213 protein-coding genes, 10 tRNA genes and 1 rRNA gene (1 of these 224 running past the window's edge) are annotated in these 228,683 nt (G+C 67.4%); 57 read left to right on the top strand and 167 right to left on the bottom strand.

Annotated features, from left to right (window positions below; genetic code table 11):
• From J4H85_RS08155 to J4H85_RS08135, 5 genes are all read left to right on the top strand, one after another.
• Positions 1–696, top strand: partial view of an MFS transporter gene (locus J4H85_RS08155; RefSeq protein ID WP_208238585.1) — the 3' portion only. Its footprint begins 501 nt before the window's first position; the window shows 696 of its 1,197 coding nt (coding positions 502–1,197); its start codon lies off the left edge, out of view; it ends in the stop codon at positions 694–696.
• Complete coding sequence (locus J4H85_RS08150) at positions 693–1,289, top strand: TetR family transcriptional regulator (RefSeq protein ID WP_208238583.1); 597 nt, start codon at positions 693–695, stop codon at positions 1,287–1,289. The genes J4H85_RS08155 and J4H85_RS08150 overlap by 4 nt, the downstream gene beginning before the upstream one ends.
• A 186-nt stretch (positions 1,290–1,475) precedes the next feature.
• A complete protein-coding gene (gene valS, locus J4H85_RS08145) occupies positions 1,476–4,085 on the top strand; it encodes a valine--tRNA ligase (RefSeq protein WP_208238581.1) in 2,610 nt (869 codons plus the stop codon).
• A gap of 2 nt (positions 4,086–4,087) precedes the next feature.
• The gene (locus J4H85_RS08140) at positions 4,088–4,351 is read left to right on the top strand and encodes a Fe-S oxidoreductase (RefSeq protein WP_208238579.1); all 264 of its coding nucleotides are present in this window, start codon (positions 4,088–4,090) and stop codon (positions 4,349–4,351) included.
• A complete protein-coding gene (locus tag J4H85_RS08135; protein ID WP_208238577.1) occupies positions 4,348–4,869 on the top strand; it encodes a hypothetical protein in 522 nt (173 codons plus the stop codon). The genes J4H85_RS08140 and J4H85_RS08135 overlap by 4 nt, the downstream gene beginning before the upstream one ends.
• A gap of 49 nt (positions 4,870–4,918) precedes the next feature.
• Here the strand turns inward: J4H85_RS08135 and clpX are convergent, their stop codons facing one another.
• The 14 genes from clpX to recO form a co-directional block, all read right to left on the bottom strand.
• Entirely contained in the window at positions 4,919–6,187 is a 1,269-nt protein-coding gene (gene clpX / locus J4H85_RS08130; protein WP_208238575.1) for an ATP-dependent Clp protease ATP-binding subunit ClpX, read from the bottom strand.
• Between the two features lie 124 nt (positions 6,188–6,311).
• Positions 6,312–6,932 (bottom strand): ATP-dependent Clp protease proteolytic subunit, encoded by a 621-nt coding sequence (locus J4H85_RS08125; protein WP_243893588.1) that lies wholly within the window; start codon positions 6,930–6,932, stop codon positions 6,312–6,314.
• Between the two features lie 66 nt (positions 6,933–6,998).
• A complete protein-coding gene (locus J4H85_RS08120) occupies positions 6,999–7,601 on the bottom strand; it encodes an ATP-dependent Clp protease proteolytic subunit (RefSeq protein ID WP_208238574.1) in 603 nt (200 codons plus the stop codon).
• A 148-nt stretch (positions 7,602–7,749) separates the two neighbouring features.
• The gene (gene tig / locus J4H85_RS08115) at positions 7,750–9,108 is read right to left on the bottom strand and encodes a trigger factor (protein WP_208238572.1); all 1,359 of its coding nucleotides are present in this window, start codon (positions 9,106–9,108) and stop codon (positions 7,750–7,752) included.
• A 68-nt stretch (positions 9,109–9,176) separates the two neighbouring features.
• Positions 9,177–9,254 (bottom strand) — tRNA-Pro (locus J4H85_RS08110).
• A 176-nt stretch (positions 9,255–9,430) separates the two neighbouring features.
• Positions 9,431–9,501, bottom strand: a tRNA-Gly gene (locus J4H85_RS08105).
• A 75-nt stretch (positions 9,502–9,576) separates the two neighbouring features.
• Complete coding sequence (locus J4H85_RS08100) at positions 9,577–10,125, bottom strand: gamma carbonic anhydrase family protein (protein WP_208238570.1); 549 nt, start codon at positions 10,123–10,125, stop codon at positions 9,577–9,579.
• Between the two features lie 56 nt (positions 10,126–10,181).
• Positions 10,182–10,254 (bottom strand) — tRNA-Asn (locus tag J4H85_RS08095).
• A 103-nt stretch (positions 10,255–10,357) separates the two neighbouring features.
• Positions 10,358–11,206: an ABC transporter ATP-binding protein gene (locus J4H85_RS08090; RefSeq protein ID WP_208238568.1), complete on the bottom strand. Its 849-nt coding sequence runs from the start codon at positions 11,204–11,206 to the stop codon at positions 10,358–10,360.
• Positions 11,207–11,309: 103 nt separating this feature from the next.
• Positions 11,310–13,184, bottom strand: coding sequence for a DNA primase (gene dnaG, locus J4H85_RS08085; protein ID WP_208238566.1), 1,875 nt, complete (start codon positions 13,182–13,184; stop codon positions 11,310–11,312).
• A gap of 52 nt (positions 13,185–13,236) precedes the next feature.
• Complete coding sequence (locus J4H85_RS08080) at positions 13,237–14,511, bottom strand: deoxyguanosinetriphosphate triphosphohydrolase (protein ID WP_208238565.1); 1,275 nt, start codon at positions 14,509–14,511, stop codon at positions 13,237–13,239.
• Positions 14,504–15,688, bottom strand: a complete 1,185-nt coding sequence (gene dusB / locus J4H85_RS08075; protein ID WP_208238562.1) for a tRNA dihydrouridine synthase DusB — start codon at positions 15,686–15,688, stop codon at positions 14,504–14,506. Before dusB ends, J4H85_RS08080 begins: the two co-directional genes overlap by 8 nt.
• A gap of 91 nt (positions 15,689–15,779) precedes the next feature.
• Complete coding sequence (locus J4H85_RS08070) at positions 15,780–16,565, bottom strand: isoprenyl transferase (RefSeq protein WP_208238560.1); 786 nt, start codon at positions 16,563–16,565, stop codon at positions 15,780–15,782.
• 58 nt (positions 16,566–16,623) lie between these two features.
• A complete protein-coding gene (recO, locus tag J4H85_RS08065; RefSeq protein WP_208238558.1) occupies positions 16,624–17,355 on the bottom strand; it encodes a DNA repair protein RecO in 732 nt (243 codons plus the stop codon).
• A gap of 27 nt (positions 17,356–17,382) precedes the next feature.
• Here recO and J4H85_RS08060 point away from each other — a divergent pair, with 27 nt between their 5' ends.
• Positions 17,383–18,168 (top strand): trimeric intracellular cation channel family protein, encoded by a 786-nt coding sequence (locus J4H85_RS08060; protein WP_307863529.1) that lies wholly within the window; start codon positions 17,383–17,385, stop codon positions 18,166–18,168.
• Positions 18,169–18,332: 164 nt separating this feature from the next.
• Here J4H85_RS08060 and ruvC read toward each other — a convergent pair whose 3' ends face one another.
• From ruvC to J4H85_RS08030, 6 genes are all read right to left on the bottom strand, one after another.
• Positions 18,333–18,926 carry a crossover junction endodeoxyribonuclease RuvC gene (gene ruvC / locus J4H85_RS08055; protein ID WP_208238556.1) on the bottom strand — a complete coding sequence of 198 codons (594 nt, stop codon included), beginning with the start codon at positions 18,924–18,926 and terminating at the stop codon, positions 18,333–18,335.
• Between the two features lie 10 nt (positions 18,927–18,936).
• On the bottom strand, positions 18,937–19,710 hold the full coding sequence (locus J4H85_RS08050) for a YebC/PmpR family DNA-binding transcriptional regulator (RefSeq protein WP_208238553.1): 774 nt from the start codon (positions 19,708–19,710) through the stop codon (positions 18,937–18,939).
• 54 nt (positions 19,711–19,764) lie between these two features.
• Complete coding sequence (locus J4H85_RS08045; protein ID WP_208238552.1) at positions 19,765–20,316, bottom strand: HIT family protein; 552 nt, start codon at positions 20,314–20,316, stop codon at positions 19,765–19,767.
• Complete coding sequence (gene thrS / locus J4H85_RS08040) at positions 20,313–22,274, bottom strand: threonine--tRNA ligase (RefSeq protein WP_307863527.1); 1,962 nt, start codon at positions 22,272–22,274, stop codon at positions 20,313–20,315. Before thrS ends, J4H85_RS08045 begins: the two co-directional genes overlap by 4 nt.
• 138 nt (positions 22,275–22,412) lie before the next feature.
• A complete protein-coding gene (locus J4H85_RS08035; RefSeq protein WP_208238548.1) occupies positions 22,413–23,816 on the bottom strand; it encodes an aldehyde dehydrogenase family protein in 1,404 nt (467 codons plus the stop codon).
• 28 nt (positions 23,817–23,844) lie between these two features.
• Positions 23,845–25,854, bottom strand: coding sequence for a primary-amine oxidase (locus J4H85_RS08030; RefSeq protein ID WP_208238546.1), 2,010 nt, complete (start codon positions 25,852–25,854; stop codon positions 23,845–23,847).
• A gap of 190 nt (positions 25,855–26,044) precedes the next feature.
• On the opposite strand from J4H85_RS08030, the gene J4H85_RS08025 reads away from it, so the two are divergent.
• Positions 26,045–27,613: a GMC family oxidoreductase gene (locus tag J4H85_RS08025; RefSeq protein ID WP_208238544.1), complete on the top strand. Its 1,569-nt coding sequence runs from the start codon at positions 26,045–26,047 to the stop codon at positions 27,611–27,613.
• Here J4H85_RS08025 and J4H85_RS08020 read toward each other — a convergent pair.
• From J4H85_RS08020 to J4H85_RS08010, 3 genes are all read right to left on the bottom strand, one after another.
• On the bottom strand, positions 27,596–28,585 hold the full coding sequence (locus J4H85_RS08020) for an AraC-like ligand-binding domain-containing protein (RefSeq protein WP_208238542.1): 990 nt from the start codon (positions 28,583–28,585) through the stop codon (positions 27,596–27,598). The genes J4H85_RS08025 and J4H85_RS08020 overlap by 18 nt on opposite strands.
• 156 nt (positions 28,586–28,741) lie before the next feature.
• A tRNA-Val gene (locus J4H85_RS08015) sits at positions 28,742–28,817 on the bottom strand.
• Positions 28,818–28,927: 110 nt separating this feature from the next.
• Entirely contained in the window at positions 28,928–29,947 is a 1,020-nt protein-coding gene (locus J4H85_RS08010) for a hypothetical protein (protein WP_208238540.1), read from the bottom strand.
• Positions 29,948–30,110: 163 nt separating this feature from the next.
• Between J4H85_RS08010 and J4H85_RS08005 the strand changes: the two genes are divergently transcribed.
• The 3 genes from J4H85_RS08005 (at position 30,111) to J4H85_RS07995 (ending at position 30,403) form a co-directional block, all read left to right on the top strand.
• Positions 30,111–30,186 (top strand) — tRNA-Gly (locus tag J4H85_RS08005).
• Between the two features lie 45 nt (positions 30,187–30,231).
• Positions 30,232–30,302 (top strand) — tRNA-Cys (locus tag J4H85_RS08000).
• 29 nt (positions 30,303–30,331) lie between these two features.
• Positions 30,332–30,403: transfer RNA gene (locus J4H85_RS07995), tRNA-Val, on the top strand.
• A 146-nt stretch (positions 30,404–30,549) separates the two neighbouring features.
• Here the strand turns inward: J4H85_RS07995 and J4H85_RS14265 are convergent.
• Positions 30,550–31,857, bottom strand: a complete 1,308-nt coding sequence (locus tag J4H85_RS14265; RefSeq protein WP_208238538.1) for a site-specific integrase — start codon at positions 31,855–31,857, stop codon at positions 30,550–30,552.
• Positions 31,858–31,891: 34 nt separating this feature from the next.
• Entirely contained in the window at positions 31,892–32,554 is a 663-nt protein-coding gene (locus tag J4H85_RS07985; protein WP_208238536.1) for a helix-turn-helix domain-containing protein, read from the bottom strand.
• A 76-nt stretch (positions 32,555–32,630) separates the two neighbouring features.
• Between J4H85_RS07985 and J4H85_RS07980 the strand changes: the two genes are divergently transcribed.
• The 6 genes from J4H85_RS07980 to J4H85_RS07955 all read left to right on the top strand — a co-directional run bounded on the left by J4H85_RS07980 (position 32,631) and on the right by J4H85_RS07955 (position 40,134).
• Complete coding sequence (locus tag J4H85_RS07980; protein WP_208238534.1) at positions 32,631–32,891, top strand: helix-turn-helix domain-containing protein; 261 nt, start codon at positions 32,631–32,633, stop codon at positions 32,889–32,891.
• Between the two features lie 479 nt (positions 32,892–33,370).
• Positions 33,371–35,509: a bifunctional DNA primase/polymerase gene (locus tag J4H85_RS07975; RefSeq protein WP_208238533.1), complete on the top strand. Its 2,139-nt coding sequence runs from the start codon at positions 33,371–33,373 to the stop codon at positions 35,507–35,509.
• 369 nt (positions 35,510–35,878) lie between these two features.
• Positions 35,879–36,331 carry a WhiB family transcriptional regulator gene (locus tag J4H85_RS07970; protein WP_208238531.1) on the top strand — a complete coding sequence of 151 codons (453 nt, stop codon included), beginning with the start codon at positions 35,879–35,881 and terminating at the stop codon, positions 36,329–36,331.
• A 577-nt stretch (positions 36,332–36,908) separates the two neighbouring features.
• On the top strand, positions 36,909–37,970 hold the full coding sequence (locus J4H85_RS07965; protein ID WP_208238530.1) for a hypothetical protein: 1,062 nt from the start codon (positions 36,909–36,911) through the stop codon (positions 37,968–37,970).
• Positions 37,967–38,593: a hypothetical protein gene (locus J4H85_RS07960; protein ID WP_208238529.1), complete on the top strand. Its 627-nt coding sequence runs from the start codon at positions 37,967–37,969 to the stop codon at positions 38,591–38,593. The genes J4H85_RS07965 and J4H85_RS07960 overlap by 4 nt, the downstream gene beginning before the upstream one ends.
• Positions 38,590–40,134 (top strand): terminase large subunit domain-containing protein, encoded by a 1,545-nt coding sequence (locus J4H85_RS07955; RefSeq protein WP_208238528.1) that lies wholly within the window; start codon positions 38,590–38,592, stop codon positions 40,132–40,134. Before J4H85_RS07960 ends, J4H85_RS07955 begins: the two co-directional genes overlap by 4 nt.
• A gap of 62 nt (positions 40,135–40,196) precedes the next feature.
• On the opposite strand, the gene J4H85_RS07950 is transcribed toward J4H85_RS07955, so the two are convergent.
• Positions 40,197–41,081: a DUF4352 domain-containing protein gene (locus J4H85_RS07950; RefSeq protein WP_243893586.1), complete on the bottom strand. Its 885-nt coding sequence runs from the start codon at positions 41,079–41,081 to the stop codon at positions 40,197–40,199.
• A gap of 345 nt (positions 41,082–41,426) precedes the next feature.
• Positions 41,427–42,143, bottom strand: a complete 717-nt coding sequence (locus J4H85_RS07945) for a hypothetical protein (RefSeq protein WP_208238527.1) — start codon at positions 42,141–42,143, stop codon at positions 41,427–41,429.
• 395 nt (positions 42,144–42,538) lie between these two features.
• Here J4H85_RS07945 and J4H85_RS07940 point away from each other — a divergent pair, with 395 nt between their 5' ends.
• The gene (locus J4H85_RS07940) at positions 42,539–43,351 is read left to right on the top strand and encodes a hypothetical protein (protein WP_208238526.1); all 813 of its coding nucleotides are present in this window, start codon (positions 42,539–42,541) and stop codon (positions 43,349–43,351) included.
• 34 nt (positions 43,352–43,385) lie between these two features.
• On the opposite strand, the gene J4H85_RS07935 is transcribed toward J4H85_RS07940, so the two are convergent.
• From J4H85_RS07935 to J4H85_RS07925, 3 genes are all read right to left on the bottom strand, one after another.
• Entirely contained in the window at positions 43,386–43,988 is a 603-nt protein-coding gene (locus J4H85_RS07935; RefSeq protein ID WP_208238525.1) for a DNA-3-methyladenine glycosylase I, read from the bottom strand.
• Complete coding sequence (locus J4H85_RS07930; RefSeq protein ID WP_208238523.1) at positions 43,985–45,163, bottom strand: MarP family serine protease; 1,179 nt, start codon at positions 45,161–45,163, stop codon at positions 43,985–43,987. Before J4H85_RS07930 ends, J4H85_RS07935 begins: the two co-directional genes overlap by 4 nt.
• A 92-nt stretch (positions 45,164–45,255) precedes the next feature.
• Positions 45,256–46,140 (bottom strand): SDR family oxidoreductase, encoded by an 885-nt coding sequence (locus J4H85_RS07925; RefSeq protein WP_208238521.1) that lies wholly within the window; start codon positions 46,138–46,140, stop codon positions 45,256–45,258.
• Positions 46,141–46,252: 112 nt separating this feature from the next.
• Between J4H85_RS07925 and J4H85_RS07920 the strand changes: the two genes are divergently transcribed.
• Positions 46,253–47,416, top strand: a complete 1,164-nt coding sequence (locus J4H85_RS07920; RefSeq protein ID WP_307863524.1) for a hypothetical protein — start codon at positions 46,253–46,255, stop codon at positions 47,414–47,416.
• Positions 47,417–47,428: 12 nt separating this feature from the next.
• On the opposite strand, the gene J4H85_RS07915 is transcribed toward J4H85_RS07920, so the two are convergent.
• From J4H85_RS07915 to J4H85_RS07905, 3 genes are read right to left on the bottom strand one after another with little or no spacing between them, the layout of a single operon-like run.
• A complete protein-coding gene (locus tag J4H85_RS07915; RefSeq protein WP_208238519.1) occupies positions 47,429–48,871 on the bottom strand; it encodes a bifunctional PIG-L family deacetylase/class I SAM-dependent methyltransferase in 1,443 nt (480 codons plus the stop codon).
• A complete protein-coding gene (locus tag J4H85_RS07910; protein ID WP_208238517.1) occupies positions 48,868–49,896 on the bottom strand; it encodes an acyl-CoA dehydrogenase family protein in 1,029 nt (342 codons plus the stop codon). The genes J4H85_RS07915 and J4H85_RS07910 overlap by 4 nt, the downstream gene beginning before the upstream one ends.
• Positions 49,893–50,672: a glycosyltransferase family 2 protein gene (locus tag J4H85_RS07905; RefSeq protein WP_208238515.1), complete on the bottom strand. Its 780-nt coding sequence runs from the start codon at positions 50,670–50,672 to the stop codon at positions 49,893–49,895. The genes J4H85_RS07910 and J4H85_RS07905 overlap by 4 nt, the downstream gene beginning before the upstream one ends.
• A 206-nt stretch (positions 50,673–50,878) precedes the next feature.
• Between J4H85_RS07905 and J4H85_RS13995 the strand changes: the two genes are divergently transcribed.
• The 4 genes from J4H85_RS13995 to J4H85_RS07890 all read left to right on the top strand — a co-directional run bounded on the left by J4H85_RS13995 (position 50,879) and on the right by J4H85_RS07890 (position 54,951).
• Positions 50,879–51,196 (top strand): hypothetical protein, encoded by a 318-nt coding sequence (locus tag J4H85_RS13995; protein WP_243893585.1) that lies wholly within the window; start codon positions 50,879–50,881, stop codon positions 51,194–51,196.
• Between the two features lie 13 nt (positions 51,197–51,209).
• Positions 51,210–52,496: a heparan-alpha-glucosaminide N-acetyltransferase domain-containing protein gene (locus J4H85_RS07900; RefSeq protein ID WP_307863523.1), complete on the top strand. Its 1,287-nt coding sequence runs from the start codon at positions 51,210–51,212 to the stop codon at positions 52,494–52,496.
• On the top strand, positions 52,459–52,983 hold the full coding sequence (locus tag J4H85_RS07895; protein WP_243893584.1) for a DUF3817 domain-containing protein: 525 nt from the start codon (positions 52,459–52,461) through the stop codon (positions 52,981–52,983). The genes J4H85_RS07900 and J4H85_RS07895 overlap by 38 nt, the downstream gene beginning before the upstream one ends.
• Before the next feature lie 141 nt (positions 52,984–53,124).
• Entirely contained in the window at positions 53,125–54,951 is a 1,827-nt protein-coding gene (locus tag J4H85_RS07890; RefSeq protein WP_208238511.1) for a DUF2207 domain-containing protein, read from the top strand.
• A gap of 44 nt (positions 54,952–54,995) precedes the next feature.
• Here the strand turns inward: J4H85_RS07890 and J4H85_RS07885 are convergent, their stop codons facing one another.
• Positions 54,996–55,895 (bottom strand): LysR family transcriptional regulator, encoded by a 900-nt coding sequence (locus tag J4H85_RS07885; protein WP_307863522.1) that lies wholly within the window; start codon positions 55,893–55,895, stop codon positions 54,996–54,998.
• 120 nt (positions 55,896–56,015) lie between these two features.
• Here J4H85_RS07885 and J4H85_RS07880 point away from each other — a divergent pair, with 120 nt between their 5' ends.
• From J4H85_RS07880 to J4H85_RS07870, 3 genes are read left to right on the top strand one after another with little or no spacing between them, the layout of a single operon-like run.
• Positions 56,016–57,113, top strand: coding sequence for a PrpF domain-containing protein (locus tag J4H85_RS07880; protein WP_208238507.1), 1,098 nt, complete (start codon positions 56,016–56,018; stop codon positions 57,111–57,113).
• Complete coding sequence (locus tag J4H85_RS07875; protein ID WP_307863521.1) at positions 57,110–58,234, top strand: tripartite tricarboxylate transporter substrate-binding protein; 1,125 nt, start codon at positions 57,110–57,112, stop codon at positions 58,232–58,234. The genes J4H85_RS07880 and J4H85_RS07875 overlap by 4 nt, the downstream gene beginning before the upstream one ends.
• Positions 58,235–58,246: 12 nt before the next feature.
• Positions 58,247–60,385, top strand: coding sequence for a tripartite tricarboxylate transporter permease (locus J4H85_RS07870; RefSeq protein ID WP_208238505.1), 2,139 nt, complete (start codon positions 58,247–58,249; stop codon positions 60,383–60,385).
• 484 nt (positions 60,386–60,869) lie between these two features.
• On the opposite strand, the gene J4H85_RS07865 is transcribed toward J4H85_RS07870, so the two are convergent.
• The 11 genes from J4H85_RS07865 to J4H85_RS07815 form a co-directional block, all read right to left on the bottom strand.
• Positions 60,870–60,945 (bottom strand) — tRNA-Ala (locus J4H85_RS07865).
• 35 nt (positions 60,946–60,980) lie between these two features.
• Positions 60,981–61,388, bottom strand: coding sequence for a ribosome silencing factor (rsfS, locus tag J4H85_RS07860; RefSeq protein WP_307863520.1), 408 nt, complete (start codon positions 61,386–61,388; stop codon positions 60,981–60,983).
• Positions 61,389–61,422: 34 nt separating this feature from the next.
• A complete protein-coding gene (locus J4H85_RS07855) occupies positions 61,423–63,114 on the bottom strand; it encodes a prolipoprotein diacylglyceryl transferase (protein ID WP_208238503.1) in 1,692 nt (563 codons plus the stop codon).
• Between the two features lie 2 nt (positions 63,115–63,116).
• Positions 63,117–63,734, bottom strand: a complete 618-nt coding sequence (gene nadD / locus J4H85_RS07850) for a nicotinate-nucleotide adenylyltransferase (RefSeq protein WP_208238500.1) — start codon at positions 63,732–63,734, stop codon at positions 63,117–63,119.
• Positions 63,718–63,930: a hypothetical protein gene (locus J4H85_RS07845; protein WP_208238498.1), complete on the bottom strand. Its 213-nt coding sequence runs from the start codon at positions 63,928–63,930 to the stop codon at positions 63,718–63,720. Before J4H85_RS07845 ends, nadD begins: the two co-directional genes overlap by 17 nt.
• 61 nt (positions 63,931–63,991) lie before the next feature.
• On the bottom strand, positions 63,992–65,242 hold the full coding sequence (locus tag J4H85_RS07840) for a glutamate-5-semialdehyde dehydrogenase (RefSeq protein WP_208238495.1): 1,251 nt from the start codon (positions 65,240–65,242) through the stop codon (positions 63,992–63,994).
• A gap of 10 nt (positions 65,243–65,252) precedes the next feature.
• Positions 65,253–66,023 carry a glutamate 5-kinase gene (proB, locus tag J4H85_RS07835; RefSeq protein WP_208238493.1) on the bottom strand — a complete coding sequence of 257 codons (771 nt, stop codon included), beginning with the start codon at positions 66,021–66,023 and terminating at the stop codon, positions 65,253–65,255.
• The gene (gene obgE / locus J4H85_RS07830; RefSeq protein WP_208238491.1) at positions 66,020–67,525 is read right to left on the bottom strand and encodes a GTPase ObgE; all 1,506 of its coding nucleotides are present in this window, start codon (positions 67,523–67,525) and stop codon (positions 66,020–66,022) included. The genes proB and obgE overlap by 4 nt, the downstream gene beginning before the upstream one ends.
• Before the next feature lie 85 nt (positions 67,526–67,610).
• Positions 67,611–67,865 carry a 50S ribosomal protein L27 gene (gene rpmA, locus J4H85_RS07825; protein WP_208238489.1) on the bottom strand — a complete coding sequence of 85 codons (255 nt, stop codon included), beginning with the start codon at positions 67,863–67,865 and terminating at the stop codon, positions 67,611–67,613.
• A 25-nt stretch (positions 67,866–67,890) separates the two neighbouring features.
• Positions 67,891–68,199, bottom strand: coding sequence for a 50S ribosomal protein L21 (rplU, locus tag J4H85_RS07820; protein ID WP_208238487.1), 309 nt, complete (start codon positions 68,197–68,199; stop codon positions 67,891–67,893).
• Positions 68,200–68,380: 181 nt separating this feature from the next.
• A complete protein-coding gene (locus J4H85_RS07815; protein WP_208238485.1) occupies positions 68,381–71,017 on the bottom strand; it encodes an Rne/Rng family ribonuclease in 2,637 nt (878 codons plus the stop codon).
• A 290-nt stretch (positions 71,018–71,307) separates the two neighbouring features.
• Between J4H85_RS07815 and J4H85_RS07810 the strand changes: the two genes are divergently transcribed.
• Entirely contained in the window at positions 71,308–71,919 is a 612-nt protein-coding gene (locus J4H85_RS07810; protein WP_208238483.1) for a vitamin K epoxide reductase family protein, read from the top strand.
• Here J4H85_RS07810 and coaE read toward each other — a convergent pair.
• Positions 71,916–72,536, bottom strand: coding sequence for a dephospho-CoA kinase (gene coaE / locus J4H85_RS07805; RefSeq protein ID WP_208238481.1), 621 nt, complete (start codon positions 72,534–72,536; stop codon positions 71,916–71,918). The two genes, J4H85_RS07810 and coaE, sit on opposite strands and share 4 nt — an antisense overlap.
• A 69-nt stretch (positions 72,537–72,605) precedes the next feature.
• Between coaE and J4H85_RS07800 the strand changes: the two genes are divergently transcribed.
• Positions 72,606–73,220: a DUF4126 domain-containing protein gene (locus J4H85_RS07800; RefSeq protein ID WP_208238480.1), complete on the top strand. Its 615-nt coding sequence runs from the start codon at positions 72,606–72,608 to the stop codon at positions 73,218–73,220.
• 96 nt (positions 73,221–73,316) lie between these two features.
• Here the strand turns inward: J4H85_RS07800 and rpsA are convergent, their stop codons facing one another.
• Positions 73,317–74,783: a 30S ribosomal protein S1 gene (rpsA, locus tag J4H85_RS07795; RefSeq protein ID WP_208238479.1), complete on the bottom strand. Its 1,467-nt coding sequence runs from the start codon at positions 74,781–74,783 to the stop codon at positions 73,317–73,319.
• Positions 74,784–74,995: 212 nt separating this feature from the next.
• On the opposite strand from rpsA, the gene J4H85_RS07790 reads away from it, so the two are divergent.
• Together J4H85_RS07790 and J4H85_RS07785 are read left to right on the top strand one after the other, a co-directional pair.
• Positions 74,996–76,033: a helix-turn-helix domain-containing protein gene (locus J4H85_RS07790; protein ID WP_208238478.1), complete on the top strand. Its 1,038-nt coding sequence runs from the start codon at positions 74,996–74,998 to the stop codon at positions 76,031–76,033.
• Positions 76,030–76,797 carry a hypothetical protein gene (locus tag J4H85_RS07785; protein ID WP_208238477.1) on the top strand — a complete coding sequence of 256 codons (768 nt, stop codon included), beginning with the start codon at positions 76,030–76,032 and terminating at the stop codon, positions 76,795–76,797. The genes J4H85_RS07790 and J4H85_RS07785 overlap by 4 nt, the downstream gene beginning before the upstream one ends.
• Here the strand turns inward: J4H85_RS07785 and polA are convergent.
• On the bottom strand, positions 76,794–79,412 hold the full coding sequence (gene polA, locus J4H85_RS07780) for a DNA polymerase I (RefSeq protein ID WP_208240298.1): 2,619 nt from the start codon (positions 79,410–79,412) through the stop codon (positions 76,794–76,796). The genes J4H85_RS07785 and polA overlap by 4 nt on opposite strands.
• Before the next feature lie 118 nt (positions 79,413–79,530).
• Between polA and J4H85_RS07775 the strand changes: the two genes are divergently transcribed.
• Entirely contained in the window at positions 79,531–79,986 is a 456-nt protein-coding gene (locus tag J4H85_RS07775) for a hotdog fold thioesterase (protein ID WP_208238476.1), read from the top strand.
• A 64-nt stretch (positions 79,987–80,050) separates the two neighbouring features.
• Here J4H85_RS07775 and J4H85_RS07770 read toward each other — a convergent pair whose 3' ends face one another.
• The 9 genes from J4H85_RS07770 to J4H85_RS07730 form a co-directional block, all read right to left on the bottom strand.
• The gene (locus J4H85_RS07770; protein ID WP_208238475.1) at positions 80,051–80,659 is read right to left on the bottom strand and encodes an ANTAR domain-containing response regulator; all 609 of its coding nucleotides are present in this window, start codon (positions 80,657–80,659) and stop codon (positions 80,051–80,053) included.
• A gap of 93 nt (positions 80,660–80,752) precedes the next feature.
• Positions 80,753–82,219, bottom strand: coding sequence for an APC family permease (locus tag J4H85_RS07765; protein WP_208238473.1), 1,467 nt, complete (start codon positions 82,217–82,219; stop codon positions 80,753–80,755).
• 152 nt (positions 82,220–82,371) lie between these two features.
• Positions 82,372–83,931 carry a signal recognition particle protein gene (gene ffh / locus J4H85_RS07760; RefSeq protein WP_208238471.1) on the bottom strand — a complete coding sequence of 520 codons (1,560 nt, stop codon included), beginning with the start codon at positions 83,929–83,931 and terminating at the stop codon, positions 82,372–82,374.
• Between the two features lie 43 nt (positions 83,932–83,974).
• Complete coding sequence (gene ftsY / locus J4H85_RS07755; RefSeq protein WP_208238470.1) at positions 83,975–84,850, bottom strand: signal recognition particle-docking protein FtsY; 876 nt, start codon at positions 84,848–84,850, stop codon at positions 83,975–83,977.
• Positions 84,851–84,920: 70 nt separating this feature from the next.
• Positions 84,921–86,207: an ABC transporter substrate-binding protein gene (locus tag J4H85_RS07750; RefSeq protein ID WP_208238468.1), complete on the bottom strand. Its 1,287-nt coding sequence runs from the start codon at positions 86,205–86,207 to the stop codon at positions 84,921–84,923.
• A 128-nt stretch (positions 86,208–86,335) separates the two neighbouring features.
• Entirely contained in the window at positions 86,336–90,094 is a 3,759-nt protein-coding gene (locus tag J4H85_RS07745) for a chromosome segregation SMC family protein (RefSeq protein ID WP_208238467.1), read from the bottom strand.
• 68 nt (positions 90,095–90,162) lie between these two features.
• A complete protein-coding gene (locus J4H85_RS07740) occupies positions 90,163–90,507 on the bottom strand; it encodes a chorismate mutase (protein ID WP_208238466.1) in 345 nt (114 codons plus the stop codon).
• 91 nt (positions 90,508–90,598) lie between these two features.
• Positions 90,599–90,958, bottom strand: coding sequence for a VOC family protein (locus J4H85_RS07735; RefSeq protein WP_208238464.1), 360 nt, complete (start codon positions 90,956–90,958; stop codon positions 90,599–90,601).
• A 72-nt stretch (positions 90,959–91,030) separates the two neighbouring features.
• A complete protein-coding gene (locus J4H85_RS07730) occupies positions 91,031–92,155 on the bottom strand; it encodes an AAA family ATPase (RefSeq protein WP_208238463.1) in 1,125 nt (374 codons plus the stop codon).
• A gap of 39 nt (positions 92,156–92,194) precedes the next feature.
• Here J4H85_RS07730 and J4H85_RS07725 point away from each other — a divergent pair, with 39 nt between their 5' ends.
• Both J4H85_RS07725 and J4H85_RS07720 read left to right on the top strand, forming a co-directional pair.
• Positions 92,195–92,662 (top strand): SRPBCC family protein, encoded by a 468-nt coding sequence (locus J4H85_RS07725; protein ID WP_208238462.1) that lies wholly within the window; start codon positions 92,195–92,197, stop codon positions 92,660–92,662.
• Between the two features lie 96 nt (positions 92,663–92,758).
• Positions 92,759–93,820 carry a 2,3-butanediol dehydrogenase gene (locus J4H85_RS07720; protein ID WP_208238461.1) on the top strand — a complete coding sequence of 354 codons (1,062 nt, stop codon included), beginning with the start codon at positions 92,759–92,761 and terminating at the stop codon, positions 93,818–93,820.
• Positions 93,821–93,909: 89 nt separating this feature from the next.
• On the opposite strand, the gene J4H85_RS07715 is transcribed toward J4H85_RS07720, so the two are convergent.
• The 7 genes from J4H85_RS07715 to J4H85_RS07685 form a co-directional block, all read right to left on the bottom strand.
• Positions 93,910–94,707: a MerR family transcriptional regulator gene (locus J4H85_RS07715; protein WP_208238460.1), complete on the bottom strand. Its 798-nt coding sequence runs from the start codon at positions 94,705–94,707 to the stop codon at positions 93,910–93,912.
• 60 nt (positions 94,708–94,767) lie between these two features.
• Positions 94,768–95,679, bottom strand: coding sequence for a bifunctional DNA-formamidopyrimidine glycosylase/DNA-(apurinic or apyrimidinic site) lyase (gene mutM, locus J4H85_RS07710; protein WP_208238459.1), 912 nt, complete (start codon positions 95,677–95,679; stop codon positions 94,768–94,770).
• Positions 95,680–95,685: 6 nt separating this feature from the next.
• Positions 95,686–96,333: a ribonuclease III gene (gene rnc / locus J4H85_RS07705; protein WP_307863685.1), complete on the bottom strand. Its 648-nt coding sequence runs from the start codon at positions 96,331–96,333 to the stop codon at positions 95,686–95,688.
• A gap of 105 nt (positions 96,334–96,438) precedes the next feature.
• Positions 96,439–96,642, bottom strand: a complete 204-nt coding sequence (gene rpmF, locus J4H85_RS07700) for a 50S ribosomal protein L32 (protein ID WP_208238454.1) — start codon at positions 96,640–96,642, stop codon at positions 96,439–96,441.
• A 13-nt stretch (positions 96,643–96,655) separates the two neighbouring features.
• The gene (locus tag J4H85_RS07695) at positions 96,656–97,207 is read right to left on the bottom strand and encodes a YceD family protein (RefSeq protein ID WP_307863514.1); all 552 of its coding nucleotides are present in this window, start codon (positions 97,205–97,207) and stop codon (positions 96,656–96,658) included.
• Between the two features lie 37 nt (positions 97,208–97,244).
• A complete protein-coding gene (gene coaD, locus J4H85_RS07690; protein WP_208238450.1) occupies positions 97,245–97,739 on the bottom strand; it encodes a pantetheine-phosphate adenylyltransferase in 495 nt (164 codons plus the stop codon).
• A gap of 82 nt (positions 97,740–97,821) precedes the next feature.
• Positions 97,822–100,095 carry an ATP-dependent DNA helicase RecG gene (locus J4H85_RS07685; RefSeq protein ID WP_208238448.1) on the bottom strand — a complete coding sequence of 758 codons (2,274 nt, stop codon included), beginning with the start codon at positions 100,093–100,095 and terminating at the stop codon, positions 97,822–97,824.
• A gap of 91 nt (positions 100,096–100,186) precedes the next feature.
• On the opposite strand from J4H85_RS07685, the gene rsmD reads away from it, so the two are divergent.
• The gene (gene rsmD, locus J4H85_RS07680; protein ID WP_208238446.1) at positions 100,187–100,789 is read left to right on the top strand and encodes a 16S rRNA (guanine(966)-N(2))-methyltransferase RsmD; all 603 of its coding nucleotides are present in this window, start codon (positions 100,187–100,189) and stop codon (positions 100,787–100,789) included.
• 24 nt (positions 100,790–100,813) lie between these two features.
• On the opposite strand, the gene J4H85_RS07675 is transcribed toward rsmD, so the two are convergent.
• Positions 100,814–102,280, bottom strand: coding sequence for an NAD-dependent succinate-semialdehyde dehydrogenase (locus J4H85_RS07675; protein ID WP_208238444.1), 1,467 nt, complete (start codon positions 102,278–102,280; stop codon positions 100,814–100,816).
• Positions 102,281–102,304: 24 nt separating this feature from the next.
• Positions 102,305–103,648 (bottom strand): 4-aminobutyrate--2-oxoglutarate transaminase, encoded by a 1,344-nt coding sequence (gene gabT / locus J4H85_RS07670; RefSeq protein ID WP_208238441.1) that lies wholly within the window; start codon positions 103,646–103,648, stop codon positions 102,305–102,307.
• Positions 103,649–103,788: 140 nt separating this feature from the next.
• Between gabT and J4H85_RS07665 the strand changes: the two genes are divergently transcribed.
• A complete protein-coding gene (locus tag J4H85_RS07665) occupies positions 103,789–105,348 on the top strand; it encodes a PucR family transcriptional regulator (RefSeq protein ID WP_208238438.1) in 1,560 nt (519 codons plus the stop codon).
• Here J4H85_RS07665 and thiL read toward each other — a convergent pair.
• Positions 105,321–106,331: a thiamine-phosphate kinase gene (thiL, locus tag J4H85_RS07660; protein ID WP_208238436.1), complete on the bottom strand. Its 1,011-nt coding sequence runs from the start codon at positions 106,329–106,331 to the stop codon at positions 105,321–105,323. The genes J4H85_RS07665 and thiL overlap by 28 nt on opposite strands.
• An 80-nt stretch (positions 106,332–106,411) precedes the next feature.
• Between thiL and J4H85_RS07655 the strand changes: the two genes are divergently transcribed.
• Complete coding sequence (locus J4H85_RS07655; protein ID WP_307863512.1) at positions 106,412–106,909, top strand: DUF3515 domain-containing protein; 498 nt, start codon at positions 106,412–106,414, stop codon at positions 106,907–106,909.
• 144 nt (positions 106,910–107,053) lie between these two features.
• Here the strand turns inward: J4H85_RS07655 and J4H85_RS07650 are convergent, their stop codons facing one another.
• From J4H85_RS07650 to J4H85_RS07605, 10 genes are all read right to left on the bottom strand, one after another.
• A complete protein-coding gene (locus J4H85_RS07650; RefSeq protein ID WP_208238434.1) occupies positions 107,054–108,157 on the bottom strand; it encodes a D-alanine--D-alanine ligase family protein in 1,104 nt (367 codons plus the stop codon).
• Positions 108,158–108,167: 10 nt separating this feature from the next.
• Positions 108,168–109,283, bottom strand: coding sequence for an NAD(P)H-dependent glycerol-3-phosphate dehydrogenase (locus J4H85_RS07645; protein WP_208238433.1), 1,116 nt, complete (start codon positions 109,281–109,283; stop codon positions 108,168–108,170).
• Positions 109,280–110,047 carry a lysophospholipid acyltransferase family protein gene (locus tag J4H85_RS07640; protein ID WP_208238432.1) on the bottom strand — a complete coding sequence of 256 codons (768 nt, stop codon included), beginning with the start codon at positions 110,045–110,047 and terminating at the stop codon, positions 109,280–109,282. Before J4H85_RS07640 ends, J4H85_RS07645 begins: the two co-directional genes overlap by 4 nt.
• 61 nt (positions 110,048–110,108) lie before the next feature.
• Positions 110,109–111,437 carry a UDP-N-acetylglucosamine 1-carboxyvinyltransferase gene (gene murA / locus J4H85_RS07635; protein WP_208240292.1) on the bottom strand — a complete coding sequence of 443 codons (1,329 nt, stop codon included), beginning with the start codon at positions 111,435–111,437 and terminating at the stop codon, positions 110,109–110,111.
• A gap of 56 nt (positions 111,438–111,493) precedes the next feature.
• Positions 111,494–112,096 carry a 3-isopropylmalate dehydratase small subunit gene (gene leuD, locus J4H85_RS07630; protein WP_208238431.1) on the bottom strand — a complete coding sequence of 201 codons (603 nt, stop codon included), beginning with the start codon at positions 112,094–112,096 and terminating at the stop codon, positions 111,494–111,496.
• Between the two features lie 3 nt (positions 112,097–112,099).
• Positions 112,100–113,566 (bottom strand): 3-isopropylmalate dehydratase large subunit, encoded by a 1,467-nt coding sequence (gene leuC, locus J4H85_RS07625; protein ID WP_208238430.1) that lies wholly within the window; start codon positions 113,564–113,566, stop codon positions 112,100–112,102.
• A gap of 269 nt (positions 113,567–113,835) precedes the next feature.
• Positions 113,836–113,911: transfer RNA gene (locus J4H85_RS07620), tRNA-Glu, on the bottom strand.
• Positions 113,912–114,057: 146 nt separating this feature from the next.
• Positions 114,058–115,587, bottom strand: a complete 1,530-nt coding sequence (locus J4H85_RS07615) for a hypothetical protein (protein WP_208238429.1) — start codon at positions 115,585–115,587, stop codon at positions 114,058–114,060.
• On the bottom strand, positions 115,584–116,213 hold the full coding sequence (locus J4H85_RS07610; protein ID WP_307863511.1) for an ABC transporter ATP-binding protein: 630 nt from the start codon (positions 116,211–116,213) through the stop codon (positions 115,584–115,586). The genes J4H85_RS07615 and J4H85_RS07610 overlap by 4 nt, the downstream gene beginning before the upstream one ends.
• Positions 116,214–116,431: 218 nt before the next feature.
• On the bottom strand, positions 116,432–116,749 hold the full coding sequence (locus J4H85_RS07605) for a hypothetical protein (protein ID WP_208238428.1): 318 nt from the start codon (positions 116,747–116,749) through the stop codon (positions 116,432–116,434).
• 82 nt (positions 116,750–116,831) lie between these two features.
• Between J4H85_RS07605 and J4H85_RS07600 the strand changes: the two genes are divergently transcribed.
• Positions 116,832–117,524, top strand: a complete 693-nt coding sequence (locus tag J4H85_RS07600) for an MBL fold metallo-hydrolase (RefSeq protein WP_208238426.1) — start codon at positions 116,832–116,834, stop codon at positions 117,522–117,524.
• On the opposite strand, the gene J4H85_RS07595 is transcribed toward J4H85_RS07600, so the two are convergent.
• The 3 genes from J4H85_RS07595 to guaB1 all read right to left on the bottom strand — a co-directional run bounded on the left by J4H85_RS07595 (position 117,501) and on the right by guaB1 (position 121,812).
• Positions 117,501–118,673, bottom strand: a complete 1,173-nt coding sequence (locus tag J4H85_RS07595) for an AI-2E family transporter (RefSeq protein WP_372440193.1) — start codon at positions 118,671–118,673, stop codon at positions 117,501–117,503. The two genes, J4H85_RS07600 and J4H85_RS07595, sit on opposite strands and share 24 nt — an antisense overlap.
• 91 nt (positions 118,674–118,764) lie before the next feature.
• Positions 118,765–120,204: a threonine synthase gene (gene thrC / locus J4H85_RS07590; RefSeq protein ID WP_208238421.1), complete on the bottom strand. Its 1,440-nt coding sequence runs from the start codon at positions 120,202–120,204 to the stop codon at positions 118,765–118,767.
• Positions 120,205–120,327: 123 nt separating this feature from the next.
• Positions 120,328–121,812, bottom strand: a complete 1,485-nt coding sequence (gene guaB1 / locus J4H85_RS07585; protein ID WP_208238419.1) for a GMP reductase — start codon at positions 121,810–121,812, stop codon at positions 120,328–120,330.
• Positions 121,813–121,909: 97 nt separating this feature from the next.
• Here guaB1 and J4H85_RS07580 point away from each other — a divergent pair, with 97 nt between their 5' ends.
• A complete protein-coding gene (locus J4H85_RS07580) occupies positions 121,910–122,407 on the top strand; it encodes a YbaK/EbsC family protein (protein WP_208238417.1) in 498 nt (165 codons plus the stop codon).
• Here J4H85_RS07580 and J4H85_RS07575 read toward each other — a convergent pair.
• Entirely contained in the window at positions 122,404–122,985 is a 582-nt protein-coding gene (locus J4H85_RS07575) for a cysteine hydrolase family protein (RefSeq protein WP_307863508.1), read from the bottom strand. The genes J4H85_RS07580 and J4H85_RS07575 overlap by 4 nt on opposite strands.
• A gap of 128 nt (positions 122,986–123,113) precedes the next feature.
• Here J4H85_RS07575 and rpsT point away from each other — a divergent pair, with 128 nt between their 5' ends.
• Positions 123,114–123,374, top strand: a complete 261-nt coding sequence (gene rpsT, locus J4H85_RS07570; RefSeq protein WP_208238415.1) for a 30S ribosomal protein S20 — start codon at positions 123,114–123,116, stop codon at positions 123,372–123,374.
• A gap of 92 nt (positions 123,375–123,466) precedes the next feature.
• On the opposite strand, the gene holA is transcribed toward rpsT, so the two are convergent.
• The gene (gene holA / locus J4H85_RS07565) at positions 123,467–124,456 is read right to left on the bottom strand and encodes a DNA polymerase III subunit delta (protein WP_307863507.1); all 990 of its coding nucleotides are present in this window, start codon (positions 124,454–124,456) and stop codon (positions 123,467–123,469) included.
• Positions 124,457–124,715: 259 nt separating this feature from the next.
• Here holA and ectA point away from each other — a divergent pair, with 259 nt between their 5' ends.
• The 3 genes from ectA to J4H85_RS07550 all read left to right on the top strand — a co-directional run bounded on the left by ectA (position 124,716) and on the right by J4H85_RS07550 (position 127,120).
• A complete protein-coding gene (gene ectA / locus J4H85_RS07560; RefSeq protein ID WP_208238410.1) occupies positions 124,716–125,234 on the top strand; it encodes a diaminobutyrate acetyltransferase in 519 nt (172 codons plus the stop codon).
• Between the two features lie 132 nt (positions 125,235–125,366).
• Positions 125,367–126,659 carry a diaminobutyrate--2-oxoglutarate transaminase gene (gene ectB / locus J4H85_RS07555; protein WP_208238408.1) on the top strand — a complete coding sequence of 431 codons (1,293 nt, stop codon included), beginning with the start codon at positions 125,367–125,369 and terminating at the stop codon, positions 126,657–126,659.
• 71 nt (positions 126,660–126,730) lie between these two features.
• Entirely contained in the window at positions 126,731–127,120 is a 390-nt protein-coding gene (locus J4H85_RS07550) for an ectoine synthase (RefSeq protein ID WP_208238406.1), read from the top strand.
• Between the two features lie 72 nt (positions 127,121–127,192).
• On the opposite strand, the gene J4H85_RS07545 is transcribed toward J4H85_RS07550, so the two are convergent.
• The 6 genes from J4H85_RS07545 to J4H85_RS07520 form a co-directional block, all read right to left on the bottom strand.
• Complete coding sequence (locus J4H85_RS07545; RefSeq protein ID WP_208238404.1) at positions 127,193–127,597, bottom strand: hypothetical protein; 405 nt, start codon at positions 127,595–127,597, stop codon at positions 127,193–127,195.
• A 50-nt stretch (positions 127,598–127,647) separates the two neighbouring features.
• On the bottom strand, positions 127,648–128,712 hold the full coding sequence (locus J4H85_RS07540) for an FUSC family protein (RefSeq protein ID WP_208238402.1): 1,065 nt from the start codon (positions 128,710–128,712) through the stop codon (positions 127,648–127,650).
• 134 nt (positions 128,713–128,846) lie between these two features.
• The gene (locus J4H85_RS07535) at positions 128,847–131,354 is read right to left on the bottom strand and encodes a ComEC/Rec2 family competence protein (protein ID WP_307863506.1); all 2,508 of its coding nucleotides are present in this window, start codon (positions 131,352–131,354) and stop codon (positions 128,847–128,849) included.
• Positions 131,355–131,356: 2 nt separating this feature from the next.
• Positions 131,357–132,223, bottom strand: coding sequence for a ComEA family DNA-binding protein (locus J4H85_RS07530; RefSeq protein WP_243893582.1), 867 nt, complete (start codon positions 132,221–132,223; stop codon positions 131,357–131,359).
• Positions 132,224–132,357: 134 nt separating this feature from the next.
• The gene (gene leuS / locus J4H85_RS07525) at positions 132,358–134,877 is read right to left on the bottom strand and encodes a leucine--tRNA ligase (RefSeq protein ID WP_208238400.1); all 2,520 of its coding nucleotides are present in this window, start codon (positions 134,875–134,877) and stop codon (positions 132,358–132,360) included.
• 59 nt (positions 134,878–134,936) lie between these two features.
• Positions 134,937–136,316 carry an anthranilate synthase component I family protein gene (locus J4H85_RS07520; protein ID WP_208238398.1) on the bottom strand — a complete coding sequence of 460 codons (1,380 nt, stop codon included), beginning with the start codon at positions 136,314–136,316 and terminating at the stop codon, positions 134,937–134,939.
• Between the two features lie 57 nt (positions 136,317–136,373).
• Between J4H85_RS07520 and J4H85_RS07515 the strand changes: the two genes are divergently transcribed.
• Positions 136,374–137,174, top strand: a complete 801-nt coding sequence (locus J4H85_RS07515; RefSeq protein WP_208238396.1) for an aminotransferase class IV — start codon at positions 136,374–136,376, stop codon at positions 137,172–137,174.
• Positions 137,175–137,178: 4 nt separating this feature from the next.
• Here J4H85_RS07515 and cydC read toward each other — a convergent pair whose 3' ends face one another.
• From cydC to J4H85_RS07495, 4 genes are read right to left on the bottom strand one after another with little or no spacing between them, the layout of a single operon-like run.
• Positions 137,179–138,855 carry a thiol reductant ABC exporter subunit CydC gene (gene cydC, locus J4H85_RS07510; protein WP_307863505.1) on the bottom strand — a complete coding sequence of 559 codons (1,677 nt, stop codon included), beginning with the start codon at positions 138,853–138,855 and terminating at the stop codon, positions 137,179–137,181.
• The gene (cydD, locus tag J4H85_RS07505) at positions 138,852–140,495 is read right to left on the bottom strand and encodes a thiol reductant ABC exporter subunit CydD (protein ID WP_208238394.1); all 1,644 of its coding nucleotides are present in this window, start codon (positions 140,493–140,495) and stop codon (positions 138,852–138,854) included. The genes cydC and cydD overlap by 4 nt, the downstream gene beginning before the upstream one ends.
• Before the next feature lie 27 nt (positions 140,496–140,522).
• The gene (cydB, locus tag J4H85_RS07500) at positions 140,523–141,551 is read right to left on the bottom strand and encodes a cytochrome d ubiquinol oxidase subunit II (RefSeq protein ID WP_208238392.1); all 1,029 of its coding nucleotides are present in this window, start codon (positions 141,549–141,551) and stop codon (positions 140,523–140,525) included.
• 12 nt (positions 141,552–141,563) lie between these two features.
• On the bottom strand, positions 141,564–143,012 hold the full coding sequence (locus J4H85_RS07495) for a cytochrome ubiquinol oxidase subunit I (RefSeq protein ID WP_208238390.1): 1,449 nt from the start codon (positions 143,010–143,012) through the stop codon (positions 141,564–141,566).
• Positions 143,013–143,293: 281 nt separating this feature from the next.
• Between J4H85_RS07495 and J4H85_RS07490 the strand changes: the two genes are divergently transcribed.
• Entirely contained in the window at positions 143,294–144,382 is a 1,089-nt protein-coding gene (locus J4H85_RS07490) for an App1 family protein phosphatidate phosphatase (RefSeq protein WP_307863503.1), read from the top strand.
• Positions 144,379–145,452 carry an FUSC family protein gene (locus J4H85_RS07485; protein WP_208238388.1) on the top strand — a complete coding sequence of 358 codons (1,074 nt, stop codon included), beginning with the start codon at positions 144,379–144,381 and terminating at the stop codon, positions 145,450–145,452. Before J4H85_RS07490 ends, J4H85_RS07485 begins: the two co-directional genes overlap by 4 nt.
• Positions 145,453–145,501: 49 nt before the next feature.
• Here the strand turns inward: J4H85_RS07485 and J4H85_RS07480 are convergent, their stop codons facing one another.
• From J4H85_RS07480 to rpsP, 7 genes are all read right to left on the bottom strand, one after another.
• Positions 145,502–146,056 (bottom strand): YceI family protein, encoded by a 555-nt coding sequence (locus J4H85_RS07480; RefSeq protein WP_208238386.1) that lies wholly within the window; start codon positions 146,054–146,056, stop codon positions 145,502–145,504.
• Positions 146,057–146,145: 89 nt separating this feature from the next.
• Positions 146,146–146,907, bottom strand: coding sequence for a type 1 glutamine amidotransferase (locus J4H85_RS07475; protein WP_279592046.1), 762 nt, complete (start codon positions 146,905–146,907; stop codon positions 146,146–146,148).
• A gap of 26 nt (positions 146,908–146,933) precedes the next feature.
• Entirely contained in the window at positions 146,934–148,283 is a 1,350-nt protein-coding gene (locus tag J4H85_RS07470; protein WP_208238384.1) for a Mur ligase family protein, read from the bottom strand.
• Positions 148,284–148,302: 19 nt separating this feature from the next.
• Complete coding sequence (gene trmD / locus J4H85_RS07465) at positions 148,303–149,025, bottom strand: tRNA (guanosine(37)-N1)-methyltransferase TrmD (RefSeq protein ID WP_208238382.1); 723 nt, start codon at positions 149,023–149,025, stop codon at positions 148,303–148,305.
• The gene (gene rimM, locus J4H85_RS07460; RefSeq protein WP_208238380.1) at positions 149,022–149,618 is read right to left on the bottom strand and encodes a ribosome maturation factor RimM; all 597 of its coding nucleotides are present in this window, start codon (positions 149,616–149,618) and stop codon (positions 149,022–149,024) included. Before rimM ends, trmD begins: the two co-directional genes overlap by 4 nt.
• Positions 149,618–149,878 (bottom strand): RNA-binding protein, encoded by a 261-nt coding sequence (locus J4H85_RS07455; RefSeq protein WP_208238378.1) that lies wholly within the window; start codon positions 149,876–149,878, stop codon positions 149,618–149,620. Before J4H85_RS07455 ends, rimM begins: the two co-directional genes overlap by 1 nt.
• A 3-nt stretch (positions 149,879–149,881) precedes the next feature.
• The gene (gene rpsP, locus J4H85_RS07450; protein WP_208238376.1) at positions 149,882–150,295 is read right to left on the bottom strand and encodes a 30S ribosomal protein S16; all 414 of its coding nucleotides are present in this window, start codon (positions 150,293–150,295) and stop codon (positions 149,882–149,884) included.
• A 186-nt stretch (positions 150,296–150,481) separates the two neighbouring features.
• Between rpsP and J4H85_RS07445 the strand changes: the two genes are divergently transcribed.
• Positions 150,482–151,675, top strand: a complete 1,194-nt coding sequence (locus tag J4H85_RS07445; RefSeq protein WP_208238374.1) for a glutamate--cysteine ligase — start codon at positions 150,482–150,484, stop codon at positions 151,673–151,675.
• Here the strand turns inward: J4H85_RS07445 and J4H85_RS07440 are convergent.
• Positions 151,656–152,879 (bottom strand): acyl-CoA dehydrogenase family protein, encoded by a 1,224-nt coding sequence (locus J4H85_RS07440; RefSeq protein WP_208238372.1) that lies wholly within the window; start codon positions 152,877–152,879, stop codon positions 151,656–151,658. The genes J4H85_RS07445 and J4H85_RS07440 overlap by 20 nt on opposite strands.
• A gap of 69 nt (positions 152,880–152,948) precedes the next feature.
• On the opposite strand from J4H85_RS07440, the gene J4H85_RS07435 reads away from it, so the two are divergent.
• Positions 152,949–153,260: a hypothetical protein gene (locus J4H85_RS07435; RefSeq protein WP_208238369.1), complete on the top strand. Its 312-nt coding sequence runs from the start codon at positions 152,949–152,951 to the stop codon at positions 153,258–153,260.
• On the opposite strand, the gene J4H85_RS07430 is transcribed toward J4H85_RS07435, so the two are convergent.
• Positions 153,257–153,463 carry a hypothetical protein gene (locus J4H85_RS07430; protein ID WP_208238368.1) on the bottom strand — a complete coding sequence of 69 codons (207 nt, stop codon included), beginning with the start codon at positions 153,461–153,463 and terminating at the stop codon, positions 153,257–153,259. The genes J4H85_RS07435 and J4H85_RS07430 overlap by 4 nt on opposite strands.
• A 75-nt stretch (positions 153,464–153,538) precedes the next feature.
• Between J4H85_RS07430 and J4H85_RS07425 the strand changes: the two genes are divergently transcribed.
• Positions 153,539–153,814, top strand: a complete 276-nt coding sequence (locus J4H85_RS07425) for a hypothetical protein (RefSeq protein WP_208238365.1) — start codon at positions 153,539–153,541, stop codon at positions 153,812–153,814.
• A 22-nt stretch (positions 153,815–153,836) separates the two neighbouring features.
• Here the strand turns inward: J4H85_RS07425 and J4H85_RS07420 are convergent, their stop codons facing one another.
• Positions 153,837–154,034: a hypothetical protein gene (locus J4H85_RS07420; RefSeq protein ID WP_208238363.1), complete on the bottom strand. Its 198-nt coding sequence runs from the start codon at positions 154,032–154,034 to the stop codon at positions 153,837–153,839.
• 73 nt (positions 154,035–154,107) lie between these two features.
• Between J4H85_RS07420 and J4H85_RS07415 the strand changes: the two genes are divergently transcribed.
• A complete protein-coding gene (locus J4H85_RS07415; RefSeq protein ID WP_208238361.1) occupies positions 154,108–154,437 on the top strand; it encodes a hypothetical protein in 330 nt (109 codons plus the stop codon).
• Positions 154,438–154,758: 321 nt separating this feature from the next.
• On the opposite strand, the gene J4H85_RS13990 is transcribed toward J4H85_RS07415, so the two are convergent.
• Entirely contained in the window at positions 154,759–155,379 is a 621-nt protein-coding gene (locus J4H85_RS13990) for a site-specific integrase (protein WP_307863499.1), read from the bottom strand.
• A gap of 6 nt (positions 155,380–155,385) precedes the next feature.
• Here J4H85_RS13990 and J4H85_RS13985 point away from each other — a divergent pair, with 6 nt between their 5' ends.
• The 3 genes from J4H85_RS13985 to J4H85_RS07400 all read left to right on the top strand — a co-directional run bounded on the left by J4H85_RS13985 (position 155,386) and on the right by J4H85_RS07400 (position 156,408).
• The gene (locus tag J4H85_RS13985) at positions 155,386–155,679 is read left to right on the top strand and encodes a hypothetical protein (protein ID WP_243893580.1); all 294 of its coding nucleotides are present in this window, start codon (positions 155,386–155,388) and stop codon (positions 155,677–155,679) included.
• The gene (locus tag J4H85_RS07405) at positions 155,660–156,064 is read left to right on the top strand and encodes a hypothetical protein (protein WP_208240505.1); all 405 of its coding nucleotides are present in this window, start codon (positions 155,660–155,662) and stop codon (positions 156,062–156,064) included. The genes J4H85_RS13985 and J4H85_RS07405 overlap by 20 nt, the downstream gene beginning before the upstream one ends.
• Before the next feature lie 83 nt (positions 156,065–156,147).
• A complete protein-coding gene (locus J4H85_RS07400) occupies positions 156,148–156,408 on the top strand; it encodes a hypothetical protein (RefSeq protein WP_208238356.1) in 261 nt (86 codons plus the stop codon).
• A 409-nt stretch (positions 156,409–156,817) separates the two neighbouring features.
• Here the strand turns inward: J4H85_RS07400 and J4H85_RS07395 are convergent.
• The 21 genes from J4H85_RS07395 to J4H85_RS07295 all read right to left on the bottom strand — a co-directional run bounded on the left by J4H85_RS07395 (position 156,818) and on the right by J4H85_RS07295 (position 176,220).
• Positions 156,818–156,900, bottom strand: a tRNA-Leu gene (locus J4H85_RS07395).
• 136 nt (positions 156,901–157,036) lie between these two features.
• A complete protein-coding gene (gene pyk / locus J4H85_RS07390) occupies positions 157,037–158,509 on the bottom strand; it encodes a pyruvate kinase (protein ID WP_208238354.1) in 1,473 nt (490 codons plus the stop codon).
• On the bottom strand, positions 158,506–159,534 hold the full coding sequence (lgt, locus tag J4H85_RS07385) for a prolipoprotein diacylglyceryl transferase (protein WP_208238352.1): 1,029 nt from the start codon (positions 159,532–159,534) through the stop codon (positions 158,506–158,508). Before lgt ends, pyk begins: the two co-directional genes overlap by 4 nt.
• Positions 159,535–159,591: 57 nt before the next feature.
• Entirely contained in the window at positions 159,592–160,422 is an 831-nt protein-coding gene (trpA, locus tag J4H85_RS07380) for a tryptophan synthase subunit alpha (protein WP_208238350.1), read from the bottom strand.
• Positions 160,419–161,657: a tryptophan synthase subunit beta gene (gene trpB, locus J4H85_RS07375; protein WP_208238348.1), complete on the bottom strand. Its 1,239-nt coding sequence runs from the start codon at positions 161,655–161,657 to the stop codon at positions 160,419–160,421. The genes trpA and trpB overlap by 4 nt, the downstream gene beginning before the upstream one ends.
• 50 nt (positions 161,658–161,707) lie before the next feature.
• Positions 161,708–162,478, bottom strand: coding sequence for an indole-3-glycerol phosphate synthase TrpC (gene trpC / locus J4H85_RS07370; RefSeq protein ID WP_208238346.1), 771 nt, complete (start codon positions 162,476–162,478; stop codon positions 161,708–161,710).
• A 1-nt stretch (position 162,479) separates the two neighbouring features.
• A complete protein-coding gene (locus tag J4H85_RS07365) occupies positions 162,480–162,713 on the bottom strand; it encodes an HGxxPAAW family protein (RefSeq protein ID WP_208238344.1) in 234 nt (77 codons plus the stop codon).
• Between the two features lie 78 nt (positions 162,714–162,791).
• On the bottom strand, positions 162,792–163,442 hold the full coding sequence (locus J4H85_RS07360; protein WP_208238342.1) for a Trp biosynthesis-associated membrane protein: 651 nt from the start codon (positions 163,440–163,442) through the stop codon (positions 162,792–162,794).
• Positions 163,432–165,009 carry an anthranilate synthase component I gene (locus tag J4H85_RS07355; RefSeq protein ID WP_208238340.1) on the bottom strand — a complete coding sequence of 526 codons (1,578 nt, stop codon included), beginning with the start codon at positions 165,007–165,009 and terminating at the stop codon, positions 163,432–163,434. Before J4H85_RS07355 ends, J4H85_RS07360 begins: the two co-directional genes overlap by 11 nt.
• A 27-nt stretch (positions 165,010–165,036) precedes the next feature.
• Complete coding sequence (gene hisI, locus J4H85_RS07350) at positions 165,037–165,402, bottom strand: phosphoribosyl-AMP cyclohydrolase (RefSeq protein WP_208238338.1); 366 nt, start codon at positions 165,400–165,402, stop codon at positions 165,037–165,039.
• Positions 165,399–166,178 carry an imidazole glycerol phosphate synthase subunit HisF gene (gene hisF / locus J4H85_RS07345; RefSeq protein WP_208238336.1) on the bottom strand — a complete coding sequence of 260 codons (780 nt, stop codon included), beginning with the start codon at positions 166,176–166,178 and terminating at the stop codon, positions 165,399–165,401. The genes hisI and hisF overlap by 4 nt, the downstream gene beginning before the upstream one ends.
• Before the next feature lie 13 nt (positions 166,179–166,191).
• Complete coding sequence (hisG, locus tag J4H85_RS07340) at positions 166,192–167,034, bottom strand: ATP phosphoribosyltransferase (protein ID WP_208238334.1); 843 nt, start codon at positions 167,032–167,034, stop codon at positions 166,192–166,194.
• Positions 167,035–167,074: 40 nt separating this feature from the next.
• A complete protein-coding gene (locus J4H85_RS07335; protein ID WP_208238332.1) occupies positions 167,075–167,338 on the bottom strand; it encodes a phosphoribosyl-ATP diphosphatase in 264 nt (87 codons plus the stop codon).
• 49 nt (positions 167,339–167,387) lie between these two features.
• On the bottom strand, positions 167,388–168,050 hold the full coding sequence (gene rpe / locus J4H85_RS07330; protein ID WP_208238330.1) for a ribulose-phosphate 3-epimerase: 663 nt from the start codon (positions 168,048–168,050) through the stop codon (positions 167,388–167,390).
• A 9-nt stretch (positions 168,051–168,059) separates the two neighbouring features.
• The gene (locus J4H85_RS07325) at positions 168,060–169,430 is read right to left on the bottom strand and encodes an MFS transporter (protein WP_208238327.1); all 1,371 of its coding nucleotides are present in this window, start codon (positions 169,428–169,430) and stop codon (positions 168,060–168,062) included.
• A gap of 66 nt (positions 169,431–169,496) precedes the next feature.
• On the bottom strand, positions 169,497–170,894 hold the full coding sequence (locus tag J4H85_RS07320) for an RsmB/NOP family class I SAM-dependent RNA methyltransferase (RefSeq protein ID WP_208238325.1): 1,398 nt from the start codon (positions 170,892–170,894) through the stop codon (positions 169,497–169,499).
• Positions 170,895–170,956: 62 nt separating this feature from the next.
• Positions 170,957–171,901: a methionyl-tRNA formyltransferase gene (locus J4H85_RS07315; RefSeq protein ID WP_208238323.1), complete on the bottom strand. Its 945-nt coding sequence runs from the start codon at positions 171,899–171,901 to the stop codon at positions 170,957–170,959.
• Positions 171,902–171,965: 64 nt separating this feature from the next.
• Entirely contained in the window at positions 171,966–174,005 is a 2,040-nt protein-coding gene (locus J4H85_RS07310; protein ID WP_208238321.1) for a primosomal protein N' family DNA-binding protein, read from the bottom strand.
• A gap of 28 nt (positions 174,006–174,033) precedes the next feature.
• The gene (gene metK / locus J4H85_RS07305; protein WP_208238319.1) at positions 174,034–175,224 is read right to left on the bottom strand and encodes a methionine adenosyltransferase; all 1,191 of its coding nucleotides are present in this window, start codon (positions 175,222–175,224) and stop codon (positions 174,034–174,036) included.
• Between the two features lie 3 nt (positions 175,225–175,227).
• The gene (gene rpoZ, locus J4H85_RS07300) at positions 175,228–175,482 is read right to left on the bottom strand and encodes a DNA-directed RNA polymerase subunit omega (protein ID WP_208238318.1); all 255 of its coding nucleotides are present in this window, start codon (positions 175,480–175,482) and stop codon (positions 175,228–175,230) included.
• Between the two features lie 78 nt (positions 175,483–175,560).
• Positions 175,561–176,220 carry a DUF8185 domain-containing protein gene (locus J4H85_RS07295; protein WP_307863496.1) on the bottom strand — a complete coding sequence of 220 codons (660 nt, stop codon included), beginning with the start codon at positions 176,218–176,220 and terminating at the stop codon, positions 175,561–175,563.
• An 85-nt stretch (positions 176,221–176,305) separates the two neighbouring features.
• Here J4H85_RS07295 and J4H85_RS07290 point away from each other — a divergent pair, with 85 nt between their 5' ends.
• The gene (locus J4H85_RS07290) at positions 176,306–177,172 is read left to right on the top strand and encodes an acyl-CoA thioesterase (protein WP_208238316.1); all 867 of its coding nucleotides are present in this window, start codon (positions 176,306–176,308) and stop codon (positions 177,170–177,172) included.
• Between the two features lie 22 nt (positions 177,173–177,194).
• Here the strand turns inward: J4H85_RS07290 and J4H85_RS07285 are convergent, their stop codons facing one another.
• The 3 genes from J4H85_RS07285 to J4H85_RS07275 are packed head-to-tail and all read right to left on the bottom strand — an operon-like array spanning position 177,195 to position 179,912.
• On the bottom strand, positions 177,195–177,659 hold the full coding sequence (locus tag J4H85_RS07285) for an acyl-CoA thioesterase (protein WP_208238314.1): 465 nt from the start codon (positions 177,657–177,659) through the stop codon (positions 177,195–177,197).
• A gap of 13 nt (positions 177,660–177,672) precedes the next feature.
• Positions 177,673–179,355 carry an energy-dependent translational throttle protein EttA gene (gene ettA, locus J4H85_RS07280; RefSeq protein ID WP_208238312.1) on the bottom strand — a complete coding sequence of 561 codons (1,683 nt, stop codon included), beginning with the start codon at positions 179,353–179,355 and terminating at the stop codon, positions 177,673–177,675.
• 38 nt (positions 179,356–179,393) lie between these two features.
• A complete protein-coding gene (locus tag J4H85_RS07275; RefSeq protein ID WP_307863494.1) occupies positions 179,394–179,912 on the bottom strand; it encodes a DUF6993 domain-containing protein in 519 nt (172 codons plus the stop codon).
• A gap of 259 nt (positions 179,913–180,171) precedes the next feature.
• Between J4H85_RS07275 and J4H85_RS07270 the strand changes: the two genes are divergently transcribed.
• Positions 180,172–180,639: a single-stranded DNA-binding protein gene (locus tag J4H85_RS07270; RefSeq protein WP_208238311.1), complete on the top strand. Its 468-nt coding sequence runs from the start codon at positions 180,172–180,174 to the stop codon at positions 180,637–180,639.
• A gap of 13 nt (positions 180,640–180,652) precedes the next feature.
• Here J4H85_RS07270 and msrA read toward each other — a convergent pair whose 3' ends face one another.
• The 25 genes from msrA to J4H85_RS07145 all read right to left on the bottom strand — a co-directional run bounded on the left by msrA (position 180,653) and on the right by J4H85_RS07145 (position 207,197).
• Positions 180,653–181,180 (bottom strand): peptide-methionine (S)-S-oxide reductase MsrA, encoded by a 528-nt coding sequence (gene msrA, locus J4H85_RS07265; RefSeq protein WP_208238309.1) that lies wholly within the window; start codon positions 181,178–181,180, stop codon positions 180,653–180,655.
• A 2-nt stretch (positions 181,181–181,182) separates the two neighbouring features.
• Positions 181,183–182,025, bottom strand: coding sequence for an NAD(+) synthase (gene nadE / locus J4H85_RS07260; protein ID WP_208238307.1), 843 nt, complete (start codon positions 182,023–182,025; stop codon positions 181,183–181,185).
• A 42-nt stretch (positions 182,026–182,067) separates the two neighbouring features.
• Positions 182,068–185,562 (bottom strand): DNA polymerase III subunit alpha, encoded by a 3,495-nt coding sequence (gene dnaE, locus J4H85_RS07255; protein WP_372440204.1) that lies wholly within the window; start codon positions 185,560–185,562, stop codon positions 182,068–182,070.
• 269 nt (positions 185,563–185,831) lie between these two features.
• On the bottom strand, positions 185,832–186,182 hold the full coding sequence (locus J4H85_RS07250; protein ID WP_208238303.1) for a TraR/DksA family transcriptional regulator: 351 nt from the start codon (positions 186,180–186,182) through the stop codon (positions 185,832–185,834).
• Positions 186,179–186,490, bottom strand: a complete 312-nt coding sequence (locus tag J4H85_RS07245; RefSeq protein ID WP_208238301.1) for an antibiotic biosynthesis monooxygenase family protein — start codon at positions 186,488–186,490, stop codon at positions 186,179–186,181. The genes J4H85_RS07250 and J4H85_RS07245 overlap by 4 nt, the downstream gene beginning before the upstream one ends.
• An 89-nt stretch (positions 186,491–186,579) precedes the next feature.
• Positions 186,580–187,500 (bottom strand): RluA family pseudouridine synthase, encoded by a 921-nt coding sequence (locus J4H85_RS07240; RefSeq protein ID WP_208238299.1) that lies wholly within the window; start codon positions 187,498–187,500, stop codon positions 186,580–186,582.
• Entirely contained in the window at positions 187,500–188,201 is a 702-nt protein-coding gene (gene lspA, locus J4H85_RS07235) for a signal peptidase II (RefSeq protein WP_307863492.1), read from the bottom strand. The genes J4H85_RS07240 and lspA overlap by 1 nt, the downstream gene beginning before the upstream one ends.
• A gap of 9 nt (positions 188,202–188,210) precedes the next feature.
• On the bottom strand, positions 188,211–188,876 hold the full coding sequence (locus J4H85_RS07230; RefSeq protein ID WP_208238296.1) for a DivIVA domain-containing protein: 666 nt from the start codon (positions 188,874–188,876) through the stop codon (positions 188,211–188,213).
• 75 nt (positions 188,877–188,951) lie between these two features.
• A complete protein-coding gene (locus tag J4H85_RS07225; RefSeq protein ID WP_208238294.1) occupies positions 188,952–189,251 on the bottom strand; it encodes a YggT family protein in 300 nt (99 codons plus the stop codon).
• 12 nt (positions 189,252–189,263) lie between these two features.
• The gene (locus J4H85_RS07220) at positions 189,264–189,770 is read right to left on the bottom strand and encodes a cell division protein SepF (protein WP_208238292.1); all 507 of its coding nucleotides are present in this window, start codon (positions 189,768–189,770) and stop codon (positions 189,264–189,266) included.
• 33 nt (positions 189,771–189,803) lie between these two features.
• Complete coding sequence (locus tag J4H85_RS07215; RefSeq protein ID WP_243893579.1) at positions 189,804–190,499, bottom strand: YggS family pyridoxal phosphate-dependent enzyme; 696 nt, start codon at positions 190,497–190,499, stop codon at positions 189,804–189,806.
• A gap of 3 nt (positions 190,500–190,502) precedes the next feature.
• Complete coding sequence (ftsZ, locus tag J4H85_RS07210; protein WP_208238290.1) at positions 190,503–191,723, bottom strand: cell division protein FtsZ; 1,221 nt, start codon at positions 191,721–191,723, stop codon at positions 190,503–190,505.
• A 155-nt stretch (positions 191,724–191,878) separates the two neighbouring features.
• A complete protein-coding gene (locus J4H85_RS14260) occupies positions 191,879–193,027 on the bottom strand; it encodes a cell division protein FtsQ/DivIB (protein ID WP_208238288.1) in 1,149 nt (382 codons plus the stop codon).
• Positions 193,024–194,445 carry a UDP-N-acetylmuramate--L-alanine ligase gene (gene murC / locus J4H85_RS07200; protein ID WP_208238286.1) on the bottom strand — a complete coding sequence of 474 codons (1,422 nt, stop codon included), beginning with the start codon at positions 194,443–194,445 and terminating at the stop codon, positions 193,024–193,026. The genes J4H85_RS14260 and murC overlap by 4 nt, the downstream gene beginning before the upstream one ends.
• Positions 194,446–194,505: 60 nt before the next feature.
• On the bottom strand, positions 194,506–195,582 hold the full coding sequence (locus tag J4H85_RS07195) for a UDP-N-acetylglucosamine--N-acetylmuramyl-(pentapeptide) pyrophosphoryl-undecaprenol N-acetylglucosamine transferase (RefSeq protein WP_208238284.1): 1,077 nt from the start codon (positions 195,580–195,582) through the stop codon (positions 194,506–194,508).
• Entirely contained in the window at positions 195,579–196,790 is a 1,212-nt protein-coding gene (locus tag J4H85_RS07190) for an FtsW/RodA/SpoVE family cell cycle protein (protein WP_208238282.1), read from the bottom strand. Before J4H85_RS07190 ends, J4H85_RS07195 begins: the two co-directional genes overlap by 4 nt.
• Complete coding sequence (gene murD, locus J4H85_RS07185; protein ID WP_208238280.1) at positions 196,759–198,273, bottom strand: UDP-N-acetylmuramoyl-L-alanine--D-glutamate ligase; 1,515 nt, start codon at positions 198,271–198,273, stop codon at positions 196,759–196,761. The genes J4H85_RS07190 and murD overlap by 32 nt, the downstream gene beginning before the upstream one ends.
• Positions 198,270–199,355, bottom strand: a complete 1,086-nt coding sequence (mraY, locus tag J4H85_RS07180; RefSeq protein WP_208238278.1) for a phospho-N-acetylmuramoyl-pentapeptide-transferase — start codon at positions 199,353–199,355, stop codon at positions 198,270–198,272. The genes murD and mraY overlap by 4 nt, the downstream gene beginning before the upstream one ends.
• On the bottom strand, positions 199,352–200,761 hold the full coding sequence (locus J4H85_RS07175; RefSeq protein WP_208238276.1) for a UDP-N-acetylmuramoyl-tripeptide--D-alanyl-D-alanine ligase: 1,410 nt from the start codon (positions 200,759–200,761) through the stop codon (positions 199,352–199,354). Before J4H85_RS07175 ends, mraY begins: the two co-directional genes overlap by 4 nt.
• On the bottom strand, positions 200,758–202,305 hold the full coding sequence (locus tag J4H85_RS07170) for a Mur ligase family protein (protein ID WP_208238274.1): 1,548 nt from the start codon (positions 202,303–202,305) through the stop codon (positions 200,758–200,760). The genes J4H85_RS07175 and J4H85_RS07170 overlap by 4 nt, the downstream gene beginning before the upstream one ends.
• A 57-nt stretch (positions 202,306–202,362) precedes the next feature.
• Entirely contained in the window at positions 202,363–204,159 is a 1,797-nt protein-coding gene (locus tag J4H85_RS07165) for a peptidoglycan D,D-transpeptidase FtsI family protein (RefSeq protein WP_208238272.1), read from the bottom strand.
• Between the two features lie 51 nt (positions 204,160–204,210).
• The gene (gene ftsL / locus J4H85_RS07160) at positions 204,211–204,807 is read right to left on the bottom strand and encodes a cell division protein FtsL (protein WP_208238270.1); all 597 of its coding nucleotides are present in this window, start codon (positions 204,805–204,807) and stop codon (positions 204,211–204,213) included.
• The gene (gene rsmH, locus J4H85_RS07155) at positions 204,804–205,772 is read right to left on the bottom strand and encodes a 16S rRNA (cytosine(1402)-N(4))-methyltransferase RsmH (RefSeq protein WP_208238268.1); all 969 of its coding nucleotides are present in this window, start codon (positions 205,770–205,772) and stop codon (positions 204,804–204,806) included. The genes ftsL and rsmH overlap by 4 nt, the downstream gene beginning before the upstream one ends.
• Before the next feature lie 12 nt (positions 205,773–205,784).
• Complete coding sequence (mraZ, locus tag J4H85_RS07150; RefSeq protein WP_208238266.1) at positions 205,785–206,216, bottom strand: division/cell wall cluster transcriptional repressor MraZ; 432 nt, start codon at positions 206,214–206,216, stop codon at positions 205,785–205,787.
• A 594-nt stretch (positions 206,217–206,810) separates the two neighbouring features.
• A complete protein-coding gene (locus J4H85_RS07145; protein WP_208238264.1) occupies positions 206,811–207,197 on the bottom strand; it encodes a DUF3040 domain-containing protein in 387 nt (128 codons plus the stop codon).
• A gap of 73 nt (positions 207,198–207,270) precedes the next feature.
• Here J4H85_RS07145 and J4H85_RS07140 point away from each other — a divergent pair, with 73 nt between their 5' ends.
• A complete protein-coding gene (locus tag J4H85_RS07140; protein WP_208238262.1) occupies positions 207,271–208,386 on the top strand; it encodes a polyprenyl synthetase family protein in 1,116 nt (371 codons plus the stop codon).
• 24 nt (positions 208,387–208,410) lie between these two features.
• On the opposite strand, the gene J4H85_RS07135 is transcribed toward J4H85_RS07140, so the two are convergent.
• Positions 208,411–208,755, bottom strand: coding sequence for an Rv2175c family DNA-binding protein (locus tag J4H85_RS07135; RefSeq protein WP_307863490.1), 345 nt, complete (start codon positions 208,753–208,755; stop codon positions 208,411–208,413).
• A gap of 132 nt (positions 208,756–208,887) precedes the next feature.
• On the opposite strand from J4H85_RS07135, the gene pknB reads away from it, so the two are divergent.
• A complete protein-coding gene (gene pknB / locus J4H85_RS07130) occupies positions 208,888–210,828 on the top strand; it encodes a Stk1 family PASTA domain-containing Ser/Thr kinase (protein ID WP_208238259.1) in 1,941 nt (646 codons plus the stop codon).
• Positions 210,829–210,855: 27 nt separating this feature from the next.
• Here the strand turns inward: pknB and J4H85_RS07125 are convergent, their stop codons facing one another.
• Together J4H85_RS07125 and J4H85_RS07120 are read right to left on the bottom strand one after the other, a co-directional pair.
• Entirely contained in the window at positions 210,856–212,190 is a 1,335-nt protein-coding gene (locus J4H85_RS07125) for a class II 3-deoxy-7-phosphoheptulonate synthase (protein WP_208240268.1), read from the bottom strand.
• Between the two features lie 147 nt (positions 212,191–212,337).
• Positions 212,338–213,015 (bottom strand): lysophospholipid acyltransferase family protein, encoded by a 678-nt coding sequence (locus J4H85_RS07120; RefSeq protein ID WP_208238257.1) that lies wholly within the window; start codon positions 213,013–213,015, stop codon positions 212,338–212,340.
• Positions 213,016–213,166: 151 nt separating this feature from the next.
• On the opposite strand from J4H85_RS07120, the gene J4H85_RS07115 reads away from it, so the two are divergent.
• Positions 213,167–214,990, top strand: a complete 1,824-nt coding sequence (locus J4H85_RS07115; RefSeq protein WP_307863489.1) for an AMP-dependent synthetase/ligase — start codon at positions 213,167–213,169, stop codon at positions 214,988–214,990.
• A gap of 19 nt (positions 214,991–215,009) precedes the next feature.
• Here the strand turns inward: J4H85_RS07115 and def are convergent, their stop codons facing one another.
• Together def and J4H85_RS07105 are read right to left on the bottom strand one after the other, a co-directional pair.
• Positions 215,010–215,501, bottom strand: a complete 492-nt coding sequence (def, locus tag J4H85_RS07110) for a peptide deformylase (protein WP_208238253.1) — start codon at positions 215,499–215,501, stop codon at positions 215,010–215,012.
• A 2-nt stretch (positions 215,502–215,503) separates the two neighbouring features.
• The gene (locus J4H85_RS07105; protein WP_208238251.1) at positions 215,504–218,908 is read right to left on the bottom strand and encodes a pyruvate carboxylase; all 3,405 of its coding nucleotides are present in this window, start codon (positions 218,906–218,908) and stop codon (positions 215,504–215,506) included.
• Between the two features lie 152 nt (positions 218,909–219,060).
• Between J4H85_RS07105 and J4H85_RS07100 the strand changes: the two genes are divergently transcribed.
• A complete protein-coding gene (locus tag J4H85_RS07100) occupies positions 219,061–219,951 on the top strand; it encodes a ParA family protein (RefSeq protein ID WP_208238249.1) in 891 nt (296 codons plus the stop codon).
• A gap of 60 nt (positions 219,952–220,011) precedes the next feature.
• On the opposite strand, the gene J4H85_RS07095 is transcribed toward J4H85_RS07100, so the two are convergent.
• The 10 genes from J4H85_RS07095 to rrf form a co-directional block, all read right to left on the bottom strand.
• Positions 220,012–220,536 (bottom strand): MerR family transcriptional regulator, encoded by a 525-nt coding sequence (locus J4H85_RS07095; protein ID WP_208240267.1) that lies wholly within the window; start codon positions 220,534–220,536, stop codon positions 220,012–220,014.
• Positions 220,537–220,756: 220 nt separating this feature from the next.
• The gene (gene ftsR, locus J4H85_RS07090; protein ID WP_208238247.1) at positions 220,757–221,437 is read right to left on the bottom strand and encodes a transcriptional regulator FtsR; all 681 of its coding nucleotides are present in this window, start codon (positions 221,435–221,437) and stop codon (positions 220,757–220,759) included.
• Position 221,438: 1 nt separating this feature from the next.
• A complete protein-coding gene (locus tag J4H85_RS07085; RefSeq protein WP_208238245.1) occupies positions 221,439–221,903 on the bottom strand; it encodes an FHA domain-containing protein in 465 nt (154 codons plus the stop codon).
• A 130-nt stretch (positions 221,904–222,033) separates the two neighbouring features.
• Complete coding sequence (mnhG, locus tag J4H85_RS07080) at positions 222,034–222,405, bottom strand: monovalent cation/H(+) antiporter subunit G (protein WP_208238243.1); 372 nt, start codon at positions 222,403–222,405, stop codon at positions 222,034–222,036.
• Positions 222,398–222,736: an MrpF/PhaF family protein gene (locus tag J4H85_RS07075; RefSeq protein WP_208238241.1), complete on the bottom strand. Its 339-nt coding sequence runs from the start codon at positions 222,734–222,736 to the stop codon at positions 222,398–222,400. The genes mnhG and J4H85_RS07075 overlap by 8 nt, the downstream gene beginning before the upstream one ends.
• Entirely contained in the window at positions 222,733–223,314 is a 582-nt protein-coding gene (locus J4H85_RS07070; RefSeq protein ID WP_307863488.1) for a Na+/H+ antiporter subunit E, read from the bottom strand. The genes J4H85_RS07075 and J4H85_RS07070 overlap by 4 nt, the downstream gene beginning before the upstream one ends.
• A complete protein-coding gene (locus J4H85_RS07065) occupies positions 223,311–224,999 on the bottom strand; it encodes a Na+/H+ antiporter subunit D (protein ID WP_208238239.1) in 1,689 nt (562 codons plus the stop codon). The genes J4H85_RS07070 and J4H85_RS07065 overlap by 4 nt, the downstream gene beginning before the upstream one ends.
• On the bottom strand, positions 224,996–225,505 hold the full coding sequence (locus tag J4H85_RS07060; RefSeq protein WP_208238237.1) for a Na(+)/H(+) antiporter subunit C: 510 nt from the start codon (positions 225,503–225,505) through the stop codon (positions 224,996–224,998). The genes J4H85_RS07065 and J4H85_RS07060 overlap by 4 nt, the downstream gene beginning before the upstream one ends.
• Positions 225,505–228,393 (bottom strand): Na+/H+ antiporter subunit A, encoded by a 2,889-nt coding sequence (locus J4H85_RS07055; protein WP_307863487.1) that lies wholly within the window; start codon positions 228,391–228,393, stop codon positions 225,505–225,507. The genes J4H85_RS07060 and J4H85_RS07055 overlap by 1 nt, the downstream gene beginning before the upstream one ends.
• Before the next feature lie 171 nt (positions 228,394–228,564).
• A 5S ribosomal RNA gene (rrf, locus tag J4H85_RS07050) occupies positions 228,565–228,681 on the bottom strand.
• Between the last annotated feature and the right edge of the window lie 2 nt (positions 228,682–228,683).

Genomic DNA, 228,683 nt, shown 5'->3' with positions numbered 1-228,683 from the left:
ATCGTGACCGCGACCTCGCTCGCCGCCTGCGCCTGTGCGCTTCGCCTCCCCGGCGCCGCCCGCGGACGGTTTGCGCTCCCGCCCCTCCGCTCGGTCCGTTCGGTGCTCGTTCCCCTCGCGCTGCTCGTCCTCACGGGCAGCGCGTTCGGTGCGGTGACGACGTTTCTTCCCCTCTCGGGACCCGAGCCGTTCGCAGCCGCGACGGCGCTGCTGCTGGCATCGATCGCCCTTGTCCTCGGCCGGGTCGCCGCCGGGCCGGTCGCGGACCGGATCGGCAGTGGACGGATCCAGTTCGGCTCCGCCGTCTCGGTCGCACTCGGCCTGGCGTGTATCGCCTGGTCGCTCGAGGACCGCCTGCCGCTCCTGCTGCTGGGTTCGGTGCTGCTCGGCGGCGGCTTCGGGGCCTGTCAGAACGACACCTTCGTCGCCACCGTCGATCGCCTGCGCGAGCGGGGTGCCGGGACCGCTTCGACCCTGTGGAACATCGGCTACGACGGAGGACTCGGACTCGGCGCCTTCGCGTTGGGGACCGCGATCGGGGCCGTCGGCACGCCGGCCGCCTACCTCACCCTCGCGGCTGCGGTCGGCGTCGCCGGGGTCGCCTCCTGGAGCGCGGCACGGTTTGGCAGCCCGCCGCACAGCCGAGATCCGGTACTCAGCGGCGGAGCGCACGACGTCGATAGGATCGACCTGTGACGTCCCGCCCGAGCAGCGACGGCCCAGCCGGCCGCGGTCGCCCGCGCGTCTCGAGCCGCGAGGTTCTGGAAGAAGCCGCCTGCGAGCTCTTCCTCGAGCAGGGGTACGACGGCACCACTGTCGCTGAGATCGCGCGGCGCGCCGGAGTCAGCCGAGGCACGTTCTTCAACTACTTCCCGGCGAAATCTGACGTGTTCTGGGGTGATCTCGACGCCGCGCTCGCCGTGCTCCCCACCGCGCTCCGCGCAGCGGAGGCGGCCGCCGATCCCCGGGACGCTGTGCGCGCCGGGCTCCTCCGGGTCGCCGACGAGTTCGGTCCGGATCGCGTGCCGTGGATCCTCACGCAGTTCGAGGCGATGGGCAGTCCTGGCGAGGTCGGCCTGTCGGCGCTCGCGCGACTCAACACCGCTGCCGAGACGCTCGCCCAGTTCGTCGCCGAGCGCACGGGGACGACGACGCGCGCGCTCGCTCCGCGGGCCATCGCGTACGCCGCACTCGGCGAGGCGGTCGCCGCAGCTCAGGCGTGGGCGGAACGCGGCCCGAGGCGGGGTCGCCTGAGCGAGCATCTTGCGCTCGCCCACGCGACCGAGTGATTCCGCTCGACCGATCGCGATGAGCATCGGGTCCGCCGCCTCGTCGCTCCCCCGCCGGGCGGATCCCGTAGACTGAGATGGTTGATCAACCCGGCACCGAAGCACCGATCGCGGCCCCGCGGACGGGCCGCACGGAGAGACGGTGCCTCCCCATCGAACCCCGCGTTCACGTCACTACGGAGCAGCATGAGCGAGATCCCCGACAAGCCCCAGCTGGAAGGCCTCGAGTCGAAGTGGGGTGCGGTCTGGGAGCGAGACGGGGTCTACGCCTTCGCGCGCGACGGGGCCGAGCGGGGCGACGTCTACAGCATCGACACTCCGCCGCCCACGGCGTCGGGCTCGCTGCACGTCGGGCACGTCTTCTCGTACACGCACACCGATACGGTCGCGCGCTTCCAGCGCATGCGCGGCAAACGCGTCTTCTACCCGATGGGCTGGGACGACAACGGACTGCCGACGGAACGCCGCGTGCAGAACTACTACGGCGTCCGCTGCGACCCGTCCCTGCCCTACGTCGACGACTTCGTGCCGCCGCACGACGGCGGTGACGGGAAGAGCGTGAAGGCCGCCGATCAGCAACCCATCTCGCGACGGAACTTCATCGAACTCTGCGAGCGCCTCACGGTCGAGGACGAGCGCCAGTTCGAAGATCTCTGGCGTACCCTCGGCCTCTCCGTCGATTGGGCGCAGACCTACCGCACGATCGGACCGGAGTCGCTCCGCGCGTCGCAGCTCGCCTTCGTGCGCAATGTGGAGCGCGGCGAGGCGTATCAGGCGCAGGCCCCCACGCTGTGGGACGTCACGTTCCGAACCGCAGTGGCGCAGGCCGAGCTCGAGGACCGCGAGCAGCCGGGCGCGTATCACCAGCTCGCGTTCCACCGGACCGACTCGAGCGCGGCCGTCGGCGACGGCGACATTCTGATCGACACGACCCGACCCGAGTTGCTGGCGGCGTGCGTCGCCCTCGTCGCGCACCCGGAGGACGACCGCTATCAGGACCTGTTCGGCACCACCGTCCGCACCCCGGTCTTCGATGTCGAGGTGCCGGTGGTGGCCCACCATCTCGCACAGCCCGACAAGGGCACCGGCATCGCCATGATCTGCACGTTCGGCGACGTGAACGATGTCGTCTGGTGGCGCGAGCTGCAGTTGCCGAGCCGTTCGATCCTCGGATTCGACGGGCGCGTCGTCGCCGAGGCGCCCGAGGCGATCACGAGCGAGGCCGGCCGCGCGGCGTACGCGCAGCTCGCCGGCAAGACGGTCTTTAGTGCGAAGAAGGCGATGGTCGAGCTGCTGCAGGCCTCGGGCGAACTCGTCGGCGAGATCCGTTCGATCACTCACCCGGTGAAGTTCTTCGAGAAGGGCGATAAGCCGCTCGAGATCGTATCGACGCGCCAGTGGTACATCGCGAACGGCGCACGCGACGAGGATCGTCGTGCGCGACTCCTCGCGCACGGTCGGGAACTGCAGTGGCACCCCGAGTTCATGCGCGTTCGCTATGAGAACTGGGTCGAGGGCCTGACCGGGGACTGGCTCGTCTCCCGTCAGCGTTTCTTCGGCGTGCCGATCCCCGTCTGGTACCCCCTCGATGCCGCAGGCAACCCGGAGTTCGACGCCCCGATTCTGCCGAGCGAGGCGCAGCTTCCGGTCGACCCGTCGACCGATGCACCCGAGGGGTACTCCCCCGAGCAGCGCGGAATCCCGGGTGGTTTCCAGGGCGAAGTCGATGTGATGGACACCTGGGCCACGTCGTCGCTCACACCGCAGCTCGCCGGCGGATGGGAGCGCGATCCCGAGCTCTTCGCACTCGTCTCACCGTACGACCTCCGCCCCCAGGGCCAGGACATCATCCGTACCTGGCTCTTCTCCACCCTGCTTCGTTCCGAGCTCGAGGACGGGCAGCTCCCCTGGCGCCACGCCGGCATCTCCGGCTGGATCCTCGACCCCGATCGTAAGAAGATGTCGAAGTCGAAGGGCAATGTCGTCACCCCGGCCGGCATGCTCGCCCAGCACGGGTCCGATGCAGTCCGCTACTGGGCCGCATCGGCGAAGCTCGGCACCGATGCCGCGTTCGACCCGCAGAATCCGACGCAGATCAAGATCGGCCGTCGACTCGCGATCAAGCTCCTGAACGCGGCGAAGTTCACGCTGAACTTCGATGCGAGCGGAACGGGAACGGTCACGGAGCCGTTGGACCGCTCGATGTTGACCCGGCTCGCCCGCGTCGTCTCCGATGCGACGCGCGCGTTCGAGTCCTACGACCACGCACGCGCGCTCGAGGTCACCGAATCGTTCTTCTGGACTTTCTGCGACGATTACCTGGAGCTCGTCAAGGAGCGCGCCCACGGCGCCACCGAAGCCGACGATGCCGCCCGGGCATCCGCGGTCACCGCACTGCGCGAGGCGCTGTCCGTCTTCATCCGCCTCCTCGCGCCGTTCCTGCCGTTCGCGACCGAAGAGACCTGGTCCTGGTTCAACGAGGGTTCCGTGCACCACGCCGCCTGGCCGGAGCCCGCCCACGTGACGGATCTCGCCGCAGACGGCGATGAGGGGCTGCTCGACCTGGTCGGCGAAGCCCTGATCGGCATCCGCGGCGCGAAGTCCGAGGCGAAGGCCTCGCAGCGGACTGCCGTGACCCTCGCGGTCGTCCAGGCTCCCGCAGGCGACGCGGAGCGGTTGATCACCGCGAGTCCGGACCTGGCGGCCGTCGGACGCATCGTCGATCTGCGTATCGAACGCGGCGACGTGGCGCGACCGACCGTCGCCCGGATCACTCTCGAGACCGCGGAGGCCTGAGCATGAGGCTCGGGACGCGGTGGACGGCCGGCGAAACGCCGCACGAGGGCGTGCCGGTCGTGCTGCACGAGGCGATCGCAGCGCAAGAGGCGGCGTACCCCACGGCCGCAGCCTGGACGCTCACCTGGCTCGAGGGCCGCGCACGGTGCGAGCTCGACGGACTCGTCAGGGTCGCTCAGAGCGTCGACGGCACGGTCTCCGTTCAGATACTCGACGACGAACAGGCAGCGGACGACTCCGACGACGACGATTGGTTGGGATCATGAATGCCGCACCGAACGCACGTCTCCGTCGGGCGAACGCGCTGTCGGTCCTGGCGCTCGCAGGGCTGCTCGCCGTGGCGTTGAGCGCGTGCGCGCCGGAACCCGATGAGATCGCCGGAGCCCCCGAGAAGGGGACCCCGGCTCCCGAGGCGACGAGCTGGACGGAACCGGAGACCGAGTTCGATCCGAATGTGAAGTCGACCGATCTGCCGGACGGGTTCCCGTCGGAAGCGTTCCCGGTGCCCGACGGGGCGACCGTCGACGATGCCGGAGCCCGCAGCGAGTTCGAGTGGTTCGTCGTGTTCAGCGCCGCGGACGGTGAAGCCGCGGACGCGCTGTGGAATCAGATCATCGACGACGGCGACTTCTCCGTCGACGACGAGTCACGGAACGACGACGGCGGCCGCAGCGCGCTGCTCATCAATGCCGAACTGACCGTTTCGGCGACGACCATCCCGGATACGGACGGGTCGGTGCTGCTCTCGTACGACCTGAGCAGCGCGGACGACAGCGCCGAGTAGTAGCCGCGCGATCGCCGCAGCGCGGCGCTCCCCGAAGTCTCCCCGACGCTTACGCGCTGCGCTCGGCGCGGGACTGCAGCATCCGCGGCAACGCCTCACCGCGCACCGATTCCGCTGTCACGATCACCTTGGTGATGTCGTCCGACGACGGTACCTCGAACATGATGGGGCCGAGCAACGATTCGAGGATCGCGCGCAACCCGCGCGCACCGGTCTTCCGCTCCACCGCGAGCTCGGCGATCGCCTCGAGGGCTTCATCTTCGAATTCGAGACTCACACCATCGATCTCGAAGATGCGCTGGTACTGCTTCACCAGCGCGTTCTTGGGCTCGCTGAGAATGCGCTTCAGCGCATCGACGTCGAGGGGATCGACGGTCGCCACGACCGGCAACCGACCGATGAACTCGGGGATCAGTCCGAACTTGTGCAGGTCTTCCGGCTGCACCTCGGCGAAGAAGTCGGCCTCGTCGCGCTTGTTCGGCAGCGGCGCGCCGAAGCCCACTCCGCCCTTGCCCATCCGCGTGGCGACGATGTCTTCGAGGCCGGAGAACGCACCGGCGACGATGAAGAGCACATTCGTGGTATCGAGCTGGATGAACTCTTGGTTCGGATGCTTGCGTCCGCCCTGCGGCGGAATCGAGGCCACAGTGCCCTCGAGAATCTTCAGCAGCGCCTGCTGCACGCCCTCCCCCGACACATCGCGGGTGATCGACGGGTTCTCGGCCTTGCGAGAGATCTTGTCGATCTCATCGATGTAGATGATGCCCGTCTCCGCCCGCTGCACATCGAAGTCTGCCGCCTGCAACAGCTTGAGCAGGATGTTCTCGACGTCTTCGCCGACGTAGCCGGCTTCCGTCAATGCGGTCGCGTCTGCGACGGCGAACGGAACGTTCAACTGCCGCGCGAGCGACTGGGCGAGGTACGTCTTACCGCATCCCGTGGGACCGACCATGAGGATGTTCGATTTCGCGATCTCCACTTCTTCGGCAGCGGCCTCGGCACTCGTGAGCGCCTTCCGGGCGCGCACGCGCTTGTAATGGTTGTAGACCGCGACCGCGAGCGATTGCTTCGCCCGCTCCTGTCCGATCACGTACTGATCGAGGAACTCGGCGATCTCGCGCGGCCGGTGCAGCGTGAACTCGGAGGGGTCGGCCTCGGCATGCTGCTCGGCGAGCCGCTCTTCGATGATCTCGTTGCAGAGAGCGACGCACTCGTCGCAGATGTAGATCTGCGGTCCGGCGATCAGCTGCTGCACCTGCTTCTGCGACTTGCCGCAGAAGGAGCACTTCAGCAGCTCGCTGCTCTCGATCTTCGCCATCCGAGGCCCCCCTCAACCGTTCGGCCAATGCCCTTGAGCCTAGCCGTCACCCCTGACAATTGGAGCCCAGACTCGCCGAAAGGCCCCGGGACGACGCCGTGGTCGATCCCGGGGCCCGCGCAAATCAGACGGCCTGCGGGTTCTTGCGACTCGTCAACACCTGGTCGACGAGGCCGTACTCCAGGGCCTCCTGCGCTCCGAGGATCTTGTCGCGGTCGATATCGCGATTGACTTCCTCGGGCGTCCGCTTCGAGTGCCGCGAGAGGGTCTGCTCGAGCCACTCGCGCATGCGCAGGATCTCGGCGGCCTGGATCTCGATGTCCGATGCCTGCCCGTGTCCGGCCTGACCGGTCGATGGCTGGTGGATGAGCACCCGTGCGTTCGGCAGCGCGAGCCGCTTTCCGGGCGAACCGCCGGCGAGCAGCACTGCGGCGGCCGATGCGGCTTGACCGAGGCACACCGTCTGCACCTGCGGCCGGATGTACTGCATCGTGTCGTAGATCGCCGTCATCGCGGTGAACGAGCCACCGGGCGAGTTGATGTACATCGTGATGTCCCGCTCGGGATCCTGGCTCTCCAGCACGAGGAGCTGGGCCATCACGTCGTCCGCTGAGGCATCGTCGACCTGCACACCGAGGAAGATGATGCGATCCTCGAAGAGCTTCGCGTAGGGATCCTGGCGCTTGAAGCCGTACGGCGTCCGCTCCTCGAAGGAGGGCAGCACGTAGCGGGACTCTGGCATCATGAGGCCGGCTCCCCCGGCCCGGGGCATTTCGCGCGTCATCTGCGATTCATTCACTTTCTCTGTCGCCTACTTCCCGGTTCCGCCGCCGCCGACCACGTCACTGGCCGACTCGCGGATGTAATCGACGAATCCGTACTCGAGCGCCTCGGTGGCGGTGAACCAGCGGTCGCGGTCACCGTCCTCGTTGATCTGCTCGACCGGCTTGCCGGTCTGTGCGGCGGTGATCTCGGCGAGACGGTTCTTCATCGAGGTGATGAGCTGCGCCTGCGTCTGAATGTCGCTCGCCGTCCCGCCGAACCCACCGTGCGGCTGGTGGAGCAGCACACGCGCATTCGGAGTGATGTAGCGCTTTCCCCTGGTGCCGGCGGTCAGCAGGAACTGACCCATCGAGGCCGCCATGCCGATACCGACGGTGACGATGTCGTTCGGCACGAACGACATCGTGTCGTAGATGGCCATGCCCGCGGTGATCGAACCACCGGGCGAGTTGATGTAGAGGTAGATGTCGGCCTCGGGGTCTTCTGCCGCGAGGAGAAGGATCTTGGCACAGATCTCGTTCGCGTTATCGTCGCGAACCTCTGAGCCGAGCCAGATGATGCGATCCTTGAGCAGTCGCTCGAACACGCTGTTCGGCTGCTGTGGCGTCTGTTCTGCCATTCGGCGCTCCATTCGTGATTGACTGATTCGAGAGTACCGACTCGCACGCCTCTCCGTGGCCGTGTTCGCCCTGGGCACACCCTGCCGGATACGAACCGATCCCCCGTCCGCTGTGCGGTCCGGGGGATCGAGTTCGCGAGTCGCGTGCGCTGAGCGGAGACTACTCCGACTTCTGCGGCTCCTCGGCGTCGGCCGTCTCGGCGTCGTCGGTCTCGGACTCGTCGGTCTCGGGCTCGTCGGCGTCGACAGCGGTGAACTCGGAGAGATCGACCGCGTTGCCGTCCTTATCGACGACCTTCGCCTTGCCGAGCGCGACCGCGAGTGCCTTGTTCCGCGTGACCTCGCCGACGATCAGGCCCATCTGGTTGCCCTGGCTGATCGCCTGGAGGAACTGCGCGGGCTCCATGCCGTACTGCTGAGCCGAGGAGAAGATGTACTGCGACAGCTCGGCCTGGGTCGGCGTCACGCCCTCGGCTTCGACGATGGCGTCGAGGAGCAGCTGAAGCTGGATCTGCTTCTCGCTGGAGACGCGCACCTCCGCGCGGTGCTCCTCGTCCTCGAGACGCCCCTCGTTCTCGAGGTGACGGTGCACCTCTTCCTCGACGAGCTCCTCGGAGACCGGGATCCCTGCCTGCTCGATGAGCGTCTCGGTGAACAGGTCGCGTGCCTGCTGCCCCTGCGCGAACACGGCCGTCTTGGAGGCCTGCTCGGCGAGGCTCTCGCGGAGCTCCGCGATCGTATCGAACTCGCTCGCCATCTGGGCGAACTCATCGTCGGCCTCGGGAAGCTCGCGCTCCTTGACGGCGGTGACGGTCAGCTCGACCTCGGCCTCCTGGCCCTCGTACTCGCCGCCAAGGAGCTGCGAGGTGAAGGTGGTGGTTTCACCGGCGGTGAGCGTCTCGACGGCCTCATCGGTGCCCTCGAGCAGGTTGCCGGCGCCCACCTCGTACGAAATGCCCTCGGCCTGGTCGACGGACTCGCCGTCGATGCGGGCGACGAGATCGAGGTCGACGAAGTCGCCGGTCGCGGCGGCGCGCTCGACGGTGACGAGCGTACCGAAGCGCTCGCGCAGCTTGGTGAGCTCGGCATCGACGGCCGTGTCATCGACCTCGGCGTTGTCGACCGTCAGCTCGATACCGTCGTAGTTCGGCAGTTCGAACTCGGGGCGGGCCTCCACCTCGAACTCGAGATCGAGCGTCGCCTCGGGGTCTTTCGCGTCGGGCCACTGCGCGACGTCGGCGGTCGGGCGGCCCATGGGACGGGTCTCCGTCTCAGCGACCGCGGCCTGGTAGAACTCGTCGAGCGAGGAGTTCACGGCCTCTTGGACCACGGCCTCGCGGCCGACGCGCTGGTCGATGATCGGCGCGGGAACCTTGCCCTTGCGGAACCCGGGAATCGAGACCTGCTCGGAGATCGACTGGTAAGCGCGCTTCAGGTGCGGCTCAAGCTCGTCCATGGTCACGGAGACCGTCAGCTTGACGCGGGTCGGGTTGAGCTTCTCGGCGTTCGTCTTCGGCAATTTGGCCTCTCATGATCGAAAATCTGGCGGGTACGTGCGGGTGACAGCCTGGCTGGGCCGGGTGACCCTGGTCGGGGCGACAGGATTCGAACCTGCGACCTCCCGCTCCCAAAGCGGGCGCTCTAGCCAAGCTGAGCTACGCCCCGAAACCCGTGGGTATCGGTATTCAGTAACGCGACCAGCCGCGCAACCTGAGCAAGTCTAGCCGAAAGGCCGCGGGATTCGCTCATCCGGGCGCATCGACGCGGAGTGCTCGCTCGGCGGCATGAGGTGACGGAGCGGAAACGACGCGCTCGCGCGCGGACGAACACGATGAAATCGGAGGGGATGACGGGAATCGAACCCGCGTAATCAGTTTGGAAGACTGAGGCTCTACCATTGAGCTACATCCCCATTGCCCAGGGCAATGCGTGCCTGAGCACCTGTTCGATCATAGTGCATTCGACGGCGCGAAGGCACATCGAGGAATCAGTCGCGTGTCGCAGCCCGGTGACCTGCCGTGTAATCGGCGTAGACCGCGCTGTTCTGCTGCACCGCTGCGCGATCCTCATCTCGGAGGGCGCGCACGACGCGCCCGGGCACGCCGGCAACCAGGGAGTGCGGCGGGATCTCGACGCCCTGAGGCACGAGGGCGCCCGCGGCGACGAGCGAGCCTTCGCCGATCACCGCGCCGCTCAACACCGTCGCGTTCATCCCGATCAGGCACCCATTCGCGACGATCGCGCCGTGCACGACGGCGTTGTGCCCAATCGACACGTCGTCTCCGATCACCGCAGCGCCAGAGCCGTCACCGCGCTGGGCGTGAATGACCACGCCGTCTTGCACGTTGGTGCGTGCACCGATGGTGACCGAGTTCGCGTCCCCGCGCACGACGGCGTTGTACCAGACGCTGCTCTGCTCCCCGATACTCACGTCCCCCACCACGACCGAACCCGGGGCCAGCCACGCGCTCTCGTGGATGCGCGGCTCACCGTACCCGGCGACCGCGATCACTCGTCCGTGATGATCCTGCCCCATCGCACGCCCCTCTCAATGCGAAAAAGCCCCTACCTCGACGGTAGGGGCTCTGTCCGCTCCCCCGGCTGGGCTCGAACCAGCGACATCCTGATTAACAGTCAAGCGCTCTGCCAACTGAGCTACAGGGGATCATTGCGTCAGCAACTCGACTATCGTAGCAAGCCCGATCCGCGGCCTGCAAATCCGACGCACACCCGGTCTTGCGCGGTGAAGCGCGGCTCCACCGGGCGCGTCACTCCTCCGCGATCTCGTCGTACGCGGTGCTGCGCAGGGCCTGCGCCAGGCGCTGCACGTACCCGTGGTCGGCGCGCCGGAAGATGTCGTTGATGTCGCCCTGACCCACGAGCCTGCCTTCCTGCATCACGAGCACATCCTGCCCGAGTGCCTCGAGCATGCCGATGTCGTGACTGATGAGCATCATGGTCGCATCGGCCCGCTCCCGATACCACCGCAGCAGATCGACGATACGCGGTCGGTTGTTCGCGTCGACGCCGAGCGTCGGCTCATCGGCGAAATAGACGGGCGGGTCCAGCATGAGCGACTGCATGACCGCGACGCGCTGCCGCTGCCCCTTCGACAACTCGTAGGGGTACTCCTGCAGCTTGCTCAGCGGCAGCGCGACGATGTCCATCATCTCCGCGATCTGTGCCCCGAGAAGCTCGCGGTCGAAGTCTTTACTGCGCTCGGCGATGGGATTCACGAGGATGTCGCCGACGTTCAGGTCGGGCGGCAGCGTCGCTCCCGCATCTTGAGCGAGGTACCCGGCATAGGCCGTCAACCGCGCATGCGTGCGGCGGCTCTGCCGACGCAGCGGCACGTCGAGCACGCTCGCCGCACCGCCGGTCAGGCGGATCCGCGAGTTCTTCTCACCGACATCCTTCGCGCGTCCCGCCAGGAAGCGGGTCAGGGTGGACTTGCCCGAGCCGCTCTCGCCCAGCAACGCCACCACCGTCCCCTTCGGCACCGTGAAACTGATGCCTTCGACGGCGTGGAAGGCGCGTCCTCCGGCATGCGCAGGGTAGGTCAGTGAGACATCTGACGCCAGGATGGCCGGATCGGCGGCAACGTCGGGGTGGGCCACGTTCTGCCTCCTCAGGGCCAGGGCGGTCGGACCCTGTCAGCCTATTGCACGAGCCGCGCTCCGCCGCGCGGTCGTCCGGAGCGTCACACTTTCGTGGATTCCGTCACTGCTCGGCGTCGCGGAGCCCGCGCCGTGCCATCTCCAGCGCCATGAGCTGCTGCTGGATCCGTCTGGACCCCTCGTCAGCAGGATCGCCGATGCGTTGCATCCGCGCGACGAGTTCCGCCTTGAGCGTCACGAGGTCGCGCTCCAGCAGCGAGATCACGACATCTCGGCTGTACGCGGTGAGCCGCTTCGGATCCTTCGAGGGGATCGGCGCCACGGCGAGCTCGCGCACCAACCCGCGGAACTGATCGGGAACGTTCGTGGCGACCCGATCGACCCAGCCCTCCGCAGGCGCGCCCGTGTCGGCACCGAGCGCCGCGGCGATGCCGTCGCGCACCACCCGCAGGCTCGGCTCGGTGACCTGCGCCGTCACCGCCTGCGCCATCAGTTCGTCGCCGATGCCCGCGCGGTGCTGGATCATCGCCTGCAGCGCGTCGCGCTCCAACCACGTCTGAGGGGAGTTCCGCAGGGTCGACAGTCCGATCCGGGGTGCGGGGGGCGCAGCGGAGGCGTCGGCCGGAGGCATGCTGGAGCCGGTTTCGGGTCGCGCGCCCGCCTGGGCCGCGGATCGCACGGCGGCCTGGGCCTCACCCATATCGACGCCGATCATGCGGGCGAGCTCGCGAGTGTACCCGGGACGCATCGACGGATCCTTGATGTTCGCGACGATGGGGGCGGCCTCGCGGAGTGCGGCGACGCGACCGGCCACGGCGTTCAGATCGAACCGGCCGACCGCTTGACGCAGCGCGAACTCGAAGAGCGGCTGCTTGCGCGAGAAGACTTCGCGGAGCGCGTCGTCCCCACGGTGCAGCCGCAGGTCCGAGGGGTCCAACCCGTCTGGCGCCACGGCGATGTACGTCTGTCCGCTGAAGCGCTTCTCCTCGCTGAACGCGCGCAGCGCCGCCTTCTGCCCGGCTTCGTCCGGATCGAACGTGAAGATCACCTCGGCCGCCGAGTCGTCGCCCATCATGCGACGGAGCATCGTGATGTGATCGGCGCCGAATGCCGTCCCGCACGTGGCGATGGCGGTGTCGACTCCGGCGAGATGGCAGGCCATCACATCGGTGTACCCCTCGACGACCACGGCGCGGTGGCCACGCGCGATGGCGCGCTTCGCCTGATCGATCCCGTAGAGCACGCGGGCCTTGTGATAGACGGGGGTCTCGGGCGTGTTCAAGTACTTCGGACCGTTGTCGTCGTCGTACAGCTTGCGTGCACCGAACCCGAGCGTCTGGCCGCTCGTATCGCGGATCGGCCAGACGACACGGCCGCGGAACCGGTCGTAGACCCCCCGATTGCCCGAGGAGACGATGCCGGCCTGCAGCAGTTCGTCGCGGGTGAAGCCCTGCCCGGTCAGCGCGTTCGTCACGCCGTCCCACCCGCGCGGCGCGTACCCGACGCCGAATGTCGCGCACGCATCGCGGTCGAAACCTCGGTCGGTGAGGAACCGCTGAGCGAAGCCGCCCTCTTCGGTGCCGAGCTGTTCGACGTAGTAGGCCGCCGCGGCCTGATTCGCCGCAAGCAGTCTGGCGCGGTTCGGCCCTTCCTCCCGACGCCCGGTTCCACCCTCCTCGTACGTGAGCACCACACCGGCGCGCACCGCGAGTCGCTCCACGGTCTCGGAGAACGTCAGGTGATCCATGCGCTGCAAGAATGTGAATGCGTCACCCGACTCCCCGCAGCCGAAGCAGTGGTAGTAGCCGAGTGCGGGCCGCACGTGAAAGCTCGGACTGCGCTCGTCGTGGAACGGGCAGAGCCCCTTCATCGAATCGGCTCCGGCGTTCTTCAACGCGACGTAATCGCCGACCAGATCGGCCAGGTTGGTGCGACGCTTCACCTCTTCGATGTCGCTCGCCCGGATCCGCCCTGCCATATCGGCTTAGTGTACCGCTCCGGAGGCGTTCGCGGTGGGGGTGCGCTCCGGACTAGACGAGCGGCACATCGCAGAGTCGGCGATGCCACGCGATCGCTGACTGATCGGTGAGCGATGCGACCTGATCGACGACCGCTCGACGGGCATCGGCCTCGGATGCGGCCGCCCGGAAATCCGCGGCGAAGGCGGGCTCCAATTCTGACGCCTCGCCGGCCCACAGCGTATCGAGCAGTTCTTCGAGGAGATCTCGCTGTCTCCGGTAGGTGGGTTGCCGGCGCCCGCTCGCCATGACGAAGGCGGCGACGATCCCCTTGAGCACGGCGATCTCGGCGCGCACGCCGCGCGGCACGATGATGCCGGCGCCGTAGCGGGCGAGCGGTGATCCGTCCGCCGCATCGATGGTCGCCCGAATCGACGCTCGTGCGAACCGCCCGATCATCTCGCTCGTGAAGTTCTTCAACTGGGCCTGGTCGCGGCGCGAACCCTCCCACCGCACCAGCCAGGTGTCGGTCGCCGCGATCCGATCGTAGGCGTCCGCGAGCTCCGCCTCCGAGAAACTGCCCCCGGCCCAGTCGGCGACCGCGGCGATGAGCATCGCGTGGCCGGAGCGCGAGGTGAGGATTTCCGGGTCGATGAAGTCGCTGACCACCGCGTCCTCGAAATCGTGGACGGAGTAGGCGATGTCGTCCGCGAGATCCATGACCTGCGCTTCAGCGCACTTCACCCGGTCCGGCGCCCCGTCGCGCAACCAGCGGAACACCGGCTCGTCATCGGCGAAGTACCCGAACTTCACCGGCCCGCCCCCGGTGGCTCCGCTCTCGGCGGCGCTCCACGGATACTTGCAGCTGGCATCGAGCGTCGCGCGCGTGAGGTTGAGCCCGAGACTGTTGCCCTGGGCGTCGAAGCGTTTCGGCTCGAGCCGCGTGAGCACCCGCAGGGTCTGCGCGTTGCCTTCGAATCCTCCGGCGCTCGCGGCCCAGTCGTTCAGTGCCCGCTCGCCATTGTGTCCGAACGGAGGATGGCCGAGGTCGTGCGCCAGACACGCGGTGTCAACGACGTCCTGGGCGAGTCCCATCGCGACCGCGAGCTCGCGGCCGATCTGCGCCACCTCGAGCGAATGGGTCAGGCGATTGCGCGCGAAGTCGATGCCCGCGGTCGGACTCAGCACCTGCGTCTTCGCCGCCAGGCGCCGCCATCCGCTCGAGTGGAGCACGCGCGCACGGTCGCGCGCGAAGTCGCTGCGGGATCCCGAATGCGTTTCGGGTGCGAAGCGCTCGGCATCGCGGTCGGCGTATCCGGGCGGCAGGGCGCCGCGGAACTCACCCACCGGAGTCGTCTCTCTCGGCCTCCGCCAACTCGGCGTAATCGATGGTGCCGCTCTCACGACTGTCGAGCCACCCCTGGGGCAGCACGGTGCGCTTCGGGCTTCCCGCGCGGCCGCGCGGACCCTCGGCGCCCTCACCCGGGTAGGGCATGGCGGCATCCATCGTCGCGAAGATCTCGTCCATCTGCGCGAGCGCCTCCACCGCCGCCAGCTCGCGACGGGTGTCGCCCCCCACGCCGTACCCCTTGAAGTACCAGGCCACGTGCTTACGGATGTCGCGGCAGGCGCGCGCCTCCTCCTCATAGAACTCGACAAGGAGCTCGGTATGTCGACGCATCGCCGCCATCACCTCACCGAGCGGCGGAGCCGCCATCGCAGCGCGCGCCTCGTCCCACCCGATCTCGCCCGCTTCAGCACGGAACGCTGCGGAGAGATCCCCGAACAGCCACGGGCGTCCGAGGCAGCCGCGACCCACCACGACGCCATCGCACCCGGTCTCGCGGACCATCCGCAGCGCATCCTCGGCCGACCAGATGTCGCCGTTGCCGAGCACGGGGACGCTGGTCACCGCCTCTTTCAACGTCGCGATCGCCCCCCAGTCCGCGACGCCTGAGTAGTGCTGGTTCGCGGTGCGACCGTGCAGGGCGATAGCGGCGACGCCGGCGTCCTCGGCGCTGCGAGCCGCATCGAGATACGTCAAGTGATCCTCGTCGATGCCCTTGCGCATCTTCACCGTCACCGGAACATCACCCGCCGCCCGCACCGCGCGCTCCACGATCGCGCGGAACAGATCGCGCTTCCACGGCAGCGCGGACCCCCCACCGCGGCGCGTCACCTTCGGCACCGGGCACCCGAAGTTGAGGTCGATGTGATCGGCGCGGTCCTCCGCGACGAGCATGGTCACCGCCTCGCCCACGTAGTGGGGATCGACGCCGTACAGCTGAATCGACCGCGGCGTCTCGCTCTCGTGATGCGTGATGAGACGCATCGTCGCCGGCGTCCGCTCGACGAGCGCGCGCGTCGTGATCATCTCGCTCACGTAGAGACCGGCACCGTACTCACGGCACAGTCGACGGAACGCCGTGTTCGTGATGCCCGCCATCGGCGCGAGCACCACCGGCACATCGAGCGTCAGGGGCCCGATGCGCAAGCGCGAGTCGGTGAGAGTTCCAGAGGTCATTCCTCCGATTATCTCAGATCCCACGGCGAGCGGCTGCGGCAGCGGGATCCGCGCCAGGATTCACCCCGGGATCCACGCCGATCGGCGCCGGTCAGCCGTCCGTCGGCAGATCGACCGCGCCACCGAACCGACGATCCCTGGCGTGGTAGACCTGGATCGCTCGCCAGAGCTCCTCGCGACTGAAATCAGGCCACAGCGTGTCGAGAAACACCATCTCGGCGTACGCCGACTGCCAGAGCATGAAGTTACTCGTCCGCTGCTCGCCCGAGCTCCGAAGGAAGAGGTCGACCTCGGGAAGCTCGGGCACGTACAGATGCCGCCCGACGGTGCGCTCCGAGATCCCCTCAGGCGACAGACGGCCGGCCTCCACCTCGCGCGCGATCGAACGCACCGCGTCCGTGAGCTCGTTCCGACCCCCGTAGTTCACGCACATCGTCAGCGTAAGCCCGGTATTGTTCGCCGTCTCGCGCTCCGACGCCTTCAACTCGGAGATCACCGACCCCCAGAGCTTCGGTCGACGACCCGCCCAGCGCATGCGCACGTTCCAGTGGTGCAACTGACTGCGCCGCCGACGCAGCACATCGCGATTGAACCCCATGAGAAACCTGACCTCATCGGGCGACCGACGCCAGTTCTCGGTGGAGAACGCGTACACGCTGAGGTGCGTCACGCCCGCTTGGATCGCCCCCGCGACCACGTCGAGCAGCGCCTGCTCCCCCATCCGGTGCCCCTCGACCCGGGGCAGCCCGCGCTGGTTCGCCCATCGCCCATTGCCGTCCATCACAATCGCCACGTGCTTCGGGGCGGGACCGACGAACCGGGGCGGCTGCGCGCCCGTCCAGTCCACCGGGACGAGCTCGTCGGGTACTCGCTTCACTGTCGTCTCTCCTCATGTGCTGACCGCATGATCGAAGTTCTCACTCGTCCCCCGATCCTCAGCGCGACCGATTCGCGTGTGCATTCAACGATCTCAGTCCGCGCTCCAAATGCCACTGCGTGAACGCCGACGCGATCCCCGCCGCCTGCCCGCGCGCCCGTTCATCCGACGCCACGGCCCGATCCCAGTCGCCGACGAGGAGCGCACGCAGCAGATCGATGCTCGCAGGATCCAACCGCGGCGCACCCGGCACGCGGCACTCCTCGCACACCACCCCGCCGAGCTGCACCGTGACGAGCGTGTGCGGCCCCGGTGCGCCGCAGCGCACGCAGTCGTCGAAACCGGGCGTCCACCCCGCGAGCGACATCGCGCGCAGCAGATATCCGTCACGCACCAGGTCGGGCACGATCTTGCCGGCGGCGAGTGTCCGCAGCGCCCCCACGAGCAGCGTGTACTGATTCTCTGCTGGCGCGCCATCGCTCAACCGCTCCGCCGTCTCCACCATCACACTCGCCGCGCGATAGCGGTCGTAGTCCACACTGATCGGCGGCCCGTACGCCCCCAGCGTGACCGCCTGCGTGATCGTGTCGAGGGTGCGTCCCTCGAAGCACTGCACGTCCGCCACCATAAACGGCTCGAGACGCGCACCGAACTTCGACGACGTGCGCCGCACACCCTTCGCCACCGCACGCAACAGACCGCGCTGGCGGGTCAGCAGCGTCACGATGCGATCCGCCTCGCCGAGCTTGCGTGTGCGGAGCACCACACCTTCATCGCGGTAGAGGGGCACCCCACCAGTATCGCGCACAATAGAGAGGTGTTCCTCGACGAGACCTTCACGATCCCGCTCACGGTGGACCTCATCGCCGTCGGCGTCGGCAGCCTCCAGGGCGCCATGTTCGCCGCCGGCTTCAAACGGCTCGACCTGCTCGGCGTCGCCCTCATCGGGGTCGCCTGCGGTATCGGCGGCGGCCTGCTGCGCGATATTCTGCTCGGCGTCTCCCCCGTCGCGTTCTCGCACGACCTCTACCTGATCGTCGCATCCGGCGCCGCCATCATCGGCATGCTGCTCGCCCGCGCCCTGCAGCGCGTCGACCCCGTCGTCACCGTGCTCGACGCCATGAGCATCGGCCTCTTCGGCGCCATCGGCACCACCAAAGCGCTCGCCGCAGGACTACCCGTCGTTCCGGCGCTGTTCATCGGCACGATCGCCGCAGTCGGGGGCGGCGCGCTCCGAGATCTTCTTCTCAACCTGCCGATCGCCGTCATGCACGTCGGATCGCTCTACGCCGTCGCCACCCTCATCGGCGTGACCGTGCTCATCGGTCTCGTCGCATTCGGGGTTCCCGTCGTCGTCGCGGGCAGCGTGTGCGTGGTCGTGACGGCCGCCGTGCGCCTTCTTGCGGTCAGATTCGGGTGGAGCCTACCCGAGCAACGCGCGATCAGCCGCATCCGGCGGCGCAAGCAGCGCCAGGTAGAGGACGCCATCGCAGAAGCCCTCGCCACCGGTGCGATTCACCTGCCCGACCTCGACGACCTCGATGGGCGCGACGGGCGCGAGGGTCGGGATGGTCGCGATGGTCGCGATGGTCGGGCGGGCTGACGGAGGCTGGTCCGGGGTGCCGAGACGAGCGCCCCACCCGCACGCATCGTCGAGAGCGCGCGAAATCGTGCTTCGGCGCCTGCGAAGGGCGCCAAACTGCGATCTCGGCGGAGGGGCGTGGCGGGGCGGGGCGAGGCAGGTGTGGACGCGCGCGACTCAGGCGCTCAGGCGCGGGCGCCGCGCCTGCGGGCGCCGCTCTTGCGCTCGGCCTCGCGCCAGGCCCGCTGGGCCGCGGTCTCCCCCGCGGGCGCACGGCTCGCGCCGGCGCGGTCAGCGGCGCCGCCGCGGCCGAGGTGCCACGCGTGCGTGATGGCGAGGGCGAGGGCATCGGCCGCATCAGCGGGTTTCGGCGGGGCCTGCAGGCGCAGCAAGCGCGTCACCATCGTGGTCACCTGCGCCTTGTCGGCGCTCCCGTATCCCGTCACCTGCGATTTGACCTCGTTCGGGGTGTAGAGCGCCACGGGTACCCCGCGCTGCTCCGCGAGGTACATGACGACCCCGCTGATCTGCGCGACGCCCATGACGCTCGGCAGGTTCTGCTGCGCGAAGACCCGTTCGAGCGCGATCGCATCGATCGCATCGCCATCGAGGAGTCGCGCGATCCCCTCACCGATGCGGTGGATACGCGCAGCGATCGGCGCATCAGCCGCACTCGACATGACTTCGACGTGCTCGAATTCCACGCGCCGACCGCCACCCATGGTCACCACGCCGACGCCGCAACGCGTGAGGCCTGGGTCGATGCCGAGGATGCGCACGGAGTCCGCGCTATTCCTCGTCGTCGTCTGCAGCGAGTTCGGTTTGCACCTCGGGGCTGAGAGCGAAGTTGGTGAAGACGTTCTGCACGTCGTCGCTGTCTTCGAGCGCGTCGATGAGGCGGAACACCTTGCGAGCCGTGTCGGCATCGACCTCGACGCGGAGGTTCGGCACGAACTCCGCCTCGGCCGAGTCGTAGTCGATCCCGGCGTCGACGAGCGCGGTACGGGCGGCCTGCAGGTCGGAGGCGTCGGTGAAGACCTCGAAGGCCTCGCCGTTCGGCGTCGGCGCGACCTCTTCCGCTCCGGCGTCGAGCACGGCGACCAGCACGTCGTCCTCGGTCGTCCCCTCGGCGGGGACCGTGATCACTCCGCGGCGCTCGAAGTTGTAGGCGACGCTGCCGGGATCCGCCATGTTGCCGCCGTTGCGACTGACTGCCGTCCGCACCTCGGCTGCCGCCCGGTTCTTGTTGTCGGTGAGGCACTCGATGAGCATCGCGACGCCGTTCGGACCGTAGCCCTCGTACATGATGGTCGAGTACTCGACGGCATCACCGGTGAGGCCGGCGCCGCGCTTGATGGCGCGGTCGATGTTGTCGCCCGGCACCGAGTTCTTCTTCGCCTTGTGCACGGCTTCGGCGAGCGTCGGGTTGCCCGCCAGGTCGGCGCCGCCGATGCGCGCCGCGACCTCGATGTTCTTGATGTACTTCGCGAAGGCCTTGGCGCGCTTCGCGTCGATGATGGCCTTCTTGTGCTTGGTCGTCGCCCACTTGGAGTGTCCTGACACAGTGGTTCCTCTTCCTTCGTTCGTGGTTCCGCTTCCAGGGTAATCCCGGAGCGGCTACGGGTGCGGCCAGGCCGCCGCGATCGCCTCACGCACGTCGCCCAGCAGCTGCGGCATCGCTTTCGTCTTCCCGATGATCGGGAAGAAGTTCGCGTCCGAGGCCCATCGCGGCACGATGTGCTGGTGCAGGTGCGCGGCGACTCCGGCGCCGGCGATGGCGCCCTGGTTCATGCCGATGTTGAACCCGTGGCAGCCCATGACGTCGCGCGCGACGCGCATGGCCGTCTGCGTCAGCGCCCCGATCTCCGCCACCTCTTCGGGCGTCGCCTCGTCGTACTGCGAGACGTGACGGTACGGGCAGACGAGCATGTGCCCGTTGTTGTACGGGAACAGATTCATGATGACGTAGCTCGTCTCGCCGCGGGCGACGATGAGGGCGTCCTCGTCGGCGCGCTGCGGCGCCGCGCAGAACGGGCAGTCGGTGTGATCCGGCTGCTGATGGTCGGAGACGTACACCATCCGGTGCGGCACCCAGAGGCGCTGCAGCTCGTCGGGCTCGCCGACCATCCCGCTCTCGGCGACACCCTCAGGGCGCACCGCATCGCTCATACCTGCCACGCCGTCGTCGCCGGATCCTTCTGCTCGATCGCCGTGACGATCCGCTCGATCGCCTCCTCGACCGGTACCCCGTTGATCTGGCTGCCGTCGCGGAAGCGGAAGCTGACGGCTCCGGCGGACCGGTCGTCCTCGCCCGCGATGAGCTGGAACGGGACCTTCCCCTTCGTGTGGGTGCGGATCTTCTTCGGCATCCGGTCGTCGGTGTGGTCGACTTCGGCGCGCACTCCCCACGTGCGGAGGCGCTCGATGACCTCGTCGAGATACGGGCCGTACTCGTCGGCGACCGGGATGCCGACCACCTGCACGGGTGAGAGCCACGCCGGGAACGCGCCCGCGTAGTGCTCGAGCAGGATCGCGAAGAACCGCTCGATCGAGCCGAGCAGGGCGCGGTGGATCATGACGGGCTGCTTGCGGCTGCCGTCCGCCGCTGCGTACTCGAGCTCGAACAGGGCGGGCTGGTTGAAGTCGAGCTGCACGGTCGAGAGCTGCCAGGTGCGACCGATCGCGTCGCGCGCCTGCACGGAGATCTTCGGTCCGTAGAAGGCCGCCCCGCCCGGGTCGTCGACGAGCTCGAGCCCGGACTCCTCGCCGACCTGGCGCAGCGTCTCGGTCGCGACCTCCCACTGCTCATCTGATCCGACCGATTTCTCGGGGTCCCGGGTCGACAGTTCGAGGTAGAAGTCGTCGAGGCCGTAGCCGCGCAGCGTTTCGAAGACGAGCTCGAGCTGACGCTTGATCTCGTCCTTCGTCTGCTCCTCGGTGACGTACGTGTGAGCGTCATCCTGCGTCAGCCCGCGCACGCGGGTGAGCCCCGACAGGGTGCCGCTCTTCTCGTACCGGTAGACCGTGCCGAACTCGGAGAGCCGCAGCGGGAGCTCGCGATAGCTGCGCGCCCGCGAGCGGAAGATGAGGTTGTGGAACGGGCAGTTCATCGGCTTCAGGTAGTAGTCCTGACCCGGTTTCGTGACGTTGCCTTCGGCGTCGACGACCTCGTCGAGGTGCATCGCGGGGAACATACCGTCCCGGTACCAGTTGAGGTGCTGGCTCGTCTCGAAGAGCGACCCCTTGGTGATGTGCGGACTGTTGACGAACTCGTACCCGTTCTTCAGGAGCTGCGCCTGCATGAAGGACTCGATCTCGTGACGGATGATGCCGCCGCGCGGGTGGAAGACGGCGAGTCCCGATCCGATCTCGTCGGGGAACGAGAACAGGTCGAGTTCACGCCCGAGTTTGCGGTGATCGCGCTTCGCCGCTTCCTCGAGACGGGTCTGGTACTCGCGCAGCTCGTCCTTCGTCGGCCACGCGGTGCCGTAGATGCGCTGCAGCATCGGGTTCGCCTCGCTCCCGCGCCAGTACGCGGCGGCGCTGCGCGTGAGCGCCCAGCCGTTGCCGATGAGCTTCGTCGACGGCAGGTGCGGTCCGCGACAGAGATCCTTCCACTGCACCTCACCCGTCTTCGGGTCGACGTTGTCGTAGATCGTGAGCTCGGATCCGCCGACTTCGACGTCTTCGCCGGAGTCGCCTGATGCGCCCTTCAAACCGATGAGTTCAAGCTTGTACGGTTCGCCCGCCAGCTCGGCGCGCGCCTCGTCCTCGGTGACGACGCGTCGCGTGAAGCGCTGACCCTGCTTGATGATGCGGGCCATCTCCTTCGAGATCGCTTTGAGGTCCTCGGGCACGAACGCCTCGGATGGATCGAAATCGTAGTAGAACCCGTCGGCGACGGGCGGGCCGATGCCGAGCGTCGTCTCGGGGGTGATGCGCTGCACCGCCTGCGCGAGCACGTGGGCTGCGGAGTGCCGCAGGATGTCGAGTCCATCGGGCGAGTCGATCGTGACCCCCTCGACCGTGTCCGTCTCCGTCACCTCGGTGGCGAGGTCGCGGAGTTCCCCGTTGACGCGCATGGCGACAATGGCGGGATCGGAGAAGAGGGAGAAGCCGTCGGCCACTGATGAGCTCCTTCGAGATGCGTCGAGTTGCGTGCGCCGTGCGCTCGAGGCGCACAACGCATCGATTCTACTCGGAGAGCCCGATCCTCCGCCGAACTGCGGCGAAGCATCGGGCTCCCGAATGGACGACGGTGCGCGCTACCCCTGGATGACCTGCGGCTGCGCGACCGCCTTGAGGCCGGCGACGCCGAACTCCTGCCCGTACCCCGACTGCTTCGCGCCGCCGAATGGGACGAGGGGGTTGATCGTGCCGTGCGCGTTGATCCACACGGTGCCCGCCTGGATGCGCGCCGCGACCTCACGGGCCCGGTCGCGGTCCGACGACCACACCGATCCTCCGAGGCCGACATCGAGCCCATTGGCCTGGGCGATCGCGTCGTCGAGATCGGTGTAGCGGATGATCGGGAGCACCGGACCGAATTGCTCTTCGCGCACGAGATCGTTCTCGGGATCGATGTCGGCGATGAGCGTCGTCGGATAGAAGAAACCCGGGGCGTCGTAATCGGGGTCCCCGCCCAGAACGACACGCGCGTCGCTCGCCGTTGCGGCCTTCACCAGACGGTCGACCACGTCGAACTGCATCTCGTTCTGCAGCGGTCCGAGCACGTTCTGCTCGTCGAGGCCCTGCCCCATCGGCATGTTCCGCGCGACTCCGGCGAGGGCCTCGACGACCTGATCGTAGATCGCGTCGGGAACGTAGAGGCGCTTCAGTGCCGCGCACGTCTGGCCGGTATTGATGAACGCGCCCCAGAAGAGTCCCTCGGCGATCGCCTGCGGGTCGACGTCGTCGAGCACGATCCCGGCGTCATTGCCGCCGAGCTCGAGCGTGAGGCGTTTCACGTTGCCCGCGCTCGCCGCGATGATCTTCTTGCCGGTGCGGGTCGATCCGGTGAACATGACCTTCGCGATGCGGTCGCTCTCGACGATCCGAGTCCCGAGGTCGCCGCCCCCGACGACCGTGTGCAGCGCCCCCTCGGGCAGCACGGTGTTCAGCACGTGGGCGATGGCGAGACCGGAGAGCGGCGTGTGCTCCGACGGCTTCGACACGACGGTGTTGCCCATGCGGAGCGCGGGGATGATCTGCCAGATCGCGATCATCATGGGCCAGTTCCACGGAGTGATCGCTCCGACCACGCCGAGAGGCCGGTAGTGCATCTCGGCGTAGGTTTCCCCGTCGTCGACGACGACCTCGACGGGCAGCGGGGTGCCGGCCGGCACGCGCGTCCAGGCGGCGCATCCCCCGACTTCGAAGCGGGCGTTCGGACCGTTGAGCGGCTTTCCCTGTTCGCGTGAGAGCAGTTCGGCGAGCGCTTCCGCGTTCGCGTCGATGGCGTCGGCGACGCGGTTCAGGGTGTCGACCCGCTCGCTGTCGCTCAGCGCCGCCCACTCCCGCTGCGCTGCTGCGGCGCGAGCGATCGCCGCGTCAACGTCGGCCGCGGTGTGCTCGGGGACGCGACCGATGAGCTCTCCGGTCGCCGGGTTGAAGATCTCGTGTCCGTTCTCGACGGTGATGGCGGCGAGCAGGCTGTCGTACGTGTACATGTGGGGTTCTCCTGTGAACTCGTGGGAATCAGTGATGCGGTGCGTCGTCTGCGGCGCAGCATGCGTCGTCGCCGGAGGCGCCCGGCGCACGTGCGTCGGCGGGAAGGTCCATGGTCGGATTCTGATCGAGGAACCCGTGCGGCGTGAACCAGAAGCCCGAATAGTCGACCGGCATGACCGGCCAGTCCTCGGTCCGCGGCAGGTGCGTGGGGCCGAACTGGTGCCAGAGCACGATGTCCGTGCCATCGAGACTCCGGTTGTCGCGCGTCCAAGTCGGCAGACCCTGCCAGCCGCTGCTCTGGCTCGGGAACGTGCCGGCCGGGTAGCGCTCGTCCTCTGCGTAGCGCGTGCCCCACAGGTGCTTCGACGCGAAGTTCGCGCGGGCGAACACAGACGAGTCCGGTTGCGCGAGCAGCACCGGTTTCCCCTCTGGGGTGAGACGGTACCCGGTGGGCTTCCCGACGTGATTGGTGCGGTGGGCGCTGCGCACCTCCCACACGCGTCCGGAGAGCCCATCGGCCATGCGCTGCGCGTCCTGTTCGCAGGTGAGCTGTCGGTCGGACCAGGTGAACGCATTGCCCCGCGGGTTGAGCGGACCGGTCGGCAGCGGCACCACCTCGATCTCATGCAGCGTGTTGTCCTCGCCATCGATCGCGACGTCGAGCCGTGCCGAGAAGATGTGCTGGTGCACGGGCGTGAACAGACCCGGGGAGATCTCGGTGTTGAAGGCGTTGTCGGATCCGGCAATGTTCGCACCGCCGAAGACCACGCCCGTAGCCTTCGCTTCGACCTGAATCGATCCGTCGAGGTAGAAGTACCAGAAGAATCCGTAGTCGTAATTGCCGACCGTGGCGAAGTAGCTGATCACCAGGCGACGGCTGCGCCGCGTGTCGGGGGTGCCCGCGAGGTCGGTGTGCTTCCACTGGATGCCGTAGTCCTCCTCGTGCATGCAGATGACCTGGTCGAGCTTCACGGGGTTGCCGAGGTCATCGTTCACGAACGCGTCGAAGTAGTGGATCACGCCGAGGCAGTCGCAGCCGAGCGCGAGCGGGTTGGCGCTGCGACCGAGCAGGTACTCGCCGGCATCGAAGTAGCTCACCCAGTAGCGCGTCTCATCGACGTCACCGTACGGGACGACCATCTCGGGAACACTCGCGCGGGTGAGCACGCGCCGATCCTCCGCGCCATCGCGCCAGGTGATGTCACTGAGCACGAGGCCCTCGCGCGCATTGAACCCGACGTGAAGCCGCCAGTTCTCCCACTGCACGAGGTTGCCGTCAACCGAGAAGCTCGGCCCCTCCGGCTGCGTGATCTCGATCGGCTTCAGGCTCGTGCGCGCGGGTCCTTGGGCGTCCAGCGAGTAGTTGCCGTGCTTGAGCGGGGTCTCGATGTCACCCTCGTCGTGGACCGCGAAGACCTCGCGGGCGATCATGTCCACTTTGACGATGAGTCCCTCGACCGGGTGCGCCCACGGGCTGTCGCCCTCATTCGGCACGAGATAGGTCAGCGACCGCAGGTATCGGCGACCGGTGTCCTCGGTCTCGTCGGCGAAGTACCCGGGCGCCAGCGGGGAGCAGAAGCAGGTGTCGATATGGTCGGCGAGTCCGCGTCGCTCCATGGCGGCCCGCCACCGCGGGTCGGCCTTGACGATATCGGCGACCTCGAAGAACTCCTCCATCAGCACGGCGGCTTGGCCGCGCTCGGGCGTGGGTGGCAGCACGTTCGCCGTAACAACGCGATTCTCCGTGATGGAGACGACCACCTCGGTGTGCGTGCCATCGGAGCGATCCAGCAGGATCACGTTCGCGCGTCGCTCGAACGGCTCGCCCAAGGTCCACGCCGCGAGCGTCGCCTTCGGCGGGTCGACGGGGAGCAGCATCGCCACGCGGACGTGCGCCGTCAGGTGGCCCGCGCGCTCCAAGAGCCTGCGGATGGCGGTGAACTCGCCCGCGTTCAGCGGATCGAGCGGATGCTGGGCCTCAGTGGGCGTGCTGACGCGCTTTCCGTGGGTGTGCGTGACGTCGGGCTGGTGTGTCATGGGAATCCTCATCGAGTCCGGTGGTTGCTCTCCACGGTAGGTCATCCACGTGCAGGGGAATTGTTCATCAGTGCTCGGCACTGGGACGAGGGTGTGCTCCTCCGCTCACCCGCCCCGAACCCGCGCCTGCTGTGCGACGGTCGAGTCGAGCAGTCCGGCACCGTCGCCGCACTGCGGAAGGAGTGATCCCATGACCGAATCCCAGATCCCCGAAAGCGTCATCATCGTCGGCGCCGGTTCGGCGGGTTCCGTGATCGCCCGGAGACTGTCCGACGCCGGGGTGACCGTGACCGTGCTCGAGGCCGGGGACGACGACACCAACCCCGACATCCATGACCCCATGGGCATGCCGGCGCTCTGGCACAGTGCCCAGGACTGGGACTACCGCACGATTCCGCAACCCCACGCGGCGGACCGCCGCCTGCATCTTCCCCGCGGGAAGGTCCTCGGCGGATCGCACGCCCTCAACGCCATGATCTGGGTCCGCGGACACCCGCGTGACTTCGATGATTGGGCCGCCGACGGCAACGACGGATGGTCCTGGTCGGACGTGCTGCCGGTCTACCGCGAGATCGAGCGGTTCCACGGCGACGGCGATCCGGAGTTCCACGGCACCGACGGTCTGCTCGACGTCGTCAACGGGTATCCGCTCGATCCGATCCAGCAGTCGATCATCGACGCCTCGGTGGAGTCGGGTGTCGCGTTCAATCCCGATTACAATGGTGCCACGCTCGACGGGGTGTCGCAGCAGCAGGTCACGATGCGCGGGCCGCGACGCTGGAACACCTACATGGCGTACCTCAAACCCGTGCGCGACCGCGTCACCGTCGAGACCGGATGCTGGGTGCACGAGATGATCTTCGACGATGCATCGGAGAGTGACCGCCCGCGCGTGGTCGGCGTCCGCTACGAGCAAGCGGGCGAGGTGCGGGAGCTGCGAGCGGACGAGGTGATCCTCTGCGCAGGTGCGCTCGACTCGCCCCGCATCATGCTGCGATCGGGACTCGGTCCGGCGGATGAGCTCGCGGCGATCGGCATTCCACCGGTCGCAGACCTGCCCGGTGTGGGCAAAGAGCTCCACGACCACCTCCTCGTTCCGATCGTGTTCCGCACGGGCCGACCCGTCGGCGCCCCGCGCAGCGGTGTCTCCGTGACCCAGTCGCACCTGTTCTGGAAGAGTCGCCCGGAGCTCGATCGCCCGGACACGCAACCGATCTTCTTCTCCGTGCCGATGTACTACGAGGATCTCGAGCCGCAGTCGCCCGACGGCTTCTCGCTGCTCGCCGGAATCGTCACCCCGCGGTCCCGCGGGTCCGTCACGCTTTCGGGGCCAGGGCCGCACGATCCGACGATCATCGACCTCGACGCGCTGCATCACGAGGACGATGTCGCGTCGATGCTCGCGTCGATCAAGCAGTGCCGGGACATCGGCACGCAGGCGTCTCTGCACGCCGACCCCGACGCTGGCGGCTGGGGCGCGGAGGAGGTGTACCCGGGTCCCGAGGTGGTCACCGATGAGCAGCTGGTCCGGTACGCCCGGGAGCAGGTGGTCGTCTATCACCACCAGGTCTCCACGTGTCGGATGGGCATCGACGACACCGCGGTCGTCTCGCCGCGTCTCACGGTGCACGGTGTGGACGGTCTACGCGTCGCGGACGCATCGATCATGCCGAAGGTGCCGACCGGCAACACGAACGCCCCTTCGGTGTTGATCGGTGAGATGGCGGCGCGATTCGTCCTCTCAGGGGCGCGGCGCTGAAACGGGGTGCGTGGTCCGCCCGTCATCGACGCGCGGACCACGGCACTCCCGCGGTGACATGCCGTACGCGGCCCGGAAGACTCGGCTGAAGTACGCCGGATCCGTGATCCCCCACCGCGCGGCGATCGACGCGATCGACAGGTGTGCGAGCGCCGGATCCGAGAGGTCGACGCGGCACCGCTCCATCCGCCGATCCTTGATCCATCGGGAGACCGTCGTGTCCTCGCGTCGGAACACCGCATGCAGATGCCGCACCGAGATGAAGTTGGCAGCGGCGATGGTCGCGGGCGACAGTGCCGGCGAGGAGAGATGCTCGGTCATGAAGCGCAGCACACCGTCGAGCGGTGACGGTTCGCGTGAGGTGCCGCGTGTCTCGGAGCCGAGGATCGCGGAGATCATCGTGTTCATCAGGTCGACTCCGGTCCGAGCGAGCCGCGCGCGTGCGGAGTCGCCGAGGTGACGCAGCTCGGGCGCGGATCGAGCGATGAACTCCGCAGTCACGCCGGAGAGCCGATGCTCCGCACCGAGCGACACCGCGGTGAGGGCGTCGCTCACCGACGCCGGGTACTCGATGAGGCGCTTCGGAAACATCATGATCAGATTCCGGAAGTCGCCGTCGAAGAGCAGCGAGTACGGTCGAGACGTGTCGTAGAAGGCGAGGTCGCCCGGGTGCATCGTGACCTCCCGCCCGTCTTGGACGAGCAAGCTCGATCCGGAGAGCAGCAGACTCACCTTGTAGTAACCGCTGCCGCCAGCGGCGATCGTCTCGGGCGTGCGCTCGACGCGCTGCGGCGTCGACGCCACCTCGGTGAATGCGACTTCGCCGGCCATCACACTGCTGAGCGCACCGGAGAATCCGGACGGCCGCTCCGAGGCGATCGCGAGCGGCACGAACGACGCGCTCACGGCCTGGCGGTAGGCCTCGAGGCCGACGCGCTCAGCGGAGCCGATGCCTTCGTGCGCGACGCTCACACCCGCACCCCCTGGGGACCACTCGAACCACTCTGTGCATGCGCGCGGGGTGGCTGCGCCGAGCCGCGTGCGTGGCAGCATCATAACCGACTGATCGGTCAGTGCACTGGCGACGGCACGTGACGCAGCGCGATCGCATTGTCGGTGAGGAGGAAGTGGTGGGCGATACCAGACTCGAACTGATGACCTCTTCCGTGTGAAGGAAGCGCGCTACCAACTGCGCCAATCGCCCGTCGCACCCAGCCGAATCGCTCGGTGCCAACCGGAACGATCATACACACATTCACCACGCACTGCAGATCGGCGTGACGCACGGGCGCGTCGCCGACTCCTCCGCGATGATCAGATGTCGGGACGCACCTCGGGTGGCGCCAGGTCGCTGTTCAGATGCTGGTCCAACTCATCGCTCTGCTGACTCACTCCCTCGAGCTCGACGCGCAGGTCTTCATAGCGATCGACGAGCTCCTGAATCGCTTGCCGCTCCGCCTCGAGCGAGCCGCGTCGGGCATCGAGTTCGCCCTTGATGCGATCGAACTCCTCCGGCTGATCCGAGAACTCGTAATTCTCGTTGCGCTCGTTGAACGTGTCCACCTCGGTGTTGAAGGCGTCGACGGCGGCCTCGTAGTCGGCGTTCCGCCGTTCGACCTCCTCACGGATGCCGTCGAGCTCGGTGGAGAGTTCGGTCGCGTGATCCTGGAGCTCGGTGAACACCGAGTGATAGTCCTCGAAATCACTGACCACCGCAGCGCGATCCTGGAACCACCGTTCGTAGTGCTGCTCGAGCCACGGAGGCAGGTCGGCGACCTCGGTGGCGAGCACCGAGTGCAACTCGTTCGCGAACTCGGACTGATCGAGATGCTCATAGACCGACATCCGCGTCTCCAACTCGGCATGGTCCTTCGCCAGCTCCTCGTACACCCCCTGCAGGTCGTCGACCAGATCGCGTTGTGCCGAACTACTGAGACGCGACCATGCGGCGTGCATCAGTTCGTGCGCCGCGGTGACTTCGACGATGCCGCTGATGCGCTCATCGGTGACCTCGTAGAGATGGATCGCTTCGTCGGCGAAGCACCCCATCACGTGGCCGTCCTCCGCGTGTTCCACCGACTGGCACCGCGCATTGAACCCCTGGCTCCCGTCGAGCGTCGGATGCGTGGCGAGGAACACCCGCTCACCCCTCGGGGTGAGATCGAGATGGTCGACGATGGCGGTGAGCTCATCCGACGCCTCGAAATTGTTCGCCCGGAAGGTATCGATGATGTCTTGGCGGTAGTGGAACGCCGCGAAGATCCCGGCGAGCAGCGCGACCGCGACGAACACCGCAACGACGCGCCTCCCCACGCGACGCACTCCCCCGGCCATGCCTTCCAGTATGTGCGACGAACGCCCGATCCGTATCCGCCGAAGGATCGATTCCGCGGGATTCCGCGGAATCGTTACTCGCCACGCCCGGCGGACCGACGTTGATTTGCGGCGGGGACCGATCCTCCCCTAAAGTAATCCAGGTACACGGCAACGTGGACATGCGGATGTAGCGCAGTTGGTAGCGCATCACCTTGCCAAGGTGAGGGTCGCGAGTTCGAGTCTCGTCATCCGCTCCAGTGAATCGGGGGCAACCCCGGGTCACTCGTGGTATCAACCACTGCGGTGGCGTGGCCGAGAGGCGAGGCAGCGGCCTGCAAAGCCGTATACACGGGTTCGAATCCCGTCGCCACCTCGCTGAAGCACAACTGAATAGCCTTTTAGGCGCGATTGGCGCAGCGGTAGCGCGCTTCCCTGACACGGAAGAGGTCACTGGTTCGATCCCAGTATCGCGCACTCCCCCGGTGGCCGATTTAGCCCCGGAATTACGCGGAAAACCCCCGAGCTTCGTAGAACCAAGCTCGGGGGTTTTCTTCGTTCGGTCACAACCTAGGTCACAAACCGCGAAAGTGCATCGAGTAGAACCGTCGATGCCGTAATCGCTACGCTGCGGCTCTCCGGCCTCCCAGTGCTGCGGCTGCCGCCCTGATGCCCGACGCGCCACTCTCGGGCAAGTAGGTCGACAGGTGAACTTGCACGGTGTGCCCGAGCAGCGCCGCAGCATCGCCGGGGGTCACGCCGAGGCGGTGCAGCGTGAACGCGAGCGTGTGACGTACCGAATGTAGATGGATGACCGGTACCTTGGCCTTCCGGCACAGCGAGCGGAAACGGTCACTGTAGAGCTCAGGACGCAAAGGGTCGCCCGCTTCGTTCACAACGACGTAGCCGCTATCGATCCAAGCGCTGCCCGCCCGCAGTTTGTCCCCGGCCTGCTGCGCTCGCATACGCTTGAGCAGTGCCACGGTGCCCGGCTCGATGGTCTCAAATGGCACCGTTCGCTTGCGCTGCCCGCTCTTAGTATCGCCGGTGTAGTCATCCTTACCGTCGAGGATCACACGACCCTGCCGCACTGTAGCCTCACCCTCGTCGAGGTTGATGTCCGACCATCGCAGGCCCATAGCGTCGGCCCGCGTCATGCCGCACAAGGTGAGCCGCCATGCTCCGGCGTCGCGGTGCTCGTCGGCGAACTTGCGAAATCGGTCGAGGTCGCGGCAGAACGCGCCCGAGCCGTGACCCTCGGTCTCCCAGTGCTCCAGTGCTTCACCGCGCACGCGCTCATCACTCGGCAGCTCTACGAGCCGGGCGACGTTCTGCGTCACGATGCCGTCACGCACCGCGCGGTCGAGAGCCTGTGCGAGACGCCCGACGGCGGCACGAATCGCCCAGATGCCGAACGCTTCGCCGTCTCGCTTGCCGCCTTCCATCATTGAAGCTACGAGAGCCTCGACGTGTGAGGCTTTCAGCTCGCGCACCGGCTTATCCCCGAACTCCTCAACTGCGGGCTTGTACTGTGCCGCATAGTTTCGCCGAGTCGGCGGGCGCAGCTTCGTGCGCGTGTTCAGCCAGTCTTCAAGCGCCCTCTCGACGGTCAACTCGCGAGCGCTCAGCCCGCCGCGCTCGGCGACCTCCGCGCGCACCTCAGAAACGAACCGACGCGCCCCGTCGAGGGTCTCCACCGTCCTCTTTACCTGCTTGCGTCTCGTGCTGCCTCGGGGCGTGGCGTCGACGACCGCGACGAATCGAATACCTCGCGCGGTCTCGGTGCGGCGAATCGGCTCGGACCACGTCGGGCACGCAGGACAGGTATAACCGAGCACTTCGTCGCCCGAATAGATCGGCTCCCAATTTTGGCGGCGGTTACCGCGCGGCTCCCCGCAGGATGGGCAGTTCTTCTTGGCGTCATCGGGCACCGCTCGACGGCTGCCCGTTCGCACTCTCGGCTGTTCACTCATTCTCTGTTTCTCCGTTCTCTGAGTTGCCCGGCGCGGGTGCATCGGGGGTCTTGGGCTTCGGCCCGCGCCTTTGCGGCTCGAAGCGGTCTGGTAGTTCTTTGCGTGCCCGACGTAGCCATTGATCGACGGTGCTGAGGTTTCGGTCGAAAGCTTCGGCGATCATGTGGCGAGTCCAGCCTGCGCCGTCTTTACCGGCGAGGTCCGCCAGCTCAGCGGCGCTCGGCTTGCGTTGCGTGTCTGGGTCTGCTCGCACGCCCATAGCAAAGTAGCCCGCCTCAGAATCGGCGAGTACCTCAGCGGCAAGGGTCGCGAGCAGCTGCGTAGGTAGTCGAAAGACTGCAGGATTGTCCACGCCCTCGTCTGGTACAACCTCGACAGTTCGCAATCTCGCCGCACCGCCCTCGCGGTCGATGGTGACGTTATAGGTCACCCCGCGTTCATCATCTCGAATACGGGCACCGTGTCGACTCTCGGGTCGCTGGTGAGCTGCCAGCAAACTGCGAACCATGTCGGCATTGAGCTGTATCACCATGTCACCAGACCTGCCTTCGAGGTCGCGGGTAAGGCCCTCGAAGGCCTGCCGGTCGATCCGCTGTGGCTCCGATTCCTCGCGCTGCCAGCTCATCGCCTCAAAACTGTCGCGTTGTGCAATCATCGTGTCAGTTTACACGCGTGCTTACTGTGGGTCAAGATAGATGCAGTCGGACGAAGCAACACGAAAGGACACTGCAATGACCACCACCCCCAGCACCTTAGAAGAGCGCCGCGAGACCGCCGCCAAGCTCAAGGCTCACGTCGATGCCGCCCACCCCCAGATCGCTCGCATTAGCTATACGGTCGATGAAATCGCCGCGATGGAAGGCGTGAACCGCAATTCGATCTATGCGGCGATTCGCTCCGGTAACCTCGGCCACTTCAGAATCGGCCGGCTCATTCGCGTGACGCCTGAACACCTCGACGCGTTCCGCGCTGGTGCCGCAGGGACCGCCTGATGCTCAGCGAGCGAGACCACCGCCTGAAACTTCGGCGCGATGACCTCGCCGAAGCTGAAGGCCGCCGCGTGCTCGCCCGTGAGGCAGAGGCAAAGCGTCGGGCCGACGAGGCACGCCAAGTGGCAGCAGCAGCGCAGCAGAGCCGAGGCGAGGGTCGACCGCAAAAGTCAGCGCGCGATCCGTGGAAGGTCGCCGCGGCATTCGCTGACCGGTCCGAACGTCTGGCAGACGAGAAGCGAGCAGAGCGGGCCGAGCGCGAGGCTCAGTTCACGGATTGGGTCGTGCGGCCTCGCCGCAAGCGCTGACCTGCGGGTGCCCCGACTTGGCCTCGATAACTACAGACCACGCGGAGCCTCCAGCTTGTCAAACGGCACGGAGAACGGAGAACCCCGGCGGCTCTCAAAGGAGAACGGCGGTTCGCGTGAATCGCGAGACCCGCCGTTATCAGCGCGTTCCCCCAACAAAAGGAGGCATTTATCATGTTACACGAAGCGCCAGCCTCGCAGCAGGTCAAGCCGATACCGGGCATTCACGATTTCGCAGCTATCAGCGCGTGCTCTGCTGCCGCCGCGGGAGTGCCTGTGATCCCTCTACGCCCCGGCACTAAGAGACCGCTTCACGCGACCGGCGGCGGGCACCTCGACGGCGCTCTGCGCCATGCACAGGCTGTGCTCGACGAGACCGCCGACCTCGTGACTCAGTACGGCTCACCGCCGGGCTGGGGCATCGTGACCGGCGGCAGACTCGTCGTGCTCGACCTTGACGGCGACGACGCTACCAAATGGCTTGATGACCTCGCCCAGCAGCACCAGGAGGCCGCCACCTGGCGCGACGCAACTGTGCGGGTGCGTACAGCGCGAGGCCTCCACCTCTACGGCACTATTCATGAAGATGCGAAGGTGCGGAACTCAGCAGGCAGGCTCGGCCCTGGAGTCGATGTTCGCGGCACGGGTGGTTACGTCGTCGCCCCCGGCACCCGGCACCCGTCGGGTGCGCGGTACTCGCTGGAGACCGACGCAGAGGTGAACGCCGCAGCCGCAGCTGACGACCCCGGCGCGCTGCTGGCCGTGTTCCACGATATGCGCGGCGAGGGTCATGAGTTCGCGGTTGCCTCGGTCGCGGCGTTGTCGGTGCCCGACGTTCTGCTCGAACTCATGCTCGATATAGCCGAAGCGGTCGAGACGAACACCTCGACGACCTCGCGCCCGGCGATCACCGACAGGATGGCCCGACGGCGTTTCGAGGGCCTCGTGCGTACAGTTCAGACCGTAGAGCGGGGACAAGGTAACGCGGCACTCAATCGAGCGGCTGGAGTCGCCGCTGCTCTCAGCATCGACCGCTCAGAGGCCGAGCCTCGCCTCGTCGAGGCGTACCTGAATCGACCGACCTACGAGGGCCACACAGACCGCAGGCGCGAAGCTGTCGCGACCATTGCGAGCGGCTGGACGTGGGGCACCAGTCACCCCGACGAGGCGCTGCGTGAGCGGCCGAGCACGAAGTCGGCACAAGTGCCAGAACCGTCCCCGGCCCCGAGTGTCCCAGTGGCCCCTGAAGACCGCGAAGTACGAGAGTGTAACGCGCGGACCGACACCGAGGTGAACATGCACGCTGACGACCCCGTAGGCGCGTCCTTACCGTTCGCCTTCGCCGACATCGCCGCAATTATCGACGGCGGTCTCGAAGCCGTAGAGGCGGACGGCGGGCCGGTGCTCATCGACGGTTCGCAACGGTTCTATCGCAGTGCTGCCAATAGCTTGTTCGGTGATCCCGAGACCGCGAAAACGCTCGTCGCTCTCGCCTGCGGTGCTCACACGATGCAATGCGGCGGTGTGCTTGCGTTCATCGACACCGACCACAACGGCGGCGAGCTGGTGGTACGTTTCTTGCTCGCGCTGGGCGTTCCCCGGCAAGTTCTCGTCGAAAGTCTCAGGTACGCGCAGCCCGACGACCGCGACGAGCTGCTCGCCGCCGTCGATGCCGTCTCACAGCTCGCCCCTGGGGTGGACGATCCGGAGGTGCTCGCGGTGCTCGACTCGGTAGGTGAAAATCTCTCGCTGTGGGGTGTCTCACCGAATGATGATCAGGGTTTCATCGACATGAACCGTCGAACGGCTGCCCGGCTCGCACGGGCAGGCTGCACCGTCATCACGATTGACCACCTCGCGAAAAATACCGAAAGCCGCAAGTATGGGGCGACCGGCTCGACCGCGAAGAAACGCGCCGCCGACGGCGCGGTGTATCGGGTGCAGCTCGTGAAAGCTCGTGAGTTCAGCCCGACGACCGGCGGCGCAAGCGAGCTGGTGCTGGTGAAGGATCGACGCGGCGGCGTTCGGGCACTCGGGGTCAAGACCGGCGATGTCGCTGCACGCTTCGAGCTGGACGCTCCCGACCCGAAGAGCGGTCGGCAGGGCTGGCAACTTGTGCCCGGCGATCCAAGACCGACTCCTGAGACCGTCGAGGCGGTCAAGCTGGCGACCGACGTAGACATGCTGCGACAGCTCGACCCGCCGCCGAGCTCAAAGGCTGACGTAATGGCCCGGATGAACTGGGGCAGCGCGAGAGCTCTGGCAGCCCTTCGCGAATGGCGAGCACCGGGCGGGGGTGATTCGGGTGCGTGACATGACGACCCCCGTCTCGCGGTACTCACTTTCATCGGTACTGTGCGGTACCCCCCTAAGGGGTGAGTACCGCAGTACCGCAGTGTGCCGCGCGGTACTGAGTACCGACGAGTACCGCTCAGTACCGCAGCTAGAAACCGGCTCTACGACTGGTGAAAGTCGGTACTCAGGTGGTCAGTACCGTCGAGGCATCGGTACCGCGAAGTGCTGTACTGAGAGCGGTACTCGCTGGAGTGTTGCCCAGTACCGCAAAACAGGGCCACAGAAACGGCGCGAGGCCCGTTCGCTGCGGCACCCCTGGCACCGCCCACTCGCCGCGCGTGCCCGCGCGCGCGATTTTACCGGCGGGGCCGATGGAAGGGGCGAACGATGAACGCGGGGCCATACGAGCGCACAAGGCCGCGCAAGAACCGCGCGCGAGACCTCGAAGCCGCCGAACAGCTCGACGCGGCGATGAACCGCGACCGCGCGGCCTGCCGAGGTGACGACCGTTTCACGCGTGATGCCGCACGAGCTAACAACGCCGTAGAGGGCGAGCTGCTCGCGACCTGCCTCGGCTGCCCGCTGCGCGCCGCCTGCGCAGAGTACGCCGAGACCATGAAGCCCCGCGCCGGTTTCTGGGCGGGGCGCTGGCGCGGTCGGATACCGAAGGATACGTACCTCGCAGGCATCTGCCGAACTGAGACCGGACAGCAGACTGCCGAGCGGACTATCGAGGTGCGCGAAAAGGTGCCCAGCTCTGGCACCGATGCCGAAACCGGCGAGGCGCTGAAAGCCAACTATTTCCCGAGGCGGGAAATGGGAAAGGGGCCGAGACCGTGAGAATTACAGCCCAGAGCGGGGCACCAACCCCGGTACAGTCACAACAGCAGTCACAAAGCCCCAAAAATCGACCCGAAACCGGTCCCGAGCAGCAGGTCTCACGCACGTCGGTCTTCGCCGCCGAGCATCGAGCCGCCGAGCGCCACGTCTGCCCCACGTGCCGAGCTGCGGGGCGCGACCATTGCCGCCCGGTCGATGCCGCAGCAGCCCCGGTTCGCAGGCGTGGCCCCCGTTGGCATCATGCGGGTAGGTGGGCTGCCGCGCTCGGTTTCGCCTCTGCCCGATCCGCTGAACGCGCGAGTACAGCGAAGGTCATCCACAGCGCGAGAACATCGACCCGACCGCGACCGGCACCGCCAGCTCGACGACTCGCTGTGGCCCCTGCCGGATCGTTCGAGGCGCGTCTGCGTGCCGCGCTGGCGGGCCTTCACCGAGACCACGACCCCGAGTTCATCCGGGCCGCGCTCGACGATGCGGGGCTGCGTCTCGGCCTCGATGACGTGCGCGCATGGCTCGACCGAATCGGCCCAGACAACGGCACTCGCCGACCAACACCGACACGAGAGGGAATTCCCCGATGAATGCCGACCCGACGACACCCGAGACCGAGACGACCGAGAGCGAGGCAACCATGCCGAAGAGGAAAACGCCCCACACTACAAATAGGTTCAGCCCCCGATACCGAAACATCGTGCCTGCCAAAGGTGGCGCGCTCGCTGACTTGATCACTGGCGAGTGGACACCCGCAGACGAACAGAACGGCATCGAAAGGGTCGAGGCTATCGGCTACGCCCCGGCGAATGACACCGAGCGCCTCATCGCTCTGCGTCACGGCGGCGCAGTCGGGCGGCCTTTCGATACAGTCCTCACCCGCGGCAACGCGAGCGCGGCCCGTCGGGCGTTCGCCGAGCGATTGGTCGCCATGTTCCCTGGCGCGGCTCGCGCGGGTGACCTAGTGTACTTCGGTACTGCTGCCGTTGATTCTGTTGAGTTTGTGCTCGCTGCCACCGATGCGTTGGGCGTCGAGCTGAACGTGAAGAAGCCTCGCGACCTCGCGCTCGCTTGCGAGTACCTGCTCGATGTAGGCCGCTCGCTCACTTGGCGCTCTCGCTTCGCCTGGATCGCGACGCCGGGCGCTGATCCCGCGACAGCAGCGGTGAAGCCCTGGGGCCACTTGAGCGCGCGGCAGCTCGCCGAGGCTCGCCGGGCCTATGCCGAGTATCTGCGCGCGAGGATCGAGTGCCCCAAGCTGCTGCGCCCGACATACGGCTCGCTCGCGTGCTTCGTTTGCGGCGTTGGCGAAGTTCTCGGGCTGCCTTCGCGTGCGGCTGAAGCATGGCACACGGTGACGCTTCGGCCCCATAGTCTTGGCGGCAAGCCCGGTATGCGCCCCGTCGAAACTGAGGTGTGCGCAGTGTGCGCAGCCGATGCCGAGGCCGTCGGCAGCTACGGCCCGACGATACTCGACCGCCTCGTGAAACGCGCCGCAGGCATCGAGGGTAACCCGCGTGCCCGAGACCTCCAGCTCTCGGCAAAGGCATGGGGCGTCATGGGCCGCAAGCGAGCGAACGCGGTTGCCTTCGGGCACCTCGACCTTGCCCGGCTCGTCGATGATGTGAAGGCGGGTGTGATCGGATGAAAGCCCAGGAGGCGGCGGCACTGCCGCCAGAGGAACGGCCCGATTGGTATCGGCCCTCGCAAGGAGCTGGCAACGGCTCAACAGCCGCACCGCGATTCACCGAGGACAACGCCGAGCAGCTCGGCAGCGGCTACCGCAGCCCGCGAGTCTATTCGCAGCTAGCGGCTGCACTCGTCGCCGGGCTGATCGAGCAGCGGCCCGACCTCACGGCGCACCCCGAGGCGCTCGCGAGTTGGGGCGATGCCGAGGCGCGCGCTGCACTACTGCGCAGCTACCTCGACGAGCACGGCATGTTCGGCGACGACGGCGACCCGCGCGACAAGCTACTGACTCAGCTTGACCGCTTCGAAAGACGAGCCGCCGACGCCCGCCAGCGCCTTGGCCTCGATCCTCGGAGTGAGGCCGAACTTGCACTGCTGCGGGCGAAGGCGCTGAGAGAAGGGCAACTGACCCCCGCCGTCGATCTGGGACAGCTCGCCGAGACGGGCCGCGCCGCACTCGACAACAGCGACCCGGTGCGCGCCGCACTGGAGCGAGTGCGAGCCGAGGCTGAGGTCGACCGAGCAACAGACCTTACCCGCCCCGCGAAGCCCGACACCGACGACGAGAGGTCGACAACATGACCACCACCACGAAACCGACTACGCGACACACCACGCCCGCAGCGCTGGAGCTGCTCGCGGCCTTGCCGCTCGAAGACGGCACGCGATGGGGCGAACGTGCCGAAGGGTTCCAGCTCTCCGACGCCCGGGCAGTGCTCGACACCGGTGGCCCGCGTCGCCACTACTTGCTGCGCGGGCGCGGCATGAGCAAGACCACGGATGTTGGCGCGCTGGTACTCGTGCTGCTGCTCACCGAAGCGCCCGGAGGCTCTCAGAGCCATATCTACGCGGCAGACGAGGAACAGGCCGAGCTCACGCTGGACGCCATGCGCGGTTTCATCGACCGAGCGCAGCTCGGCGCACAGCTACGCGTTGCCGCCTCATCCGTCACGAACACCTCGACCGGCGCTACCGTGACCGTCGAGACGAGCGACGGCGCGAGCGCCTTCGGCAAGCGCCCCTGGTTGCAGGTCGTCGATGAGCTGGCAGTCTGGGCGAACAGGAGCAACGCTCGCACGCTCTGGAGCGCGATCGTCTCGGCGGTACCTAAGGTGCCGGGCGGGCGGCTCATCGTAATCACCACAGCGGGCAGCCCGACAGGCGTCGGGGCCAAGGTCTGGGCCGAGGCCGAGCTGTCGGCGCACTGGCACACGTCAAAGCACCCCGGCCCCGCGCCCTGGTGGAGCGACGACGACATCGAGGCAACCCGCACCGCGCTTTCGGCGAGCGAGTGGCGTCGCCTAATCCTCTGCGAGTTCGCCGAGGGTGACGACGCGCTGACGACCCCCGAGGACGTCGAGGCCGCCATACGCCCCGGCTCAGCGGTATTGCCGAAGCGGACGGGCATCGAGTACGTCGCGGCGCTCGATGTCGGTACACGGCGAGACCTTACGGCGCTCGTCGTCGGTCACGCCGAGCAGCGCGATGCGGGGCGCGTCGTAGTGATCGACCGAGTGCTCTCGTGGCGACCAGGCGAGGGGAAAGGCGGTCGTGTTGACCTCGCCGAGGTCGAGGCCGCTACGCAGCGCGTATGTCGCGAATACGGCGCGAAACTCCGTTTCGACAGGATGCAGGCCGAGCAGTTGACTTCGAATCTCGCCCGCAATGGCATCCGCACCGAGGAGTTTATCTTTTCATCTGCCGGCGCGAATCGACTCGGCCGCCTGCTTTGGGGATCTTTGCGAGACCGCGCGCTCGAATTGCCCGACAACGACGAATTGCGGGCCGAGTTCCTCGCCGTTCGTCTCGTCGAGACCGGCCCCGGCACGGTCAAGCTGCAGAACCCACTAGGCACGCACGACGACATCGTGACAGCCGTTGGAATGGTCGTTGCCGACCTGACCGAGCGGCCAGCACCGCGACCGGGTAGCATCATCATGCCCGGCGAGACCGTCGTGCTCGGGGCCGCCGACCCAGGCCTCGCCGCTGCGCGACGGCGCGCCGTAGCGCAGCTCCCACTCGCTGCCTTTCGCGCCCGCTACGAGCACGCCAAGCTCGATCCGGCAACTGCTAACCGTCTGGCCGCCGCGCAGTCTCTCGATGGTCGGGCCCGTCGTAGGTAAACACTGAAAACGAAACGAGGGGTGGCGATTAGGGCCACCCCTCGTTTCGGTCAGGTCTGCCTTTACCGTACGGCCACAAATACCTTGTCGCCGAAAACGCTTGGAGTGACCGCGAGAACGCCCTCACCTGCAGTGTCAGCTGGGACCGAGAGCACCACATTGCCAGTTGTGGACGCCCCTTCATAAAGAGTAGTAATCGAATCCAGCGGCTCCGGCGCGAGAACCATCGCGTCATAGCTGTGCACGGTGTTGCCGTCAACGGTCACGTACTCGATGATCTGCGTCGGCATGTCTCCCGCAGCGTCGGTGCCAATGTAAGAAACAGTCACATCCGCGAGGACGTAGACCTCACCCTCGGGCGCGGGTTCATTGAATTCGTTAGCTGCAGCGACAGCGTCGGTCGCGTCGAGATTCACGCTGTTAACCGTAATCGTCCACTCATCATCAGAGATAGCGCTGCCGAGCGGGTATGGGTTGCTGCGAGAGCCCTCCTCTGGGGCCTCCTCAGTCTCTACGATCTCTTCGGTCTCCGCGGTGTCCTCGGCGGGGGCCGAGACCGACGTTTCGCCATTTGAGAATGCATCATCGAACGCTGTGGCCACAACCGTAAAGAACACTACGAACGCCACAATGGTGCCGACAACGGAGATGATCAGACCTGCTAGGCCTAGTCCCTTCTTCTTCCCGCTCAGGCAGAGCGCCACAATCCCGAGTATGAACGCGATGGGGAGCAGGATCCATCCGATAATCAGCGCGCCCGGAATACAAGCGAAAATAAAACCGACAACGGCGACGATGAAAGCGATCAAACCGATCGTGTTCTTTTCCTTGACTGGCGCGATAGGCGCCGCTGCGTACTGCGGCGCCTCGGGTCCAGGGGCGTTTGGATGGCTCATGCGAGTACAGACCTCTCTGATAGTGATTATCGCCGACAAAATGGACGACATCTGTTTCTAATGATCCTATCTGTATGCATTGATGTTTCTTATTGGGAGCAATTCGGACACGGCCGACCAGTGACTACGTAAGAGCGCGACAATTTACTTTTAATGGGGGTGCTCGCGCTTTGCGCCGAACATGAGACCCAAATCAGGGCGTCCGCGCGGATGCGGCCAGCGTCTATCGCATGGCCAAAGGGACAGGCGGAGACGAGCGTGATCTAGCCTTCAGTGCGTTCCAAGTATTAGCGCGATGCTCCGCAGATAGCTTTTTCTCTATATGGGCAGACGTCAATTCTCGACGATTCCAGTCGAGATCGATTAAGAACGAGGCGGAGTTGAAAATGAAGGTGCCTAGTTTCCGCTGGGCAGCCCCTCGAAACGGTCATACTCGGGGCTACCCGCCTGCCAGATAGTCGCAATGTTCGCCGCTGGCACGTCGGCAGTCAGAAATACGTCAGCGCTGCTCCGCGGCGTCTCGTTCCCTAGCGTCTCTCGCGGGCGCGCGTGCCACGCAATTACGGACGATAGCGAGGGCGAAGTGTATGGCAGCGGTGTCGACAGAGGCACGTCTGCCGCAACGATGCTCGGCAGGCCCAGCGAGCGCATCAGCGCCCTACGTGGTGGGTCTAAGGCCGCGACGTGATAGATGCTCTCGCCGCCCCATGAGCTAAGCAACGGCCCCACGTCGCCCGGAGAGTGTTCGAACTTGTCGAGGCTCAGCACGAAACACACTTGCCCCTCGCGCCTGCCCTCATATTTCGTTTCGATGATGCTGCCAGCTCGTGCCTCTACCGCCTGCGCCTCGGTCATGGCACCGACGCGCACCGCGTCGTCTAGCTTGCTCTGTACTAGCTCGTGGGTGAGCCGCAGCAGCCCCTCGGCCTTGATCCGGTCGACCTCGTGCGGCAGTAGCCGCGTCGCGTGGTACATGCGGAGCGGGCGACCCTCGAGCAACTCGACGAGCAACTCGTCGGTGAGTGGCGCGAGCTCGGACGACGGTTCGGCGAACCGCTGCTGCAGGCACTCGGGCCAGGTGCGCACGTCGTCGAGTTCGATCGCGTCGCCCATGCTCCGAGCCTCCGTTCTAAGGTGGACCTACTCCCCATAGCTTGCCAGGTCCCGGGGCCTCGGTCACAGCAAGTCACAAACCCGTCACAAACCGCGCGTGACCGAACAGAACGAGTCGAGACGAGGCGCAACGAGTGCCAGACAGAACCGCGTGAAACCGCGCCAGATGCAACCAAAGGCAACGACTTTACTGCCCTGACACGGAAGAGGTCACTGGTTCGATCCCAGTATCGCGCACTCCTCGAAGCCCCGGCAGACGCCGGGGCTTCTTTTGTGTGTGGTCCCGAGTGCCGATGATCGGCTTCATCCTGTACGGCGCGGGCGTGACACTGCGTCACACGCGCTCATGACAGCGGACACTCCCGCGTCCGTCGCCGCTCTGGTGAAGTGGAGGCATGAGCTTCAGAGGATGGCGACGCGACCGACAGATCGGCGGGGTGCGGCCCGGGGACGGCAGGTCGCTCGTCGACTTCCGATTCCGGGATCTGTTCGGAGGCCGATCGCTGTTCTTCATCGGCCTCGCCTCCGAGACCTCGGATCACGTCTACGCCGTCGACGTGCGTCACTACGCGGAGAAGATCGCGCGGAAGGAGCCGGGGCAGCAGCACGGGTGGCTGAAAGACATCGTCGGAGAGCGACTGACCGAACAGATCCTGGGGTCCGGTGAGGACACCGGGGCCCAGGAGCGCTCGCAGGGCCCCCCGGCGGCCCTGTACTGCGACGGGGTGCAGGTCGCGCGCTCGAATCTGCCCGCGGCGTTTCCGGTGCCGGGAGGCGTCATCGAGGTCGCGCGCAGCTCGTACGGGCTCACGCGCATGCACTTCGTTCCGCGTGCGCAGGGCGGCACCGCAGGCGGACCGGACGACGCCTCAACCGCAGTCATGCTGCACCCGCATCGTCGGTCGCCCGAGGGGATCCGCGCGAGAATCGCCCGCCGCTTCCCGTTCGTGAGCCGCGTGATCGGTGCGTTGGCGGTCGTGATCCTGATCGTCGGCCTCGTCACGGGTCTTCCGCAGGGCCTGCAGATGCTCACGGAGATTCCGCTGATCGCCGACCGCTTCGGAGTGTTCACCTCGCCTTTCCAGTTCCCGGCGTGGGTGAACACGTCTCTGCTCATCGCCGGAATCGTCGCTGCCTCCGAACGCGCCCTCACGCTGAAGAATCACTGGTTGATCGATCTCGACACCACCTGGAGCGCGCTGAACTGACGCCCCGCCGGGGCGGGGTGCGAACCTCGGAGTCTCAGCCGCCCCAGACGCCGGAGGACCCGCGTCGGTGCGAGTTGAGCAGGTGGGTGTCGATGATGCCCGTCGCCTCCATCAGCGCGTACATCGTGGTCGGTCCCACGAATGCGAACCCGGCGCGACGGAGCGCACGCGCAAGCGCATCGGATTCGGTCGACCGGGTCGGGATCTCGGCGACCGTGCGCGGGCGAGGAGTGTCCACGGGTTGGAAGGACCAGACGAATGCGGTGAGACCACCGTGCGCACGCAGGTCGACCGTGGCTCGGGCGTTCGTCACGGTAGCCAGGATCTTGGCGCGGTTCCGCACGATGCCGGCGTCCGCCATGAGTCGCTCGATGTCGCGGTCGGTGTAGCGCGACACGATATCGGGATCGAAGTGATCGAACGCGTGCCGGAAGGCTTCGCGTTTGCGGAGGATCGTCGCCCACGACAGACCGGACTGGAACGCCTCGAGGCTGATCCGCTCGTACATGCCTCGCTCGTCGCGAACCGGCATACCCCACTCGTGGTCGTAATACTCGCGCAGCAGCGGATCGCGACTCGCCCAGGGCGGCCGGCGGAGCCCGTCCTCACCGAGGACCGCACCGTTCTCGGGGGTCATGAGGAGCATGCTCCCGTCGAGACGGGGCGGTCGAGCGAGGGCGCCAGCGCGAGCACCGGACTGATCTCCTCCATCGAGAGAGCGTAGCCGACGTTGGCCGCAGCATCCGACCGTGCGAAGATCATCCCGGCGACGGCGCCGTCCGCAGTCAGCACCGGCCCCCCGGAGTTGCCCGGTTCGACCGTACCCGCGAGACGCGTCACCGACCGGGTCACCGTGGATCGCTCGTAGATGTCGTTGACGATCGTCTGCTGCGTGCCGTCGACGGCCGCGCTCCGCGACGTGAACGGCCCGCCATACGGATACCCCTGGAAGAACACGGTACTGCCGGTCTCGGGCGTCGGCGCGAACGGCAGCGCCTGACCACCCAGCCCCGGAACATCGAGCACCGCGATGTCCGCGTCGGGATCGAAGTACACCACGCTCGCCGACCTCGGGAAGGCGCCCGGGGCCTCGACCACGACGTCTCGAGCCCCCGCCACGACGTGCGCATTCGTCATCACGGTGTCGCCATCGATGATGAACCCACTTCCCGAACCCATCGTGTTGCAGCTCGGAGCGTTCGTGGTGATCCGGGGAACCGACTGGGAGGCTGCACGGAGCGCCGCCGTATCGGCGTTCGCGTTCGGCACTTCAGACGTTCCGGCGCCGGCCGCATCGAGCACTGTCGGGATCCCGTCCGTGATCACGATCGCACGCAGACGCGAGAGCCCCGACTCCACGGGTGCCGGAGTGGCGTCCGTGACGAAACTGAGGATCTTCGAAGCGGAGACCGCCTGCGTGGCTCCGGGGATGCCGAGCGAGCCGACGCTCATCGCGAAGATGACGAGCGTCGCCCACACGACCGCCAGCGAGACGACGCCGCCGAGGAGACGCTCGATCGGCCCCAGACCGACGCGGTGGACCGGCCGGCGGATCGCGCGCGCGATCCCCTCGCCGATGCCGATGCCGAGCCCGACGAGCAGCAGACCCGCGAGAACGGCGGCCGCCACATTCCAACCCGCGAGATCGACTCGGCTCGACACGAATGGCATCACGAACAGCGCCGCCGCGCCGCCGGCGGCCAGCCCTGCGAACGATCCGAGCGCCCGCAGCAAGCCGCGCGCGCACCCGGTGATCACCGCGGCGATGCCCACGACGATCACGACGATGTCGAGCAGGAGTCCCACGGCCATGCCTGTCAGCCTAGGCTCAGCGCGGTTCCTCCAGGTGGGAAGACCCGGTGAGCGCAGCCCCCGCGCACCGGAGGGGCCGGCTCAGCACCGGTTCAGAGCGGTTTCCCTCCCGTCACCGGAATGACCGCGCCGGAGATGTACGTCGCATCGTTCGATGCGAGGAACACGTAGGCACCCGCGACTTCCGCGGGTTGGCCCGGCCGCCCGAGGGGCGTATCCGTGCCGAAGTGCTCGACCTTCTCATCATCCCAGCCGGTCGCCGGGATCAACGGCGTCCAGATCGGTCCCGGAGCGACCGCGTTGACGCGGATCCCGCGTGGTCCGCCCTCCTGCGCCAACCCCTCGACCAGCGCGACCTGGGCCGACTTCGTCATCGCGTAATCGATGAGCGTCGGATTCGGATGGAAGGACTGGATGGAGGCGGTGACGATGATGTTCGCTCCCGGCTCCATATCCGGGAACGCGGCCTTGGCGGTGCAGAGCAGACCGAACAGGTTCGTGTCGAAGACTCGTCGGGTCCATTCGAGGTCGATGTCGCCGAAGTCGCCGATGTCGCGCTGAGTGCCGGCGTTGAGCACCAGGATGTCGAGCCCGCCGAGCTCTTCCCGCGTCCGCGCGACGATCTCCGTGGCGAACCGCTCGTCCCGCATATCGCCGGCGAATGCGACACCGTGGCGACCGGCCTCCCGCACCCAGCGGAGCGTCTCCTCCGCGTCGTCCTGCTCGGACGGCAGATGGGCGATCGCGACATCGGCACCCTCCCGAGCGTACGCGAGCGCGACCGCGCGTCCGATTCCGGAGTCTCCACCGGTGATGAGTGCGCGGCGTCCACTCAATCGCTCGTGGCCCTGGTAGGTGTACTCACCGTGATCCGGTCGGGGATCCGTCTCCTCGGTGAGTCCCGGCTGCGACATCTCATCGTTCGCCGGTGTGCCCATATCGTGGGCGGTCCTCGGGTCGGGGATCTGTGCGGTCATGCGCTTCGCCTCCTCTGACGGTCGCGGTGCCTGGTCCTCCCGACGCTCGCAGACGCGCGGGGCGCGGGTCAAAGGGCTTGACACGGTTCCCACGCACCGAGATCCTGCCTGAGTGCCACCTTCAGACAGAGACTCCGCAGACCATCCTGACGACGCGGGAGACCCCTCGGACGTGCCCCGCCATGACGCCTCCCGCGATGATCCCCAGGACGAGGGCATCAGCGTGCTGCTCGTCGCGGACCCCGGTCTCCCGTCTCGACGCGCGCAGTCCGTGCAGGAGGATCTGCAGCTCATCCTCGGCGAAGTGTTCAGTCCGCCCGTGCAGGTCTACACCGAGACGCGTCTCGTCAGAATCGATCCGGACAACGCGCTCGATTTCAGAGACGCCCATGAGATCGCCGAGGAATACGACCGCGTCGATGTGACGCTCCTGCTCACCGAGATTCCCCGTCACACCCACGGCAAGCCGCTCATGTCCGAGATCTACCCCGATCAGAACATCGGCGTCCTCTCCTGCCCGACGTTCGGTGCGTGGACGACGAAGAAGCGCATTCTCCGCACTCTCGTCGACAGCATCATCCGACTCTCGCCGACCTCGGAGGATCGCGACCCCCAGCGTTTCAGCCTGCGTTGGGCATCGTGGAGTCAGGACCCGGACACCGGGAGCTGGGCGTTGCACGCCGACACCTTCTTCGGCGGGCCGCGTACGGTGTTCGGGATGGTGCGGGCCAACGACCCTTGGCGGGCGGTCCCCAAGCTGTCGAGCGCGCTCGCCGCCGCCTCGGCGACCGGAGCGTTCGGCATCTTCTACCACTCGATCTGGCAGATGTCCGACGCACTCTCCACGCCGCGCCTCCTCTTCATCGGGGTGCTCGCGATGACCTCCATGGGTGCGTGGCTCATGTGGGGCAAGGGCCTCTGGGACCGCCCGCGTCACGACCGGTTCATGACCGTCGTCCTGCTGTACAACATGTCCACCGTGCTGACGCTCGCGATCAGCATGCTGGCGCTGTACCTGTGTCTCGTGATGCTGATTCTCGTGGGGTCGCTCATCGTCATCGACCCCGACTTCATGACGGGGGTCCTCGGGCAGGAAGCGTCGTTCACCAATTACCTCGACATCGCGTGGCTGAGCGCGGCCATGGGCACCGTCGCGGGCGCGCTCGGCTCGAGCTTCGACTCGTCGATCGACCTCCGACAGCTCACGCACGGGCAGCGGGAGCGGCAGCGGACCTACTCCGAGAGCTACGCCGAGAGCCGCGAGGACGGCTCCTGATTCGAGCGCGGGTCAGCGCGGCGCGACGGCGCACACGTCGATGAGGTAGTCCGCGCTGGCCGCGTCGCGGCGCAGGTGGGTGAGCCCCGGGGTCGCGAGCAGCACATCGTGCGTGGCAGAGCCGCCCTCGGGCCACCCGGCGACAGGATGCCGCCAGTGCACGGCGACGATATGCGCCCCGGGCTCGGCGCGCTCGACCAGACCGGTGAGGATGGCACGCAGCTCGGCGTGCGGAATGAAGTACAGCATTTCGGAGAGGACGATCAGGTCAGCACCGCGCGGCCCCAACTGCGTTGCCTGCTCATCGTCCCCGGTGGTGAGTGCGCGGCGTACGAGTGTCAGGCGCTGCGCATCGCGATCGCCGTCGCGCACCCGAGCGGCGACGCGCTCGCGCGCACGATCCAGCGCGCGGTCGACCGGATCCCAGGCTTCGACGCGATCGGCGCGTCGCGCCAGCTCGAGGGTGAGCACCCCGACCGAGCATCCCGGTTCGAAGCAGAACCGGTATCGCTCGCGCGGCAACGCCGCGAGGGTCGCGTCCCGCTTGTCCGCCTCGTACGCGGAGGTCTCGAGCTCCCACGGGTCCGTGTTGCGGGAGTACAACCCCTCGAGGTGGGCCCGCGAGTCGACCGCTTCGCGAGGCTGCGCAAACGAATCGAGGATCGCCCACTCGGGAACCTCCAGCAGGCGCTGCACCACGTGCGCCGGCATCACCGGGTCGCCGGAACTCTCGTCCGGCCACGGGGCGTTCTGCGACCGGAACACCCGCGCCGCGCGAGTCTTTCGATCAAACGCCTCCGGGTCGAGTTCCGCGCGCGCCGCCCGCGCCCAGGGCACGATGCCGTCGCAAGGCGTGTCCCAGTGCAGTGCCCAGACCGGAAACGAGACCAAACGGGTGTGAGGCGCGGTGCGCCGCACGCGCTCGACCGCTGCAGCCGCGGCCCGACCCACCGCCTCGTGGTCCGGGTGACCGTCGTGGACCCAGTGAGTCAGGACCACCGTCTCTCCGGCACCCGAGCGAGCGCGACCGGTCAGCATCCGGCGCACCCCCGCGGCGATCGCCTCCGAGATGCGGAACTCGTGATCCTGGAGCCCTCCATCCGGAAGTCCGAGGAAGAGCGGCGTCGGTGCTCCGAGCACCTCCGCGGCGCGGGTGGACTCGTCGCGTCGCTCATGAGCGAGCTGCTCCTGCGACTCGGCGTCGAGGCCGGGAATCGCGCCCTCCCCACGCGAAACGATGATGGTCTCGATGCTCGCACCGCGCGCCGCGAGATCCGCGATGATCCCTCCCGCGCCGAGCACTTCGTCGTCCGGGTGGGCGACCGCGACGACGACCCGCGCCCATCCGCTCACGTCGAGCTGAGGTAGCTCGGCCGCCGCGCTCGTCCACACCTCGGGATCGGTCCCCGGCGAGGAGAGCGGACAGGCTGCGAACCGCACGCTGCTCTCGCTCATGGCGTGCGCTCCCGCTCGAACGGCGGGCACTCGTCGAGGACGAATCGTGCGAGCGCCGCCTCGTCGGACTCGGCGTGGGACTGACGGACGTACACCTGCAGGTCGGCGATGCGCTGCGCGGCACCCGCGTCGGTCGCGAAGGGGCTCGCACCGAACGCGCGACCGAATCGGGTGATGACATCGGTGCAGGCTCGGTCGATGAGCGAACGGAGTGCCAGCGCCCGTCGTCGCGCGGACGGCACATCGTGCGGCGCCGCATCGACGTCAGACGCCGCTGCCCGAAGCGCGCCGGTGACGACGGTGTCCCAAGCGATGCAGGCCCCGAGATGACTCTCGGCCAGGTCGGAACCGCGTTTCCGCAGGCGCTCGCTCATCAGATCGATGAGCCCCTGCGCCCCGCCCCACCAGCAGCACGCCACCCCGATGCCCCCGTGCCAGAACCCCGCGCGCTCGAGATAGGCGGTCGGCCCGCCGACCGTCAGGGCGGGAACCCCGGCGAAGGACACCTCACCGGTGTCGGTGGCCGCCATGCCGGCCGAAGCCCACGTCCGCGCTTCGGGCGTGACTCCGGCATCGCGAAGGTCGACCCGGAAGAGCCTCGGTCCCGACGCGGCATCCGCCTCGGCCGTGAGCAGCGCGTGGGTCGCGAATGACGCCGCGGAACACCACGCTTTGGTCCCGTCGAGTGTCCATCCGCGGGACGCTGGGGTCGCGACGACTCGCGGTGTCGGCGGTTCGGCGGCCCACACCGCCCACAGATCGCCGGAGTCGACGGACGCCGCGTCCGGCTCGGCGAGCTCCGCCAGGATCGCGACCGCGTCGAGGTGAGCCTCGACGATGCGCGCCGCGGGCAGATCCTCGCGTGCCAGCTCGAGCAGCCGGCTCCACCGCTCCCAGGTTCCGCCCGAACCCGGCAGCGGCACGTGCGCCCGCCCGTCCCGTATCCAGGTGCGCGCCGTATCGAAGGTCGCGGTGATCTCAGCGTCCCGTGCGATGGAACGAGTCTCGGATCGGTCGATCGTCATGTCAGCTCCAGCGCATCCAGGTAGTCGGAGAACCCGTCAGGCGCGCGCGCGGTACGCCGCGCCGACGTGGCGACTGCCGCGGCATGGCAGGTGTCGACGCGCAGACCGAGTGCACGGGCGCGATCGATGAGGTCCTGATCCTCGCCCACCTGCAGCGAGCGAAAGCCATCGAGCTGCGCATAGGCTCCCTGACTGATGCCGAGGTTGGCGCCGTGCACGTGATCGGTGCTCCGTGCGTACTCGCGGCAGTACCGCTCGGGCAGCGCCCCATCCCGCCCGCCCCAGTCCTCCACCGCGACGGTTCCGGCGATCGCATCGGCGCCGTCGACGCGATGGGCGAGGTGCTCGAGGACCCAATGGGCGGGAACCGTCGAATCGGCATCGGTCGTGAGCAGCATCGCGTTAGATTTCCGCTGTCCGGCGCGCGGCCGGCCGATGTGATCGTCGACGGCGCGCCCCCATGGAGCCCCGCATCCTCGGTCGCGGGCGTCGCCCACCGACTCCGCGTCGACCAGGAGTACCCGATCGGCGAGTCGACGAGCGATGAGGACCGTGTCATCCGTGCACCGGTCGGCGACGACGGTGACGCGCGCATCGAGGACCCCTGCCGCGAACACGAGCCCGGACACGCAGGAAGGCGTGCGCCCGGCCGCGGTCGGACGACGCAGGTATTCGGACGCAGCAGCCGTGGAACGCCGCACCGAGGTCAGTGCTCGGGGCAGCAAGTCCTGTTCGTTGCGCGCGGGAATCACGATGTCGACCCGATATGAGATCATCGTCCCCCTGACTCCGCCGCGGAGACTCGGTCCCGATTTATCCCCGGTAATCGGTCACCGGCATCAGGACCCGACTCCTCATCCGAGTGTAGGGAGAGTCTCCCGCTCCTGTCAGGCCCTTGCGTCGCTCCGACGGCATCCAGTAATGATGGCGCGAACCTGTAGAAGCTGGGAACGGGATCGTGCGACGGTGGTAGCGTCGGCCCATGGCTACGCAGAGTGGAAACGACGACGCAACCGTTCGCAAGGATCGCCGCTACAGCCCGTCGAGCGAGGATGAGACGCAGGAGCATCAGGAGCATCCTTCCGACTCGCGACACCTCGATGACGACGGTGTCGACGCATCCGCTGTGACCACGAAACCCGGTGCCGGCGGTCCGGATGACGCCGGTGAGGTCGAGGTGGACGAGGAGGCCATCCGCGAGCGCATCGCCGGAGGCAACACTGCGCGAGTCCGTCACGACCCCGAGGCCCGCGGCGTCGGCGAATCGGGGCCAGGTGAACAGCCCCGCGGCGACCACTGAACCTCGAACCGCGGTGTCGCTCGGAATCTCGGCGCGACACCGACTGACCGCCTTTGGGCGAGCGCCGCGGATCCTGGGTGTCGACCTCGCGCGCGGGCTCGCCATCGTCGGGATGATGGGCGCCCACGTCGGAGTCGCTCAGTCTCTGGAGTGGACGGAGCCGGACACCTGGGGCGATCTCGTGAACGGTCGGTCGTCGATCCTGTTCGCCGTCGTCGCGGGCCTCTCGATCGCGCTGCTCACCCGCCGGACCGCGTTCGACGACCCTGATCAGGTGCGCACGCTGAGGCTGCAGATGCTCGGCCGCGGTGCCGTCGTCTTCGCCATCGGTACGGTGCTCGAACTGCTGAACACCGGAGCCGCGATCATCCTTGCGGTGTACGGGGCGCTTTTCATCGTCATCATTCCGTTCCTCGGACTTCGTCGCCGCGCGCTGGCACTCTGGGCTGCCGGTCTCACCCTCCTCTCCCCCGGCCTCCTGGGACTCGTCGGCGCGCTGTCGCTGGACGCGGACGGCCCCGGAATATCGCTCGTCCTCTTCGGCAACTATCCGCTGCCGGAATGGCTGGCGCTCATGCTCATCGGTCTGATCGTCGGGAGATCGCGACCCGAACGGGCGTCGACAGCGATCGCGCTGCTCATCGGCGGTGCCGCCCTCGCGTTCGCGGGATACGCGGTTGGAGCGGCCGCCGAAGCCTGGCTCGACACCATCGACTGGTTCGCCGTGTCGCAACAGTCGATCTTCTCGATGCTCGCCGGCGTGGATCCCGACGGCTACTGGTCGATGGTGACAGCCATGCAGCCTGAGGAGACCGCCGCATGGGCGGCGCTGGGAGTGGAGCCGCACTCGGGCGGCACCCCCGAGATCGTAGGATCCGGCGGCTTCGCACTCGCCGTCATCGGGCTCTGTCTCATCCTTGCCCGTCCGCTCCGCATACTGATCCTGCCGCTCGCGGCCCTCGGGTCGATGCCGCTCACGGCGTACTCGGCGCATATCGTGCTGATCCTCGCCACCATCGGCACAGCCCAGGACGATCAGCCCGACAACGGGCTCTGGTTCGGCATGACGGTCGGTCTGCTGGTCGGGGCGACCGCGTGGGCGATCCTGCTGGGTCGCGGCCCGCTCGAGCGGCTCACGGCGTGGTGCGCACGCCGAACCGCGGCCCCACCTGCGGACTCTCGGGACGCTGTCATCCCCGCTCGATACGATCGGTTTGACCCGGTCGCCGCCGGGTCCGAAGCATGCGACCCGGGAGATATCCATGAGCCGCCGCGACCCAGCGATCGCACCGCACCTTGACGCCACCAGCACCCGATCGGGGGTGTCGCCCCGAGCGCTCTTCCGGACATTCGCATTTCTCGAGGCCGCGACTTGGGCCGGGCTGATCGCCGGAATCGTGCTCCGCGGGCTCGACGTCACCGATGCGCTCGTGCGCCCCGCAGGCGGTGTGCACGGTTTCGTCTTTCTCGCGTATTGCGCCGTCACGGTTTTCGTCTGGCTCAATCAGCAGTGGCGACCGGGCACGGGCCTCCTGGGCCTGCTGGCGTCGATCATCCCCTTCGCCACAGTGCCGTTCGAGCTCGTCGTCGACCGTCGAGGCGCGCTCTCCGGAGGGTGGCGACTGGGACCTGGTGGTGCTCGGCCCCGCGGGGTGTTCGAGCACCTGCAGGCGTGGGTGCTCCGGCACCCGTGGCTCGCCATCGTGACAGCGCTCGTCCTCGTGACCGCCGTGTTCCTCGTCTTGCTCTGGGTAGGTCCGCCGGTACCTCGCGGCGCCGCGGGTTAGCGAGCCACCAGGAGGCGCCTCGGGACCGGTCGCTGCGCCACAACCGTCGTGCGATAGACCGGCCGGTGTTCTAGGCTGACTCACATGCCGTCGTCCCGCGCTGCGCTGCGTCTCGCCCATAACCCCGCATCACGTTCGCGAATGATGCGCATTCGGAGAATACTGCGACCCCTGGTCGTCGGCGCGGCGATCACCGTAGCCGTGGCCCCCCTGCTGGTTGCAGTGACGCCGGCCGCCGCGAACGTCGAGGACTTCACCTACGACGGTTGGGACGTGGAGTACGAACTCTCCCTCGATCCCGACGGTCGTGCAGTCGCCCACGTCACCGAGCGTCTCACCGCACAGTTCCCATCGGACGACCAGAACAAGGGCATCGTGCGTTCGTTGCCGCGCGACTATCAGGGCTCATCGACCGACCCGCGAGACTTCTCCGTCACCGACGAGAACGGCGATGCAGTGCCATTCGACATCGAGTCGGGCACCGATGAGACGAACAACGCGCCCTACGTCGCCGTGCTGACCGGAGACGACGACTACGTCCATGGACGACAGACCTACGTCATCGAGTACACCCTGAGCGATGTGGTGCTGGCGCGTGACGACGGTGCCGCAGACGAATTCTCGTGGGATCTCGCGCCGTCGGCCCGCCAGCAACCGGTGAGCTCGTTCAGCGCCGAGATCGCGTTCGCGCCGGAGTTGGCCGAGCATCTGAACGGGAACGCGCGCTGTTACGCCGGCGCCGCCGGCAGCACGCAGGAGTGCGCGATCACCGAGTCCGACGGCACCGTGACCGTGGGCTCGATCCCCCTCGACGCCGCCGCAGGGGTCACGGTCGCGATCGGCTTGGACGCTGGCACGGTCGTTCAGCCCTCGCAGCGCGTGCCGAACGTCGCCTTCGATGTCGCCCCGATCATCGTCGCCGCCGGCGCCGTCGGCGCCGCCATCGCCGGCACCACGGCGGCGGGTGTCATGGCGCGTCGGCACCGCAACAACGGACGGGGAACGATCGTGCCGCAGTACGAGGTTCCCGCTTCGTTGCCGCCCATTCTGGCCTCGACGATCCTCGCGAGCACGAAGGACCCGATCGCCGGCCAGATGGTGCATCTCGCCGTGAACGACGTCGCACGATTCGAGGAGGCGCCGAATGCGAAGCGGAAGAAGCGCTCCGCTCAGCTGGCGCTCAGACTCGTCGATGTCGATCGCTCAGGGGACCCGCTCGACCGGCTGTCGGTCTCGACGCTCTTCTCGTCGACCGCTCGGGGTGCACTGCTCGACCTGTCACAACGGAACGAATCCCTGGCGAAGCGAATCCCCCAGCTCAAGTCCTCCGCCGCGACAGCCGGGCTCGACCGCGGATACTTCACGAAAGAACGCAGTCGCGTCGGACGAGTCCTCGGCTGGGTCGCACTCGGGATCGTCGCCGTGCTGGCCGTGCTCGTCACCCTCGGCTTCATCTTCAGAGGCGCGAACGCCGGCACGGTGCTCGGACTCGTCGGCGGTATCCTCGCGCTCGCGTTCGCGGCCCCGGCGATGATGCAGCACCGCGTGCACACCCGCTCAGGAGCGGAGACCCGCGAGTACCTCGAGGGTGTCAAGATGTTCATCACGGTGGCGGAGGCTGAGCGTATTCGCATGCTGCAGTCCTACGCGGGTGCCGAACGAGTCGGTGACGGGACAGTGAACGTCATCCGCCTCTACGAGCGGCTCCTGCCTTACGCCATGCTCTTCGGGCTCGAGAAGGAGTGGGGCACGGTGCTGGAGGACTGGTATCGCACGCACCCCGACACCCCGGTGGCCTGGTACCCGTTCCTCGCCGGGCACGCGATCGGCAACGTGGGCGGAGCGGTCTCCGATGTCGTCAGCTCCATCAGTACCTCGGTGAGCTACTCGTCGAGCAATGCCGGCGGTTCGACCGGCGGGGGCGCCGTGGGCGGCGGCGGAGGCGGGGGTGCCGCCGGCGGACGGTGAGCGGCGCTGGCTCAGACCACGGCGTGGCAGCGGCCGCAGGACACTCACCGCAGCGAGGTCGCCACGCCCCGCAACGTGTCGAGCATCGACGCCTCCCCTGGCGAAGAGATCGCCTGGCTCCGCGTGACGGCGAGAATCCGACGGGACGGCACCTCGTGCGCGAGTGGCAGTACACGCACGCCGGGCACGCGATTCGTCACCGCGAGCTGAGGTGCGAGCGCGACTCCGAGCCCCACCCCAACCATCGACTGCGCCTCCTGGTAGTCGTTGGCGCGGAAAGCAATCCGGGGCGTGAATCCGGCACGGCGCGCGCTTCGGTTCAACACCTCGACCACAGGGTGATCCGACTCGCGCACGACCCACTCCTGACCCTCGAGCTCTGAGAATCTGACTCGGCGCCTTCGGGCGAGTCTGTGGTCGTTCGCCACGACCAGCATGGTCGGGTCGTCGAGCAGGTGCGTCACCTCGAGTTCATCATCGACGAAGCGATCCCATTCGTAATCCCACAGGAGGGTGACGTCGTCGGCGCCCGCGCGCAGGCGCTGCACGAGCGTGTCGAATCGGGCACTGTGCACGGTCAGCCGCACACCGGGGTGCTGCTCTTTGAACGCACGCACGGCGAGCGGAAGGAGCGAGCTGCCCACCGTCGGGAACGTACCGACGCGCAAATGGCCCTGCCGCAGACCGGCGACGGCATCGAGATCGGCCTGAGCGGCGTGCAGCTGATCACGGATGCGGCACGCGTGCCGGTACAGCACGAGACCTGCATCGGTCGGACTGACCCCGCGCGGCAGACGTGCGAGCAGCGGTTGGCCGACTTCCCGCTCGAGTCGTCGCACCTGCTGGGACACCGCAGATGGCGTGTAGGAGAGCGCTTCGGCCGCACCTGATATCGAACCTCGGTCGAGAATCTCGACGAGCAGCATCAACCGTCGGACATCCACCGGCCACCCCCTTCGAGCATGAAGCAATACTACAGGGGGCTCCATATATTGCAGCTAGTGCTTCTAGCAGCGCCGCCCCACGATGGAGGCTGACCTACTCAATCAAGGAGGAATGAGACAATGCAGGGGCAAGAGATAATGGCGTCTTGGATGCGAGGGGGCACGAGTAAATGCTGGGTCTTCGATCACCGCGATCTGCGGCAGAGCGGAGTACCGGTCGACGAACTTCTGCTGCGACTGTTTGGCAGCCCGGACCCGCGACAGGTCGACGGAGTCGGTGGCGGAACATCTACCACCAGCAAAGCCGTGCTCGTTGCACCTTCCAATGAAGTCGGGGTCGACGTGGACTACACCTTCGCGCAGGTCGGCGTCGATGTACCTGTTGTCGACTGGGGCAGCAACTGCGGCAACTGTTCGTCGGTCGTGGGGCGCTACGCGGTGGGCCGTGGTTGGATCGAACCGACCGGAGCAACCACGTCCGTCCGCGTGCGGAACACGAATACTGGACAACTCATCGTTCTCGATGTCGACACGAGCGACTCCGGTCCGCAGCTCGCAGAGATTCCGGGCGTCCCCTTTCCGGGCGAGTCGGTACGCATGTGGTTCGTGGACCCGGCTGGCCGGACCACCGGCAGACTCCTGCCGACGGGGAACACCCGCGACCGTCTCGAAACGCCGAGCGGCGCGATCGAGGTGTCGATGCTCGATGCCGGTGCACCCGTCGTGATCGTCGATGCGCGCGACGTCGGACTCTCCGGAACCGAGACGCCCGCAGAGATTGACTCCGAAGCCGCTCGGCTCACTCATCTCGATGAGATTCGTCGGGCCGGAGCAGTAGCGATGGGCATGGCGGCTTCACCCGCGGTCGCGGCGCGCGCCGTGCCGAAACTCGCGATTGTCTCGGGCACCGACGATGGCCGGGGGCTTCAGGTGCGGATGCTCTCGATGGGCAAAGTGCACCCCGCACTGGCGATCACCGGCAGTGTCGCGATCACCCTTGCTGCGGCAACGACGGGCACCATCGCTGCCGACCTCGTCGATTTCGACGGTCAGCGATTGCAGCTCGAGACGCCTGCGGGAACACTCGAGACCACGCTGGGGCAGTATCAGTCGCGCACTGCAGTGGCGGTGACGCGCACCATGCGCGCACTCGCCGAGGCACGTCTGACCGTGGGCGCGGCAATCGGCGCTCCCGAGTTCGCGGGGGTGGCCTCGTGAGGGGGCGAAGCGGTTCACCCCGCACCACCATCGTGATGGGGTCGTTCACGGTCCTCGCCGTCGCGGCAGCTTTCCTCGGCGGCTCGCCGTTCAGCGCCGCCGCAGACACCACCGATGGCGACTTCTCTGGTGAGACCCTCGAAGTGATGATTCCCTTGGCCGAAGGCGGTGGCACCGACACCTGGGCGCGATTCATCGGGCAAGAACTCGCTCCGCGTGTCACCGGTGGCCCCGGGTTCTCTCCCGTGAACGAACCTGGCGGTGAGGGCATCACCGGATCCAATCAGTTCGCGCGAACGGCACCGGATAACGGCACACACCTGTTGGTATCCACGGCGACGAATGTGGTCCCCTGGGTCCTCGGGCGCGGAGAGGTCAACTATGACTTCGCTGAAATGACCCCGGTCGTCGTCAACGGAACCGGCGGCGCGATCTACGCGCGCACGGCCGCCGACGTCGAAACCGTCGAGGACCTCGTACATCGTGATGAACCGCTCACGTTCGGCGGAATCAGCGCGACCGGCCTGGACCTCACAACGCTCGTCGCCTTCGACGTGCTCGGTGTGCAGCAGCGCTCGATCTTCGGTTTTGAAGGGCGTGGCCCGGTGAACCTCGCACTGCAGCGTGGTGAGGTCGACCTCGACTACCAGACCACCTCGGCGTGGGAGGCGGCGGTCGGTCCGCTCCTGCGCGACGAAACCGCCGTGCCGCTCGTGTCGTTCGGACAGTTGGACGAGAACGGCGAAGTGGTGCGGGACGAGAACTTCCCGGACCTCCCGACCGTCGGCGAAGCCTACGAAATACTCTACGGGGAGCCACCGAGCGGGCCCGCCTGGGAGGCATACACCTCGCTCCTCGGGATCACTTACACATACCAGAAGGGACTGTGGGTGCCGGGTGAGACCCCGGAAGGGGCAGCCGAGTCGCTGCGGCACGCTGCAGAAGACCTCTCTCATGATGAGGACTTCACCGCGCGCGCTGCGGAGGCACTCGGAGGGTATCCGCTCGAGGCCGACAGCGACGTGCGCGAGCGCGTCGCTGAAGCGTACTCCATCGATCCCTCAGTCCGTGGATACATCACCTCCCTGCTCGGGGACTCATACGACGTCAGTCTCGGTTAGGGGGTAGCGCTCATGATGGAATCCGCTCTTGCAGCACTCGCGTCGCTCGCCGACCCCTCAATGCTGCTCATGCTGCTCGCCGGTGTCCTCGCCGGCCTCGTCATCGGTTTGATCCCCGGACTCGGCGGAACCGCCGCCATGGCGATCCTGCTGCCGCTGACGTTCGGAATGGAACCGGCGGCCGCGCTCGCGATGCTGATCGGGGCGCTTGCGGTCGTGCACACCTCCGACACCGTCGCCACCGTTTTGCTCGGAGCACCAGGCTCCGCCTCGGCGAGCGTCACCCTGCTCGACGGATACCCGATGGCGCGAGCCGGTAAGGCGAAGCGTGCGCTCAGTCTCGCGTTCCTCTCGTCGATGGTCGGCGGGGTGATCGGCGCCATCGGTCTGACGATCGCGATTCCGGTAGTTCGGCCCCTGGTGCTTTCTTTCGGGAGTCCCGAGCTGTTCATGCTCACCGTTCTCGGCATCTCGATGGCCGCCGTACTTTCTCGCGGCAACGCCGTAAAGGGGCTCGTCGCCGCAGCGCTCGGCCTGTTGCTCGGCATGATCGGCACCGCGCCGACGACTGCCGAGTACCGCTTCACCTTCGGGTCGCTGCAGTTGACGGACGGGCTCTCCCTCGTCGCGGTGGCCCTCGGCGCCTTCGGTCTCGCCGAGATCGCATCGCGTGCCGGGCGCACCCGGGCGGTGGAATCACCCGTATCTCTGCAGGGCGGTTGGCTCGAGGGCATCCGTGAGTGGCTCACGCACTGGACCCACGTGATCCGCGGATCCCTCGTCGGCATCTGGGCGGGAATCCTGCCGGGCATCGGCGCGACGGCAGGCACCTGGCTCTCCTACGGCCAGGCGGTCGCCACCGCTAAGGACAAGGAGAAATTCGGGAAGGGCGACCCGCGCGGCGTGGTCGCCCCGGAGAGCGCGAACAGTTCGATCGCTGCCGGCGACCTCATTCCGACTCTCATGTTCGGGATCCCGGGCAGCGTACCCGCAGCCATGCTGCTCGGCATGCTGCTCACCAACGGGATCCAGGCGGGACCGTCGATCGTGACCGACCACCTCGACTTGATGTACCTCATCATCTGGTCGTTCGCGATCGCCAGCGTCGTCGGTGCGCTCCTGTGCTTCGTGAGCACCAAACCGCTCGCGAAGATTACGAAGGTCTCGTTCACGGTGCTGGGCCCCGGACTGTTGGCGATTATGCTGCTCGGCGCGTACCAGGGATCCCTGCAGGTCGGCGATCTGTGGATCATGCTCGTGCTCGGTGCGCTGGGCTGGCTCCTGAAAGGCACGGGCTTCCCCCGCGCGCCGTTCCTGATCGGCTTTGTACTCGCCGTCCCGCTCGAGCGGTACTACTTCTTGACCGATCAGGTCTACACACCCGCCGAGTGGTTGACCCGCCCGTACGTGCTGGTCTTCATCGGGATCCTCGCGATTCCCGCGGTTCTGGCCATCGTCCGACGGTTCCGTCAGCGCCCCGACACGGCACTGCCGCAGCGACCGAGCGCCGGCGCTGAGGCGGATGGCCCGCTCGCGGACTCCGTCTGGTCACTCACGACCGCGGTCGGTCTGCTCGTGGTGTTCGCCGTCGCCTGGGTGCTCGCCCAGTCGTTCTCAGCCGAAGGCGGACTCGTTCCCCAGCTTGTTGCCGGGGTCGGCACGGTGCTGGCCGTCATCCTCGTGTTCCGCGAGTGGCGAGGGGGCTCCTTCGCTCCCCCGCGTCCGGACCGCGATCCGGACTGGGTCTCCCCCGAAGCACCCGACGGCATCGACGCCGCAGCGAGTGACACGCCGGCTTCGTCGTCGCCAAACACGCTGGCCTCGACGGGTGGCACCCGAGTCGCGGCAACGCAGGTGCTCGCCCCCTCCGATGTCAAGGAGTCGCCGAGCAGCGCTCGTCGATGGCCGATGCTGACACCGATGGTACGCGCATCAGGTCGCACCTTCGTCTGGATGACGGCGTTCGTGATCCTCGTCACGTTCTTCGGCTACGTCCCGGCACTGCTGGTGTTCTTGCCAGCGTTCCTGCTGTTCGTCGCACGAACGAGGCCGAAGACCGCGACGATCTACACGGCAGTCATGGTCACGGTGATCGCGGTCACGCCGATCTTCCTGCCGATCCACCTGCCGGGCGGCATGCTCGTGGGGTGAGTCGTCATGCGCAGCGACGCGGGGCCGTGGAGACGTTCAAGTCTCCACGGCCCCGCGTCGTCCGACATCGATGACGATTCGGATCGCGTCTTGCGTCGCGATGAACGCCTCGATTCGACGCGCACTACGCCGACGCAATCCCGAAGGATCTTTCCCGGAGCGTACAACAACACCTCGAAGCAAAGCCGGCGCGCCTCATACTTGAACGAGCGAAGACCGGGACTGACTTTGCCGCTGTCTAGCAGGAGCTCAAAAAGGCATAGGAGCGTCTGAGAGACGACCATGCCGTCTACGAGCACGCCGAAGAACAGCAGCACGGCCAGATCAACCAGCAAGTCTTCCCTGGGGTTCTCCTGGGTTCTGAGGTCGCTCAGATCCGGGTCGAACTCAACGAACCGCACACTACAGCGAGAAACCGAGCCGGAAACGACTGAAGCCGCCCTTCTGAGCGGCTTCAGTAATTCGAACTTTCACAGAAACGATTTGGTGGATCTGAGGGGACTCGAACCCCTGACCCCCTGCATGCCATGCAGGTGCGCTACCAGCTGCGCCACAGACCCGTGGAAGTCGGACGAATTCTCCCCCGACAACTCCTCTACTTTACACCGGATGACGGGGTCGATTGCAAATCGGACGGTGCGTCCCAGATCCCGGGCATGTCGATCGTCGGGCAGTCGCTCCAGAGCCGTTCGAGCTGGTAGTAGTCCCGATCTTCCTGATGGAAGACGTGTACGATGAGGTCTCCGAAATCGAGCAGCACCCACCGCCCGCCCTCACGGCCTTCGCGCCGGACGGTACGGGTGCCGTGCTCGTTCAGCGCATCCTCGACAGCGTCGCCGATCGCCTGAACGTTCCGTTCGACCGCGCCGCTCACCACGAGGAACACATCGGCGAGGCCGAACTGCTCCGTCACCTCGAGGGCAACCGGTCCGGTCGCACCCTTGTCGGCTGCCGCTCGCGCAGCGATCTGCAGTTCGGACAGCACCTCTCGGGTTTCCGTCACTGGGTTCCTTTCGATTCGTCGGTCGCGGTCCGGACTATCCGAACACTCCAGTCGTGAAGCCCCACACTGCGATACCGCCGACGACCAGGATCAAGCCCCCGCCGGTTAGCGACAGCACCAGCGGAAGCTTGCTCTTCTCTTTGCCAGCGGTCGAGAACATGGGCGCTCCAGTGGCGCTCGACGCGCTCACCGCGCGTCGCGCCGAGATCGGTCCCGTCGCATGCTCCGATCCGCCGTGCGATCGCTCGGCACCCATCTCATCGACCGGATCGAGTTCGATGGAGTCGTGAATGGACGCGTGCCCTCCGGTCTCACCGATCGACTTGGGAACATCGATCGAACCGGTGATGTACAACTCGCCCGTCCCACCGATCGGACCGGCGAGTCCGCCGTCCTCCGGCATGTCGGGCAGAATCAGCGCTGCCGAATTCGTGCCTCCGGCACGACCGTCCTGCACCACCGCACGCGCGATCAAGTCGTCGAAGCCCGAGTCCTTGCCGGTCGCGGAGCGTGCATCGTTGCCCCGAGCCGCGCGGGAATCCTCGTCGAAGACGGAGCGCCACTCTTCCGGTGGCGCGATGTCAGGGAAGGAGTACGGAGCTTTTCCGGTCTCCTCGCCGACAGGAGTCGCCGCGTCGGCCGGACCCTCCGTCGGCACCTCCGCGGGAGGCGCCACCACGCCAGGGCGCGCCGACTTCGGGGCCGCGCTCTTCGGAGCGCTCTGAAGAACCGCGCTCTTCGGAGCGCTCTGAGGAACCGCGCTCTTCGGCGCCGACGCCACCGCCTCGCCAGCGGCGGCGTCCTTCCGCGTTGACGCACCGGCCGTGTCATCCTGCGCAGAAGCGTCGGCGGGCGTCTCGTCGACGGGCTCTGGATCCTGAGCATCGAGGAGCCGCGTCTCAGCGGGCACCTCAGCGGCAGCATCACCGGGCGCATCCGAGTCGGTGTCGACGAGCGCTGTCTCGATGAGCACCGTCTCGGTGCCGTCGTCTTCGCTCTGCGTCTCGATCAACCGCGTTTCGATGATCTCGGCTTCGACCGTTTCGGTCGCCTGATCTCTCCCGGTACCCGCGAGAGCGTCATCGAACGACAGCGGCTCAGCGGGAGGCGCGTCCTGCACCGGGGGCGCGTCGGCGAGGAACGGCTCGTCGGTGGCATCTTCATCCGCGACCGGCTCCGCGTCCTCCGACGGCTCGGACACCTCATGAACTGCCGCCGCTTCCGCAGGCACGTCCTGCTCAGCGCTGTCCGCAGATTCGACATCGATCTCGGGGCCGTCGGACGCCTCACCCTGCTCGGCCTCGCGGATATCCGCCAGACTGAAGGCTTCCGTCGGCGCCTCACCGGCGTCGCTCGGCGCACCGGTCTCGACGGGCGGGTCGTCGACGGCCGAAGCCTCGGAGTCTTCCGGCTCGGCTTCGGCCAGCGCTGCTTCGCGCTCGCGCAGCGCCTGCTCCCGCAACTCGCGCAGCTCACGGCGCGTCCGGGGATTGCCGTTCTCGTCGAACGGCGAGATCTCGATCTCGCCCATCTCCGCGCTCGACGCCTCTGGGCTCCAACTGGAGGAAGACGCAAGGGCGTCGACCTCACCGGTCGCTTCAGCCACCGTCGACTCCGTCGTCTCGGCACCCGCTTCAGGGGTCTCCTCACGCGTCGCCTCTGCCGCCTGATCACGCAGACGCCGTTCGCGCCGCGTCAAGGGGCGATCCGGCTCGTTCTCAGTCATTCTCAGTCGCTCCCGTCGGTGTATAACCCGTGCTTCGCAATGTACTGCACTACTCCATCCGGCACCAGGTACCACACCGGGTAACCGCGAGCCACTCGGCTGCGGCAGTCCGTCGAAGAGATCGCGAGTGCCGGGACCTCGAGCAGACTCACTCGATCTCCCGAAAACCCCGATCGCGACAGTTCATGACCCGGGCGCGAGACGGCGATGAAGTGCGCGAGGTCCCAGAACTGGTCCACGTCCTTCCACCCCAGGATCTGTTCGACCGCATCCGCACCCGAGATGAAGAAGAGTTCAGCGTCCGGCAATTGCGCACGGAGGTCTCGGAGCGTATCGACCGTGTACGTCGGACCAGCTCGATCGATGTCCACACGACTCACCTTGAAGCTGGGGTTCGAGGCGGTCGCGATGACGGTCATCAGGTAGCGATGCTCGCTCTGCGAGACGTTCTGCTTCTGCCACGGCTGCCCGGTCGGCACGAAGATGACCTCATCGAGGTCGTAACTCCGCGCGACCTCACTCGCCGCGACCAGGTGACCGTGGTGGATCGGATCGAACGTTCCGCCCATCACCCCGATGCGCGGCTTCGCCGACGCCGGTCGATCAGTGCTGGCGAGCATCACCGTGTTCGCGAGCGTATGCCGCCGCCTTCTCGGCGTGACGGTTGGCGACGTCGCGGAAGCTGAACGTCACTGCGGCCAGGGTGGTGAACCCGACGAGCGCAATCACGCCGAACAGCGGAGCCGGAAAGGGCAGCTCGTTGACGATGTGATGACCGCCCTCTGCGGCGGCAGCGATCGTTGCGAGAAGTGACATGTGAATCCCCAGCGTTCAGAACGGTCGATGGACGTAGTGCATCCAGTCTAGCGGTCCGGCTTCACCGAACCTGACCACTGCCGCGCACCAGCCACTTCGTGCTGGTGAGCTCCGGCAGGCCCATCGGCCCGCGGGCGTGCAACTTCTGCGTCGAAATGCCGACTTCGGCTCCGAAGCCGAACTCGCCGCCGTCGGTGAAACGAGTCGACGCATTGACCATGACGACGGCGGAGTCGACCTCGGCGAGGAAGCGTTCCGCGTTCGCATAATCCTGCGTCACGATCGACTCCGTGTGCCGGGTCGAATAGCGGTCGATATGGGCGATCGCGTCATCCAGCGAGTCGACGATCCGGACACCCATTTCGAGGGCGTGATGCTCCGTCGCCCACAGATCGTCGCCGGCCTCGCCGATCTCACGCACCAGGGTGCGTGAACGGTCATCACCCTGCAGGACGACGTCCCGCTCGAGCAGCGCGCGAGAGATCGCGGGAAGCATCCGGGCAGCAGCGTCGCGATGCACGAGGAGGGTTTCCGCAGCGTTGCAGACGCTCGGGCGATGCGTCTTCGAATTCCGCACGATATCGACGGCCATCGTCTCATCGGCGGTCGCATCGACGAACACGTGCACGATGCCCGAGCCCGTTTCGATGACCGGAACCGTCGATTCCTGCACCACCGTCGAGATGAGCCCGGCGCTGCCGCGTGGGATCAGCACGTCCACGTAACCGCGGGCCCGCATCAATCGCCCGGCACCGTCGCGCCCGAAGTCGTCGATCGTTTGAATCGCGTCGCCCGAGAGACCGGCTTCGCTGACCGCCCGTTGGATCAGCGCGACGAGCGCCCGGTTCGACTGCTCGGCAGCGCTGCCGCCGCGCAAGACCGCACCGTTGCCGCTCTTCAACGCGAGCGCAGCGATGTCGACGGTCACGTTCGGGCGCGCCTCGTAGATCGCGCCGACGACGCCGAACGGGACGCGCACCTGATTGATGCGGATCCCATTGGCAAGGGTGCTCCCCCGCACGATCTCTCCGACCGGATCCGGCAGAACGATGATCTCTCTCACCGCCTGCGCCAGACCGCGCAGACGGTCGGCATCCAGACGCAGTCGATCGAGCAGACCGTCGCCGATGCCGTTGACGCGACCGTTCTCGAGGTCGCGTGCGTTCGCCTCGACGAGCTCGGGACTGTGCGACTCGATCGCGAGCGCGACGCTCTCGAGCGCTGCATTCTTTCGCACCGTCGGTGCATTCGCGAGCGTGCGCGCGCCGGAGCGTGCGAGTTCGAGACGGCTGAGGAACGGATCCTGGGTCATACCGTTCAGCTTAGTCCGCCGCGGCGAATCTCGTCCCGTGGTCGGCGCCGTCGAGTACCGCGGCCAGCAGTCGCGTCTCGGTGAGCAGTACGCGCGTGCCCGCCTCGGTGGCGAGCCGCGCGGCCTGCACCTTCGTACGGGCGCCGCCGGTCCCCCACCCCGACTGCGCCTCTCCGATCTCGATACCGACGAGGTCGTCGCCGTACGCCACATCGCTGATGCGCTCAGCTCCGGGCTCGCTCGGGGGCGCGGTATACAGAGCATCCACGTCGGAGAGCAGGATCAACTGATCCGCCCCGATCAGACGAGCCACGAGTGCCGCCAGCCGGTCGTTGTCGCCGAACCGGATCTCGTGCGTCGCGACGGTATCGTTCTCGTTGATGATCGGAAGAGTGCCGAGGTGCAACAGACGGTCGAGGGCTCGCTTCGCGTTATCGCGGTGCGTCGGGTTCTCAAGATCGTGCGCGGTCAGCAGCACCTGGCCCGCGATGATCTCGTGGCTCGTCAGTGCGCGCTGGTACCGATTCACCAAGATGTTCTGTCCGACCGCTGCAGCGGCCTGCTGGGTGGCCAAATCCTCGGGTCGTTCATCGAGCCGCAGGAACGGCACACCCGTGGCGATCGCGCCGCTCGACACCAGGACCACCTCGGCACCGCCGCGGTGCAGCCGCGCCAAGGAGTCGACGAGCGTCGGGATGCGGTGCGCGTTGTCTCCGCTGACCGACGAGGATCCGACCTTGACGACGACGCGGCGCGCACCGAGCAGATCGGACGCGGTCACTGTTCGCTCTCCCAGAGTCCCGCCTCGCGCTCGCGCTCCAGTTCCTCGCGGGCCTCGCTCTTGGCGTCCATCCGGTCGTGATAGGTGCTCCGACGCTCATGGTTCGTGCGTCGATCGTTCTGGTCGACCCTGAGGTCGCTCCCCCGAGCACCCATCTGCACCTCCGCAGCGCTCGTCACGGTCGGCTCCCAGTCGAACACCACACCGGAACCCGGGCCGATCACGACCGTCGAGCCGGCGACGGCGCCCTTTTTCACGAGCGCATCTTCGACCCCGAGCTTCTGCAGGCGGTCGGCGAGATACCCGACGGCCTCATCATTGGTGAAGTCGGTCTGCGCGACCCAGCGCTCGGGCTTGGCGCCGAGAATCCGGAAGATCGTGCCGTAGGTGCCGCCCTCGGTGACCACGCGGTATCCCGATTCGTCGACGGCTTTCGGACGCAGCACGATGCGCTCGTGCGTCTGCTCGGACTCAAGGCGGTGAGCGCGCTCGGCCTCCACGATCTCGGCCAGGGCGAAGCTCAGTTCTCGCAGTCCGGCGTGCGCGACCGCGGAGATCTCGAAGACGCGGTACCCCTGAGCCTCGAGATCGCCTCGGACGAACTCGGCGAGTTCACGCGCTTCGGGCACGTCGGTCTTGTTCAGCGCCACCAGCTGCGGCCGCTCGAGCAGCGGCGTCTGCCCCTCGGGGACGGCATACGCGCCGAGCTCGCGCTTCACGACCTCGAGATCGGAGAGCGGATCGCGACCGGGCTCGAGCGTCGCGCAGTCCAGCACGTGCAGCAAAGCGGCACAGCGCTCGACGTGGCGGAGGAAGTCGAGTCCGAGGCCTTTCCCATCGCTTGCCCCCTCGATCAGTCCAGGCACATCTGCGACGGTGAACCGATGTTCTCCCGCCTGCACGACGCCGAGATTCGGGTGCAGCGTAGTGAAGGGATAGTCGGCGATCTTCGGCTTCGCCGCGCTGAGTGCGGCGATCAAACTCGACTTCCCCGCCGAGGGGAACCCGACGAGTGCGACATCGGCGATCGTCTTGAGCTCGAGCGATACGGTTCCCGACCAGCCTTCGATACCGAGCAACGCGAAACCCGGTGCCTTGCGCTTCGCGCTGGCGAGTGCCGCGTTGCCGAGACCTCCCTGACCGCCGGCGGCCGCGATGAAGCGGGTGCCGGGGTCGCTGAGGTCGGCCAGCGTTTCGCCCTCGGCGCTCTTCACCACGGTACCGACCGGAACCGACAGTTCGAGATCGGCGCCCTTCGTGCCCGAGCGGTTGTCGCCCATGCCGAAGCCACCGTGCTCGGCGATCCGGTGCGGGCGACGATGGTAATCGAGCAGTGTCGTCACCTGAGTGTCGGCGACCAGTACCACGTCGCCGCCGTGCCCGCCGTTGCCGCCGTCCGGGCCCGCAAGTGGCTTGAACTTCTCGCGCTTCGTCGAGACGCAGCCGTTGCCACCGTGCCCGGCCTGCAGGTGCAACTGCACCTGATCCACGAACGTCACCATGCGTTACCGACCCCTGTCTGTGATGTGAATGCCCCTAGATACGGCAAAAGGCGAGCCGAAGCCCGCCTTGCCGTTGATGCGCGAGTTACGCGGCGTCGACCACGTTAACGACCTTCCGGCCGCCCTTCGCACCGAACTCGACCGAGCCGGCGGCCAGAGCGAACAGCGTGTCGTCTCCGCCACGGCCCACGTTCGCACCGGGGTGGAACTTGGTGCCGCGCTGACGAACGAGGATCTCGCCCGCGTTCACGGCCTGACCCGCGTAGCGCTTCACACCGAGACGGTTCGCGTTCGAATCGCGACCGTTGCGGGTTGAGCTGACGCCCTTCTTTGATGCCATGAGTCTGTCTCCTCCGTTGTGCGGGTTACTTGATGCCGGTGACCTTGATGCGGGTCTGATCCTGGCGGTGACCCTGGCGGGACTTGTACCCGGTCTTGTTCTTGTAACGCTGGATCACGATCTTCGGACCGCGCGTGTCGTTGAGCACCTCAGCGGTGACCTTGACCTTCGCGAGCGATTCGGCGTCGCTCGTCACGCTGTCGCCGTCGACGAGCAGCACGGCCGGGAGCTCCACCGTGTTGCCGCTGTCGCCCGCAATACGGTTGACCGTGAGGATCGAACCGACCTCAACCTTCTCCTGCCGGCCGCTTGCGCGCACTACTGCGTAAACCACTTGTCACCCTTTTCCTGAGGTATCGTCAAAACTGCCGGTCGCGAAGCTCTCGCGACCCCTGCATCGAGGCAGGAGATCAGTCGCCTGCCGAGCCGCCACTCACAAAGAGTGGCACCAACGGTCAATATTATCTCGACAAGCCCCGCACGGTCAAATGGACCGGCCAGCGTGTCTCGATTCTCTATCGCTCGTTGGCCTGCTTGCGGAACATGCTCTCATCCAGCGCATCCGCGAGCGCCCGTCGAGCCGCCTCGGAACCTGAGGCCGGCTGCTCGGCATCCCCGCTCACCGACGGCGCCTCACTCCCGGATTCGGCCTCATCCGCGGATGTTCCGCTGTGACCGGGCACTGCGTCCTGAGGACCGTCGGTCCGAGTGGTCGGAACCGACACCCGACGACTCCGACCGCGGCCGCGTGAGGGCGCGGGCGGCTCGGGAAGCGCTTCGAGAATCGAATCGAGCAGCCCGAGCGAGCCGCCCGATGTCTCTCGCGGCGTCGCGTGTGCGTCCTGCTGCGCAGGGGCCTCGTCACGATCCCGACGCTCAGCGGATGCGGATCGCGAGAGGTGGTCGCTCTGCGCGGTGCTCGCGCGATCGGCACCCTGGCCATCGCGCCCCGTCCGACGCGCTTCCCCGCGGTTCGACCCGGCGCCGCGGGCGTCCGCGAGTTCCGCTTCGCGCGGACCTGCGCCGGCATCCGCCCGCGACTCGCCGCCATCGCCCGCACGCGGGCCGGACGCATCGATGGCCTCACCGGCCTGTTTCGCCGCCTGCAGCGTCGATGCGGCGACCTGGGCGAGCATGTTCTTCGCCCCATCGCTGATGGCGTGGGCCTGACTGTGCTGGTGCTGCTGCTGATTCTGCGGCGACTTGGCGTTGTTCTGCCGCTTGCCCCCGCGCGACCCGTTGCCGCCACTGTTCCGCGACTTCGACACCGGCTCGTGATGCACGATGATCCCGCGCCCAGCGCAGGTCTCGCAGGACTCGCTGAACGACTCCAGCAGCCCCAGTCCGAGCTTCTTGCGCGTCATCTGGACGAGTCCGAGCGAGGTGACCTCGGCGACCTGGTGCTTCGTGCGATCTCGACCGAGGCACTCGACCAGACGGCGCAGCACCAGATCACGGTTCGACTCGAGGACCATGTCGATGAAGTCGATCACGATGATACCGCCGACGTCGCGGAGGCGCAGCTGGCGGACGATCTCCTCCGCAGCCTCGAGGTTGTTCTTTGTCACCGTCTCCTCGAGATTTCCCCCCGAGCCGACGAACTTGCCCGTGTTCACGTCGATCACCGTCATCGCCTCGGTGCGATCGATGACGAGCGACCCACCGGACGGGAGCCAGACCTTGCGATCGAGCGCCTTGGCGATCTGCTCCGTCACCCGGTACTCGTCGAAGACATCGCGATCCGCGGAATACCGCTCCACACGCTCGAGCAGATCGGGAGCGACCTGCGCCAGGTACTCCTCGATCACCGCGTAAGTCTCCTCACCCGAGATCACGAGTCGATGGAAGTCCTCGTTGAAGACATCGCGAATGATCTTGATGAGCATGTCGGGCTCCGAATGCAGGAGCGCGGGACCGCCGCCCTTCTCGGTCCGCTTCTGGATCGACTCCCACTGACGCGCGAGCCGCTGCACGTCGTGGGTGAGCTGCTCCTCCGTGGCGCCCTCGGCCGCGGTGCGCACGATCACGCCCGCACCCGTCGGGAGGACCTCCTTCAGGATCTTCTTGAGCCGCGCCCGCTCGGTGTCGGGCAGCTTCCGGGAGATCCCGTTCATCGCGCCGCCGGGCACGTACACCAGGAATCGTCCCGGGAGGGAGATCTGACTCGTCAGTCGAGCACCCTTGTGTCCGACGGGATCCTTCGTCACCTGCACGAGGACCGGGTCGCCGGGCTTGAGTGCGTTCTCGATCTTGCGGGCGGTGTTGCCGCCCTCGAACTCGGACCAGTCGACTTCACCCGAGTAGAGCACGGCATTGCGACCGCGCCCGATGTCGACGAACGCCGCCTCCATGCTCGGGAGAACGTTCTGCACACGACCGAGGTAGACGTTGCCGATCAGCGATGATTCGCTGGAGCGTGCGACATAGTGCTCGACGAGCACGCGGTCTTCGAGCACGCCGATCTGGATGCGATCGGGTGTCGCCCGCACCACCATCTCGCGATCGACCGCCTCGCGCCGCGCCAAGAACTCGGACTCGGTGATGACCATCCGTCGTCGTCCGGCATCGCGCCCGTCGCGACGGCGCTGCTTCTTCGCCTCGAGGCGCGTGGATCCCTTCACCTTCTGCGGTTCGGTCACGACGGGGGCTGGGGCCTGCGGCTGCGGCGATTGACGCTTCTTGCGGGCGTCACCGTCCACACCCTCGGCGCCCCGACGTCGATTGCGACGGCGCGACGAACCCTCTTCGCGGTCGTCGTCGTCATCGCGTGAGTCCCGGGCGGGACCGCTGTCCCCGCCGCGCATTTCGCGATCGAGGAGATCGTCGAGCTCGCGCAACTCGCTCCGTCGCGGGCGCGGTGCGATCGGGGGCACATCGGGTGCCAGAAAGACGAGCTTCGTGGTGGCCTTGAACTTCTCGGCCGCCGTGAGCTCGCGCGGGGGTTCGGGGGCCGATTCGGCGTCGTCGGGCGAGCTGTCGGTATGTTCTGCGGCGGGCGACGAATCCGACGTCGCAGACGCGTCGGCCTCCGTGGTCGGCGCCTCGGAACCCGATGCGGCGGTGACTGCGGAACCGGTCACTGCGAACTCGGTCTCGGTGCTGGTCTCGGTGACCTCCGGGGTCTCTCCTGTGCTGTGTGCTTCATTCACCATCGCTGGTGTGCTCCTCAGTACCCGAGCGACCTCGCGGTGCGTTCGGGGAATCTTCTCGTGCGGCTACGCCGCGAATCCTGTGCTCCATGGAGCTCGTGCTCCACGGTCGGTCGTTCTTCGACCGGCGACCGCCGTCGGGGCGGTCCAAACCTCTGAGCGTTCCGCTGATGAGTGCGGTTCGCCGGATTCATTATGTCACGACTCGACCGGAATGCTGATGAACGCATGTCTGGAAGCCTCGAACACGTGGCCTCATGCAACGCGCAGCAGGACTGGGTACGATGCGACACATGACGTTCGATTCCGTGCGCCCCCGGAGACCGGTCGGCTTCGCGATTCTCACCATCGTCCTCGGAGCGATCGGGTGGTTCGCCGCCTTCGAACTGCTCACGGAGTACATGAAAACGCTGAGCAATCCCGACTATGCGCCGAACTGCAACATCAGCATCCTCGTCACCTGCGGCCCGAACATGGACTCGTGGCAGGGATCGCTCCTCGGATTCAGCAATACGATCATCGGCGTCAGCGCCTTCATCGCGCCCATCGCGGTGGGCGTGGCTCTGCTCGCCGGTGCGACATTCGACCGGTGGTTCTGGATCGCCTACCGGGTCGGACTCGCGCTCGGCTTCGTGTTCATCCTCTGGCTCGCGTACCAGAGCGTCTTCTCGCTCGGAACGCTCTGCCCCTGGTGCATAGTGGTCTGGTCGGTGATGACACCGCTCTTCTGGTTCAGCGCGTTCCGGCCCGAGGGCGTCGGTGACGTGCGCCTCGGCGACACCGCAGCGCGCCGGTTCGGCGAACTGCATTCCTGGGCCTGGGTCTTCGTGGTTGTGACGTTCATCGTGATCGCCGCAGTCGCGCAGTTCCGTCTCGACTGGATCGCCGAGTTCACGCGTCCCTAAGTGTCGCGCTGAGCGATCCGACCGTCACGCAGGTCGACCCACAGCGCGTCGACTGCATCGAGCGTCTGCGCCTCGGTACCGCCCGTGTCGATGACGACATCGGCGACGGCGCGACGTTCGGCGTTCGACGCCTGACTCGCGAGTCTGCGATCTGCGTCGTCGGCTGACAAGCCGCGCAACCTGATGAGGCGCTCGCGTCGCACCGCATCTTCGGCCTCGGCAACGACGACGAGATCCCACGGTAGCGTCGCTTCGCTCTCCACGAGGAGTGGGATCTCGTACACGATGACCGCGTGCGGGTCGGCCGCGAGAACGGCGTCGATCCGCTGCTGTGCGAGACGACGGACCTCGGGGTGGACGATAGCGTTGAGCCGGTCGAGATCACCGGCATCCCCGAAGACCCGGGCGCCGAGCGCCGCGCGGTCGAGCGCACCAGCGTCCGTGACGAGGTCGGCTCCGAACGCCTCGACGATCCGCGCGAGCCCCGGGCTGCCGGGCTCGACGGCGTCGCGCGCGAGCTGATCGGCATCGATCCTCGTCGCTCCGTGCGCTTCGAGGCGGCGCCCGATCGTCGATTTGCCCGCCGCGATACCTCCGGTCAGTCCGATGAGTGGCATGGAACGACTCTACCGCTCCCCCTGCCGCGCTGCGTCGTTCGTAGACTGGGGGCCATCGGGAGGAGTCTCATGGTCGAAGTCATCGCCGGGGTCGTGCTCGCCATCGCCGCGGGCCTGAACGCCTACATTCCACTGCTCGGCGTCGCGCTGCTCGCCCGCTTCACCCCGCTCATCACGCTGCCCGAGAACTGGACCTGGCTCGAACTGGACTGGGTGATGTGGGTGCTGGGCGGTCTGCTCGCCCTGGAGGTGCTGGTCGACAAGTTCCCCGTGCTGGACACGGTGAACGACGTGCTCCAGACACTGGTGCGCCCGGCGTCGGGGGGCATGGTCTTCTCGATCGGAGTATCGAGCGAGACCGCCGCGGTGACGGACCCGCAGGCGATGCTGACCTCGGAAGGGCTCTGGCCGTTCCTGATCGGCATCGGCGTCGCACTGATTCCGCATGTGTTGAAGGCAATCGTGCGTCCTGTGGTCAACGTGGTGACGGGCGGCGCCGGTGCGGCGGTCACGAGTGCTGCGGAGGATATCGGCGCGGTGGCGCTCACGGTGCTCGCTCTCGTTGCTCCCGTTGCCGCGCTCGTCGGCGCCGTCATCGTCCTCATACTGCTGGTGCGCCGCCTGCGACGGGCGATCCGACGGCGTCGGGAGGCGCGAGCCGGCCGGTCTCTTCCGGCAGCCTGATCGCGTCCATGCGGACGCATCGAGTTTCTCCCAGGACGACCGCAGGCCCGGTCCCGACTGAACGGGACCGGGCCTGCGGTACAGACTGCTCGCGGGTTAGTTGCCCTCGAGCTGCGCCTTCAGAGCGGCAAGCGCCTCGTCGTCCGCGAGAGCGCCGGCGGAAGCCGCGTCGCTCGCGAAGCTGGAGTTGCTCGACGAAGACGACGAGGACTCCTGCTTCGGAGCAGCGATCTCTTCGTTGAGGGAAGCGGCGACCTGCGCCTTGTGGGCCTCCCAACGCTCCTGGGCAGCAGCGTACTCCTGCTCCCACTTCTCGCGCTGCGACTCGAAGCCTTCCTTCCACTCCTGAGTCTCGGGATCGAAGCCCTCGGGGTACTTGTACTCGCCGTTCTCGTCGTACTCGGTCGTCATGCCGTAGAGCGCCGGGTCGAACTCGGTGCCCTCGGGATCCACGCCCTCGTTCGCCTGCTTCAGGCTGAGCGAGATGCGACGGCGATCGAGATCGATGTCGATGATCTTGACGAACACCTTCTGGCCGGCCTGAACGACCTGCTCAGCGAGCTCGACGTGCTGACCGGAGAGCTCGGAGATGTGCACGAGGCCCTCGATACCGTCCGCGACCCGCACGAACGCACCGAACGGAACCAGCTTGGTGACGACACCCGGTGCGATCTGACCGATCGCGTGCGTGCGGGCGAAGACCTGCCACGGGTCCTCCTGCGTCGCCTTCAGCGACAGCGAGACGCGCTCGCGGTCCATCTCGACGGACAGCACCTCGACGGTGACCTCCTGGCCCACCTCGACCACGTCGGAGGCGTGCTCGATGTGCTTCCAGCTGAGCTCGGAGACGTGCACGAGGCCGTCGACCCCGCCCAGGTCGACGAACGCACCGAAGTTGACGATCGACGAGATGACGCCCTTGCGCACCTGACCGGGCTTGAGCTCGGCGAGGAACGAGGAACGGGTCGCGGACTGCGTCTCTTCGAGCAGCGCGCGACGCGAGAGCACCACGTTGTTGCGGTTCTTGTCGAGCTCGAGGATCTTGGCCTCGATCTCCTGACCCAGGTACGGGGTGAGGTCGCGGACGCGACGGAGCTCGATGAGCGATGCGGGCAGGAAGCCGCGGAGCCCGATGTCGACGATGAGGCCGCCCTTGACGACCTCGATGACGGTGCCGGTGACAACGCCGTCGTTCTCCTTGATGCGCTCCACATCGCCCCACGCGCGCTCGTACTGCGCACGCTTCTTCGAGAGGATCAGGCGACCCTCCTTGTCCTCCTTCTGGAGAACGAGCGCCTCGACGGAGTCGCCCACCTGCACGACCTCGTCGGGGTTCACGTCATGCTTGATCGACAGCTCACGCGAGGGGATCACGCCCTCGGTCTTGTACCCCACGTCGAGGAGCACCTCGTCGCGGTCGATCTTGACTACGGTGCCTTCGATGAGGTCACCGTCGTTGAAGAACTTGAGCGTCTTCTCGACCGCGGCAAGGAAGTCGTCGGCAGAGCCGATATCGTTGATCGCGACCTGCTTATTTGCCTTTTCGGTCGTTGCGTTCGTCATGTAATTGGTCTCCAGAATGGACATGGAATCGGGCGACCCCCGGATGGGTACCGGTCGGCCGCGCTCGGACAGAGTTGTATCGCCACAGTAGCGACGCCCCAGCTTACCCCGCAACTCGCCCGGTTTCAAGCAGCCTGTGCGCCGAAGCGAGTCGCGATCCTGGTGTCACCGATTCCTCTCCTTGAGGGGGAGGAATTTGTTACACTCAAGGTATGTCACTGGTTCAGCCACTCCAGCACCCTGCTCCGATCGCAGGGAGCGCTTCCGCGATCGGCCGCGCGATCCGTGCGCGGCGTCGCATGCTCGGAGTGTCGCAGGCGGAGCTGGGGTCCCGAATCGGCCGCAGTCGCAAGTGGGTCTCGGAACTCGAAGGGGGGAGCACTTCCCCCGGCATCGACAGCGTGGCTTCGGCCGCGGCGTGCCTCGGGATGGATCTCACGCTCGAACACCTCGGGAGCGTTCGCGCTCGCGGAGCATCGCTGCCCGGCAGCTTCGAGCGACCGAACGAGGACGTCTGGGGATCGGAGGGCCCCCTGGCATGGGTCATCGACGGGGCCACTCAGCCCCTCGAGACCGTCCAGACGCTCGACGCACGCACCTACGCCCACGCGCTGGGACGGGCGATCGGCGAACGCGCCGCAGACACCAGGGCCTCGTTGACCGAGATCCTGGCCGACGCCATCGACCGCGCCTCGACCTGGCCCGCCGCAGAGCCCGGCCCGGCCGCCACCGTTGCGATGGCGCGCCGTTCGGGTACCGGTTTCGAATGGCTGGTGCTCGGTGATGCCGCTCTGCTCATGCGCACCGACGCCTCCGCGTCAGACGCGCGGCGGGTCGCGCTGCTCACCGACGACCGACTGGCATCCATCGCAGTCCCCGAACGCGAGGCGCGGCGCCGAGCGCGCGAATCCGGAGCGAGCCCCGACGAGCTCGCGGAGCGCTCCGCCGATCTGTACCGCGCGGAACTCGCCATGCGCAATCGTCCTGGAGGCTACTGGGTCGCTTCGGGCGATCCCGACGCCGCCAGGCACGCGCTGCACGGATACACGGACACGCTGGGCCCGGTGCTGCTCGCGAGTGACGGGATGCTCGATGTGCTGGGCACCGCCGCACCGTGGCGGACGCGACGGACCGCGTTCGCCAGTTGGGTGGAGGCACCGCCGGAGGAATCCGTGGCTCGCGTGCGCGACGCACGGTCGGCGATCCCCGGCGCGAAAGTCGACGACGCGACGCTGGTGGTTGTGAGATGACGACCGCGGCGGTGATCCTCGACTGGCTCGCCCGCGCGGGCACCGTCATCGCGCTCGTGTCATGGATCATCGTCTTCGTTCGGCGACGCGTGCGCCGGACCCGTGTGCAGCGCTTCTTCGGCGGTGGCCGGGTCGACGTGCTCCTCCCCCTGCGTACGCTCGACGACCGAGCTGCGGTGTCGGTACCCGATTTCATGACCGGTCTCGCGCTGCAACGCTTTCTCACGAAGTTCGGTGTCGACATACGCTTCAGATTCCTTCGTCCCGAGGACTCCCTCCATCTCGAGACACCGGGAACCGTGGTGGTGTGCGGGCCGAAGAACTCCCCGGAGGTGAACGCCGCCATGCGGCGCGACCCGGTACTCGCGTTCTCAGAGGATGCGCGCGGGTGGACGCTGGAGGCGGCGGGCGTGCGCTACCGATCCAAGAGCGACGCCGGCGAGGCGCACGGGGCCGATGACGCGACGCACTCGGACATCGGGTACCTTTCACGGACCGTGGAACGCATCGGTGGCGACTCAGAGCGCGTCGTCATCTGGATCGCCGGAGTTCATGCGCCGGGTTCTGCGATCGTCGCAGACCGGCTGTGCCGGACGCGGTCGATCCGTCGTGCGCGGCGACTGGCACCCTCCGGCCGGTTCTCCGCGGTCATCGGAGGCACGTATTCGGCCAATCCGTTGCGGGTGCGTACGTCGCAGAAGCTCTTCTTCGCCGCGCACCCCGAGCGCCCTGGGGGGTCGACGCGCGTACCCGCCGCGCCCTAGTGCGCCGCCGCGTTCCAGTTCTCGCCGTGCCCGACTTGCACTTCGAGCGGCACCGAGAGATCGGCTGCGCCGGCCATCTCTTCGCGCACGATCGCTTCGAGCTCGTCCCACTCGCCTTCGGCGACCTCGAACATGAGCTCGTCGTGGATCTGCAACAGCATGCGCGAGCGGAGTTCAGCCTCGTGCATCCGCTGCTCGACTCTGATCATGGCGAACTTGATGATGTCAGCGGCCGAGCCCTGAATCGGAGCATTCAGCGCCGCGCGCTCCGCGTTCTCACGCAGGATACGGTTCGGGCTGGCGAGATCGGGGAACGGCCGGCGACGCCCGAAGATCGTCTCGGTGTACTTGTCCACTTTGGCCTGCTCGACGACTGAGCGCAGGTAGTCGCGTACTCCTCCGAAACGTTCGAAGTAGTCGGTCATCAGCTGCTTCGCCTCGGCCGAGGAGATACCGAGCTGCTTGGACAGACCGAACGGCGACAGGCCGTAGGCGAGCCCATAGGACATCGCCTTCACCTTCGCACGCATCTCGTTCGTCACGTCCTGGGGCTCGACACCGAAGATCCGTGCTCCGACGAAGCGGTGCAGGTCTTCCCCCTCCTTGAACGCCTGGATCAGGCCCTCGTCGCCGGAGAGGTGGGCCATGATGCGCATTTCGATCTGCGAGTAATCCGCCGTCATCAGCGTCGTATACTCGGCCGAATGCGTGAACGCCTCGCGGATGCGCCTCCCCTCGTCGCTGCGCACCGGGATGTTCTGCAGGTTCGGATCGGTCGACGCGAGTCGTCCGGTGCTCGCACCGATCTGCACGAGCGTCGTGTGGATACGCTCGTCGTCTTTTACGGCTTTGATGAGGGTCTCGACGATCTGTCGCAGTTTGTTGGCGTCGCGATGCGAGAGCAGCGCGTCGAGGAACGGATGGGGGTTCTTCAGCTGCAGATCGGTGAGTGCGGCCGCGTCGGTCGTGTATCCGCTCTTCGTCTTCCGGGTTTTCGGCATGTCGAGTTCGTCGAACAGCACTTCCTGGAGCTGTTTCGGCGAGGACAGGTTGACCTCGTGGCCGATGGCGTCGAAGGCGCGCTGCTGCAGCGTCGCCACTCGATCGGTGAGCTCCGCCTCGTGCGCCTCGAGCAACGGCCGGTCGATGGCCACGCCGCGGTTCTCGAGATCTGCGAGCACCGGGAGGAGCGGGATCTCGATGCTCTCGTAGATCTCGCCCGTTCGCTCGGGAAACCGGTCGACGATGGCGTCGTGCACGCGCGAGACGTACCAGGCGAGTTCGGCGTGTCCGGCCACACTCCCCTCATCCGGGACCAACTGATTCGGGTCGCCGACCGGCACCTCCTCACCGAGGTATCGGAACACCGCTTCCGCGATCGTCTTCTCGGGACCCGTGGGTCGCACCAACCAGGCGGCCACGAGGGCATCGCCCCGAATTCCGCCGATCCGTGCACCCGACTGGGCGATGAGGTGGATCTGCGCCTTCGCGTCGAAGAACACCTTCGGCGCATCCGAGGCGAGCCACTGCTCGAACAGCGCGTAGTCGCGACCGCCCGGCTGCCAGTGCAACGCGACGGTCGACTCCGATGTCGCAAGTCCGACGTCGTACCCACCGTGCCCTTCGGCGATGACGACCGCCGGCTGTTCGGCTTTCTCGAGCCAATTGCCGAGCTCTTCATCGATCAGGGTGACCGTCTCGGGCCGCGTCGGCGCGAGAGACTCTGGAGTCGAGCTCGCGGCCGGCACTTCGGCACCCGCAACCTTCGCGACGCGCTGCATCAGCGTGCGGAACTCCAATTTGGCGAAGACCGGCTGCACCAGCCCCATGTCGATCTCTTCGCGCTTGAGATCGTCCAGGGCGATCCCGAGTTCGACGTCGCGCACCAACCGGTTCAGGCGGCGGTTGCGCTCGGCGAGATGCGCATGCTCGCGCAGGCTTTCACCGACCTTGCCGGTGACCTCGTCCTGGCGGCGCAGGATCTCCTCGAGCGACCCGAACTGATTGATCCATTTGACAGCGGTCTTCTCACCGACCTTCGGGATCCCCGGAAGGTTGTCGCTCGTCTCGCCGACCAGCGCGGCGATCTCGGGGTACTGCTCGGGCCGGATCCCGTACCGCTCCATGACCTTCTCGGCGTCGTACCTCGTGAGCTCGCTCACACCCTGCTTCGACGGGTACAACAGGGTGACGTTGTCGTCCACCAGCTGGATGGTGTCGCGGTCACCGCTGACCACGAGCACTCGGTACCCGGCTTCGGAACCCTGCGTCGCCAGCGTCGCAAGTATGTCGTCGGCTTCGTAGTTCTCTTTCTCGATGGTGCGGATACCCATCGCGTGCAGCGCCTCCTGGAGCAGCGGCACCTGCCCCTTGAACTCCGGTGGCGTCTCGCCGCGCGTACCCTTGTACTCGGGATACTCGTCGGTGCGGAACGAGTGCCGGGAGATATCGAACGCGACTGCCAGCGAGTCGGGTTTCTCGTTGCCGAGCAGATTGATGAGCATTGCGATGAAGCCGTGGATCGCGTTCGTATGCTGGCCGCTCTGCGTCTGGAAGCTGTCCACCGGCAGGGCGTAGAACGCTCGGAACGCGAGCGAGTGTCCGTCGATGACCATGAGGGTAGGCTGATTGCTATTCGGCACGGTGACAGCCTACAAGGGGCCCACGACATTCGTCAGTGCCCCGGGCAGCACGGCCGCAGTCCCACGCCCAGCGATCGAAAGCAGCACACGTATGACCGCGATTCCCGACTCCGCACCCGCATCCGCCGACGAACGCGTCACGGGCGAAACCGGGCACGAGTATCTCGCCCGCCGCGGTCTCGGCGCGCTGGCCGACCGCATGGGCATCGAGTTCCCGGAGTTCACGCCGACGCGCGCCGTCGCCACCATGCCGGTCGAGGGCAATACGCAACCGATGGGTCTCGTGCACGGAGGAGCCTACGTGGTGCTGGCCGAGTCGCTCGGGTCGATGCACGCGAACTTCCTCGCCCCCGAAGGTTTCGCCGCAGTCGGCATCGACATCAACGCGACGCACACCGCATCAGCGACAGCTGGCATCGTGACCGGCGTCTGCACCCCCGTCCACCTCGGGCGCACGCTCACGGTCCACGAGATCGCGATCACCGACGAGCGCGGCCGCCGCTGTTCGACCGTGCGCATCACCAATCTGTACAAGCGCCTCGCATAGCAGAATGCCCGGGGTCACTCCCCGGGCATTCAACATCTGGCACGCGTCGCGGTGACGCTGCGCATCAGTCTTTCTTCGGCCCCAACTGGTCGATGATGGTCTTCGCCACGTCTTGCATCGTCAGACGACGATCCATCGATGCTTTCTGGATCCAGCGGAATGCCTCGGGCTCGCTCAGCCCCATCTTGTGGTTCAGGATTCCCTTGGCCCGATCCACCAGCTTCCGCGTCTCGAAGCGCTCGGCGAGGTCGGCGACCTCCGACTCGAGCGCAGTGATCTGCTGGAAGCGCGACAGCGCGATTTCGATCGCCGGCAGCAGGTCGGCCGGGGTGAACGGCTTCACGACGTATGCCAGGGCGCCCGCCTCGGTGGCGCGCTCGACGAGCTCGCGCTGGCTGAACGCCGTGAGCAGAACGACCGGGGCGAGATTGTTCTTATTGATCCGTTCCGCCGCCGAGATGCCATCGAGCTGGGGCATCTTCACGTCCATCACGACGAGGTCGGGGCGGAGATCTTCGACGAGCGCGACCGCGGTCTCACCGTCGCCCGCCTCGCCGACGACATCGAAGCCGTTGTCGCGCAGGGTCTCGACGATGTCGAGACGGATCAGGGACTCGTCCTCCGCGACGACGACCCGTCGCGTCTCGCTGGTATTGCTGGTTTCCTCAGTCACGTGTCTACCCTATTCCATTCATCTCGGGGAAAGCTTCATGATCGAAGCCGAGTTCGGCGGTGCCGCCGCCCTCGGCTTCGATCATCGGTTCGGTCAGCGGCGATCTCGCCCGGAGGCCGTCGTGTCGCGCGTCGCTCGGCGATGGATCGCGGTCACCGCCCAGGTGATCACCCACAGTGCGACTCCGATCACGAGCAGCAGACCCGCGATCTCGTACTGGATCCAGTCCTCACGACTGCGCGCCCACGGACCGACGAGGAACAGGCTCGCCACCGCACCGAGAATCGGAATCACGGTGGGTGCGCGGAACCCGCCCTCCGGGGTCGGGTCGCGCCGCAGGATGAGCAACGCCACGTTCACGACCGCGAAGACGCAGAGCAGCAGCAGCGCCGTCGTCCCGCCGAGTTGGGCCACGATGCCGCTCTCGGAGTTCTGGTTCACGAAGACCACCAGGCCGACCGCCAGGAGCGTGCTGAAGAGGATGGCGACCCACGGCGACCGGCGTTTCGGCAGGACCGCGGCGAGCGGGCGCGGAAGCACGTTCTGCTTCGCCATACCGTACAGCAGCCGGCTGGCCATCAGCATGTTGATGAGCGCGGTGTTCACGACCGCGAAAACGGTGAGGAACGGGAAGATGGCGTCGACGGGGATCCCCGGAGCACCGATGCGAACGACATCGAGCAGGATGCCCGCGTCAGGGTTCTTCGGATTGAGCAGATCACCCGGCGGGATGATCAGGATCACCGTCACCGCGACCAGCATGTAGATGAGCGCGCAGAGACCGAGGCCGGTGAGCATGATGCGCGGGAAGTCGCGCTGTGGGTTCTTGCACTCCTCGACCAGGTTCACAGAGTCCTCGAAGCCGACCATCGCGAAGAACGCGATGGCCGTTGCCATCGTGACGGCGGCGAAGATGCCGCGATCCTCCGGAGTCTCGAACACCACGAGCCGGCTGATGTCGCCCTCGCCCTGCACGATCGCGATCGCGCCGATCAGGATGATCACGCCCATGATGGCGAGTGTGACGAGCGTGAGGACCAGATTGAACTTGACGCTCTCGCCGACGCCGCGCAGGTTGATGAGCGCCAGAACGACGATGATCGCGATCGCGGCGATCATCGTCGCCGTCGCATCCGTCGGCACTCCTTCGACGAACTGCCCGACACCGATCAGAATGTTCTGACCGACGAGCGTCGCCGACGTCGCCGCGCTCGTGATGCCCGAGCTCGCCACCGCGAACGCGACGATGAACGTGACGAAGTGGACGCCGAACGCCTTGTGCGCATAGAGCGCAGCGCCCGCGGCGTAGGGGTACTTCGTCACCAACTCGAGGTACGAAAACGCGGTCAACGTCGCGATCGTGAAAGCGATGAGGAAGGGCAGCCAGGCCATTCCCCCCACCTGGCCTGCGACTCGGCCGGTGATCGCGAAGATCCCCGCCCCGATGATGTCGCCCATGATGAGCAGGAGCAGCAACTTCGGGCCGATGACCTTCTTCAGGCCCCCCTGCTGCTCCTCGCCCTCCATGGCGACGACCACTTCAGTATTCAGCTTGGCCATCGTCTCAGCCTTCCTCGTGCGCCAGTGCGGAGCGCGCTGAGTACGGAATGCCCCATCCGCGCGATCAGCGGAGTCTCAATATAACCGATCGAGCGCGTATCGCGGCGCGCCGCAACGACGGCGGCACCCCTGCGCCACCGTGACCGCGTGGATCAGCGCATTCCGCGACCCAGCATCTGCTGGATCTGCGCCATATCCTCGTCGGAGGGCTGGGACTGAGCGCCGCCCAACCCGAACCCCGAGCCGCCTGCAGCGGCGGGCTTCACCTCGGAGGATTCCTGCGCACGCTTCGCAGGGTTCCCGGAGCGGGACCCCGACTTCTTCTTGCCCTTGACCTGCTTCTTCTTGCCGCCGTGACCGCCCATGCCCGGGGGCATCGCGCCCATCCCTGGCATCTGGGGCATGCCGCCCTTCGACACGGTCTTCATCATCTTCGCGGCCTGCTCGAACCGCTGCACGAGCTGGTTCACATCGGTCACGGTCATGCCGGAACCGCGCGCGATGCGCAGACGGCGCGACCCGTTGAGCAGCTTCGGGTTCTGCCGCTCGGCGCGCGTCATCGACTGGATGATCGCTTCCGTATGCACGATCTCGCGCTCGTCGAACGCGTCGAGCTGCTCCTTCATCTTGCCCATGCCCGGGAGCATGCCCATCATCTTCTTGATGGATCCCGCCCCGCGCAGCTGCTGCATCTGGCCGAGGAAGTCGTCGAGCGTGAACTGATCGTTCGCGATCTTCTCGGCGACCTTGCGCGCCTCGTCTTCATCGAACGCCTGCTGGGCCTGCTCGATGAGGCTGAGGACGTCACCGAGGTCGAGGATGCGACTCGCCATGCGGTCAGGGTGGAAGGGCTCGAAATCACCGAGGCCCTCGCCCGTGGAGGCGAAGAGGATCGGGCGTCCCGTCAGGCTCCGGATCGAGAGTGCCGCACCACCGCGTGCGTCACCGTCGAGCTTCGTGAGCACCACGCCGGTGAAATCGACGCCCTCCTGGAAAGCCTGGGCCGTGGCCACCGCATCCTGACCGATCATGGCGTCGATGACGAAGAGCACCTCGTCGGGATCGACCGCCCTCCGGATGTTCGCGGCCTGCTTCATGAGCTCTTCGTCGACACCCAAACGGCCCGCGGTATCGACGATGACGAAGTCGTACTGCTTCGACTTCGCCTCCTTCACGCCGTCCTTCGCCACCTTGACCGGGTCGCCGACGCCATTGCCCGGCTCGGGAGCGTAGATCGCGACACCGGCCTGCTCCGCGACCACGCCCAGCTGCGTCACCGCGTTCGGGCGCTGCAGGTCGCTCGCGACGAGAAGTGGTGTGTGCCCCTGCTCCTTCAGCCACTTCGCCAGCTTGCCCGCGAGCGTCGTCTTACCGGCACCCTGGAGACCCGCCAGCATGATCACCGTCGGCGGGTTCTTCGCGAACTGCAGACGACGACTCTCGCCACCGAGGATGCCGACGAGCTCGTCGTTCACGATCTGCACGACCTGCTGCGCCGGGTTCAACGCACGGTTGACCTCGTCACCGAGCGCACGCTCGCGCACGCGGCCGGTGAACTCCTTGACGACCTCGAGGGAGACGTCGGCCTCGAGCAGCGCGCGGCGGATCTCGCGAACCGTCCCGTCGACGTCGGCGGCCGAGAGCTTGCCCTTGGTCCGAAGATTCTTGAGAGTCTCGGTGAGTCGTGCCGACAGATTTCCGAAAGTAGCCATGGTGCGTCCATTCTACCGGAGCGCGCAGCGCTCCGCGGCGCGGCTAGCCCACCAGCTGCTGGGCGAAGACGTGCGGCGTGAACCCGGTCAGGTCCCCGATCCCCTCGCCCTGACCGACCAGCTTCACCGGGAGTCCGGTCTTCTGCTGTACCGAGAGCACGAATCCGCCCTTGGCCGACCCGTCGAGCTTGGTGAGCACGAGTCCCGTGACGCCGGCGTGCTCGATGAACGCCTCAGCCTGCGCGAGACCGTTCTGTCCGGTGGTCGCGTCCAGCACGAGCAGCACCTCCGCGATGGGTGATCGCTTCTCGACCACGCGGCGCACCTTCGACAGTTCGTCCATCAGCCCGCCTTTGGTCTGCAAGCGTCCGGCGGTGTCGATGATCGCGACATCGTACGCGCCCTCCTGTGCCCGCTCAACGGTCTGATACGCCACCGACGCGGGATCCTGCCCCTGCTGCTGCGGCCTGACGATGTCGACACCCGCGCGCTCGGTCCAGGTCGCCAGCTGCTCGACCGCCGCCGCGCGGAACGTGTCTGCGGCGCCGACGACGACCTTCCGGTCGAACGTGCGCAGGTACTTCGCGAACTTGCCGATCGTGGTCGTCTTGCCGACACCGTTCACTCCGACGACGAGCACCACCGACGGGCGATCCTGCAGTCGCAACGTCGGATCGAAGCGCGCCAGACGCTCTTCGATCGTCTCGCGGAGCATGCGGCGCAGCTCCTTCGCGTCCGTGACCCGGTGCCGGTTCACGAGGTCACGCAGCTCATCGAGGATCTCATCGGCCGTATCCGGCCCGAAGTCCGCTCCGATCAGCGCCGTTTCGAGATCGTCCCAGGTGTCTTCGGTGATCTCCTCGGTTCCGGAGAAGACGTTCTTGAAGATGTTCCCGAAGGACCAGGATCGTTCTGCCATGCAACGATCCTATCTGCGGGACCGGGCGGAGCGGACGCCGCTGACGAGCGTCATTCGCGCGACGGGCATCTCACCCCTCGATCGACCTCGTGAACACAGGAGTGTTGTCGTCGTCGTACTCGTAGACGCCGATGAGTGCGGTGGATGGATCGCCGTCCTGGGTGATCGGACCGATGCCCGCCTGGCCCGTGTACTGGATTTCTGCGTCAGCCTCGAGCAGCGCGAGACAGCGGGCGTAGGTCGCGCACTTCTCGCCTCCGTCGGCACCCGAAACGGCGGTGAGGTGCTCGAGGATCGTGCCCGAGTCCGCCGCGCCGCCGCGCTCAGCCGCGAGCGCGACCAAGACGATCGCGTCGTACGATTCGGGCGCGTAGTCGAAGACCTCGAGTTCGCCCCCGTCGGATGCGTCGAAGGCCGACGCGAGTCGTTCCCGGAACGTTTCGTCCGCTCGCGCGCCGGGGATCACGCCCTGGGCACCGCTGAGCAGCCCGGACTCGAACTCCTCCCCATCAGCGCCGGAGCTGAAATCGATCGTGTTGACGTCTCGGAAGTACAGGTTCGAGAGGTCGAGGTCTTGGTCGGCGAGCTCGGAGATGAGCTGAGGAGTCTGCTCGTTCGCGAGCACCACGACCGCGTCGGCGTCTGCGGTCTCCACCGCGGCGACCTCGGATGCGAACGACGCCTGATCCCTCGGCACATCTTCACCTGAGCCGTCCGCGCCGAAGACAACGTCGACGCTCTGCTCGCCCAGCACCGCTTCAAGCGCGTTGCGGAACGGTGCTGCGGCGTCGTCGTCTGCGGCGAGAATCGCGACGCTCTCCGCCCCGTCCTGCGCGATCAGACTGCCGAGCGCACGCCCTTGGAGCGCGTCAGGAGGCGCGGTGCGGAAGTAGAGATCGCTCGCTCCGGTGAGGGCGTCACCCGTGTTCGACGGCGACCCCATGAGCACGCCCGCGTCCGTGAGCCGCGGCATTGCCGCGTGCGTCATGGCCGAGCCGACCGCGCCGAGCACGAACGCGGGTCGCGCCGAAAGCACATCGTCCACGCCCTCCGCGTTCACCGTCGGCTCCGACGTCGCACCCTCGTTCGCGTTGACCACGACTTCGACGTCGTGGCCGAGGACGCCCCCGGCGTCGTTGATGTCCGAGACGGCGAGCGCCGTGGCGGCCTGCGGACCCGGAGCCAGGTAGGCCAGGGGTCCTGACTGCGGCAGGAGCGTCGCGATCCGCAGCACATTGGCACTCTGCTCGGTGCCCTCGCCCGCGATCTCCGGCGTGTCGACGATGCTGCACCCGGACAGCACCCAGCCGGCCGCTGCGACGCACGCGATCACGCGCGTCGATGTCGTGGTGTGCACCCTGCTGGGCCCCGTCTCTCTGAACGTCGGGCGCCCCGACTCCGGGACACCGGGGACCATCATACCCAGCCGGCTCGGCGCCGTGACCGCCGGACGCACCCGCGGCCTCACCGGTGACCGCGTCGCGGTTACGCGGCGATCCGCTGCCCGACGACCGCTGAGATGCCGTCCTCGCGCATCGAGACACCGTAGAGCGCGTCGGCGATCTCCATCGTGCGTTTCTGGTGCGTGATGACGATGAGCTGCGAGCTCTCGCGCAGGGTCTCGAACACTTGCAGCAGACGTCCGAGGTTGGCGTCGTCGAGCGCCGCCTCGACCTCGTCCATGATGTAGAAGGGACTCGGTCGGGCTTGGAAGATCGCGATCAACCAGGCCACCGCCGCCAGCGACCGCTCACCGCCCGAGAGCAGGGACAGACGCTCGACGCGCTTGCCCGCCGGGCGCACGGCCATGTCGATGCCCGTGGAGAGGATGTCGTCGGGGTCGCTGAGACTGATGTCGCCGGAACCGCCGGGGAACAGAATCGGGAACACCCGCGCGAACGCCTCTTGCGTGTCGGCGAACGCTGCGGCGAAGATGCCCTGCATCTTCTGGTCGAGCTCGTCGATGATCTTCATGAGGTCGGCACGCGTGCGGGTCAGGTCGGTGAGCTGTTCGGTGAGGAATCGGTGGCGCTGTTCGAGTGCCGCGTACTCCTCGAGCGCGAGCGGATTGATCCGGCCCAGCTGCGACAGCTGCCGCTGCGCCCGCGCGAGCCGTTTCTCCTGCTCCGCCCGGACGAATGGGATGCCCTCGCGCTCATCCACCGTCGAGCTGTGCTGCGCACCGTCATCGGCGCGCGCCGCAGCATCTGGGGCGGTCTCGTCGTCGCGCTGCGATGCGCCGTCTCTCTGGGGTTCGTCGAGCCCGAGTTCGCGAGCGAGCTCTGCTTCCAAGTCGTTCGCGTAGCCGTGATCGTCGGTGCCCGTCGATGGCGCCGCGCTCCCGCTCGGGGCTTCGTCGTTCTCGGTGCGGGTCGCCCCGTCGGGCGCATCGATGATCGGAATGAGCTGGTCCGGACCGTACTCGGCGATAAGCACGTCTTCGACGAGCCCGAGTTCGTTCCCCGATCGTTCGAGCAGTGATGACAGTTGCAGCTTGCGCTCGTAACTCTTGAGCTCCGCTCCGTGTACGCGCTCGGTGATCTGCTGCAGCCGGTGACGCAGTTCGGACTCCTCGGCACGCAGCAGCGTGAGCTCCTGGCTGTTGCGCGCGCGTTCATCCTCGGCCAGACGCTGCGCCGACCTGGCCTCCTCCAACGAGCGTCCGCAGGAGTCGAGCACCCCGGGGAGGACCCGGGTGACCCCCTCGGCACGCGCGGCCTGCCGAGACCGGAGCACCGCTCGCTTCGCGGCTTCCTCGGCGGCCGCGCGCTCGGCGGAGAACTGTTCGCGGAGCGCGCGCGTTCGCGCCTCCGCTGCTCGGGCGCGTTCCCGAGCCGTTTCCAGTGCGAGACGTCGGTCCATCTCGGCCGCGCGTGCCTGCTCGAGCTCGACATGCACGTCATCGCGCTGACCGGCATCGAGCATCGGTCGCGGTGTGGCCTCGGCATCAGCGAGGTCGCGTTCGGCGCGGGCGACCGCGACGTCCGCTTGGTCGACGGACCCCGCGACCTCGGCGAGCGCCTGCCGTGCGCGCGCCGCTTCGGCCTGGCCCGCTTCGGCGCGCACCGTCAGCTGCTGCCGCTCCTTCGCGAACTCCGCCAATCGGGCGTCGGCCGCCCGCAGCTCGGTATAGGCCTCCTGCACCTCGCGCTTCGCGCGGGCCGCGCGATCCCGCTGCTCGTCCAACTGGACGACGGCCGCATCGATCTCCGCGGATACTTCGTCGCGTCGACGCTCGGCATGCTCCCGGTCAACGGTGAGCTCGATGCGCGACGGCGCGAGACCCGAGCCCCCGGTCAGTGTGAACTCGGTGAGCACGTCGCCGGAACTCGTCACGACCGTGAACGTTCCCGAGGGGAGTCTGCCGCGCAATTCATCGGCCGTGCGCCGGGCGCTCTCGACGTCTGCTGCGATGTAGCTGCGGCTCAGCAGGCCGGCAACGCCCGGCGGCGCATCGATGACGTCGATGGCGCGCACCGCGTCGGTGACGGCCGGCGCCTCCGCTGCGCCACCAGCGACGAGATGCTCCGGCTGCGCGATCACGACGCCCAGTCGACCCAGATCATCCTCGTGCGCTGAGGACACGGCCTGCGCCGCGGCATCCGCATGCTCGGCGAGAAGGGCGTCGGCGAACAGTCCGAGCGCGGCTCCGATGGCCGCTTCGTACCCGTCACGCGTGCGCACGTGATCGGCGACGCGTCCCAGCAGTCCGGTGGTGGCCCGCTCGAGGACCGCCCCGGACGCGTCACGCTGATCCAGCGACCGCGCGAGTGCGCTGATGCGCGCATCGAGGCCGGCTCGCTCCTGCTCGAGGGCGTGAAGGCGTTCCCTCGTGTCATCGCGCTGCGTCTCGGCGGCGGTCTGCTGCTCCTGCGCGAACCGGTAGGCGTGGTCGAGTCCCGGGGACGCGCCATCCTGCGCGTCAGCCGCCGCTTCGCCGTGCTCGCTCTCGAAGGTCGCGAGGCGCTGCGTCGCCTCGGCTGCGCGCTCCTCCGCCTGTGCCAGCGTCTGTTCGCGGCGCTGCACGTCTTGCGCGACGGTGTCGCGCTGCTTCTCAGCGGTTTCGACGCGTCCGCGGAGTTCGGTGAGCCGCAGATCGTGCTTCGAGACGAGTGCGCTCTGGGCCGCGATGTGCTCGTCGATCGCATCGAGCGCGGTCCGCGCCTTCCGCGTCGTCGCGGCGGCGTCCTCCCACGCGCGCTCGGCAGTCGGGATCAGCGCCGCGAGGGTCTCCTCCTCTTCCACCGCCTCCTCGACCGACGCACGGGTGATGCGGTTCGACTGATCGGGTGTCTCAGCCTGGGTGGCGAGAAACATGAGGCGCTGCTGCGCGGCCGATGAGAGACTGCGCAGACGGGACTGCACCGACTCCAGAGCGAGTGTGACCCGACGGGCGTGATCGAGCTCTTCGCTCTGCTGCTCCTGCTCGAGTCGGGAGATGCGGAGCTGCTTCTGCTCGACCTGCTCCTGGAGCACGATGCGCTCGGAGTGCTGTTCGCTCTCGGCCTTCGCGAGATCGGTGAGCTCGGCGCGGAGCCGCGCGACATCGTCGGCGAGCAGGCGCGCCTGAGCATCGCGCACCTCTGCAGCGATCGACTGCGCCTGCTTCGCGACCTCCGCCTGCTTGCCGAGCGGCTTCAGCTGACGCCTGATCTCGCCCGCCAGGTCGTTCAGGCGGGTGAGGTTCGTCTCCATGGCGTCGAGCTTGCGGAGCGTGCGCTCCTTGCGGCGTCGGTGCTTGAGCACTCCTGCCGCCTCTTCGATGAATCCTCGGCGATCTTCGGGTGTGGCCCTGAGCACGGCATCCAACTGCCCCTGTCCGACGATGACATGCATTTCGCGGCCCAGCCCCGAGTCGCTGAGCAGCTCCTGCACATCGAGCAGACGACAGTTCTCACCGTTGATCGCGTACTCGCTCGATCCGTTGCGGAACAGCGTCCGACTGATCGTCACTTCCGCGTACTCGATGGGCAGCGCCCCGTCCGCGTTGTCGATCGTCAGCTTCACCTCGGCGCGGCCGAGCGGTCCTCGGGTCGAGGTGCCGGCGAAGATGACGTCCTCCATCTTGCCGCCGCGCAATGTCTTGGCGCCCTGCTCGCCCATGACCCACGCGAGAGCATCGACGACGTTGGACTTGCCCGACCCGTTCGGGCCGACGATGGCGGTGACCCCCGGTTCGAATTCGAAAGTGGTCGACTGTGCAAAGGACTTGAAGCCCTTGAGCGTGAGGCTCTTGAGATGCACGCCGTGTTCCTTTCCGAGCTCGGTCGCACCTGCGGCCCGGGCGACTCCACGGCTACGCTACCCGATGCTCAACCGTTTCCCGTCGTGCTACCAGGGGTTTCGTGCGCACGGGCCCGCTGCTGCGCGAACTCGAGTTCGATGAAGCCGGCGATCAGCGCCCGGTACGCGCCTTCCACGACGTCCGGGGAAGCCCGGTGCTCCTCGGCCAGCGCGCGCACTTTCGCGATGACGCGTTCGACCCGGTCGGGTGCGGGCACCGCGGCGGCGTCGGGCTTCAGCATCCCGGCGGTCTCTACCCAAGTCTGCCGCTCCGCGATCGCAGCGACGATGCTCCGGTCGAGTTCGTCGATCTGAGATCTCACTTCGTCGAGGGTGATCTGCGATGTTGAGGCTGCGTTCTGCTGACGGCTCATGCGCTTACGATACCGGGCGCACGGAGCATACGATCACTCCCCTGCGATTGCGGCGAGCGCGTACTGGGGTGCGCATTCCCTTCGACCAGCCTCAGGCTTCCGAGAAGACGCCCAGACGGTTTCCACTCGGGTCCGTGAATTCGAACCGGCGCCCTCCTGGGTAGTCGTAGGGGCCGGCGACGATGGTGCCGCCGGCCGAGGTCACCGCCTCCACCGATGCCTCCAGGTCCGTCGAGAACAGCAGCACCAACGGTCCGGTATCGCTCGGCGGTGCGAAAGCGCTCAATCCGCCGATCTCACCATCGCCAGACGGCGCCTGGATGCCGGAGTACTCGGGACCGTAATCGTTGAACGCCCACCCGAACGCCGAAGCGTAGAACGCGCGCGTCGCGACGAGGTCGGTGACGCCGAGCTCGATGTAGCTGATGGCGTGATGTGCGGGCTGGACCATGGAGACCTCCAATACGTGTGTCTGCATCATAGACCGGCACCGCGTTGCGGGGTGCGGGGTGCCGGGTGCGGACTACCGTTTCGGCCAGACCCAGTCGGGCCCTTCGAACCGGAGCTGCCCTGAGACCGACGTTTTCCCGCCGCTCTTCTCGAGCGCGACCAGGTGTGCGGTTGCGGCGAGCGCCTCGACCAACGGCTGGGCGTGCGTGACGACGATGATCTGCGTGTGCGCGGATGCGTGAACGATGAGGTCGGCGAGTCCGGGGAGCAGGCTGGGGTGCAGGCTGCCCTCGGGCTCGTTGAGCACCAGCAGCTTCGGCGGTCTCGGAGTGAGGAGTGCCGTGGCGAGGAGGAGGAAGCGCAGCGTACCGTCCGAGAGCTCGGCCGCGCTCACCCCGCGCTCGAGCCCCTGGTCGAGTGCGACACGCGCGGTGCCGGCGGCGTCGCCGTCGATGACGACCTGTGCGCCGTCGAACGCGGCACCGATGACGCGCTGCAAGAGTTGCTCGTCCCCGACACCGAGAACAGTGGCGAGCGCACCGGTGAAGTTCGATCCGTCCGCATCGAGCACCGGCGTGAAACCGACGGGGCCCGGTCGGCGGGCGGGCGCCTCGGCATCGGTGCGCAAATGGTCGTAGAAGCGCCACTGGCGTGCGGCTTCGCGCAGCTCGAACAGCTCGGGAGTCTCGGTGGGTGACGCGAGGGTCGCCAGCATCGATTCGCTGTCGCGGACGCGCCAGTCGCTCAGCCGCATCGCTCCGCTTTCATCCCGGTGCCGCACAGCGAGGGAACGTCGTTCGGCGAGCGTGGTCGCGGGTCGCAGCACGGTCCCGTGCCAGACGGTCTCCGACTTCACCTCGGGATCCATCACGGGCGCCCCTCCCGGGACGGTGAACGCGGGAATCTGCGGCAGTCCGAGATCGATGGCGTAGGACAGGTCGTCAGTCGCGATGCCGAGTCGCAGGGAGATCGGGAGTGCCGTCTTCCGCTTCCCGGCGTAGAGGACGCTGTGCAATCCTCCCTCGGCCATGAGCGAGCTCAGCGCGCCGTCACGAACGATTTCGGACAACAGCCGCAGCGACCGGTAGACGTTGGACTTGCCGCTGCCGTTCGATCCGGTGATGACGGTCAGCTGACCGAACTCGATGGTGACGTCTTGGAGTGAGCGGTAGTTCTCGACCGCGAGCGCTCGGATCATAGTCGCAGCCTACCGGGCTCCGCGCCTACACTCGGGGGCATGACCGAGTCGCTCACCCACGCCGATTCCATCCACATCGCAGCCGATCCGGCCGCGGTGTACAACACGGTCTCCGATGTAACCCGCACCGGCGAGTGGTCTCCGATCTGCCGCGAATGCTGGTGGGATGACGACGCCGGACCGCGGTCGGGAGCGTGGTTCACCGGCCGGAACGTCACGGCCGACCGGGAGTGGCAGACACGCAGCCGGGTGGTGACTGCTGAACCCGGACGGGAGTTCTCGTGGAGTGTCGGCCCGGGACGGGTTCTCTGGACGTATCTCATCGCACCGGGCGAGGGCGGCACACGACTCACGGAGACCTGGGAGTTCACAGCCGAGGGACAGGCGTTCTTCGTCGAGAAGTACGGAGATGCTGCGGCGGATCAGATCGCAGAGCGTGAGGCGGCGGCGCGATCCGGGATACCGGAGACGCTCGCAGCGATCAAGCGGGTGATCGAGCGCGGGTGACCGTGCCATACTCGGAGCCAGGTGCTGACCATCGAGCGGCCCCGTCGCGTCGCTGCAGCACCGGACCAGTCCGCTTCCCGATGCGAAGGAGTCACCATGAGAGCCGCACGCTACTACGACCGCAAAGACATCAGGATCGAAGACATTCCCGAGCCCGAGCTGCAGCCGGGCACGGTGGCCATCGATGTCGCATGGTGCGGGATCTGCGGCACCGACCTGCACGAGTACCTCGAGGGTCCGATCTTCATCCCACCGCAGGGACACCCCCACCCGATTTCGGGCGAGGACGCACCCGTCACGATCGGACACGAGTTCTCGGGCACAATCACCGCGCTCGGCGACGGCGTCACCGACCTCGAGGTCGGTCAGAACGTCGTGGTCGAGCCCTACATCATCGGTGACGACGTCGACACGAGCCCGGGTGAGGACTACCAGCTGTCCCCGAACATGAACTTCATCGGTCTCGGTGGGCGGGGCGGAGGCCTCTCCGAGAAGATCGTCGTCCAGCGTCGCTGGGTGCACCCGATCGGCGACATCCCCCTCGATCAGGCGGCGCTCATCGAGCCCCTGTCGGTGGGGCATCACGCCTTCGTTCGCTCGGGCGCGCGGGCCGGACAGGTCGCGATCATCGGTGGCGCTGGCCCCATCGGGCTGCTGACCGCGGCCGTGCTCCGCGCAGAGGGCCTGTCGGTCTACATTTCCGAACTGTCCGAAGCGCGCAAGCAGATGGCGCTCGACACGGGCGTGGCCGACGCCGTACTCGATCCTCGTGAGGGCGATGTCGCGGAGCGCGTCCGCGAACTCACCGACGGGAAGGGTGCCGACGTCGGGTTCGAGTGCTCGTCCGTGCCGGTCGTGCTCGACATGCTGCTGGATGCGGTCCGGCCCGGCGGCGTCATCGTCAATGTCTCCATCTGGGGCCACAAGCCCGAGGTCGACATGCCCAAGCTGGTACTCAAGGAGATCGATCTGCGCGGCACGATCGGGTACGCCGGCGATCACCCGGCGACGATCGATCTGGTCGCGAGCGGCAAGCTCGACCTCGCTCCGTTCATCACGGGCCGGATCACGCTCGACGGCCTCGTCTCCGAGGGCTTCGACCAGCTCATCAACAACAACGAGCACCACGTGAAGATCATCGTCGACCCCAACGCGTAGGCGAACACGCGTCCCGCGCGATCCCGTACTAGCGCGCAGTGCGCCCCCGTCGACAGCGTTCGACGAGGGCGCACTGCGTCTGATCGGACTTACTCCCAAGCGGCCGCGTCCGGGTCGACACCGTGCCCTGCCGCGTTGGCATCGATGACGGACTTCAGCCAGGCGGCGAGTCCATCGGCGCGCTGATCGTAGTGGGCGGAGAATCGCGGATCCTCGACATATCCTCGAGCGATGAGCACGTGCTTCGCGTGGGTCACCGGGAAGAAGTCGGAGAGCAGGGTGCGGTGCCGTTCGGCGAGCGCGTTCGCCTCCGGCGAGCCGGCAGCGACGCCCTCGTGCATCGCGGTTGCCAGTGCCTCCTCGCACGCGCGGGTGCGCTCGCGTACCGCTTCCCAGTCCGCTCGGCTCATCGCTGCGGTCGTCTCGGCACTGACCTTCCAGTCATCGGTGCCCTCCCACCGCTGCTCGGCCTCGGCCTGATAGACGGGGAACGCCGCATCTTCCAGGATCTCGGCCACGTCTTCGACGCTCAATCGGTTGTTTGTCATCGCATCCTCCAGGAGCTCATCGAGAGCACGCACCATGCGGTGCAGCTCGGTTTCCTTTCGCATGAGCAGTGCGCGCTGGTGCTGCAGTCGCGACAGGCGATCGTCATCCGTGTCGAGCACATCCCGTACCGCGTCGAGGCTCATCCCGGTCGCCCGGTAGATCATGACCTGCTGCATGCGGACGATGTCGTCCTCAGAGTACAACCGGTAGTTCGACGCGCTCCGCTCGGATGAGACGACGAGTCCCCGCTCCTCCCAGTGGTGGAGCGTGCGGACGGAGATGCCGAGCAACTCGGCCACCTCTCCGACCGACCGCAGACCGTGCGCTTCACTGTTCATCACTCCACCTTCGCGTCTCACGTCGCGTGAGGGTCAAGCGGGGTGTGCGCGGCACGCTGATCACCGCTTCCGCTGACACCTGGGACAGAAGTGCGAGCCGCGCCCGCCGAGCACGATGCGTTTCATCGGAGTACCGCACCGGTGGCACGGATCCCCCGTCCGCCCGTACGCGTGCAACGAGTGGGCGAAATACCCGGCCTGTCCATTCACGTTCACGTACTGCGCGTCGAAGCTCGTGCCGCCCTCCGCGAGCGCCTGCGCGAAGACGTCGCGCAGCGATGACAACAGGAGTGCGCGTTTGCGCGCGCTGAGGGCGAGGCCCAGCGTCAACGGGTGGACGCGCGCACGCCACAGCGCTTCGTCGGCGTAGATGTTGCCCACGCCGCTCAACAACGCCTGATCGAGCAGCGCTGCCTTCACCGGGGTGCGCCGCTCCCCCAGCACGCGGACGAACCGCGCATCGTCGAATCGGGGATCGAGCGGATCCCGTGCGATGTGCAGCGCCTGGGCCGGAATGAGATCCGGGCCGTCGGCGACCAGTCCGTCGACCGCGAGGGATCCGAACAGCCGCTGGTCCGCGAAATCGATGCGCAGCTCTCCATGGGCGGGATGCTCGATCCACAGCCGTGCCCTGACGTGACGATCGTTCGGCGCCTCGTGCGCCCGCAACAACAGCTGGCCGCTCATGCCGAGGTGCACGAGGAGTGCGTCCCCCGCGCCGGCACCGGCGAACGGCACCCACATGAACTTGCCGCGACGGCGGGGCTGGGCGAGCGTGACTCCGGTCAGTCGCCGTTCGAAGTCGGCACGACGCCGCGCTCCCTCGTCTGCGGTGAGCGTGACCCCGTGGCTGGACTCGAGATGGCGCTTGAGCGCCCGAGGATCGCGCACGTCGACGGCGACCACGCGCGCCCCGTCGACCGCCGGCGCAATACCGGCGCGAACGACTTCGACCTCCGGAAGCTCGGGCACCGCGGGTTACCGTGACGTACGGGTGAGCTGTTCGGCGGCGTCGCGCGCAGCGAGCAGCTCAGCCGCCTTCTTGCTCGTCGCGGTTCCTGAACCCGTCGCGCCGGACACCTCGACGACCGCCGTGTAGCGGCGGTCGTGATCCGGCCCCTCGCCGGTGACCTGGTACACCGGGTGCGGCAAGCCACGCTTCGCGGCCTCGGTCTGCAGCACCGTCTTCGGATCGAGCGCGATGGTGAATCGCGTCGGATCCTCGAGCAACGGCGCGATCAGATCGAGCACGAAGCGCTCGGCCGTCGCGGGGGTCGTCGAGAGAAACACGGCGCCGATGATCGCTTCGACGGTGTCGGCGAGGATCGAGTCCTTGTCGCGTCCGCCGGTCCGCTTCTCGCCCTTTCCGAGACGCAGCCAGCGACCGAGACCGATGCCGCGGGCGACCTCGGCGAGCGCGACGGTCGAGACCAGCGCGGCGCGACGACGGGCGAGCTCGCCCTCGGGAAGCTCCGGATACTCGCGGTACAGCCACACGGTGACCGCCTGCCCGAGAATCGAGTCGCCGAGAAACTCGAGGCGCTCGTTATGCGGCGCGCTGTCATGCTCGGCAGACCACGATCGGTGGGTCAGCGCGAGCTCGAGCAGCTGAGGATCGATCGCCACGTCGAACGCATCAAGAAAGCCGCCGGTGTCGCCCTGAAGCGACTCCGACGGCTCTCCGTGCTCGGTACGCGGGATCGACGTGTCGTTCCCGTTCACCACCGCGCCTTACGCGTCGGCGACCTTGCGGCCCTTGTACTCGAGGAACAGGGGCGTGCCCGCCTGATCCTCGACCACGCGTGCGCGGTGGGGAAGACTGTAGACGGTCTTGCCGTTCTCGACGGTCTTCACGAGCTTGGGGGCCTGAGCCTTCCACGCCGAACGACGGGTACGAGTGTTCGAGCGCGACATCTTCCGCTTGGGAACAGCCATGGTGTTCTCTTTCCTAGTTGCTTGCAGACTCGGGATCGCCCGAGCCAGGTCCATTTTCAGCCCTGAACTGAGCCAGCGCCGCCCATCGCGGATCCACATCCGCTTCGGGCACCACCGCAGCCTCGGCATCACGCAGCTCACCGGACTCGGGGTCGAGCCCCGGACAGTCCGGGCGACACACAGGCTGGAACGGCAGTGCGAGCACTACCGCGTCTCTGAGCGGGGGTTCAAGATCCACGTGATCACCGTGAACCCCGTACTCATCGGCCTCCGTAGGAGTATACGCGAAAAGCTCCTGGAATTCGACATTGAACGGCGCGTCGAACTGGGTGAGACATCGACCGCACTCGGCGTGCATCGTCGTCGCCACGTCGGCGGACACGAGGATCCCCTCGTGCACCGATTCGAGCCGCACCGCGAGGTCCATCGAACTGCCGACTGGAACAGAGGCGAGCGCCTCCCCCAGTTGCTCGGGCACGGTGAGCTCACGGTCGCGCTCGCGCATCTCGCCTGGGCGATTGATGAGGTCGCGTACGTTCTCTCGGTAGACACTGGGTGAAGTCACCGGAACATCCTAACGGGGATCGAGGCGGTCGGCATCCTCAGGCGGGACGCGCCGCAGCGAGGAACCTCGCGACGGCCGGCGGCACGTAGTCGCTCACGTCGCCGCCCATCGATGAGACCTGACGCACGAGCGTGCTCGAGACGTGCGCGTGCGCGGGGTCCGGCAGCATGAACACGGTCTCCACGTTCGCGAGGCTGCGGTTCATCAGCACCATCGGCGTCTCGTAGGCGACGTCGATCTGCGACCGGATGCCCTTCACGAGCACGTTGGCACCGACCTCGGTGCAGTAATCGACCAGTAGACCGACCGACCATGAGGCGACCGTGATGTTCCCGCCGATCGACGAGTCTTCGGCGATGGACTTCTCGATGAGCGTGATGCGTTCGGAGATCGGCAGCATCGCGTTCTTGCCGGGATTGTGCACCACGAGCACGTGCACCTCGTCGAAGACGGTGGCTGCCCGCCGAATGACATCGAGATGGCCGAGAGTGACCGGATCGAAGGAACCGGGAACGACTGCGATCCTGCTCATGTTTCCAGCCTAGAAGATGATTGCTTTGCAGCCCCTGCAAACGCGCCGCGACGAGCAACTGCCAGCCACGACCATCTGATGGTCACGACTTGGCGAGGTTCTCGAGGTGTCCGGCACGCGTCTCACGCTCGAGCGTGCGACGGAGTCCGGGAGCGCGTGCGAGTTCGGGATCCTGATCGAGAAGCTCGCCGGCCACGCCCCGGGCATGTTCGATCAGGTCGCCGTGCTCGGCGACGCGCAGTAGGCGCAACGTGGATTTACCGCCGGACTGCTCGGTGCCGAGGATATTGCCCTCGCGTCGCTGCTCGAGATCGACCTCGGCCAGCACGAACCCGTCGGTCGTTTCGGCGACGGCGTCGACACGGGCGCGAGCCGGGGTGCCCTCCGCCGCTCGAGTGACGAGCAGGCAGAGCCCCGCGTGCTCGCCTCGACCGACGCGACCGCGGAGCTGGTGCAGCTGCGAGATGCCGAACCGGTCGGCATCGAGCACGATCATGGTGGACGCGTTCGGCACGTTGACGCCGACCTCGATGACCGTCGTCGCCACGAGCACCTGCACTTCACCCGAGACGAACGCGCTCATCACGGCGTCTTTCGCGTCCCCCTTCATCGCTCCGGTGAGCGCGGCGACCCGTATGCCGGCGAATTCGGGCTGCGATTGCAGCCAGGCGACGGTCTCTTCGACGTTCACCATCGGCGGCTTCGGTACGGCCTCGGAGCCCGAACCATCCTCGGGGTCGGCGTCGCTCAGGCCGGCTTCAGCCTGGTTCGGGGCGATGGCCGGACACACGATGTAGACCTGCCTCCCGGAGGCCACCTCTTCGAGGGTGCGCGTCCACACCCGCGCGAACCGCGCCGGCATCTCGAGCTGCGGCACGGTGAAGCTCTCGATCCCGAGCCGCCCCGGAGGGAGCTCTCGGATCGTGGTCACCTCAAGGTCGCCGAACGCCGTCAACGCGACGGTACGCGGAATCGGTGTCGCGGTCATCGCGAGCACGTGCGGTTGCGCCCCTTTGCGCCGGAGGGTTTCGCGCTGTTCGACGCCGAACCGGTGTTGCTCATCGATGATGACGAGTCCGAGGTCGTAGAAGGTCACCCCCTCGCTCAGCAGTGCGTGCGTGCCGATGGCGATGCGGGAGTTGCCGGAAGCGAGCGAGAGCAGCGCCCGTTGCCGTTCGGAGGCGGGCCTACTGCCGGTGACGAGGACGGGATTCAACTCGGATGCGAGCTGCGGACCGAGCGCGTCGACGATGGAGCGGTAGTGCTGGGACGCCAGCACTTCAGTGGGCGCAAGGAGCGCGCTCTGCCCTCCGCCCTCCGCCACCTGCAGCATGGCGCGCAGCGCGACGATCGTCTTTCCGGAACCGACCTCGCCTTGGAGCAGACGGTGCATGGGGTGCGGTTCGGAGAGCTCGAGCGCGATCCGCTCGCCCGCTGCGCGCTGGTCGCCCGTCAGCGCGAAGGGCAGTGCCGCGTCGAATCGGTCGCGAAGTCCCCCGTCTCGCGGGGGACGAGGTTCGCTCGACTCCAACCCAGCGCGTCGTCGCCGGTCGAGGAGCGCCAGTTGCAGCTCGAAGGCCTCGCGGAAGCGCATGCTGTCGCGCGCTTGCTTCCAGTCGACGTTGCGCTCGGGTCGATGGATCTGCTCGAGCGCGGCACGGAGCTCGAAGACGTTCTCGGACCGGCGGATCTCGGGCGGAAGCGGATCCTCGACCTCGGGCAGCACCTCAAGCGCGACACCCACAGCCTTCTCGATCGACCAGCTCGGCAGCGTCGCCGTCGCCGGGTAGATCGGAATCGGCCGGTCGGCCCACGCCTTCGCCGCAGACTCCTGCAGCTCGCGCGACTTCTCCGCCGACATGTCAGCACCTGCTGCTGTTTCGTCGTCGGCTCCCCCGAGACCGATGCCACCGGGACGATCGTCGAACAGCTGATAGTCCGGGTGCTGCAGCTGCAGGTTGCCGCGATACTCGCTGACCTTGCCCGAGAAGATCCCCTGCTTGCCTGCGAACAACTGCGATGCGCGCCACGCCTGGTTAAAGAACGTCAGGCTGAGACTTCCCTGCCCGTCGGTGATGCGCACCTCGAGAATCTTGCCGTGGCGCTTCTGCATCGACCGTTCACGCACATCGATGACCTGCGCCATCACCGTCACGTGCTCCCCGACCGGCAAACCGGTGAGCGGGGTCAACTCGCCCCGGTTCGAATACCGGCGCGGGAAGTGCCAGAGCAGGTCGCGCACCGAGTGCATGTCGAACGCCTTCTCGAGCGCCTTCGCCGTCTTGCCCCCGACCACCCCGGCGAGGTCGCGATCGAGCGGGTCGCTCGGTGCGGCCGAAAGCTGCGGGCTGGTCATGGTTCCAGGGTAGTGGGAACCCCTGACTCCGGTGCTGCGCCTCCGGTCGCGACACGCGCACCGCACCGGATCGCACCGCTACGCTCGGAGAATGACGAGAATCATCGCCGGTCGCGCCGGTTCGCTCCGCATCGAGGTGCCGAAGTCGGGAACCCGCCCCACGAGCGACCGCGTGCGCGAGGCGATCTTCTCGACGCTGACCTCCTGGGACCTCGTCGAGGGCGTGCACGTGCTCGACCTGTACGCGGGGTCCGGAGCCTTGGGTCTCGAGGCTGCGAGTCGCGGCGCGTCATCGGTGACCCTGATCGAGCGGCACGCGCCCGCCGCCCAGGTCGCCGCGCGCAACGCGCGGACGGTCCGGGGCGCCTTCCGCAACGACGACGCCCCGAGCATCTCGGTCGAGCGGCAATCGGTGCAGGCATTTCTGGATGCTGCCGGGACCACGGCTCGGTGGGACGTGATCATGCTGGATCCGCCCTACGACCTCGATGAGCCGTCACTCGGCGCGAACCTCTCCGCGCTCGTCCCTCTCCTCGACGATGATGGTGTCGTCCTCGTCGAGCGCAGCAGCCGCTCCCCCGAACCGGTATGGCCGGCCGGTCTCGTGCAGGTGCGCGAGAAGCGCTACGGCGAGACGGTGCTCTGGTGGGCGGAACCCGCGAACGACGAACGGGCGCCGCACCCCGAGGGGTGAGACGCCCGTTCCGCTGATCACCGGTTAGCGCGGCAGCAGCGTGTACTTGGTCGAGAGGAACTCGTGGATTCCCTCGGCACCGCCCTCGCGTCCGATGCCGGACTGCTTGACGCCGCCGAACGGGGCTGCGGCATTGGACGCCACCCCCGCGTTGAGGCCCATCATGCCGGTCTCGAGCTGTTCGATCATGCGGTGTCCGCGGTGGATGTTCTCCGTGAACACGTAGCTGATCAGCCCGTACTCGGTGTTGTTCGCGATCTCGACAGCTTCTTCCTCGGTGGAGAAGCGGATGATCCCGAGCACGGGTCCGAAGATCTCCTCGCGCATGATCGCGGCCTGCGGGCTCAGCTTGTCGATGACGGTCGGCTGGAAGAAGTGTCCCGGTCCGTCGATCGCCTGACCACCGGTAAGCACCTCGGCACCGTTCTCGACCGCGTCGGCCACGAGACGTGCGGAGGTCGCCACGGCGTTGTCGTCGACGAGCGCGCCGATCTCGTTGCCCTCTTCAGCTCCGCGACCGATGGTCATCTTCGCGACGCGCTCGGAGACGCGACGGGCGAACTCATCGGCGACCGACTCGTGCACGATGACGCGGTTGGCGGCGGTGCAGGCCTGGCCGATGTTGCGGTACTTCGCGAGCATGACGCCCTCGACTGCGCGATCGAGATCCGCATCTTCGAACACGATGAACGGCGCGTTGCCGCCGAGCTCCATCGAGGTGCGCAGCACGTTGCCCGCCGCTGCCTCGAGCAGCTTCACACCCACCGGCGTCGAACCGGTGAAGGAGAGCTTCCGCAGACGGGGATCGCTGAGGAGCGCGTTCGACTGCGCGCCCGAGCCCGACGTCGGTACGACGTTCACGACGCCGGCGGGAACCCCGGCCTCCTCGAGCAGCTGCGCGAAGTAGACCGTGGTCAGCGGGGTGAGCTTCGCCGGCTTGATGACGACGGTGCAGCCCGCGGCCAGCGCCGGAGCGATCTTGCGCGTCGCCATCGCGAGCGGGAAGTTCCACGGCGTGATGAAGTAGCAGGGGCCGACGGGCAGGTGCGACACCAGGATGTTGCCCGATCCCTCGGGATTCTGACGGTAGTCGCCGCGCACGCGCACGGCCTCTTCCGAGAACCAGCGCAGGAACTCTCCGCCGTACCCGACCTCGCCGCGCGACTCGGCGATGGGCTTGCCCATCTCGAGGCTCATGAGCAGCGCGAACTCCTCCTTGCGCTCCTGGAGCAGGTCGAATGCGCGGCGCAGGATGTTCGAGCGCTCACGGGTCGAGGTTGCGGCCCAGGCGTCCTGAGCGGCGACGGCCGCGTCGAGCGCACGCACGGCGTCCTCGACGGTGGCATCGGCGATGGACTTGATGGTCTCGCCGGTCGCCGGATCCTGCACGTCGAAGGTCGCGCCCGAGGACGAAGCCTCCCAGGTGCCGCCGATGCCGAGGCCGGACTGAACGCGGTCGAGCAGATCCTGCTCATGTTGCTGCAGTGCCATAGTGGTGTGTCCCTTCGGTTGCGGTTAGTTCGCTGCGATCGCTTCGGCGATGACCTGCAGGCCCTCGCGCAGCAGCTCGTCGGAGATGGCGAGCGGCGGGAGGAAGCGGATCACGTTGCCGTAGGTGCCGCAGGTGAGCACCAGAACACCATTCTCCCCCGCCGTCTTCGCGACCGCACCCACGAGTGCGGCGTTCGGCCGCTTCGAGCCCGCCTCGACGAACTCGATGGCGCTCATCGCGCCGCGTCCGCGGATATCGCCGATGCGGTCGTCATTCTGCTGCAGGTCGGCGAAGAAGTCGGAGACGATGGCGCCGATCTCGCGTGCGCGCTCCGTCAGGTTCTCCTGCTCGTAGGTCTCGATCGTCGCGAGCGCGGCGGCGCAGGCGATCGGGTTTCCGGTGTAGGTGCCGCCCAGGCCTCCGGCGTGCGCCGAGTCCATGATCTCGGCGCGACCGGTGACCGCCGAGAGCGGCAGACCGCCGGCGATGCCCTTGGCGAGAGTGAAGAGATCGGGGGTGACGCCCTCGTGATCCGCGGCGAACATGTCGCCGGTGCGCGCGAAGCCGGTCTGCACCTCATCGAGGATGAAGACGACATCGTTCTCGTTCGCCCAGCGCTGGATCGCGGGCAGGAATCCCTCTGCCGGGGCGATGAAGCCGCCCTCGCCCTGGATGGGCTCGATGATGATGGCCGCGAGGTTCGCCGCGCCCACCTGCTTCTCGATGTGCAGAATCGCCTGCTCCGCCGCCTCGGCACCCGACAGGCCGTCGCGGAACGGGTACGAAGCCGGCGCACGGTAGATCTCGGGCGCGAACGGACCGAAGCCATCCTTGTACGGCATGTTCTTCGCGGTCATCCCCATGGTGAGGTTCGTGCGGCCGTGGTACGCGTGGTCGAAGACGACGACGGCGTTCTTCTTCGTGTAGTGACGAGCGATCTTGACCGCGTTCTCGACGGCTTCCGCACCGGTGTTGAAGAGCGCCGAACGCTTCTCGAAGTCGCCCGGCGTCATGGCGTTGAGCTTCTCGGCGACCTCGACGTACCCGTCGTACGGCGTGACGGTGAAGCAGGTGTGGGTGAACTGCTCGACCTGAGCCTTCACCGCCTCGACGACGGCCGGCGCCGAGTTGCCGACACCCGTCACAGCGATGCCCGAGCCGAGGTCGATGAGCGAGTTGCCGTCGGCATCGACGAGCACCCCGCCGCCCGCGGCGACGGTGAAGACGGGCAGTGCGACGCCGACGCCCGAGGCGACGGCGGCGTTCTTGCGCGCGAGGAGTTCCTGGGACTTCGGCCCGGGGATGCTGGTGACGAGCTTCCGCTCCTGCGGGAGCGACGGACCGCCGGTGACGGGGGCTGCAGACATGGGTTCCTCCTATGGATCGCTGGTACGTCATCAGCCTAGAGGCCAGCACTCACTTCGCAGCGTGCCACAATGGAGTCACCGACCCCCGACACACGCCACTTTGGCAGACCATGTCGAACGTGCCGCATGCGAGGAGATCCATGGAGCCGACCTACACCACCATCGAGCTCGGCACACTCGTGCACCAGTATCAACTCGGACTCGTGCTGATCGCCGGCGTGCGCGCGGACACCGACGAGCGTCCGGTGCAGTGGGTGCACGTGAGCGAGCTCGAGGACCCGGCACTGTTCCTCCCCCCGCGTACCGTGCTGCTCACCACGGGAGCGCGGCTCTCCCAGCACGCCGATCAGGAGACCGCCGATGCGTTCGTCCAGCGCCTCATCGATGCCGACGCGACGGCGCTCGGCATCGCCGTCGGACTGCACTGGGACCGCATCCCGCAGACGTTCGTCCGTGCATGCGACCGCACCGGGTTCCCCCTCTTCCGCGTGCCGTACGACACGGCGTTCATCTCGATCGTGCAGACGGCGGCTCGCCTGCTCGACGCCAAGGCGCACGCACGCGACGCGTGGGCGCTCGAATCGCAGCGCGGCATCGCGCGTGCCGCGCTGCACCGCGACGGCATCGGAGCTGCGGTGCGCGAAGCCGCCGCGCGACTCGGTCGCTGGGTCGCCATCACCGACCGCACGGGTCGCGTCATCGAGTACGCGCCCCGCTCCGAACGCGACGCCGCGACAGCGGAGTGGGTACGACGCGAAGCCCGGTTGCTCGTCGACCGAGGCGTGCGCGCAGGCCTCGCCCGCGGATCCGGAGAGCAGGGCGTGCAGATGCAGACCCTCGGTCACGCCGGGCAACTGCACGGGGTCCTCGTCACTCAGGGCGAGCACGCCCCGGATCACGCGGATCAGACCGTCATCGGGCTCGTCGCCGCCCTGGCCACGGTGCAGCTCGACCACCGGGCCGCGACGGTCTCGGCGGAAGCGTCGCTGCGACGCGCACTGCTCGAACTCCTGCTCGACAGGCGACGGGACCTCGCGGCGCGCGTCTCCGCCACCATCATGCCGCGCCTGCCGCAGGGAGAGGTGCGCGTCGTGATCGTCCCCGGTGGGGCTCGCGACCCGGAGTTCGCCGAGGACGTGACGTCGCTCGCGGCGACAGGTCAGGGTGTGCTTCTCGCCGACCGCGGCGATACCGCGGTGCTCATCTGCGAGCAGGCCCGCTTCCCCGACCTCCGTCGGCTCGTGCGCACGCACCGCTTGCCCGCCGGTGCCTCCGAGCGCGGACCGATCGAGCAGGTCGCCGACCTGTTGGATCAGGCGCAGCGCGCCGCGGCGCAGACACCGGAAGCCGGCGACGTGACCGCGTACTCCCCCGCCCTCCATCGCGGACTCATGCATCTGCTCGAATCGCAGCCCGAGGCCCGGCACCAGGCCGAGACACTCCTCGCTCCGCTCGCCGCGCACGATGCGCGACAGGGCGACGTCATCGAATCGACGCTGCGCGCCTGGCTTCGGCATCACGGGCAGACCAGCGCCGCGGCACAGGAACTCGGAGCCCACCGTCACACGGTGAAGGCACGGGTCTCAACAGCAGCGACACTCCTGCAGCGGGACCTCGACGACCCCGATGCGCGAGCCGAACTCTGGTCGGCCCTGCGCCTCCTCGGACGGGATCACATCCCCGGAAGCGAGATCCGGTAGGGATCCCACCCACCCGGCACGAACTCCGCGCCATCCACGAGCAGGCGAGGCTCATCCTCGGCTCGCGCCCGCACCTCTCCGATCCGCACGAACCCGTCGAGCAACGCCGACCGGTCCGGAAACGTCGCGAGCAGCCCGTGATCCTCACCGCCCGTGAGCATCGCATCGAGTGACACGGCCTCACCCCCGCGCTCGCCGAATCCTGCCTGCAGGAGGCCACTGTCGAACGCCAGATCCACGCCGCTGGCGCGCGCGATCCGCGCCGCGTCGAGCGAGAGCGAATCCGAGACGTCGAGCATCGCCGTCGCGCCCGCGTGCGCCGCGGACGGTCCAAGGGTCACGGGAGGCGTCGGCGCCAACTGGGCCGCCATCGCTTCGGGGTGCTCGGACCAGAGTCCGGCCAACGCTTCGGAATGCGCGACACCGGTGTCATCGGCGCCCTCGCGGAACAAGAGCGCCAGCCCGGTGCCGGCCAACCCGAGATCGCCCGCATAGGCAACGATGTCGCCGGCGGTTGCTCCGGATCGGAGCACCGGAGTCGCGCCCCGGAGTTCGCCGATCGCCGTGACCGCCGCTGTCAGCACCGGCGCGGTGGCGAGGTCGCCGCCCACGACGCCGCACCCGGGCGCGAGCGCACGACAGGCGGCCTCCATTCCTGAGGCGAGCTGCTCCAACAACTCGACCGGAGTCTCCCGCGGACAGGCGAGCGCCAGGGTGAGGGCGGTGGGGACGGCCCCCATCGATGCGACATCGGAGAGATTCGTAGCCGCGAGCTTCCACCCGAGTTCGAACCCGCTGTGCCAGGCGAGCCGGAAGTCCGGCCCCTCGATCATGGTGTCCGTCGTGACCACGAGGTCACCACCACCGCGCAGAACCGCGCAGTCATCACCCGGTCCCACCAGCGCACCAGACGCATGGCCGAGGCGATCCAGGATGCGTCGCAGCACCCGCGACTCGCCGAGCGCCCCCACCGTCTCCATCATGCTGTCCAACCTACCGCTCGATGCCCCGCACCGACGACGGCACTCAGGGGGTGCGGGATCCGCGGCGGTAGGCTGGTCTGGTGACTTCTCGACGCAGCACCCTGCGCACCCTCGCGGCCATCGGCGCACTGTGCGTGACGGCACCGCTCGTCTCCGCATGCTCCTCCGCCGACGTGCCGATGGACGCCGCCGAAGACGCGAACAATCCCGCGTGCGCCGACGTCATCGTCCGGTTGCCCGACACCGTCGCCGACCTCGACCGCCGACACACCAACGCGCAGTCGACCGGAGCTTGGGGCGATCCCGCCGGCGTCCTCCTGCGCTGCGGCGTCGAACCCAGCGGCCCGACGACCGACGAGTGCGTCGACGTCAACGGGGTCGACTGGATCATCGACCGCTCGAACGCCCCCCTCTACCGGTTCGAGGCATACGGCCGATCCCCCGGACTCGAAGTCATCGTGAACTCCGAACTGGCCAGCGGGACCGCGACCGTCGTCGATCTCGCGGCCGTCGCGCAGTATCTGCCCCAGGAACGCGAGTGCACGAGCCTCGCGGACACCCTCGACCTCGAAGAGTAACCGAGCCCCGCGCCGAGAGCGCAGTTCGGCGCCCTTCACGTCGTTCGAAAGGCGACTCTGCGCAATCTCGACGAGGGCATCTGGCACGAGAGCACCCGGTCCGGCCCGCGGGGACCCGTGCGGGTGGCCGCGTGCGAGCCCCGCCTAGTCCTGTTCGAGCGCGAGATCGATCAGCTCGGTGATGAGATCGGTGTATTCGAGACCGGAAGCCGCCCACAGACTCGGGTACATCGAGATGGGCGTGAATCCGGGCATCGTGTTGATCTCGTTCAGCACGGGGCCCGCATCGGTCAGGAAGAAGTCGACACGCGCGAGTCCTCCGCACTGGGCGAGCTCGAACGCCTCGGCGGCGGCGTGCTGCAACGCACGCAGTTCGTCGTCGGTGACCTTCGCGGGAAGCTCGAGGTCCACTCCGGACGCGCCCAGGTACTTCGCCTCGTAGTCGTAGAAGTCGCGACCCGAGAACACGATCTCGCCGACGACGGTGCTGGTGCGCGTCGGTCCGCCGTGGCGACCGCCGAGCACGGCGATCTCGACCTCGCGCCCGATGACGCCGCTCTCCACGAGCACGATGGAATCCTCGGCGAACGCGATCTCGACCGCCGCCGGCAAGCCCTCGGGCTCGACGACCCGCGTGACGCCGACACTCGAACCGGCGCGCGCAGGCTTCACGAAGAGCGGGTACGCGAGTCCCTCGTCGAGTCGATCGATGCGGCTCGGGTCCTGCGCCATCTGGGCGCGCGTCACCGTGTTCCACGGAGCAACGGCGACGCCGGAGTCCGCGAGGATCGTCTTCACCGCGTGCTTGTCCATGCAGAGCGCCGAGCCGAGCACGCCGCTGCCGACGTACGGCAGGTCGACGAGTTCGAGCAGGCCCTGGACCGTGCCGTCTTCACCGAACGGCCCGTGCAGTGTCGGGAACACCACGTCGATGTCTCCGAGCGACCGGATCGTCCCGTCGGCGTCGATGACGCTGAGCTCGCGCGTGGTGGCCGACGCGGGCCACAGCACGCGCGAGCCGTTGTCGTCGACGTGCGGCAGTTCGTCACCGTCCAGGCGGAACCCGTCCAGACGGTCGGCGTCGACGAGAACCGTCGCACCCGACTTCGTGATGCCGACGGGGATCACCCGGAACCGGGTCTCATCGATCGCGTGCAATACACCCGCCGCAGTCACGCAGCTGATCTCGTGCTCGCTCGAGCGGCCGCCGAACAGCAGGACGACGGTCTGCAGCTGTTTCTCCCCCATAGGCACCATGCTATTCGCCGGTGAGTCGATCCCAGAATCGCCGCAGCCGACTGGGCTGCTCGCCGGCCAGCGAGAGTTCCGGCTGCGGCACGTCGTTCTCGGTCGCCAGATGCGGACCCAGATCCTTCGGCGGCATGCGTCGATCGAGGACCATCTGCACCTGCTCCACGATCGGCATGGAGATGCCGCGTTCCCGCGCGAGCTCGAGCACGGAGGGCACCGAGGTGATGCCCTCGGCGACCTGGCTCATCTGCTCCCGAGTCTCTTCCTGGGTGTATCCCTGTCCGATGAGTCGACCGGCGGTGTTGTTGCGCGACAGCGGTGACTGGCACGTCGCGATGAGGTCGCCGAGACCCGACAGCCCGGAGAGAGAGGTCGGGTCTGCCCCGGAAGCGACCGCGAACTCGGTCATCTCGGCCAGCCCGCGCGTGATGATCGCCGCTTTCGTGTTCTCGCCGTAGCCCACCCCGTCGACGATGCCGATCGCCAGGGCGATGAGGTTCTTGAGCACGCCGCCGAGTTCCGTGCCGATGACATCGGTGCTGACGTAGCCGCGGAAGTACGGGGCGGAGCACGCGGTGGCGATCTCTTGCGCCACGGCAGCATCAGCGCACGCCGCGACGCCGCCGGTCGGCTGCTCTTTCGCGATTTCGAGGGCGATGTTCGGCCCCGAGACGGCTGCGACCCGGTTCGGTTCGAGATCGAGCGTGTCGACGATGACCTCGGACATGCGCATCGTGGTCGTGCGCTCGACACCCTTCACGAGGCTCACGAGCACCGTTCTCCGGTCGAGATACGGCTCGAGGTCGAGGAGGTTCTGCCGGAGCGTCTGACTCGGTACCGCGAGGAAGACGAGTGATTTGCCCTTCAGCGCCTCGGCGAGATCGGCGGTCGCGTGGAGCGTGCGCGGCAGATTGACGCCGGGCAGGTACTGCGAGTTGCGCCGTGCCACCTGGATCTCTTGCGCCACCTCATGCCGGCGGGCCCAGATCGTCGTGTCGCAGCCGGCATCCGCGAGCACCTTCGCAAAGGTCGTTCCCCAGCTTCCGGATCCGATCACCGCGACCTTGCGGCCCCGGTTCCGTTGCAGGTTTCCCGTGACGACCGGAATCGGTCTCGTAGTCAAAAACGCCCCGTCTCATTCTGCTGATGCTTGCTCGGGTCCCAGCGCTCATTCGGCGGGGTCTCGCCGCGGAGTCCGCCGAGCAGTCGCGAGATCTCGGCCATCAGCAGGTCCGTGGCCTCGGTCACCGCCCGCTGGTCCGTACGTCCCGCGAACCGGCTGAGGTCGAGCGGCTCGCCAACTGCGATCTCGATGGTCTTGCGCGGGAACGGGTGGATCCGCTTGCCGTACCTGGGCATGAGACGCTGCGTTCCCCAGTGCGCCACCGGGATCAACGGCATCCCCGATTCCAACGCGAGACGAACGGCGCCGCTCTTGCCCCGCATCGGCCACAGGTCGGGATCGCGGGTGAGCGACCCTTCCGGATAGACGATGACGCTGGCCTCGCGTCGGATGAGTTCTCCGGCCGCGCCCAGGGGGTTGCTCGCCGAACTCCGAGTGCGCCCGTCCCGCTCGACGGGCACCTGTCCCGAAGCGCGCAACAGCCACCCGACGACGGGCAGCTTGAACAGGCTTGCCTTGGCGAGGAATCGCGGCGCACGACCGAGGTGCCACACGGCGGCTCCCATGGCGATGGGGTCGATTTCGCTGTAGTGGTTCGGCGAGAGGATGAAGGACCCGCGCTGCGGCAGACGGGACTCGGGGGTGAACCGGTACCGCACCATCAGTGACCAGAACGGGAGCACCAGAGCGGCGAGCACCCAGAAGACCGAGGGCCACCGCTTCTCCGCTGATGCCGTGCTGCGCATCTTCACCGTGTCGCTCATAGTCTCAATTATCGCTGACGGGGGTGCTCAGTCGGAACCGCAGCGCCCCCGTCGGCGAGTCCTATCCTTCGTAGATGAAGTCGGCGCCGAGCAGACGCAGCTTCTCGATGAAGTTCTCGTATCCGCGCGAGATGATGCCGATGTTCGTGACCTTCGACTGGCCCTCTGCCGTCAGTGCGGCGATGAGGTGGCTGAAGCCGCCGCGGAGATCGGGGACCTCGACGTCTGCTCCTGAGAGTTCGCTCGGACCCGTGATGACCGCGGCCTGCTCGAACTCGCGACGCATGACGCGACGCGTCTCGTCGTGCAGCCCGTCCTTGTACACCGTGATGTCCGCGCCCATCTTGTTGAGGGCATCGGTGAATCCGAAGCGATTCTCGTACACGGTCTCGTGGATCGTCGAGACGCCGTCCGCCTGAGTGAGCGCCACGACGAGCGGCTGCTGCCAGTCCGTCATGAAGCCCGGATGCACATCGGTCTCGATCGTGACGGGCTTGAGCGTGCCACCGGGGTGCCAGAAGCGGATGCCGTCGGGGCGCACATCGAAATCGCCGCCGACCTTGCGGAAGACGTTGAGGAACGTCATCATCTCTTCCTGCTCGACACCGCCGACGAAGATGTCGCCGCGGGTCGCCAGTGCGGCGGCGGCCCAGCTCGCAGCCTCGTTGCGATCGAAGATCGCTGCGTGGTCGTAGCCGCGGAGCTCGGAGACGCCCTCGATGAAGATGACCCGGTTCGGCTCCATCGAGATGATCGCACCCATCTTCTGCAGGATGCAGATGAGGTCGACGATCTCGGGCTCGATGGCCGCGTTGCGCAGCTCCGTCTGACCCTCGGCCAGCACCGCGGTGAGCAGCACCTGCTCCGTCGCGCCCACCGAGGGGTACGGCAGCTCGATGTTCGCACCCTTGAGGCCGTTGGGTGCCGTCAGGCTGATACCGCTCGGCAGCTTCTCGATGACCGCGCCGAAGTTGCGGAGGGCGTCCAGGTGGAAGTCGATCGGACGATCGCCGATCCGGCAGCCACCGAGATCGGGGATGAACGCCTCGCCGAGACGGTGCAGCAGCGGGCCGCAGAACAGGATCGGAATGCGCGAGGATCCGGCGTGCGCGTCGATGTCTGCTTTGTGGGCCGTCTCGACGTTCGAGGGGTCGAGTCGCCACTCGCCTTCCTCGGCGCCGCGCGTGATGAGCACGCCGTGCAGCGCGAGGAGACCGGCGACGACTCGCACGTCGGAGATGTTCGGAACGTTGCGCAGCGTGCTCGGCGTGTGGCCGAGCAGTGAGGCAACCATGGCCTTCGTGGCGAGGTTCTTGGCCCCGCGCACTTCGATGCGGCCATTCAGGGGCCGTCCGCCGTTGATGATGATCTCATCTGAGGTGAGACCCACCCGTGCGGCGGCCTTCTGGGAATCTTTGTGGAGTCCCTGGTCTTCCTTGTTCTTCGTCACTCGGACCTCGCGGGGATCGTAGTGGGCATCCATGACGGACGCTTGGATTCGAAGGCGCTGATGGCCTCCTCGTTGCGGAGAGTCAGGGAGATGTCGTCGAGACCCTCCATGAGACGCCAGCGAGCATACTCGTCGATCTGGAACGGCACGGTCAGCTCGCCGACCGACACGGTACGGTCCTCGAGACTCACCGTGACCGGTGTCCCGGGCTGCTCGTCGAGGATCTGCCAGATGCGCTCGACCTCGGGCTCGTCGACCTGGGCGGCGACGAGGCCCTGCTTGCTCGAGTTGCCGCGGAAGATATCGGCGAAGCGCGGGGAGATCACGACCTTGAACCCGTAATCGCGCAGTGCCCAGACGGCGTGCTCGCGGGAGGACCCGGTACCGAAGTCGGGGCCGGCGATGAGGATCTCGGCGTTCTGGAACTCGGGCTGGTTGAGCACGAATTCGGGATCCTGCCGCCAGTGGTAGAACAGCGCGTCCTCGAACCCGGTCTTGGTGACCCGCTTCAAGAACACGGCCGGGATGATCTGATCCGTGTCGACATTCGAGCGCTTCAACGGAGCGGCGGTCGCCGTGAACGTGGTGAACTTCTCCATGGGTTACGCCTCCACCTTCTCGTTCGCTGCACTGTGGTCGACGCCGCGCGCCTCGTCGTCGGCGAGATCCCAGGGACTCGAGAGGGTCCCGCGGATCGCCGTCGCGGCGGCGACGAGGGGCGATACCAGGTGCGTGCGCCCGCCCTTCCCCTGACGCCCCTCGAAGTTGCGGTTCGATGTCGACGCGCACCGCTCGCCGGGGGCGAGCTGGTCAGGGTTCATCCCGAGGCACATCGAGCATCCGGCAAAGCGCCATTCGCCACCGAATGCTTCGACGATCTTGTCGATACCCTCGGCCTCGGCCTCCAACCGCACGCGTGCGGAGCCCGGCACCACCATCAGGCGGAGATCATCGGCCTTGCGCTTGCCCTTGATGATGCTGGCGAAGTCGCGCAGGTCGTCGAGGCGGCTGTTCGTGCACGACCCCATGAAGACGGTGTCGACCGCGATCTCCTTCATCGGGGTGCCGGCCTGCAGATCCATGTACTCGAGTGCGCGCTCAGCGGAGACGCGCGCGTTCGGGTCGTCGATCTCGGCGGGGTTCGGAACGGTGTCGCTGAGCAGCACGCCCTGGCCGGGGTTGGTCCCCCAGGTGACGAACGGTTCGAGCTGCGACGCATCGATGAACACCTCTTCGTCGAAGACCGCCCCCTCGTCCGTCGGCAGGGTCTTCCAGTACTCCACCGCGACATCCCAGTCCTCGCCCTGCGGTGCGTGGGGGCGATCCTTGACGTACGCGAACGTCGTCTCGTCGGGCGCGACCATGCCGGCGCGGGCGCCGGCCTCGATCGACATGTTGCAGATCGTCATGCGACCGTCCATGGACAGGTCGCGGATCGTGGAACCGCGATACTCGAGCACGTAGCCCTGGCCACCGCCGGTGCCGATCTTCGCGATGACCGCGAGGATGATGTCTTTCGCGGTCACGCCGGGGCGCAGTTCGCCTTCGACGTTGATCGCCATCGTCTTGAACGGTTTCAGCGGCAACGTCTGGGTCGCCATCACGTGCTCGACCTCGCTGGTGCCGATGCCGAACGCCAGCGCGCCGAACGCGCCGTGCGTCGAGGTGTGGCTGTCGCCGCACACCACCGTCGTACCCGGCATGGTGAGTCCGAGCTGCGGACCGACCACGTGCACGATGCCCTGCTCGCGGTCGCCGAGCGGGTGCGCGCGCACACCGAACTCTTCCACGTTCTTGCGCAGCGTGTCGATCTGCACGCGGCTCGTCGGATCCTCGATCTGACGGTTGATGTTGAGGGTCGGCGTGTTGTGATCCTCGGTCGCGATCATCAGATCGACGCGTCTGAGCGGCCGATCCGCCATGCGCAATCCATCGAACGCCTGCGGGCTCGTGACCTCATGAATGAGGTGGAGGTCGATGTAGATCAGATCGGGTGCGCCGCCTTCGCCGCGGACGACCACGTGATCGGTCCAGAGTTTTTCCGCCAGGGTGCGGGGTGTTCCAGTCATGAGTGCTTCTGCCGTTTCCTTTCGCGCGACGCGCTGAAATAGGTGGGGTGTAACCGACCACGCGGAAGCTCCGCGACGGGTGGGTCGGTTTACTCACCCCCGTCGCGGCACGGAAGAAGCTGCCGCACACGCATAGCGAGCAGTTTACCACCGCCGACTATCGCATCCTGGATGCGGTCGGAACAGGAGCGATCACCGGGATCCGCCAGGCGCACTCCGGACACACGAAAGGCTCCCGGCCAGCAGAAACTGCTGAACCGGGAGCCTGTTGGTGACCCCAGCGGGATTCGAACCCGCGTTACCGCCGTGAGAGGGCGGCGTACTAGGCCGCTATACGATGGGGCCGAGCACTTGCCATTGCCTCGACCGGACTCTCGCCCCTGCCTCAGCAACCCCTCTATCTTGGCACACCCGTGCAAGCGGCACAAATCGGCGGGCGAATCTCGGGCGCGTCGCCGCTCGACGCGTTCTCGGACGCCGGAGCGCAGGGGTCAGCCACGCGTCGAACGCACGCGGTGCACGAGCCAGCCGGTCAGCGCGAGCAGCATCAGCGAGCCCCAGGTGACGAGCGGTGCCGCCGTCTCGAGCCAGGAAGTCGCGCCGGACGGAGTTCCGATCACCGCCAGGATCGCTCCGCTCCCGGCAGCCACGAGTGCCGCACCCCACATCCACGTGAGGACGACGATGCCCGCCGCGTCCCCGGCGGGCGTCTGCACCGGAGCGAGCAGTCGGACAGGCACGGGTCCCTGGTGGGCGGCGACGGCAGACGCGAGCACGGAGATCCCGGCCGTCACCGCGCCGCTCACTGCTCCGCCCGCACCGTGCGCCAACGCACCCCCGACCGACGCGCACGCCACCGCGAGCCCGAGTGGAAGGACCAGGTGCGCACCGGTGAGCCGCCCGCGAGACCCAGGCAGCAGGGAGGGGCCGTCGAGACCGAATGCCGCAGCACGGAGTCCCCTGGCAGTCGTGGCGGTAGCGGCATAGGCGAGGAGTGCAGCACTTGCGCCGAACACCATCGTTCCCGTGGGGCCGACCGACGCGGCGCCGGCGAACCCTGCCGCAGCGCCGCTGAGCACGAGCGCGATGACTGCTCCGCATACCCGCATAGGGGTGCGGACGAGTCCGCATGCGTCACGCAGCCAGATCAGGCGCGCCCCCCGCGCTCGTGCCCGCGGACGCGGACGCCACCGGAGGTTCCTGCCCCGTCGCACTGGTGCGGCGAGGTGCATCTGTGCGGCGCGCGCGTCCGCCGTGAGTAACGCCGTGCCGACCGCGAGGCGGCGCACCGCCTGAGCGCGAAGCGTATCGATGTCGAGGGAACGCAGCAGTGCGGGAAGCGCCAGCACTCCCAGCAGCACGCTCACCGCCAGCGCCACGAGGACCGCCGCTCCGGCGAGGTCTCCGTTCGCGCCGCCTCGGAGCGTCGCGTCAGCGAGTCGGTCGACGACGATCCGGCCGCCGATCAGCACTCCCGCGCCCGCACCGCAGGCGACGACCGCCCGACGCATCGATGTGCGACTACGCTGCGCGACCAGGGCGGCGAGCCCGGATCCTGCTCCGACTGCGCCGCCCCCGAGCGCTCCGACGAGCATCACGTCCGCGCGCTCGAGGAGGGAGTTGCCGGCGTGCATCCCGATGGCGCAGGCGACGAGGAGACCGGCGGCGGCCCCGATCCCGGACCACAGCACGAATGCGGCGCGCACTTGACGACCGAGCTGCTGCGATCGCGCGCGCGGGGTGGCATGCACGAGATCCAGGCGCGGCAGGGTGTCTCGCGCGGGGCCGAGATGGGATCCGGCGGCAGCGCTCAGCATCCAGCAGATGAGTATCGCGGCGGCCGTACCGCTCGCAACGTCAGCCGGCGTCTCAGTGGTGATGACCGCGGCGGGCCCCGCTCCCCACAGCACCAGCGCTCGAGCAACGGGCACTCCCACCGTCAGCGCCAGCATGAGGGCCAGGTAGACGCGGAAACCGATCGTGCCGATCGTCGGGGCTCCGGGTCGCGCGCTGCGACTCACGCCTCGATCCAGACACTGCGTTGCGCGACGCTCGCGATCACGGCGTCGTCGTGCGAGGCGAACACCACGGCGATGCCCCGCTCTCCCGCGTCGCGCAGCGCGGACGCCAGCAGTGCGCGCCGGGAGGGGTCCAAGCGCTGTTCGGGTTCATCGAGCAGCACGACTCGGGCCGGTCGGGCGAACGTCACCGCCAACGCGACGAGTTGACGCTGTCCGCTCGAGAGCTCGTCGGGAAATCGATTCGTCACTGCCGTGAGACCGAACTGCGCGATGAGTTGGTCCGGAGGGGTCGGGACGGGGATCGGATCGAGGCACGGCCCGCTCACCGTCCCGGCGAACGGCTGCCAGGCCGCGGCGATGAACGCGAGGTGATCGACGACCGTCAGGTCGGGGTAGAGAGCCGGAGGATCGATCAGTGCCGCGATGGCCTCGCGCACCCCAGGCCGCCGTTCATCGACCGGTTGCCCCATGAACGTCGCAGTGCCGCAGGTGGGGCGCAGACGACCGGCGAGCACGCGGAGCAGGGTGGTCTTGCCCGCTCCATTGTCTCCGCGAACAGCGATGCACTCCCCTGCGGTGATGTCCAACGATGCGGGTTCGAGAAGTGCGACACCGTCGCGCGACACACTGACGGCGTCAGCAGACAGGATCGGTGGGCAGTCAGACGCGAGACGCGAGCCTGCGGCTGGGGAACGGGCGAAGGCTGTGGCTTCGCGGGGTGCGGAAGAACGAAAGCGAGAACGGAAGGTCACGAGAAGGTCCTGTTCGTGCGAGGTACAGGGGACGCTGAAGCGCCCCGGCTCACACGAGCGGACGGATCACCCGCAGCACTGGGGAGCAGGGATCACGCGGCAGCGTGCGGGCGCGGAGCGCGGCACGAGATTCCGGGCGCGCGCGGGCGCACGGAATCGGTGAACTCGCGCCGACCGAGGAGGGGTGGCCCTGCGTGCGACCACCGCGGCAGCGGACCGGATGGCACTGGTCCAGCGGCCATGCGGCGCGGCAGAACGGCGACGATCGAGACTGCGAACGATACGACGCAGACGAGCCCGAGCAGAATGAGCGCGGGACTCGGCAGCGCGCCCGCCGGAACCGCGGCGGTCACGGCGCATGAGAACAGCATGAGGCTCACGCTGAGGCGCAGTTCCCACCGCTGCAGCATGACTCGCCTCCCACTCGTGTACGCCCCGCCGCATCGACTCGGCACTGCCGCCAGCTTACGCGTGCGGGCGTAGGATCGGGCCATGCACGCATTCAGACTCGCCCACGCCGGAGTGGTTCTCACTGAGACGGACCACGCACTCGTCATCGATCCGGGCAGCTTCACCACTGCGGAGGAGCTCGATGCGGCGATGCGGATCGCTCCCCCGGTCGCCGGAATCGTCATCACGCACGAGCACGCGGATCACTGGACGCCCGAGCACGTGACCGCGATCCGGGGCGTTGCCCCGCAGTGCCCGATCATGACGACCGCGGCCACGGCATCCGCACTCAACGCCGCGGGGGTCACCGACGTGAGGATCGTCGCCGAGGGGGACGCGATCGACGTGGGCCCGTTCGCGCTCGAGTTCTACGGGGGCAGGCACGAGGTACTGCACTCCAGCATTCCGGTCGTCGACAACGTCGGCGTGCACGTGAACGGCACCTTCGCCTACGGCGGGGACTCGCTCGTCCGCCCGCCGTTCCGCGCCGACGTGCTCGGCGTTCCGATCGGATCACCGTGGTCGAACATCGCACAGGTCATGGACTTCGTCCTGAACGCTCGTGCCGCGCGCATCTACCTCACCCACGCTGGCATGCTCTCATCGGCGGGGCTGCAGCTGTTCACCGCGCGCGTGCGCGAGTGCCTCACGCAGAACGGTGGGGAGCTCATCGAGCTCCCCACCGTCTCGGCCATCACCGAGGCCGGTGCGTCACTGTCTGAGCTCGGACGCTGACGGTCGCGCCCACTTCGCCGCCGTGTCCGGACCGTCCCAGACCTTGACGATGCCCCAGGCGACGGCGGCGATCGGCACCGCGAGCACGGCGCCCAGCACGCCGCTGAGCACCGTTCCCACCGTCAACGCGAGCAGGATGACCAGGGAGTGCAGCTTGAGCGCGCGCCCCATCAGCACCGGCTGCAAGAAGTTGCCCTCGAGCTGATTCACCAGCACGACAATGCCGACGACGATGATCGCGGTCACGAACCCGTCGGAGACGAGTGCCACGAGTGCGGCCAGCGTACCCGCGAGCGTGGCGCCCACGATCGGGATGAAGGCGAGCAGGAACACCAGGACCGCCAGCGGCACCGCGAGGGGGACGCCCAAGATGAGCAGGCCGATGAAAATGCCGATCGCATCGACCGCCGCCACTGAGGCGGTTCCGCGCACGTAGGATCCGAGCGTCTGCACGACCTTGCCGCCCACGCGCTCCGCGCGCTCGCGGTACTCGCCCTCGAACGGACGCAGCAGGAAGCGCCAGATCTTCGGGCCGTCCTTCAGGAAGAAGAACAGCACCACGATCATGAGCACCAGACCGGTGACGAAGCTGCCGACGGCGCTCACGCCGGCGATCGCACCGCTGCCGAACTGCGAGCTCGTCAGGAAGTCGGTCGCCCAGCCCACGAACTGGTCGCGGTACTCGAGCAGCTGATCCTGATCCGGGGCGAACGGCAGCTGCGGGATCGTGTTCACGAGCTGCGTGAATCCGTCCTGCGCCTGCGAGGCGAGCTCATCCCACTGATCCTTCACCGCCCAGACGATCAACCAGCCGACTCCCGTGAGAAGCAGCACGATCCCGAGCAGCACGATGACCGTAGCCAGCACATCGGGCACGTTCTTGCGGCGCAAGAACCGCATGACCGGTGAGAACGTGCTCGCGAAGATGAGCGCGAGCAGCACCGGGATCACGACCAGTGACACCTGCCGCATGCCCCAGATGAGCGCAGCGGTGAGGGTGAGGACGATGATGATCTGCAGCGAACGCGTGCCGAGGTACCCGAGTCCGTCGCTCCACAACCGGAACGCCGACGGACGATTCTCGCGGGCGACCGGCTGAGCACCGTCTCCGAGCGCCGCGGCCAGCGTCTCCGTGTTGCGTTTGCGCAATTGCCGTCCGAACACTTCATTCCCCCGTATCTGCGGTGTTGCGACTGTACTGCGATGTGGATAGGAGCTTATACGACAGATGCCGCCGCCATCAGACGGCGCGCGCCTCGACGTAGGCGCGCAGTTGAGCCTCGTCATTCGGCATCGCGGTCACCCGCTGCGGCAGGTCGAGCATGCCGGCCCAGTGGTCGGGCAGTGCATCGGCGGCACCGATCGCCTCGATGACGATCTCGGGGAACTTCGCGGGCTTCGCGGTCTCCAGCACCAGCATCGGCACCTCGGCGTCGAGGTGCTGACGGGCGACCTTGACGCCGTCCGCGGTGTGCGGATCGATCACGCGTCCGGTGGCACGGTGCACCTCACGAATCGTCTCCACGCGATCCGAGTGCGTGCTCGACCCGCTGACGATGCCGAACTCCTCGGAGAAGCGGGGCTGCTCGTGCGCGAGGTCGATCGTGCCGGTCTCGTCGAGTTCGCGCCAGGCGGCCGCGAGTCGTTCGGGATCGCGGCCGAGCACATCGAAGATGAAGCGCTCGAGGTTCGACGCCTTCGAGATGTCCATCGAGGGGCTCGACGTCAGGTACGTCTCAGCACTGGCGCGCGGTGCGTAGACGCCCGTGCGGAAGAACTCGTCGAGCACATTGTTCTCGTTCGCCGCGAGCACGAGCCGATGGACGGGCAGACCCATCTGCTTGGCGTAGTGCCCCGACAGGATGTTGCCGAAGTTGCCCGACGGCACGGTGAACGACACCCGCGCGGTCGACCGCTCGTCGGCGTCGAGCGCATCGGTCTGCCGCAGCCACGCCCAGAAGTAGTAGACGACCTGCGCACTGATGCGCCCCAGATTGATCGAGTTCACCGTGCCGAGGCGATGATGCCGTTTGAACTCGAGGTCGGCGGACAGCTGCTTGATGAGGTGCTGACAGTCGTCGAAGACCCCGGCGACCGCGATGTTGTGGATGTTCTCGTCGGTCAACGAGTACATCTGAGCGCGCTGGAAGTCGCTCATCCGCCCCTGAGGCGACAGCATGAACACGCCGATCCCCTGCTTGCCGCGCAGCGCGTACTCGGCAGCGGATCCGGTATCGCCCGAGGTGGCACCCAGGATGTTGATGGTGCGTCCGCTGCGCGCGAGCACGTACTCGAGCGACTGGCCGAGGAACTGCATCGCCATGTCTTTGAATGCGAGCGTCGGCCCCTCCGAGAGACCGACGAGCGACAGGCGCGCATCGACCTCCGAGAGCGGCACCAGCGGCACGACGGCCGGTTCGACGAAGTTGTCGGGCGAGACGGCGTACGCGTCGCGACACATGCGTGCGAGATCGTCTCTCGGGATGTCCGTGGCGAACAGGCTCAGCACCTCGGTCGCGAGAGACGGGTAGTCGAGCCCTCGCCAGGACTCGCGCGTTTCGGCGTCCACGCGCGGCAGCTCCTCGGGTACCACCAGGCCTCCATCGGGTGCGAGACCCTCCAGCAGGATCTCACCGTAGCCGGCGGGATCCATCCCGCCGCGGGTCGAGAGATACTTCACGTTCGCTCCTTCTCAGCTGCCTGCCGCGCGACACGGTTCGGGTCTCGTCGGCGCACGTTTCTCTATTCTCTCAGCATCGGGGGTCGCGAGACGCCGCCCCGCGGGGCGAAGGGACGACCCGGTCTACCAGGAGACGGGCAGCGCCTTGCCCTCTTCGTAGCCGGCGGCGGATTGGAGGCCCACGTGCGCGCGCACGTGGAAGTCTTCGAGCCGGCCGGCTCCGGCGTAGGTGAACGACGACCGGACGCCCGAGGTGATCATGTCGAGCAGGTCCTCCACGCCGGGACGCAGCGGGTCGACGGAGATCTTCGAGGCAGAGATGCCCTCGGCGAACAGCTCTTTCCGCGCTCGCTCGTACGCATCCAGCTCGCCGAAGCGCGCCTGCACGGCTTTCGTCGACGCCATGCCCCACGAGTCCTTGTACACGCGTCCGTCTGCGTCGGTCCGCAGTTCACCGGGCGACTCGGCGGTTCCCGCGAACCAGGACCCGATCATCACCGACGAGGCCCCTGCGGCGAGCGCGAGCGCGACGTCGCGTGGGTACCGGACGCCCCCGTCGGCCCAGACGTGGGCCCCGCGCTCGCGGGCGGCCTGCGCGGTCTCCAGCACGGCGGAGAACTGCGGGCGCCCGACGGCCGTCATCATGCGGGTGGTGCACATCGCGCCCGGCCCCACGCCGACCTTCAGGATGGTGGCACCCGCGCCGACGAGGTCATCGACGCCGTCGGCGGTCACGATGTTGCCCGCGACGATCGGCACCTCGAGATCGAGTGCGGCGACGGTCTCGATGGCGCGGATCATGCCTTCCTGGTGACCGTGCGCCGTGTCGATGACGAGGGCGTCCGCCCCCGCCCCGGCGAGCTCACGCGCTTTCGCGGCGACATCGCCGTTGATGCCGACGGCGGCTGCGGTCGCGAGGCGGCCATCGCTGCTGACGGCCGGGCGGTAGAGCGAGCCCCTGAGGGCGCTGCGTTCGGTCAGCGTGCCGATGAGGTGACCGTTCGATAGCACGCACACGAGCTGATCGGCGTCGCCGCGGGTCAGAGCGCTCACACGGTCGAACGTCTCGCGTCCGGAACCGAGCTCGCCCGCTTCGATGGTCGGGACTTCCGACTGGGCGAGGTTCGCCAGGACGGCATCGCCGGGCACCGCCGCGAGTCGCGTGGACGGCACGACGCCGAGCACGCGATCCATCGGGATCCCGCTCGTCGCGGTCACCGCATCGTCGGAATCCACCACGACGACCCCGTGCCCCTCGGCGACGGGAACGGTGCGCAGCGCGTCGGCCGCGGTCGCAGACGCCCGCATCACGTGCGGGGCGTCGCAGTCGACCGGCTGGGACTTGACCCGACGGACCGCCGCAACGAGGTCGTCGATGGCGAGGTCCTGCGGCAGTACCGCGAGGCCGCCGCGTCGAGCGAGGACCGCCGCGAGACGCGGACCGGTCACCGAGTTCATGTTGGCCGCGACGAGCGGCAGCGTCGCCGGGGTCCCATCATTCGGTGCGAGATCGACGGAGAGCCGACTGCCGACCGCCGAGCGTCGGGGAACGAGGAAGACGTCCGAGTAGGTGAGGTCGACCGTAGGGCTCGCGCCGATGAATTCCATACGTCACACGTTACGGCACGCACCCGCGGAAACGCCCGGGTCTTCGGCCGTCCCGTAGACTCCCGGCGAAACCGCTCGACAGATGCGAGGAGGAGCTATGGGTGTTCCGCAGGTGCAGGCGGCGCTTGCCGCGACCGGATTCGACGGAGAGGTGCGCGAATTCGCAGAGTCGAGTGCCACGGTCGCACTCGCGGCCGAGCAGGTCGGCACGTCTCCCGAGCGGATCGCGAAGACGATCGCCCTGACCGACCCAGGTGATCCGGATCGCGCGATCCTCGTGGTGATCGCCGGTGACGCGCGCATTCACGGCGGCCGCTTCAAACGGACGTTCGGCGGCAAGCCCCGCATGCTCCCCCACGACCAGGTGGAACCGATGACCGGTCACCCGGTCGGCGGTGTGTGCCCGTTCGCGAACCCCGACTCGGCCCGCGTGTTCCTAGACGCGTCACTGCAACGGTTCGTCTCGGTCTTCCCCGCCGGGGGATCGGCGACGTCGGCCGTCGAGGTGCGGGTCGACGCGTTGATGGAGTTGGCCGGCGCCGAGGACTGGGTCGAGGTCACCTCGGGATGGCAGACGGTCGACCCGCCCCATTAAGTCACGGCGTCCGCGCTCGACCACCGCGCGATCACCTCGTCCACGGTCTCAAGCGTGGCCTGCCGATCGTCGACGAGTTGCTGCAGGACGGTCTCCTCGTAGTCGGGCCGCTCCGTCGCCACGGCATCGGTGACGACCGACATCCTGGTGTTCATGGCGTACCCGTCACGGGCGGTTTGAACGATGCAGAGATGCGTCGACACCCCCACCAGCACGACCCGGTCGACTGCGAGGTTCTTGAGACGCAGATGCAGATCCGTGCCGAACCACGCGCTGTCCCGCGTCTTCTCGACCCGGGTCGCATCCTGAGTATCGAGCCCCTCGACGAGTTCGGTCGTCGGGTCGCCCGCGAACAGGTACCCCTGGTCGTCGTCGAGCATGTTCAGCGTCCACGTCGATCGGTCGCGACTGTGCACCGTGGTGATGACGAAGACGGGAAGCCCGACCCGTCTCGCTGCAGCGGTCAGTCGGTTCACGGTGCCGACCAGCTCCTCCCGACGGGACGACAGCGGTTCGTCCTCGAAGAACCCCGCCTGCATGTCGACCACGAACACTGCCTCGTTCACGTCGTGACTCACGCGAATCCCCCCTCATCGTGTAACATTGATTCTTGGCTTGCGTGTGGATCACACCACACATCCCGTGCGGTGCCCTCTCTCACTTCACGGACCATCCGATTCATCCAGACTGAAGGACACAACCCAACGTGGCAAACATCAAGTCGCAGATCAAGCGCATCAAGACCAACCAGAAGGCAACGGAGCGCAACCGGGCCTACAAGAGCGAGCTCCGCACCGCTGTGCGCGCCGCACGCTCCGCCATTGCCTCGGGCGACAAGGCCGACGCGCAGGCGAAGGTGCAGCTCGCGACCCGCAAGCTCGACAAGGCCGTGTCGAAGGGTGTCATCCACCAGAACCAGGCCGCGAACCGCAAGTCGAAGCTCGCTTCGCAGTTCGCAGCGCTCTAACAGGCACCTGCGTTCACGCGACAGGCCCTCGCTTCGGCGGGGGCCTGTCGCGTGTCACGCGGTCGCGACCGCCGCGCTGCACGGACGGACACTCAGCGGTCTCTGCCGCGCCTTGCCACCCGCAGCAGATACCGTTCGAGCGCGTATTCGGGGTCGCGGCTGCCGCCCTTGAGCAGCCACTCCGTCTCGGCGCCGGCATCGACGCAGCGCGCGAGATCCTCTTCGGTCCAGCCGCGCAACTCGCGCTGGGCGCGTTCGACCTGCCATGGCGCCATGCCCAGCTCCTTCGCGAGTTGCCCCGAGGCACCGCGCGCCCCGTACACGCGGGCCATCGCCCGCACCTTCATGTTGATCGCGACCAGGATCGGGATCGGATCCACGCCCGTCGACAGCGCCTGACGCAGCAGCACCAGCGCATCCGCGGCCTTGCCCGCCGTCGCCGCATCGGCGACTTTGAAGCCGTTCGTCTCGACCCGACCCTCGGTGGCCCGTTCGACCTCGTCTTCCGTGATGCGCGAGCCGGTGTTCGTGACGAGTTGCGCGCACGCACCGGCGAGTTCCCCGAGTCCGCCGGAGTACGCGGCGAGCAGCATGCGCATCGCTCCGGGCGTCGCCTGCGCCCCGAGACGGCGGAACTCCGCTTGAACGAAGGCCAGACGGTCAGCGTCCTTCTTCACCTCGGCGCACACGACCTCGATCCCGTTGCCCGTGCCGGATCGCACGAGATCGAGCAGTGCCTTCCCCCGCTGACCGCTCGCGTGGCGCAGCACGAGCGTCGTGTCCTCTGCCGTCTCCGCCACGTAGCGCTTCGCGTCCTCGAGGAAGGCGTCGGACGCCTTCTCGACTCCCGAGACGCGGATCAGCCGCGGCTCGGCGAAGAGCGAGGGACTCGCGATGGTCATGAGTTCCCCGGAAGTGTAGGCCGCCGCGTCGACGTCATGGACTTCGAGCTCGGACGACATCTCGCGCATCTCGCTGCGCACAGCCTGGATCGCACGGTCTGCCAGGAACGATTCGGGCCCACTGACGAGCACCACCGGGGCCGCCCGCACCTGGTCCCACGGGACCTGCGGAATCTGCACTTTCGATCGGCTTCCGCCACCTGATTTCGTCTGTACGCGCGCCACTCGTCCAGCCTACTCGGACCCACGGACGCCCACCCGTGAATGTAACGAAGCGATAACGACCTGGGTCTATCCCGCAGCGGGTGCTCGATCCCGAGTATCCCCTTATGAGCATTAGCGCTCATCGACGCCCGATGACCGCTTCCCGAGCAACATCGGCGCGATTCCGCGCTTCTCGCGCTTGACTCCTCCGCTGGTCTCGCTATGTTGGATCACCATGGAAACGGTACAGATCACTGATCCTCCGCTCACCTCCACACTTACCCCCGAACTCGACATCAGAGTCCCCACCCTCGACGACGGACAGCACCTCTGGGAGCTCGCGCGCGATTCCCAGGTCCTCGACCTGAACTCCAGCTACTCGTACTTGCTCTGGTGCCGCGACTTCGCCGAGACCTCCGCCATCGCGACGATCGACGGAGACCCCGCCGGCTTCATCACGGGATACACCCGCCCGGAGTCGCCGGACACGCTCATGATCTGGCAGGTCGCCGTGTCCGCGGAGCACCGCGGCCACGGTCTCGCCAGCCGCATGCTGAACCGCCTCGCAGACTGGACGAACGCGAAGCGCCTCGAAACCACCATCACCCAGGACAACGAGGCATCGCAGCGACTCTTCGCCGCTTTCGCCGCCGACCGCGATGCGCAGTGCAACCGGTCGCCATTGTTCACCGGCGACCTCTACCCCGACTCGCACGATACCGAGTACCTCTACGAGATCGCCCCGCTCCGCTGAGCCTTTCGCGCCCGTCGCGCGCCGCTGCGTCCACGCGGCATCGCGTGACCGGCGCCGCGCGGTTCCCGCCGGATCCGCCGAGCCCCGCTGTGTTCCCCGCGACGATCGTCGATCGTCAGGAAGGATAGACCTATGTCTGATGTGTTTACCGAAGTCGAGTCTGCAGTTCGCAGTTACTCCCGCTCCTGGCCCGCCACGTTCGTCCGCGCGTCGGGCGCGAAGCAGTGGGCGGAAGACGGCACCGAGTACATCGACTTCTTCTCCGGTGCCGGAGCCCTGAACTACGGTCACAACGACCCCGCCGTCATTGAACCGCTGATCGCGTACCTGCAGTCGGGTGCGGTGCTGCACTCGCTCGATATGCAGACGCCCGCGAAGCGGGAGTTCCTCGAAACGTTCTCGGAATTGATCCTGAAGCCGCGCAGTCTCGACTACAAGGTGATGTTCCCCGGCCCGACCGGCACCAACACCGTCGAGGCCGCACTCAAGCTCGCCCGAAAAGCGACGGGGCGCCAGCACATCCTGTCGTTCACCAACGCGTTCCACGGCATGACCCTCGGATCGCTCTCGGTCACCGGCAACGCCATGAAGCGCCGCGGAGCGGGGATCCCGCTGACGCACACGTCGCGACTGCCGTACGACGGGTACCTGGCGAGCGGCCAGTCGGATTTCGAGTGGCTCGAGAACGTGCTCGAGGACTCCGGTTCGGGCGTCGACAAGCCGGCAGCGATCATCGTCGAGACCGTGCAGGGCGAGGGCGGACTCCGCGCCGCGAGCGCCGAGTGGCTCCGGACGCTCGAATCGCTCTGCCGTCGCCACGAGATTCTGCTCATCGTCGACGACGTGCAGGCCGGATGCGGGCGGACCGGATCCTTCTTCAGCTTCGAAGAGGCCGGGATCACCCCCGACATCGTGTGCCTGTCGAAGTCCATCTCAGGATCGGGCCTCCCCCTCGCGCTCACACTCTTCCGGCCCGAGCTCGATCTCTGGGAGCCGGGCGAGCACAACGGCACGTTCCGCGGGAACAACCCGGCGTTCGTCACCGGTACGGCGGCGCTGAAGGCCTACTGGGCCGATCCGACGTTCCAGAACTTCATGGGCGGTACCATCGCCCACCTGCAGCGCCGACTCGACGAGATCATCGGAATGGTGGACGGCGCCTCGCAGCGCGGACGCGGCCTGCTCGCGGGCGTGAAGTTCGCGGACCCGAACCTCGCCCAGGCGGTCGCCGCCGAGAGCTTCAGGAACGGTCTGCTCGTCGAAACGTCGGGCTCCGAGGATGAGGTGTTGAAGATCATGCCTCCGCTCACCATCAGCACGCAGGATCTCGACGCCGGATGCGACATCCTCGCCGCAGCCGTGCGCGAGGTCACGAGCTCGGCGACGGACGACCAGGCGGGCGAGCACTCACTCGTCGACGCCTGAGACGCGGTTCGAGCACAGCACCACCGCTCACACCCTGCACCATCGACCGCACTTTCAGAAAGGAAACCCTGATGCGCGTAGTCCAGTTGAACGACCTGAACGATACCGACCGCGATGTGACCTCGGAGACCTGGCGCAGTCGGCGCATGGTGCTCGCGAAGGAGGGAGTCGGCTTCTCCTTCCACGACACCGTCATCTACGCCGGCACCACATCGACGTTCCACTATCAGAACCACGTCGAGGCGGTGTACTGCGTGCAGGGCACCGGCACACTGACGAACGAGGAGACGGGCGAGACCTTCCCGCTTAGCGACGGCACGATGTACCTGCTCGACGGCAACGAGAAGCACACGGTGCAGGCGGACACCGAGCTGCGCATGGCGTGTGTCTTCAACCCTCCGGTCACCGGGCGCGAGGTGCACGACGAGAACGGGGTCTACCCGGTCCTCGCCGAAGCCTGACCCTCGCGAAGACGACGGAGCCCGCCCCGACCATCTCGGTCGGGGCGGGCTCCGTCGTATCGGTCGCGAGAGTTACTTGCTCTTGCGCCACAGGATCAGCGCGATCGCGATGGCGAGCAGCCAGGAATCCTTCGCGATCGCCGTGCCGTCCTGCGTCGGCCGGACGCCGTCTGACTCGGTCATGCCGGGCGTGCGCAGGTACATGGAGACGAGGCTTCCCGAGAACGCGGCGAGCACGAGTCCGGCGATCTTGTTCGGGATGAACAGCAGCAGCAGGGCAGTGCCGACGCCGATCTCGCCATAGCTCAGGAACTTACCGAACTGTTCGCGCGACAGCTGTTTCAGGGGCGGCACGCCCTTGACCGCCATGCCCTGCAATGATTCCGCGGCTTCGGGCGGCAACCCGAGCTTGCCGATGCCGGAGTTCAGAATGAACGCTCCGGGAATGATGCGGAGAACTGCGGTACTGAGACTCATGTGATGCTCCAGTTCGGTGAGACGGGTACGAGGTTTCTACGATAGGGCGCTCATGAACCCGCTGTCGAGGTCTTGCGCCGCCGGTCCCAGAGTGCGCTCACACTCACCACGCCGATGCCGACTCCTGCGCCGAGCGCCGTTTCGAGCAGTCGCGCGCTCAACAGCTCACCGACGGGTGTGGGGTGGGCGAGCTGCACCATGAGCAGCGCCAATGGGGTGATGAAGATGAGCGCGAGTGGGTAATTGCGCAGCACGAACAGCTCGGCGATGAACTGCAGGAGGATCACCCAGATCACCAACTGCCACGCCTCCGACGGGAACGAGAGGAGGAATCCGGTCGCAAGGATGCCGAGCGCCGTACCGATCACGCGATGGAGCCCCCGCTCGACCTGCGCGCTGCGCCCGGGCACGGACAGCGGCGCGATCGCCGCGATCTGAGCCCAGTACGGGAACGGCAGCCCCGAGAGCAGGCCCACGGCTCCGGCGAGAAGCGCCGCGATCGCGGTGCGCACGAACTGCGCGCGAACCTGCGAGGTCATCCAGTGGTGTCGGACGGGCTCGAAGCCCTCGGGCGGGTGCCCTTCGCCGAGCCAGTGGCCGGCGAGTCCGAGGAGGACACTGCCGCCGGCGGCGGCCGCGGCGATGAGGACTGCGATCCAGATCGGCGCCGCGGGCGGGGCGGCGGCGACGGCGGCGACGGCGAACAGCGGGAAGAGGGCACCCCCGGGCTTGATGTCGCGAGCGGTCACGAGCGCAGCTGCGATACCGGCGACGAGCGACGTGATGCATAGCGTCACCCAGGGAGCCGTGGATGGGTCCCACCGCTCCCCCGCGGACGCGAGCGTCGCGCCGATGGCAACGCACGCGGTCAGCACGATGGCCATGAGGCCCTGCCGTCGGAAGCGGTCGCGCGTCGGTTCGTATCGGGAGTAGATGCCGGTGAAGGCTCCAAATCCCGCGTACAGCGCCCAGCTCACATGATTCGTCGACAACAGGATGAGGAGCGGGATCGCGAGCCCGAGCGAAATGCGGAAGGCCGGAAGGTGGTCGGTGCGTCGCGGTCCGAGTCTCACGAAACGGCGCAGCGGACCGGTGGCCGGTGCGGGTTCTGGCACTCGGATCCTCTCTCGGACGAATGATCTGGCTGGCGGCTTCACGATCGGTCGTGGGGCATGCCGCCACTGGATGCGAGAGACCAGGATACTCCTGCGTACGGCCGGTGTGGGTCGAGGGCATTCGAGAATCACACTCACGTTGCGCGCTCGACCCAGATGTCGAATGGTTCGCCGGGCTCCTCTGTTCGACTCACGGCGATCGCGCCTGCGGTATCGGTGCGCACTGCGGCGGTACCGGCAGCCTGGAGGGCGCGGAGCACGTCGGGATGCGGGTGCCCGTACGAGTTGTCGGCACCGACGGAGATGAGTCCCACCTGCGCGCGCGCAGCGGTGATCAGTGCAGGGTCCTGATCACCCGACCCGTGATGCGCGACCTTCAGCACATCCGCGGTCAGCTCGGCTCCGGTGCGCAGGAGCGCGCGATGCTCGGCTTCACCGGTATCGCCGAGCATCAGGACCGAGACGCCTCCGGCGTCGACACGCATCACCAGGCTCGCATCGTTCGTCTCCTCGGGCACGGCTCCCTCCCCCGGTGCGAGCACCCGCCAGTCCGGTCCCGTCCCGTCTGCGGCTCCGGCGACACCGGTCGAACCGATGACCCAGGGGACCGCGGCGGCCTGCAGCTCCGCGGTCACCTCCCGTATCCCGGTCTCGGCTTGCTCCCGCGTGGGCGGGGCGATGATCGCGGCCTCCGCGATCGGCGCGACCACCTCGAGCGCACCGACGTGGTCCTGATCGTCGTGCGTCAGCACGAGGGTCGCGATCCGGGTGACTCCGAAGCTGCTGAGGCAGGCGGCGAGCAGCTCGGCATCGTCCCCGGTGTCCACGAGCATGACCTCGCGCGGTTCCTCCGGGTCTCGCAGCAGCAGCGCATCCCCCTGCCCCACGTCGCACGCCACGACGCTCCACCCCGAGGGCGTCGCAATCCGGTTCGCGACCGGAGTCACCACGATCACGGCGGCACCCGTGCCGCACGCGGCACTCGTCAGCAGCGCGATGAGCAGACGCGCGCGACGCGGTCTCGGCGGCGCCTCCTGCCACGGGTGCGATCGTGCCTGCGACGGCGCGCCGGGCACCGGCAACCGTTCGCTCCGGATCGCCCAGGCCGCCACGATCGCGACTTCGCAGCAGACGAGCAGGAGGACACCGACGGTGCCGCCCGGCCAGTGCCACCGCGCCAGCGGCAGCTCCGACGTCACCGTCGCGGTCGCCTCCACCCAGCGGGTCGCTCCACTGGCGACCCACACGCAGACGGCACCTCCAGACGACCAGACCGGGAGCAGGACCAGTGCCAGTAGCCCGAACCCGGTTCCGATCGGGGCGGCGGGAGCCGCAATGACGTTCGCGAGCACACCGACCGCCGGAATCCCGTCGTGCAGGGTCAATAGGATCGGTCCGCATGCGAACTGCGCCACAGCCGCCACCGCCACCGGAAGGACCAGCACCCGCGGCATCCGCGCGCGTCGCAGTCCTCGTTCGACGCTCGGCACACCGAGCAGAATGCCCGCCGTAGCGCAGACGGACAACGTGAACCCCGGCGCACGCGCCTGCCAGGGATCCGCGCACAGCAGCGCCAGAATGGCGCAGGCGAGTGCGGGCAGCGCCGTTCGACGTTTGCCGCCGAAATCGGAGACCAGCACCACTCCCGCCATGACCGCCGCTCGCTGCACGCTCGCGTCAGGCCCCACCACGACGACGAATCCGGCGAGTCCGGCGCCCGCGAGCAGGATGCGCAGCCGCCTCCCCGCTCCCAGTCGTGACGCGACCGCCATCACGGCGATCGTCACCAGGGCACAGTTCGCCCCGGACACCGCCGTGAGGTGGGTGAGCGAGCTCTCGAGCATCCGCTCCTCGGTGTCCTGCGGAACCGCGGAGGTGTCCCCGACGGCGAATCCCGGTACGAGTTCTGCTCCCGGAATACCCGCGGCAGTCTCCCTCAGTCCCTGCCGCAGCGCTGCTGCGCGCGCCCCGGCCCTGGCCTCCAGACGATCGAAGAGTGCGGTAGCGGTGCGCTCGGTGATCGTGACGACGGAGATCGCGTACCCCGCAGTCGACGCCGGTTCCAGACGTTCCAGTCTCCCCGAGACCTCCACGGGAGTGCCCGGCGCCCAGTGCGCCGCAGGCGGATCGGACATCCAGAGCAGCACGGGAACCGACCCCTTCGATGTCCGCGCCTCGCCCCGCGCCCAGAACCGGTCGCTCTCCGTCGACGCACTGCCCTCAGGAAAGCTCGTCAGCGTCACGTTCATCGGCACGATCTCGACACGCTCGGCCGCGGCACTGAGGTCGGGGTCGTCTCGCGCATCCGCCAGCGTCACGATGCGGGCGGAGAGGACCACCAGTACGGCGCACGCGACCGCGGCGTACCGCGCACCGTGATCGCCGATCCGCGCCACCGCGCGCGGCACGGGTCGCCCGCGTTGAGATGCGCCGCGCTCCGCGAGAGCGCACGCACCGATGACGCTCGAGACGAGCACCACAGCGCACGCCACTCCCCACGCGACACTGGTGCTGCCGATGGCGACCGCCGCGACCGCCCACCCGAGCAGCGCCGGGAGCAGCAGGCGCCACTGACCGGGCGGACCCGTGAGGGGGCGCGTCGACGGGCCGACCTCCTCCGTATCGTCCCGGCGATCCCGCACGACTACACCGTCACCCGGTCGCGGAAGCCCTCGAGCGTCTTCTCCCCGATGCCGGATACCTCCAGGAGTTGATCGACGCTCGTGAACGCTCCGTTGGCTGCGCGCCAGTCGATGATGCGCTGGGCGAGTGCCGGCCCGACCCTCGGCAGCGTCTCGAGCGCGGCGGCATCCGCTGTGTTCAAGTTCACGAGCGCGCCCGGACTCGCACCGTTCGCACCCGTCCCACCGCTTCCCCCGCTCTCGGCAGTGTCAACCCCACCGGGAGCGGCCGACATCTCGGCTTCCGCGGTGTCCGGCACCGTGATCTGTTCCCCGTCGACGACCACCCGCGCGAGGTTCACACCAGCCAGCACGGCGCGCTTCGTCGGACCCCCGGCGGCGTCGAGCGCGTCGCGCACCCGAGCACCCGACGGGAGCTCGACCACGCCGGGATCGGCGACCTCGCCGACGACGTGGACGAACGCGCTGCCGGGCGTCGGGCCGACGCCGACGTCCGCTGCCTGGTCCTGAGCATCCGCACTGCCACCAGGCTCGGCGCGGGACGATGCGCTCGGCGCGACCTGACCGGCCGTCGATGTCGAAACAGCCGCTTCCCCGCCTCCGGGTGCGTGCGGACGCAGCCACACGATGACGATCGCGACGAGCACGGCGACGACCATCAGCACCCCGGCTGCGACGGCCGGGGTGCTGACTGCGCGGGCGATGCGGGACCTCAGCGGGGGGCGCGGGCGCCACTCGAGGGGCTCAGAGTCTGGTGCGTTCGAACGCGCAGTGAGCAGCTTCGCCGCGCCGGACGCTGATGGCGACCGTTCGGTCGGCAGGTCGTCGATCCCGGGAAGGCGGCGTTCAGGGGCGTGGTAGGCGGGCATGCCCTCACGGTATGGAGGGCATGCCCGCCCGCGCAGCGCATCCGTGTACCGCGTGCACGACGCGCCGGACGACCGGCGTAACGTCTGCCTGTGCACGAATGCCGGCGCCGCGTGAAACCGGCGCCGATCGCGACTTATGCCGGCTTGGAGGCGATGCTGATGATCTTCGGCACGCGCACGATGAACTTCACGACCTCACGACCCTCGAGCGCGCGCTGCACCGACTCGGACGCACGTGCCGCTGCCTCCGCATCGGCTTCGGACACCGATGCAGGGAGAGTGAGACGATCGCGCACCTTGCCGTCGACCTGCACGACCAACGTGATCTCGTCCTCGACGAGCAGCGCCGGGTCCGGCTCCGGCCACACCGCGAGCGCGACCGTCGGCTCATGGCCGAGCATCGCCCACATGTCCTCGGCCGCGTAGGGGGCGAACAGCGACAGGATCATCGCGATGGCTTCGGCCGACTCGCGCACCGCGGGGTCGGCGGACCCGGTCGCGCCGTCGATCGCTTTGCGGGTCACGTTGACCTGCTCCATGAGGCGAGCGACGACCACGTTGAACTTGTAGGCCTCGACCAGGCCCGGAGCATCGGCCAACAGGCGGTGCGTGTGACGACGCAGTGCGACATCGCCGCTCGAGCCGTCGTGCGACGCCGAATCGCCCTCACCCGCCTCGGCCACGTCACGGGCGATTCGCCACGCGCGGGCGAGGAACTTCGCGGACCCCTGCACCGAGACGTCGGCCCAGTCGATGTCGTCCTCGGGCGGACCGGCGAACGCGAGCGTTACCCGCAAAGCATCGGCACCGTGGTCGCGGAGCTCCGAAGCGAATTCGACGAGGTTGCCCTTCGACTTCGACATCTTGGCGCCGTCGAGCAGTACCATGCCCTGGTTGAGCAGCGCCGTGAACGGCTCTTCGAAATCGAGATAGCCGAGGTCGTGCAGCACCTTCGTGATGAAGCGCGAGTACAGCAGGTGGAGGATCGCGTGCTCGACGCCGCCCGCGTACTGGTCGATCGGACCCCACTGCTTCGCCTGCTCCGGATCGAACGCCTGCGTGCCGTCGTTCGCCGCAAGGAAACGCAGGTAGTACCACGAGCTGTCGACGAACGTGTCCATAGTGTCGGGGTCGCGGCTGAGCGTCTCACCCGTCGCCGGGTCGGTGACCGTCGCCCACTTCGTCGCGCCGCCGAGTGGTGACGTGCCCTTCGGTTTCAGATCGAGACCCGCCGACGGTGGCAGCTCGACCGGCAGCTCGGTCTCGGCCACCGGACGCATCGATCCGTCCGCGCCGTGGAGGATCGGGATCGGCGTTCCCCAGTACCGCTGACGCGAGATGAGCCAGTCGCGCAGTCGGTACGTCGTCGACGCGCGGCCCGTGCCGCGCCCCTCGAGCACCTCGATGGCGCGGCCGATGGCGTCGGTTTTCGAGAGTCCGTCGAGCTCGCCGGAGTTCACGAGCGTGCCGTCGCCGGTGAGCGCGATACCCGACTCCGCCGGGTCGGGCAGCGTCTCGCCGTCGGCATCGCGCACGTCGAGGACGACCCGCACCGGCAGGTCGTACTTCCGAGCGAAATCGAGGTCGCGCTGGTCGTGCGCCGGCACGGCCATGATGGCGCCGTGCCCGTAGTCGGCGAGCACGTAGTCGGCCGCCCAGACGGGGATCCGCTCGCCGTTCACCGGGTTCACCGCGAAGTGGTCGAGGAAGACGCCGGTCTTCTCGCGATCGGCGCTCTGGCGCTCGATCTCGCTCTGCTGCTGCGCCTGCTCGAGATAGGACTGGAACTGCGCGCGCACCTCCTCCGACGCGCCGGCCGCCAACTCGGCCGCGAGATCCGAGTCGGGCGCGACGACCATGAAGGTGGCGCCGTGCAGGGTGTCTGGCCGCGTGGTAAACACCGGGACGCGCGCGTCCCTGCCCTCGATCTCGAACTCGACCTCGGCGCCCCGCGACCGCCCGATCCAGTTGCGCTGCATGTTCAGCACCTTCGACGGCCAGGTGTCCTCGAGTGCATCGAGGTCGTCGAGCAGCCGATCGGCGTAGTCGGTGATCCGGAAGTACCACTGGGTGAGCTTCTTCTTCACCACCATCGCCCCGGAGCGCTCGGAGGTGCCGTCGGGAAGGACCTGCTCGTTGGCCAGCACCGTTTGATCCTCGGGGTCCCAGTTGACCCAGCTGGCTTTGCGGTAGGCGAGACCCTTTTCGTACATCTTCAGGAAGAGCCACTGGTTCCAGCGGTAGTACTCCGGGTCGCTCGTGTGCAGGACCCGGCTCCAGTCGAACGACGGCGCATAGAGGCGGAACGACGACTTCTGCTGATCGATGTTGGCGTAGGTCCACTCGCGCGGATCCACGCCGCGCTTGATCGCGGCGTTCTCGGCTGGCAGTCCGAACGAGTCCCAGCCGATCGGGTGGAGCACGTCGTACCCGCGACCCCGCCAGTAGCGCGCGAGCACATCGCCGAAGCAGAAGGCCTCCGCATGCCCCATGTGCAGATCGCCCGACGGGTACGGGAACATGTCGAGCACGTACTTGCGCGGTCGACCGGTCTCCTCGGATCCGACCTCGAAGGGGCGCAGTTCGTCCCACACGGGCAGCCAGCGATCCTGGATCGCCCGGAAGTCGTAGCTGTCGCTGAGTTGCTCGGTCACACACACCTCTGTTCGCTGTCACGGTCGCCCGGAATCGCGGGCGCACACACGCCTTCAGACTATCGCGAACCGAGTGCACGGAGGATCGCGTCGGCCTTCAGCCGCTGTTCGGCGAGCTCATCGCTCGGGTCGGAGTCGATGGTGATCCCCCCGCCCGCTCCCACGAGCGCGTCGATCCCCCCGTCACGGGCGGAGCCCCGCAGTTCCACGCCGCGGATCGTCATGGCCAGTTCGCATGAGCCGTCGGAGCCAATCCACCCGAAGCACCCGGAGTACAGCCCGCGCGGGCGGCCCTCCAGCCGGCCGAGGATCTCGACCGCACTGCGCTTCGGCGCCCCCGTCATCGAACCGCCGGGGAACGCTGCGGCGAGCGCATCGGTGGCGTCTGCTCCCGGGCGCAGACGGCCGAAGACGGTGCTGACGAGTTGATGCACGTGCGGGTGCGCTTCAACGCGGAGGAATCCGTCGACTCCGACGCTGCCCGGAGCGCAGACCCGACTGAGGTCGTTGCGCATGAGGTCGACGATCATGAGGTTCTCGGCGCGCTCCTTCGGGTGCGCGGCGAGTTCCGCGGCGATGCGGTCGTCCTCCGCCGGCGTGCTTCCGCGCTTGCGAGTGCCCTTGATCGGGTGGGTGGCGACACGGTCGCCGGTGACGGAGAGGAAGCGTTCGGGGCTGGCGGAGATGAGCACCCGATCCCCTGCGGCGACGATGCCGCCCCGCAGGGCTCCTCCGTTCGCCCGCAGGGCTCGGTAGAGGTCGACGGGGTCGGTGTCCGGCGGCAGTGCCACCTCGGCCGTATCGGTGAGGCAGAGCACGTAGGCGTCGCCATCGCCGATCGCTCGACGGCACGCATCGACGGCGGTCTCGTAGTCCACTGCGTCGGTGCGCCACTGATGCTCTCGGAGCGGACGGGACCCGCCCGCGGCGGACGCACCGGATCCCGAAGCGGGATCGCGGCCGCCCAGCACATGGCCGTACGCGGCCATCCACCCCTCGATGTCGGCCTCGCTGGCGCCGCGTACCTCGGCTCGCCGCCCACGGTGATCGATGGCGAGCACGGCGTCGAGACGCAGCGCGAACGCCGGTGCCGCGTCGTCTGCTGCGGTTTGGGCGCCGAGCAGCGCGACGCCGAACTCGTACCCGAACGCGGTGACCCAGCCGTGGGCGAACCCGCTGCGACCGCGACCGGCAGCGTCGGGTTCCGTGCCGCGGAGCTGCTCGAGAAACTCGTACTCATGACCGGTCTGCGCGGTGCGCACGTGCGTCGTTGCCCCGAGATAGGTCGTTCCCCGAGGATCGCCGCGTTCGGCGGCCGCCGCGCCGTCGAGCCAGCACCACGCGTCACCGGTATCGGCCAGCGCGCGCGCGACGCGCTCGGGGTCGGGAACGCCGATGAGCGGGCGGACCGCGTACCCGCGGTCGTCGGCAGGGGGCATGGGGTCAGGGTACCGGTTCGCACGCGACACCGGTGGCTCGCCCGGTAGAGTCGCGGTATGTCCGAGCTGCTCGTCGCCGATTCGTTCCGTGTCCGCCGGAATCCCACGACCGGTATCGCGGAGGTGCGGGGGTGGCAGTTCCACCTCGACCGCTTCGCCCGCTCGGCGGCGAGCGCCCTCGACGAGCGCGGTGCGGCGCCGTCCGAGTCCGTGGACGCGTTCGTGCTCGCGGCGTCGGAGCGGGTCAACGCGTTCGGGGACGGGTTTCCCCGGTTCGAGCTGTGGCTCGATCCCGATGACACGGTGAGGTGGGGGCTGTCCGAACGGCCGCTCCCGGCGCTCACCGAGGTCATCGCACTCCGATCGATCGCGTTCGCTGACATCGCGGGCCTGCACGACCTGGACCGCAAGGGACCGAACATCGAGCGCTACCTCGCGGTGAACCACGAGCTCGGCGCCGAAGCGCTCATGCTCGACGCATCGGGGCACGCCGTGGAGGGCGCCACGACGAGCCTCGTCTGGTGGGACGCCGACGGGCGCGGGGCTCGCACGGTGCCGGGCGCCAGGGTCGACTCGGTCACCGAACGTCTCGTCGCCGAGGCCGCCCCGCAGCAACCGCCGACGGCGGCTCCACCGGGTGGTCACCCCGAACTCGCGGCACGCGATGCGGGGGTGGCGGAACTCACGGAGTCCGAGGTGTGGGCGGTCAATGCGCTGCACGGGATCCGGGTCGTCAGCCACATCGATGGAGTCGCGACGCGCACGCCCGATGCGTCGCGCCTCGACTGGTTCCGCGCCGTGCTGGAGCACTCGTGGGAACCGGTGCTGCTCGACGGGCGAGCCACGGGCGCCTGGTGACGCGTCAGCCGACCCGTTCGTCCAACCGGAGCCGCTGAGCGCCGACCCCGCCGGGCAGCGCCGTGTGGGTGATGAGGATCACGGCACGATCGGCGGGCACCGCCCCTATGAGGTCGGTGAGGAGGCGGTCCGCGCGATCCCGGTCGACTCCCGCGGTCGGTTCGTCGAGGACGACCACCGGGAAGTCGGCGAGAATCGCCCGAGCGAGCGCGATGCGCTGCGCCTGCCCGCCGGAGACGAGCACCCCGCGCTCGCCGACCGGCGCATCGAGCCCGCCCCGCTGAGCCGCCCAGTCAGCGAGTCCGACGCGCTCGAGTACATCCATCAGCTCGGCGTCGGACGCGCTGTCGCGCGCGAACTTGAGGTTCTGTCGCAGGTCGGCATCGAAGAGGTGCGGTTCCTGCTCGCACAGCCCGACCACACCGCGCAGCGCATGCGTCGTCAGTGCACGTGCGTCGACGCCCCCGATCCGATACGCACCGGTGTACTCGAGCAATCGCACGAGCGCCAGCGCGAGCGTCGTCTTGCCCGACCCGCTCTCACCGGTGATGACCAGCGTCTCCCCCGCCCCGAGCGTGAACGACACATCGGAGACGGCAGGCGCGGACGCACCCGGATGCGTCACGCCGAGGTGCTCTACCGCGATCAGTGGACCCGCCGCATCCGCTCCCAGAAGATTCGGCGCCTCATCGGGCGCATCCTCCATCGACGACGACTCGACGGGCACCTCGGCGGGCATCGGCGCCTCGGTCAGCTCGGCGACCCTCGCGGCGCTCGCCGCAACGGTGCGCCGCGCGACGAGCGCCTGCAGGCACTGGGCGAAGACTTCGAAGACCGCGGCGGGAACGATGACGGCGGCCGCGAACACCGGAGCCGAGATGCCTGACCCGACGATCGGCGCGAGCGCCAGCAGGATGATCAGAGACGCGATGCCTGACCCCACCGTCAAGATCGCACCGGTCAGCCCTGCGGCCCGGCTCCGGGCGAGCTGGACGCGGGTGAGATGCGCCTCCGCCTCGGCGATGCGATGCCGCTGCAGGGGCTCCGCGCCGAACGCGGCGAGCACCTCTGCGGCGGACGAGCGTTCGAGTAGACGGTCGACGAGCGCGGCTCGGGCGGCGGAGAGCTCCCGATCGCCGCGGGCCGCGATCCGGGCTGCGAGAAGCGCCGCGGCCGCACCGGCGACGAGCAGTACCGCCAGCAGGATGAGTGCCGCCGTCGCTGACGCGATTGCCAATACGGCGAGACTCGCGAGCACCACCACGGTGCTGACGATGAACGGCTGGCGCACCCGGAGCGGTTCGTCTTGCAGCTGGTCGACATCGTCGACGAACGCGGCGAGCACGTCGCCTCGGCGGTGGGAGCCCAACGCTCCGGGCACTCGAGGGACGAGGGCCGCGAAGGTCTCCGACCTGAGCTCCGACAGCTGCGCCAGCGCCGCATCGTGGCTGGCGATGCGTTCGACGTACCGAAATGCGGCACGGCCGATGGCGAGTGCGCGCACCCCGACGACGGCGAAGGTCAGGTGCAGGATGGGGGGCTGCTCCCCGGCGCGCACGATGAGCCACGCGCTCAACGCCAGGAGGCCCACGACGCACGCGTCGGCGAGCACGCCGAAGACGATGCCGGGTGTCCGGCGGCGCCGCGATGGCATCGCGCGCTGCAGCAGTGTCGCGCTCACGCGTGCACCCCCATCGAGACGGTGCGGTGGGCGGCTTCGATGAGCGCGTCGCGGTGGCTGATCACGAGCACTGCGCGCCCGGCGTGCGCCTCGGCCTGCAGCGCTGCCGCGATTCGGGACTCGCTCGCACGGTCGAGCGCCGAACTCGGCTCGTCCAGCACCACGGCGCCGGCATCCCTCGTCCACGCTCGATACAGGCACCGGGCGACCGCGACGCGCTGCGCCTGACCACCCGAGAGTCCGGTACCCGCGACCCCGAGCGCCCGGCGGGGGTCGAGATCCAAGCCGACCGCGGCGAGTGCCCGGTCGACGAGCGCGTCATCGGGCTCGGCACCGAGGGCGACGTTCTCGGCGACGGTGCCCTGCAGCAGTCCGGGCCGCTGGCCCGTCCAGGCGACATCGGGCGGTCCGAGCACCGTTCCGGAGTCGATCTCGACGAACCCGAGGAGCGCAGAAACCAGCGTGGATTTGCCCGCCCCCGATGGACCGGTGAGCGCCACGACTTCTCCGGGCGCCACGGAGAAGGTCACGGGACCGACGACGATGTCCCCGGCGCGCTGCACCCGCACGTCGGCGAACGCGATGCCCGCGGAGGGGCCCGCATCGCGCACGGACATCGCGCGCTCGGGCCGTTCGATGATGTCGAAGATGCGCTGGGCTGCGGTGAGCCCCTCGGTCGATGCGTGGAATGCGGCCCCGACCTGACGGATGGGGATGAACGCTTCGGGGAGCAGGAGGAGCACGAAGATGCCGAGCGCGAGCGGGAACTCGCCCGCGACGAGACGCGTGCCGACCGTGACGGCGACCAACGCGATCGAGAACGTGCCGGCGAGGTCGAGCACGAACCCCGAGAGGAACGTCACCCGGAGCACCTTCACGGTGCGCCGCCGGTACTCCTCCGTTTCGCGCTCGATGCGCGCCCGCTGCCGATCCTCACGACGGAAGATCTTCAGCGTCGTCAGCCCTTCGATGACGTCGAGGAACGACGTCGACAGGCGCTGCAGCTGCTCCCACTGCCGATCCTGCACCGACTGCGTCGCGAGACCGATCAGCACCATGAACACCGGGATGACGGGGAACACGATGCAGACGATGATGCCGCTCGTCGGATCGGCCAGGAGCATCGTCAGCACGAGGATCGGCGTCGCGCAGGCCGTGAGGATCAGCTGCGGTACGTAGGCGGAGAAGTAGCCGTCGAGCGCGTCGAGGCCGCGTCCGAGCACCGTCGCCGTCTCCGCATCGGATCGCCGCGCCGCCCACTCCGGTGAGCGTCCATCGAGCGCATCGAGGGCCCGTGACCGGAGCTGGCCCTTCACCCGGATGGCTCCGCGTGCGGCCAGCACGTCCATGCCCCAGCTCGCTCCGGCGCGCACCGCGACGGCAACGGCGCCTCCGGCGAGGAGCAGGGGCAGCGCCGCGGCGCCGAGGTCGCCCTCCGCGACCCGACCGGCGGCGTCCGGCGAACCGAAGAGGTCAGGGAAGGCGAGAGCGGGAAGCGCGAGCGCCGCGATCGCATGTGCGAGGCACCAGCACCACGCCACGATGGCAACGGTCCTGAGGACCCCCAGGACTGCTCCGAAACCGAAGACGCCGCGGGAGGCGCGCGCGTAGCGGAGCAGTCTGGGGTCGAGAGGTTTCACCGGGGAACAGTCTAGGCGCCCGCGCGCCTAGTGCGCTCCGGCGGGGATCGCGTCGCGCGAGATCCGCTTGCGGAAGACCCAGTACGTCCACGCCTGATAGGCGAGCACGAGCGGCATCGTGAACACGGCCACCCAGGTCATCAGTTCGAGGGTCTTCTGCGAGCTGGCGGCTCCCGCGATCGTCATCGACTCGGCGTCGCTGATCGTCGAGATCATGAGGTTCGGGAAGAGCGCCGAGAAGATCGCGAGCAGCGCGAACGCGATCGCCGCCGCGTTGCCGGTGAAGGCCCACCCCTCACGCCCGACGGCGTTCGCGACCCAGCCGGCGGCGAGCGCCACTGCCGCGATGGCGGCGCAGGCGATGATGAGCGGCAGCGTCGGGTTCTCCAGGTGCTGCACCACGGTCCAGAGCAGGAACGCGGCGGCGACGACGATCGTCATGAGCCCGGCGGTGCGGGCCAGCTTCCGGGCGCGCTCCCGCATATCGCCCTCGGTCTTCAACGCGATGAACACGAGTCCGTGGGTGAAGCAGAGGAGCGTGAGCGTGACACCGCCGAGGAGTCCATACGGGTTCAAGAGGGTGAGGAGGGTGCCCTCGAACAGCCAGCCGCCATTGTCCATGCGGCTGATCGGGAGTCCCTGGATCAGGTTCGCGAATGCCGTTCCCCAGAGCAGCGGCGGCACCAGCGAGCCCCAGAAGATGAACTGATCGAACCAGCGGGTCCATTCGCGCCCCTTGCCCTGATGGCGGTACTCGAAGGAGACTCCGCGCAGGATCAGCGCCAGCAGGATCACGAGCAAGGCGAGGTAGAAGCCCGAGAACATCGTGGCGTACCACTCGGGGAACGCGGCGAACAGACACGCGCCAGCGACGATGAGCCAGGTCTCGTTCAAGTCCCAGACCGGCCCGATCGTGTTGATGACGACGCGCCGGTCGGTGTCGTCCTTGCCGAGCAGCGGCAGCGCCATGCCGACGCCGAAGTCGAAACCGTCGAGCACGAAGTAGCCGATGAGCAGTACTCCGACGATGAGAAACCAGATCGTGGTGAGTTCCATGGTCAAACCTTCCTAGTACACCGTCGCGAACTGCCGCTGATCGGGTTCTCCGTCTTCGGAGTCGCCGCTCTCGAGTTCAGGCGGCCCCTCCTTCGCCGCCCGGGCGATGAGCTTGAACTCGACGACCGCGAGCGCGCCGTAGACGACGGTGAACGCGGCGAGCGAGACCAGGACCGCCCACCCGGGGACCCCGGGCGAGACGCCCTGCTCGGTCGTCATCACCCCGAACACGATCCAGGGCTGACGCCCCATCTCGGTGAAGATCCAGCCGACGAGCGACGCCAGCATCGGGAGGGGTGCCGACCAGATCGCGACCTTCCACACCCAGTTCGGCAGGTCCAGGTGCTTGCGGGTGATCCAGAGTCCGACAGCCGAGACGAGCGCGGCGAGTGCACCGAGGCCGATCATCCAGCGGAAGGCCCAGTAGGTCACCCAGATGATCGGTGCGAACTGGCCATCGGTCGGACAGGTCAGCAGGGAGTCCGCGCCACCGCAGTACATCGCCTCGTACTCGGCCTGCAGATCGCGGATGCCCTCGACGCTCCCGTTGAACGTGCCGTTCGAGAGGAACGACAGGAGGTACGGGATCCGGATCGAGAAGATCTCGTGCGCACCGTCGGGAGTGCCGAGACTGAACAGTGAGAACGACGCATCGGCACCGGAGGCGGAATCATAGAGCGCTTCGGCTGCGGCCATCTTCATGGGCTGCGTCTGCGTCATCACCATGCCCAGCTCGTGTCCGGTGAGCCCGACGCCGACGAAGGCGAGGATGTTCGTCCACGCGCCGAACCGGAGCGCCGTCCGCATCTCGTCGACGAACTGGCGGCGCTGCAGATGCCACGCGGCCACGGCGACGACCACCACGCCCGCGAACATGATGGATGCGAAGAGGGTGTGCGGGAACTGCGTCAGCGCGACCGGGTTGAGCAGGACGTCGCCGATGCTCTGGAGCTCGACCCTGCCCCGCTCCTCGTTGAGCTCGAACCCGACCGGGTTCTGCATGAAGGCGTTCGCGGCGAGAATGAAGTACGCGGAGAACACGGTGCCGATCCAGACGAACCAGATCGTGAGCACGTGGATCTTCTTCGGCAGCTTGTCCCACCCGAAGATCCACAGCCCGATGAACGTCGCCTCGAAGAAGAAGGCGATGAGCCCCTCCATCGCCAGTGGCGCCCCGAAGATGTCTCCGACGAATCGGGAGTAGTTCGACCAGTTCATGCCGAACTGGAACTCCTGCACGATGCCGGTCACGACGCCCATCGCGAAGTTGATGAGGAAGATCTTGCCGAACAGTCGCGTGAGACGCAGGTACTTCGTCTTGCCGGTGCGGACCCACACGGTCTGCAGGATCGCGACGAGCAGGCTGAGCCCGATCGTGAGCGGCACGAAGATGAAGTGATACAGCGTCGTCAGCCCGAATTGCCAGCGGGCGAGAGCGAGCGGATCGAGGAGTTCGTTCACAGGATTCTCCAGAGGCCCAGGCGCCACGAGGAGCGGCGCACTCCCTTAGTGGAACCGGGGCGAGCGGGATGCCCGACCCGAGTCACCGGTCGAGGACCGGTCGCCACATATTTTACTCTCTCTGAGAATCTCCTGCGAATCCGTTTCGAGGTCGAGAGATATACCACTCGGGCTAGAGATGCTCCGCGACACCCTTCGCATTCGAGGCCCTGCAGTTCGAGTCCGACACTGGTCAGAAGCCGAGCGCAGACGGAATTGCACCTACCGCATAGACTGTTCGGGTGGCTTCCGAGGACTCTCCCGACCCCCGACCGCTCCTCGTAGCGCGCCTGGATGACTGGCTGCACCAGCGTCGCGCCAAACGGGCCGTGAAGCGGGGCAAGGTTCCCTCGGTCATCCCCTACATCGGCTACGGCACGACCGATTCGCTCCGCGTCCTGGGGCGGCTCCTCTTTCTGAAACCTGAGAGTCGCGAGCACTCGCGACTGCGCCCCGACGTCGACGGCGTCTCGCGCGTCCGCGGTTGGCGCACGTTCACCAGCGTGCACGTCCCGTTCCAGGCGGTGCAGGTCTGCGTCGACGGCGCGCCCATCGCCGAGGTGCAGTCGGATCGCGGCGGCGTGATCAACTCGCGGGTGCCGGCGTCCCTCACACCCGGGTGGCATACCGTGACGCTCCGCGTCATCGCTCGCGGCCGTGGCGGTGCCGGGAAGGCACCAGAGCTCATCGGCGAGTCCGCCGATGCCCCGGTCTACATCATCGATCCCGACGCGCGTTTCGGCGTCCTCTCCGACATCGACGACACGATCCTCATGACGGCACTCCCCCGCCCGTTCGTCGCCGCATGGAACACGTTCGTCGTCGATGAGCACGCGCGAACTCCGACGCCCGGAATGGCGGTCCTCCTGGACCACCTCATCGCCGAGCACCCCGGGTCCCCCGCGGTCTACCTCTCGACGGGAGCGTGGAACGCCGCGCCGGCGCTCAGCCGGTTCCTCGCACGGAACCTGTACCCGATGGGCCCCCTGCTCCTCACCGACTGGGGCCCGACGCCCGACCGCTGGTTCCGCAGCGGTCAGGAGCACAAGCGGGAAGAGCTCCTCAGACTCGCGCAGGACTTCCCCGAGGTGAAGTGGGTGCTGCTCGGCGACGACGGCCAGCACGACGAGGCCATCTACCACGAGTTCACACTCTCCCACCCGCAGAACGTCGCCGCCGTCGCGATCCGGCAGCTCTCGGTCGGCGAGGCGGTGCTCGCCGGTGGGCGCTCGAAGGCGCAGCTGCATCGCAACGTCAGCGGCGTACCCTGGGTCTACGGGCCTGACGGAGCGACGCTCAGAGAGGAACTCATCAAGGTCGGCGTGCTGTGAGCGGCCCGCCGACGAGACCGTGGCGGCGTTTCGAGCGGCGCATGACGGGGCGGTTCACCGCCTCCGCGCGTACGCCGATCATCCAAGTCGTGAAGACGACGGCGGCGACACTGCTCACCTGGTTCGTATGTCTCACGATCTTCCCGGAGCAGATGCCGATCTTCGGCGCCATCGCCGCATTGCTCTGCGTGCAGGAGAACGTCGATCAGTCGCTCACTCGAGGCGTGGAGCGGGTCGTCGGCGTCATGCTCGGCGTCTCCGTCGCACTCGGAGCCGCGGCGATCTTCGGCCCGCAGGCATGGCTCTTCATCGCCGCCATCATCGTGTCGATGTGCATCGGGTGGCTGCTGAAGATGACGAACTCGTCGAGCAACCAGATCGCGATCACGGCGCTGCTGATGATCGCGCTCGGCGGCGCGAACAGCCAACTCGACTACGGCTTCGAACGGCTGACGGAAACCGCGATCGGTGCGGCGATCGGAGTCATCATCAATGCGGTGGTGGTCGCCCCCGTCCGCACGCTCCCCGTGCACCAGGAGCTCCGAGGTCTGTGCCACGACGCCGCTGCCGCGCTCAGGCGTCTGGCCGACGCACTCGCCGAGCCTCGCGACGACGAGTGGCTCGAGGACATGCTCGAGCGCGCGAGACGTCTGCAGGACGATCGCACCCGCGTGCACGCTCTGCTGCGGCAGGCTCGGGACAGTCTGCGCTTCAATCCCCGCGGCGCGAAGTACCGCGCATCTCTCGAGACCGATGACGCCCTGTTCCAGCGACTGCAGCCGATCCTCACGCAGATCACCGGGATGTCGCGGGCGCTCTACGATCTCTACGAGCCCGACCTCGTGACGGACCCGTCGGTGATGGGCATGGTCGAGGAGATGCGTCGCGCAGCACACGACCTCCAACTCCTCGTGACGCCCGTTCCGGCGTGGGGCGATGAGCCCGAGGAGCCGGCACTCACGGCGCCGTACACGATCCCTCAACCGCATCCCGACCACTGGGTCCTCATCGGATCGCTCATGGAGGACCTCAGACGCGTGCGCGGCCGGATCACCGGCGACATCGAATGAGTCGCTGGATGATCCGGCCGCGCGGGAGACCCGGGATCGGGCGCTAGTCCTACTGCATCGCCGCCTGGATGTCGAGCGTGATGGTGACGTCCGAGCCGAGCAGCACACCGCCGGTCTCGAGCGGAGCGTTCCAGGTGAGACCGAACTCTTCGCGCTTGACGACGGTCTTCGCGGTGAAGCCGGCCTTGTAGTTGCCGTAGGCGTCGGCACCGAAGCCGCCGAACTCGAAGTCGAAGGTGACCGGCTTCGTGACGCCGCGCATGGTCAGTTCGCCGTCGACCTTGAAGTCGCCGTTCTCTTCGCGCACCCCGGTGGAGACGAAGGTGAGCTGCGGGTGCTCCTCGGCGAGGAAGAAGTCGCCGGTGCGGAGGTGGCCGTCGCGGTTCTTGTCCTTGGTGTCGACCGATGCGACCTCGACCGAAGCCTCGACGGACGAGTCCAGCGGGTTCTCTGCGGTCACGAAGGTGCCGTCGAACTCCGCGAACGATCCGCGGACCTTGCTGATGGCGAGGTGACGCACGGAGAATCCGACCTCGGAGTGCGAGGGGTCGACCTTCCAGGTGCCGGTCCGGTATCCGGGGATGTCTGCTGCAGTGATGGCCACGAGAGCCCTCCATTTCAATTCATGTTGATTGACTTTTCAACCATAAGGCCGGCGGCGACGCGTGTCAACCGCGTTCACCCGCTATTCAGTCAGCGGGGTCGACGCTTCGCCGACTCGCGAGCCCGGGTCACAGTGTCGCCGATCTCGGCGATCGGGGTGAACCCGCCGTACCGCCGCTCGGCGGCGCGGGCGATCAGAAAATCGCTGACGCGCGGATTCTTCGGGAGGACCGATCCGTGCAGGTAGGTGCCGATCACGTGATGCGAACGCGCTCCCTCCAGGCCGTCATCAGGGTTGTTGCCCGCCCCCTGCGTCACCCGACCGAACGGACGCGACTGGGGCCCGAGGGTGGTGTTACCGCTGTGATTCTCATACCCGATCACCTCACCGAACTCCTCGGTGTCGAGCACGATGTTGCCGATCATGCGCACGTCACCGCCGCGGGTCTCGACATCGAGCACGCCGATGCCGCGGAGTTCGTCCCCGGTGTGGGTGATGAAGCGGTGGCCGAACAGCTGGTACAGGCCGCACACCATGAGCATCGGCACACCCTCGGCCACCAGACGGTGGATCTCATCGCGCTTCACCGCGAGGTCTTTCGCCACGCGACCCTGACCCGAGTCCTGTCCGCCGCCGCCGAGCACGATGTCGACATCGTCGGGCAGCGGGTCTCCCGGGTTCACTTCGACGACGCGAGGCGCGAACCCCTGCGCTCTGGTCCGTCGCACCAGCGAGAGCACGTTGCCACGATCCCCGTAAATGTTCATGTCACGGGGATAGAGATCGACGATGACGAGCTCTCGCGCGCCACCGGGCGGATCCGTCGCCGCCTGGTCGGTCGTGGCCTGCAGTTGCTCGCGCGGCTCCCGTGACGTGCTCACCAGATCTCCTCCACTTCCGTGATCGCGGCGAGCTCGCGCCGCAGCTCGAGCATCGCGGTATAGGTGCAGTAGATGCGCCTCGGGCGATCCCCCGTCTCCGAGCGGAAGGAGCGCAGGGCCGTCGCCAGGTCTTCGAGCACCCGATCGACGGGCACGTCGTCGTGCTCGAGGCGCAGCGTCATGTCCCACGCACGCGTACCACTGACCGTGCGAACGCCCGAGTCGGCCAGCGACGTGAAATCGACATCCCAGAGCCAGGACATGTCGCGGCCATCGGCGTATTGATCATTGATGGCGATCATGGTGTCCACGCCCGAGGGATCAAACGATGCCAAGCCGAGGCGGAATCCGGCAGGGTTCTTCACCAGCACGAGTTCGAGCGGGTGCCCGTCGAGCTGCAGCTGCTCGCCGCGGCCGAACGCCGGACGCACCTCGGAGAGCGCGGTCAGCAGCGCGGGCGTGCCGGTCTGCGCAGCCGGCAGCGCCCGGCCGCCGTGGTCCTCGGTCGCCCCGAGCACCAGGCGCACCGTCGCCAGAGCCGCGGCGGCGTTGAACGTGTTGTAGAGGCCCTCGAGTCGCAGCCCGGTCCGGTGGCGATCCCCATCGATCTCGAACACGGCCTCGTGATCGCCGATCTCCGCGAGCACGACATCGGCCGACGCGCGATCGGACTCGGGATCGGCCGATGCACTGTCGTGCGCCGCAGCGCCGTGGAAGTCGCCGTCGCTCGGGAATGTGGCGCGCAACGCGGCGGACAACCCGAACCTCCGGATCACCGGCCCCCTGGCGCCCGCAGCTCCGGCTTCGAGGCGCTCGCCGATCGCCTCCAGAAGCGGATCCTCGCGGTTGACGACCACGCCCTCAGTCGTCGCCTCGGCGATCCGGCGCAGCAGTTGCGCCGTCGCATCGATCTCTCCGAACCGATCGAGCTGGTCGCGCAGCACATTGAGCAATAGCGTGTGCCTCGGCTGCACACGGTCGATGAAGTACATCGCGTGGGCCTCATCGAGTTCGAGCACCGCGATGTCGGCCTGGAGTCTCCCCGCCAGCGTGCTCTCCTGCACCGCTGCGGCGATGACCCCGCGCGAGAAGTTGGAGCCGGTGCGGTTGGTGAACACCCGAAGCCCCTGCGCCTCGAGGATCTCCACGATCATCTTGGTGGTGGTCGTCTTGCCGTTGGTCCCGCTCACGGCGACCACGCCGTGCGGCAGACGCCCGAGCACTCGAGCGAGGAACCCCGGATCGATCTTGTCGACGACCAGGCCGGGCAGCGCCGATCCGCCGCCGCGCAGTCGCGCAACTTGGCGCACCGCTTTCCCGATTCCGGCAGAGAGCAAATCGCGCATGCCTCAACCCTACCGGCGGTTACTCGTCGCGCAGGTCCGGCGGGAGCAGCTCGGGCCGCACGCGCCGGGTCCGTGCGATGCTCTGTTCGCGCCGCCAGTCGCGCACCGCACCGTGATTCCCTCCCAGCAGCACCGGAGGGATCGTGCGTCCACGCCAGTCGGCGGGTTTCGTGTAGCTCGGATACTCGAGCAGACCGTCCTCGTGCGACTCCTCGACGAGGCTCTCGGGATTACCGACGACACCGGGCACCAGCCGGCAGACCGCCTCGATCATCGCCATCGCAGCGACCTCGCCGCCGTTCAGCACGTAGTCGCCGAGGCTCACCAGTCGCACCCTCGCACGGTCCCCGTACTCGTCGAACACCCGCTGATCGATGCCTTCGTACCGGCCGCAGCCGAACACGAGGTGGCGTTCTTCTGCGAGCTCTCGGGCCATCGCCTGCGTGAAGACCTCACCAGCGGGTGACGGGAAGATAATGATCGGACCGTCGTCGGAGGTCTCGCCCGCGGCGGACTCCGCCATGATCGCATCGAGCGTCTCACCCCACGGCTCGGGCCGCATCACCATACCGGCGCCACCGCCTGCCGGAGTTCCATCGACCGTCCGGTGACGATCATGAGCGGCGTCGCGCAGGTCGTGCACCTGCACATCGATCAGGCCGCGCGCACGCGCGCGGCCGAGCAGCGACAGCTCGAGCACCCCGAAGTACTCGGGAAAGATCGAGATCGCGTCGATCCTCATGCGGGGTCCGGGGTGTCGTCGGGAATCTCCTCGAACAGCCCTGCGGGAGGGGTGACCTCGACCACGCCGGCCTCGAGGTCGACGCGCGGCACGATCGCCTCGACGAAGGGCACGAGCACGGAGCCCTGAACCGTCTTCACCGTGAGCAGGTCCTGAGCCGGGAAGTGCTGCACCTCAGAGACCACGCCGACCTCGACGCCGTCACGGCGCACCGAGAGACCGACGAGCTGACTGTCGTACCAGGCGTTCTCCTCCGTCCCCTCAGCGACGGCGTGCTCGTCGATCCAGAGAATGGCGCGCACGATCGACTCCGCACCCGTGCGATCGGGCACCTCATCGAAGAACCCCACCGGCTGCGTGTTGAACCAGCGCAGTTCGCGCAACGTGACGGAGCGGCCGAACCACTCGGAATCCTCCGGCACCTGCAGGTGGAACACGGATCCCGGCGTGAACCGCAGATCAGGATTATCGGTGAAGAGCTCGAGCTTGACGCCGCCCTTCAACCCGTGCGGCTTGGTCAGTCGTCCAACGCGGAGGCTCCCCGACCCGATATCGGGGCGAGGAGCCTGAGCGCGCTTCGGTGCGTCCGCCATCAGGCGGCGCCCTCCGCTGCGGTGTCGACGACATCGATGCGGACCCGGTCGCCATCGGCGAGGGATCCGATCACCGTGCGCAGCGACTGGGCGGTCCGCCCGCCGCGGCCGATCACGCGACCCAGATCGTCGGGGTGCACGCGGACTTCGAGCGTCTCCCCCCGTGAGGACTCGCGCGCGTCGACGCGGACCTCGTCGGGGTGATCGACGATGCCGGAGACGAGGTGCTCGAGCGCCTCGGCCAGCGAGCGGTCGGCCATGGGTTACGCCTCGGTGTTCTCAGCCTCGGCCGAGTCGTTCGACTCCTGGGCCGGAGCAGCGGGCTTCTCAGCCTTCGGACGCAGCACGGTCTTCTTCGAGGCGTCGGCCTCGAAGACGGCCTTCGGCTCGACCGGGCGCACCTGCGACTCGGTGTTGCCCTCGCCCGAGAACTTGCCCCAGTCGCCCGTGAGCTTCAGGATCGCCGCGACCTGCTCGGTCGGCTGCGCGCCGACGCTGAGCCAGTACTGCGCACGCTCGGACTGCACCTCGATGAACGAGGGGTTCTCGGTCGGGTGGTACTTGCCGATCTCTTCGATCACGCGGCCGTCGCGCTTGGTGCGCGAGTCGGCGACGACGATGCGGTAGTAGGGCGCGCGGATCTTACCGAGACGCTTGAGACGGATCTTGACTGCCATGAATACTCCTTGTAAAGCCTGCGGGCGCGCGGATCGCGCGAACCCATCAAGCATGCCACACCCGACTTCGTAAAGCAATTTCGTCACGAACTGGGATTTTCTCGCAATCTGGTCAATCGGTTGTTGCGGGCCCCGTTGACGCTACTAGGCTGTTGCCAGTCAACGCCGCTCGGCGGGAGGAGCCCTATGGCTATCGAGTTCACGGCGTCGCCGAGATCCACGCTCGGCATCGAGTGGGAGCTCGGCCTGATCGACGCCCGATCCCGGGGTCTCGCGAACGTCGCACCGCAGGTGCTCGAAGAGATCGGGCACCGATGGCCGACCGACGCGTTCCCGCACGCGACGAGCGAGCTGCTCGAGAACACGATCGAGCTCGTCTCGGCTCCCCACGCCCGTGTCGGCGACGCCGTGCACGACCTCCGCGAGATGGCTCGCGCCGCGCTGACCGCCGCAGAGGCGAGCGGGCACCGCATCATCGGCAGCGGCAGCCATCCGTTCAGCCGCTGGGAGGCGCAGAGCGTCACGCCGTCCGAGCGGTACGACCGATTCCTTGAGCGCACGCAGTGGTGGGGCCGCAACATGCTCATCTGGGGTGTGCACGTGCACCTCGGGATCGATCGGCGGGAGCGCGTGATCCCGATCATGCACGCCGTACTCGCCTACCTGCCGCACCTGCAGGCGCTCGCGGCCTCGAGCCCGCTATGGGCGGGCGAGCCGACCGGCTACGCGTCGAACCGCGCACTCATGTTCCAGCAGCTGCCCACCGCCGGGATCCCCTGGGATATCGACGACTGGGAGGCGTTCGAGCGCGTCGTCGATGATCTCACGGGCACCGGCATCATCGCCGAGCCGACGGAAGCGAGATGGGATGTGCGGCCTGCACCGCGCTGGGGCACCATCGAGCTGCGCGCGTGCGACGGCGCGTCGACGCTCTGGGAGATCGGCATGCTCGCCGCGGTATCGCAGTGCTTGGTCGAGCACTTCCAGCGACGGCTCGACCGCGGAGAGCCGCTCCCCCGATTGCAGCAGTGGTATGTCCGTGAGAACAAGTGGCGTGCCGCTCGCTACGGGCTCGACGCCGAGATCATCGTGGATCGTGAGGGCGGGCAGATGCCGGTGCGCGACCATCTCACACAGCTGCTCGAGGAGCTCGCTCCCGTCGCCGCCGATCTCGAGTGCACGGCCGAACTCGCAGAGGTCGCCAGGGTGCTCGACATCGGCAACAGCGCGGCGCGGCAGCTCGATGTGCTGCACGACAACGGCGGCTGGGGGTTCCCCTTCGGAGATCTCCGCTCCGGCACCCCGAGTGCGGTTCCGAGTGGCGCATTGGAGGCCGTGGTCGATGCGCTGGCCGACGACTTCAGGGAGAGTCTGCAGTAGGCCCGTCGTCCCCATCGAGCAATGCCGCGGCGTACATCGGACGGGCCGCATCGATGCTCGGCGGATGGAATAGGCCCGCCGTTGCATCGCGCAGCAGCCGGCTCACCTCGTGGTCGTTGCTGAAACCCGAGCCGCCCGTGCAGAGGAGCGCGCTCTCGGCGCACCGCCGCGCAGCCGCGACCGCGTTCAACCGCGCACTCACCAATCGCAGCGGCCAGGCCGCGCCCAGGTCCTCCAGCTCGTCGAAGTCGCGCGTCGTCGCATCGAGCTGCGCGGGAATCGCGGTGAAATCGAGGTGCGCATCAGCGAGCCTCACCCGGCTCTCCGGAATCTCGGCGAACGAGGTGCCCCGCTGCGCCGAGTGTCGACCCGTGAGCGCCGCGGCACCCACCTGCAGCGCGCGACGCGCGACACCCGCATAGACCGATCCGATGAGCAATTGAAAGTTGGCCATGATGGCGAAGGTCAGCAGATCGGGCGTGCGCCCCTCCGGGATCCGACGCGCCACGCGCTCCGGTCGCACCCTGGCACCGTCGAGCACGGTCGCCCGACTGTGTGAGGCACGCATGCCCATGACATCCCACCGGTCCGAGACCGAGATACCGTCGCCGCCGCCCGCGGCGGCCTCAGCGTGCGTGCGCTCCACGAAGCCGAAGACCACCTGAGGTGCGTCCGGATCGGAGCGATCGAGCCCGTGCACGATGAGTCGGGTCCACACCGGCGACAGCGACGTGAAGATCTTCACACCGGTGAACGCGTAGCCGCCGCCCGACAGCGGTTCGGCAGCCGTGTGGGACCCGTACAGCACCCAGTCGTTCGCGGGCTCGCTGATGCCGAACGCGAAGATTTCACCCGCCATGACGTCCGTGAAGACGTACGCCAACGAGCGATCACCCCGCGCGAACATCGCGGCGACGACCCCCGTGCACATCAGGTGCATGTTCACGGCGAGTGCGGTCGCCGGGGCGGCGGCCGCGAGACGCTGCTGCAAACGAGACACCTGATTCAGGCTCAGCTCCGGCCCGCCGAACTGCTCGGGGACGAAGAGCGTGAGGTAGCCGTGGTCGCGAAGATCGTCGAGGTCCTCCCAGAAGAACCGGTTCCGTCGGTCATTGTCCGCGGCGCGGTCGCGAATCCGCGCGAGCAGCGAGTCGGGCAGATACCGCCCGGCGAGCGCTCGGTGTCGTGTCTCGCGGTCTGCCATCTGCTCCTCCTCGGCTGTCGCCCGCGCATCGAGCGCCGAACGGCGGCCCGCTCGAGTACGCTGAACCCTATGAGCGACGGTAGCACCCACGACCCCATCCGAGACGCGGTCCGCGAGAAGTACGCGGCACCGCAGCGCCGACGCAACCGTCCCCTGGACGCCCTCGCCTGGCTCAGTCTCGCCGGAGCGGTGCTGGGTCTCGTTGCGCTGCTCGTCGTCGTCACCGACGCCGGGAGCCCGCTCACGGTCGCGGTCTGGGCTTATCTCATCGTCCCGTTTCTCGGCATGAGCGCACTGTCACTGATCGCCTACCTGAGTGTGCGTGCGCTGGTGCAGGATCGCGCAGCGCGCGATTCGGAGTCAGGGAAGCCGAACGTCTAGTACTCCTCCGGGAACGTTCGTCTCGGTGACGTCGTCGCTTTGAGGTAGATGTGCACGAGTGAACGCTTCTTCTCGAAGTAGGCGTGACGTTCGATCTCGCCCGCCGCGTACTGCGCTTCGAGTTCGGCGATCGAGTCGGCGGCGTGCTGCGCGTCGTAGGCGGACCCGTTGCGGCTGAAGCCGCTGGATTCGCGAATGCCCATAGTCATCCTTTCGTCGACCCGGATCGCATACGCACCCGGTTCCCAATGTCAGCACCTTCGTCTACCATCGCACACATGTTCGAAACATCAGTACGAGACGCGGTCGCGCTTTGGTTCGATTCTGGACTGCCCGCCCGGATGGTGGCTGACCGCATGCGCTGGCGGGTGATCGACGTGCCCACGCCGCTCACGCGCGAACCCGAGTGGCTGCCGCCCGAGATCACGCATGCTCCGGCGCACTTCGTCGGCTGGCGGTTCACCGCGCGGAACGAGGTAGACGGGGTCGCCAGCGTCTTCGATGTGCACCGCGACGACGCGGGCAGGTGGCACGTCGCGCACCGGTACGACTGACAACGGCGGCGACCCCAGACGCCTACTCGTCCGCAGGATCGTCCGCGCCGCGCCGCCGCACACCCGCGTCGTACACCAGGCCGGCGGCGATACCGATCGGCATACCCAGCGCGATCCACAACCCGATGTTGTCCGTCACCGCACCGATCACGACACCGCCCAGCATGCCGTAGATGATGCCGAACACGAGCCCGTTGCTCTCACGCTCACCGCTTGCCATGGCGACAGCCTATCGGCGAGCACAGATCGGTGCGACGGCGTCGCTGCCGCCCTCCGGCCCGTAGACTCGGCTGATGAGCAGTGCAGAAGACCCCCTGAACCGACTGGAAACCGAACTCGGCCACGACGCGATCGAGAATCTCGCCGCCGCTGGCGCGCACCTGGCGACGCTCGCACAGCGGAACGTGCAGGAGACCGACCCCGAGGTCATTGAACAGCTCTTCCACGAGTACCTCGTCGCGTTCGAGACCGTCGCAGCGCAACCGATGATGACGCCGGGCGCTGTGGCGTTCGCAACGTCCAGACACACGGCGATCCTGTTGACCAGCCTCTGGCAGCGCGCAGGCGCAGACCCGGACGATCTGATGCGGATCATCGCCGAGAACCCGTTCGCGACGGAGTAGACGGCGCGCGTCAGCGACGTCGTCTATCACGGAACACACCCACCAGCGCGACGATTCCGATCAGCGCGAGTCCGAGTCCGAGGATCATGGGCCCACGATAACAGGCCCCCGGAGGACGAAGGCCCCGTGCAGGGAGTCGCCGCGGACGTCGCGGGTGAGCTTACGGGAACGGGGTGCCGGATGTGGGACTCGAACTCGAAGATCGGTCAATCACAGGCTCAACTTCCGCACGAAATCAACACTTTTGAACCCGGGTAAACCCCCTCGAACACCCCTGTTACCGCATCGAATGTGGGCAAAATGTGGGCAGACGAGGGCGCCTCAGGAGCCGAGATTACGTCCCCACTCGGTGCCCCTTGCAGCCTCGAGCACGTTCCGCTCCATGCGCTCTGCCACGTCGTCGAGATCACCGTCGAAGAGGTCAGCGTAGGTATCCAAGGTCATCGCGGCCGACTTATGTCCGAGCATGCGCTGAACCACCTTCACGTTCACACCGGACGACACCGCGAACGACGCAGCGGTGTGACGCAACCCATGTGGAGTGATCGTAGGAAACGATGCATCCGCAGCCTGTGCAGCTTTGACCGCCTTCGTGAACCATCCGCTCTTCGCATGCGGCAGACGTACATGCATCTTGCCGTCCCCGAAGAGGAGATCTTCTCCGCCTTTGCCCCTCTTGAGCTCGGCGAGGCGCGGACCGAGGAACGAGACGTACGGCACGGTTCGACGCTCATGGCCCTTCGGTGTGCCGACGTGCACTCGGTTGCCTGAGAGGACGGCGTTCTCCTCCACGGAAAGACGCCGGCGGACCTCGTTGAGGTTTCTGACCCGTAGGGCCGTTGCTTCACCCCACCGCAAGCCGGTGTAGGCCAACGTGAGGATCAGGTCTGGGTGTGGAGTGAGTGCGGCGAGAGCGTGCACGTGCTCGTGCGTGAGGTACACGCGCCGATGCTTCCGCCGCTTCGTGATCGATACCCTGGCCCCGAGCTGTCGATCTGGGGCATCCTCAGCCCGAACCAATGGCTCGGCGGATGGTTCAAGCTCGGCGGCGGGCTCGCGATCACCACCGCACTCGGTGCGTTCGCCGTCTCGCTGGGTGACGCGTCCGGCCTTACCTTCACCGGCGTGCTCGTGCTCGGGCTCAATGCCGCCACGCTCACCGCGGTTACACGCGACGCTCTCCAGCTCCGCCGTGCCGCGCATGTCGCACGGAGGGAGCAACGTGGAAACGTTCCTATCTGACATCGGCCCATACCTCGTCTCCGGTGGCATCTTCGGTGCGATCGCGACCGTCGCTGTCGCCATCATCACGTCACGATCGAAACGGGGAACCGAACGCGCAGATGCCGCCGCAACGATCACCGAGTCTGCGACTGACCTGCTCACGCCTATGCGCGAGGAGTTGGCGCGTCTTCGCGAGGATCAGCGGCAGCAGGCTGAGGACCACCGCGCCGAACTGCAGATCCTCACGCGTCGTGTCGCGAAGCTCGAGGGGATGGTCGAAGAGTACGCGCGTCGTGAATGGGCGCTCGTCCGCTACGTCCGCGCGCTTATCGATTCCCACCGCCGCCACGCACCGGGCGCGGAACTTCCCCCAGTTCCACAAGCCCTCACGGATCTCATCTGAATGCCCCCATCTGACTTCGGTCGGGTGGGGGCATTTTCGTTATGATGCTGTGAGATCGATCGAAACCAGGGAGACAGGGAATCATGAAGATCAAGAAGACACTCGCAGCGGGACTCGCCACCGTGGGACTGACGGCCGGGCTCTTGGTGGCCGCATCGCCTGCTCAGGCAGCCAACTACCATTACTACTCGGCGAGCTTCGATACGAAGACTGCGTGCCAGGCGCATACAATGTCGCGCATCGCAGTCCTTTCCGCATCGGGCAAGAAGATTGCGTCTTCGACTATCTGCAAGCACTACAAGGGTGAGTACAAGCCTTACTACTCGTTGATCAAGTACCGCTGATCGTCAGCATTTCCATATCGAGCGCCCCCATCTAACTTCGGTCGGGTGGGGGCGTTTTCGTGCGTCTACGGGCGATCCGTGACAGCCTGTGCTTATGAAGCGCGACACGAACACCACTCGACTTCCCACTGAAAAGGACTGCCGAGCAGCAGCCGCAATGATCGCCGCCGAGAGCATCGTCCGAACCATGTCGCGAGATCCACACGACGCTGCACTCGCCGCGTACATCGAGGGTGGCCCATCAGTCGAAGAACTTGAAGCGAGAATCTTGAACTTCCACGCGATAGCCGAGGCGAGGATTTCGGAGATGGAGAAGTGTGGGCAAAGTGTGGGCAAACCGTGGATTCAAAGAAACAGCAAACCCCCTACTTCCTAGTGTTTTCTAGGTGAGTAGGGGGTTCTTGTTGCGTGCCGGATGTGGGACTCGAACCCACACGCCCAAAGGACAAAGCATTTTGAGTGCTTCGCGTCTGCCAATTCCGCCAATCCGGCAAGGTGGGAAATCCACCGAAGCCACCCTATCGCAGCCGCACCCGGTGTCTGAACTCGACACTCCAGCTGCGGCCCATCGAAACGACGGAGCGGGTACCGGAATCGCCGGCACCCGCTCCGTCGGATGATCGATCGGTCAGTCGCCGATCGTTCCCTCGAGGGTGTGCTTGCGCGGCCGCGCCTCGGGAAGCTGACCGGTGGCCTCGCCCACGCGATGCACGCGGAGCGTGTTCGTCGAGCCCACGACCCCGGGAGGGGAACCAGCGATGACGAGCACGGTCTCCCCGATCTCCGCGCGGTGGTGACCGAGCAGCACGTGATCGACCTGCTCGAACATCTCATCGGTACTGTTCACGCGGGGCACCTCGAAGCTGCGCGCACCCCAGGTGAGTTCCATGCGACGGCGCGTCTCGAGACTCGGCGTGAACCCGAGGATGGGCATCGACTTGCGCAGACGCGACATGCGACGCACCGTGTCGCCCGACTCGGTGAACACGCAGATGTACTTCGCGCCGATGAAATCAGCGACCTCGGATGCCGCCAGCGTGAGCGCGCCGCCCTGCGTGCGGGGTTGCGTGCCGAACGACTCGATGCGGTCGAGCGCGTGATCCTCGGTGGTCTCGATGATGCGCGACATCGTCGCCACCGCCTCGATCGGGAACGCGCCGACGCTCGTCTCACCCGAGAGCATGACCGCGTCGGTCCCATCGAGCACCGCGTTCGCGCAGTCGGACGCCTCGGCGCGTGTCGGCCGCGGGTTGTCGATCATCGACTCGAACACCTGCGTCGCCACGATGACGGGCTTCGCGTACCGGCGCGACAGCGTCACCGCCTCGGCTTGCACGAGCGGCACGCGCTCGAGCGGCATCTCGACGCCGAGATCGCCGCGAGCGACCATGATGCCGTCGAACGCATCAACGATGGCTTCGAGGTTGTCGACGGCCTGCGGCTTCTCGATCTTCGCGATGACGGGAAGCTTGCGCCCCTCCTCAGCCATGATCTCGTGCACGCGGGAGATGTCGGCGGCGTCACGCACGAACGAGAGGGCGATGTAGTCGGCGCCGAGCTGCAGAGCCCAGCGGAGATCCTGCTCGTCCTTCTCGGAGAGCGCGGGCACGCTCACGGCGACGCCCGGAAGATTGATCCCCTTGTTGTTGGAGACGGTGCCGGGCACCTCGACCACCGTGTGCACCGTGTCTTCGGTGACGCGCACGGCGCGCAGACCGACCTTGCCGTCGTCGATGAGCAGCGGATCGCCGACCTCGACGTCGCCCGGCAGCCCTTGATAGGTCGTGCCGCAGATCGTGCGGTCGCCAGCGATGTCGCGGGTGGTGATGGCGAACTCGTCGCCCTCCGCGAGATCGTGCGGGCCGTCGGCGAATGTGGCGAGCCTGATCTTCGGACCCTGCAGGTCGGCGAGCACGGCGATCGGGCGTCCGACCTCGGTCTCCGCTCGCCGAATGTTGCGGTACACCCCTTCGTGCACGTTGTACGTGCCGTGGGACATGTTGAGGCGGGCGACGTTGACTCCCGCCCGGATCAGCTCGAGCGTGTGGTCGTAGCTCGCTACGGCCGGTCCCCATGTTGCGACGATCTTGGCGTGCCTCATCGACGTTCCTCTCCGACGCGTTCCAGGTCCGCGCCATCGGTGTCCTCATGGTCTTCCGTCTCGCCGTCAGCGGCGTCGACGTCGGTCTCCCGTGCATCGCCGTGATCGAGCACGTGATAGTACGCTTCAGGATCGCTCGTCTCGGCGAGCACGCTGTCCTGAGGGTTCGAGCGTCCGGGCACGTACACGGAGCGCTCGAGCCCCGGGTGACGACGGTGCTGCACGATGATCAGGATCACTCCGATGAGGATCGCGATGATCGCGGTCAGCACGTTGGTGCGGAGTCCGAGAACGATCAAGCTCGGGTCCACCCGCATCGACTCGATCACGCTGCGGCCCAGGCCGTACCAGATGAGGTACAGGCCGAAGAACTGACCCCAGCGCGGGCGCCACGCCCGCTCGATTGCGAGCAGCACGACGACGCCGAGTACGTTCCAGACGATCTCGTAGAGGAAGGTCGGGTGGAACAGTGTCTCCGGCGGCAGTCCGATCGGGAATGCCGCGTTGTCCGCCTCGATCTGCAGTCCCCAGGGCAGGGTCGTCGGACCGCCGAAGAGCTCATGGTTGAACCAGTTGCCGAGTCGCCCGAACGCCTGGGCGAGCAGCAGACCCGGGACCAGGGCGTCGGCGAACGACCAGAAACGCACGCCGGTGATGCGCGCGGCAATGAGTACGCCGAGCGCTCCGCCGAGCAGCGCGCCGAAGATCGCGATACCGCCGTCCCAGATGTTCCAGATCGCGTTCGGCACGAACGGGTTCCACCACTCCCGGCCCTGACCGAAGTAGTCGCCCCAGTGCGACGCGACATGGTAGAACCGAGCGCCGATGATGCCGAGCACCAGCGACCAGACCAGGAAGTCGAGGGTGACCCCGCGCTCCCCGCCGCGCTGAGTCAGCCGTCGGTTGGTCCAGATGCCCGCGGCGATCACGCCGATGATGATGCAGATCGCGTAGACGGCGATCCTCACCGGTCCGATCTCGATGAACTGCAGATCGGGGCTCGGGATACTGAATGGCAGGATCATCCACTCCTCTTTCGCGACTCGCTGTGCTCGACCCCGACTGGAACCGAGCGACCGCACCTATCCTAGCGGGCTGGATTCCGCACGTTCACCGTCAGACCGCTCGGTTCCGCGTGCGATCTCGCGCACGACGCGCGCGAGCGCGTCGACGCCGCCGTCGCGCAGCGCACGCACGAACGCCGTCCCGACGATCGCCCCATCGGCGTACTCGAGCGCCGAAGCGACCTGCTCGGCGGTCGAGATGCCGATGCCGACGCAGCAGAGATCCGCACCGTGCTCTCGCAGGCGCGCGGTCAGACGCGATGCCGCGGCGTCGAGCTCGGTCCGCTCGCCGGTGATGCCCATGGTCGAAACGGTGTACACGAACCCGGTGGTCGCCGCGGCGACCAGCTCGAGGCGCTCATCGCTCGAGGTCGGCGCCGCGAGGAATACGCGGTCGAGGCCGTGCTCGCGACTGACCAGCAGCCACTCGTCCGCCGAGTCAGGCGTAATGTCGGGGGTGATGAGCCCCGCGCCGCCGGCCGCGGCGAGCTCGGACGCGAACCGCTCGACGCCGTACTGCAGCACCGGGTTCCAATAGGTCATGACGAGAACCGGGATGTCGACGGCCTCGCGCACGCGACGCACGGCTTCGAACACGTGCGACACCCGGAAACCGGCTGCCAGCGCCGTCTGCGTGGCCTCCTGGATCACTACGCCATCCATCACCGGATCGGAGTACGGCAGCCCGAGTTCGAGCACGTCCGCACCGCTGCGCGCCATCGCGATCGCCGCGGCGACACTGGTGTCGAGGTCGGGGAACCCGACGGGCAGATACCCGACCAGCGCGCCCCGGCGCTCCTCCTGCGCACGGCGGATCGCCGCGGAGACGGTGGACTGCGACACGCTCATCCCTCGATTCCCGTCTCGTCGTCGATCAGCTCGAAGTACTTCGCAGCCGTCGCCATGTCTTTGTCCCCGCGACCCGAGAGGTTGACGAGAATCACCGCACCCTCGCCGAGCTGCGAGCCGAGGCGCAGCGCCCCGGCGAGGGCGTGCGCCGACTCGATCGCCGGAATGATGCCCTCGGTTCGTGCCAGGAGGCGGAGCGCCTGCATCGCCTCGTCATCGGTCACCGACTCGTAGGTCGCGCGACCGATGTCGGAGAGCCACGCGTGCTCGGGCCCGACACCCGGGTAGTCGAGACCGGCGGAGATGGAGTACGACTCCACCGTCTGCCCGTCTTCATCTTGGAGCACGTAGGTGCGCGTTCCGTGCAGCACGCCCGGCTTCCCGGTGCCGATCGTCGCGCCGTGCTCGCCCGAGGTGAGGCCGTGTCCGCCCGGCTCGAACCCGTAGAGCGCGACAGCGGGGTCGTCGAGGAAGGCGTGGAAGATGCCGATCGCGTTCGAGCCGCCGCCGACGCAGGCCGCGACCGCGTCGGGGAGGCGGCCGGTGAGCTCGAGCACCTGGTCGCGCGCCTCCTCGCCGATGATCTTGTGGAAGTCGCGCACCATGACCGGGAACGGGTGCGGGCCGTTGACCGTGCCGAGCAGGTAGTGCGTGTGATCGACGTTCGCGACCCAGTCGCGGAACGCCTCGTTGATCGCGTCCTTCAGCGTGCGGGACCCGGTCTTCACCGGGATCACCTCGGCGCCGAGCAGTCGCATGCGCGCGACGTTCAGCGCCTGGCGCTCGGTATCGACCTCGCCCATGTAGACGGTGCACTCCATGCCGAACAGTGCCGCCGCGGTAGCGGTCGCGACACCGTGCTGGCCGGCTCCGGTCTCTGCGATGAGGCGAGTTTTGCCGAGTCGCTTCACGAGCAGCGCCTGGCCGAGGACGTTGTTGATCTTGTGCGAGCCCGTGTGGTTCAAGTCTTCGCGCTTCAGCAGGATCCGTGCGTTTCCGGCGTGCGCGGCGAACCGCGGCACCTCGGTCACGATCGATGGCCGACCGGTGTAGGTCCGATGCAGCTCCGCGAGCTCGGCCGCGAACTCGGGATCCTGCTGCGCATCCTCGTACGCCCGCTGCACTTCATCGAGCGCTGCGATCAAGGACTCGGGCATGTACCTGCCGCCGAACTCGCCGAAGAAGGGGCCGGCCTCGGAGCGCAGCGGCTGCGCTCCCGGTGTCTGATCAGTCATGGTGCACCCTGTGCTTTCCGGTTCAGAAGGTCGGTCGGAGGTGTCGAGCCTCAGACGTTCAGGTAGGACGCGAGCGTCGCGATGGGATCACTGGTGACGAGCGCCTCGCCCACGAGCACCGCATCGGCACCCGCTTCGCGATAGCGCTCGACGTCCGAGATGTCGAGGACGGCCGACTCGGCGACGCGCACGACGCCCGCCGGCATCTGATCGGCAACGCGACCGAAGAGATCGCGATCGAGCTCGAACGTGCGCAGATCGCGCGCGTTCACCCCGATGAGCTGCGCCCCGAGATCGACGGCGCGCGCGACTTCCTCTTCGGAGTGGGCTTCGACGAGCGGCGTCATGCCGAGTTCACGGATGAGTCCGTGCAGCTGCACGAGACGCTCCTGCGGCAGCGCTGCGACGATGAGCAGCACCAGATCCGCTCCGGCTGCACGGGCTTCGAACACCTGGTACTCGTCGCCGATGAAGTCTTTGCGCAGGATCGGAATGCTGATCGCTTTCCGGACCGCTTCGAGATCGGCGAGGGACCCCTTGAACCGGCGCTCCTCCGTCAGCACGCTGACCACGCTGGCGCCACCCGCCTCGTACTGGGCGGCCAGCGTCTGCGGCTCGGGAATATCGGCGAGGTCGCCGCGCGACGGACTCGCGCGCTTCACTTCGGCGATCACCTTGATGTGATCAGCGGGCGCGAGGAACTCCAGCGCATCGAGCGCCGCGGTTCGCTCGAGCGCCGCGGCCTCGACCTCGGCACGCGAGACCGACTCTCGGCGCGTCCGGGCATCCTCGAGAGACCCTGCGAGCAGTTCGTCGAGCACGTCAGTCGTGCGACTTCGGGGTGAACCGGGGACCGTTCACGCCGAAACCGGCCTTGGCGAGAATCCACCCCAGCAGCAGGCCGACGACGACGACACCGACGCAGACCCACACCATGGTCGCCATGTGCAGGAAGAAGAAGACGGTGCCCGCTGCGATGCCGATCAGCATCACGACGACGGCGGTCCAGGCGGCGGGTGAGTCGCCGTGGCCGGGATCTCCGTGCTCGTTACTCATGAAACTCCTCTGAAAACAATGCGTACGCAGTCCAGCCTACCGGCTGTGCCGCGGGTTCGGGGACCGCCCGCCTCGGTGTCACGGTTTCCGATCGTCCGCTCCGGCACTCGAATCCGTCTCGTCGGGACCCACTGCGGCATCCTCGCTCGGATCGTCCCCCTCCGAGATCGCATCCCAGTCGGAGATGCGATCCGTGCGGCCGCCCGCGGTCGAACGCGCCGGGGAGGATTCGTATCGGCGGCCTCCGGTCGTCCACGAACGACCGACGACGCAGACGATCACGGCGATGAGTGCGACGAAGAGGCCGGCTCCAGCCGCGACCGCCGGCCACACCGACTGGTGCGCCTCCACCACGATCCCGGTCTGGTCCGACGCCCCGAGACCTGTCACCTCGCTGAGGGGTGCCCCGGCAGATGCGACGATGTCGCCGGTCGAACCGAAGACCCGCCGGATGCAGACGACCGCGATGCCGCCGCCGAGCAGCGCGGTGACCGCGGCGAGCACGGGACGGAGCACCTTCCCCGCGATGGACAGGGTGACCGACGCGGCGATGAGTGCGATCGCGATGGGCATGAGGGCTGGCGTCGTCTGCTGGCCGGTCACCGCGACCTCCGTGACAGTGGCCGCGCCCGGTGCGAGCGCGAACGTCGCCCACACCTGGGTCGATGCCACGAGGATCACAGCGGCACCGGCGAGGAGCAGCAGGACCAGGGAACGCTTACGCAGCATCACCGCTCCTCTCCGCGTCGCCGAGACGCTGCAGCGAGTTCGCGATCGCGACGGCGCGCAGCGGCGCCGCGGCCTTGTTCCGGGATTCCTCCTCCTCGAGACGCGGCACCGAATCGGCGACGAGTCCGCCACCGGCCTGCACCATGGCGACTCCGTCTCGGATGGTCGCCGTGCGGATCGCGATCGCGAGATCGGCTGCGCCGCCGAGGCCGAAGTAGCCGACGACTCCGCCGTACACTCCGCGCCGCACCGGTTCGAGTTCGTCGATGATGCGGAGGGCCCACGGCTTCGGCGCCCCCGACAGCGTGCCGGCAGGGAACGTGGCGCGCAGGGCGTCGACCGCATTCGCTCCCGCGGACATCCGGCCCTCGACGGTCGAGACGATGTGCATGATGTGGCTGAAACGTTCGATCCGCATGAACTCGGTCACCTCGACGGACGCCGGCTCGCAGACGCGCAGCATGTCGTTCCGCGCGAGATCCACGAGCATCAGATGCTCGGCACGCTCCTTCTCGTCGGCGAGCAGGTCGCGTTCGAACTGCTGATCCTCCTCGACGGTGCTGCCGCGCGGACGCGATCCAGCGATCGGGTGCGTCATGACGTGTCCGCTCTCCTGCACCGTGACCAGCGCTTCCGGGCTCGAACCGACCACGGCGAACGGCTGCCCCTCCGCGTCCTCCAGGTGCAGGAGGTAGAGGTACGGACTCGGATTCAGGTGCCGCAGCACCCGGTAGACGTCGAGCGGATCCGCGGTGCACTCCTGGTCGAACCGCTGCGAGATGACGACCTGGAAGATATCGCCGTCCACGATGTGCGCTTTCGCTCGCTCGACCTTCGCGAAGTACTCCGCCTCCGTCGTGCGTCGCCGCGGCTCGGCGTGCGCCTGTCGATCGAGCGTGCCGAGCGGAGACGGCACCGGGGCGGCGAGTGCCTCCTGCAGCACGTCGAGTCGCGCTTGGGCGTCCGACCACGCCGCATCGGCGTCGACCCCCTCGGACTCGGCGTCGCCGTCGTTCAGCACGTTCGCGAGCAGCACGATGCTCCCCTCGCGGTGATCGATCACCACGAGTTCGGACACGAAGCTGAGTCCCTGGGTCGGCAGTCCGGAATCCGACGCCGGCGGATGGTCGAGCTGCTCGAACTGCCGCACCGTCTCCCACCCCAGGTACCCGACGAATCCGCTGGCCAGCGGCGGAAGCCCGGGGACACCGGGCGAGCGCCACCGCTCGACGACGGCGCGCAGCGCCTCCACCGGCTGCATCGACGACACCCCGCCCGCGAGGAGCCGATCCTCATCGACGCCGCCGTCTGGGTCGATCGTCCAGTGCGCGTGTCCGTCGCGTTCGCCGAGCACGCCGAACGATCCGGCGCCGACGAAGCTGAAGCGGGTCCACACGCCGCCCTGCTCAGCGGACTCGAGCAGGAACGTGCCCGGGCGCGACGCGGCGACCTTCCGGTAGATCCCGACGGGAGTGTCGGCGTCGGCGAAGATCTCCCGGCAGACCGGGATCACAGCGTGCGTGGAGCGGGCCGCGGCGAACTGAGCGCGGGTCGTGGTGAGGGTCACCCGACCAGCCTATCGCGACGCCGACCGTCACTCCGCTGAGTCGGGATCCCCCACGAGGGCCGCGATCTCGCGCCCGTCGAAGCACGTGCGCGTGCCGGTGTGGCAGGCCGCACCCACCTGGATCACCCGCACGAGCAGGGTGTCGGCGTCGCAGTCGGCGGCGACACTGCGCACGTACTGCCGATGCCCCGAGGTGTCGCCTTTTCGCCAGTACTCCTGGCGCGATCGCGACCAGTAGGTCACGCGCCCCGTCGTGAGCGTCCGTCGCACGGCCTCTCGATCCATCCAGGCGAGCATGAGTACATCGCCCGTCGCATCGTCCTGCACCACGACGGGGAGCAACCCGTCCGCGCCGAAGACGAGCGCGTCCGGCACCGCGTCACGGGGGGTCATGCGCCGACCCCGCTCAGTCGCACCGTGTGCCCTGCGTCGGCGAGCGCTCGCTTGACCTCGGCGATCGTGAATGTCCCGTCGTGGAACACGGAGGCGGCGAGCACCGCATCCGCACCCGCTTCGATGGCCGGGGCGAAGTGCCTCAACTCACCGGCTCCGCCCGACGCGATCACCGGCACCGTCGCGAGCTCGCGGACGGCGCGCGTCAACTCGAGGTCGAACCCGGCGAGCGTGCCATCGGCGTCCATCGAGTTCACCAGCAACTCGCCCACCCCCCGATCGACGGCTTCGCGGCACCAGGCGAGCGCATCGAGATCGGTCTCGCGCTTGCCGCCGTGGGTAGTGACCACGAATCCGCTCGGCATCCGAGAGCTCCGTCGCACGTCGAGGGACAGCACGAGCACCTGCTCCCCGAAACGATCGGCGATCTCATCGATCACAGGGGGTCGTGCGATCGCCGCACTGTTCACACCGACCTTGTCGGCGCCCACTTCGAGCAGCCGCGCCACGTCGTCCGCGCTGCGCACGCCTCCGCCGACGGTGAGCGGGATGAAGACCTGCTCGGCCGTGCGCCGCACAACGTCATGAGTCGTGCCGCGGTCGTCGGCCGTCGCCGTGACATCGAGGAAGGTGAGCTCGTCTGCGCCCTGCTCGGCATACCGTGCCGCCAGTTCGACGGGGTCACCCGCATCGCGAAGATTCAGGAAGTTCACGCCCTTGACGACGCGGCCCGCGGCGACATCGAGACAGGGGATGACGCGCACACTGACGCTCATGAGGCGCCCCCGATCAGAGCCGCGCCGCGTGGATCGCGGTCACGAGGATGGCGCGCGCGCCGAGCTCGTAGAGACGATCCATCACGTCGTTCGCCGAGTCCGCAGGAATCATCACGCGGACCGCCACCCACGCGTCGTCCTTCAGCGGCGACACCGTCGGCGACTCGACGCCACCGGCGACCTCCGCCGCGAGCTCGAGCTGATCGGCGGGCAGATCGTACTCCACCATGACGAACTTGCGCGCCACCAGCACGCCGCGCAGTCGTCGCAGCAAGCGATCGATACCGGGGTGGCGCTGCTCGCCCGAGATGAGCACCGCCGTCGATTCCAGGATCACCGGACCGAAGATCTCGAGGCCTGCGGCGCGCAGCGTCGCCCCCGTCGACACGACGTCGGCCACCGCATCGGCGACGCCGAGACGGACGGACGACTCGACCGCGCCATCGAGCTTCACGAGCTCGGCGGTCACACCGTGCGTCTGCAGGAAGTCGTCGACGAGACGCGGGTAGCTCGTCGCCACACGACGGCCCTCGAGATGCGCGATCTCCGAGATCTCGCCGCCAGCCGGGGAGGCGAAACGGAATGTCGAATCTCCGAACTCGAGGTGATCGATCTCGTGCGCTGAGGAGCCCGAGTCGAGCAGCAGGTCGCGGCCGGTGATGCCGACATCGAGCGCACCCGACCCGACGTACGTGGCGATGTCACGGGGGCGCAAGTAGAAGAACTCGACGCCGTTCCTGGCGTCGGTGTGGACGAGCTGACGGCTGTCTCGGCGGCCGGAGTATCCGGCTTCGGCGAGCATCTGCGAGGCGACCTCGGAGAGCGAGCCCTTGTTGGGAACCGCGATGCGGAGCATGGGTGGTCCTTCGTGTGAGTGCGAGATGGAGGGTGGCGGTTTACAGGTGCCGATACACGTCGGCGAGGGACATGCCCTTCGCGAGCATCAGCACCTGCAGATGGTAGAGCAGCTGACTGATCTCCTCGGCGCACGCGTCATCCGACTCGTACTCCGCCGCCATCCAGACCTCGGCCGCTTCCTCCACGACCTTCTTCCCGATGGCGTGGACGCCGGCGTCGAGCTGGGCGACCGTTCCGCTGCTCTCGGGGCGCGTCGCGGCCTTCTCGGCGAGTTCGGCAAAGAGGTCATCGAAGGTTTTCACCCCACCAGCGTACCGTGCCGCACCGCACGCCGACGCCGGTCGCCTCGGATCAGTGCGCGTGATCGCGCGCAGCCGCCCGGAGCTCCGCGATCCGATCCTCGGGAACACCGCCGTAGACCGCGGAACCGGCGACGAATGTATCGGCTCCCGCTTCCGCGGCGACGCCGATGGTCTCCGCCGAGACGCCGCCATCCACCTGCAACCAGACGTCGAGCCCCAGACGATCTCGCGCCGCTCGCAGCTCGCGAAGCTTCGGCATCGTCTCGGGCATGAACGACTGACCGCCGAAACCGGGCTCCACCGTCATCACGAGAACCTGATCGAATTCGGGCAGCAACTCGAGGTACCGGGCGACCGATGTCCCGGGTTTGAGCGCGATGCCCGCGCGCGCACCCATCTCGCGGAGACGCCTGGCGAGCGCGACCGGATCCTCCGCCGCCTCGGCGTGGAACGTGACCGAGTAGGCGCCGAGTTCTGCGTACGCGGGCGCGTGCGCATCGGCTCCGGTGATCATGAGGTGCACATCGAGGGGAATCGGCGAGACCTGCTGAATGCGCTCGACAACGGGCGGACCGAACGTGAGGTTCGGCACGAAATGATTGTCCATCACGTCGACGTGCACGAGGTCGGCGGAAGCGATGCGCGCGAGCTCGGACTCGAGATTCACGAAGTCGGCGGAGAGAATGCTCGGATTGATGCGCGGTGCGGTCACCTGCTCAGTCTATCGAGGCTCCGGGCCGGTCTCGGCGATCGGCTGGGAGGGTGTGCTCGTGAGGAAGCTGCGCGACACGCGGCGGTAGGCGCGGGTCAGCGAAGCGCCGGCGGCGAGCGCGATCGACACCAGGCCCGTGAAGCAGAAGATGAGGGCGATGCCGCGGGCGTCGCCCGTGCCGAGGAGCCCCTCCCAGCGCTCGCGACCCTCGGAAGTCTCCATATACGGTACGACGCCGAACTCGGCGATCGGCGCAATGATGAACGAGGCGATCGGGGCCATTGCGGCTTCGAAGGTCATCGCGAACCCGAACACCCGCCCCTGATGGTCGAAGGGTACGACCCGCTGGATCACGGTCTGCTCGGCGGCTTCGATGGCGGGCATGATCATCATGAACAGGGCGATACCCGCGACGAAGAGCCACCCCGCGTCGCGGATCGTGAAGACACTCCCGATCACCCCGGTCGCGGCGACGAGGATGAGCATGGTGCGGATCGGGTTCTTGCCGAGACCGAACTTCGCGACGATCGCGCCGCCCAGCACGAATCCGACGGAGGCGATGCCGAAGAAGATGCCCCAGGCCTCGACGGAGAAGACGGTCAAGCCGTACGGATCGAGGAGCGCCATGAACACGCCGCCCGTGAGGTTGTTGAAGGTCGTGAACACGATGAGCGCGAGCAGACCGGGAACCGCGAGCGCCGCGAGGAACCCTCCGCGGAAGTCCACGGCGCGACGATCGGGGTCGACCTGGATCTCGGGCTCGGCGACACGGATGAGATGCAGGTGGACGAGCGGGATCGCGGTGCAGACCGTCGCGATGACGATCGTCCACGCCATGCCGAGCTGACCGATGGAGAGCCCGCTGAACACGCTCGTCGCGATGAAGGCGATGCCCTGTACCGTGCCCACGAGCCCGTTCGCGTTGGCATGGCGATCCGGCGGAACGAGCAGTGTCACGGTCGTCGAGAGCGCGAGATTGCGCAGCATCTCGACGACGCAGCCGATCAGGATCACGAGGGTGAAGACCCAGAACCATGGGCCGGTCAGCGAGAGCAGCGCATCGGCGGGCACGGTGAAGAAGATGGTGCAGGCGATGAGGAACGCGGTGAGCGACGCCCACGCTGACGCCCGCATGGCGATCAGCTTCCGATGACGGTCCACGATGCTGCCGAACAGCATCGAGCTGAGGGCGATGATCATCATGTAGCCACCGCCGAGGATTCCCGTGGCGAGAATGCTCTGCGTCTCGAGGTACACCCAGAACGTGAGCGCGAACCAGAGAAAGTTCGACGTCAGGTTCGCGACGGCGGTGTTGACCACGAGATGCAGGAACGTGCGCGTGCCACCCCCTCGGGGCTTCGATGCGTCCGCGGCTTTCATGCGGACAGGATAGACGCCCGCACCGACATTGGACAGGGGTGCACGGTGCTTCCCTGCGCCGAAAACTCAGCCGGTGCGCTCGAGCAGCGCCACGAACATCGCGTCGGTGCCGTTCCGGTGCGGCCAGAGTTGGGCGCTCAGCCCGGACTCTCCGAGGTCGAGCGGCTTCCGGGCGAGTCCGTCGAGCACCGCGTGCGCGTCGAGCTCGGTCAGCTCGGGCCTGGCACGCAGGAAGCGGTTGAGCACGCCACGCGTCTCCGCGACGTGCGGCGAACACGTCACGTAGGCCAGAATGCCGCCGGGGGCGAGATGATCGGCCGCCGCGGCCAGCAGTTCCTCTTGCAGCCGCGTCAGCCCGGGGATCTCCCCCGGTGTCTTGCGCCAGCGGGCTTCCGGCCTCCGTCGCAAGGCCCCCAGCCCTGAGCACGGTGCATCGACCAGAATGCGATCGAACACGGCGCCGTCCTCCGCGCTGCCGCCGTAGGCGTCGTCGTCGCGTCCGTCATGCGTGACGAGCTCGACGTCGAACGCAGCGACCGCCCCGGCGACCAGTTCGGTGCGATGCGCGGAGACCTCGTTGGCCCTGACCGAGGCTCCGGCTTCGGTCGCCTCGGCGGCGAGCACGGCGGTCTTGCCCCCCGGACCGGCGCAGACGTCCATCCAGCGCTCCCCCGCCCGGACGGGCCGCGCCCGCGTGAGCGCCAGTGCGGCCAGCTGCGAGCCCTGATCCTGCACTCTGACTGTTCCGGCCTCGGCACCGAGTTCGGCGATGATCCGACCCGGGTCGCCCGACACGAGTTCCGCACCGATGGGCGACGGTCCGGCGACCGCGATCAGCTCGCCATCGACGGCATTGTCGATCGCCGTCCCGTCGAGCCCGTTCCCGGGGAGCAGCGCGACCTGTACAGCGGGAGCCCGGTTGTCGGCCTCGAGCAGTGCCTCGAGCTCCTCGGCGCGTTCTTCAGCGCGCAGCGCGTCCCGGAGCGCGCGGACGATCCATCCGGGGTGGGAGGTTCGGTCGGCCAGCGCCGCATCCGCCGACGCAGCCGACTCGACGATGCGCGCATCCCACGCTGCGGCATCCTGCCGCCCGATCGCGCGCAGCACACCGTTCACGAAACCCGCGGCCTGAGCACCCGCCACGCGTCGCTGCAGTTCCACACTCTCGTGCACCGCGGCGTGCGGCGCAACGCGCGTCGCCAGGAGCTGGTGCGCCCCGAGCCGCAGCACATTCCGGGTCCGCGAGTCGATGCGGTCGATCGTCCGGTTCGCGGCGAGCTCGATGATGCGGTCGTAGCGGCCGCGTCCGCGCAGCGCACCGGCGGCGAGCTCGGTGGCGAGCCCGGCATCACGACTGTCGAGGCCGGCCTCGCGGATACGGGAGGGCAGGGCGAGGTTGGCGTACGCATCCCGATCCTCGACATCGCGGAGCACGTCATACGCGACGAGGCGCGCCGCCGACACGTTTCCCTGAGGTCTGGGCTTGCGCTCGGCACCACGGTGCCGGCGCTCCGCCTCACGCCGACTCACGAGATCACCGCGCTGCCGCCGCGGCCGCGCAGCCAGGCTGCGCCGTCCATCGCTCCCTTGCCCGCGGGCTGCACCCGGACGAGCTCGAGTGCACCGTCCGAGAGGCGCAGCAGCGCACGCTTGCCGGCGATGACCGCGATGGCCGCGGGCTCGCTCCCTCCGCCCGATACGGGGTCGGGCGGGCCGGGGGTTCCGTCGACACGGCGAATCTCGAGCAATTTGAGCGGCTGACCGTCGCACTCGGCGTACGCACCGGGTTCCGGAGTCGCACCGGCCCACTGGTCGAGCACCGCGTCCACGGGTCGGGTGAGGTCGAGACGACCGTCGGCGCGCTGCAGTTTCGCCGCAGTAGTGGCCTCACCGCGCTGAGGTTCCGCGGTGAGCGACCCGTCGGCCAGACCGTCCACGGCGCGCACGAGCGTCCGCGCCCCCGAAACGGCGAGTGCGGAGAGCGCTGCCCCCGCCGACGTTCCCGGCGGAAAATCTTCAGCATCACGGGCCAGCACATCACCCGCATCGAGCTCGTCGACGAGCCGAAAAACAGTGACCCCGAGGCGGCGCTCCCCCGCCATCAACGCGCGCTGGACGGGAGCGGCACCGCGCCAGCGCGGCAGATCGGAGAAGTGCAGATTGATCCACCCCTCGTCAGGCGCGGAGAGCAGGGGTTCGCGCAGGAGACCCCCGTACGCCACGATCACGCCGAGATCGGGGGCCAGGTCGCGCACCCACGCGAGCGTCTCGTCGTCGAGCCGGTTCGAACGGTGCACGGGGATACCGCGCTCTTCCGCGAGCTCGGCGATCGGCGACGGTGTCAGTACGCGCTTCCGTCCGATCGGTGCGTCCGCGCGAGTGATCACCCCGACGATCTCGTGACCCGCGTCCGCGAGTGCGATGAGACTGGGACCCGCGAGTTCGGGAGTGCCGGCGAAGACGATGCGCATCCACCTATTCTCGCAAACTTCGCCGATACTGCGGACTGCCGACTGCGCGCCGCCGATCCCGGCGTCAGCCGTCGAAAACGCTGCGGTCGTCGAACCGCAGCCTCAGCGCTCCCGGTCGCGCGCGCCCCGGAGTCTTGCCCCGGTTCCGCGCAGACGACCCCGCTGCGTCAGCGACCAGGGCGCCGCGCAGGCGCTTCGCGACCTCAGCTCCCTTGGCATATTCGAAGCGGACGATGGCGCGGACCAGCGGAGGATCCCCCGGGTCGGTGGGCTGAGGCGCCGGCCCGAGCACATCGATCTGCAGCCCGTCGAGGGCGCCGAGCGCACGATCCACCTCGGCTCGTCCACCGCTCACGGCCGCGACCCGGACAGCCGGCGGATACGCGAGCTCCTGACGCATCATGAGCTCGTCATGCAGCCACGGACCGATCCTGCCGGTCACGAAGGCGCGGACGACCGGACCGCCGCCGGAAGCGACCAGGCACGCCCCGTCGGGCGCGGCGAGGGCGGCGGCGTTCTCCCACCACCTGAGGCAGTCCTCGCCCGCCCGGAGGGTCTCCAAGCCGAGCAGTCGCTCCACGTCGAGCAGGACGACCAGGCGGTATCCGCCTGCGGCGAGAGGCTCCGCGCCTCGGGTCGCCACCACCAGCGCGGGCCGCGCGTCCACGCGTTCGCGCGGATGGTCCCCGTCGCTCAGCAGCACCCGAGCGCCGGAGAACTGACGCTCGAACTGTTCGACGGTGCGCTGCGAGCCCATGCCGCGCTCCACGAGTCGCCTGCCGTCGCAGGTCGCGCACTGCCACTTCGTCGCGTACTCGCCGCACCAGCGGCACGCGGCGCGTCTGGCCTCGCGGAACCCGATGGGACCCCCGCAGTGCCCGCATCGTGCGAGATCCCCGCAGCTCTCGCACACCGCGACCGGCGCGTACCCCGGGGTGGCGACCTGCACGAGGACCGGCCCCTCCCGCAACGCCTGTCGAATCGATCGTGCCGCGAACTCGGGAACCCGCCCGCCCACCGAGTCCGGAGCCGTGGCGGCATCGGCGTGGATCACCCGCGTCCGACGCGGCGGATGGGTTTCGGCCCGCACGTACCCGAGCTCCACCAGTCGCTCGACCTCGGCGCTGCGCGAGTGCGCGGCGAAGAGCAGCCCCGCGCCCGATTGCTCGGCCCGCACGAGCGCCGCATCGCGCGGATGGACGTATGGCGCGAGCGGTTCCGCGAGGACCGGATCCCCGTCGTCCCAGACGATGACCGCGCCGAGCGCAGCAGCCGGCGCGTAGACGGCCGATCGGTTGCCGACGATGATGCGCGGCTCGTCGTCGAGCGAGCGGAGAAACGCCGCGTACCGTTCGGACCCGGTCTGACGGGAGTCCACCCTCACGGGGTCGCGGTGGCCGAGCGCCGCGAGTGCGTCGCGCACCTGATCGAGGTCGCGATAGTCCGGGAGTACGAGTATCGCGCTCCGCCCTCGGGCGAAGACCGTGAGGGCGACCTCTGCCAGATGCAGCGCCCACCCCGCGACCCACTCTCCCGTCAGGAGTCGGGTCGGGCCGTGGGACGGCGTCACCGCGAGACGTGCCCCCGCGGTGAGCAGATCGGCGGTCTCCTCGTGCCTGACGGTGGGAGCCCAGCGCTGCAGGGGCGCCGATCCGGATCCCGCGCCGCCTTCAGCATCATTCGGTGCGGCATCGGCGTCGTCGACGGCGTCGGCCGGCGCCGCGAGCGCTGCGAGATGCTTCTTCTCGACCCGGACGTGGCGGGTCGGAATCGCGAGTCGCAGGATGTCGCCCGCGGACCCTCCGGCGCGGTCGGCGACGGCTCGCGCGAGTCGCCACACCTCCGAGGTGAGCTGGGGCACCGGAGACACGATTTCGCTGACCGCCGAGAGCTCGCCGCCGAAGTCGCTGCGCTCGGCGAACTCGATGACGTATCCGAAGCTCTTCCGCGTCTGAGACCGGAACGGGACGCGCACGCGCTGACCGACGCGCAGATCGTCGGCCAGCTCATCTGGCACGGCATAGTCGAACAGATGGTCGAGCTGGGGCAGGGCCGAGTCGAGCAGTATCCGCGCGACGCGCCGGCCCTCCGGTCGCTCGCTCACGACGCGTCACCCACGATGGCGCGCCGGCTCAGAGACCCGCGGCTGCGCGCAACTCGTCGATGCGCGGCGTGGCCTCCCACGTGAACTCGGGCAGCTCCCGGCCGAAATGACCGTAGGCCGACGTCTTCGCGTAGATCGGCCGGATCAGCTGCAGATCGCGGATGATCGCGAGGGGTCGCAGGTCGAAGACCTCGCGCACCGCCGACTCGATCCGCTCAACCGGCACCGTCTCGGTTCCGAAGGTTTCGACGTACAGGCCGACGGGGTGCGCTCGTCCGATGGCGTAGGCCACTTGCAGCTCCGCACGACGCGCCAGACCGGCACGCACGACGTGCTTCGCGACCCAGCGCATGGCGTACGCGGCTGAGCGGTCGACCTTCGACGGGTCCTTCCCGCTGAACGCGCCGCCACCGTGCCTGGACCAGCCGCCGTAGGTGTCGATGATGATTTTGCGACCGGTCAATCCGGCGTCGCCCATCGGGCCGCCGACCACGAACGGCCCGGCGGGATTGATGAGGAGCTCGGTATCGGCGCTCGAGAGCTCGACCTGCTCGAGCACGGGCCGGATGACCTCGCGCTCGACGACCTCGCGCAGCGCGTGCTGAGAGATATCCCTGCTGTGCTGCGTCGACAGCACGACTGCCTCCACCGAAGCGGCACGATCGCCGTCGTACCCGATCGTCACCTGGGTCTTGCCGTCGGGACGCAGCTCGGGCACGATGCCGCGCTTGCGCGCATCCGTGAGGCGCTCGGCGAGGCGATGCGCGATCCAGCTCGGCAGCGGATGCAGTTCGGGAGTCTCATCGGTGGCGAATCCGAACATGATGCCCTGATCGCCCGCGCCCTGACTGCTCAACGCGTCATCGAGCGTGCCGCTGCGCTGCTCCAGCGAGCTGTCCACGCCACTCGCGATGTCGGGAGACTGCTGCCCGATCGATACCGACACACCGCAGGAGGACGCATCGAACCCCATGTCGGAACTCGTATAGCCGATTCCGCGGATCGCCTGGCGCACCAGCTGCGGGATCTCGACGTAGCCCGAGGTCGACACCTCGCCGGCGACGTGGACCAGTCCCGTTGTGACCAGTGTCTCGACAGCGACCCTGGCACCCGGATCCTGATCGAGCATCGCATCGAGGATCGTGTCGGAGATGCGATCGCAGATCTTATCGGGGTGCCCCTCGGTGACCGACTCTGACGTGAACTGCCGCAGCGCCACGGACTAAACGCCCTTGGCGGTGATCTCGAGCTTGTCTTCGACGATCTCGTGCAGCGCGATCGACAGCGGCTTGTCATCGACCGAGGAGTCGACGAGCGGCCCCACGTTGTCGAAGAGGTTCCCGTCGTGCAGATCGGTGTAGTAGTCGTTGATCTGACGCGCGCGCTGCGAGGCGAAGGTCACGAGAGCGTACTTCGAGTCCACCTTCTCCAGCAGGTCGTCGATGGGCGGATCGATGATCCCGTTCACATTGGCCATTGAAATACTCCTCAGGGGTTGACCACGACAGTCTAGCGGATGGACCCGAGCGGACTGCCGGGCAACGTTTTCAGGGGGTCAGCCGAGCAGCGCCCGCACGACGACGTGACCGTGGCCACTGCTCAGTCGCACCCAGGTCACGGTGCGCGAAACGCGCACCGTCTCGGCGCCGGACAGGAACCCCATCGTCTCGGCGGCGAAGGCAGCCGCGGCCGGGATGCCTGGAGCCATTTCAAGACCCCACACCGATGATCTGACCTTGTGCACGACCGCCTCTCCCGGGTTGTCCGGAAGCGCCGCCGCGACGCGTTCGCTGCCCTCGCGGGCGACGCGCGCGAGGGACCCGGCATCGATCTCACCCGCCGACCGCCATCCCTCCACAGGCGGCAGCACCCCGGTCCACGCGGCCATAGCCGTCACATCGGGGAGCACCAGCTCTCGCTCGTCGTCGCTGATGCGCGCCAGGCGATCCAACAGCGACCTCGCGAGGACCGTGACGTCGACGGGCTCCACCGGCGTCTCGGCGAGCGACCACCCGCGCATCACGAGCACGACCGGGATCCCGTCGGTCAATCCGCGAGGCGCCTGCGTGCACCCGTACACCGCGAGCACATCGTCGCGCGAGAGCAGCCGAACCTCGGGAGACCCCGCTCGTTCGAGCCGTTCCAGGAACCGCCGCAGATCGTCGAGGTCCGCCGAGCCGCGAAAGATGAGGGAGCCGAGAGAGGGTGTGGACACGAGCTCCACACTATCCGGGTGCGCTGCGCGGCACCTCCTAGACTGGGGACGCACACCTGACCCCCGCGGCCACAGGAGGCCTCACATGACCCAGACCCCCGACCTCGTCGAGATGCTCTCCGTCATCGACTCGGGCGCCCGCACGCGGGAGGACATCCTGACCGGTCCCGCCCTCCCGACGCCGCACGGTCGATCGTTCGGGGGGCAGGTCCTCGGACAGGCGATCTCCGCCGCAGGCGGAACGGTCGACGACGCCCTCGAGATCCATTCGATGCACGGGTACTTCCTGCGTCCGGGTGACAGCTCCGAACGCATGACGTTCGAGGTCGCGCGCCTGCACGACGGTCGATCCTTCTCGACGCGGCGCTCACAGGCCTACCAGAACGGCGACGTCCTCATGTCGATGATCGCGTCGTTCCAACGCCCCGACTCGGGTCTCGAGCACCAGGACTCCATCGAGATGACCGGGATCCCGGAGCCTGACGAGCTGCCGACCGTCTGGGACACCTACGGTCATCTCGCGGGATCCGGACGCGCCTCATGGGTCCTGAACCGGCCCTTCGACTTCCGCTACGTCGAGTCCGACATCATCCTGCGGGTCTCTGAGCGAACGAACCGGCAACGGGTCTGGATGCGGTCGCGCGACGCCCTCCCCGCCGGCCACCTGCTGCACGCCGCAGCGCTCGCCTTCGCCAGCGACTACCTGCTGCTCGAACCCATCGCGAGACAGCACGGCATTCCGTGGGCGACGCCTGGCCTCCGCGTCGCCAGTCTGGATCATTCCATGTGGTTCCACCGCCCGTTCCGCGTCGACGACTGGCTGCTCTACGAACTCGACTCCCCCACGTCGCAGGGCGGACGCGGGCTCGCACACGGACGCTTCTACAACCCGAGCGGCGCGCTCGTGGCGAGCGTGTCGCAGGAGTCGATGATCCGCCTCCCCGCGGAGTAGCCGCGCGTCGATGCCGCGGAGGTCACCCCCGCCGCATCGACACCGGTGCGTCGCACCACGGTTCGATCGATGCCCGCGCCGCGTCGGAGAGTCGCTGCGGGCGCAGCGACTCCCCGTCGACGATGACGATCGTGGTGATCGCGCGAGCGACGACGTCGCTCCCCTCACCGCCGGCGCTGATCTCGTAGTGGAGCTCGAGGCTCGAACCGCCGAGCTTCCCGATCCAGATCTCCACGGCGATCGGAGCATCCGCGTACTCGAGCACGCGCACGAACTCGATCTGCTGGTTCGCCACGAGCATCTTGGGCCCCCCGGGGATGTCGCCCCGGAAGTGCCCCTCCATGCCGTTCCGTTCACCGCCGGCGCCCGGCCAGAACGTGCGCACCCGCGCCTCTTCCAGGTACCGCGCGAAAGCGACGTTATTCACGTGCCCGTACGCGTCCTGGTCGCCCCAGCGGAGCTCCATCGAGACACTCCATCGCGCCATGCATCGACTCCGATCAGTCGCGCGTCAGCTTGCGGTACGTCATGCGCGACGGCTTCGCCGCCTCCGGGCCGAGACGCTCGATCTTGTTCTCCTCGTAGGCCTCGAAGTTGCCCTCGAACCAGTACCAGTTCGCCGGGTTCTCCTCGGTGCCCTCGTAGGCGAGGATGTGCGTCGCGATGCGGTCGAGGAACCACCGGTCGTGGGTGATGACGACGGCGCAGCCCGGAAACTCGAGCAGCGCGTTTTCCAGGCTCGTGAGCGTCTCGACGTCGAGGTCGTTCGTCGGCTCATCGAGCAGCAGCACATTGCCGCCCTGCTTCAGCGTCAGCGCCAGATTGAGTCGGTTGCGCTCACCGCCGGAGAGCACGCCGGCCTTCTTCTGCTGATCCGGCCCCTTGAAACCGAACGTCGAGACGTAGGCGCGCGAAGGGATCTCGGTCTTGCCGACCTGGATGTAGTCGAGTCCGTCAGACACGACCTCCCACACATTCTTCTCGGGGTCGATGCCGCCGCGCGACTGGTCGACGTAGCTGAGCTGCACGGTGTCACCGATCTTCAGCTCGCCACCGTCGAGCGGCTCGACGCCGACGACGGTCTTGAAGAGCGTCGTCTTTCCGACGCCGTTCGGGCCGATGATGCCGACGATGCCGTTGCGGGGCAACGAGAACGAGAGTCCGTCGATGAGCGTCCGGTCCCCGAAGCCCTTCTGGAGGTTCTTCGCCTCGAGCACGAGGTTGCCGAGACGCGGGCCGGCGGGGATCTGGATCTCCTCGAAGTCGAGCTTGCGGGTGCGCTCGGCCTCCGCGGCCATCTCCTCGTACCGCGCGAGGCGGGCCTTCGACTTCGCCTGGCGGCCCTTCGTGTTCGAGCGCACCCAGTCGAGTTCTTCTTTCAGACGTTTCTGCAGCTTCGCGTCCTTCTTGCCCTGCACCTCGAGACGCGCGGCCTTCTGCTCGAGGTAAGTCGAGTAGTTGCCCTCGTACGGGTAGAGCCGACCGCGGTCGACCTCGCAGATCCAGGTGGCGACGTGGTCCAGGAAGTACCGATCGTGCGTGACGGCCATGACCGCGCCGGGGTACTTCGAGAGGTGCTGCTCCAGCCAGAGCACGCTCTCAGCGTCGAGGTGGTTCGTGGGCTCGTCGAGCAGGAGCAGGTCGGGCTTCTCGAGCAGCAGCTTGCACAGGGCGACGCGGCGCTTCTCACCACCGGAGAGGTGCTTGACGACGGCATCCGCCGGCGGGCAGCGCAGCGCGTCCATCGCCTGCTCGAGCTGCCCTTCCAGCTCCCAGCCGTCGACGTGATCGATGGCCTCCTGCAGCTCGCCCATCTCGGGCAGCAGCACGTCGTAATCGGCATCGGGGTTCGCCATCTCGGCCGAGATCTCGTTGAAACGGTCGAGCTTCGCCTTGATCTCGCCGACGCCCTGCTCGACGTTCTCGAGCACGGTCTTCTCCTCGTCGAGCTCGGGCTCCTGCATCAAGATGCCCACGGAGTATCCCGGCGTGAGGATCGCGTCGCCGTTCGACGGCGTGTCGAGCCCGGCGATGATCTTCAGGATCGTCGACTTGCCGGCGCCGTTCGGCCCCACCACACCGATCTTCGCTCCCGGCAGGATCGCCGTCGTCACATCATCGAGGATCACCTTGTCGCCGTGCGCCTTGCGCGCGCGCACCATCTGGTAAATGTACTCAGCCATCCCGCCAGGATACCCTGTCGAGCAGGTCTGCCGCCGCCTTACCAGTCGATCGGACGCGTCTCGCCGATCAAGCACACATCCTGGTCGGGACCGATCGCCGGCTCCGCCTCAGCAGCGAAACCCCGCCCCTCGGCTGCGATCTGACCGAGGAGACAGTCCGGTCCGATACGCACCGACACGAAGATGCTGTCGGCGGCGTACCCGGTCTTCGACTCGTCGAAGCTCACGCTCATCGCGGACTTGTCGAAACCCGACTCGGCGACGGCGTTCACGATCGGCTGCCCTTCCACGGGACCGTCGCCGGCGCTGTACTGTCGCAGCACCTCGGTGAAATAGGGCAGATTGTCTGTAGCCGAGCCGTCAGGCATGAATTCGGGCGCGGTCTCGGGCTCAACCGGCGCCGTCCGTTCGGGAGTTCGCGGACTCGGCCCCTCCAGGAGGAAGCATCCGGTCAGCGAGGTCAGCATGAGCGCGATGGCGCCGGACGCGGCTGCGCGTCGAATATTCGAGGGTCGCCCTCGCACCCGCCCTCCGTCTCGCCGATACGTATTCGCCACGGGACCGAGTCTACGGGAAACGCCCGCGGGACTCGCCCGCTCACTTGTCCCCAGCGACCGAGCACCGGTGCATGGCCGGTAGCTCTCCACAGAACTTCAGCGCGAGCGACAACGCCCGCGCCGCGGCTCGAGACTGGTACCGGATCGAGCGGCGCGATCGGCGTGGCGCACCGCTTCGCTCGACCGGCGTCGCTCCGGCACACCCGCCGGGGCGACGCCAGCCACCTGACCGTTCGGCGCCACGAGACGAGGTATCCCCATGAGCACACCCATCAGCGTGATCGGCACGATCGCGACCGACCCGCGGTTTCTGCACCCGGCGGGCGGCACCGCCCGCTGCTCGTTCCGCGTGGCGAGCAATGAGCGCAGATACGACCGTGAACAAGGGACGTGGGTCGATGGGGACACCAATTGGTTCGGTGTGACGGCTTTCCGCGGCCTCGCAGACCATGCCTCACGCTCGCTGCGCAAGGGTGACCGCGTGGTCATCGTCGGACGCCTCCGCATCCGCCGGTGGGAGACCGAAGAACGCTCGGGCACCGCGGTGGAGGTGGACGCGGAGGCCCTCGGGCACGACCTCCGCTGGGGTGTCACGCAGTTTGCGCGCCGAATCGGAAGCACGACCGACCCCGGAGACGACAATCACTCTTCTCGGGACGATGCGGCGTCGAACGACGCATCAGCACTCGCCCTCGCCGACGATCCCGACCCGGCGACTCCGTTCTGATCCGCAGACCCCGTCAGGCGCGAAGGTACTCGCTGAACTGTGCCCTGACCTTGTTCACCTTCGGCACGGCGACGGCGAGGCAATACCCCTGCGTCGGATTCTTCGCGAAGAAGTCCTGGTGATACTCCTCTGCACGGGTGACCTCACCCAGCGGTTCGATCGTGGTCACAATTTCTCCGGGCCACCATTCCCCGGCGCGCTCCCGGGCCGCCTCGAAGAGCACTCGCTGCTCATCGTCGGCCGGGAACATCGCCGATCGATACTGGGTACCGACATCGGCGCCTTGACGGTTGAGCTGCGTCGGGTCATGCATCGTGAAGAAGGCGTCGAGCACAACCTGTGCCGGCAGTTCCGACTCATCGAACGTCACCGCCACTGCCTCGGCGTGGCCGGTACCGCCCGTGCACACCGACTCGTAGGTAGGGTGATCGGTCTGTCCGCCGGTGTAGCAGGACACCACGTCGTGCACGCCCCGCATCTGCCGGTACGCCGCGTCGAGGCACCAGAAGCAGCCTCCTGCCAGAACGAATGTCGTCGTCATCGTCACCGAACCTCCTTCTCGCCCATCCACCACGTGTCGTCCGGTGTCACGGGCATGCGCCGTTTGTGCTCGGTCGCAGTGTATCGTCGCTCGAGGTTCTCGGCGACCGCGGAGTCGACGGCGTTCCCCTGCAAGTAGGCGTCGATCTCGGTGTAACTCACGCCGAGACTCTGCTCATCCGACTGGCCCGGATCGTCGTCGAGCAGGTCGGCAGTGGGAATCTTCGTCCAGAGACGATCGGGAGCTCCGAGGTGCGCGAGCATGGCAGCTCCCTGCCCCTTCGTGAGGCCGGACAGCGGAAGCACATCAGCCGCCCCGTCGCCGTGCTTCGTGTAGAACCCGGTCACTGCTTCAGCGGCATGGTCGGTGCCGATCACGAGCAACCCGCGGTCGCCGGCGACGGTGTACTGCGCCACCATGCGCATACGCGCCTTGACGTTGCCCTTCGTGAAATCGGTCACCCGCTCACCGCTGCCCGCCGAAACGGCGTCCGTGATCTCGTCGACCGCCGCCCCAATGGCAACCGTCATCGACTCGTCCGGTGCAATGAACTCGAGGGCCAATCGCGCGTCGTCCTCATCGTGCTGCTCGCGGTACGGCAGGCGGACCGCGACGAACCGCGCGTCGCTTCCCTCAGCCCGAAGGCGCTCAGCGGCGAGCTGCCCGATTCTTCCCGCGAGCGACGAGTCCTGCCCTCCCGAGATGCCCAGCACGAAACCGCGCACTCCTGGCACGGAACGCGCGTAGGCGACGAGGAAGGCGACACGGCGCTCGATCTCGGTCGCCGGGTCGATGGTGGGCACGCTTCCCAGCGCACTGATGATGTGCTCCTGCTCCGTTGACATGCCCCTCACCCTAGTCCCGTCATGTTTCGATCGGGTAACCGCTCACTGATCTTCCGCCGACATGAGGCAGCGGGGTCCGAGCAGCCCTTTCAGCTCACCGAACAGATCCGTGGAGACCCGCACCTGGAACGGAACTTCGAACACGCGGATCCCGTTCGCCGTCGCGAGATTCAATCGGACCTCGCTGCTCCCCTGATGCCGACGCAGGGTCTCTTTCAGGTCGTTCATGAGCGGCTCGGTGGCTCGATGATCCGCGAGCGAAATGGTGAGCGTTTCGTCGTCGTTCTGGGAAGAGGTGTCGATCGGCTTCACCCCGTAGGCGTGCATCGACATGCCGTCGTCGCGGGCGTTGACCTTCCCGCGGATGGCGACGATCGTGTCCGGCTGCAATTGACGACCGAACTCGGTATAGGACTTCCCCATGAAGAGCGCCTGAATCTCACCGGTGAAATCTTCGATCGTGATCATCCCGTAGAGATTGCCCGACTTCGCCGTACGATGCTGCACACTCGTCAGCAGCCCGGCGACCGTGACGATCTCACCGTCGAAGTTCGAATCGGGGTTCGTGATCTGCTCGACGGTCGCGGAGGCCTCTTTCGCAAGCACGGCATCCAGTCCGCGCAGCGGATGGTCGGAAACGTAGAGGCCGAGCATCTCGCGCTCGAACGCCAGCTTGTCCTTCTTCGTCCACTCGGGTCGATCGGGTACCTGTGATTCGGCGACGGTGTCGTCCCCCTGCTCGGCCGCCTCGGCGAACAGACTGTCGAAATCGAACCCGACGTTCCCGTTCTCGGCGTCCCGCTTCTGCTTCACGGCACTTTCGACGGCGGTCTCGTGGATCTCCACCAGCGCGCGACGGGTCGCCCGCATCATGTCGAAGGCTCCCGCCTTGATCAAGGACTCGATGGTGCGCTTGTTCAGCACCGGCATCGGCACCTGCTTCAAGAACTCGTGGAACGTCACGAAGTCGCCCTCGCGCTCGCGAGCCTGACGGATGCCCTCCACGACGTGCACGCCAACGTTGCGAATCGCACCGAGACCGAACCTGATGTCGTCGCCGACTGCGGCGAAGTTGACCACCGACGTGTTCACATCGGGTGGCAGCACCTTGATGCCCATACGCCGGCACTCGTTGAGATACAGCGCCAGCTTGTCTTTCGAGTCTCCGACGCTCGTCAAGAGCGCCGCCATGTACTCGGCCGGATAATGCGCCTTCAGGTAGGCCGTCCAGTAGCTCACCAGCCCGTATGCCGCCGAGTGCGCCTTGTTGAAGGCATAGTCCGAGAAGGGCAGCAGAATGTTCCACAGCGCCGTAACGGCTGCTTCGGAGTACCCCCGATCCTTCATGCCCTGCGAGAAGCCGGCGTACTGCTTATCGAGCTCCGACTTCTTCTTCTTGCCCATCGCCCGTCGCAGAATATCGGCTTGCCCCAAGGAGAAACCGGCGACCTTCTGAGCGATCGACATCACCTGCTCCTGGTAGATGATGAGCCCGTATGTCGTGTCGAGGACATCGCGGAGCGGTTCCTCGAGCTCCGGATGGATCGGGGTGATCTCCTGCAGACCGTTCTTGCGCAGCGCGTAGTTGGTGTGGGAGTCGGCGCCCATCGGTCCCGGTCGGTAGAGGGCGAGGACGGCGGAGATGTCCTCGAAGTTGTCGGGCTTCATCAGCCGGAGCAGACCACGCATCGGACCGCCGTCGAGCTGGAAGACACCGAGCGTATCGCCCTTGGCGAGGAGGTCGTACGATGCCTGGTCTTCGAGTTCGAGGGTTTCGAGATCGAGTTCCTCGTCGCGGTTCTCGCGAATGTTCTCGATCGCATCCGAGATGATCGTGAGGTTGCGCAGTCCCAGGAAGTCCATCTTGATGAGGCCGAGACCCTCGCAGGTCGGATAATCGAACTGCGTGACGATCTGGCCGTCCTGCTCCCGCTTCTGCAGCGGGATGATGTCGATGAGCGGGTCGCTCGACATGATCACACCCGCGGCATGGACGCCCCACTGTCGTTTGAGCCCCTCGAGCCCGAGCGCGGTGTCGTACACGAGTTTCGCCTCCGGATCCTCGGCGATCACGGTGCGAAATTCCGCTGCTTCCTTGTACCGCGGATGCTCGGGGTTCGTAATGCCGGCGAGCGGGATGTCTTTCGCCATCACCGCCGGGGGCATCGCCTTCGTGAGCTTCTCCCCCATGCCGAAGGGGAACCCGAGCACGCGGCTCGAGTCCTTCAGCGCCTGCTTCGACTTGATCGTGCCGTACGTGACGATCTGGGCGACCCGCTCATCGCCGTACTTCTCGGTCACGTACTTGATGACCTCGCCGCGACGGCGATCATCGAAGTCGACGTCGAAGTCGGGCATGGAGACGCGATCCGGGTTGAGGAAGCGCTCGAAGATGAGCCCGTGCTGCAGAGGGTCGAGGTCAGTGATCCTCATCGCGTAGGCGACCATGGAACCGGCACCCGAACCGCGACCGGGGCCCACCCGGATCCCGTTGTCTTTCGACCAGTTGATGAAGTCGGCGACGACGAGGAAGTAGCCGGGGAATCCCATCTGCACGATCACGCCGATCTCGTACTCGGCCTGCTTGCGCACCTCATCGGGGATGCCGCTCGGATACCGGTAATGGAGGCCGCGCTCGACCTCCTTCACGAACCAGCTCTCCTCGCTCTCGCCTTCGGGAACCGGGAAGTTCGGCATGTAGTTGGCGGACGTGTTGAACTCGGTCGAGCACCGTTCGGCGATGAGCAGGGTGTTGTCGCACGCCTCCGGGTAGTCGCGGAACAGGTGCCGCATCTCCGCAGCCGATTTGAGGTAGTAGCCCGACCCGTTGAACTGGAAGCGGTTCGGGTCGTCGAGTCGCGACCCGGACTGCACGCACAGGAGTGCCGAGTGCGCCTCGGCATCGGCCTCATGCACGTAGTGGAGGTCGTTCGTCGCGACGAGCGGGATCTGCAGATCTTTGGAGAGTCGGAGCAGATCGCTCTGCACCTGGCGCTCGATGTCGAGTCCGTGATCCATGAGCTCGCAGAAGAAGTTCTCTTTGCCGAAGATGTCCTGGAACTCGGCCGCCGCCTTCCGCGCCTCATCGTACTGGCCCAGGCGCAGACGCGTCTGCACCTCGCCGGAGGGGCATCCCGTCGTCGCGATGATGCCCTTCCCGTACGTCTGCAGCAGTTCACGGTCCATGCGAGGCTTGAAGTAGTAGCCCTGCAGCGACGCGTAACTCGACAGCCGGAAGAGATTGTGCATGCCGGCAGTCGACTCCGACAGCAGCGTCATATGCGTGTAGGCGCCCGCACCCGACACGTCGTCGCCCGCACCGTCGCCCCACTTCACGCGCGTGCGATCGCCGCGATGCGTGCCCGGAGTGAGATACGCCTCGATACCGATGATCGGGTTCACGCCCCGATCCTTCGCCTGCTTCCAGAAATCGAACGCGCCGAAGGTGTTGCCGTGGTCCGTGACGGCGATCGCCGGCATGTTCTGCGCCACGACCGCATCCATGAGATCGCCGACGCGCGCAGCTCCGTCGAGCATCGAGTACTCGCTGTGCGTGTGCAGATGTACGAAGCTGTCCTGGTTCGCCAATCGCGCTCCTCGTTCGTCGCGCACCGTGCCTGCCTGGCCGTGCCACCCCAGGATACCGCTCGCCCGCGACGGCGCGATCCGTCGGCGCGGCGGGCGGCACCTTGGCGCGATCCCTCGCCGAGATTGCACTTCTGCTGGCTTCACTGGTACCGAAAGCCGACAAACTGCAATCTCGGCGAGGGCGGGGTGGGGTCGGGGCGCAGGCTCAGCGGGCCGGCTCAGTGCCCGGCGCGCTCCGCGCACGGGACGCAGCGGTCCGCGAAGGGTCGCGCCTCGAGGCGCGCCGCGGGGATGGCGCGACGGCAGTCGATGCAGATCCCGTAGGCGCCCGCGTCCCAGCGGATGAGGGCGGCGTCGCTCTGCTCGGCATCGGCGATCGCGGCGTCCAACAGCCCGTGCAGTCTCGACCACTCGGATGAGAGGGTGACGCCCTCGGGATCGTGCTCATCGTCGTCGGCCTCTCCGACGCGGTCCCTCGTCAGAGCGTCAAGGGCGGCCCGTGCGCGCGCCTCCCGGTCCTCTGCCGTCGCGCGCAGTCGCACCAGGTCGGCACGTGCGGGAGCGCTCAATCGAGCTCGACGACCTCGAACTCGAGCAGGTCGGCACCGCTCGCGACCGGCTTTCGCGGCGCTTCGCCCTCCGGGGCGGCGTGGGCGTTCGCGTTGCTGCGCGAGTCGCGCCAGGCGACGAAGTCTGCTTCGGACTCCCAGCGGGTGATGACGAAGTACCGGGTTTCACCCTGCGTCGGCCGCAGCAGTTCGAATCCGAGGAAGCCTGGCGACCCGTCGACGGCGTGCTTGCGGGCGGCGAAGCGCTGCTCGAGTTCGGCACCCGATCCCTCGGGAACGGTGATGGCGTTGATCTTGACGACCGACATGGGCATCCTTTCGACGGTGGGCTTCTCCGTCGAGACTACTGGCGCGGACGCCGGAAGACGAGCCTCGAGACGCCCGAGCGAGAGCGGATCTACTCGCCCGAGAGGACGTCGAGCGCGTGCTGCAGGTCGTGCGGGTACGTGCTCTCGAACGAGACGGTGTCGCCCGTCGCCGGGTGCGCGAATCCGAGACGCATGGCGTGCAACCACTGGCGTGAGAGGCCGAGGCGTTCGGAGAGTGTCGGGTCCGCGCCGTACATGGTGTCGCCCACGCACGGATGGCGCTGCGCCGACATGTGTACGCGGATCTGATGCGTCCGTCCCGTCTCGAGTTCCACTTCGAGGAGCGTCGCGTACGGGAACGCTTCGATCGTCTCGTAGTGGGTCACCGACGGCTTGCCCTCCGCGGTGACCGCGAACTTCCACTCCGAACCGGGGTGCCGCCCGATGGGGCCCTCGATCGTGCCGGAGAACGGATCGGGGTGGCCCTGCACGACGGAGTGGTAGATCTTCTCGACCTCGCGCTCTTTGAACGCGCGCTTCAGCACCGTGTACGCGTGCTCGCTCTTCGCGACGACCATGAGGCCGCTGGTGCCCGCGTCGAGTCGATGCACCACGCCCTGTCGTTCCGGCGCGCCCGAGGTGGCGATGCGATAGCCCGCTCCCGCGAGTGCACCGAGCACCGTTGGCCCGTTCCAGCCGAGCGACGGGTGCGCGGCGACGCCTGCCGGCTTGTCGACGACCACGATGTCCGCGTCATCGTGCACGATGCCCAGATCGGGGAGGTGGACCGGCACGACCTCGGGTCCGGTCTTCGCCTCCCAGCTGACTTCGAGCCAACCATCGGCGGTCAGCCGGTCCGACTTTCCGAGCGGACGTCCATCGAGGTGCACGCCGCCCGCGGCGGCGATATCGGCGGCGACGCTCCGGGAGAATCCGAGCATCTTCGCGAGCGCGGCATCGGCCCGCTCACCGATGAGGCCGTCGGGCACCGGAAGACTCCGGTGCTCCATCAGGCGCGTCCCCCGTCTCGCGTCTCATCGCGGAGCGCCTTCCCGTCGAGCGCCTCCGCAGTTTCCGGATCCGCGTCGGCCGGGGCGCCGTCATGCGTCACGGCTGGAGCGTCGGTCTTCCGTGGTCTCGGGGAACCATCGATCGGCAGCCCCAGCAGCGTGATGCCGACGAACAGGACCATGCCCGACACGATGCCGATGTCGGCGACGTTGTAGATCGCCGGCATCATCCACGGAGTGGAGATGAAGTCGATGACGTGGCCGACGGGGAAGCCGGGTTCGCGGATGAGGCGATCGGTGAGATTCCCGAGCACACCGCCCAGCAGCAGCCCGAGGAACACCGACCACCACACCGATCCCAGACGACGGATCTGCCAGATGATCACCCCGGCGACGACCGCGGCCAGGATCGTGAATACCCAGGTGGCACCCTCAGCGAGAGAGAAGGCCGCACCGGGGTTGCGGACGAAGTGCCACTGCAGGGCATCGCCCAGCACCGGGATCGCCCGCCCTTCGGGAAGGGAGGTGACGACCCACTGCTTCGTCACCTGGTCGACGCCGTACCAGACCGCCGCCACGATGAGCAGCACCCACGGTGCCCAACGTCGGCGGATCCGGCGCCCGGGGCGCTGATCGTCGGTGGAGCTGACGTCAGTTGCTCCGGACTCGACGGAACCGTCGGTCGATGGGGCGTCGTTCACGCTCCGGGACTACTCGAGGCCCTCGGGCGCGCCCGAGGGTTCCGGCGATCCGTCGAGACCGCGGAGCTGCGACTGAATGTAGGAACGCAGCGTGCTGCGGTACTCGCCCTCGAACTCGCGAAGGTCCTTGATCTTGGTGCCGATCTCGGTGCGCTCGGTGGAGAGCAGGCGCAACTCGTCCGCGCGCTGCTTCTGCGCCTCCTCGATGAGCTGCTTCGAGGTCTCCTGAGCATCGCGGATCAGCTGATCGCGCTTCTCTTCGCCCTCGTTGATGTGCTTGTCGTGCAGTTCGAGCGCGAGCTGCAGCATGGCGCTCGACTTGATGGCATCGTTCTGGTTCGTCGACGAGGCCACCGCGGTTTCGGCGGGTGCCGGAGCCGGTGCATCGACGACGATGGTCCGCTCCTCGGCGGCTTCACGTGCCGGTGCGGCGTCCGTAGCCTGTGCAGCCGAGTTCGCAGCCTCGGTCGCGCGTGCCGCCTCAGCGCGAGCCTCTTCAAGTTCACCGTTGAGGCGCTCGATCTGCTCGTTGAGCGCGGCCTTCTCCTGCTCGTGCTGCCGAAGCTCCTCGACGATCGTGTCCAGGAAGTCGTCGACCTGGTCCAGGTCGTAACCGTCTCGGAACTTCGTGATCGTGAACTTCTGATTCACGACGTCTTCAGGTGTCAGTGCCATTCGAGAGTCTCTTTCACTATCGGGATCACTCGGGTGATCGAGTACAACGCTAGCAAACAATCCGCGTTGGTAACCCTATCGGGGCACCGGAATGAATGCGAGCAGGATGATGCAGGCCAGCATGGTCAGGATCCACCCGAGGTCGAGCGAGATCTGGCCCAGGCGGATCGGGGGGAGGATCCGGCGGAACATTCTGATCGGCGGGTCGGTGAGCGTGTACACCAGCTCGACCAGCACGAGGAGCGGGCCCCTGGGTCGGAACGCCGGGTTGAACACCCGTACCCAGTCCAGAATGAACCTGCCCCACATGACGAACATGTAGATGCGGATGACCAGCCGCAGGATGAACAGCGTTGAGAAGAGGAGGATGTCCACCGGCGCGCTGGCTTAGGCGGACGGAGCGACGAAGAACGAGCCGCTGTCGTTCGTGGAGTCCGCCTCGTCACCGCTGATCGCGATGTGCTCGGGCGAGAGCAGGAACACCTTGCTCGTCACGCGCTCGATGCGTCCGCGCAGACCCATGGCCAGTCCGCTGGCGAAATCGATGAGACGCTTGGCCTCCGTGTCGCTCATCTGGGACAGGTTGAGGATCACGGGAACACCGTCGCGGAAGTTCTCGGCGATCGACGCTGCGTCGCGGTAGGCCGTCGGATGGACCGTCAGGATCTCGTTCATAGCTTGTGCACTCACGGGTTTGGTGGGGGTGACCTTGCGCAGCGGCGTCACCGACGCACCGCGGTGCGAGGTCTGGCGCTGCGCCTGGCTGGACTGCTGCGGCGCCGTCTCGGCCGCCTGCGGCTTGGGGGTGGGACTCGCGGATGCGGACTGCTGCTGCTCGAGGTCCTCCTCAGCGAGGCCCAGGAACACCATCGTCTTCTTCAGCGGGTTGCTCATTACTCTTCTCCCAACGGTCCGATACTTTCGAGACTAACCGTGCTCCGGGCGTTTCCCGGTGATTGCGGTGCCGATGCGGAGGTGTGTCGCACCCTCGGCGATCGCTTCGGCGTAGTCGTGCGTCATCCCCGCGGAGATGGCGTCGGCCTCGGGGGCCAGCGCACGGACGCGATCCGAGTATCCGCGCAGTCGCGCGAATGCGCGTGCCGGATCCTCTTCGATCGGGGCGACCGCCATGACGCCTCGAAGACGCAGCGCGCGCGAGTTCAGAACGCGCTCGGCGAGCGACTCGATCTCGTCGGGAGCGGCACCGCCCCGACCCGGGTCGTCTGTCAGGTTGATCTGCACGAACGCGTCGATCGCCCGGTCGCCGTCGTCGAGTGCATCGACTAGCCGGGTGCGGTCGATCGAGTGGATCGCGTGGGCGTACTTCGCCGCCTGTCTGGCCTTCTTCGTCTGCAGCTGGCCGACGAAGTGCCAGCGCAGATCGAGGTGCGCCAGCTCTTCCGCCTTCGCCTGGGCTTCCTGATGGCGATTCTCACCCACGTCCCGCACGCCGAGAGCACAGAGCTCCCGGACGAGCGAGGCGGGGTGGAACTTGGTCACGACGATGAGTGTCAGTTCATCCGGTTCCCGATCCGCCCGACGCGTCGCTTCGGCGATATCGGCGCGCATCTGATCCAGGCGCTCGGAGAGGCCCGGCTCCCCCACACTCTCGGAAGACGGCATAGGTCAGCGCAGGAACTCGGGAATGTCGAGGTCGAGATCGTCGCCGTCGAACGCCGGGTCGGAGATCTGCGACTCGACCGGCGGGTGCGAGATCTCTTCGCTGAAGGAGTCGGACTCGATCGGCGCTGCGGCGGCTGCAACGCCCGCACCTGCCACGGCGGCGCCCGCGGCAGCACCCTCTGCACCCGACGGACGCCCCTGGCCCGCTTCTTCGAGCGTCTCGACGTGGCTGCCTCGGCGACCGCGCTCGGTCTCGTTCTTGCCGGTCGCCGATGACGGCTCGGTGTCGAAGCCTGCCGCGATGACCGTGACGCGCACCTCGTCACCGAGGGTGTCGTCGATAACGGTACCGAAGATGATGTTGGCTTCGGGGTGCACCACATCCTGGACCAGCGACGAGGCCTCGTAGATCTCGCTGAGGGCGAGGTTCGAGGACCCCTGGATGGAGAGGAGCACACCGTGCGCACCCTCCACCGAGGCCTCCAAGAGCGGCGACGCGACCGCGAGTTCCGCTGCCTTGATCGCGCGGTCCGCTCCGCGTGCGGACCCGATGCCCATCAGCGCGGCACCCGCGCCCTGCATCACGGACTTCACGTCGGCGAAGTCGAGGTTGATGAGGCCGGGCGTCGTGATGAGGTCCGTGATGCCCTGAACGCCGGCGAGCAGGACCTGATCGGCGGCAGCGAACGCCTCGATCATGCTGATGCCGGGCTCGCTGATCTCGAGCAGTCGGTCGTTCGGCACGACGATGAGCGTGTCGACGGCCTCGCGGAGCGCGTGGACACCGGCGTCTGCCTGTGCGGCGCGGCGCTTACCCTCGAAGCTGAAGGGACGGGTGACGACGCCGATGGTCAGGGCACCCACGGATTTCGCGATCCGAGCGACGACAGGAGCAGCACCGGTTCCGGTTCCGCCGCCCTCGCCCGCGGTGACGAAGACCATGTCGGCGCCGGTCAGCGCCTCCTCGATCTCCTCCGCATGATCTTCAGCGGCACGGCGCCCGACCTCGGGATCCGCGCCGGCTCCGAGACCTCGAGTGAGCTCGCGCCCGACATCGAGCTTCACGTCGGCGTCGCTCAACAGCAGCGCCTGAGCGTCGGTGTTGACGGCGATGAACTCGACGCCCCGCAGGCCGAGCTCGATCATTCGGTTGACGGCGTTGACGCCGCCGCCGCCGACACCGACGACCTTAATCACCGCGAGATAGTTCTGGTTCGCTGACACCTGGGTCCTCCCCCTCAACCTTCACCCTCTAGTTGAAGGTGAAAGTTAGTATTCGGGTATACATTGACAGCCCCCAAACTACGGTCTGCACCGGGGATTCGCGAAGAGACACACCGGCGCGTCGCGACTCGTCAGCGAAAACTCCACCGAAGTGCTCAGCGGAAGACCGGACCCTCGGTCGACGAGACATCGATGACCTCGACGTCTTTACCCTCCAGAGCGGTCAGCATCGACTCAAGCACCTCGACTTTCCGATTCGTCTTCGTGGCCTCTCCCCAGACGACCTCGATCCCGCTATCCAGGTCGAAACTCAGATTCTGTGCACTGGTGGCGGAGGCCGTCGAGATGCGCGACCGCAGATCGTCCGGCATATCGCGCAGCACCGTCGCCGCGGAGGCGTAGGTGTCCGACGCCACGTTGCTGAGACCGTCGGTCGCCAGAGGCACGCCTTCAGGACGCTCTTCGGTGCGATCGAGGAGAACGCCCGCGGGGTCGTAGAGGTCGAACCGGTCGTCCCGATCGACGGCGAGAACGGGCGTGCGCTCTTCGATGCGCACGACGAGCGTGTGGGGCGGCACGCGCTCGACTCCGTAGCGCTGGATCAGCGGATACAGTTCGAGTGCGCGATGGATCTCGCGATCGTCGACGAGCGCGAGCGGAACACCCGAGAATCGCTCGAGCGCACCGGCGATCTCCTCCTCTGACACCTGAGATGCACCGTCCACCCGGATGTCCTGCACCGCCATCAACGGCGTGAAGACTCCGACCACGACGGTCAGGGCGAGCGCACCGACCGCACCGAGGGCGATGAGCCAATTGCGCTTGCGACGACGAGCCTGGACGGAGAACCGGCGCTGTTCGCGACGCTCCTGCCGCTTCCGGCGACGGCGCGCGCGCCGCACCTCACGGCCGGCCACCCGCACGGGGTCGGGTTCTGCCCGGAACCGCTCGCGAGCGCGCTCGAGCACTCCCGACCCCGCTGCGGCTCGCGTGAGATCGGTCGACGGGGCTTCGGGCCGACTGCGACTCTCGCGAGCGAGGCGCGCCTCCCCCAGATCCACCGTCTCAGCGGCGACGCTGCCCTCACCGGGACGCATCGCGTCGCGCACCGCACGCCCCACAGCGGTGTCCGCGCCGTCGCCGGGCGACTCGCCCGTCGGGTCCCGGGGGTCGTTCTCGGGAGCACTCTCCTGAACGCGTCGCGAGAACCGGCCGAGCAGACCGCGCGGCGCGGACTCCTCGGCTTCGGCGCGATCCGGCTCCTCCGGATCAGCACCGCGCTCGAACCCTCCCGGTCGCTTCACGGCGTCACAGACTCGAATCGGTCGTGGAGGGCCGAGACGACCTGGGGAATGATCTGATAGACCGTTCCGCAGCTCATCGTCACCATCACGTCGCCGGGACGCGCGATCCGCGCGACGTACTCAGCGGCGCGCTGCCAGTCGTCGATGTAGGCGACGCGATCCTGATCGACGAAGTCGTCGGCCACGAGTGCACCGGTCACCTCGGGTACGGGGTCCTCTCGAGCACCATCCACCTCGAGTACCACGGTGTGGTCCGCTCCGGCCTCGAGCACCGCGGCGAACTCGCGGTGGAAGTGCTGCGTCCGGCTGTACAGGTGGGGCTGGTGGATCGCGATCAGCCGCCCCTCGCCCACGACCGCGCGCGCCGAGTCGAGCAGCGCCGCCACCTCGGTCGGGTGATGGGCGTAATCGTCGTAGACGCGCACCCCGGCGACCTCCGCGTGGAACTCGAAGCGACGCTTCGTGCCGGCGAACCCCGAAAGGGCATCGAGCGCGGTCTGCGGTTCGAACCCCAACCCGATGAGCACTGCGAGCGCGCCGACGGCATTGACCGCGTTGTGCCGGCCGTACACCGGAAGGCTTCCCGAGTACTCCACGTCGCCGATCTCCACCGTGAACCGAACGGGACCGGAGTCGTCGATCCGAACGATCCTGACATCCGCGTCCGCGGACTCCCCGAATGTGCGGATCGGAGTGCGCACGCCCTCGGACCGCAGCACCGAGAGCACTTCTCCCGCCCCGGGGTCGTCGGCCGAGATCACGACCTGCTCCCGGGCGCGTCCGGCGAAATCGACGAAGGCGCGCATGAACGCCTCGCGCGAGCCGTAGAAGTCGAGGTGCTCCGGGTCGACGTTCGTGATGAGTGCGACCGCGGTGTCGTACAGCAGGAACGAGCCGTCCGACTCGTCTGCCTCGATCACGAAGAGGTCATCCGTGCCGGGACCCGCGCTGACGCCGAGCGACTCGATGATGCCGCCGTTCACGAACGAGGGGTCGGCCCCCGCGCCCAGCAGGCCGGTGACGAGCATCCCCGTCGATGTGGTCTTGCCGTGCGCTCCCGCTACCGAGACGACGCGTCGACCGCGAGCGAGCCACGCGAGCGCCTGCGATCGGTGCAGCACCGGTAGATCGTGCTCGAGTGCGAACCGGTACTCCGGGTTGTCCTGCCAGAGCGCACCGGTGATCACGAGCGCTTCGGCGTCGGCGACGTGCGCCGCATCATGGCCGATCGACACGGTGATGCCGAGCTCGCGCAGGGACTGCGTGTTGTAGTTCTCGCTCCGGTCGGATCCGGAGACCGCGACCCCCGCGGCGTGCATCATACGCGCGATGCCGCTCATGCCCGATCCACCGATGCCGACGAAGTGCACCCGCCGCAACTGGCCAGGGAGCTCCATCTCGAGGTCGGGGTAAATCATGGGTCCTCCTAGCGGGGCGATCGACTCTCCAGGGTACCGCGGCGCAACCGGGCACGACGCTCAGGCAGCGCCGATTGCCTCGTCCACGAGGTGCAGGAGCTGCGCGGTCCCGTCCAGTCGACCGGCGGAGCGCGAGCGCTCCGCCATCTCGGCCAGACGCGGAGGGTCGGCGAGCAGCGGAATCAGCGTGGACCGCACCCAGTCGTCGGTGAGTTCGCCGTCCTCCACCAGGATCGCTCCTCCCGCGGACACGGTCCCCGCTGCGTTGAATCGCTGTTCGCCGTTGCCGACGGCGTATGGCACGAAGACGGCGGGAATTCCGAGCCCGGAGATCTCGCTCACCGTCGTCGATCCCGCGCGCGAGACGACCAGGTCGCACGCCGCGAATGCGAGATCCATCCGATCGCAATAGGTGATCACCGTGTAGCCGTCGACCCGCGGATCCTCGACCTCCGTGAGCCCACCCCAGACGTGCAGCACTTGAATGCCGGCCTCGACGATCTCTCCCGCGGACCGGGAGATGCCCTGGTTGATCGCCCGCGCGCCGAGCGAGCCCCCGGTGACGAGCAGCGTCGGACGGTCGGGATCCAACCCGAAATGGAGACGGGCGTCGCGCTGCACTGACTCGCGATCGAGCTGCGCGATCTCCGGTCGCAGCGGCATTCCGGTCACGCGAGCGCCGCGGATCGGCGTACCTGCGAACGTGACACCGACGTACGGCGTGCTGCGCGCACCGAGCTTGTTCGCGAGACCTGGCCGAGCGTTCGCCTCGTGAATCACCACGGGTACGCCCTCGGCACTCCCGGCGCGGTACGCGGGCGCCGAGGCATAGCCGCCGAACCCGACCACGACATCGACGCCGCGCTCACGGATGAGTGCCCGCACCGCTCCGACCGCGCGACGGAAACGCAGCGGAAAGCGGAGCGCGTCGAGGTTCGGACGACGGGGGAACGGGAGCCGCTCGATGGTGTGCAGTTCGTATCCGCGCTCGGGAACCAACCGCGCCTCCAGACCCTCCCGCGTTCCGAGCACCACGATGTCGGCATTCGGCTCGCGATCCCGGATCGAGTCGGCAAGCGCGAGCAGTGGGTTCACGTGCCCCGCGGTGCCGCCACCGGCGAGCAGATAGGTGGTCATACTGCGGATCCTCCTCGAGGAGTCGATTGCGCCGCCAGTTCGGCTTGGTACTGAGCCGTGTCACGTGCGACGGAGATCACCACACCGATCGCGAGCAGACACGCGATGAGTGCCGTGCCGCCCGAACTCAGGAGCGGAAGCGGCACGCCGAGCACGGGGAAGATGCCGATAACGACCCCGATGTTGACGAACGCCTGACCGACGATCCAGACCATGATCCCCCCGACGACCGCGCGACCGAAGCGGTCGCGCGCCCGGGCGATCACGCGAAGCATGGCGATCGCGAGCGCGATGAACAGCACGAGGATCAGCAGTGCACCGATCATGCCGAGCTCCTCACCGATGATGGCGAAGATGTAGTCGTCCTCCGCAGCGGGCAGCCACGACCACTTCGCCTTCGACCCGCCGAGCCCCACACCGAACATTCCGCCACCAGCGAGTGCCCAGAGACCGTGCAGCGGTTGCCAGTCGAGTCCGCTGTAATCCCCCCCGTCACTGCGGATGCGCGCCAATCGGTTGGGACTCGAGAGCACGAAGAAGAGGGTGGCGGCGACCGCCCCGCCCGCGATGACTCCCAGCGACTTCCAACTGGTACCGGCGAAGTACATCGCGCCGAAGACTGCGACGCCCATCACCATCGTCGTTCCCAGATCATGACCGAGCAGCACGAGACCGAGCGCGATGATGGCGCCCGGAAGAATCACGGGAATCAGCTCGTGCCGCATCTGCCCGAGCAGCGGTTCCTTACGCGCGAGAACGGTGCCGATCCAGACGATGAGAGCCAGTTTCAGCACCTCGGAGGGCTGGGCTCCGATGCCGCCGATCTGCACCCAGTTCCGATTGCCCCACACCTCCACGCCCAGCGGGGTGAACACGAGCGATTGCAGCGCCAGTCCGAGCGCGAAGAGCCACCATGCCCAGCGCTTCCAGAACGCGATGGGCATGGCCGCAGCGATGAACATCAGCGGAAGGCCGATGACCGCGTACGTGAACTGGCGCCAGAACCCGCCGAAGAAGCCCTGATCGTCGAGATACGAGGAAATAGACGAGGACGAGAGCACCATGATGAGCCCGATGCCCACCAGCAGGAAGGTGATCGAGTAGATCAGGGCGACCGTGGGGTCGGCCGCGAGCCGCATGCCCGCGAGCCGGATGCGGGCTTTGCCGCCTGCGCCGCTAGCCGAGGTCGCCGTCCGCGGACTCGTCATCCGTCTCACCTCCGCCGAGACCCCGCACGGCGTGCTGGAAGCGCCGTCCGCGGTCCGCATAGTCCGAGAATTGGTCCATCGACGCCGCCGCAGGCGACAGGAGCACGGTATCCCCCGGGCCGGCGATGCGTCGCGCCGCCGTCACGGCCGCGGACATGACCGCCCCCGCATCGGCATGGGCGATCTCCGACACCGGGACACCGGGAGCGTGCCGCTCGAGCGCTGCCAGCAGCTCCGCGCGCTCGGCCCCGATGACGACCGCACCCCGCAGGCGTCGCGCGTGCGTGCGGACGAGATCATCGATGTTGACCCCTTTCAACAGGCCGCCGACGACCCATACCACGCGCTCGAGCGCTTGCAGCGAGGCATTCGCCGCGTGCGCGTTCGTCGCCTTCGAATCGTCGATCCAGGTCACCCCCTCGATCGTTGCGACGTGCTCCGAGCGATGCGGGTCCGGGGTGAACGCGAGGACAGCGGCGGCGATCTCCGCCGGCTCGACGCCTCGGGCGCGCGCGAGCGCCGCGGCGGCGAGAATGTCCTGGACGATGTGCGGTGCCCCGAGTCCGCGGTTGCGCAACTCCTCGAGCGAGACGAGTTCGAACGCGTTGTCCCGTCGCTCGGCGTGAAAACCGCGATCGACGAGCAGTCCTTCGACGATGCCGAACCCGCTCGGCGGCGGCACATCGAGGCCGAAACTGATGGCGCGGGCGCCCTCGACGACCTCCGCCTCCTCCACCATCTGCTCGGTGGCCCGATCGGCTCGGTTGTAGACGCACGCGACCTGCGTGCCGGCGTAGACCTTTGCCTTCGCCGCCCGGTAGGCTTCCGCGCCTCCGTGCCAGTCCAGGTGGTCGTCGGCGATGTTCAGGCAGACCGATGCGTAAGGCGAGATCACGCCGAGCCGCTCGAGCTGAAAGCTCGACAGCTCGACGACGATGGCGTCGTACCCCTCCGGGTCGCGCACGGCATCAAGGATCGGGGTCCCGATATTGCCCGCCGGCGTGGCGCGCAATCCGCCGGCGACCAGCATGTGGGCCGTGAGCTGCGTCGTCGTGGTCTTTCCGTTGGTGCCGGTGATGCAGATCCAGTCGGCGATGCGGTCCGTTTTGTCCCGGAGACGCCACCCGAGTTCGATGTCGCCCCACACCACGGTGCCGCGATCGGCGGCCCACGTCGTGAGCGGGTGGTCCGGCCGATAGCCGGGCGACACCACCACGAGTTCCGGGTTGAATGCGCGCAAGTCCTCGAGTTGCGCGTCATCCCCGTCGAGCGTCGCGCGCTCGGCTCCGATCACGTCGAGCAGCCGTTCGCGGTCGGGGTCGGGCCGGCCCGAGATGACGCGCACCCTGGCGCCGAGTTCGACGAGCGTGTCGGCGACCGAGAAACCGGTCACGCCGAGCCCGAGCACGGCGACGCGCACACCGGACCAGTCGTGGTGCCAACTCGTCAGAGCGAGCACCCGCTCCCGAGCATCTGCCGTCACTGTGCCAACACCCACTCCGCATAGAAGAGACCGACGCCCGCCATCACGCAGACTCCGGCGATGATCCAGAACCGCACCACCACCGTGACCTCGGCCCAACCCTTGAGTTCGAAGTGATGATGAATGGGGCTCATCAGGAAGATACGCTTGCCCTTGGTCACCTTGAAGTAGGCGCGCTGCAGAATCACCGAGCCGACCTCGATGATGAAGAGGCCGCCGAGCAGCACGAGCAGCAATTCGGTCCGGCTGAGGATCGCGAGCGCAGCGATCGCACCGCCGAGGCCGAAGGAACCGGTGTCGCCCATGTAGATGTGCGCCGGACTCGTGTTCCACCACAGGAAGCCGATGAGTCCACCGACGAACGCCGCCGAGACCACGGCGAGATCCATGGGATCGCGCACGAGGTAGCACCCCGGTTCGGCGATGGTCGCAAAGCACCGCTGCGAGTTCTGCCAGAACCCGATCACCAGGTAGGCGCTGAAGACGAGGATCGACGCCCCGCCGGCGAGTCCGTCGAGGCCGTCGGTCAGGTTCACGCCGTTCGTGGCGGACGTCACGATCGCGATGACCCAGACGAGGAACAGCCCGATGCCCGCGACGACGCCGAGCGACATGAAGTCGATGCCGAGATCGCGGAAGAGCGAGATCTCGGTGGAGGCGGGCGTCAGTCCGAGCCGGTTCGGAAAGTTCAGCGCCAGCAAGCCGAACGCGATCGACACGACGATCGTGCCGATGATCTTCGACCAGCCGCCCAATCCGAGCGACTGCTGTTTGCGTACCTTCAGGTAGTCGTCGATGAAGCCGATCGCGGCACAACCCACCGCGAGCAGCAGGACCAGCATCGCGGAGATCGACGGCGTCTCCTGCATGAGCAGCTTGGCCCCGAAGTAGGCGACTACCGTGCCCGAGATGAAGATGAGTCCGCCCATCGTCGGGGTGCCGCGTCGCGCATGGTGCGACTGCGGTCCGTCTTCACGGATGAACTGACCCCAGCGGAGCCGACGGAAGCCGCGGATGAAGAGCGGCGTCAGGAAGAGCGAGTACAGCATCGAGATGCCGCCAGCGACGAGCAGTGCGATCATGCGAACGCCTCCCCGAGTCGGTCGCCGAGGGTACGGAGACCGGCCGCGTTCGAAGACTTGACGAGCACGGTGTCGTGAGGCTGAAGCGTGCCGGTCAGGTACGCGTACGCGTCGTCCGCATTCTCGAAGAAGACGCTCTCCCCGTCCCACGATCCTTCGTTGATCGCGCTGATGTGCAGGCGACGCGCCTCGGCACCGACCACCACCACTTCGGAGATCCCGAGCCGCACCGCTTGCAGACCGATGCGATCGTGCTCCTCCCCCGCGAACTCGCCGAGCTCGCTCATCGCCCCGAGGACCGCGATCGTACGCCCCTCGGGCTTCGCGATCTGAGCGAGCGTACGCAACGCGGCGCTCATGGAATCCGGGCTTGCGTTATAGGCATCATTGATGATGACGGTGCCGTCGCGACCGCCCATCACCTCCATGCGCCAGCGCGCGGCGACCGTGGTCGCCTCGAGCGCCTCGACGACCGCCGTGAGATCCAGTCCGAGTTCGAGCGCGACAGCTGTTGCGGCAAGGGCATTCATCACGTGATGCTCACCCAAGACGCGGAAGCTCACCTCATACGACTCTTCCCCGACCTCCAGAGTGAAGCGCGTGCCTTCGGCACTTGCGACCACGCGACTCGCACGCACGTCTGCCTCGTCGCTGAGCCCGAACCACCGCACGCGCGCACGCGTGAGCGCGGCCATCTGAGCGACTCGCGGATCGTCCCGGTTGAGCACGGCGACCGCGGCTTCGGGCAGCCCCGTCACCATTTCGCTCTTGGCGCGGAACGTCTGCTCGATCCCACCGAACTCCCCGGCGTGAGCAAGACCCACCGTCAGCACCACAGCGATGTGCGGCGGGGCCATGGCGGTCAGACGGGCGATCTCGCCCACACCGCTCGCACCCATCTCGGCGACCAGTGTCTCGGTGACAGCGGTGACCCGGAGCATGGTGAGCGGACCGCCCACCTCGTTGTTGAAGGACTTCTCCGACGCGACCGTCGGACCGAGCCGTTCGGCCATCGAGCGCACGAGGTTCTTCGTCGTCGTCTTGCCGTTCGAACCGGTGATCCCGACGATCCGCAGGCGGCCGAGTTCCGTGACACGGCGCACGACCTCCGTCGCGAGCGCACCGAGTGCGATGGTGGCGTCATCGACGACGATCTGAGCGACACGGTCGTCGACTTCGCGCTCCGCCACGATGAGTGCGGCCCCGCGGTCGATCGCCTGCCCGATGAAACGGTGACCGTCGGTCTCCTCGCCGCGTCGGGCGAAGAAGATCTCCCCGGCTTCGATGAGACGAGAATCCGTCTGCGAGATCCCGGAGACCGTGGTCGTCGGCCCCGAACCATCGGCACCCGGAACGAGTCGTCCGCCGAGTGCGTCGACGATATCGGCCAGTGTGAGTGTAATCACGAGAGCAGTCCTGCCTCGCGGAGCGCTCCGCGTACTTCTTCGCGAGCAGAGTAGGGAAGCTGCTGCCCGTCGACTTCCTGATAGTCCTCATGCCCCGGACCAGCGTACAGAATAACGTCTTCGGGCCCGGCGAGCGACACAGCCTCCCGAACGGCGGTTCGCGGGTCGGGGATCTCGATGATCTCGGCACGACCACCGGCACGCGCTCCGGCGATCAGTTGCGCGCGGATCGCCGCCGGATCCTCGGTGCGCGGGTGGTAGTCGCAGATGATGAGCACATCGGATCCTGCCGCGGCGATGCGCCCCATCTCCTCGCGCTTCGTGGTGTCCCGATCGCCATCGGCGCCGAACATGAAGATGACGCGACCCGTCGCGACCTCGTCGAGCGCGTCGAGCATGGCCGAGAAGCTCCCCGGGGTGTGCCCGTAGTCGACGTAGAAGTGCGGTCCGGTCCCTTCGGCGCTCACGCGCTCCAGGCGTCCGGGGATGTACACGGGGATGAGTCCGCGATCGAGTCCCGCGGCGACGCGCTCGATGGAGATGCCCGCCTCGTGCAGCATGATGAGTGCGAGTGCGGCGTTCTCCGCCATGAAGCGGCCGAAGACGGGGACGCGCCCGGTGAAGCGAACGCTCTCGGGTCCCTGCAAGACGAAGGAGACGCCGTCGAGATCCTGTCGCGTGACGGCCATGTGCCAATCGGCCTCGTGACCGTACTCCGTCGCGAGCGTGACGATGGGGATCCGCGACTCCCGCGCCATGCGGACGCCGTGCGGCGAATCGACGACGACCACTCCGCGCTGCGCGTGGCCGGGAGTGAACAGCTGCTGCTTCGCGGCGAAGTAGGTCTCGAGATCGCCGAAGTCGTCGAGGTGATCCTGTGAGAAATTGTTGAAGGCGACCACATCGAACGTGACACCATCGATCCGTCGTCGCGCCGTGGCGTGCGCCGAGACCTCGAGAGAGACCGCTTCGACACCCTCCTCCGACATCCGCGCGAGCAGACCGTGCAGCTCGGGGCTCTCCGGGCTCGTCAGCGTACTCGTGACGACGGAGTCGCCCACTCTGCGCTCGGCCGTCGAGCTCAGTCCGGTCTTCAGACCTGCGGCGCGGAGCAGCACATCGAGCAGGTAGACGACGCTCGTCTTGCCGTTCGTGCCGGTGACGCCGAACGTGAGCGCGGAGAAATCGTCGGTGCCGAAGACGAACGCCGCTACCTCCCCCAGAATCTCCCGGACGGGATCGTTCGTGACCAGCACCGGAAGATCCGCATCGGCGGCGATCTCGGCCCCGGCGGCGTCGGTGAGCAGGGCGACCGCTCCGCTCTCCCGCGCGCGCTCCGCGAACTCCGCTCCGTGGCGACGCGCTCCGGGCACACCGACGTACAGGTCGCCGGCCACGACATCGCGGGTACTCAACGCCACGCCCGTGGCCTCACGCCCCGAGAACTCATCGGCGCTCACCAGCGCGAACCGCTCCGCCACACGCTCGAGCGGTACGGCACGAGGCCGCCTCGGGCGAATGCCAGGGGCTGGGTCGGTGCTCACTTCGGGGTCCTCCAGGGGTGTTCGGTGTCTGATGTTCGTCGATCGGTGGCGCGCGGCCTAGTAGTTCACCGGGAGCGGATCGTACTTTCCCGTGGACGGCGGAATGTGGAAGGTGCGGATCGTCGCCTCCGCCGCCTGCCGGAACGCCGCCGTCGCGGCGAGACCGCCGTTCTCCGGATTGGCGGGGAACGCGACCGACGCGACGGCCACGTACTGCGGGTCGTCGGCGGGGAAGATCCCGGCGAAGCTGCTCACGTAGTCCGACCGGTAGCCGCCCTGCCCGTCCGACTGCTCTGCGGTTCCCGTCTTCCCGGCGATGCGGTAGCCCGGAATCGAGACGTGATCCTTCACCCAGGACTCGTTCGCCACTGACTCGAGCACCTGCATCATGGTACCCGCGGTCTCACCGGAGATCGCCTGAACGGGGTCCCCGTGATCCGGTTTCGTGACCGTGCCATCGGGCTGAGTGCAGCTCTCGACGAGCGTGGGCGGTACCCGCTCTCCCCCGTTCGCGATGGCCTGGTAGATGCCAGCGGTCTGCACGATCGTCGAGGAGACGCCCTGACCGAAGCGGATGTTGTATGACGTCTGCCGATCCCACTGGTCTGCGGGGAACAGCATGCCCGAGTCCTCGAGCGGCATTCCCGCCTGCGTCGACTCCCCGATGCCGAACTTGGTGATGTAGTCGTGGAGCGTGCCCGAGTCCATCCGATCCCCGAGCATCGAAATGCCCACGTTCGAGGAGTTGACCATGATGCCGTTCAGCGTCCATCGCTCTTCGCCGTGCGCCACCGCGTCACCGAAACGAACGCCCGGCTCCGGCTCCCACTGACCCGGCGTGAGCTGCTGGGTCGTCGGATCGGCGAGCCCCTGGTCGATGAGTGCAGCCGCGGTCACGGCTTTGAACGTCGATCCGGGCTCGTACGGGGAAACGAACGATCGCGACTCGCGCTTCGCGGGATCCGATCCGGAGACATCGTTCGGATCGACCGATCCGTCCTCGGCCACAGCGACGAGCTCGCCGGTCTTGACGTCCATGATGACGAGATAGCCCCACTCCGCGGCGACGTCCTCGACCTGCTCGTTGATGATCTGCTGCGCCTGCCAGTTGAGATCGCGATCGATGCTGAGCTTGACGTCGCCGCCGTCCTCGGCCTGCTCCGTCACGACGACGCTTCCCGGAAGCGGAACGCCGTCCTCGCTGCGCTCGTACTCCTCCTGGCCGTCCTTGCCGGTCAGGCACGCGTCCTGCGAGAGTTCAACGCCCGACTGCGGCTCCTCGCCGTAACCCGAGAACCCGATCAGGTTGCCGGCGACCGCGCCGTTCGGGAAGCTCCGCTCGTGGTGGCTCTCGAACGTCAGCCAGGGAATCATGAGTTCCTTGAGACGATTCAGTTGCGTGAGATCCACCGAGCGGGTGACGTAGGCGAAGTCCGAATCGGGATCGGCGGCCAGAGCGTCGTCCACGATCTCTGCGATCTCGTCGGCGGACTGCCCGGTGATCTCGCCGATCTCGGCGTACGCCTCCGCGTTCGTCACTTCGACGGTGCCGATCCCGCCGCCGACCTCCTGGCGGTAGAACTTGCCGCCATTGATGCGGGTGTTCTTCGGGGAGAGCTGCACATCGTACAGTTCATCCGTGCTCGCGAGCACGCTGTCGTTGCGGTCCACGATGTCGCCGCGGACGCTGGGGATGGTGACGGGCACCGCACGCTTGTCACGCGCATCGGCGTTCAACGCGGAAGCGGAGACGAGCTGCACATCGGCGAGACGGATGACGAAGAGGATCGCGACCGCGAAGATCGCCACCAGCGCGAGCAGACGTCGACCGCGGGGAAGCCGCAGCGATCGCATTATTCGTACCTCATCACTGGGTGCGCTCCTCGTTCGTTCGTTCGTATCCGCTCAGCGGGTGGACGGTGCCGGCAGTTTCCCCTCCCAAGGTACCGGCGGCTCCTGCGATGCGGCCGCAGCCCCACCGGCCTGTCCTGAACCTCGGTCCACGAGCAGACCATCGGCGTCGACGACCGGCATGTTCTCCAGCGTGGCGTTCGGGATCAGGTTGTCCGCCGCTTCCGTGGTCGGAGACTCGAGATCGCCGAGGACGGCGCCGTCGCTCAGCCGCAGGGATGCCGGATGCGAGTTCTGGACCATCCCGAGCGCCGCGGCGTTCTCCGCGAGGTTCTGCGGCGAGGACAGCTTCTCCACGTTCTGCTGCAGCACGCGCTCGACGCGCATGAGGTCGCGCTGCTCGATCTCGAGTGCCCGCGTCTCGTACGCGCCCTGCGACACCATGATGCTCAAGCCGAGCTGAACGCCCAGAATCGTGAGCACCACGCCCACCGCGGTGAGCGCACCGATCAACGGACTCAACGCGGCGCGGCGCGGCCGTTTCGCTGGCGCTCCCGCGAGCGAGAGATGGCGTTCGCGCGGCGTCTGCGGCGCAGGTGATGCCGCGGCGTCGCGCAGCGTTCCACGGTTCCAGGGAACAGTGCTCGTCACGATGTCTCCCTGATGCGTTCTGCGGCACGCAGGCGAACCGGAATCGCCCGCGGATTGGTCTCGCGCTCCGCCGCCGATGCCTGCTCGGCACCCCTGGTCAGCAGTCGAAGCTCGGGTTTGTGCTCAGGCAGCTCGACCGGAAGTCCGGCCGGGGCGGTCGAGCGGCTCCGGGTCGCCAGCGCACGCTTCACGATGCGATCCTCGAGCGACTGGTACGACATCGCCACGAGACGTCCCCCCACCCTCAGCGCGTCGAGTGCTGCAGGAATCGCACGCTCGAGCACCGTGAGCTCGGCGTTCACCTCGACCCTGAGGGCCTGGAACACTCGCTTCGCCGGGTGACGCTGATCACGGACCGCAGCAGGCGTCGCCTGCTGGAGCACCTCGACCAGTTGTCCGCTGCGCTCGATCGGCGCCTCCTGGCGTGCGGCGATGATCGCGCGCGCGTATCGGCCGGCGAGCGGCTCCTCACCGAAGCGCTCGAAGATCGCCCGCAGACGTCCTTCCGGCGCGGTGGCGATGACCGCTGCCGCCGTTTCACCGGCGCTCTGGTCCATCCGCATGTCGAGCGGTGCGTCCTGCGCATACGCGAAGCCGCGCTCGGCCTCGTCGAGCTGCAGGGAGGACACCCCCAGATCGAACAGTGCACCGTCGATCGCCGAGAACCCGCGTTCGTCGACCACCTCGGCGAGCTCGTCGTACACGGCGTGCACCAGGACAGCGCGGTCCCCGAACCGACGCAGGCGTCTGCCGGCGATGTCGAGCGCCTCGGGATCGCGGTCGAGACCGATGAGCGTCGCTTCGGGGAACGTCTCGAGCAGGCGCTCGGAATGGCCGCCCATGCCGAGTGTCGCATCGACGACCAGTGCGCCCGGTCGCTCAAGGGCGGGCGCAAGCAGTTCGATGCAGCGGTCGAGCAGCACCGGGGTGTGTAGGCTTCCGGGGTCTCTGGTGTCTTCGCTCATGACATCTCCGGGCTAGAACATGCCCGGAATCACCTCCTCCTCGACTGCTGAGAAGGCGCTCTCCTGCTCGGTCAGATACTCCTGCCAGGCTTCGGCGTCCCAGATCTCGGCGCGCGTGCCCGCCCCGATGACGGCGAGCTCCCGGCCGAGGCCGGCGTACTCGCGCAGCGCCGAAGGAATGGTGACCCGGCTCTGCTTATCCGGTGTCTCGGCGTGCGCTCCGGAGAGGAACACGCGCAGGTAATCACGACCCTGTTTCGAGGTGATCGGTGCCTGCCGGATGCGATCGTGCATCTCGGAGAACTCGTGCTCGCTGAAGACGTAGAGGCAGCGTTCCTGACCTCGGGTGATGACCAGTCCCTCCGCGAGCTCGTCGCGGAACTTCGCGGGCAGGATCAGGCGGCCCTTGTCGTCGAGCTTGGGTGTGAAGGTGCCGAGGAACACGGATCACCTCCCCCACGCGTCGGACCAATGACGCCACTTTACTCCACTTTCCTCCACATCACCCACCCAGGTGGAAAAAATTCTCCACTCGTCTCCCGAACACGCGCGATCGGGCTCCTCGGCCCGCGGAATCACGCGGAAGATGTGCGGTGGAGCGAAGTGGAGTCGCGCGAGCCGGCCACGCGGCGACCGCGCGCCACGCCCCCACCTCTAGCCGCTTCTCCCGCCTCCACCCGCCTGTCCCGCGACTCCCGCCTCCACTCGCCTGTCCCGCGGCGCCCGCGGCGCCCGCGCCCTGCGCAATCCACCCGTCGTCGAGATTGCGCAAAGTCGCCTTTCACACCCCGTGAAGCGAGATTGCGGGAAATCTCGGTGATGCACCGTCGCGGGGGTGGGGGGTGGATGGGTGGAGTCCGGGGCGGGGCACCCGGAAGGCGCGGGCCGGCGCCGGACGGAGTCCGGCGCCGGCGGCACAGGTGGAGCGATGTGGAGGGCACCGCGGGTGGACCCCGCTATGAGCGCCGCGACACGAACAGGGCCGAGACACGAAAAAAGGGTCGTGACCGAAGTCACGACCCTGAACCCGAGCGAGGCTTAGCGCTCGCCTCCCATGCGCTGATCCCATCGGCGCTGCATGCGATCGTTCATGCTTTCCTTCGCGGTGGGAGACCCTCCGGAGGGTTGCGGCCGACTCCGCCTGACCTCTTCCGGGGCCGCAGGCGAGGAATCGCGGCGGAACATCAGCACCACGCCTGCGAGCATCACGCCGAAACCGATCACGCCGAGCCAGGGCAGCTGCGTCGCGACCGCGGCGACCAGCACGCCGAGCCCGGCGAGCACGACCACGATCCCGATGACCAGGAAGCGGTAGCTGATCGACCCGCGCGTCACGGTCGACGTCTGCACGACGTCGGACTCGCTCTGGTAGAAGCTCCGCTCCATCTCTTCGAGAAGACGCTGCTCGTTCTCAGACAGTGCCATGGCGACCTCCTCGATGGAACCGACTCGTGAATGATTCCATTCTACGGCGACACTGCGCCGCTAAGCTAGTTGCGTGCAGGAAACGACGCGACTCGCAGGGCTTATTCAGGGGCGAATCGCCGAGCGACTGGCGGAGCATCGTTCCGCCATCGACCCGCTCGGCCCGGACGCCCTCCCACTGATCGATGAAGCGACGCGCTTCCTCACCGGCGGGAAGCGATTGCGAGCGCTGTTCGCGGTGCTCGGGTACCGGTCGGTCCGGCCGCTCCAATTCGGTGAGCAGGTGCCGATCGACGCGAGTGATCCGGCGTCACGACTGCTCGACGTCGCTGTGGCGCTGGAATTCTTCCACGCGGCGGCACTGATTCACGACGACATCGTCGACCGGTCGGAGACGCGACGCGGCGGCCCCGCCACTCACCGGGTCTTCACGAGGATCCATCGGGACGCCGGCTGGCGCGGCACCCCAGAGCACTTCGGCACGGCCGGCGCGATCCTGCTCGGCGACCTGCTGCAATCGTGGGCGGACGAGCTGCTGCAGTCTTCGTGCGATGCGCTGGAGGACCGCGCGGCCGCGCGTGCGACGCGCGCGCACTTCAACCGCATGCGCACGGAAGTCGCGGTCGGGCAGTACCTCGATGTGCTCGAGGAGCAGCAGGCAGAGTTCGCTCCGCACGAGGAGCAGCTCGAACGTTCGACGCGTCTGCTCGTCTACAAATCGGCGAAGTACAGCGTCGAAGCCCCGCTGCTCATCGGGGCCGCGCTCGCCGGGGCCAGCCCCGACCAGGAGTCAGCGCTCGCGGAGTTCGGCCTCCCGGTGGGCGTCGCGTTCCAGTTGCGCGACGACCTGCTCGGCGTCTTCGGAGACGAGGCGATCACGGGCAAGCCGACCGGGGACGATCTCACCGAGGGCAAGCGCACGATTCTCGTGGCACTGTCGCGGCAGGAGCTTCCCGGCAGCCAGCGCTCCGTCTTCGATGACCTCCACGGGAGAGCCGATCTCGAAGCGGAGAGCATCACGCTGCTGCAGCAGACGATTCGCGAGAGCGGTGCCGTCGATCAGGTCGAGCAGATGATCGGCAGGAACGTCGAACTGGCGACCAAGGGGATCACCGAGGCCCCGCTCGCGAAGGACGCCGTGGCCGATCTCGTGGCACTTGCCGAGCGAGCAGCTCGTCGGTCGTTCTGACGGCGCGCCCGCCCGCGGGTTCGCTCAGAACAGGGACTGAGCGGCGCGACGAACGGCGCTCTTGTTCCCCGAGAGCAGCACGTCGATCGGCCGTGCGCGGAGCTCATCGTTGTCCGACAGCAGCCATGCGACCTGCTCCTCCTCGGAGTAGCCGGCGTCGGCGAGCAGGATCAGCGTTCCCCGGAGCGCGGGAAGCGGCTGCGCATCGCGAACGAACTCCGCGGGTACGCGCAGCACGCCATCGATGCGGACCGCGGCGAGATGCCGTTCCTCAATGAGTCGACGGACTTTGCCAGGTGAAATATCGAACAGCTCGACGAGGTCGGGAATCGCCAGAAACTCGCCGCTGAACGGGGATGCGTCTACCACGCTCCCACTTTGCCAGCCGGTTCGCTGCTCCGCAACACGAACCCGCTGCGACGCGCCCGCTCCCCGCCGCGTCTTTGGCATGCTTCGGCGTGCGCTCATGGACTCGCAGCCGGCCTTCCGTAGACTCTCCACGTGACTTCCGCCCCCGCCGATCCGTTGATCGGGCAGACCCTCGACGGGCGATACGTGCTGCGTTCTCGCATCGCCCGCGGCGGGATGGCGGTCGTGTACCTCGCGAGCGACCTCCGGCTGGAACGTCGAGTCGCGGTGAAGATGATGCACGATCACCTGACTGACGACGAGAATTTCACCCGTCGATTCGAGCAGGAGGCGCGCAGCGCGGCTCGACTCTCGCATCCGAACGTCGTCAATGTCTTCGATCAGGGGCATGACGCGGGGCGACCGTATCTGGTCATGGAGTACCTGCCGGGGATCACGCTGCGCGATCTCCTCAAGCAGCAGCAGCGGCTGACGGGCGACCAGTCGCTCGAGATCGCCGAGGCGACGCTCTCAGGACTCGCTGCCGCGCATCGCGCGGGGATCGTCCACCGAGACCTCAAACCCGAGAACGTGCTGCTCGCCGATGACGGCCGCATCAAGATCGGCGACTTCGGACTCGCGCGCGCCGCCGGCGCCAACACCACGACCGGTCAGGCCCTCCTGGGCACGATCGCCTATCTGTCCCCCGAGCTCGTCACGCGCGGCATCGCCGATGCCCGCAGCGATGTCTACGCGTTCGGCATCATGCTCTTCGAGATGCTGACCGGAGCGCAGCCGTTCCGCGGCGAGCAGCCGATGCAGATCGCCTATCAGCACGCGCACTCCGACGTGCCGGCACCGTCGACCGAGTCCAGTGAGGCCACGCCCGAGCTCGACGAGCTCGTGCGATGGACGACGCAGCGGGATCCGGACACGCGACCGAGAGATGCCGGTGTCGTCCTGGACCAGCTGCACCGCATTCGGGATCCCGACGGCGCTCCGCTCGGCGCCACGCGCGTGTTGCCGGTCAACGAGTTCGAGGAGCCGGGAGTCACCGCTGCGACGACGGTGCTCGGGGGTGGGACGGCCGCACGACCGGCGCCGGATCTCCGCGAATCCATCGCCCCCGCACCCGGGCCGCATCCGTCCGGCCCGATCGACGCCGCGGGGACCGCGGCCGACCGTCGCATGCGCCGGGGCAGACTCGCAGCGTTGCTCGTTCTCGTCGCGACCGCCGCGATCGGCTCGACCGCGTGGTGGTTCGGGCAGGGGCCCGGCGCACGCGTGACGATTCCCGATGTGTCCGGTCAGGAGATCGCCGAGGTCGAGCAGACCTTCACGGACCTCCACATCGCTCCGGATTTCTTCGAGTGCTCCAGTGTGGATGTGGCGGCCGGCCTTGCCGTATCGACCGATCCCGAGCCCGGTGCGCGCGTGGACCGCGAATCGACCGTTCGCGTCTGCCAGTCCACCGGGCCCGAGATGCTCCCGGTACCGACGCTCGTCGGGTCGACGGAACCTGATGCCGAGCGGGCCATCGCCGACGCTGGCTTCACGGTCGGAGAAGTGAGCGAGGAGCGCTTCGACGACTCCGATGCGGGGACCGTACTCGCCGCTCTCGACGAGAACGGTGAAGGTCTCGGCGACGCCTACGCCGAGCAGGGAGTGGTCGATCTCGTGATCTCGGCGGGTCCGCTGCCGAACGTCGGCGGGATGAGCGTCGATGACGCGACGGCCACCCTCACGAGCGCCGGACTGTCTGCGGACGGACCGCGCGGCGAGGCGTACTCGGACGAGGTCGACGAGGGCGGGGTGATTCGGCTCCTGCCGCAGTCGGAGACGGTGCGCTCCGGGGACGCCGTGGGACTCGAGATCTCGCTCGGACCCGAGCGCTTCCCCGTTCCGGACGTTTCCGATGCCGACAACGTCGAGGACGCCATGAAGATTCTGCGCGACGCCGGTTTCGAGCCGAAGATCAAGGGCCTCGGGGCGATCCCGGAGCGCCTGCTCGGGCGCTTGAGCTTCGACCGGGTCGATCCGGAACCGGGCACCGAACTGCCGAAGGGCTCCGGGGTCGAGATCATCATCGGCTGAACCGCGGATCTCGACCCCGGACCGCCGCTACGCGGTGGCGCGCTTCAGCTCCTCCGCGACGCGGAACGCGAGTTCGAGCGACTGCATGTGGTTGAGTCGCGGATCGCAGAGCGACTCGTAGCGCGTCTCGAGGGTCGCCTCATCGATGTTCTCGGACCCGCCCAGGCACTCGGTGACGTCATCGCCGGTCAGTTCGACGTGGATACCACCGGGGATGGTGCCGATGGAGCGGTGCGCCTCGAAGAATCCGAGCAACTCGTCCATGACGTCGTCGAATCGACGCGTCTTGAAACCGGTCGCGGTGGTGATCCCGTTGCCGTGCATCGGATCGGTCACCCACAGCGGTTGCGCTCCCTCCGCGCGGACACCCTCGAGGATGGGGGGCAACGCGTCGCGGATCTTGCCGGCTCCCATGCGCGTGATGAAGGTCAGTCGGCCCGGCTCGCGCTCCGGATCCAGCTTGTCGATGAGACGCATGGCGTCGTCCGCTGTGGTCGTCGGGCCGAGCTTCACGCCGATCGGGTTGCGCACGTGCGAGAGGAACTCGACGTGCGCGCCGTCGATGTCGCGAGTGCGCTCCCCGATCCAGAGGAAGTGTCCCGACGTATCGTAGGCCTCCCCCGTTCGGGAGTCGATGCGCACGAGCGGGCGCTCGTAATCGAGCAGCAGCGCCTCATGACTGACGTAGAACTCCGTCTGCTTGAGGGCGGTGTGATCGACGCCGCACGCATCCATGAAACGGAGCGCACGATCGATCTCGCCGGCGAGCGACTCGTACCGCTGGTTCGCCGGATTCGAGACGAACCCCTTGTTCCACTCGTGCACCTGTCGGAGGTCGGCGAACCCGCCCTGGGTGAAGGCACGAATCAGATTCAGCGTGGAGGCCGAGACGTGGTACCCGCGCACCAGACGCGACGGATCGGCTTCGCGCGACTGCGGCGTGAAGTCGTACCCGTTGACGATGTCGCCGCGGTACGCCGGAAGCGTCACGCCCTCACGGGTCTCCGTGTTGCTCGAGCGCGGTTTCGCGAACTGCCCGGCCATGCGGCCGACCTTGATGACGGGCATGGATGCACCGTAGGTAAGGACGACCGCCATCTGCAGGAGGGTCTTCACGCGGTCGCGGATCTTGTCCGCGGTCGCCGCGGCGAATGTCTCGGCGCAGTCGCCGCCCTGCAGCAGGAACCCTTCCCCGCGTGAGGCGGCGGCCAACCGCTCGCGCAGCAAGTCCACTTCGCCGGCGAACACGAGCGGGGGCTGCGACGCGAGATCGGCTCGCGCAGCGGAGACGGCTCCGGGGTCTGACCAGGTGGGCTGCTGCTTCGCCTCGAGCGACTGATACGCGTCGAGGCTCTTCAGAATGTCCTCTGCTGCGCGTCGATTCGTCTGGCCCACTGGTGACTCCTTGAGTGAATGATGTACTGGCGTCGCAGCTGGCACGCCGCAACCGTACCAGCGTACTTCACTTCGGTGGCGTCGCGCTGATGCGGTCGGTCCCGACGCGCGCGGTCATGCCTGCGCGGCTCGCACGCTCGAGGCGTACACGTCGACATAGTCCTGATCACTGAGACGCTGAATCTCGAGCATGATCTCGTCGGTGACGCTGCGCAGCACGAAGCGGTCGGTGCTCATCCCCGAGAAGCGGGAGAAATCGAGCGGCTTCCCGATGACGGTGCCGATCCGGCGGATCTTCGGAATCTTCGCGCCGATCGGCATCGCCTTCTCGGTGTCGATCATCACGACGGGGACGACTGCGGCACCCGATTCGATGACGAGCCGCGCGACGCCCGTGCGACCGCGGTAGAGACGAGCGTCCGGACTTCGTGTGCCCTCCGGGTAGATGCCGAGCACGTCACCGCGATCCAGCACGGCGAGGCCCGTATTGAGCGAGGCTTCGGAGGCTTTCCCGCCTGAGCGGTCGATCGGCAACTGCCCCACGGAGAGCATGAAGTTCTTCACGATCCAGCCCTTCAGGCCCTTGCCACTGAAGTATTCACTCTTCGCCAGAAAGTAGACCCGACGGTCGACCATCAACGGCATGAAGAAGGAATCGATCACCGAGAGGTGGTTGCCGACGATGATCACTGGACCGCTGGACGGCATGTTCTCGGCACCCTCGACCCACGGACGATACAGCGTCTTCAAGAAGGGACCGAAGACGAGATGCTTGAAAATCCAGTACAACAACGAGAACCGCCCTTCGACCTGTGACAGCCTACCCGAGCCGCCGCCCCCTGGCGAGCATGCGATGAACGGTGCATATAGGGTTGAGGGAACGCGGGTGCCGGGGCCCACTCTCCGGCAGCACTGCCTGTCAACGGGTACCAAAGGAGCTATCGTGAATCTGGCCGAAACCCCCATCGTCGTTCCGGAGTCCGCCGAGGACAACGTCACCGACCTCTTGGAGGAGCGCGTCGCCGCAACGCCAGCCGGAGCACTGTTCTCGGTGCCGGAGGGCGAGGGGTGGCGGGACATCTCTGCCGCGGCGTTCAAGGAGCAGGTGGTCGCGGTCGCGAAGGGTCTCGTCGCCGGCGGCGTCGAACCGGGTGATCGCATCGGCTTCATGTGCAAGACGAAGTACGAGTGGTCCCTACTCGACTTCGCTCTGTTCTACGCCGGCGCTGTGATGGTCCCGGTCTACGAGACCTCGTCGCCCTCGCAGGTGCACTGGATCCTGGAGGATTCCGGCGCACGCGGCATGATCACCGAAACTGCGGATCACGCCGCGCGCTTCGACGAGGTCGAAGCGGACCTGCCACGTGTCTCGCTCAAGTGGAACCTCGACCGCGGGGCGATCGAGCGCCTGACCGAGGCGGGGGCGGAGGTCCCGGACGAGGAGATCGAGCGGCGTCGTTCGATCGCCAATGGCGACGACATCGCGACCCTCATCTATACTTCGGGCTCGACCGGTCGACCGAAGGGCTGCGTCCTCACGCACGCGAACTTCGTCGGACTCGCGCGCAATTCGGCCTCCGCCCTCTCGGAGGTCGTGAATCCCGCATCATCGACCCTGCTCTTCATCACACTCGCGCACGTGTTCGCGCGGTTCATCTCGGTTCTCGCGGTGTACGGCGGGGTCCGCGTCGGACACCAGGCGGACACGACACAGCTCCTTCCCGCACTCGGATCCTTCCACCCCACGTTCCTCCTCGCAGTGCCGCGGGTCTTCGAGAAGGTGTACAACTCTGCCGAGCAGAAAGCGGAGGGCGACGGGAAGGGCAAGATCTTCCGGAGAGCCGCCCAAGTCGCCGTCGACTACTCCGAGGCGCAGGATGCCGGCCGAGTGCCGCTCATGCTCGACCTCAAATTCCGACTCTTCGACAAGCTGGTGTTCTCGAAGCTGCGGGCTCGGCTGGGCGGTCAGGTCGCGTACGCCGTCTCCGGTTCGGCGCCGCTCGGCCGCTACCTGGGCCACTTCTACCGCAGCCTCGGCATCAAGATCCTCGAGGGGTACGGACTCACCGAAACCACCGCTCCCGTCACCGTCAACGTTCCGGATCGCTTCAAGATCGGAACGGTGGGGCCCCCGCTCCCCGGTCACCGGGTGCGGATCGCGGAGGATGGGGAGATCGAGGTCGCCGGGATCGACGTCTTCCGCGAGTACTGGCAGAACCCCGAGGCGACGCAAGCCGCATTCACGGAGGACGGGTTCTTCAAGACCGGCGATGTCGGCACACTCGACGCCGACGGGTACCTCACCATTACGGGACGCAAGAAAGAGATCATCGTCACGGCGGGCGGAAAGAACGTCGCGCCCGCCGTGCTCGAAGATCCGATCCGCTCGAACTCCATCGTCGGTCAGGTCGTCGTCGTCGGCGAGCAGAAGCCATTCATCGCGGCGCTCGTGACGCTCGACCGCGAGATGCTGCCCACGTGGCTCGAGAACCACGGTGAGAATGGGTCCATGACCCTCGAGGAGGCCGCCGCACACCCGAAGGTCCAGGCCGAGGTTCAGCGGGCGGTCGATCACGGCAACTCATTCGTCTCACGCGCGGAGTCGGTGCGGAAGTTCGTCGTGCTGCCGACGGAATTCACTCAGGAGAGCGGCCACTTGACGCCGAAGCTCAGCATCAAGCGCGACAACATCTTGCGCGACTACGCCGGAGAGGTGCACAAGCTCTACGGGGACAACCCGAAGACCGAGGCCGTCTCCCTGAAGTAGCCGCTCCGCGGCGCAGCCCTCAGAACCAGGCCGCGCCGCGTACCTGCCGCATCGCCTCTCCGCGCACCTCGCGGTCGAGTCGGCTGAGGTAGAGCTTGCCGTCGAGGTGATCGCACTCGTGCTGCAGCGCCTGGGCCAGAAGCCCTTCCCCGGCGATCTCCACGTCGGCGCCGTCCAGATCGATGCCGCGGACCACGGCTCGAGGGTGCCGCAGCACCGGGAACCACAGATCGGGAACCGAGAGGCAGCCTTCGCCGGTCGGCTCGGGATCCCCCGACAGTTCGACGAGCTGCGGATTGATCACGTAGCTCACCTCGCCGTCGATGTTGAGGCTGAAAGCACGCTGCGTGTAGCCGATCTGGGTCGAGGCGAGACCTGCGCGACCGTCGAAGTCGACCGTGTCGCACAGGTCCGCCACCATGGCGCGCACGCCATCATCGATGCGCTCCACCGGGGTGCAGACGGTACGCAGGACCGGATCGCCGAACAACCGAATCTCACGTACCGCCACGTTCACTCCTCCGCGATCACGACGAGGAGGTCACCGGCTTCGACCGCGCGCGCCCCCTCGAATACCAACCGCTCGATCCTACCCGACACCGGTGCGGTGATCGCCGCCTCCATTTTCATCGCCTCGATGGTCGCGATGGGGTCGCCGGCTTCGACGCGTCCGCCGGACTCAGCCTTCAGCGTGACCGTTCCTGAGAAGGGCGCACCGACCTGTCCGGGAACGGTGCGATCCGCCTTCTCCGCAGCGGGAGAGGCGACTGCCACGGACTCGTCTTTCACGAAGACCGGCCGCAGCTGCCCATTGACACGCGTCATCACGGTGCGCACGCCCTTGTCGTCGGCCTCACCGATCGCTTCGAGGCCGACGTACAGACGGACCCCGGGCGAGAGGTCGATCGCGTGCTCGGCGCCGACCTCCAGTCCGTAGAGGTAGTCGCCCGTCGTCAGCACCGACAAATCGCCGAAACGCTCCCTGGCATCCGCGAAGGAACGGGCCGGGGCAGGGAAGAGCAGACGGTTCAGCGTCTCACGCCGCACCGTTCCCGCGGCTGCGAGTCGCTCCTCGTCCTCCGGCGGCACATCGGCAACGCCGATCTTCGGCGTCCGTCCGGCGAGCACCTTCGACCGGAACGGCTCGGGCCAGCCTCCCGGAAGCTCGCCGAGCTCACCGGCCATGAAGCCGACAACGGAATCCGGGATGTCGAACGCACTCGGATTCTCCTCGAAATCAGCCGGATCCGCGTCGACGGCCACCAGATGAAGGGCCAGATCGCCGACGACCTTCGATGAGGGAGTGACCTTCGGGATCCTGCCCAGGATCCGGTCCGCTGCCGCATACATGTCTTCGATCTTCTCGAAGTTGTCGGCGAGGCCGAGCGCGCTCGCCTGCTGACGCAGGTTCGACAGCTGGCCGCCCGGGATCTCGTGGGTGTAGACCCGACCCGTGGGCGACGGCAGACCCGACTCAAACGGCCGGTATGCGCCGCGAACGGCGTCCCAGTATGGTTCGAGCGCGAAGACGGCGTCGAGATCGATGCCGGTGTCGCGTTCGGTGTCGGTCAGTGCGGCGACGAGCGCCGACATCGAGGGCTGGCTGGTGGTTCCCGACATCGGAGCGGAAGCCACGTCGACGGCGTCGACCCCTGCCTGCGAGGCCGCGAGCAGCGTCGCCAGCTGTCCGCCCGGAGTGTCGTGCGTGTGCAGGTGCACGGGCAGGTCGAACCGTTCCCGGAGCGCGGTCACGAGTTTCGCAGCGGCGCCCGGGCGCAGGAGGCCCGCCATGTCCTTGATCGCGAGGATATGGGCGCCCGCGTCCACGATCTGCTCCGCGAGTCCGAGATAGTAGTCCAGCGTGTACTTGTCCTCGGCCGGGCTCAGCAGATTGCCCGTGTAGGACATCGCGACCTCGGCGACCGCGGTCCCGGTCTCGCGGACCGCGTCGATGGCGACCCGCATCTGCTTCACATCGTTGAGCGCGTCGAAGACGCGGAAGACGTCGACACCGGTGGAGGCCGCCTCCGCGACGAAAGCATGCGCGACCTTCGCCGGGTAGGGGGTGTACCCGACCGTGTTCTGCCCGCGGAGGAGCATCTGGATCGGGACGTTCGGCATGGCTTCGCGCAACGCGCTCAAACGCTCCCACGGATCTTCCGCGAGGAACCGCAGGGCCACATCGTACGTCGCGCCGCCCCAGGCCTCGACCGACAGCAGTTGCGGCGTCAGCCGGGCGACGTGCGGCGCCGCCGCGACGAGGTCGCGCGAGCGGACCCGAGTGGCCAGCAGCGACTGATGCGCGTCGCGGAACGTCGTCTCCGTCACCGCGAGCGCCGTCTGCTCACGCAGCGAACGGGCGAACCGCTCGGGGCCCAGCTCGAGCAGGCGCTGACGGTTGCCGTCGGGAAGCGGGGCGCCGAGATCCACGTCGGGCAGCTTGACCGCGGGATCGACGCCGACCGGACGCTCGCCGTGCGGCTGATTGACCGTCACATCCGCCAGGTACTGGAGCAGCTTCGTCGCGCGGTCCTGCGGCTTGTTCTGCGACACGAGTTCCGGGCGCTCCTCGATGAAGGAGGTCGACACGTCGCCTGCCCGGAAGTCGGGGTCGTCCAGGACCGCCTGCAGGAACGGGATGTTCGTCGCCACACCGCGGATCCGGAACTCTGTGAGGGCTCGCTGCGCCTTGGTGACCGCTGCGGCGAAGTCTCGGCCGCGGCACGTGAGCTTCGCGAGCATCGAGTCGAAGTGCGGACTGATGTGCGCTCCGGGGTTGATCGTGCCGCCGTCGAGCCGCACGCCGCCGCCGCCAGCGGATCGGTAGGTGGTGATGCGCCCGAGGTCCGGGCGGAATCCGTCCTCGGGGTTCTCCGTGGTGATGCGGCACTGCAGCGCAGCGCCCCGAATCGTGAGCTCGTCCTGGCGAAGACCGAGGTCCTCGAGCGTCTCCCCCGCCGCGATCCGCATCTGCGACTGCACGAGATCGACATCGGTGATCTCCTCGGTCACGGTGTGCTCGACCTGGATCCGCGGGTTCATCTCGATGAAGACGTGCTCCCCGGCGCGCTCCCCCTCGGTGTCGAGCAGGAACTCGACGGTCCCGGCGTTCTCGTAGCCGATCGACTGCGCGAACGCGACGGCGTCTCGCGTCAGCGCATCGCGCACCGATGGGTCGAGGTTCGGCGCCGGCGCGATCTCGACGACCTTCTGGTGTCGCCGCTGCACGGAGCAGTCCCGCTCGAACAGGTGCACGGTCGCACCGGTGCGGTCGGCCAGCACCTGGACCTCGATGTGCCGCGGACGCAGCACCGCCTGTTCGATGAACATGGTCGGATCGCCGAACGCGGCATCCGCCTCACGCATCGCGGCTTCGAGTGCGTCACGCAGATCTTCCGGACGCTCCACGCGCCGCATTCCGCGGCCCCCGCCGCCGGCGACGGCCTTGGCGAACACCGGGAAACCGATCTCGTCGGCTCCGGCGACCAATGCATCGATGTCGGTGGTCGGCGGAGTGGAACGCAGCACCGGCACTCCTGCAGCGATCGCGTGCTCCTTCGCCGCGACCTTGTTGCCCGCCATCTCGAGCGCGGTGCGCCCGGGGCCGATGAACCTGATTCCCGCTGCCTCGGCCGCCTCGGCAAGGCCAGGATTCTCGGAAAGGAATCCATACCCCGGGTAGATAGCGTCGCAGCCCGACTCGCGCGCGACGCGCACGATCTCGGCGATGTCGAGGTATGCCCGCACGGGATGCCCCTCGACGCCGATCTGGTACGCCTCGTCCGCCTTCAGACGGTGCAGCGAATTGCGATCCTCGTATGGGAACACCGCGACGGTCGCGGCACCCAACTCGCTCGCCGCACGAAACGCGCGAATCGCGATCTCACCGCGATTGGCCACCAGAATTTTGTTGAACATAGACGATGCTCCCATGCGTGTCGTGCCCAGTTGATTGAATTCGCGCCCTGGCCAAGAATACTGGGTGGCACTATGCCCGTCGCAAGTGCTCCGCGATCGCGATCGCCGCGGGCGGCTGTGGACGCACAGCCGTGATGGACTAAACTTGACGCGTGCATGTATTGAGCGTCAGTTCCCTGAAAGGCGGCGTCGGTAAGACGACCGTGACACTTGGCCTCGCATCCGCGGCGTTTTCTCGTGGCCTCCGCACGCTCGTGGTCGATCTGGACCCGCAGTCGGACGTCTCGACGGGCATGGACATCGATCCCGAGGGACGCGGCACCGTCGCAGACGTCCTGGAGAGCCCGAAAGAGAACACCGTGCGCGGTGCGATCGCACCCAGCGGCTGGAATCGGCACCACGAGGGCGGAGCCATCGATCTGCTGATCGGCAGCCCGTCCGCCATCAACTTCGACGGCCCCCACCCCTCGGTGCGCGACATCTGGAAGCTCGAAGAAGCTCTCGCCCACGTCGAGTCCGACTACGATCTCGTGCTGATCGACTGCGCGCCGTCGCTGAACGCATTGACGCGCACGGCCTGGGCCGCGAGCGATCGCGTGCTCGTCGTCACCGAGCCGGGTCTGTTCGCCGTGGCCGCGGCGGACCGCGCATTGCGCGCCATCGAAGAGCTGCGTCGCGGCGTCAGCCCGCGTCTGCAGCCCCTCGGCATCGTCATCAACCGCACCCGGCCGCAGTCCATGGAGCACCAGTTCCGCACCCGTGAACTCCGCGAGATGTTCGGCCCGCTCGTGCTGAACCCGCAGCTGCCCGAGCGCACGTCGCTGCAGCAGGCTCAGGGTGCAGCGAAACCGGTGCACGTGTGGCCCGGTGACGCGGCTCGCGAGATGTCGGGGTACTTCGATCAGATCCTTGATCGCGTCCTGCGCTCGGGCGGCATCGATGCACCCTCCGCCGCGGCAGCCGGCCGCATGACGACCGTGGTGAACGATCAACTGCCGGACGAGGTGAAGGACACCGCCGAGGTCGTCACCGACAAGGAGTAGCAGCGAGAAGCAGCCGAACGGCCCGCGGGAGACACCCGTCGGGCCGTTTTCGTCTCGGGGTTACGAGATTTTGCGCGTCTTGCGGCGCGCCGCGAGCTCGTCGACACCGCTCGTCTGCTCCGCCTCCGTGGCACTGCGGTGCTCATCGAGATCGGTGAGCGAGGTCTCGACCTCGCGCAGCACCTTGCCGACGGCGATGCCGAACACGCCCTGACCACGACTGACGAGGTCGATGACCTCGTCGTTCGATGTGCAGAGGTAGACGCTCGCACCATCGCTCATCAGAGTCGTCTGCGACAAGTCGTGAACGCCTGCCTCATGCAGCTGAGAGACGGCCGTCCGGATCTGCTGCAGCGAAATCCCGGTATCGAGCAGACGCTTCACGAGCTTCAGCACCAGAATGTCGCGGAAGCCGTACAGACGCTGCGACCCTGAACCCTGGGCACTGCGCAACGACGGCTCCACGAGGCCCGTGCGAGCCCAGTAGTCGAGCTGACGATAGCTGATGCCGGCCGCGCGCGCGGCGACCGCACCCTTGAACCCGGCGTTGCGGTCGATCTGGGGCAATCCATCCGCGAACAGCATGTCCGCGCCCGAGGCGCTGGCGAGCTCCTCCAGAACTCCCTCCGAGAGGACTTCCGGATCACCCGTCGCATCCTGGGGCTTGTCCAATTCCGGTCCTTTCTCGGGCTGAAGCTCACTGCTTCAGACTCACACTACGGTACTCATCAGGGCCGCTCACTGCAATCACCCGGGGCGAGTGTCGGGACCGGATTCGGGCGCTCCCGCGCACCGCGCGGTCCGGTCAGCTACCGCCGGTCAACCGGTGACGCAGCACACCCGACCGCACCGTCTCGAGGTAGCCCGCCAATTCGAGGGAATCCTCGGTGGAATGCGGTGAGCCCGTCTTCACGCCACGCGTGGCTACCGCCTGCGCGATCAACTCGCTCTCGCGCTCCGCCGCCACGCGCACCGACCTGAGGTGACGCGGCGTGATCCCGCGCTCGGCGAGCCGGAGCAGCGCAGTCACCTGAGCCACGGCGTCTTGCGGGAACACCTCCGATGCCGGCAGAAGCCCTGCGGCGATGACCTCGCCCAGGAACTTCGCGCTGGCCCCGGTCGATCGCTGCAGCTCATCGCTGCTCAGCACACGTCGGGGGGCCAAGATGGTCGACGCGCTGCGTGACGACGCACCGGGAATGACCGGGTCGCGACCCGCATCGACTTCTTCGAGCACTTCCGCGATGACCTTGAGCGGAAGATAATGGTCTCGCTGCAGCGTCAGGATCAGACGCAGCCGTTCGATGTGGACCTGTGCGAACTTGCGATAGCCGGATCTCGTGCGCTCCGGGGTGACCAACCCCTGCTCTTCGAGAAAACGCAGTTTCGACGGCGTCAGGTCGGAGAAGTCGTCCTGCAGGCGCGCGAGCACCTGACCGATACTGAGCAGGCCCCCTGGCGCAGTACGAGCGGTCGCAGCCCCCACGTCAGCGCTCGTCGGAGAGGTCGAAGCGCGACGCGAAGAACGTGAAGCGGAACTTGCCGACCTGCACCTCGATACCGTCGTCGAGCATCACTTCGCCGTCGATGCGCGTTCCATCGCAGAAGGTGCCGTTCAACGAACCGAGATCGCGCACCGCGAAGTTCGTGCCGCTGCGCACGAACTCGGCGTGCCGACGGGACACCGTGACATCGTCGAGGAAGATGTCGACCGCCGGGTGCCGACCCGCGACGGTCACATCCTGATCCAGCAGGAAGCGCGCCCCGAGATCGGGACCGCGGCGGACGACGAGCAGGGCAGCTCCGGACGGCAACGCTTCGACGGCTTCCTGCTCATCGATGTTCAAATCGACGACCCGAGCCCGAATCATCGCCCCGAGATCATCTCGGAACTGCTGAGTCGATCGGGCTTCGGTATCGCCCGCGTGGTGAGCCTTATCTCCTGCGTTCATTGGTTCACCCACCCCTGTTCCTCGCGTCGTCGTGACAGATTCGTTGCACGATCTACGCTACCGCAGCGGACGCTCCCCCGCATCTCCTCGCGCGTCGTGGCGCGGCTCACGGCGTGTCGCTCGGCGCTCCTCATGACCCGGATTCGCGCTCTGCACGCTGGGCCGACTCGATGGCGGGGCCGAGCTCGTCGATGACCAGCGTGTCCTCATCGATCTGCCCCGCGCGATACGCCGCGCGACCGACCATGTGCGCCGCGACCGGCGCAGTGAGCGACTGGAACACGAACACCGGAACGAGTGCGATCAGCGTCGCGAAAGAGCGTTCCTCGAGCGCGATCGCGGTGATCATCAGCAGCAGGCCGAAGATCTGCGGCTTCGTCGCAGCGTGCAACCGGCTGAGTGCATCGGTGAACCGCAGCAGGCCGATGCCGGCAGCGACGGAGAGCAGCGCGGCGAGGAAGACACAGATGATAGCGATGGTGTCGAGGACCTGTTCAAACATTGCCCGCCCCCTGGCTCGTCTCACCGGGCTGATCGTCCAATCCTGGCGGACCGGTTTCGTTCATGCCCCGACGCCTCACGTATCGAGCCACCACGATGGTGGCCAGCGTCGCCGTCGCCGCGACCACGGTCATCATCGGGATCGAGTCGGTGTGTCCACGGATCACCATGTCCATGCCTGCGGCCAGGACCAGCGTGGTCAGCAGCACGTCGGACGCCACCATGCGGTCGAGGATGGTCGGACCCCGGACGATCCGGATGACCGCGCAGAGCGCGGTCACGGTGAGTCCCAGGCCTGCGGCGAGACTCATCGACACGGCGAAGACGCTCATGCGGTCGCCTCCATTTCCGTGCGCGACCCGACCGCGAGGATCAGAAGGCGTTCGATCCGGTAGACCTCGCGGCGCATTTCGCGGATCTCCTTCTGCGTCGGCGTATCGATCACGTGCAGGTAGAGGATGCACTGAGCCCGGTCGACCTCGGCGACGAGCGAACCGGGAATGAGCGAGTTGGTGAGGCCGACCATCGTCATGATGAAGTCGGATCGGGTGCGCAGGTGAACCGCGATGATCGACGTGCGCGGCACGGGGCCGGGTCGCACGGTCAGCCACGCGACCTGGAACGAGGCGACCGCGACATGCCACAGGAAGTACCCGAGGTACACCAGCGCCCACCAGGGATTGAATCGACCCGCCAGGGTGACCGGGGGCAGATAGAACACGCGGGTCGCAGCAACCGACACCAGGACGCCGCTGATGAACGACATCCAGCTCACCTCTTTCCAGAGGGCCATCCACGTCACGATCAACCCGATCAGCAACGGCAGCTCGTGCAGACGCACGATCCGCTCGATGCGGCCGGCCCGGAAGCGACGCTTGCCTCGGCCGAGGGGTCCTGTCTCCTCGCTCACGGAATGTCACTCCCCTCGATCTCGCCGGGAATGTCGATCACGGACGAGTCTTCCGGCTCCGTCGAGCCGCTTCCTCCGCCGGGCCCGTCATGGTCGCCGAGGACGGCTTCGAGCAACTGCGACGGGCGGTCCATGTCCACACCGGCTCGCGTCGCATATCCGTAGAGCGGACCGGCGAACACCGTGAGCAGTACGCTCACGACCACCATCCCCGCGGTCGCGGCGGTCATGAGTTTCGGCGTGGCGCGCTGCTCACGCTGCGGCTGCGCATCGGGCGCGTCGTGCAGCGTCTCGAGCATCGCCTCCTCGCGCTCCCGGAGCATGATGGCCTCGGAGGAGGCCATCTTCGGGGGCTGCGCGTCGGCGGTCACCCGAGGACGCCAGAAGGCGAGCACCCAGACGCGGGCGAGCGCGTAGAGCGTGAGCAAGGACACGGCTGCGCCGATCCCCATCAGCCAGTAGGCTCCGGGCGTCCCGAGGTCTGCAGCGACGGTGAACAGGCCCAGTTTGCCGATGAATCCGGAGAACGGTGGAATTCCCCCGAGGTTCAGCATCGGAATGAAGAACAGGATCGCGATGATCGGCGCGCTGCGAAGCATCCCGCCGAGACTCGCGAGCGAGGTGGATCCCCCGTGCCGCTCGATCAGACCGACAGCGAGGAAGAGGGTCGTCTGCACAATGATGTGGTGCGCGATGTAGTAGATCGTCGCGGCGAAGCCTGCGGAGTTCGCCATGCCGATGCCGAAGATCATGTAACCGATGTGGCTGATCAGCGTGAACGAGAGCAATCGCTTGATGTCGAGTTGCGATACCGCTCCGAGTATGCCGACGACGAGCGTGAGACCTGCGACCACGAGAAGCAGCCCATCGATACTCGACTCCGGGAATATCTGGGTCTGGCTCCGGATGATTGCGTAGACGCCGACCTTCGTCAAGAGCCCGGCGAAGACCGCGGTGACCGGCGCCGGCGCGGTGGGGTAGGAATCCGGCAGCCAGAACGCCAGCGGGAAGACCGCAGCCTTGATGCCGAAGGCGATCACGAGCATGAGGTTCAGGATCAGCTGGATGTTGTCCGGCAGCTCCGCGATGCGCACCGACAACTGCGCCATGTTCACCGTGCCGGTCGCACCGTAGATGAGACCGATGGTCGCCAGGAAGAGGATGGACGAGACGAGGGAGACCACCACGTAGGTGACACCCGCCCGGATGCGCGCCGTCGTCCCGCCCAGCGTGATGAGGACGTAACTGGCGACGAGCAGGATCTCGAAGCTCACGTACAAGTTGAAGAGATCCCCGGCGACGAACGCGTTGCAGACGCCCGCCCCGAGCACCAGGTACGTCGGGTAGTAGATCGAGACCGGCGTTTCCTCATCGCCATCGGCCAGGCCCTGTCCGAGAGAGAAGACGAAGACGGCGAGCAGGACGATCGCCGATACCGTCACCATCAGCGCCGCGACGCGGTCCACGACGAGCGCGATCCCGAATGGCGCGGCCCAGCCGCCCACTTCCATCACGAGCATGCCGTGGACGTCGACGGCCCACATCAGCGTGCCGCCGAGGGCCGTCACCGCGACGAGCGACACCAGCGTGACACCCTGCTGCACACGTCGGCGTCCGGGGACGATCAACGCGACCGCCGCACCGAGCAACGGCACCAGCACGACGAGGGGAACGAGTGCGGTCATGAGCGGCCCTCCCCTCGTGTCTGCGATCGGTCGACGACCTGCGTCGGCTGCGTGTTCGTGTCGGGTTCGGGCGCCTCTGAGTCGTCGGAGAACTCTCGCGACTCCGCGAGGTCCTCATCGGTGACCTCTTCGGTGGTGAGCTGCTGCGTCGAGGTGGGCAGGTCGATGTCGTCCTCGTCGTCGCGCACGCGGTCCTCGTGCTCGTGGGCCAGGCGCCATGACCGGTAGATCAGGGCGAGCATGAATGCACTGATGCCGAAGGTGATCACGATCGCCGTGAGAATGAATGCCTGCGGCAGCGGGTCGCTCATGTCCGCGGGATCGGCACCTCCGACGAGCGGCGCCGCACCGAAACTCCCCGACATCATGAAGATGAGCAGGTTCGTCGCATTCCCGACGAGCAAGAAGCCCAGCAGGATGCGGGTGAGGGCACGATCCAGCATCAGGTAGATGCCGCACGCGAACATGACGACCATGACAGCGACCAGGACCAGGGGCATACTCATCACTTCTGCACCTCCCCGATGACCAATCCTTTGCTGTCATCCATCTCGTGCTCATCGATCTCGGCACCCAGGCTGCGCAACACATCCAGGATGAGACCGAACACGACCAGGTACACACCGATATCGAAGACCGTCGACGTGACGAGCGGCAGATCACCGAGGAACCCGAGATCGATGTCGACCCAGGCCGAGGCGAGCGCGCTCTGACCGAAGAACAGCGGGATGATCGCCATCGACACCGCCAGGGTCAGGCCGGTACCCAGAATCTTGCCCGCATCGAGCGGCACCGTCGCACGGAGCTCATGGCGACCGCCCGCGAGATACCTCGCGACGAGCGCGAGTCCAGCGACGAGGCCTCCGGCGAAGCCCCCGCCTGGGGTGTTGTGTCCGGTGAGCAGCAAATAGATCGACAGGATGATCAACGCGTGGAAGATGAGCCGCACGACGACCTCGAGGAAGATCGAGCGGTGAGCCGGATCCAGCATGCGACCGGCGAGCACCCACGCCTCGCGTCGGGTCTGATCATTCGGGTCGGCAATCCGCGCGAGATGCTCGCGGGCCTGCGTGCGTGCATCTCGCCGACTGAGCTTCGGACTCATATCGACACGACTCTTGAGGAAGATCAGCGAGGCCACACCGGTCGCGGCTGCGAGAATGACGGACAGCTCACCCATCGTGTCCCAGCCGCGGATGTCGACGAGGGTCACGTTCACGACGTTGGATCCGTGCCCGCCGCCGTATGCAAGATCAGGGAGCAGCAACGAGATCGGGTCGGCCACGCGCGCTCCGAGCGCGATCAGCGCCACCACGCCCATGAGCAGGCCGACGCCCGCACCGATGAGTGCACGCGTCAGCCGCACCCGGGCGGTGGGCCGCGATCCGCCGATGTGCTGCGGGAGCCTCCGGATCACAAGGACGAACGCGATGAGCGTGACCGTTTCGACGAGTGCCTGCGTGACCGCGAGATCGGGTGCGCCGTGCAGGGCGAAGATGGCCGCCATACCGTACCCCGTCACACCGACGAGCACGAGCGACTGGAACCGGGTGCGCGCACGCAGGGCGAAGATGGCTGCGGCAATCATGATGATCGCGATCGGCACCTGCGCGGGAGAGGACATCCACTCGAGAGCGGTCGGCCAGGTCCCGGTACCGAACAGCGTCCCACCGACGACCCCGACAAGCACGATGAGGATGACCGACAGGTAGAACGGCAGGGATCCGCGTTGCGTCATCGCGGTCAGCCGTACCGCGAAGCTGTCGACCCAGTAGGTGACCACCCAGTACGCGTGCGAGGCCGAGAAGCGCTCGGACGGCGGCGGGAGCAGCGGTTCGGTCCGCGAGAAGACCTTCGCGAGTCCGACGCCGGCGCCGAGAACGATGACCGAGATGAGCAGCGCGGCGGTGAACCCGTGCCACAGCGCCAGATACTCCGGCTCCGCGCCCGGAGCGCTGTCGACCATGGCCTGGAACCAGGGGTCGAGCGCGTTGGCGAACAGGCCACCGCCCAACGCGAAGAGCACGAAGACGATCGGCGCGACAAGAATCGAGCTTCCCATTTCATGCTTGACCGCGCAGCTCTTGACTCCGGGCTTCGCTGCGAATGCACCCCAGAGGAACCGGCCCATGTAGGCGACCGTGAGGATGCTGCCGAGAATCGCGATCACGAGCGCCACATATGCGATGGGGAGCTCATGCCCGATCTCGAGCATCTCGGCGAGACCCGCCTCTTTCGAGACGAACCCGATGAACGGCGGGACACCCGCCATGGAGAGTGAGGCCAAGACCGCGATCGCGGCGAGCAACGGCGCCTGACGTCCGAGTCCGCTCAGCTTTCGGAGATCTCGGGTACCGGTGCGGTGGTCGATGATGCCCACCGTCAAGAAGAGCGGCGCCTTCGCAACGGCGTGCGCGAAAAGCAAAGCGAAGCCCGCGAACGAGGCGCGTGGATCACCGATGCCGAACACCATGACCAGGAACCCGAGCTGGCTCACGGTTCCGTGCGCGACGATCAGTTTGATGTCGTATTGGCGCAGCGCTCGGATGCCGCCGTTCAGCATTGTGATGCCGCCGAGGATCACGAGGGTCTCGCGATACCCGGGTACATCCGCGAACGCCGGCGTGATGCGGGCGATCAGATAGATGCCGGCTTTCACCATCGCTGCGGCGTGCAGGTAGGCGCTGACCGGAGTCGGTGCGGCCATCGCGCCCGGCAACCAGAAGTGGAAGGGGAAGATCGCCGACTTCGAGAGCGCACCGACAAGCACCAGATACACCGCGGCGACAGCTGCGGGACCCTGCGGCGGTTGCGCGACGATGTCGGAGAGCAGCGAACTGCCCGCACCCGCCGACAGGATCACGAGGCCGACGAGCATCGCGAGGCCGCCGAGCGTGGTGACGATCAACGCCTGCAGCGCTGCCGCCCGGCTCGTGCGGAGCTTCGACGAGTGACCGATCAGCAGGAACGAGAAGATCGTCGTGCTCTCCCAGAAGATGAAGAGCAGATAGACGTCGTCTGCGAGGACCAATCCGAGCATCGAGACGAGAAAGCCGAGGAAGACCGCACCGAAGCGCGCGAGACCCGACTCGTTCCGGTCGAAGTATCGCGCGCAGTAGAGGAGCACGAGCGCTCCAGCGCCGGTGACGAGCAGGGCGAACGCCAACGAGATCACGTCGAGACGGAAGGTCAGGCTGAGATCCACTTGCGGCACCCAGGCCACGGACTCGGTCTCGACGTGCCCCCCGAGCACGCGGCCCGACTGCGTCGCGAAAGCGACGGTGGCCGCGAGCGGCGCTAAGGCGATGACGAAGAACGACCGACGTCCGAACCGACGGATGACCGGGTAGATCAGAAGTGAAAGGATTGCCAGGGCGAGCAGCGTGCTCGTCATCAATCCCATGCACACCCCGATCTCTGTCTCATTAGTCGCCGGACACCAGTCTACCGGAAGGCGGGACTGAAGTTCGAACCGTGCATACCCATCGGGGCATAACTCTTTTGGGCATAAAAAAAGGGGGTCACCGTGAGCCGTCATTGACTCATGGTGACCCCCAGTGAAGAGGTCCGGCGGTGTCCTACTCTCCCACACCCTCCCGAGTGCAGTACCATCGGCGCTGTCAGCCTTAGCTTCCGGGTTCGGAATGTAACCGGGCGTTTCCCTGACGCTATAACCACCGTAAC

Source organism: Leucobacter tardus, from assembly GCF_017583045.1.
GTDB classification, from domain to species: Bacteria; Actinomycetota; Actinomycetes; order Actinomycetales; family Microbacteriaceae; genus Leucobacter; species Leucobacter tardus.
The sequence above is the reverse complement of the archived record's forward strand: the minus strand, read 5'-3'. Positions and strand labels throughout refer to the sequence as shown.

What these genes read in the sequence shown, in the direction of transcription:
- ettA (WP_208238312.1), bottom strand. Translation starts at nt 179,355, where the DNA reads ATGGCTGAGTACATTTACCAGATGGTGCGCGCGCGCAAGGCGCACGGC.
- J4H85_RS07085 (WP_208238245.1), bottom strand. Translation starts at nt 221,903, where the DNA reads ATGAACGCAGGAGATAAGGCTCACCACGCGGGCGATACCGAAGCCCGA.
- J4H85_RS07730 (WP_208238463.1), bottom strand. Translation starts at nt 92,155, where the DNA reads ATGATCCGAGCGCTCGCGGTCGAGAACTACCGCTCACTCCAAGACGTC.
- J4H85_RS13995 (WP_243893585.1), top strand. Translation starts at nt 50,879, where the DNA reads ATGGCTACGCAGAGTGGAAACGACGACGCAACCGTTCGCAAGGATCGC.
- rsmD (WP_208238446.1), top strand. Translation starts at nt 100,187, where the DNA reads ATGACGAGAATCATCGCCGGTCGCGCCGGTTCGCTCCGCATCGAGGTG.
- J4H85_RS07430 (WP_208238368.1), bottom strand. Translation starts at nt 153,463, where the DNA reads ATGGGCATTCGCGAATCCAGCGGCTTCAGCCGCAACGGGTCCGCCTAC.
- J4H85_RS08045 (WP_208238552.1), bottom strand. Translation starts at nt 20,316, where the DNA reads ATGAGCGATGCGGTGCGCCCTGAGGGTGTCGCCGAGAGCGGGATGGTC.
- J4H85_RS07970 (WP_208238531.1), top strand. Translation starts at nt 35,879, where the DNA reads ATGAACGCGGGGCCATACGAGCGCACAAGGCCGCGCAAGAACCGCGCG.
- leuD (WP_208238431.1), bottom strand. Translation starts at nt 112,096, where the DNA reads ATGGAGAAGTTCACCACGTTCACGGCGACCGCCGCTCCGTTGAAGCGC.
- coaD (WP_208238450.1), bottom strand. Translation starts at nt 97,739, where the DNA reads ATGAGCAGGATCGCAGTCGTTCCCGGTTCCTTCGATCCGGTCACTCTC.
- murC (WP_208238286.1), bottom strand. Translation starts at nt 194,445, where the DNA reads ATGATTTACCCCGACCTCGAGATGGAGCTCCCTGGCCAGTTGCGGCGG.
- J4H85_RS07550 (WP_208238406.1), top strand. Translation starts at nt 126,731, where the DNA reads ATGCGCGTAGTCCAGTTGAACGACCTGAACGATACCGACCGCGATGTG.
- rpmA (WP_208238489.1), bottom strand. Translation starts at nt 67,865, where the DNA reads ATGGCATCAAAGAAGGGCGTCAGCTCAACCCGCAACGGTCGCGATTCG.
- J4H85_RS07955 (WP_208238528.1), top strand. Translation starts at nt 38,590, where the DNA reads ATGACCACCACCACGAAACCGACTACGCGACACACCACGCCCGCAGCG.
- J4H85_RS07065 (WP_208238239.1), bottom strand. Translation starts at nt 224,999, where the DNA reads ATGACCGCACTCGTTCCCCTCGTCGTGCTGGTGCCGTTGCTCGGTGCG.
- J4H85_RS07325 (WP_208238327.1), bottom strand. Translation starts at nt 169,430, where the DNA reads ATGAAAGCCGCGGACGCATCGAAGCCCCGAGGGGGTGGCACGCGCACG.
- J4H85_RS07815 (WP_208238485.1), bottom strand. Translation starts at nt 71,017, where the DNA reads ATGGTGAATGAAGCACACAGCACAGGAGAGACCCCGGAGGTCACCGAG.
- rpmF (WP_208238454.1), bottom strand. Translation starts at nt 96,642, where the DNA reads ATGGCTGTTCCCAAGCGGAAGATGTCGCGCTCGAACACTCGTACCCGT.
- J4H85_RS07945 (WP_208238527.1), bottom strand. Translation starts at nt 42,143, where the DNA reads ATGGGCGACGCGATCGAACTCGACGACGTGCGCACCTGGCCCGAGTGC.
- J4H85_RS07790 (WP_208238478.1), top strand. Translation starts at nt 74,996, where the DNA reads ATGTCACTGGTTCAGCCACTCCAGCACCCTGCTCCGATCGCAGGGAGC.
- J4H85_RS07720 (WP_208238461.1), top strand. Translation starts at nt 92,759, where the DNA reads ATGAGAGCCGCACGCTACTACGACCGCAAAGACATCAGGATCGAAGAC.
- ectB (WP_208238408.1), top strand. Translation starts at nt 125,367, where the DNA reads ATGTCTGATGTGTTTACCGAAGTCGAGTCTGCAGTTCGCAGTTACTCC.
- dnaG (WP_208238566.1), bottom strand. Translation starts at nt 13,184, where the DNA reads ATGGCAGGGCGGATCCGGGCGAGCGACATCGAAGAGGTGAAGCGTCGC.
- J4H85_RS07445 (WP_208238374.1), top strand. Translation starts at nt 150,482, where the DNA reads ATGGCTATCGAGTTCACGGCGTCGCCGAGATCCACGCTCGGCATCGAG.
- J4H85_RS07425 (WP_208238365.1), top strand. Translation starts at nt 153,539, where the DNA reads ATGTTCGAAACATCAGTACGAGACGCGGTCGCGCTTTGGTTCGATTCT.
- clpX (WP_208238575.1), bottom strand. Translation starts at nt 6,187, where the DNA reads ATGGCGAAGATCGAGAGCAGCGAGCTGCTGAAGTGCTCCTTCTGCGGC.
- J4H85_RS07600 (WP_208238426.1), top strand. Translation starts at nt 116,832, where the DNA reads ATGCACGCATTCAGACTCGCCCACGCCGGAGTGGTTCTCACTGAGACG.
- leuC (WP_208238430.1), bottom strand. Translation starts at nt 113,566, where the DNA reads ATGACTGGAACACCCCGCACCCTGGCGGAAAAACTCTGGACCGATCAC.
- J4H85_RS07290 (WP_208238316.1), top strand. Translation starts at nt 176,306, where the DNA reads ATGACCCAGACCCCCGACCTCGTCGAGATGCTCTCCGTCATCGACTCG.
- J4H85_RS07935 (WP_208238525.1), bottom strand. Translation starts at nt 43,988, where the DNA reads ATGACCCCCGAGAACGGTGCGGTCCTCGGTGAGGACGGGCTCCGCCGG.
- J4H85_RS07270 (WP_208238311.1), top strand. Translation starts at nt 180,172, where the DNA reads ATGAGCACACCCATCAGCGTGATCGGCACGATCGCGACCGACCCGCGG.
- J4H85_RS07855 (WP_208238503.1), bottom strand. Translation starts at nt 63,114, where the DNA reads ATGACTGAGAACGAGCCGGATCGCCCCTTGACGCGGCGCGAACGGCGT.
- J4H85_RS07230 (WP_208238296.1), bottom strand. Translation starts at nt 188,876, where the DNA reads ATGGCACTGACACCTGAAGACGTCGTGAATCAGAAGTTCACGATCACG.
- J4H85_RS08135 (WP_208238577.1), top strand. Translation starts at nt 4,348, where the DNA reads ATGAATGCCGCACCGAACGCACGTCTCCGTCGGGCGAACGCGCTGTCG.
- J4H85_RS13985 (WP_243893580.1), top strand. Translation starts at nt 155,386, where the DNA reads ATGCTTCCGCCGCTTCGTGATCGATACCCTGGCCCCGAGCTGTCGATC.
- J4H85_RS07315 (WP_208238323.1), bottom strand. Translation starts at nt 171,901, where the DNA reads ATGCGCATCGTCTTCGCCGGCACTCCCGAACTCGCGGGTCCCAGTCTC.
- J4H85_RS07980 (WP_208238534.1), top strand. Translation starts at nt 32,631, where the DNA reads ATGACCACCACCCCCAGCACCTTAGAAGAGCGCCGCGAGACCGCCGCC.
- gabT (WP_208238441.1), bottom strand. Translation starts at nt 103,648, where the DNA reads ATGTCTGCAGCCCCCGTCACCGGCGGTCCGTCGCTCCCGCAGGAGCGG.
- ectA (WP_208238410.1), top strand. Translation starts at nt 124,716, where the DNA reads ATGGAAACGGTACAGATCACTGATCCTCCGCTCACCTCCACACTTACC.
- mraY (WP_208238278.1), bottom strand. Translation starts at nt 199,355, where the DNA reads ATGATCGCACTGCTCGTCGCTGGCGGCATCTCGATGCTGTACTCGCTC.
- J4H85_RS08140 (WP_208238579.1), top strand. Translation starts at nt 4,088, where the DNA reads ATGAGGCTCGGGACGCGGTGGACGGCCGGCGAAACGCCGCACGAGGGC.
- dnaE (WP_372440204.1), bottom strand. Translation starts at nt 185,562, where the DNA reads ATGCTCGACGGAGCTGCGCGCGTCGGCGATCTCATGGATGCGGTCGTG.
- hisF (WP_208238336.1), bottom strand. Translation starts at nt 166,178, where the DNA reads ATGAGCGTCAGTGTGCGCGTCATCCCCTGTCTCGATGTCGCCGCGGGC.
- J4H85_RS07985 (WP_208238536.1), bottom strand. Translation starts at nt 32,554, where the DNA reads ATGATTGCACAACGCGACAGTTTTGAGGCGATGAGCTGGCAGCGCGAG.
- J4H85_RS07400 (WP_208238356.1), top strand. Translation starts at nt 156,148, where the DNA reads ATGAAGATCAAGAAGACACTCGCAGCGGGACTCGCCACCGTGGGACTG.
- J4H85_RS07605 (WP_208238428.1), bottom strand. Translation starts at nt 116,749, where the DNA reads ATGCTGCAGCGGTGGGAACTGCGCCTCAGCGTGAGCCTCATGCTGTTC.
- J4H85_RS07930 (WP_208238523.1), bottom strand. Translation starts at nt 45,163, where the DNA reads ATGGCCGTGGGACTCCTGCTCGACATCGTCGTGATCGTCGTGGGCATC.
- J4H85_RS08030 (WP_208238546.1), bottom strand. Translation starts at nt 25,854, where the DNA reads ATGACACACCAGCCCGACGTCACGCACACCCACGGAAAGCGCGTCAGC.
- J4H85_RS07725 (WP_208238462.1), top strand. Translation starts at nt 92,195, where the DNA reads ATGACCGAGTCGCTCACCCACGCCGATTCCATCCACATCGCAGCCGAT.
- J4H85_RS07975 (WP_208238533.1), top strand. Translation starts at nt 33,371, where the DNA reads ATGTTACACGAAGCGCCAGCCTCGCAGCAGGTCAAGCCGATACCGGGC.
- hisG (WP_208238334.1), bottom strand. Translation starts at nt 167,034, where the DNA reads ATGCTCCGCATCGCGGTTCCCAACAAGGGCTCGCTCTCCGAGGTCGCC.
- J4H85_RS07665 (WP_208238438.1), top strand. Translation starts at nt 103,789, where the DNA reads ATGGAGCCGACCTACACCACCATCGAGCTCGGCACACTCGTGCACCAG.
- J4H85_RS08010 (WP_208238540.1), bottom strand. Translation starts at nt 29,947, where the DNA reads ATGGCCGGGGGAGTGCGTCGCGTGGGGAGGCGCGTCGTTGCGGTGTTC.
- J4H85_RS07470 (WP_208238384.1), bottom strand. Translation starts at nt 148,283, where the DNA reads ATGCGCGATTTGCTCTCTGCCGGAATCGGGAAAGCGGTGCGCCAAGTT.
- J4H85_RS07365 (WP_208238344.1), bottom strand. Translation starts at nt 162,713, where the DNA reads ATGAGTAACGAGCACGGAGATCCCGGCCACGGCGACTCACCCGCCGCC.
- rpsP (WP_208238376.1), bottom strand. Translation starts at nt 150,295, where the DNA reads ATGGCAGTCAAGATCCGTCTCAAGCGTCTCGGTAAGATCCGCGCGCCC.
- J4H85_RS07455 (WP_208238378.1), bottom strand. Translation starts at nt 149,878, where the DNA reads ATGGCCGACCGCTCGCTGGCCGAGGCGCTCGAGCACCTCGTCTCCGGC.
- dusB (WP_208238562.1), bottom strand. Translation starts at nt 15,688, where the DNA reads ATGACCTCTGGAACTCTCACCGACTCGCGCTTGCGCATCGGGCCCCTG.
- rpoZ (WP_208238318.1), bottom strand. Translation starts at nt 175,482, where the DNA reads ATGGCCAATGTGAACGGGATCATCGATCCGCCCATCGACGACCTGCTG.
- obgE (WP_208238491.1), bottom strand. Translation starts at nt 67,525, where the DNA reads ATGGTGACGTTCGTGGATCAGGTGCAGTTGCACCTGCAGGCCGGGCAC.
- hisI (WP_208238338.1), bottom strand. Translation starts at nt 165,402, where the DNA reads ATGACCCCCCGTGACGCGGTGCCGGACGCGCTCGTCTTCGGCGCGGAC.
- J4H85_RS07940 (WP_208238526.1), top strand. Translation starts at nt 42,539, where the DNA reads ATGAGCTTCAGAGGATGGCGACGCGACCGACAGATCGGCGGGGTGCGG.
- J4H85_RS07640 (WP_208238432.1), bottom strand. Translation starts at nt 110,047, where the DNA reads ATGAGCGACACGGTGAAGATGCGCAGCACGGCATCAGCGGAGAAGCGG.
- J4H85_RS07915 (WP_208238519.1), bottom strand. Translation starts at nt 48,871, where the DNA reads ATGAGCGAGAGCAGCGTGCGGTTCGCAGCCTGTCCGCTCTCCTCGCCG.
- J4H85_RS07925 (WP_208238521.1), bottom strand. Translation starts at nt 46,140, where the DNA reads ATGACCGCACAGATCCCCGACCCGAGGACCGCCCACGATATGGGCACA.
- J4H85_RS07735 (WP_208238464.1), bottom strand. Translation starts at nt 90,958, where the DNA reads ATGGTCCAGCCCGCACATCACGCCATCAGCTACATCGAGCTCGGCGTC.
- J4H85_RS07515 (WP_208238396.1), top strand. Translation starts at nt 136,374, where the DNA reads ATGTCCGAGCTGCTCGTCGCCGATTCGTTCCGTGTCCGCCGGAATCCC.
- J4H85_RS08125 (WP_243893588.1), bottom strand. Translation starts at nt 6,932, where the DNA reads ATGATGCCAGAGTCCCGCTACGTGCTGCCCTCCTTCGAGGAGCGGACG.
- trpA (WP_208238350.1), bottom strand. Translation starts at nt 160,422, where the DNA reads ATGAGCGTGTCGCAGTCCACCGTCTCCGCGGCGATCCGCCGTGCGCAG.
- J4H85_RS07075 (WP_208238241.1), bottom strand. Translation starts at nt 222,736, where the DNA reads ATGAGCGTCTTCGCCGTGTCGATGAGTCTCGCCGCAGGCCTGGGACTC.
- J4H85_RS07245 (WP_208238301.1), bottom strand. Translation starts at nt 186,490, where the DNA reads ATGTCGGTCGTCAAGATCAACGCCATCACCGTTCCCGAGGGATCGGGT.
- J4H85_RS07285 (WP_208238314.1), bottom strand. Translation starts at nt 177,659, where the DNA reads ATGGCGCGATGGAGTGTCTCGATGGAGCTCCGCTGGGGCGACCAGGAC.
- ffh (WP_208238471.1), bottom strand. Translation starts at nt 83,931, where the DNA reads ATGGCTACTTTCGGAAATCTGTCGGCACGACTCACCGAGACTCTCAAG.
- J4H85_RS07440 (WP_208238372.1), bottom strand. Translation starts at nt 152,879, where the DNA reads ATGGCAGACCGCGAGACACGACACCGAGCGCTCGCCGGGCGGTATCTG.
- J4H85_RS07145 (WP_208238264.1), bottom strand. Translation starts at nt 207,197, where the DNA reads ATGGCACTGTCTGAGAACGAGCAGCGTCTTCTCGAAGAGATGGAGCGG.
- J4H85_RS07740 (WP_208238466.1), bottom strand. Translation starts at nt 90,507, where the DNA reads ATGAGCCGTCAGCAGAACGCAGCCTCAACATCGCAGATCACCCTCGAC.
- J4H85_RS07415 (WP_208238361.1), top strand. Translation starts at nt 154,108, where the DNA reads ATGAGCAGTGCAGAAGACCCCCTGAACCGACTGGAAACCGAACTCGGC.
- msrA (WP_208238309.1), bottom strand. Translation starts at nt 181,180, where the DNA reads ATGACGACGACATTCGTTCTGGCAGGAGGCTGCTTCTGGTGCCTCGAC.
- polA (WP_208240298.1), bottom strand. Translation starts at nt 79,412, where the DNA reads ATGGTCATCGACGGACACTCGCTCGCGTTCCGAGCGTTCTACGCCCTG.
- J4H85_RS08025 (WP_208238544.1), top strand. Translation starts at nt 26,045, where the DNA reads ATGACCGAATCCCAGATCCCCGAAAGCGTCATCATCGTCGGCGCCGGT.
- J4H85_RS07055 (WP_307863487.1), bottom strand. Translation starts at nt 228,393, where the DNA reads ATGACGAGCACGCTGCTCGCCCTGGCAATCCTTTCACTTCTGATCTAC.
- J4H85_RS07545 (WP_208238404.1), bottom strand. Translation starts at nt 127,597, where the DNA reads ATGAGTCTCAGTACCGCAGTTCTCCGCATCATTCCCGGAGCGTTCATT.
- J4H85_RS07960 (WP_208238529.1), top strand. Translation starts at nt 37,967, where the DNA reads ATGAAAGCCCAGGAGGCGGCGGCACTGCCGCCAGAGGAACGGCCCGAT.
- J4H85_RS07715 (WP_208238460.1), bottom strand. Translation starts at nt 94,707, where the DNA reads ATGAACAGTGAAGCGCACGGTCTGCGGTCGGTCGGAGAGGTGGCCGAG.
- J4H85_RS07965 (WP_208238530.1), top strand. Translation starts at nt 36,909, where the DNA reads ATGAATGCCGACCCGACGACACCCGAGACCGAGACGACCGAGAGCGAG.
- J4H85_RS07420 (WP_208238363.1), bottom strand. Translation starts at nt 154,034, where the DNA reads ATGGCAAGCGGTGAGCGTGAGAGCAACGGGCTCGTGTTCGGCATCATC.
- J4H85_RS07910 (WP_208238517.1), bottom strand. Translation starts at nt 49,896, where the DNA reads ATGACGATCGACCGATCCGAGACTCGTTCCATCGCACGGGACGCTGAG.
- trmD (WP_208238382.1), bottom strand. Translation starts at nt 149,025, where the DNA reads ATGAGGATCGACGCGATCTCGATCTTTCCCGAGTACTTCGGGGTGCTC.
- J4H85_RS07890 (WP_208238511.1), top strand. Translation starts at nt 53,125, where the DNA reads ATGATGCGCATTCGGAGAATACTGCGACCCCTGGTCGTCGGCGCGGCG.
- J4H85_RS07530 (WP_243893582.1), bottom strand. Translation starts at nt 132,223, where the DNA reads ATGCCCGCCTACCACGCCCCTGAACGCCGCCTTCCCGGGATCGACGAC.
- J4H85_RS07840 (WP_208238495.1), bottom strand. Translation starts at nt 65,242, where the DNA reads ATGACCCAGGATCCGTTCCTCAGCCGTCTCGAACTCGCACGCTCCGGC.
- ftsY (WP_208238470.1), bottom strand. Translation starts at nt 84,850, where the DNA reads ATGGCAGAACGATCCTGGTCCTTCGGGAACATCTTCAAGAACGTCTTC.
- J4H85_RS07165 (WP_208238272.1), bottom strand. Translation starts at nt 204,159, where the DNA reads ATGCGATCGCTGCGGCTTCCCCGCGGTCGACGTCTGCTCGCGCTGGTG.
- J4H85_RS07785 (WP_208238477.1), top strand. Translation starts at nt 76,030, where the DNA reads ATGACGACCGCGGCGGTGATCCTCGACTGGCTCGCCCGCGCGGGCACC.
- J4H85_RS07190 (WP_208238282.1), bottom strand. Translation starts at nt 196,790, where the DNA reads ATGACGAGTCCGCGGACGGCGACCTCGGCTAGCGGCGCAGGCGGCAAA.
- J4H85_RS08120 (WP_208238574.1), bottom strand. Translation starts at nt 7,601, where the DNA reads ATGGAGCGCCGAATGGCAGAACAGACGCCACAGCAGCCGAACAGCGTG.
- coaE (WP_208238481.1), bottom strand. Translation starts at nt 72,536, where the DNA reads ATGCCACTCATCGGACTGACCGGAGGTATCGCGGCGGGCAAATCGACG.
- J4H85_RS07360 (WP_208238342.1), bottom strand. Translation starts at nt 163,442, where the DNA reads ATGCTGCGTAAGCGTTCCCTGGTCCTGCTGCTCCTCGCCGGTGCCGCT.
- pyk (WP_208238354.1), bottom strand. Translation starts at nt 158,509, where the DNA reads ATGAGGCACGCCAAGATCGTCGCAACATGGGGACCGGCCGTAGCGAGC.
- guaB1 (WP_208238419.1), bottom strand. Translation starts at nt 121,812, where the DNA reads ATGGAATTCATCGGCGCGAGCCCTACGGTCGACCTCACCTACTCGGAC.
- rsmH (WP_208238268.1), bottom strand. Translation starts at nt 205,772, where the DNA reads ATGAGCGAAGACACCAGAGACCCCGGAAGCCTACACACCCCGGTGCTG.
- valS (WP_208238581.1), top strand. Translation starts at nt 1,476, where the DNA reads ATGAGCGAGATCCCCGACAAGCCCCAGCTGGAAGGCCTCGAGTCGAAG.
- J4H85_RS07060 (WP_208238237.1), bottom strand. Translation starts at nt 225,505, where the DNA reads ATGAGTATGCCCCTGGTCCTGGTCGCTGTCATGGTCGTCATGTTCGCG.
- J4H85_RS07215 (WP_243893579.1), bottom strand. Translation starts at nt 190,499, where the DNA reads ATGCCGTCTTCCGAGAGTGTGGGGGAGCCGGGCCTCTCCGAGCGCCTG.
- J4H85_RS07895 (WP_243893584.1), top strand. Translation starts at nt 52,459, where the DNA reads ATGAGCCGCCGCGACCCAGCGATCGCACCGCACCTTGACGCCACCAGC.
- J4H85_RS08100 (WP_208238570.1), bottom strand. Translation starts at nt 10,125, where the DNA reads ATGGGGCAGGATCATCACGGACGAGTGATCGCGGTCGCCGGGTACGGT.
- rpsA (WP_208238479.1), bottom strand. Translation starts at nt 74,783, where the DNA reads ATGACGAACGCAACGACCGAAAAGGCAAATAAGCAGGTCGCGATCAAC.
- thiL (WP_208238436.1), bottom strand. Translation starts at nt 106,331, where the DNA reads ATGATGGAGACGGTGGGGGCGCTCGGCGAGTCGCGGGTGCTGCGACGC.
- J4H85_RS07195 (WP_208238284.1), bottom strand. Translation starts at nt 195,582, where the DNA reads ATGACCACCTATCTGCTCGCCGGTGGCGGCACCGCGGGGCACGTGAAC.
- trpB (WP_208238348.1), bottom strand. Translation starts at nt 161,657, where the DNA reads ATGACTGATCAGACACCGGGAGCGCAGCCGCTGCGCTCCGAGGCCGGC.
- J4H85_RS07845 (WP_208238498.1), bottom strand. Translation starts at nt 63,930, where the DNA reads ATGTCACTTCTCGCAACGATCGCTGCCGCCGCAGAGGGCGGTCATCAC.
- J4H85_RS07095 (WP_208240267.1), bottom strand. Translation starts at nt 220,536, where the DNA reads ATGCTGTTCGCGGATGGATTGCCCCAGATCGACCGCAACGCCGGGTTC.
- J4H85_RS07765 (WP_208238473.1), bottom strand. Translation starts at nt 82,219, where the DNA reads ATGGCCAAGCTGAATACTGAAGTGGTCGTCGCCATGGAGGGCGAGGAG.
- J4H85_RS07870 (WP_208238505.1), top strand. Translation starts at nt 58,247, where the DNA reads ATGATGGAATCCGCTCTTGCAGCACTCGCGTCGCTCGCCGACCCCTCA.
- J4H85_RS07880 (WP_208238507.1), top strand. Translation starts at nt 56,016, where the DNA reads ATGCAGGGGCAAGAGATAATGGCGTCTTGGATGCGAGGGGGCACGAGT.
- J4H85_RS07580 (WP_208238417.1), top strand. Translation starts at nt 121,910, where the DNA reads ATGGGTGTTCCGCAGGTGCAGGCGGCGCTTGCCGCGACCGGATTCGAC.
- nadE (WP_208238307.1), bottom strand. Translation starts at nt 182,025, where the DNA reads ATGTCAACGGAGCAGGAGCACATCATCAGTGCGCTGGGAAGCGTGCCC.
- J4H85_RS07675 (WP_208238444.1), bottom strand. Translation starts at nt 102,280, where the DNA reads ATGGCACTGCAGCAACATGAGCAGGATCTGCTCGACCGCGTTCAGTCC.
- J4H85_RS07950 (WP_243893586.1), bottom strand. Translation starts at nt 41,081, where the DNA reads ATGTCGTCCATTTTGTCGGCGATAATCACTATCAGAGAGGTCTGTACT.
- J4H85_RS07905 (WP_208238515.1), bottom strand. Translation starts at nt 50,672, where the DNA reads ATGATCTCATATCGGGTCGACATCGTGATTCCCGCGCGCAACGAACAG.
- J4H85_RS07435 (WP_208238369.1), top strand. Translation starts at nt 152,949, where the DNA reads ATGAGCGACGGTAGCACCCACGACCCCATCCGAGACGCGGTCCGCGAG.
- J4H85_RS07775 (WP_208238476.1), top strand. Translation starts at nt 79,531, where the DNA reads ATGACCGCGATTCCCGACTCCGCACCCGCATCCGCCGACGAACGCGTC.
- mnhG (WP_208238243.1), bottom strand. Translation starts at nt 222,405, where the DNA reads ATGTTTGAACAGGTCCTCGACACCATCGCTATCATCTGTGTCTTCCTC.
- nadD (WP_208238500.1), bottom strand. Translation starts at nt 63,734, where the DNA reads ATGCTCGCCAGCACTGATCGACCGGCGTCGGCGAAGCCGCGCATCGGG.
- J4H85_RS07220 (WP_208238292.1), bottom strand. Translation starts at nt 189,770, where the DNA reads ATGAGCAACCCGCTGAAGAAGACGATGGTGTTCCTGGGCCTCGCTGAG.
- J4H85_RS07810 (WP_208238483.1), top strand. Translation starts at nt 71,308, where the DNA reads ATGACGTTCGATTCCGTGCGCCCCCGGAGACCGGTCGGCTTCGCGATT.
- J4H85_RS07685 (WP_208238448.1), bottom strand. Translation starts at nt 100,095, where the DNA reads ATGACCAGCCCGCAGCTTTCGGCCGCACCGAGCGACCCGCTCGATCGC.
- J4H85_RS07105 (WP_208238251.1), bottom strand. Translation starts at nt 218,908, where the DNA reads ATGTTCAACAAAATTCTGGTGGCCAATCGCGGTGAGATCGCGATTCGC.
- J4H85_RS07800 (WP_208238480.1), top strand. Translation starts at nt 72,606, where the DNA reads ATGGTCGAAGTCATCGCCGGGGTCGTGCTCGCCATCGCCGCGGGCCTG.
- cydB (WP_208238392.1), bottom strand. Translation starts at nt 141,551, where the DNA reads ATGGAACTCACCACGATCTGGTTTCTCATCGTCGGAGTACTGCTCATC.
- J4H85_RS07520 (WP_208238398.1), bottom strand. Translation starts at nt 136,316, where the DNA reads ATGCCCCCTGCCGACGACCGCGGGTACGCGGTCCGCCCGCTCATCGGC.
- J4H85_RS07650 (WP_208238434.1), bottom strand. Translation starts at nt 108,157, where the DNA reads ATGGGGGAGAAACAGCTGCAGACCGTCGTCCTGCTGTTCGGCGGCCGC.
- J4H85_RS07240 (WP_208238299.1), bottom strand. Translation starts at nt 187,500, where the DNA reads ATGGAGCACCGGAGTCTTCCGGTGCCCGACGGCCTCATCGGTGAGCGG.
- lgt (WP_208238352.1), bottom strand. Translation starts at nt 159,534, where the DNA reads ATGATCCTGCCATTCAGTATCCCGAGCCCCGATCTGCAGTTCATCGAG.
- rimM (WP_208238380.1), bottom strand. Translation starts at nt 149,618, where the DNA reads ATGGCGGACGCACCGAAGCGCGCTCAGGCTCCTCGCCCCGATATCGGG.
- J4H85_RS08035 (WP_208238548.1), bottom strand. Translation starts at nt 23,816, where the DNA reads ATGTACACGTACGACAGCCTGCTCGCCGCCATCACCGTCGAGAACGGA.